The following is a 230,686-nucleotide window of genomic DNA, read 5'->3' as shown; positions in this document are numbered from 1 at the left end:
TTACTCTTGGCAGGAGGGGCACGTGTGACTTGGTTATCGTAATGCCGGTGCCGCTGCCCTTCGCCATCTCCAGCGCATGACCCATCAAGCCGAAGCCTGTCACGTCAGTGCAGGCATGTACGGTGAAATGAGCCATCACCTCGGCAGCTGTTTTGTTCAGCTGTGACATGACTGCGGTCAGGCGTTCCACCTCTTCCTTGCTCAGCAGATCCTTCTTGATGGAGCTGGATAAAATACCGACACCGATCGGCTTCGTGAGTACCAGCTTGTCTCCTGGCTTGGCTCCGGCATTGGTGCGGACCTTGCCGGGATGAATGGTTCCGGTAACGGCCAGACCGAATTTCGGCTCTTTATCATCAATGGAATGCCCACCGACGAGCGTGATTCCTGCCTCCTTCAGCTTGTCCCCGGCTCCTCTTAGGATGTCAGACAGGATGCTCTTGTCCAGTGTTGAAATCGGAAACGCCACAATATTCAGAGCCGTTAACGGTGTGCCTCCCATGGCATAAATGTCACTGATTGCGTTGGCGGCTGCAATCTGGCCGAAGGAATATGGATCATCGACAATCGGGGTGAAGAAATCAACGGTCTGCACGATGGCCAGCTCGTCACTCAGGCGGTATACGCCGGCATCGTCGCTCGTATCAAGTCCGACCAGCAGGTCCGGATTCGGCTCGGCGGGCGGCAATGTGCGAATGACCTCTGCCAGATCGGCAGGGCCAATCTTGCAGCCGCAGCCGCCTTTGGACGAAAGCGAGGTTAGCTTAATGTTGTTGGATGGATTCATATGGGATACTTCCTTTCATCAACGAAAATCAGACTTCTATTATTATATGTAAATCCTTATGTGAAGTCCATGTTACTCCCGGGATGATCCATGAAACAGCTGTACCATGCGCATTGGAACCACTAGGTGTGTGTGATGTGATATAATGAGTCGTTCTTATTTTTGAAACATCTTATACTTGGAGGATTGATAGGAAGTGTCAGGTCCAAAAGCCTTGATCCCAATCGGTCAACAGCACCGCCGTAAGACGGTCTGGCTGGCCGTTTTGTTTGTTTTGATTACCATTGCCGGGCTGACCTATGTCAAATGGTGGCCCTACTATGGAAAAGCCTTGTCTGCCGCAGCAGAACGCAGCATCGGTACATCGATTCTGGATGCCGGGCGGAGCGCCGGCACGCCTTCCTTGCAGGCGGCCTGGGAGTATGCCCTTCTGTATTTCAAGGCGGTCTGGAAAGCGGCGGTGCTCGGAATTCTGCTCGGGACACTGCTCCAGAGCATGCTGCCTTCCCAATGGCTGCTCAAGGTGCTCGGGAAGACCACCTTTGGAAGCACTGCGGCGGGCGGCCTCGCCGCTTTGCCCGGCATGATGTGCTCCTGCTGCGCGGCACCCGTTGCGATCGGAATGCGCAAACAGAAGGTGTCCACGGGCGCTGCGCTCGCCTTTTGGATCGGCAACCCCACGCTGAATCCGGCCGTGCTTGTTTTTATGACATTTGTGCTATCGTGGAAGTTTACGCTGCTGCGGCTGTTCTTCGGAATTCTGCTTACCTTCGGTGTGAGCTATCTGGCTAACCGTTTCGCGGACCCCAAGGCGGTCGCGGACCTTCACAGCGTTGAAGCTAGTGATAGAGATCAGGCAGCGGAGCCTTGGTGGAAGCGCTGGGTGTCCAACATGGCGAGCATGCTTCTCAAGGTGATCCCCGCTTACGTGCTGGCTGTATTGATCCTGGGTGCCCTGCAGGTCTGGATGTTCCCTCATCTTGGAGAGACGGCAGGCAATGACCTTATCATGATCTTCTTCTTTGCTGTTATGGGAATGCTGTTTGTAATTCCAACAGCCGCTGAGATCCCGATCATTCAATCCTTTATGGCGTTCGGATTAGGAACCGGGCCTGCTGCTGCCCTGCTTCTTACACTCCCGGCGATCAGCCTTCCCTCTCTTCTGATGCTGCGGAAATCTTTTCCGGCCAAGGTCTTAGGGTTTGTCATTCTCTCCGTAGTGGCCCTCGGAATTTTGTGCGGGATCGCCGGAATGCTGGTGCTGTAATTTTTTATGAATTCTTAAGGTAAGTTCTCTTTAAATCTGGTAAAGTGATACAAAAGATCAATAAAACCTATCATTTTAAGTCTCGAAGGGAGTCCATGGTACATGAAAGAGAACGAATCACAGTCCAGCCTAGGCGGACAGAACGAGGAAAGCCTGGAGCAGGAGCAGAAGCCTGTTTCCTCTGTAGAGGAGCAGGAGGTTCATGAGGTCCGCAGAGCAGAAGCAGACGGGAGCCAGGAAGCCATTTCGGGTCAGCCTATTCAGGAAGAAGCACGCGCCGGGGGGAACGGCGGAGGCGGGAAAGGCTGGATGGTAGCCTCCATTGTGCTTGCTGCAGCGCTCATCGTAGTATTAATTGTCCGCCCGTTTGAGAAGGATACCAGCAGCGAGCCGGTGGCATCTGTGAATAACGTCGCCATCACGAAGCAGGATCTGTACGATTCTCTCGTTGAAGCCGGCGGAGAGATGACCCTGGATAGCCTCATTACAGAAGAGATTATCAACCAAGAGGTAGCCAAGCAGTCCATTGAGGTTACCGATGCCGAGGTAACTGCAGAGATTGAATCCTTGAAGAGCATGTTCAAGTCCGAGGAAGAGTTTAATAATGTGCTGATGCAGAATGGCCTGACTCTGGACATTTTGAAAGAACAGAGCATGGAGCAGTTGAAGATGAAGAAGCTCCTCGGAGACAAAATCAACGTCACAGAAGATGAAGTCAAGCAAATGTTTGATCAGGTGAAAGACAACTTCTCCTCGCCGGAGCAGGTTCGTGCCTCCCACATTCTGGTGGAAACCGAGGAAGAAGCCAAGGCGGTGATCAAGCAGCTGGATGAGGGAGCCTATTTCGCGACCATCGCTGCCGAGAAGAATGAGGACGCGACGAAAGATAAAGGCGGGGATCTCGGCTTCTTCCAGGAAGTCGGACAGATGGATCCGGCCTTCTCTGAAGCAGCCTTCAAGCTGGAAAAAGGCACGTACAGCAAAGAGCCGGTGGAATCCTCTTTCGGATTCCATATCATACTCGTGACCGACCGCACCGAAGCTGTGAATCCGACGCTGGAGGACAAGCAGGAGGCTTTACGCACTCAGCTCGAAACCTCCCAGGCCATGCAGCAGTCTGAAACCTATATTCAGGAGCTGAAAGGCAAGGCGAAGATTACGAACACCCTGGAGAAGGCGGAGGAGCCAGCAGCTGAAGAAAGCCCAGCGGCAGAACAGCCATCCGACTCCACCAAGTAAATAAGGATTCAGAGCCATTGGCGAAGAAGGTCCCGTGTTCGTAACGGGACCTTCTTTAATGCTGAGAAAAGGAGAACTGACGATATCCATTTTGGAAAAAACTCTTTCCCCTTCCTGCAAAACATGTTACCATGTAAGCGTTACCAAATAAGGATACTGTCCTAAAGGGGGAATCAGAATGATAATGTACGCGCCGGGTTCCAGAAATATTTATGAGGACTTCGTGGTGGAGACGGACATTCTGTTCTTTAAGACCGGATCTCATAGCTTGGTCAGCTTCCACGGCAAGAACTACAATATAAAGAAAAGAATGTCTGCCGACCGAATGACCACCCTTCTCTCTGGCAAGCAATTTTACAATGTCGGAGGAAGCTGCTACGTGAATGTCGATAAGATCACTGAGGTAGAGCAGGGTATTATTTATTTCGGGGAGAAATCCCCGACCGCCAAGGTGCTTCGAATTCCACGCTGGAGACAAGAGCCGCTGAAACGGTTCCTGGCTTCGAGCAAGCAGCCTGTCAGCTAAGCTAAACCGCAAAGGGCCGCTGCTGCAGAATCTTCATACATTCTGCAGCAGCGGCCCTTTGACCTGTCTATTTTAGATAAAAGCGGGACGTTTCCTCCCAGATGTCACCCGGGTTCAGCGCATACAGCCCGATTTGTTCAGACGGCAGCTCCACGTTAGGCGCATTCACAAGATTGATCTGCGGCTCCGGACAGAAGAACTCCTTGCAGGCGCCGTTGTTCCAGATCATCCATTGCTTGTAGGACGTACCGGCATCGTAGACGAGCGTCTTGTCGATTCGCCGGTCTGTCAGCTCCATCGTGTTTCGGCCCTGCTGCGGCGCGGCGGTATAGTGATTGTCCAATCCGGCAAAATACGGATTTACCCCATCCCCCTTCAGCTGTTCTTCTTCGGGCGTCAAGCTCTGGAACTGCCCGGTAGGCAGCATCCGCTCACTCATTTCCCACCGTTCCCCGATACTTAGCCTGACCACACAATCCTCAGGGCTGCTGTCAACATGAAACGGTGCATTCACCGCCGTATGGAAGGCAAGCAGACACGGCATCGGCTGATCTCCTTCATTCCGGATAAACACGCGTTGAGAAAGTCCGTCCATGCTTAGGGTATACGTCAGCTTGAAGGTAAACTCATGTGGAAGCATGGAATACACCGGATGCTGCGAATTCACCGTCACACGGACGGTCACGTAGCTCTCCTGCCCAGTGACACCGTAATCTTCAACTTCCCAAGGAATAGTATGCAAAAAACCGTGCAAATGGTTGTTCGTCGCTTCCTCATTAATAGGGAACTGATACATCTGCCCATTCCAAGGGAATTTCCCATCCTCATACCGATTGGGCGGAAACAACACTGGAATCCCGTGTACACCGGGATTTTGCTTGAACTCCTCCATGTTCCCCTCTTGCGGTTCTCTCAAGAAGCGGTATCCCTGATCCACGTCCCGGAAGGCAATCAGATTGCCTCCCACTCCTGGAAGGATCGCCGCTTCATAGGATTCACACTTGAGCCATACCGCAGGCTCGCCCTGATATTGACCTTCATAAGCCTTCAGATTCATGATCGACTTTCCCTCCTCTTCTCATCATTTGACTAGTATAGATTACCATAAGGAAGGGCTTACTTACTATCGACGACATGGACCGCTCTTTCGATCTCGCGCTCCAGCTCTTGGGCGTAGCTTTCCTGCTGTCGCTCACTCCAGCCGAGGAATGAAGCCATGCACTGAATGACCGGCTGCTTCCACGCAAGTGTCCAGCGGATATTGAATAACAGCGAGCCGGTGCGTCGAATCAGGAAATCGACAGGCTTTACCGCCATTTCGTGGATCATCGCATAGAGCAGTGGAATATACACAGCGACAGGGAGCCCGTATTGCGCGCCTTCAGAGCCATGCTGGTGGGACAGCTGATACAGCACTCCCGCATTGGAGCCGTACATCTGCGCCCAGCTCCGAGCAAGTTCAGCCTCTACGCCAAGCTGTATCCCGGCTTGAGTCTGCTCCTGGATGAAAGCTTGAAATCCTGAAGACCCTCCAACGTGGCCTCCGGAAATGGGAAGGTGCTTCGTGCGACAAGGCTCAAAGGCAGGCCCGCCCTCTTCTGCAATTCTTCGGGTGACGAGCTGCAGCACCATATCCGCCATCTTCCGGTAGCCTGTAAGCTTTCCGCCAGCGATCGTAATCAGACCGGAATGGGATTCCCACACTTCATCCTTTCGGGAGATTTCAGAAGGGCTCTTCCCTTCCTCTCCAATTAAGGGCCGTACTCCTGCCCAGCTAGACTCTACATCTGCCGCCGTCAGTTGAATTTGCGGGAACATAAACTGAATGGCATTCAAAATATAACTCTGGTCCTCCTCCGTCATATGAGGCTGAACCGGATCCTCCTGATAGAGAGTATCGGTCGTACCCACATAGGTCTTGCCATCTCGCGGGATTGCAAACATCATTCTGCCATCCGGCGTATCAAAATACACCGCCTGCTGCAGCGGAAACCGGCTCTGATCAATCACGAGATGAACGCCTTTGGTCAGCTGCAGCATTTTTCCCTTTCTGGACTGATCCAGCTCACGAATCTGATCCACCCAAGGCCCCGTCGCATTGACAATTTTGCGGCCATGCACGTTCTGAAGCTCTCCATCCGTCATATCCTTCACGGTCACCCCGGTCAGATGTCCGTGCGCATCATACCTCAGTGATTCCGCTTTGACGTAATTGAGCACGACGGCACCCCGCTCTTCTGCTTCCTTCAGCACCTCGAGCGTAAGACGGGCGTCATCCGTCCGGTATTCCACGTAGTAGCCGGCACCCTTCAGCCCTTCCTGCTTCAGAAGCGGCTCCCGCTGCAGCGTCTGTGCTGCTGTCAGCATGGAACGACGCTCCTCTTTTTTTACGCCTGCAAGAAAATCATATACCTTTAAGCCGATCGAAGTGCTGAGCTTACCGAAGGTCCCTCCCTTGTGAATAGGCAGCAGCATCCACTCCGGTGTGGTAACATGAGGGCCGTTCTCATACACAATCGCTCGTTCCTTCCCGACCTCTGCCACCATGCGCACCTCCAGCTGTTTCAAATACCGGAGGCCTCCGTGCACCAGCTTGGTAGATCGGCTGCTCGTGCCGGCAGCAAAATCCTGCATCTCCAGCAGCAGCACCTTCATCCCGCGGGTTACCGCGTCCAGAGCAATGCCTGCGCCGGTAATCCCTCCGCCAATAATAATCAAATCATACGCAGAGTCAGCCATAGTAGAAAAAATGTGTTTCCTCTTCAAGCTTGAAAAATTCATGGGATCTCCTCCTGATCTGAAGCATGAGTCAACATAACGCAAAAAAAGAGACCACAAGTACTGCGGTACCTCTTGTAATCAAGTACGGTCCGCGTCATGTGGTCTCTCCAGGTCTCCTGACGAATATTAACTTGTGACTCATTATATCACGCCGACTCCCGTATTGACTACAGCATTGCTTAATGAAAAGCCATGGCAGCAGCTACAGCTTTCTTCCAGCCTGTATATAACTGCTCTCGTCGTGCCGGCTCCATGGCAGGCTGAAAGAGTCGGTCCCTGCTCCATTTGCGGCTGATCTCTTCCTGATCCTTCCAGAACCCGATCGCCAGGCCGGCAAGATAAGCGGCTCCCAGAGCTGTTGTTTCACTAATCACAGGCCGTTCAACCGGCACGTTCAGTATATCGCTTTGAAACTCCATCAGAAATGAATTCAAAGCCGCGCCTCCGTCTACCCGGAGCGTTTCTATAGGGCAGCCGCTATCCTGCTCCATGACAGACAGCACATCACAGGTCTGATATGCCAGGGCTTCCAGGGTTGCCCGGATAAAATGCTCCTTCGTAGTGCCCCGGGTCAATCCAAACACCGCGCCCCGCACCTCACTGTTCCAGTATGGACTTCCCAGCCCTACAAAGGCCGGCACAACATATACACCGTCGCTAGAGTCTACTCTTCTCGCGTAAGCCTCGCTGTCTTTAGCCTCGCGGAACATGCGCAGCCCGTCACGGAGCCATTGAATAGCAGAGCCGGAAACAAAGACACTGCCTTCCAGCGCATATTGGACGGAGCCATCTATTCCCCATGCAATCGTCGTAATCAGACCGTGCTTGGACTGCACGGGCTGCTCTCCAGTGTTCATGAGCATGAAGCTGCCGGTACCATATGTCGTCTTCGCCATCCCCTTGTGAAAGCAGGCCTGCCCGAACAAGGCTGCCTGCTGATCGCCAGCCGCCCCGGCAATCGGCACCTCCCGCCCAAAAAAGTGATGACTAACCGTATTGGCATACACCTCGGAAGATGGGGAAGCCTTTGGCAGCATTTCTTTCGGAATGTTTAAAAGCTTTAGCAGCTCATCGTCCCAGACAAGCTCATGGATATTAAACAGCATCGTACGTGAAGCATTAGAGTAGTCTGTCACATGAGCTTTACCGCCGGACAGCTTCCAGATCAGCCAGCTGTCGATCGTTCCGAACAGCAATTCTCCCCGTTCTGCCCGCTCCTGTGCTCCTTCTACGTGATCCAGCATCCACCGGATCTTGGTCGCCGAGAAATAAGGGTCAATCAGTAGACCCGTTTTACGATTGATGGTCTCCTGATGGCCTTCCCGGGCGAGCCGGTCACAAATATCCTGTGTCTGTCTGGACTGCCAGACGATCGCATTATAAATGGGAATTCCGGTTTCCTTATCCCACACCACGGTCGTTTCCCGTTGATTCGTAATGCCAATCCCTTCGATCTGCTCTGTCTGAATGCCATGCTCTGACAAGCAGGTCGCAATGACCGCCAGAATGGAGCCCCAGATTTCATTTGCATTCTGCTCCACCCAGCCCGGCTGAGGAAAATACTGCGGAAATTCCTTTTGAGCGGAATATACACTTGCGCCATCCTGATTGAACAAGATGGCACGGGAGCTGGTGGTGCCTTGATCCAAGGCAAGTATGTATTTCTCCATCCTCAATCTCCTTTCACCTAGCTTATTGCATTCACAACAATGTAAACGTTATCAAGACGGAAGATAATGCTGAAACAGCTCTCTGCTTGAGGTGGTGACGGCCAGTGCTCCAGCCCGGATTGCCTCCTCCACCTGCTGGGGCGAACGAATCAAGCCCCCGGCGATGACGGGAATGCCTGTACGCAAGCGTACCTCTTCTATCATGTGCGGCATGGCCCCTGGCAGCACCTCGATGTAATCCGGCTGTGTCTTTTCAAGCAATGCGTAGCTCTTCTCCAGCGCCAATGTATCGAGCATGAACACCCGCTGAATGGCGGTGATGCCCTTCTGCTTTGCCTTCATAATAACACTGGACCGAGTCGAAATTAAACCGTCCGGCCGAATTTCCTGACATAAATAATCAGCAGCGTACTCATCATTTTTCAGCCCCTGAATCAAATCGGCATGCAGAAGCATGGATTTTTGTGTCTGCCGGATGAGCCGGTACAGCTGGCCCAGCCGTGACATTTGCGTATCCAGCAGCACACCGCAGGCATAGGGACTCTCCAGTATACGCTCCAGCTCTTTGATCTGCTTCGCTGCCGGCAGTATTTTTTGCTCATGAAAGCTCAAATGCCCTTCCCCTCCCTCTTCACAAACAAAGCCGGGACCCTTACAGCCCCAGCGAAATATATTTCACTTCCACATATTCTTCTATCCCGTAATGACCGCCTTCACGGCCTAGACCGCTTTGCTTGAATCCGCCAAAGGGTGCCTGGGCTGTGGATGGCAGCGGATCATTAATTCCAACAATACCATACTCCAGCGCTTCGGAGATTCGTACCGCCTCTCCCAGATGTTCTGTGAACACATATGCCGCGAGTCCGTAGGGACTGTTATTGGCCCGATTAATAACCTCTTCCTCCGTGTGATACACCGTAATGGGCGCGAGCGGTCCGAACGTTTCCTCCTGCATGCACAGCATATCATCTGTGGCATCCATAATGATGGTGGGAGAAATATACGTACTAGTATTGCTGCCAGGCTGCTCACCCGTGAGAAGCCTGCCTCCCTTTCTTAAAGCGTCCTGAATGTGATCCCGCACCTTGCGCGCTGCCTCATCGTGAATTAACGGCCCGATGTCAATCCCATCCTCCATTCCGTTGCCAACCTTCAGCCTGGAAGCCAGAGCTGTCACTTTGCGGGAGAACTCCTCTGCAACTTCGGCTTGAACATAGATTCTGTTGGCACAAATACAGGTTTGACCACCATTGCGGAATTTGGACAATAGGACACCCTGCGCAGCCTTATCCAGATCCGCCTGATTCGTCACTATGAAGGGAGCGTGACCGCCAAGCTCCAAAGAAATTTTCTTCAAGGTTTCGGCTGCCCCCTGCATCAGCTGCTTGCCCACGGCTGTAGAGCCGGTAAAAGAGAGCTTTCGTACCCGGCTGTCCTTCTGCCAGGCTTCTCCAATCTCCGCTGCGCTTCCCGTCACGACATTGATCACGCCCGCCGGAATGCCGGCTTCATGGGCCAGCTCCGCCAGCTTTAGCGCCGTGTATGGGGTTTCTTCGGAAGGCTTGATCACGACCGTACAGCCCGCCGCCAAGGCGGGTGCGGCCTTCCGCGTAATCATCGAAGCCGGGAAATTCCAAGGCGTGATCGCTGCCGCAACGCCAACCGGCTGCTTCGTGACAAAGATTCTTTTGCCTGCAGCTGAGGCCGGGATGGTTTCACCATAGATACGCTTTCCTTCCTCCGCATACCAGTCAATGAAGCTGTTAGCATATGCAATCTCTCCCGCTGCTTCCTTCAATGGCTTTCCCTGCTCCAGGGTCATGATCTCAGCCAGCTCCTCCGTATGCTGCTTGATCAGATCATGCCAGCGGCGCATGAAACTTCCGCGCTCCCCTGCCGTCAGTGACGACCAGCTCTTGAACGCTGCCGCAGCAGCATCCACAGCCCGAACGGCTTCATCTTGACCTCCCCGAGGAACATGCCCCAGAACAGAGCCGTCAGCCGGGTTGATCACCTCCATGGTGTCAGAAGCAGTAATCCACTCTCCATGAATGAACATGGCCTGTTTAAACATGATGTCAGCCTCCTTCTCACTATGTATTATCCACAGGCAGGACAAGCGAAGCAATATCAGGAGGCCTCGATCCGGCCGTTTCGAAGTGCAAATACGCAGTCTGCATTGCAAAATGCACAATGATGCTCAGGATGAGCCAGCACAATGGTCTTCTGCCCCTCGGCTGCCAGCCTGCGCAGGATGGTCATCATGTCTTCGCATTGCTGGACATTCAGCTGTTGAAAGGGCTCATCCAGCAGCACGTAGTCTGAATTCTGGGCTATGATCATCGCGATATATGCCCGCTGGGTGTCATCCTCGTTCAGCTGATGCATGTAGGTATGCTGCAGCTTTCTAAGGTCCATACTATCTAAAGCTTCATCCATGTATTGATGGTCTTCCTCATTGAGCTGCCCCCGGCTGTGCGGAAAACGTCCGAACGCGACCAGCTCCCGAACTGTGAGCCGAAGGCCAATCGAGCGCGTCTGCTTCAATATGGATGTCTTCCGTGACAGGTCAGTGCTTTTCCAATGATTAATTTCTTTGCCATCCAGCCAGATTTCACCGCTGTCTTTAGAAATGACTCTGCTGATCATAGACAGCAGGCTGCTTTTGCCCGAGCCTTGAGGTCCCGTGATCGAAGTAATCTGTCCTTGCGGAATGGTTGCTGAAATCTGATCCAGTGCCTGCACACCGTTGTACGATTTGCTCACATTCAGAAGCTGTATCAAGAGGCATCCTCCTTCACCATATCGTTGTTGTTATCTATAAGAAATAAGGGATCTACATCACTTAAATGATATTGATTATCATTCGCATACACTCAAAGTATATCACCCCTTTTTGGATCCAACAAGCCAAGTGTGGAGGTAAAAGCCCATTTATTTGCTCTGAAATGTTTAAAAGGTTTGGAATACGATTAAATATGCTTGACAAGATAATCATCTTAATATTAAGATACTTACGTAATTAGTGTTTCTAACTAATTGTAATAACTTGATCTCACTATATTCTAGGAGGGTATTTCAATCATGTCTATGGATTTTCAAGCTGCACTGGAGCATCGCCGTTCGTACTATGGAATTAGCAAGGAATCTCCAATCTCCGATGATCGCATTCACGAAATCGTGAACGAAGCGGTGAAATATACACCAACCTCTTTCAATTCACAAAGTGCACGTGCTGTGGTACTGCTCGGCGAGCAGCATGACAAGCTGTGGAACCATACGGAAAGCATCCTGCGTGAGGTTGTTGGAGGCAGTGACGAGCAATTCAAATCCACCGCTGACAAAATGGCTTCCTTCCGCGCCGGCTACGGTACCGTTCTGTTCTTTGAAGACAGCACGGTGATTGCCAATCTGCAAGCCCAATTTGCACTGTATGCCGATAACTTCCCGGTCTGGGCTCAGCAATCCAACGGCATGCTGCAATTTGTAGTGTGGACGATGCTGGAAACTGAAGGCCTGGGCGCATCCCTGCAGCACTATAATCCGCTTATTGACGAGAATGTAAGAAACGAGTGGAATTTGCCGGAAAGCTGGAAGCTGATTGCCCAAATGCCATTTGGCAAGCCAACCTCCGAGCCGGGTGAGAAGGAATTCCAGCCGCTGGACGAGCGTGTGAAGGTGTTTAAATAATTGGAATGGCCATAAGGTACAAAATAAAGCCGGCTGCTTGCAGCCGGCTTTACAATGCTTCAGGTTACGTTAGATGAAGAAAGTCGAAGTGATGATAACCAGAAGAATGAACAGTACCAGAATTACACCTGTTGTTGTTCCCCAAACGCCTCCACCGTGGCATGCGCTCATGAAGATCCCTCCTGAGAAAAAGTTGTGTGTGATCTAGTCACAATGACAATATATTCTCCGGGACGTCAGGTGCAACGGCAAACGCCCAGAGGTGAGGAATATCCTAAGATCCTATCCTTCCTGTCCCGCAAGCATTCTTCCCCCGTATGGTGCCAGCATCTCGTCGGCAGCTGCAAGCAAAGGCCTGGTCTCCCCCGATTTATAAAGCGTCATCAACGCCTGCTCCAATCCCCCCGCGATGGCCGGGTTGAAGGATTCCAGGCGCCGAAACAGCGTTTTACCCTCGCCAACCCATTGCAGATGAACCCGCAAATAAAACTCACTGAGCAGTGTGCTTAGCTTTTGTGCTGTAAAATACAGCTCCCCTGGTCTAGCTGCACCCACTAAATCCATCATATACTCCGTTATGGTATACCGGCTCTCGGCAATATCATAGGAGGTGAGGGGCATGGGACCGTAATCCAGATCACGCTGGGCCGCCTTTCGCACTTCTTCCCCTTCAGGTGTTGTGACAATCACCTTTCCTTCCGTTAGCATGATTTGCAATGTCGGGTTGGCCGCCTCTACCCCGGCATCGAACATCTCCTCGAAGCCGGTGCTATGCAGCAAGAAGATCTCCACCACCCAGCCTCCAGACTGCACAGTCCTTCTGTCAAAATCGTCTGTCGCCCCGTCATCCACAATGACAATGTCCAGATCCGAGTGCTCATTAGCCTCTCCCCGGGCAGCACTACCTCCAAGCACAGCCAGCAGGCAATTACGATAGTGCTCCTGCACGACCTGCCTCGCTGCCTCCAGAGGCTCTTGTCGCTTCATTGGATATTCCTCCCCTGACTGAATTTTGCACTAAAAAAAGCTTAATTTATTACATTCAGCGAAAACCCCGGAGGTACCATCTTCATATGGTAAATAAAACAGGGGTTTGGGTAGCCCTAAACCCCAATGAAGGAGGAGTATCGTTGAACTATATTCATATGCTTTCCAGGCTGGGTATGGGCAGCGCCCATCCGGGCGGCTTCGAGGCCACGCTCCGGCTGTTCCGCAAAGAGCCGCTTCAGCCTGGCAGCCGTATTCTGGAGGTAGGCTGCGGAACCGGACGTACAGCCTGCTATCTTGCGGAGCAGGGTTATCAGGTGACGGCCATTGACCTCCATGAACAGATGCTGGCGAAGGCTCAAGCCCGTGCTGATGCCATGGGGGTCCAGGTACGCTTTCTGCAGGCCGATGTGTGCCGACTTCCCTTTGAAGATGAAGAGTTCGATATTGTCCTTGGTGAATCGGTAACTGTATTTACGGATGCTGCCGCTTCCCTGTCGGAGTACTGCCGGGTGCTAAAAAAAGGCGGAATCCTGTATGACCGCGAGCTGCTGCTCGATCAGGCCATGCCGGAGGAGGCACTGCAGGAGCTGCAGCAATTTTTTGGCATACCACGCCTCATGCTGCGGGAGGAGTGGCATCGCCAGCTTCTATCCAGCGGCTTCACTTCCGAAACGGCCCTGGAATATAACTATTTCACCGACCAAATGAAGCAGGAGCAGACCCAGCATGCAGACAGCATGGAAATCAGAGATGAGGGCATCCTGCTCGACCTCAGTCTGTGGGAAACGGTATTCCAGCACGACCGCATGATACTGGACAATACAGAGTATCTGGCCTCCGCTTTATTCAAAGCGGTCAAATAACCATTCGTTATCATCTTAAGCCGTCGATCCGGGCGGCTTTCTCTTTATTTCATTTGAAACTAGACGGTTAGACCTATTTTTACAAGATATCCTAATTTTTCGTATCCAATATTGTCGATTAATGCTACAATCATGGTAAAAACATCCTATGCTTTAAGGAGGACATGCTTTATGTCATGGTTAAACAAGCTTTCCATCTCCGGTAAGGTGAAGACGGCATGCTATGCAATTGCTGCATTATTCGGGATCCCGATGCTCATTTCGTTCCTATTGATGGACAAGACGGTGATCGGAATCATTTTGGTAGCGGTGCTGTTCGCGGCTGCATACCCTTTGTCATTGCTTTTTGAGAGAGCGCTTACAGACTCTTTTTCTGACATTACGAGCGTTTCCTCCAAGATTGCCAAAGGAGATTTTACGTACAAGGTAGAGGAAGTCGGCGGAATGATGGACCTTAGCCGTACCTTTAACAGCATGGTGGACCGCCTGCGGAAGATTCTACAAGAAACCTCGGAAATTACGAAAAAGGTGACCCGCTCCAGTCAGGCCATTTCGGCCAAGAATGAACAGCTTACCACGATGATGAGCCAGGTATCTCAATCCTCCAACGAGCTTGCCATCGGGGCGAATGAAATTTCGGAGGATGTATCGGATATGACGGAATCCATCCGGGAGATTGAGGAGAAGGTTAGCAATTATACGGACTCCACCCGCGAGATGAATCAGCGCTCCCAGCACACGCTCGGTTTGGTGGATCAGGGCCGCCTTTCTGTTGCGAGACAGTCCGAGGGCATGCAGCGCAACATTGAAGCGACCGAGAAGGTGGCTGAGTCCATCAAGGCCTTGTCATTAAATGCCAAAGGCATTACCAAAATTACAGAGACGATCTCGGAAATCGCAAACCAGACGAATCTGCTTTCACTGAACGCCTCGATCGAGGCGGCACGAGCGGGAGAGCATGGCAGCGGCTTTGCCGTCGTCGCTCAGGAGGTTCGCAAGCTGGCTGAAGAGTCCACCCTGTCGACACGGGAGGTATTCAATCTTGTTCGCAGCATTGAGCAGGATGTACACCTGGCAGGACAGAATATCAAAATCAACGAAGAGGTCGTTCGGCATCAAACCGAAATGATTCAGGAAGCCGAATTGATCTTCGCCCGCATGGTAGACAGCGTTCAATACATAACCGATCAAATTGCAGAATTTTCCAAGGAAAGCGAAAGTATGCTGGAAAGCGCTCAGAGCATCTCCTCTGCCATCCAGAATATTTCAGCCATCACCCAGCAGTCTGCCGCAGGCACTCAGCAGGTGTCGGCTTCCATGAATGAAGGTATTGCATCTATGCAGACGATGGCCGAGGAAGCTCAAGCGATGAGTGATGCTGTATTCCAGCTTCAGAAGACCATTAACATTTTCAAATTCTAGGGCCTGCATTGATAAAAGCTCTGCCTCCGCAGCTATGGAGACAGAGCTTTTATATGTTCAGGTATGATTCAATAGGCGTGGGCTTAGGCTTTACGGAAGTGCTTCTCCGCCTCCAGCACTGCCTTTAAGGTCGTTACAGCCTGTCCGATAATCTCTACCCGCCCAGGATGAATGCGCAGCCTCAGCACTCCCGTCCGCTTCGATATTTGCTCGGCAGCCAGCTCGTTTTTCCCCAATCGCTGGGACCAATACGGCGCCAGAGCGCAATGCGCGGAGCCCGTGACGGGGTCCTCATTCACACCCACTGCCGGGTAAAAGCAGCGGGACACGAAGTCCATCCCTTCCCGTTGACATGAACTCGTCACGATGATTCCCCTGGCATCCAGACTCTTCCACTTCCCGAAATCCGGTGCCAGCTGCTGCAGGATGTCCTCACTTGCCACCTCAACGAGATAGTCCATCCGATTCCGTCCGACGTAGACATACTCAGCCCCCAGCCCTTCCGCAAGCGCCTGGGGCGCCGGACATGAGCTCTCGACTTCTTGCGGGAAATCCATTGCAATCCAGCCATCCTTCTGCCTGGCTGCCGTAAGGATACCGCTTTTTGTATGAAAGCGGAGTACTTCAGCCTGACTATAGCCCTGCTCCCACAAAATATGAGCACTTGCGAGCGTCGCATGACCGCACAAATCCACCTCGCTTGCCGGAGTGAACCACCGCAGCTCGTAATCCTTCTCTACCGGCACAAGAAAAGCCGTTTCGGACAAATTCATTTCTGACGCGATCGACTGCATCCAGGTCTCTGGCATGGGCTGCTCCAGAACCATGACGCCAGCCGGGTTTCCGGTGTAAGGCTGACTCGTAAAGGCATCAGCCACATAAATGTTCATTATCAAACCCTCCATCCATACTTCGATTGCCGCAGATCATGGCTTCTAATTATAAGGTGTCAATCCATGCTATCTTGAGGGGTTAAATCTTCTAAAGCTCATACGAATCAGTAGATAAAGCAGGGCAAGAGCGATCCCTCTGCCCAGTAAACCTACCCAGGGATCCATGTGCATGATTCCAAAAGAACTCACATTCGGTAAACCCATTCCGATTTCGGAATCAGTACGGCTAGAAATCATGGATTCTGGCATGTCTTCCATACTTTGAGGAATACTCATTACGCCCATTACCTCTTGAGTCAGCAGATACCCTTCCGCGACATTCCATAGCAACAGCAGACCTGCAGCAGCTGTTCCGTAAATGACAGCCTCCAGGAGCATTTTTTTCACAACGATAGACCTCCTCTTCACATCCCATGAAAGTGAATCAACAGTATTCAAATTTTACAGCATTCTCCTATTCTATCACTTCTTGTACATGAAGATAAGCTGCTATTGTACCTGCCGCTCAAACAAGGCGTCACGCTGATTCATTTTTGAAATGATACTTAGCAGTCCAAGACTTACGCCCCATAATATGAATCCCAGTATGAGCAGCAGCGTCGGTCCCAGCACGAGCAGACCTGTGGATTGACCCACGATCAGCCCGACAATGGGCAGCACAATGACCCCTCCGATTTGCTGAGCCTCCTGAAAGGTCTTGGATCTGGCCGACACCCACACGCTGAACAGTATGGTGCAGAATGTAAACGCCGGGGCCACCCATAGCAGCATGATCAGCCAATTCGCGTTCGGAAAAATAATCTCCTGAAACAGCGGATAAGCAAGTACATTGATGAGCAGGCCGGAAAGTACAAAGCTGGCCAGTGCCGCGGTATACGAAGGAATAAACGAAGCCAGCAGCTTGCCCAGAAATAAATCCTTGATCTCCAGCGGGGAGAACAGCAGGCTTTCCAGCGTGTTCTGCTCCTTCTCGCCTACAAAGCTGTTGACGGCAATCATTAATGCATTAATGACAGGAATCAGCATAAACAGCGGTGCTAACAAAAAATTCACGCCCACATAGATCAACCGGTGACGTTCTGTGGGCAAAGACTGCAGCAGCTCGGGAGGCAAAACCTTCAGCAGCTGCGCCATTTCAGCATTTTGACTCATATCTACCGTTCTCACGAGGAGGATCAAGCCCGCCGGAAAGAGCACACCGAACAGCAGCGGAAGCAATATCAGGCCAATCCATACCTTGCTCGTCCTCCAGATTGAGGACATATCCTTTCGGGCTACTGCCCAAATCATGCTAGTGTTCATGCTGCCTCCTCCTGACTTCAAAATACAGGGATTCCAGATCCCGATTTACGATTTCCGCGCTGTAAAGCTCCCCACAGGACAGGACCTTGCGGAGGAGGTCTGGAGCCTCATCTCTCGCGGGCACGGTGAACATAAATTTCCCTTGCCCCAGCTCCTCACAAGCAAACCCGGTAGACAGGGCGTCCTTCAGGGTCAGCGTAGATTCCACAACCAGCTTCACAGCACCTGCATACCTTGCCTCCAGCTCTGGCAATGTCCCGGACTCGATTAACCTGCCTTGATCAAGAAACAGATACGTATTGCAGATGTCTTCCAGCTGATACAACACATGCGAGCAGATCATAATAGTTGTGCCTTCCTCCTGGTTGAGCTGTCGCAAGAATCCTATCATATCCCGGATTCCGTCTGGATCCAGGCCGTTGGTCGGCTCATCCAGAAACAGAAGCTCCGGCTCATGAAGCATCGCCTTGGCGATCGCGAGCCTTTTTTTCATACCGGTGCTGTAGGCACCCACCTTTTTCTCGCCATGCTGGGCCAGCTGAAAGCGCTCCAGCAGGCTCTCTATCCGTGCTGCACTCCGGCAGCTGTAGAGACGCGAGAAAAAGTCCAGATTTTCTCTGGCGCTCATATCCTGATACAGGCCTGCGCTTTCCGTAACAACCCCGCACCGGCTGCGGATTTCATTTCCCTGCTGCGCGGGATTGAGGCCGAACACAGACAGCGTTCCCCCATCCGGAGAAATTACGCCATTCATCAAACGGATTAACGTGGTCTTCCCCGCGCCGTTCGGTCCCAGGAGCCCGACGATGTCTCCCTGCTGCACGTAGTAGGATACATCCTCCAGGATGACCCGCTCCCCGAACTTTTTTTGAATTTGATTGAGCTGAATCAATGCAATCCCCTCTTTTTTTCTCTGACTTCGTTCTTGGAGTGTTTCCATTTCGGATACTTATATTACGAATAGCCCGGATCAACCGTTCAATTCCGGGTCGGTTTTGTCATCCGCCCCGGAAACAATTTTGACTTTTTCAGCGAATCATTTGTAATTCCGTGCCGGGCGTGTTTAATATAGGGTAGAAAAACTAACCAGTCTGCAGGAGGGATCTCATGAAGGAAACGTTAAAGATTGCCATCGTCGGCTGCGGCGGCATCGCGAGAGCGGCTCATATTCCAGCGTATTTGAAAAGTCCCGGTGCTGAAATCAAATATTTCTGTGATTTTAACCTGTCTCTCGCCGAAGAGCTCGTTCGCGAGCATGGCTGCGGCACCGCGGTTCAAAATTACAAGGACATTCTGGATGATCCGGATCTGGATGCCGTCTCTGTCTGTACTCCGAATCACGTCCATGCATCCGTGTCTATTGAATTCTTAAGAGCGGGCAAGCATGTATTGTGCGAGAAGCCAGCTGCTCGAACGTACGAGGAAGCATTTGAGATGCAGAAGGCGGCTCAGGAAACCGGCAAAATCCTGCTCATTGGCGTCGTCAACCGCTTCAACACCGCAGTCAATATCATCAAGGATATGATTGAGGACGGTGAGCTGGGAGATTTGTATCATATTTATGCCAGCTTCCGTGCACATCGCTCCATTCCCGGACTTGGCGGCGCCTTTACGACGCGCGCGGTTGCAGGCGGGGGTGTTATGATTGACTGGGGAATTCATTACCTCGATATCGTGATGTATTGCTCAGGCGATCCCAAGCCCAAGACCGTCAGTGCGCAAGCTTATTCGAAGCTCGGCCGTAATTTGAAGGATTATGCCTACCTAAACATGTGGGCCGGACCGCCAAAATATGACGGTACATATGACGTGGATGATTTTGTGACCGCGTTAATTCGGACAGAGGGCCCTACCATCTCCATGAACGGAGCCTGGGCTCAAAATATCGGCGAAGAAGAAATGTATATTGATTTCCTGGGAGATCAAGCCGGCATTCGCCTCACCTATGGCGGTGATTTCAAGCTGTATAGTGCCAAAAGCGGTGCATTGATTGAATCTACTCCGAAGTTCAACAAGAAGGATCAATTTCAGGCAGAGATTGATTCTTTCTTAGGCAGCATCCGGACCGGTACGAAGCTGCCCTCTCACATCGATACCGTTATTATTTCGGCCAAAATGATTCAGGCGATCTACGATTCCTCCGAGCTGGGCAAAGAAATCTCGTTTGATTCGTAAACGGCTTAACAGCATCCGTAAAAATTAAAGGGGCCATCCCACAAGATCTAGGGTCTTGCGGGATGGCCTCGTTTGTTGTTGCGAGCTGCTCACCGTACGAAACGTTCCTCCCCTCGCTGCTGCCCTCAAATTTCTTTGAATGATTCTACCAAGGGAGAAATTCGGGGGCAAAGGCGACCACTACCGCGGGTCCGGAATCGTTTCGTCCTCTCCGCTGCGGATTACGGCGCTGTCTGCTTCGAGGCCTGCCAAAAGTAACCCTTGAGGTCGGATGGCTTTCGCTCGCTCATCATTTGCTCAAGAAGGCGGCAATAGACCAAAAGTCAGAAATGGCGATGCAGGGATAACCTCCCCAGCATCGCCATTTCTTCATTTCTGGCTTAATTTTTCATAAAAAAACTACATTTGGGACAGCCCCTTCTTGCACCTGACTGAGAAGGTTTCACGAGCCTTCCTTCACAGCGTTACCTTGCGACTGCTTCCAATGCTTCAACAGGATTAAATAGACCTTTTCCAGATTCTCTGAGACGCTCTGCTTAATAATACTTACATCTGCAGATGCCATGTTTTTATTCATGCGGATCAGCAGCCGCTTCAGACCCTTTTGACTCGATACATAGCCTTCCGCATCTTTAAGCTGAATGCCAATCATATGCTGGTTCATATAGCTGTACAGAACAATATCCTCAATTTCTTCCCAGCGGATCCGTCCACCATTGACATAGGATGAATGATCGGTCAGGCCCTCGCGGTCAATGACCAGCGCAGGTCTAGGCTTTATCAGACGCATTAAGAAATACAGCATGCATAAGCCAAAGACGAGAATCGACACAATGCCTACGGCAACGAGTATGAAGGCGTCTGCTTCTTCAGATTGCCCGATCACCATCAACAGGACACCGAACAGCACGAACAGCAGGGATAGAACAAACAGCTTCCCCGGCTTTCCATAAATAACGATATCTTCTTTGGTAGATGAAGAAGAATGAAACGATGATTCCACGATGGTATGCCTCCAGGTTGTCATTGTTAGGATTCGCCATTCCTTAAATCATTAACGCTTCATGGCCTGATCTGTGTTAATAATGTGCTGCAATGCCTGCTCCAGCCCTTCATACTTGAACGTATACCCTTCCTTCAAGAGCCGGTCCGGAAGAACCCAGCGGCTCTTGAGTACAAGCTCAGTCTCTGTCTTGATAAAGATGGCTCCCATCTCCAGCATCCAGCGCGGCGAGGGCAGACCCAAGGAGGTCCCCATGACCTTGCGCAGCGACGACATGAGCTCTCGATTCGTAACCGGCTGAGGGGAAGAGCAATTAAAGACTCCGCTCAAATCACTGCGATCCCGCAGAAACAGCACGATGCCCAGAAGGTCCTCAAGATGGATCCAGCTGAACATCTGACTTCCCGGTCCCTGCCGGCCGCCCAGCCGATAACGGACAAGGTTCTGAAAGGGAGTCATTACCCCGCCGCCTGGTCCCAGCACGATGGCAATCCGCAGGGCAGCCTGCCGGGTGGAGGGCAATTGAAAGCCAAAAAAGGTCTCCTCCCATCGCTGGGCCACCTCGACACTAAAGCCGGACCCGATCTCCCCGTGCTCCTCTGTCATCGGCCGATCCTCAGCATGACGGTAAATGGTTGCCGTGCTGGAATTGATCCAGAGCTCTGGCGGCTGCTCACACGAGAGTACGGCCTCCCCCAGGATTCTCGTCGTTTCCGTACGGGAGTCAAATATTTCTTGCTTGTTTCGTTCATTGTACCGGCAATTTACGGATTTGCCTGCCAGATTGATGAGCAGCTCTGCTCCATCCAGAGCAGCTTGGATCCCGGAAGCATCCTCCCAGGAAATATGCTCCTTTTGCCTTGAAATCAGGTGCAATTCATAGCCAAGTGTCTTCAGCTGCTGTGCAAGATAGGTGCCGATAAAGCCTGTTCCTCCGGCTAACACTGCCTTTTTCATGTCACAAACCACCCTCAGCTTTAATTGATTGCGGTGCACGCTGAACTTGAAGCCTGTTGATGCTACTTCAGGTTCCCCTGCATGAGCGCTGCCAGTGACGCTGCCTGCTCATTCTGGGCACCTCTCAGCCCTTGAATGACGCGCTCCTGTCTGTCCCGGGAATGATTCTGGCTGAGCTTCCACTGACCCTCTATACGGCTGATCCTGATATTAAACCCGACAATGCCTTGAAGGAGACCCGTTACCAGCTCTTCATTACTCTCATCCAGCCGGTAAACACTGGAAGGCTCCTCATATGTATTCACCAGCTCCTGAAGCATGGGAAACATTGCACGGTCATCCAGCAGCTCTACCCGGCCATACACATGCACTGCGGTATAATTCCAGGTCGGAACTGCTGCATTGGTTCCGTACCAGGAAGGAGAGATGTAATGATGCGGGCCCTGGAAAATCACGAGCACCTCCTGCCCCTCCAGCTCCCGCCATTGATCATTGCCCCTGGCAAGATGACTGGTCAGGCAGTGCTTCTCTGGCTGAAGCAGAAACGGAAGATGACTGGCCTGCAGTGCTGAGGGAGATGCAGATGAAGATGGTGCAGAGATCAGAATGCCAAAGCTGTTTTGCTCAATAAAGGCGTACAGCGTCTCTTGTTCTTCCATTCGAAAGGGTTTGGGGATATACATCAACGGCGCTCCTTTATATTCAAGCAATACTCTTACAAACTCCAGAATCTAGCAACCATTATATTACATATTATAGAATCAGAACAGAGCAAAAAGAAGAGGCTTTCCCACAAGATCTAGGGTCTTGCGGGATGGCCTCGTTTGTTGTTGCGAGCTGCTCCGCGTACAAAACGTTCCTCCCCTCGCTGTCGCTGGTCCGCAATCGTTTCGTCCTTTCCGCTGCTTCGTGCATATCCATCCCCCAAAACACAGGTAATACAAAGAAACCGTCCTTTGGCAGAATGGATGTTTCTAGCAACCATCTAAAAAGGAGCGGTTTCATCTGTACATTCAATAATAAAGACGTGGCGGTGCTGGGATCACCTCCCTGACTCCACCACGTCTTTATGTTTTGCTTCAGATCTCACTCAAGTGAGCTGACTCGTTAAACAAGAATCTACTTGGGGGACAGCCCCCGAATCTATTAATTATGTTGGTTTCGCACCTCGTAAATCATCTTCGCCAGCTCGGCACGGGTAACCGGAGCATCAGGCGCGAACACGCCCTGTCCTTTTCCGTTCAAAATACCAAGCTCCTGCAGCTCCGTCACAGCACGGAGTGCCCATGGAGAAATCTGATCCGCATCCGCAAAGGCTGCAGCGCTGCTAGAGCCTGCTGCTGGAATGCCAAGCTGCCGGAGCATCCGCTGCAGCAGCACGGCTGCTTCCTCACGCGTTATGGAATCCTTCGGCCTGAAGCTGCCTTCATAGCCTTGAATCAATCCAAGAGCTGCTGCCTTGCTGACCTCGGACGCGTAATACGCGCCCTCCGCTACATCATTGAAGAGAACAGCAGGTGAATCAGTACCTTCTTCCCCCAGCGATCTCATGGCCAGCACAGCAAAATCAGCACGGGTCACGGATACTGAAGGAGCGTACCGCTCATGATCGATCCCCTTGATGATATGCTTTGCGGCCAGCTTCTGCACGTACTCCTCCGCCCAGCTGCCGCTCATATCGCTGAATTCCTTCCGAAGCTCAAGCAGCTCATATTGTCCTGGACGTTCACTCTGGAAGGAAACCATATCTCCTGCAAAGGTGCCCCCCACATAACGAAGCTGTCCATTTACGTTCTCATATATGCCTGCATAATCAGCATCCAGCCTGTTTAATTGATCTTTAGTGAGCTTCCACTCTACTTGGATCGGTGCTGCAAATCCCTCCACGGCTGTTGATGCACTGCCATCATTCTCAGTGACTGCGATGTCAAAACGCATTCCTAAGGATGTCATATCACGCTGTAGACTAGGGCCTGCTTGGACAGCCTGTGCCCCGAATTTCAAAATGATCGAGGTCGAACCGCCGGAGCTCAGCTGATCCAAAGCTGCCGCAGGCAGCGTGATCTTGCTGTCACTGGACTCCACCATCAGGGACAGCTTGCTTTGTGCCGCCCCTGACATTGCAGCGACATCCAGCTGAACCTGTGGAAGCACAGAGCTCGTAGGGTCAACGGCTGGCTGCAGCTTCAGCCTGAGCTGCTTCAACCCGGCTGCAGCAGCTGCAGCGGCTGCCTGCTTCACGGCATTTTCATTCACCTGATATTGACCTGATGCATTTCCTTGTATCTCCACAACCCCATCGGCAGGAACCGCCACGACTGGAGGCTGAGGAATTGCAGGTGGAGCTGCAGGTGTGCCCGGCTCTACACTGCCTCCGCCAGTAGGCGGGCTAACAACAGGATTGCCGAGAGCAAAGCCCCACACATCAGACCAGGCAGCTCCGCTGAAATCATCCTCCACGTTGACATACCATTGGTAATACTCATTAGCCTTCAGCCCATTCCACTGCATTGCTGTAGTGTCACCACTGGCAACGTTCATGGTTTGGCCAATCAGCTGATTGGTATACACCTTGACGCCAATATAGTCGGTAGCCACGCGCTTCAGCCTTGGCTGCAGATCAAGATCCAGCGAGAACTCATCCTTGCCTGGGATCCCGTCATACATATTGTAATCATCCAGGTAAGGCGAGTAGGTCTTCATGTGCAGCTTGTTGTTGGTCATATCAAACTGCATTAAGCGAATGTAACCTAACCCACCCTCTGGAGCCCCCTGATAGTCGGCCAGCATCTGATATACCTTACGGTCAGGGATGCTGTCTCCGTTATCGTCCAGCTCTTCCGTATTCAGCTCGGCGTCGTGATAATGTCCGGATAAGGTAGCGATAACATTCGGGTTCGGCTTCACGACCTTTTCAAAAATTTCATCAGCGATCGGTGCACGGTTACCGGAAACGAGCAAATACTCATGCAGGGCGAGGATCGCTTTACGCTCCGGATATTGCGCAACCACCTTATTCATCCACTCAATTTCCTTTTCCTTCAAGCCCCAGCCCATATATACAATAATAAAATCATTTCCGTTAGAGGAAACCAGATCATAATGCCCCATATTATCGTCATACGATCCGCCATAAACCGGGCTGTCCTTAAATCTCGATGCCCCAAAGTACTTTTTATACTGGGCATAATCTCCCGTCTGATGTCCTACATCATGATTGCCAGCGAGAACACCGTAAGGAATTTGTGCTGCCTCCAGCACCTTCATGTTACGGTCTGCTTCTTCCCACTGGTATTCTTGCTCGGCCTTGTCCACCAAATCACCGGTATGAATTACATATTTCAGCTTGAGGTCGTCCTTTTTCTCTGCCATCCACTGTACAATGCTTCGGTAAATGTAGGGATAAGATTCCGAGTAATACTGGGTATCAGACATCCAGATGAACGAGAAGTCATAAGGATCCTGCGTTACCGGGCTACTGGAATCTGGCGCGCTCCAGCTTTCGGCAATTTCATCCTGAATGAGCACCGTGATGCTGCCGCCAGCATTATAATCCCCGGCACGTACTGAGGAGTTCAATTCAAAATCCTCCAAACCGGCTATGACGGTATCCAGCATGTCCCACCTTGCTGCTGCTGTATTCCAGGCGTACAGGCTGACCTTCCGATCTGGAAGTGATTTGCCCTCCCAAACAATATCGACGACATCATCAGGCTGAACGGAAGCATCCAGCTTCACTTCATAACGCTGATATGGGAACTGCTCCTCAGAATCCGTTGTCAAATACTGTCCATCCTTGGCCTGGATCGCTGCGTAATCTGCTGCAGACAAGGATTGCTCTCCGGCTGGAGCCAGCTGCTTCGGCGGCTCGGTAACAGAAGCGCTCTGGTAGCCGTTAAAGCTCTGCATCCGCGTTCCGTCGTGCAGAAAGCCGCGGTAGAAGGATACCTTCATGGGATCGCCGCTCTCATCCTGAACATTCACCTTCAGCTCAGCGGTGGTTCCAGTCAGAGATTGTCCGTTGGATGGACTAATTAACTCCGGCTGGAGTGGATTTTCATTCGGAACCTGAAAGGTTACGCTGTACTCGGCTTTATTGTCAGCATGATCCTGAGCTGTAATGACCAGCTCATGCTCACCGCCGCCCAGCTTGGATGAGGAGGTGGCATATGGAAGCTGAATTTCCTCGCCGTCCAGCAGCGCAGTGACCTGCTTCACACCGGCATACTGATCGGTGACCTGTGCCTCAATGCTGAATGCTCCCCGGTAGAGCATTCCTTCCTGCAGGCCGGTTTGAATCACGGGAGCTGTATTATCTACGGTGACATACGCACTCTTGCTATATGTTCCGGTTTCGGCGGCAACTTGGTAGACGCCATCCGGCACCTTAGTCGTATCCCAAAGATATGCTCTGGAAATAAACTGATCTGCAGGAATATGAAAGGAAGCTCCCAGAACCTCATATTTCCCCGCAGCATCGCCCATCTTGATCTCTTGCTCGACATCGGCAAAGGCCGGGTCACGCAGCACAGTACCATTCGCAAGAATCAGACGAATATTGCGGATTTCGAAATCGTCCTTGTTCTCCTCGATCCGATCGTCGAAAGGACCGGACTTGGAGCCGGGACGGATGTAGATCACATTGTTATTTCCTTCGGTTAAACGCCCTGCCTCAATCGGAAACGTCAGCGTTTTATAGGAAGGAATCGGATCCATAAACGTATACAGGATGGTTTCATCCTTTAAATGCTCCGGCCCCATGGTAATGGCATTCTTAAAATAATAGTTCACATTCTTGGCATCAAAAGCAAAGTAGGCGTCACGTTCCAAAGCATTAAACAGGCCTGCTGTAATCTCGTTATTATTGACAGACAGCTTGACGGTATCCGGCGAACCCTGCTCGGCGGTTCCCTTCAGTATGAAGCTGCCGCTGATTACCTGTTCATTGTGAACGTTCAGTCTCAGTTCCGAGCGGTCTTCTCCCCCTGTGATTTGAACCTGATAGGGTGAAGAAGAGATCGGTTTGTTGTACCCGTCTGAAACAGTAAAATAATATTCTAAATAGCTCTTCCCAATCAGGTCCGCCGGAGAAACTTCATAATAATAATGCTTGTCTCCGTAGTCCTCCAGTAATCTGAACGAGGTGTATGCGGCTTGCTTGTCGGATCTGATATGCAGCGTCACCGAGGTAACCTGCTTGTCATCCTCTGCCCAGGCTCGGATAGAAAAGCCTTGACCTTGATCGATCTCCGTTACGTTCGTACGATCCTCAATGGTTGGCGGATTGAGATCGTCTTCAATATGAACCGGCTGCGCTGGAACCTGCGCGGGATCATGGGCTCCCGGAGTCGGGAATACAGTGCCCGTACTGATCTTGATCATCCGGGATGTACCATCCAGCGGATATTTGTAAAGAAGCGCGGTATCTTCCTTCGTTTCCGTGGAGCTCTCATCCTGCTCATACTTTAGGGTCGGATCATAATACGCGCTGGAAACCTCACGTCCCGTATTCATCTTCAGCACAATGGCCCGGCGTGATCCGTTGGCCATACCTGCACTGTTCACACGGAAGAGATTCACATTGTGCTGCAGACTGGTTCCGTAGTGAGCATTGAAATCAGCTGCGGTGGAGTCTTGATTCGCTGCATTGATGATCCAGAACACAACCGTTTCCTGCGGCGGGATGACCAAATCCTGCACATCCGGTGCCCAAACGACATCTCCCTCCGGACCTGTGTCGGTATAGCGATAGTACAGCTTGTAATTTTCGAAGCTTTGCTCGCGGTCCGTGTTGTTGTAAATTTCAATAAATTCATATCCGTCCGAGCTGCCAACATTCTTGGAATTGACGACAAGCTCCGTCACGAGCAGTGGCGGAATCTGCTGAAGATCCAAGGGCGAGATGCCTGTAACCACAATCGTATGAAGATCACTCTGCTCGGTATGATTGTCGCTTTTGGCTACAATCCGGTACTCCAGCTCAGATTCCGTCAAAATGTCCGCAGACAGCGTCGTTGTATACTTCCCGTCCTGCAAATTCATTGGAGCTACCGTGAATCGGCTCTGGGACGCCGTTCTGTACAGCAGACTGACATTGACTCGCTCCGGCACAGCTCCTCCCTGCTGATGAGAGGAGATAGAAGCCGAGAAGACAAGGTCCTCGTTTCTTGAGACCGAAGGAATAGCTTCATGATTCAGCACGAAGGTCTCAGCCGGCGGCTCAGGACCAACGGGCGGCTCCGGCTTCACGGTCTGGCTGCTGTCAACCTGTCCCGGGGTAGCACGGACGGTTCCGGTACCATCGATCATGATCATATCCTTGCTGTCCCAGCTCGGATGGGCATAGAAAATCCCCATGTCCGGCTTGGTCTGATCATCATTCTGATAGGAAGCCTCAATAACCTCCTCGCCGCTGATATGGACAATCTTCAAGGTTCTTGCAGCCGAGTTTGACATCCCGCCTCCGCCAGAAACGCGGAACAAATTGATATCCTCTGTCAGCTGGGTGCCGAAGTTCTGATTGAAATCATCTTGAGTTAGGGCACCATTTACAGCGTTCATCACCCACAGCACGATCGCTTCACCGGCTGGAATTAGAATGTCATTCCCATGAAGTGTGTCCCATTCATCGCTTTGATACAAAAGCTTGTAATTTCTCCAGTTGAGCTCCTGATCACTGTTATTGTAAATTTCAATAAACTCGTACGCATCCGAGCCGGACAGATTAGCCGTATCCGGAACAACTTCTGTTATTAACAGCTCCGGAAACGGGCTCTGTGGCCGGGTGTCGGTGTCGTCCTGCGGATCCGGTGAGTACGTCGCATCCTGTACCGTCACGGCTTCGCTTTGAGCCAATTCCACTGATGCGCCTTGGGTAAGATTTTCCTCTGCAGGACTGCCGTATCCTGGCGGCACAGCCAGTCCCATGAACAGGGTGCCTGCGAGCAGAGCGGAGCTCCACCTGGTCGTGACGTTGTTCCTCTTGCATTTCTTCAAGCTGTTCACACTCCCATGGTTTCTTAACATATTTAAGCTAAATATACAGGGTTAGTGTAAGGGCAGGATGAGAGCTTGGTTAAACTTGGATGCGAAGATTGTAAACTGATGTCGAAACTGATCATTTTTATGAAAACGATGAAAACGCCAAAAAAGCGGCAGGCCGCCAGGGTTACCCCTCTCGTCCACCGCTTTTCTTTTGCACACCACTCTAAGCCTGGCTTACATTGTGTTAACAAATATCATGATAAAGCTCACGAATTCATCAATCTGTTAACGAGGTCCTTCTCGCAAAATCAACAAACTGGAATTTATCCAGCCGGTGCCGTGACTCACTGTACTGAAAGAGCGTTGTATCCTCCAGATGGACATATCCTCGAACGGCCACCACATGACGATCATCTCCCAAATCCATATAGGCAGCATCCCGTTCATTCACGCTCTCTACCGTAATGACCTTCTCGGCATAGCTGATTTTCAGCTGCAGCTCTTGCTCCAGATAGGCATAAATCGAATCTGCGGCAATCTCTGGATTCAGATGATCGACGACCTTAGCGTTTAGATAGTCAATATCCAGAATGACGCGTTCTCCGTCGATTTCACGAGCCCGGATGACCTTCCATACCCGCTGATCCGGACGGCACTTCAGCTCTTTTCCGATCACTTCTCCAGCCGGGATCTGTTCAACAGCGTAGACAAGAGTCCGGCTTGGCTTGCCCAGCGCCTTGGAAAGCTCTTTGTAGCTAACAAGGCCTGAGATCGGGAATTTCAGCCGGCTTTTCTCCAGAACAAAAGAGCCTTTACCCTTCACCTTATGGATGTAGCCGTTCTGGGCCAACAGATTTAGTCCCTTCCGGACGGTTTCACGGGTTGTTTCATACACGGCGGACAGCTCGTGCTCTGAAGGCAGCTTGCTGCCCGGAGGCAGCAAACCGGATTCAATGTACTGCGCGTAGTCCTTATATAGACTTAGAAAAATATTATTGTTTCTCATGTTAATCACCATCGGTTATTGTAACATGTTTAACGATCAGCTTTCAGCCTGAATCCCCGTCAATGGCTTACGTACCTTGAGTGTAGGCAATACGGAGAATGGTGCTCTCGCCCTGTATGGCTTCGCCAGGAAGCTCCTCCACATTGTTAATCTGCTCCTGGCCGTCCGGTATAATAATTGGCGTGATGATTGGCAAGCCTGCCGATTGAATGACATCCATATCAAACTCCAGCAGCAGCTGACCCTTCGATATGCTAGCCCCGGTTTCCACATGGGCAGTAAAGGGTCTTCCTTTCAGGGAGACGGTATTTATCCCGACGTGAATCAGCACCTGAAGCCCTTCTTCATTTTGCAAAATTAACGCATGCTTGCTCTTGATCAGATGGACTACTGTACCATCAAATGGTGCATACACCTTACCCTCTGCAGGAATGATCGCAATGCCTTGTCCCATCTGCTTCTCTGCAAAGGCCGGGTCCGGCACCTGAGACAAATTGACTGCCCTTCCGCTCAGCGGGGATGTCATTTCCAGCATGAACGAATTGTCCCCTGCCGTCTCTGCATCATCTGGATGAGTGACCGGCGGAGCTGAAGTCCCTGAAGCAGAGGCCCTCTCCTCGTCCTGCTTCCCGTCTGTGTTCATCAATACCGCCTCCTGAGGCTCGCAGTCCTCGGCGGCGGCCTTTTTCCGCAATCTTGCCATCTGCACCCGGCCATAGAGCAGGGTGCCCGTGAACGGCACGATGAGCACAATAGCCATCCCCAGGAAGAAGACCCCCCATTGGTTCGGGAATATGGATAAGAATCCGGGAATACCGCCCACCCCGATGGAAGAGGCGAGTACATTATTGACGGCAAGGAGAATGCCCGCGATTCCGGAGCCAATCAGGCCAAAAATGAAAGGATAGCGTAGGCGCAGATTAACCCCGAAAATGGCGGGCTCGGTCACGCCGAGGAACGCCGATACCGATGAGGTCACGGCCAGGCCCTTCGATTTCTGTTCCTGATACACGAACAGCATGGCCAGTGCCGCCGCACCTTGCGCAATGTTAGACAGCGCCAGCATCGGCCACAGGAAGGTGCCCCCTTCACTGCCGATCAGCTGCACGTCCACAGCGAGGAACGTATGGTGCATGCCGGTGATGACCAATACGGCGTACAAGCCGCCATAGATGAGACCGCCAAGCGCGGCAAAGGAATTAAAAATACTTACAAGACCCGAGGTCAGCATGTTGCCGATCGCAAATGTAACTGGCCCCACCAGAATGAAGGCCAGAAACCCGGTGACAAGCAGCGCAACCGGAGCTACCACCAGCAGCTTGATCGAATCGTGAACCCGCTTGTTCAGGAATCGCTCTAATTTGGCTAGAATGTATGCCGACACGAGTACCGGCAGCACCTGTCCCTGATAGCCAATGCTCTGCACCTCCAATCCGAACAAATTCCAGACCGGGACGGTTCCTTCCAGCTTCGCTTTGGCATAATCGTAGGCACTCATCAGGCCGGGATTGACCAGGATAAGACCGAGCACGATACCGAGCAATGGACTGCCGCCAAACTGCCGGGCAGCCGACCAGCCGATCAGGACCGGCAGAAAGGTGAACGCCGTGCTGGCAATCAGATTGATCATGGAAGCGACGTCCGTCCATTGCGGATGTACTTCAATCAGAGATTGCCCTTCATAGAAAATATCTGCGCCCGTCAGGATATTGTTCACGCCGAGCAGCAAGCCTGCCATAACGATGGCCGGAAGAATCGGGATGAATATATCAGCAAGCGTCTTGATTGCACGCTGAATCGGATTTTGCTTTTTACCCGCTAAATCCTTGACATCATCCTTCGAGGCACGGGTGCCTCCGGTGATTTGAATCATCTCTTCATACACCTGATCCACAAGGCCCGGTCCAATGACGACCTGGAACTGGCCTTGCGATGAGAACTGCCCTTTCACTAAGTCGTTCTGATCCAAAGCCTTTGCGTCCACTTTGCTTTCATCTGCCAACGCAAACCGCAGACGGGTGACACAGTGCGAAGCGGCTTCAATATTGTCCCTGCCGCCGACCGCTTGAACGATCTGCTCTACTTTAGCACGGTCGATTTTGACCATTGTCCTCTCTCCTGTCCTGTCAGAATATATAGATGGCCTATGTCAGCAGCCACATAAAAGAGCCATACGGCGCAAGCCGCACAATGACATCCAAGCGCGGAGCTTCCTTCACATTGCCGATCAGCAGCTTGGCATTCTCGAACGCATAGCCTGAGGCCTTTAAAGACTCCGGCAGGCGGAAGGAAATCTCCTGATCACTGAAATTGGAAATCACGACGAGCATTTCTCCAGCATTTCGCCTTGCATAAGCATAAATTTGCGGATGCCCTTCATCGAGCCGGATATAAGCACCATCTGTTAACACTGGCAGGCTTTTGCGAAGCTCAATCAGCTTGCGATAATGATGGTAAATGGACTCCGGGTCCTCCACCGCGAGGCGTGCATTGATGTCACGATACCGCTCATCGACCTTGATCCATGGGGTGCCTTTTGTAAATCCAGCCTGCTCCTGATTCTCCCAGGGCATTGGCAGCCGGGAATTGTCCCGGGAACGAACCTGAATAATGTGCTCTGCTTCTTCCGGAGATTTCCCCTTTTGCAGCAAAATATCGTACATATTCCTGGACTCGATGTCTCGAAATTCGTCCATGGAGTTCCATTTCGGGTCTGGCAATCCGATTTCCTCACCCTGATAGACGTACGGAGTACCCTGCAGCCCGTGAAGCGTCGTCGCCAGCAGCTTCGCGCTTTCTTGCCGATATCTGGTGTCATCTGTGAACCGGCTCAGTGCCCTCGGCTGATCATGGTTATTCCAGAACAGTGCGTTCCAGCCCCCGCCTTCCTGCATACCAATCTGCCAATAGGACAATATTCTCTTCAGCTCTTCAAAATCATAAGGCTTCAGCTCCCATTTCTGTCCGTTCGGGTAATCTACTTTCAGATGATGAAAGCTGAACGTCATCGAGAATTCATTCTCCTCCGGCCTGGAATAGCGGATGCAATGCTCCAGCGTGGTCGAGGACATCTCGCCGACCGTCACGAGATTGTAGGGACGAAATACCTTTTGATTCATTTCCTTGATATATTCATGAACCTTTGGCCCATCTGTGTAAAACTTGCGCCCATCTCCCGGGGAGGTCGAGCCGTCATCATCAGGAAAGCGGGGATCCTTCGAAATCAGATTAATGACATCCATCCGGAAGCCGTCCACTCCCTTTTCCGCCCAGAAGGTAAGAATATCCATAACCTCCTGCCGAACCTTCTGATTCTCCCAATTCAGATCCGCCTGGGTTTTATCAAACAGCGTGAGAAAATACTGTCCTGTTCCTTCATCGTATTGCCACGCAGGACCACCGAATTTTGACTGCCAGTTATTAGGTGGTCCTCCATCCTCGGCAGGATCCTTCCAGATATAATAATCACGATACGGGTTATCTTTAGAGGATCTCGCTTCTTTAAACCAGCGATGCTCTGTGGAGGAATGGTTGACGACAATATCAATCATCAGGTGCATATCCCGGCGCTTTAGCTGAAAGACCAGCTCGTCAAAATCCTCCATCGTACCGTATACGGGATCAATGGAGGTATAATCGGCAACATCGTAACCGTTATCATTCTGAGGAGAAATATATACCGGCTGCAGCCACACAATGTCAATGCCCAGCCCTCTGATATAATCCAGCTTCTCCGTTAGTCCTTTAATATCTCCAGTACCGCTGCCTGTTGTATCATTAAAGCTCTTGGGGTAAACCTGATATACGGTGGAGGTTCTCCACCAGTCCTTCCCCCGCTTGTCATCTCCGTTCATATAGGCCTGCCTCCTTCAATCATGTATATACAAGTTTTCAGATTCACATCATATACCTGTATATACAGGTTGTCAACGTATAAACATTTATACCCTGTCTTTGCCATTTCAAATACGCTATTCAAAAAAAAGGACCTTTGCGGAAATTTTCCGCAAAGGTCTTCAATATGGAAGAAACCTTAGAGAACCCTGACTAACGAGAAATTAATAGACTTTAGGAACCTGAACCTGCTGTGTCTGACCGTCCAGCGTGAAGTACAAATGAATACCGTGGTCTTGATCATCCATAAAATGTGAAACGTATTTCGGCTCCGACTTCTTCATCGGCACCAGTACGGATACGATGCGGTGCGCTGACGCTGAACGCGTAGTCGCCTTCAAATTCCAGTGAATGTCGAGACCTTCCAGCTCTGCCGGATCTACATTGGCAAAGGCATTACTTTGAGATAGCTCCAATTCCCCGGATGAGCAGTACACAAATTGAACATCCATATCTGCTTTAGTGCCCTCAACTCGGAACGCCTGATTCTTCAGCTTCATTTCATGCAGCGTGTGGAACAGCCAATCTACCCGGCCGGACTGCTCCAGATCAACCTGATCCACAATCACGGCATAGGATCCGCCGATGAAATAAATTTCGCGCTCATAACGCTTCAGGTAAGGAACCTCACTGCGATAAGCTTCGGTAGCATCCAGTCTCGTGTAGAGGTATGCACCCCGGTCTTCTGCGGTAACCACTTTACCGTAAGCTTCCATGTTCTTCACTTTGTCATTGTCGGCATATTGTCCCTTACCATCAATGAGCAGCGCATTCTTGGAGAGGGTATGTCTGCGCCAGTTGCGGTGAAGCGTACTGCCGAAGGCTCCGTAGTATCCACTTTGAATCGCCAGCGGCTCGCCGTAAGCATGCAGGATAAACGCATTTTGATCTCCATGGCTATGAGACAGGGAGCCATAGGAAGAGCTCTTGGTCAAGAGGAATACATGCTCTTCAGGATCATCCATGCGGGAATGCATAGCTACCCAGCCTACATCACGGAACCACTTCAGCGGAGCAGCGTCCTTTGGAGCCTCCGCCTGAACCTGCGGATAATCTGAACGGTAGATCAGCTCGTCAAAACGGAAATCCCACCAGCCGTAATTATAGAATTTGCTGTCTGCATCGGTGTCTTTCTCTTTCAGCTGCTCATAATACCATTGGTAGTATGGGTTGCCAGTAATGCCTGCAAATTGACGGATGTTCACTCCCGTCTTCAAGCTTGGCGGCTCACCCAGATTCGACATATCTCCGAAGCTAGCCCGGGCCGTATGCGGCGGAAATACATAGAGCGGGAAATCCCCGGTCTTGTCGAAGAATGGACGGGAATAAATATTGATGCCCGTATAATTTTTGAGCAGGTTCAAAGCGTCAATCAGGTAGGCCATACCGGTCGTCCAGTACATTGGACCCTCAGCCCAGCCGCCGTCTTCCCCGCCCCAAGGACTGTACAGGGTGGAGTAGTACTCAACCGTGTAATCCAGCCATTCCTGCGCTTTCGGCTCCTCGCCCAGCAAAGCGATACAGCATGGGACCAAGACTGAAGACAGCGAGCGGACGGCATGGCTGTCGTAAGGCACATGATGAATCTTGGAGCGTTCAATCACGTGGAAGGCTACCTGCTCGGTGCGACGGAACAGACTTTTCCGGACAAGATCCTTCTGATCGTCTGACAAGTATTCGTATAGCCAGTCATAGCCCCAGGCCAGTGCACCGGCAATACGGAATGCCACCTCATCGTTGTAATCCCGGGAGGTTGTGCCCTCAGTATCCCAGGAAGCAGCATGCACCAGCCACTCTACAGCCCGTTGAATCAGGTCTTCTTGCTTCAGCACAACACCGGCCACACTCAGGTGCCGAATTGCATACAGCACTTCCTGCGAATCCATGTACATTTTTCTCCACAGGACTGCGACTCTCTTATTGTCCGGATAAGGTGCAGGCTCGGCAATAAGCGGTCTGTCAATCCATGGCTTCACGGATTTCTCGTAGAATTCATCCCAGCCCGCAGACTGTGGATCCTCCTGAACCTGCTGCTGATATGTGTTCAACCGCTCCCGGTTCAGCCACAAGCGAGGATGCTCTGTCTTCACATGAGCATAGCGATCTGCTCTCGCCGGCAATGGCGTTTCCGGCAGGCCAGGAAGAACCTGGAATTCCCGAGTTTCACTCCAGTCCGTAGCCAGTGTGCTGGAGGACGCATGGGAATCTCCCAGCAGGGCATATCTCCAGTAATAGGTGCCCGGGGCAAGCACTTCATCCGGTGTGAAGAAATTGTAAGGAATCGGACTGTAGGTCAGTGTATCCTGATCCTTAAATTCACGCGATGAAGAAATTTGCAGGATGTATTGATCATCCTCAAGGCGGGCCGCCATCCAGGTGAATCTCGGCGGATTCTCGACCAGCTTGGTCTCCTGATCCGGCTTATATTGAACGGTCAGCTTACCGGATTTGGGTTGGTACAATGCACTGTTACCTGAAATCATTACAGATTACCTCCTTAGAATTGCGTGCTCATTGATGGTTTCTTTTTAACGCATGAACATTCCGCCGTTAACCTCAAGCGTCTCGCCGGTAATGTATGAACCGAGATCAGAGACGAAATAGATGACCGCAGAAGCCACATCATCCGGATGTCCTTCACGTCCAAGCGGGATGCTGTTAATTGTCGCCTGTCTTGCACTATCCGGTGTAAACGTTGCATGGAAGGCGGTGTTTCCGATAAAGCCCGGAGAAATACAGTTAACAGTAATACCATCCGGACCCAGTTCCTTGGCCAAGCCCTTGGAGTAGGAGATCACGGCTGCTTTACTTGCCGCATAGATACTGGCTCCAGCACCGCCGCCGTTGTGGGCGGCTACAGAGGTCATATTAACAATTCTTCCGGATTTTTTCTCCTTCATGCCGGCAAGCACAGCACGGGTTACAAAGACCGTGCTCTTCATATTGACGTCCATGACCTGATTGTAATGCTCCTCTGTCATGACATCGTTGGCAACCCGCTTTACCAGATGACCGGCATTGTTAATCAAAATGTCTACAGTTCCACCCAGCTGCTCCTGAATGCCCTGAATCATTGCTTCAACCTGGTCAATTCGAGTCACATCTGCCTGAAATAGCGCAGCCTCACCGCCAGCCTCCCGAATCTGGGCTGCAACCTGCTCGGCATCCTCTGCACTGCTTCTGTAATTGATGGCTACCTTCGCACCCGCTTGGCTCAGCATTAACGCACAGGCTCTGCCGATCCCGCCGCTCGCCCCTGTTACCAATGCAATTTTTCCTGTCAAATCCAAGTTAATCATGTAGAAATCCTCCTCTTTTTTTGTTGTTCCGGCATTTTCATCACAAACCGGGTCCCCTTGCCTTCTTCACTTTCTACAAACAGTCCGTACTCATCCCCAAACACCAGCTGAATCCGCCGATGCACATTCATCAGCCCGATCCCGCCGTGATGATACACCGTATCCTTCGGCGCCTCAGCCAAACGGTTTTGGCGCAGGCGCTCCTGCAGCTTTTGTAGCTGCTCCGAAGTCATACCGACACCATTGTCTTCTACCATGACGTAGAAGCATTGATTCTCAATTTTGGCGTCGATCCGAATCCGATGGTAATCCTCCATCCCGTCAGGAAATGCGTGTTGGAAAATATTTTCCACCAATGGCTGTAAGGTAAGCCGGACGCATTTCTCCAGCAGCAGCTCGGGATCTATATCTACATCGATCTCGATCTCTCTCCCGCTGCGGTGCTTTAGAATAATTAAATAATTACGGACATGGTTCAGCTCATTTGCGATTGTTATCTCTTCCAGATTCGTCTGGATGGAATATCGCAGCATATAGGACATCGCTTCCACAATTTCAGAAATCTCACCGGAGTGCTGCACGATAGCATAACCGTTTACAGTAGCCAGCGTATTGTATAAAAAGTGTGGATTAATCTGCAGCTGAAGGGCTTGGAATTCCGCTTTTTGACGTTCCAGCGAGGATTCCTGCAGCTCAAGTTCAGCCTTCTGATTGGCCAGCTCCGTTTCATAAACCTTCTCGATCATTTCTGACAATCTGGAAACCATGATATTGTAGCTGTGCATCAAACCGCCGATCTCATCAGTCCGATGAACCCCTTGGATTTGCTGCCAATTTCCTTTCTCAGTCTGGCGCATACTGCTGTTTAACCGGCGAATCGGAGAAACGATAGAATGTCCGAACCGGAAAGCCAGCCATGCGGCCAGTGCCAATGTAATCAGTCCTACAGTGATGGTTGTGGAACGGATAGAGTTTACAGGCTCCCGCAGCTCCTTTACCGGAATGGAAACGGTCAGCTTCCATCCTGATTCCAAGGATGATCGGGTAACGAATAAACGATGATCATCACCATTACCTGAAATAAAGCTTTCCTCTTCCCCATCCAGCACCTTGGACTTTAATTCTTCGTCCGCCTTCTGTCCAATCAAGGAAGATTCCGGATGATATACATATCGTCCAAGCTCATCCAGGACAAAGAAATAACTGTCCTTCCCCAAATCCTTCTGCTGCCACATTTGTGTCAGCTCCTGCACATTCAGCTCCACCGCCAGGACCCCTGTGGGCTCATAACTAGAGAAGCCTCGAACTCTTCTCGCAAGTGTAACGATATTGGTCTTGTTTGAAGCAATTCGGTCATTCAGAACGACAATGCCTCCCTCAGCAGGCGTGCGCTCCCATAGCCATTCCAGCCGTTTTTCCACATGGATGGAGCTGTCATTAACGACAGCCCGCCCATTTTTTCCGATCAGATAAATCTGATGAATCTGTGGATATTGAACAAATAAAGGCTCCAGGGCGTGGCGCCGAATCTGGGAGGAATAATAAAAGTAGGAGTAGCTGTCGGTATAGTCCATATCCAGGAAATACTTGATATCCCAGCTGGACAGCATAGAGCTGCTAACATCCTTATAGCGATCCAAAAAGATATCCGTCTGATAAGCCATATTCGTAGTCATCTGGGAAATATACTTCTCCATTTGGCGGTCAAGCGCTCGTGAGGCTTTAAAATAAGAGAACAATCCCAGGCTTGTCAAGGAAAGTATGATCACAATAAGGAAGTAAAGAAACACCTGGCGGGCAAGTGAAGCTTTCATCCATTCATCCCCAGGCTCTGCCGGAATTCGGAAGGTGAAACACCGGTATATTTCTTAAACGTCTTAGTAAAATGTGAATGATCAGCGTAGCCAATGTCATAGGCAATATCCGTGATCCGGTAGTGCGGCTGCTGAAGCAGCTTTTTGGCTCTCTCCATCCGCCGCCGGATCCGGTACTGCACAAAGGTTTCTCCTGTCGACTGCTTAAACATCTGCGAGAAATAAGACGGGTTGAGTCCCAGAATGTCCGCCACTTCCTCCAGCGAGGATTCCCTGGCGAGATGAGCTTCAATATACCGCTTGGATTCTTCCACCGGGTCCTTGACATGACCGCGACGCTTGCTTTGCAGCTGATCTATAAACAGATTCAGCGCGTCTTGAAGTCTAGGGTACAGCTCTCGTCCTTCATGAAACATGAGCTCTGTATTGACTTGGAATGCATAAATATCTCTTGCGTTTAGCTTTTTCAGAACCAATCCGTACAAGGCCTGAAGCAGCTCCTGTTGTTGCTTCTCTCCTAATCCATATCCCATAAATTCTTGTTCACAATCCTTAAGCAGCTTGTTCAGCTGCTCCTTGCTGAGGGACCAGATTGCCTGCTCCATCGCGTGGGCAACCTCCTCCAGGCGAACCGGAGAAATATAGGTGGATTTCTTTTTTTTACGTGCCGCTGCAGCCATTTTCTCCAGAACATGATGGACCTTGTCTCGGGAAACGGGTTTAAGCAGGTATTCCTTCACGCCTAGAGACATGCACTGCTGAGCATATTCAAAATCACCATAACCGGATACAACAGCAATCTGAACACTTGAATCCTGTTGGAACAAATGTCGGCACAGCTCAATTCCATTCATCTTGGGCATCCGAATATCCGTAAATATAAAATCAGGAAGGCCCTCCTCCAATATTCCAAGCGCTGCGGCTCCGTTCTCGGCAGTCTTGACGTCCACAATGAGATCCTTCCTCTCAGAGATTAATACGGACAGACTTTGCCTGATCATCGGCTCATCATCAACTATCAGCACTCGGTACATGTTATTGGGCCTCCTTCAGTTCATTCAGTCAGGGTTTAGCGGCGCGGCTCAAGCACCCCTTGTTGATTGTTGTATTTCTCGGTTGCTTCCTTGATGACCTCGTCGCCGCCTTTGGATTTCCACTCTTCTACCGCCTTCGGCCAGTCACTTACCGGCTCTTTGCCGTATACAATCTTGACCATGTGGTTCAGAATGACCGGTGGAGCCTGGTCAGAGATCGGGGAAATATCCGGATTTTTCTGGAATGCGTCCAAACGCGGCTCGAAGGAGATTCCATCACGTCCTTCTTTCGCCAGGACATCGTCATATACCTTTATTAGCTTCTGTCCTTGTTCAGACAGCTCCAGCGTACCTTTGTTGTACGTGGTGTCCTGTACCATCCACAAGAAGGCTTGACGGTAGCGCTCTTCGTCTACTTCCTGCGGTGTTACTGGTGCCTTGTAATTGATCTTTCCATTCTCAACCGTGTAATTCTCTCCCTCGATCCCGAAGCTGAAAAACTTCTCTGCTTCCTCACTCACCATCCAGTCAAAGAACTGAATGATCTTTTCTGGATTCTCAACTTTCTGATTAATGAAGTAGGCTCTAGATACCGAACCATACAGATAATGTCCGCCGGAGCCGTCAGGTCCTACCGGAGATGGGATGATGGCTACCTTTGCATCAGGAACCGCTGCCTTCAGCTGCTGCTCCCATTGGAGAAGCTCATTAGCATTCATCGTCCAGATCCCTGCTTTGCCGGACAAAATCGTCTCTTTAAACTTCGTCGGGTTAATCGTTGCGAATTCCTTATTGATCAAGCCTTCGTCATACATTGTCTTATATGTGGTCAGTGCTTGCATCATGTTTTCATTGTCCATGAATTTCGGCACGATCTGATCGCCTTGCTTCTCGAACATGGATTGATACGGGAATACATCGTAGGCTCCGAAGAACGTATCGGAATAACGGAAGTTTTCTCTTCCCATATATGGATTCTCAACGCCCATTTCTTTAAACTTTCTCATGACGTTCATGTAATCGTCTACCGTTACAGGAACTGGAAGCCCTGACTTCTCCAGCAGATCCATACGGATCCAGGTTGCTCTCCGGGATGGATTGGACAGCCACTCCGGAATGCCATAAATCTTGCCTTCGTAGGAAACGTTAGCCCACACGTCCTTCGGAATAACCTTCAGCAGGTTCTGACCGTGCTCCTGTAGCAAATCATCTAGAGGCTGGAACACGCCGGCTTGTACAGATCCGCCCATTTCCTTGCCGTTTACGCCGCCGCTGCCCTGAACGACATCAGGAATGTCATTAGTCGCAAACATTTGGAGCATCTTCTGCTCATAATCCTTATGGGGAACCAGCACGATATCCAGGTCCGTATTCGTAATCTCCTCCAGCTTCTTCACCCATTTATCTTCATTGATATTAGGTGACTTCTCTACGTGGTTGAATGCCAGTGTACGCATCGAGATCGAGAATTCTGCTTTACCTTGATCGGTGCCCTCTGCTGCCTTGCCTTCACTGTTGGTGGCGGGCTTCTCTGGCGTTGCCGCTTCTTGTGCGCAGCCTGTCAGCGTACCGAGCGCTAACAATGCTGCGAGTGTGAATGATCCCCATTTTTTCATGTCCGTTACCCCTCTTTTCCTTAAATTGATTATACGTCATAAGCGACTATGAAGATAGCGCTTTCAACGAGTTGATTTCACTCTAGCTTTTTTCCAAATCATGGCGCCATGGAGAGTTTGAGATGGTCTCGTGTTTTCTTTAGGTGCCATTTTAGAAATCAGGATCAGGATTTAACGGAACCCAGCATCAGGCCTTTTACGAAATGACGCTGCAGGAAAGGATAGATCATGATGATTGGAATCGTTGCGACGATAATAACCGCCATCTTGATTCCTTCCGGAGATGAATGGGCCAGATCACTAAACTGCGATGCCGACGGATCGATCGAAATATCGTCCGTGGTAATCATCTGACGCAGCTTGACCTGCAGCGGCCACAGGCTTGGCTTGTTAATATAGTACAGGGCCGACTGGAAGGTATTCCAGTGTCCTACTGCATAAAAGATACCAAGAGACGCCATAACTGGCTTCGAGAGCGGCAGCACGATGTTCCACAGGATCCGGAGCTCTCCACAGCCGTCAATCCGGGAAGCATCAATGAGCTCGCTTGGAATCTGCATGAAGAAAGATCTCATGACGAAGAAGTTAAAAGCAGATATCGCTCCCGGAATCATCAAGGACCACAAGGAGTTCATCATTCCCAGTTCCTTGATCAGGATAAAGTTAGGAATGAGCGGTGCACTGAATACCATTGTGATCAACACCAGCATAACCACGTATTTTCTGCCGACGAATTCCTGTCGGGAAACGGGATAGGCCAGCGAAGCAGTAGCCGCCAGATTAATCAGTGTACCAAGCACGGTAATATAAATGGTGACCGCGAAGGAACGCCAGATGGAAGCATCACTGAATACGTACAGATAGTTCGTAAAGGTGAACTCTACCGGAAAAAAGGTAACCCTGCCCGTCGTAACCGCCAGCGAAGAGCTGAAGGATTGGGCCAATACGTTTACAAATGGCAGAAACATACAGAGCGCGATGGCAGTAAGCAGAATAATATTGAAAACGTTAAATATCTTCTGTCCTTGAGTTGCATGATTCATTGTCCTTCACCTCCTAGTACAAGCTCTCGCCGGTTGTTTTTTTACTGATAAGGTTCCCAATATAGACCAGCATCAAGCCGACTACGGATTTGAACAATCCCATGGCTGTCGTATAGCTGTACTGCTGCTGCAGTAAACCGGCTTTATAAATATAAGTATCAAGAATTTCACCGTTCTCCGTGTTCAGCGGATTCAGGAATACAATAACGCGTTCAAAGCCGAAGTCCATAAATTTACCGATATGCAGCAGGAACAAAATCATAATCGTCGGCAGCAAAGCCGGCAATGTAATCGATAAGGTCTGTTTCCAGCGTCCTGCTCCATCGACCTCCGCTGCTTCATACAGATCCGGATTGATACCGGCAAGCGCTGCGAGATAAATAATGGTGCCATAGCCGCTGTCCCGCCAAATTCCGGACGTAATCAGAATGGAGCGAATGTAGGATTCTTCACCCAGGAAGTAGATCGGGTCGATTCCGAACCAGCCCAGGAAGGTGTTGACCACCCCGGTGGAGGGAGACAGGATACCGACCGCAACCCCGCTGACAACGACCCAGGAAAGAAAATGGGGCATATACACAACGGTTTGCAGTACTCTTTTGTAAAAAATCAGCCGCAGCTCATTCAGCAGCAGTGCCAAAATAATAGGCGCCGGGAATGCAAGCAGCGTATCATACAAGCCGATTAACAAGGTGTTGCCCAGAATACGCATGAAGTCATAATGCTCAAACATGGTGCGAAAATGCTCCAGTCCTACCCACTCACTGTCCCACATGCCTTTGAAAATGTTGTAGTCCTGGAACGCGATTACCGATCCGAACAACGGTACATATTTGAACAGGATGAAATATAGGACGCCTGGCAGAGCCAGAATGTATAAGGTTTTATACTTCCACATGTAGGAGAAAATCGATCTCTCCTCCGGCCGAAGGGTTCTCGTATCTTGTGCTGTCAAGGACTTAGCCACGGCTGCCTCCTTCAAGCTCCTTCTGCTTCCTAAGATGCTCCGGTGCATTTTCGTCTACTGGAATTTCGTCGAAGGTGATCGAGATGAATTCCGGTTCTCTGTCGATAATGCGAGACAGCTCCCGGGTAAACGTTTCAACAATCTCTTCTTTCTGACTCTGGCTTCGACCCTCGTACATTTTTATGGTGATTTGTGGCATGCTGGTAAACTCCTTTCTTGGATAAATAATCTGTCCTGCAATTTATTGTAAGCACTTTCGTTTCCTCTATCTAGGGTCTCCCTTTTTGTGAATTGGTGTTTTTTTTAGGGTGTCGTAATGTGGAACTGGTTACGAATTCATTCTAAAATATTCCATATATCATCTATGGAAAACAACAGTATGTTCTTCCAGTATCTGATATTTTATAGGTAGGCGCAGGAGCAATGGCGCACTGTTGTAGAGAAAGGAGTGCGGCTCGCAGATTTTGCTACTCTTGTGAAATCATTCTTTACCATTAAAAAGGAGGAATTGTAATGATGAACTACCGTATCGCTCGGAAGACAGGAATCGCTGTATTGGGATCGGCCTTGCTGCTCGGCTCCGCGGGCTTAAGCACTGGAGCTTTAGCTGCCGAAGGAGAAATCCCATCTGCCCAGGCTGCTCCATCATCTCATTCTATGAATGCGCTTTCTCCAAGCCAGCCGCCTTCTCAGAATTTTAATCTTACGAAATGGAAGCTTACGCTGCCTGACGCTTCGGAGATTACTAACCTCAGTAATTACAGCAACGCCAAATGGTTCTATACGGATTCCGCGACAGGCGGTATGGTATTTGTGGCTCCGAACCTGGGCAGTACGACGACCAACAGCAGCTACACCCGTTCCGAGCTTCGGGAAATGCTGAACGCTTCGGCGGGCACCACCTCGTATGGTAACAACTGGGTGACCTCTACCTCCTCTTCTTCAATTAAGGCTCAGGCCGGCGGAGTAGACGGCACCATGAAAGCTACGCTGCGAGTAGACCGCGTCTCAACCAGTGGAGATACCTCCAAGCTCGGCCGTGTCGTTGTAGGCCAGATTCATGGACCGGATACAGAGCCGATTCGCTTGTATTTCCACAAGCGTCCCAGCGACAGCAAGGGTGCCATTTACTTTGGCACGGACGATCTGAACAATAACAACACATGGGTCAATGTTCTCGGAGGACCATCCAGCCTCAATCCTTCCAATGGCATTGCACTGGGCCAGAAATGGAGCTATGAAATCAAGGTTGTCGGCTTGAAAATGACGGTCAAGGTAACTCCGGAGGGTGGATCAACAACAACCGTCAACTATAATCTGCCGTCAGGCTATAACAACAAATATCTGTATTACAAGGCTGGCGTCTATAACCAAAACAATACGGATACTACAAGCGACAAGTCCGATCATGTAAAGGCCACCTTCTTCTCGCTCACACATGTTCATCCGTAAGCGATAAGGGATTCATCAGGAGCTTGTTCGGGTTACGGCGCTTTAATTGCATAGGTACATGCTCCGCAGACGCTCGCACTGCGCAGGGAAGCTTTGGTCCCTGCCTGTGCGAGCTTTTTACGGGTTTAGTCATTTCCCCAGCCTTCGATGTGATTGGTGCTTCCCTCTCCAGGCGCACCAAAAAAACCGCATAGCCTGGGTTTACCCGAGCTACGCGGTTTATCATGTTTATTATACGTAGAGGCTGTAGCCTCCCTTGCGAATGATGATGGTAAGAGCTTTTAATGAAACCATCGGTTTAATACGCGCTTGATCTCTGATACGTAGACAGGCTTGCTAATAAAATCATGCATCCCGCAATCCAGGCAAGCTTCCCGGTCGTTCTGCTGCGCAAAGGCGGTAACCGCAACGATAATCGGCGAGCGGCCGTCCTTGCTCTGCTGGAGAATCGCCTGCGCGGCCTCGAAGCCGTTCATTTCCGGCATCTGAATGTCCATAAAGATGATATCATACCGCTGTTCTTCATAAGCCTTAACGGCTTCCCTTCCATTCTCTGCCTGATCCGTGTGCAGCCCGAATTTCCCAAGCATTTTGGACAGCAAGGTCCGGTTAATCAGATTGTCATCCGCAATCAAGGCCCGCAAGGCGTAAGAGCTCCGTGCAGAGGAGTCGGATTCGGGCTCTGGAAGCCGAGGCTGACTGGAGGGCGTTGCCGCCAGCTCACTGTCTTTGTTACGACCCATAAACGGCAGGCTAAAATAAAAGCTTGACCCTGTCCCCTCCCTGCTCTGCATTCCGATCGTTCCACCCATCAGCTCAACCAGTTTTTTGCAAATAGCCAGCCCCAGCCCTGTGCCGCCATATTTCAAATTAATCGACGGATGCAGCTGGGAGAAGGATTGAAAGAGCTGGTCGCGCCGCTCTTCCGGGATACCGATTCCGGTGTCCGTCACGGAGACTGTAAACCATCCGCCTGAGTGTATGGAGGAGGCATATTCATATTTAACGTGAATTCGGATGCTTCCCTCCTCCGTAAATTTCACCGCATTGCCAACAAGGTTCACCAGCACCTGCCGGAAGCGGCCCTCGTCTCCTTCCACAAGGACCGGGACCTTGTCCTCAATGTCTGCCTCAAGAGAGATTCCTTTCTCATTTGCGCGCGGAAGGAACAAATCTACCACACTGCCAACTACAGAGTGCAGAGAGAACTGCTCGTGGCTCAGCTCCATCTTTCCGGCTTCCAGCTTGCTGAAATCCAGAATTTCATTCAGAATGCGCAGCAAAGCGTTGCAGCTCGTTTGTATCGTATTCAGATAGCTTCGCTGTTCCTCGGATAACAGTGTCTCATCCAGCAGATCGGCCATCCCCATGATGCCATTCATCGGGGTCCTTATCTCATGACTCATAATCGCCAGATATTCTGATTTGGCCCGGTCTGCCTTCTCTGCCATCTCCTTGGCCTTCAGAATTTCCTTCTCGGACGTAATATCCCGGAAGACGACAACGGCACCCTTCTGCACGCCTTTATCCCAGATCGGAGTCACCTGATAGTCTGCCAGGAAGCTTGAGCCATCCTTTCGAAGCAGTACAGCTTCACTGACGGCATATCTTCTGCCATCCTGAATGGCGCGGTAAACCCCCGCATTCTCAGACTGGAGAGCCACATTGGTCTGGAACTGCTTCATAAACTCATCATAGCTGTAGCCGCTAATTTCGCCTGGATCCATTTGAAGCATGTCGGCTCCAGCAGGATTAATGAAGATTGGCCGGGCCTCCTCATCGAAGCCGATAATGCCTTCATTGACACTGTTCAAGATCAGGTTATATTGATTACTCAGCTTCTCGATCTGCTCCAGATGCCGCTTGCGGTCTGTAATATCATAGGTGATGCCGTACACTCCAACGATCTCTCCATCGACCACAATCGGTATATTCGTCGAGTTAATTTCAACGAGATGACCGTCTTTATGAATGATTGTCAGATCATAGCTTTGCGGCTCTCCCTGCTTGGCCAGATTGAAATGATAGTTGGTTTTGTCCAGATCCTTCGGATGCACGAGCGGTCCCCAGTACATGCCGATTAAGTCCTCGAGGGTGTAGCCTGTGATTTTTTGGAGATTAGAATTGGCTGTTAAATAGTCGCCATTCAGGTTCATGGAATAAACGGCGAACGGATTATGATCGAATAAGGATCTATATCGCTGCTGATTCTCCTTCAGCATTTGCTCCGCCTTTCTCCGTTCTGTAATATCTCTCGATACGGAGATAACTGAGGTTATTTCACCCTTCTCGTTATATTGTCTGCGGCTGGAGGTTTCAATCCAGATATAATGTCCAGCTTTATGTAACGCTCTAAGAGTAATTCGGTCGTCCTCATGGATCCCTTCCCGGCCCAGAAACTCGGCAACCGGCTCCCGGTCATCCGGATGAATAATATCAAATGCAGGGATCCCGATGAGCTCCTCCGGCTCATAATTCAGCATGGATTTGCAGACCGGTGAGGAATACAGGACTGTAGCCGCTTCATCCGGTTTGTGAAGCGTAATCCAGTCGCCGGAGGTCTCCGCAATCAGACGGTACATGCGCTCGCTCTCCAGCATTTTCTCTTCCATTTCAGTGGATTCCGTGATGTCCTGAATAACGCCGAATACCCGATTTAATTGTCCATCCTCCGTCTTAAAGACGCCCCAAACACAGCGGAGCATGCGCCAGATCTCCCCGGGAAGCAGGATGCGAAACCGAATATCGCCGCCTTGCCCGGTCTTCGTACCAGTATTCAGCGTCTTGATTACAGTATCTACGTCTGAAGGGTGAATAAGGTCATAAAAGGGCTGCGGGGACTGCTCCAAAGCCTGTACCTTTCCAGTGACCATGTCGCGAATCTCCGGAGAGAAATATATTTTGCCGCTCTCAAAGTCCCAATCCCAATAACCAACCTGTACCATCGAGCGGGCATACGACCACATCAGCATCTTTCTTTTCTGCTCCGTCATGACCTTGGCGGTTGACATCGTTCCAGATTCGCCGTTCGGCAGCCTGTCGATCTCTCGCTCTTCCGCCTCGAACCAGAGGATCCGGCCGTCTTGATGAGACATGGTGCGCAAATGCAGCTCCTCAGACTCGATTTCTCCAAAATGATGAGCGTAGGAGCAATAAGGCACATCCCTTTTTAGCTCAAACTCACTTCGATGTCTGCCAATCATGTCCTCCTGAGCATACCCGAGGATTCTCAGACAAGATGGTGAAACATAAGCAATGGTCCCATCCTGCCGGTAAAAAATGACCAGCTCCTTCACATGGGACAGCCAAATCCCAGACCACTCATATTCCTGCTGTATGTTCATTGAACCCAGACTCCTTCCGACTACTGCCATTATGCTTATATAAAGAATGATCCTTCGCTAATTGGAGGGATACATGGGGTGCCGAGATCTGCCTGTTTATAGGGGGTTTTTCGATCGTCTGAGGACATCGTGCTGCCAATCATTCTTAATATGTACACCATAGAATAGACCTTCTACATTATATCTATAAGCTCCTATAGCGAAACTGAAACAGCTCAGACACACCTATATACGCAAGCATGAAAAAAAGAGGGTTCAAAAAGTACTAAAAAGGCGATTCCTGTCGCCATCAGAATAAGGACTGGATCAGCAGCCAGCCTCCCGAAATCAGAATGAATCCGAGAGCAAATCGTTTAAACCGCTGCTCGTTTAATCTTCGGACTGCCTTTAGCCCGATCAGTACGCCAATCAGCAGGCAAGGGATATACCATGCCGTTTGGAGCAGCACCGCTTCTGTAATTAATCCGCTATATACAAAAGTGCTGATGGTGACCAGATTTAATAGAATTCCGTATACATTGAGATTGGCTCGAAAAACCTGCTTGTCTACCCCTTGATTGGACAAAAACAATACGACCGGCGGTCCGCTCATGGAGATGCTGCCGTTCAAGAGTCCGGTCAGAATCCCTACCGGCACCATCCCTAGCCGCTCTCTCCGGATGGGATATGAACGTCCGGCCAGCAATAAACCGGCGGCCACGACGATGACTGCACCGCTTACCGCCTTCAGCAGGCCAGCCTCCACAACCAGCAGCAGCTTGGTTCCTAAAGGCGCAGCCAGTACGCTGCAAAGAATCAGAAGCCAGATGGATCTCAAATCGATAAAATCGCGTGTTTGTGTAAATATGACCAGGTTTGTACACAGGCTTAAAATAACCACAAGCGGTACAGCCTCCGTAAGCGGCACCAGCTGGGCCAAAAAAGGCAGTGTAATCAATGCAAAGCCGAAGCTCGTCAGGCCTTGAATAAAGCCAGCCAGCACAATGACGAGCATTCCTGTTATCCATAAAATGTCCAAGCTGAAATTCCTCTCCGATGTTTTAATGTTAGAAAATGCAAACTAGAATATTGTCTCACCTTCAGCCTCTTTTGTATAGGGTTCGAGCTTGCGGGCATCAGCTTCCCTATAACGCAAAAAAACCGACCCGTGTCATTACGCACGAGCCGGCAAGCTGACTGAGACAGTCAGCGGTCATTTCACCTTTACTTTATTGCTTCTCCACATCAAATACAGCAGATAGGGTGCTCCGAGCAGAGCGGTAACAATGCCGGAGGGCAGCTCCTTCGGAATGATGACCACACGACCGATCCAGTCTGCCCCGGCTAGCAATATGCCTCCAAGCAGAGCTGCAAGAATCATGGATCTCCGGTGGCTGGCGCCGGTCAGCATCCGGGCTGCATGCGGTGCCAGCAGGCCGATGAAGCCGACCGAGCCCACATTGGCCACCGCGATCGACGCCAGCAGTACCGCGATAACGGCGACACCCATGCGGGTATTCCGCACATGAAGTCCAAGCCCAATGGAGCTTTCTTCATTAAAATTCAACAGGTCTACCCTTCGTCCCAGCCAGACAGCAATCGGCACCAGTATTAGAATCGCCGGAACGATTCGCTGTACCTCGGTCCAGCTTCGATTGTACGTGCTGCCAGCCATCCAGGACAAGGCCGGGGCGACATCCACCTCTGCATAAATAATCATGAGGTTAATGATAGCCGAGCCCAAAGCGGCCACGGCAATCCCTACCAGGGTAAGAATTGTGGGATGGAGGCCCCTTCTCCATGAAACGGCGTAGACGAGTGCTGCGGCCAGCATCCCTCCCAGTACAGCTCCGGCAGGCACCCAGGCTGCAGACAGCTGAGGAAAAGCGACCATGAGCAGCAGCGCACCAGCGCCAGCACCACTCGTAACGCCGATCACCTGAGGATCACCCAGCGGGTTCCGAACCGCATGCTGCAGCAGGCTGCCGCTGATCGCAATAGCCATGCCGGACAAGCCCGCAGTAAGCAGCCGGGGAAGCCGGAAATCCAGCAAAATCTGGCGATACAGGGGGTCTCCTCCACCAGTAAGAACGGCTATGACCTCTGCCAGTGGGATCTTCAGGCTTCCGCCCATCAGGCTAAATACCCACACCAGAAGGAGCAGCATACTGCACAGTAATATCATGACCGGATATGGCACCCTTCGAAGACGGCCGCCGGTAACCATCGAGCCGCCGCCGCTGCCACTTCTGCCCATCATAGAGCGTGAGACGCGCAGCGACAGCCAGATCAGGCAGGGGGCTCCCAGCATGGCAGTAATTGCGCCTACCGGTAGCTCGCCATAGGCATCCACGAACATGCGGGCAATCGTGTCTGCGCCAACAAGAAGCGCCGCCCCCCATAACGCAGCAAGCGGGATGAGACCCGCATGGCGGATGACACCGGACAGACGGACCAGATGCGGTGCCATCAGACCGATAAAACCAATGGGTCCAACCACACTCACCGTGACACCAGCCAGTACGATCGCTGCGCCCATAGCCACAAAGCGGGCTGTGCCCACTCGTTGACCGAGTGAACGTGCGCTTTCCTCATTTAAGGTAAGCACGTCCCAGTGGCGGGCAGACAGACACAGCGCGATCAGACCGGCAATGATCCATGGCCACGAAAAGGCGACACCGTCCCAGTCGTTCTGAATCAGCGACCCGGAGCCCCATAGAAAGATACCCTGGGTCGTCTGCTGATTGAGCAGCACCAGCGCACTGGTTACGGAGGACAGGACCAGGGTCACAATCATACCTGACAGTGCAATGCGGAGCGGCGCCCCTTCCGATCGGCCAGCGAGGGCAAAGACGGCCAGCGCTGCGAGCGTTCCGCCCAGCACCGCCAAAGGCATGGCATATTGGTGCAGAAGACCTGGCCAGAAAATCATCCCGGCTACGACAGCCAGGTAAGCGCCGGCATTCACGCCAAGTGTCGTCTCCGAGGCTAGCGGATTGCGGGTGACCGTCTGCATGAGGACGCCAGATGCAGCCAGCGCTCCTCCAGCCAGCAGTCCCATCACGGTGCGCGGCAGCCGGACACTGCGAATCATATGATGGTCTGCAAGATCCTGAGGATTTAGCAGTGCCTGAACTACAGTCTGAACGGAGATGTCAGCCAGACCTTGAGTCAGGCTGAGGAAGGTTAGCACCAGCAGCGCGGTAATTCCGCCAGCCAGTATCCATAACGGCTTCCAGCTCCTGCCGCGGGAAGCGGTAGGAGCTGGAGGAGCACTGGCCGGGCTGGAATGGGAATGAGAGGACATCAGGCTCATTGAGTGAGCAGATTCGCTGTCTTCTCAGCCATAACCTGAGCAGACAGCGGCCCGCCGTATGGCCACATATCACCGCCCAGGGCATACACCCGGTTCTCTTTAACAAAGTTCAATCCGTTCCAGACAGGATTGTCCTTCAGCTGATTGTCGATGACGTTATCGCTTTCCTGAATGATGTGCAGGAAGTTCGAATCCTGCAAAGGAGGCAGCGCTTCAACGTCTGCTGTTGTAAAGCCGTACACTTCAAATTGCTTCGGCTCATAAGCATTTTGAAGACCGATGTGCTCCAGAATCTTAATGGCCAAGGAATTATTCGTCGAGATTCGGAACGTAACGGCATTCTGATTGCTGTAGCCCATAGCAAGCGTGAACGGACGCTCTGTCATTCCGGCAGCATCCAGCTTGGCTTTAGCATCAGCGTAGGTCTGATCCAGGCCGTCCAGCACCTTGGCTGCTTCTTCTTGCTTACCCAGAACGTCCGCAATCGTATTAAACGTACTGATCATCTCCTCATATTGATCACCATTGCCTTCTGCAGGATAAGGATCGAATACAAGCGTCGGGGCAATGCTCTCAAACGCCGCATAGTTTGCTTCAAGATTTCCCTTCAGACCGATAATCAGGTCCGGCTTCAAGGAAGCAATCAGCTCAAGGTTTGGTTCCTGACGGGAACCGACATCCATAACGTCTGCTCCAATCTCCACGGGAATGTTCACCCATTTATTCATATTCTCAATATCCGCGATGCCAACAGGCTGAATGCCCAGAGCCAGCACATCCTCGGCATACAGCCATTCCAATGCTACCACTCTCTCTGGTACACCTGTAATTGTTGTAGTTCCCAGCACGTGCTCAATGGTCCGGGTCTGTGCCTCACTTTGTGCACCACTTGTGCCCTGACTGGCGCTTTCGCCTGCAGGTGCGGATTCACTGCCCCCACTTTGGTTTGAAGCTGTGCCAGAGCCCCCGCAGCCTGCTAACAGTACACTGAACATGACGAACAATAAGAACAAGCCTTTCATATTACGCAATGTATTTCTCTCCTTTATCTCTCGTTATGTATGGTTGATGATACAGATTGATAACGATTATCATTATCGTCAACATAGATAAATGATAACCATTATCAAAGAGGTTGTCAATCCTGTTTTTTCAGAGAGATTTCAGGAGCTTAATCTTCAGAACAAGCACTGACAATTGCCCCGGGATAAAATTGTTGGCGATTAGGAAAACTAACGTCACCATCAGATCCGGAAAGGAGAGCAGGATGCTATATTTCGTAAGCTTCGGACTGTTACTGGCTGGATTAACATGTATCAACGTTATTTTTTCATATCAGAGCAAGTATATTGACCCTCACTTCGGGTCTACCCTGAAATTTCAGCTGCTGATGCTGCCTCTTTTTCTTGGTTCCAATCTTGCGATCGGATACGGGATCAAATTTGGACTGAAAGCAGTACATCAGCTGGGTTATGTGCTCATCATTGCTAAGTGTATAGAGGTGCTGATCTCGGTGGGGATGGGATATTGGTTTATGAAGGAGGTTCCCACATGGAAGACGTGGATCGGACTCGCTGTCATCGGCGTCGGGATTGCCATGGTCAAGCAGAAATAGCTCAGCTCAAGCTGAGTATGATTCGTCATCCGTGTAACTCCCCCAAGGCATGCCGAGCGCAAGAGCGATCTGAAACGATATCACGATGGCGACAATAAAAGAACAAATACCTGATAAGGATCTATGCCTTATCAGGTATTTGTCAATCAGGTCTACCACAGTATATGAGCACCAGCCCGCCTAAAGTCCTTCAACGGCGGCTAGTTTGCGCCAAACTCCTTGCGCTGACCGGCATATTCAGCTGTAGCTGTAAACAGCACATCCGATGAAGAGTTCAATGCGGTCTCACAGGAATCCTGCAGTACGCCGATGATAAAGCCCACACCTACCACCTGCATGGCAATGTCGCCGGGAATGCCGAACAGACTGGAAGCCAGCGGAATCAGCAGCAGTGAGCCCCCTGCTACCCCCGAGGCCCCGGTCGCGGATACAGCCGATAACAGGCTGAGAATCAGCGCCGTGCCGAAGTCCACCTCAATGCCCAAGGTGTGAACCGCTGCGAGCGTCAGAACAGAAATCGTGACCGCCGCTCCCGCCATATTGATGGTCGCACCCAAAGGGATGGAAACCGCGTACGTATCCTTGTCCAGCCCGAGCTTCTCGCACAGTCTCATATTAACCGGAATGTTGGCTGCCGAGCTGCGGGTGAAGAACGCTGTAAGTCCGCTTTCCTTCAGACACTGAACCACAAGCGGATATGGATTTCTGCGAAGATGAAGAAACACAATCAAGGGATTCATCACCAGAGCCACAAACAGCATGCAGCCTACGAGCACCAGAATCAGCTGACCATAATCCAGCAAGGACTCCAGTCCATTAGAAGTAATGGATTCAAAAATCAGTCCCAAAATGCCGAGGGGTGCAAACTGAATGATCCACCGGACGATGAGCGAAACGGCATCGGCGCCTTGAGCCAGCACATTTTTCATCGTTTCACCGGCATTCCGAAGAGCTGCCCCAAGCAGAATCGCCCAAGCCAAAATCCCGATAAAATTCGCATTCATCAGAGCATGGACCGGGTTATCCACAATATTAAACAACAGTGTCTGCAGCACTTCAGCAATTCCTTCAGGAGGAGCGAGGTCCTCCGTGCCTGTTACCAGCGATAGGGAAACGGGAAACAGGAAGCTCGCCCCTACCGCGATCAAGCCTGCCATAAACGTACTGATGCCGTAGAGCATCAAGATCCGCTTCATGTTCGTCCTGCCTCCTGGCTTATGATTGGCAATAGCCGACATAACCAGCAGCAGCACCAGCAGCGGAGCAACGGCCTTTAATGCAGATACAAATAGAGATCCCAGGATACTAATGACTGCCGTATCCGGAAGCACCAAGGCAAGAATTACGCCGGCCAGGATTCCCCAACCGATTCGTTTGACAAGACTGATTCGGCTCCATGCCCCAAATACTGATTTCATCGTATTCCTCCGGTTCATAGGTAAGTCACTTGGCTACGCCGATGGAATACCATAACGCTGTAGCGAGGTGTAGCGTTAGTTTATCACGGAATAGATGGCTTGTGCAGGGATGGTTCTTTTTCCCATCCAGATGGCTCAGGCTTGCTCCGCTGCATCTTGCCGCGTTAAGGACGCGAAAGCCTTCACAGCCGCTTCATAAAACACGTTAGCATCCTCTGCCGTGGTAAAGCTTGCCTGAGCCATGCTGTCGCTGCCCCCGCCTTTGGCTCCGCTATGAAGCTGCTGTTTCACATAGGCACCACAGCCGGGGTGTTGGTCACCCCGATGTGCGATAAGCACTTTAAGATCGGGGTCGGACTTCAGCACGGTGACCACATCCTCCTGTTGGATCATTCTAAGGGCCAGGCTTTGCAAATCCTTGAGCGACCGGTCTGCAAAGGATGAGTGAACTACGCCTCCGTCACGCTGCGCCAGCAGGCGCTCTCCGAGATAGGCGTCATTCTCGGCTTTTAATGCTTGAACCTGTACCAGCAGCTGCCTCTGCTCCTGTTCCCATTTGGCCACGCGGTTCATCATCTCTTCCTTCGGCGCATGGAACCGGACTGACAGCTTGGCGAGAATGTCTGCACTCTGATTGAATTCCTGCAGCGCTCGATACCCGCTTTTAAAATAAATCCGGGTATGTCCCTTCTGCTTCTCACACTTCAGCAGCTTGATCATCCCGATCTCTCCCGTAGCCGAGACATGAGTACCGCCGCATGGATTATATTCAATCCCTTCAATCTCTACGATGCGGATGTCTCCAGTTACAGCCGGAGGCTTGACGACTGGCAGCGCCTCCGCTTGCTCCAAGCTGACCCAGTAGCTCTTGATAGAGTGATTTTCATAAATCTCTTGCTGAACGGCCAGCTCCAAATCCCGCAGCTCTTGCTGAGAAAGCTGTGATCTTTCAATATCAATCGTGCAATAATCCTGACCGAGATGAAAGCTTAACGTGGATGCTGAAAGCTCCTGCAGACAAACTGCCGACAATAAATGCTGAGCGCTGTGATGCTGCATATGATCAAACCTTCGGTGCCAATCCAGACGGCAGTTCACGTCGCCGCCCGCCGGCAGCTGGTCCACCTGATGGAGCAATTGACCCTTCTCTGACTGTACACCCAGCACCTTAGCGTTGCCGATCCAGCCGTAATCACTCGGCTGCCCGCCTCCCTCCGGGTAGAAGGCACTTTCCTCCAGCGCAATATAAATGCCATCCTCCCGCTCAACAGTATTTGTTATTTCTGTATTCCACTCCCGGATATAAGCAGAGCTGTAATATAGCTTTTGTGTCATCGCTGTGTCCTCACTGTTCTTGTTGGATTGAGATTTCTTCTCTATACCGCTTTTAATGTATCATAAATCTTCAAAATTGCTGCATATCGTGCGCCGGGCGTAAAGAAAAAGGAAAGCCCCAGAGGCTCTCCTTTACTAATAACAATTCATTATAGATGGCTGCTGACTTCTATTGCTTTCCTAGTGAATGTTCAAGGATGCGAAGCAGTAGATCTGCTTCAGGATGGAGGAAGAAGTGGTCACCCTGCAGCATATGCAGCTCAAAGCCACGACTAGTGTGGATGCGCCAGGCGTCCAGATCATCTTCATGGATACTCACATCCTTCCTTCCACCGATAGCGGTAATACCACAGTCTAAATGCTCGCCCGGCCGAAATTGATACGTATCACACAGTTCAAGATCTGCACGGATCACAGGCATGTACAGCTCCATCAGCTCCGCATGATTCAGCAGCTCCTCATTCGTGCCGTTTAACTGGCGCAGCTCATGCTTTAGTTCCTCATCCGATAATAAATGACGGCCCTTCTTGGGGCGGGGAAGGTGAACGGCACTAAAGGCGGAGACGAATAAATGCGACAACTGTCCAGTGCGGGAAGCACTGAGTTTACGCGCCAGCTCAAATGCGATCATGGCACCCATGCTGTGACCGAACAGCGCCAATGGCTTGTCCGTATATGGCATGATTTCATGGAGTAAACGATCAATCATTTCATCAAGGTGAACCAGCGGCTGTTCCATAAAACGCTCGCCTCTCCCCGGCAGCTTCACAGCAAGCACTTCAATCTGTGTGGAAAGCTTCTGGGGCCAGTGCTGGTAGATCAAATGATTTCCTCCCGCATATGGCAAGCAAACAAGGCGTAATTGAGCATGGGGACGGGGTTCAGGAATGTGAATCCACGGATGGCCGGCCGCTAATGTATTGTTCATTGAGCTGTACTCCTTTCTCGCACCAACATCTATTCCAGAGCATAACTAGCAAATACAAGGCTTTCCAGATATACTGCAAGCTCTGCGATCGTCGGTTTCTCGAATAAGACTCGCAGCGGATGACTCTCTCCCGTCTCATGCTGCAGCCTAATCATGAATCGAACGGCAAGCAGTGAATCTCCGCCTAATTCAAAGAAATTGTCATGTACACCAACAATGTTTATCTTCAGAACATCCCGCCATAATGCTGCCAGTCTTTCCTCCAGATCTGTTCGAGGGAGAACGGTATCCATTGGCGGTGAGGATACATTTAGCTTAATGACTGGCAGTGCCTTCCGATCTACTTTTCCATTACTTGTGAGCGGCATCGACTCCAATCTCAAGAAAACCGCCGGAAGCATATAGTGAGGCAGCTTGCTGGAAAGGTAGCTCCGCAGTTCTTCCTGCGTAATCTCGGCAGAAGCTTCGCGTCCTGTCCAATACGCAGCGAGCCTTGGCTTCTGATCTTCCGCAACCACGACAGCAGCAGCCGCTTCCCGAACCTCTGGATGTTGAGTAAGTGCGACCTCGATTTCGCCCAATTCAATACGATACCCCTGGACCTTGACTTGAAAGTCTTCACGGCCTAAAAATTCAATGTTTCCATCAGGCAAATACCGTCCCAGATCGCCTGTCCGGTATAAACGTTCTCCCGTGCGGGGATGAATGATGAAGCTCGACGCCGTTTTTTCATCATCACGATAATATCCTTTGGCTAATCCAACTCCGCTAATATACAGATGTCCCGTCACCCACACAGGGCATGGCTCCAATGAAGCACTATTCAACACGTGGAAGCCTTGATTTCGCATCGCACGCCCATAAGGAATACTGGACCAGCCAGGGTTCACCTCTTTGATTACATATAAAATGGACCAGATGGAAGCTTCCGTCGCTCCTCCCAAGCTCACAATTTCTGCACCTTTTGACAAGGAACGAATATCCTCTGGAAGTTTGAGCGGAATCCAGTCCCCGCTAAGGAGAATGAGACGCAGCGATTCCGGCACAGCTACAAGCCTGCTTGCAGCGTATTCAACCAGCATCCCCATTAAAGCCGGAACCGAGTTCCACAAGGTTACACGCTCTTTTTGCATTAATGACATCCAGTGTGCAGGATCTTTTCTGCTCGCAGCCTCCGGCAAAACGATCGTCCCACCTGCAGCCAGGACACCGAAAATATCATAAACAGACAGGTCAAAGCTAAGCGAGGATAAAGCCAGCACCCGATCCTTTTCAGTAATATTAAAAGTATCATTCACATCTAAAATACTGTTGACTGCGCCCAAGTGGTCAATCATGACGCCTTTAGGCTTACCTGTCGATCCCGACGTAAAAATAACATACGCCAAATCCTTCAACTGCTGGGCTGATTCCAGCGGTTCATCCTCAACGCCTTCAGCAACTCCATCGTCGACAATGAGCCAGGTGATGGACTTGTCTTGCCGGTTCATCACCTCCTCAATCCATGGCTGGGTAAGCACAATACTTACCTCGCCCTGCTCTAACAAATAGTCAATGCGTTCCTGAGGCAGCTCCGGATCAATCGGCAGATACGCTGCGCCGGACTTCAAGATGCTGACAACGGCTGCGATCTGCTCCCAGCCTTTCTCCATCATCACAGCAACAAGCTGATTCGCCCCTGCACCGGATTGACGCAGCTTGCGGCCCAGCCGATTCGTCAGCCGCTCCAGCTCTTCATAAGTCATAGAACGCTGCAGCATGGAAACGGCAGTGTGCATAGGAAATTGTCTGGCTTTTTGGCTAAACAGCTCATGTAGCATTAAACCCGCAGATTCTTCCTGTTCTTTCCTTTCGCCGGCTGAATCAAGCAGAGAGCTGTGAGGATGACGAATGACGTTTTGTTCATGCCAGATGGCGTCTTCATTAGCAAGCCGGTACAGCAGGTCGAAAAAAGCGGTAAACATCTCCTCCAGCATGCCCTCCGGAAACAGCTCCCGAACGACGTCCCAATTACAGTAAAGTACTTTTTCGTCTTCCCACACCCCGCAATCCAGCCATACCTGCGAGGTTTGCGTAATACTATAAACCGGCTTCAAGTCGAATCCTGTTAGCTTGCGATCGGGGATAGGCAGCGTCAATGCACTCGTAAATACGACCGGCATAAGCGCACTTTGGTATTGACCGTGCATTCGGCTCAGCTCGCGCAACACCTGCACACCGCTGACGTGATGATGTTCAAGATCATTCCATAGATTTGTCTGTGTCATTGCTGCGCGTTCTACAAAACGATCGGAGCCCGATCCATCGATTTCCAGCAAAGTGAGTGACGTAAATTCCCCAACCATTTCATTGACCTGCGGATGCAGCTGCATCCGGTTCAGAAAGGTCAGATTCAGACAAAACCGCGGATGCTTGCTCCAGACAGCAAGCACTTCGGCAAAGGCAGCAAGCAGCACACCCGATGCCGTCAGACCCATGGACGTTGCTTTAGTTTTTAAACGGCTCCAATGATCTCCTTCTAAGCGGTTGTGCAGACGTGTGAAGTATGGGTTCTTCAAAGAATCCGGGGATTTGGCCATTGGAAGCTCCGGAGCCGGAGGCAACTCAGGCACACGCGATTTCCAATACTCCAAGGAGCGTTGGTATGCACTTGACGCTTTCATCCGTTCCTCGGCCTGGACATAGTCCCGAAACGTAATCTTCAGCTCCGGCAGCTCGGCATCCGGATTGTGGTGCAGTTCGGCCAGCTCCCGCAGAAGAACGACGTAGCTCCAGGCGTCAAACATCAGCGCATCCGAGCTCAGATGAATCCTGGCTCTGCCGTTATGAAGCAGGCTGACTCGAAGATCGAACACGGGCCACTTGTTCGTTGCAAGCATCTGATGCGACATCTCCTGCCTCAGTGATGCGAGCTTCAGCTCGACTTCTTCCGGTTCCAGCTCTTGAAGCTGTATAAATGGAATCTGATAGAAAGGAACCTCCTTCAGCACCTGCTGCATCCCATCATCCGTAACAATAGCCCGTAGCATGTCATGGCGAACAATGAGTCTGTTCCAGGCCGACTCGAAACGATCGGCATCGAAATCCTCCACATCCAGCTCATCGTAGCTATGGGTCGAAACATTGCCCATTTCAAATGCATCGTTTCTTCCGATCCAGTAGGCTTGCTGTACATCGGTTAGCGGAAACTTCTCGTAGCGATTTTCGGCGTCGGGTATACATTCCGGTATTTCATGAATGGCTTCTTTATAGTGTTCAAGCTCACCCTTCTCTTGCGCAATTACAGCAGCGAGCTCTGCAATGGTCGGAGCTTTAAACAGTACCTGTATGGACAGATCTACCTTAAAAATCTTGCGGATCTGGGCGAGAATCTGAATCGCTAACAAAGAGTGGCCTCCACTGACAAAGAAGTCAGTATGAATCCCCATTCTGGGCACTTTAAAAGCTTCAGTCCAGATTTCGCACAGCATCTCCTCGGTCAGCGTTCGTGGTGATACATAAGCATTGTTCAGGTCCATGAATATTTCCGGCGCTGGCAGCGCGTTCAGATCTATTTTTCCGTTAACCGTAAGAGGCAGTGTATCCACGATGATATAGGCAGCAGGCACCATGTAATCCGGCAAAATATTCTTGAGGGCTTGGCGCAGCCTTTCAATGTTCACCTCACTGCTGTCTTCAGGGATAATCCAAGCCGCCAGGATAGAATCCTCCCAAACCTTTACAGCACATGCCTGTACCCCTGGATAAGAAGTAATGGAGGTCTCAATCTCCCCGAGCTCAATCCGATATCCTCTCAGCTTGATCTGATTGTCCATCCGCCCTATCAGTTCGAGCCTGCCATCCCATAGAAAACGAGCCCTGTCACCTGTTCGGTAGAGCAGCGCGCCTTCCTCGTCACTGAATGGATGCTGTACAAATCGCTCTGCAGTTAGGTCCGGCCGGTTCCAATAGCCTGCAGCCAGCCCTCTCCCGCCAATATACAATTCACCCTCGATGCCGGCAGGAACCGGCTGTTGTGAAGCGTCTAACACATAGACATATTGATTGGGAAACGGACGACCAATCGGCATGAGCTGATGTGGTGATAGGTCTTCAACGCCTGAGTCACAGTACGTAGTGTCGATCGTGGCCTCGGTCAAACCATAAGAGTTAATCAATGTGGTTTGAGGACCGCACAACATTTTATACATCTCGTATTCATGCACATACCACCGATCAGATCCAATGCACAGCACACGCATAAAATCAAGAGTTCGACCTGTTTCCTTCAGAAACTGAACAAGATTTCGGAAAACAGCCGGCACAAATTCCGCGCAATCCACCTGCTCATGCACCATGGTCTCGTACAATTGCTCCGCACTGAGGACTACATCCTTATCCACCAGCACAAGCTTGGCTCCGGAACAGAGCGCTCTAATCCAATCGCCCGTGAACACATCAAACGAAAAGCTGGCCAGCTGCAAATGCGAGCGGGTCTCCGATGAAAGCCGGTATGCTTTCTCCCAGCCAACAAGGGCGTTCACCAAGCTGGCATGGCGTACCATTGTGCCTTTGGGCTTCCCTGTTGTACCCGAGGTATAAATGAGATAAGCCAAGCTGTTCTCCGTACCGGAAACGGGAAGATTGCCTTTCTCCCCTGCAAAATTTAACAATGTCTCACCATCAAGAGAGATCTGATTGATGGAGCAGTCTTTAAAACGATCTGTGGTCTGCATATGTGTCAGGAGAATAGAAATCTGCGCGTCCTCAAGCATAAATTCTATCCTGTCAGCCGGGTAGCTGGGATCAATGGGCACGTATGCACCCCCTGCTTTCAGAACGGCCAGCACGGCGGCGACCATATCCATGGAACGTTCCAGACAAATGCCTACACGGCTGCCGTGCTCAACACCTGCTTGCTGCAGTGAACGTGCGATCTGATTTGCTCTCGCATTCAGCTCATCGTAGGTCCATACTTGTTTGTTATGCACTAAAGCAGGCCGTTCAGGCGTTGCGTCAGCCTGCCGCTCGAACCATTGATGGATCTGCAGTTCACGTTCATATGCCAAGGATTCTCCGCTCCATTCGTAAAGAATGGTATGCCGCTCTGTCTCAGATAGCATCGGCAATGCAGAAATGGGGCAATCCTCCATACGTACAACGGATTCCGCAAGAGTGCAGAAATGATCAGCCATTGAGACAATACGCTGACGGTCAAACAGATCTGTATTGTATTCAAATATGCATGTAGGACCTTCAGGACCTTCGTAAATGTCCAGTGAAACATCAAATTTCGCCGTCCCGCCGTCCACGGCTTCATATACAATGGAGCGTTCGCCGAGCATCATTTCAGGCAGCGCATTCTGATAGGTAAACAGCACCTGAAACAATGGGTTATGACTCAAGCTCCGTTCAGGATTCACTGCATCTACCAGTCGATCAAATGGAATATCCTGATGCTCATAGGCCTCCAGTGCCGTCTGGCGAACCTTACCAAGCAGATCCGCAAAAGAGGGTTCGCCGGATAGGTCTGTTCGCATGGGCAGTGTGTTCACGAACACGCCGATGGCCTGCTCAGTGTTAGGCAGATGACGGCCGGAGATCGGAAAGCCTACCGTAATGTCAGTCTGTCCTGAATAACGGTAGAGGAGTACTTTGAAGAGAGTGAGCAGAGTCATAAACAACGTAGCTTCCTGTTTTCGACTAAATGTTCTCAAGTCGTCATACAGCGCCTGAGGCAGCAGCACAGTATACGCAGCCCCTTTAAACGTCTGAACCGGTGGACGCGGCCGATCTGTTGGCAGCTCAAGCACCGGCAGCTGACCCTGGAGATGCCCGGTCCAATAACGAAGCTGCTTGTCCAACACCATTTCATTCACTTTTTCTCGCTGCATGGCCACATAGTCTGAATATTGGAGTGCTGGAACCGGGAGTGAAGATACCTCAGCACCGGAAGCTAAAGTCTGGTAGATGGCTGCCAGCTCTTTAATGAAAACGCTCAGCGACCACCCATCGAATATGATATGATGCATCGTGACAATGAGACGATATTCGTCACTCTTCAGCCTGACGAGCGTAGTCCACCACACGGGTCCGTTTCGTAAATCACACGGTCTCTGGACATCTTCATTCTGAACCCGCATCATTTCTAGTGATTGCAGCTGGTCCGGCAGAGCTTGAAGATCTACAGATTGCCATGACAGGCGGGGAAGGTCTGCCACGATCTGAACAGCCGCACCTTCCTGGTCCGAAGCAAATGTCGTACGCAGCACATCATGCCGGCGTGCCAGCTCCTCCATGCTGCGCTTGAGCAGCTTCTCATCCCAATCGCCACGCAGTTGAAACCCCGATGGAATGTTGTAAAACGGGCTCTGTGGATCAAGCTCCTGCAAGAACCAGAGCCGCTGCTGGGTAAAGGAGAGAGGGTATCTCTCCTTGGATTTCCCGGCGGTGACAGGCTTTTCGTCAGCGGGGGACTCCTGCAGCTTTTTTTTGATTCCTTTTAAGAATTCCATTCGTTGGTCAGCAGTCAGTGCGGCCAGCTTGTCCTTTAATGTCTCATGCATGCTCGTTCCCCCTGCCGGCAGCCGCTTCCTGCAGCAGCGCTTCGACTTCTTCAAGACTCAGTGACTCCGCCTCTGACAGCAACGCCTGTACCTCATCGCTGTCATTCTTCTCACCTGGCACCGGCAGCTGCGGCAGCAAAAGTGCCACCAATTGCGCCACGCTGGAGCCTTTTAGCAGTTCAACGACAGCCACAGTCGTGCCTAATCTGGATTCAATCACATTCTTCATTTCAATCGCCATCATAGAATCCAACCCCCAAGCATGAATGGGATGATCCGGCAGCAGCTGCGAACTCTGAATCCGCAGGATGGAAGAAGCTACCTCTGTTATATATTGCTCCAGTAGATGCTTTCGTGCCTCCATGTCCGGAAGACGCTGTAATTGGCTAAGGATGTCGACGGAGTGATTGGAAGATCCCTGCTGAGCTTGAGTATCTCCCTGCTGAACCACCAGCTGCTCCAGCATGATTGGCGCAATCCCCATCGGGAAATTCTTCTCGGCGACGACCGGCCAATCTGCAGCAACGACTGTTGCTTGTACCGACTGCTGACCGAGCAGAATCTCCATCGCCTTTAGACCCTGTTCATTACTCATCGGATACAGGCCGCGATGACTAAAAAATGTAATCAGGTCAAGCTGTGTCGCCATTCCGACCTCGCCCCACGGTCCCCAGTTAATGCTGAGTGCGGGTAAGCCAAGCCTTTGGCGATGATGTGCTACGGCGTCCAAGAAAGCGTTGCCCGCCGAATAATTCGACTGTCCCGGCGATACGACGACGGAGGCGATGGATGAAAACAGGACAAAGAAGTCCAGGGGCTTGTCCGCAAACTGAGAATGTAAATTCCAGGCCCCCATCACCTTCGGCCTCAAAACATTACGAAACTGCTGCTGGTCCATCTGGATCAGAAGCTGAGGCTGGGCTACTCCGGCTGTATGAACGATGCCTCGAATAGCAGGCCAGTGCTCCCGTTCGTAGTCCGCGACGAATCGGGCAAGCTCTTTTTCATCTGCAATATCAAATCCTGCCACATGAACCGAAGCTCCCATCCGCTCAAGCTCCTGTACAGCTTTAATTCTGTGAGCCAGTGTGTGGTTGTCTATTGGATCAGACCACCTGGAACGTGGCGGCAGCGACTCGCGGCCCAGCAGAATAAGCCGGCGCGCACCACGTTCAACCATCCAGCGGGCGATAAGAAGACCGAGTCCTCCCAAACCACCGGTAATGAGATAGCTGCTGTCCGCACGCAATGCTGCCGGTACTTGGTAAGGGGATTCTGCCTGGTCCGTTAACCGAAGTATATAGCGCTCTCCGCCACGAAAAGCGATTTGATCTTCTCCGTCAGAGGATAACAACTCGTCAGCAAGCCGACCTGCGTCGTCTACATCCTCCAGATCAACAATGCCTCCCCACATATCCATGTGCTCCTGATGTCCAATAGTACGTGCTAATCCCCATATCATGGACTGGGCAATCTCTAAGGGCTGACCGTGATTTTGAACGTCCTGGCAGTTTCGCGTCACAAGCCACAGCTTGGGCTTCTTCCGCCAGATACGATTTGACATTGCCTGCACCAGATGCATCGTTGCTAGAACACCTTCGTCCTGTGCCTTTTGGAGACCTTCCAGATCAAGGGACTCCGCCGATGCTGCGTCCAGGCTCCACAAGTGGACAATACCGGCTAGATCGGCATCATCTGCATCCATAATATCTTGTAACAATGATGAGAAGTCATTGGGGTTAAGCGGGTTGACCCAATATCGTCCGAGCGCAAGGTCAGATCGATAACGCATATCAGGATCTGAATATACTCGTATACACGAGTGCCCTCTCTGCTCCAGCTCCGCTACCAGTTTATCCGCAGCACCCTGACGATCCTGCAGTACGATCCATCGTCCTGTGTTAGCTGATAAAGGCGTTATGTCGTTGTCCCTCTGCTGTAATTCCCATCGAAGCTCGTAATGACTTTGCTTTTTTGAAGCCGGCTCCTGCTCATCCCGAAGTGATACCGCGTGACAGCCACGAATCTCCAGAATCACATGCCCTGCTTCGTCCAACAGTTGAATATCACCTTCGAGACCCTGCTCATTCTGTTGTGTGATTTTAGCGTAAATCCACATCGTAGGGGTAAGATCACCGAAAACAAAGCCTTCACCGACACGAACCGGCATGTAAACTGAAGAGGATTGGGTGGATATGGGCAAAGCGGCCGCCATCACCTGGAAGCACACGTCCAGCACAGCCGGATGAATCCGATAAGAGGTCAGGTCACTACTTATGTCGAGAGGGACATTCACACTGGCCAGTGCCTCTCCTTCTCCCTGCCACAGCTGGCGTATACCCTGAAATGATCTCCCGTATTCCAAGCCCATCGTCTTGAAATGCTCGTAGCATATGTCACTGTCCACTTCTTTAGGGCAGCGTTGCTGCAAATCTGTAATATGAAGACGTTCTGCATCTCTCTTGCCCTGGAAAGGTCTTACCTTCCCTTCTGCATGCAAAGTCCATTCCGAGTTTTGCGGATTACTGTATATGCTGAAGGAGGACGCTTGTGGATCCACAATGATCCGGAGTTTAACGGTGCTTTTGTTGTCGATAAATAACGCTTTCACAAAGCTAATATGCTCGGTATACAGGGCATGTGCAGCTTTTCCGTACCATTCCCGCATGGCAGCCATACCCATTTCTACATAGCCTGCGCCAGGGAATACTATTGCGTTCTGGATCCGGTGATCGTTGAGGTAAGACAGTTTCCAAAGATCCAGCTCCACTTCCCAGGTAGGATCAGGCGATGGAATACGCCGTCCTAATAAGGGATGAACCTCCTTCTCAATCCGATCTTGAATTGAGGCAGCAGACTCCTGCCAGTGGCGTTCCCGCTGCCACGGATAGGACGGAAACGGAATGAATGGAACCTGATCCGGATAAAGCACATCCCAGCGGACATGACAGCCGTGTGCGTACAAGAGGCCCAGTGATTCCAGCATGGTTCTGCGTTCCGGCGCGCTGCGTCTAAGAGACGGCAATACGTATCCTTCCACTCCTTGCTTCTGTAAGCATTCTTTAATAGAGCTTCCCAGCACAGGGTGAGGACCGACCTCAAGAAACAATCGATATCCGTCTTCCAGAATATCCTGAACAGCAGAAGCAAAATAAACGGGCTCACGTACATTTCGCCACCAGTACTCGGCATCCAGATCGCTACCTGCTACTTTATGCCCCGTTGCGGTACTGTATAAAGGAACGCTTTCAGGCCGCAGCTCCAGATCATGCAGCACATCCATAAGCTCTGTCTGCAGCGGGTCCATATAGTGACTATGGTAAGGAACATTGACTTGCAGATATTTGCAAAAAACACCTTCAGCTTCAAGCTCCTCAGTCAACGGCTGCAGCATCGTAGGGTCGCCTACGAGCGTTACTGAACCCGGGCTATTGATCGCAGCAATGGATACCGATTGAGAAATGCCTTGAATTCGGGATCTGGCCTGCTCAAGCGGAAGGCCGACCGCCACAAGCCGACCTTGTCCTGTAGTCGTTTGCTGTAAAGAGCTGCGGTGATAGATAACCCGGACTGCTTCTTCAAGACTCATTGCACCTGCAGCATAAGCTGCCGCAACTTCACCGGCACTGTGTCCCACAATAGCTGCTGGCTCAATGCCCCATGAGCGCCACAGCGCGGTAAGGCCGATCTGCACGGCAAAGTTGGCAGGCTGGGCTACCTCGGTATCCTGCATCCGTGAATCCTGTTCCTCCGCCAGCATGGCATCCTGCAGTGACCAGCCGGAATAGGACCTAAAGATGTCATCAATATGGATGACTGCTTCCCGGAATATGGATTCCTGTTCAAAAAGCTGGCGTCCCATAGCCCACCACTGCGGTCCCATCCCCGTATATACAAACACAATACGCGGAGGGGATGCTGCGGATCCGTCTCGATTTAAGCTGGAGGATGAGGCCGCAAGCGGGAACTCTTCGGACTGCAAATCGTTCAGCTTTGCAATACATTCTTCCGTAGAGCTTGAAACGATAGCTGTTCTGCAGCTATGGTGTTCACGACGCAGCGCCAGTCCGTAGCCCAGCTGTTTCACAGAGGCCGGGGACTCTTGATCTCGGACGCTGTCAAGGAGATGACTGGCATACGCTTGAAGCGCTGTATCACTCCGTGCCGATAACGGGATCAGATAATCCTCAGTAACCTCTACCTGATTCTGTACAAGGCTTGAGCACAGTGAGGATGCCTCCGGCGCCTCCTGTAATATGACATGGGCGTTCGTTCCGCCAAATCCAAAGGAATTGACACCAGCGATTCGCGGTCCTTTTGACTCTGGCCACGGAGTAAGCTCTTGTGGAATACGAAGCCTGAGCCTGTCAAATTCAATATCCGGGTTTCCCTTCCGCAAATGAAGATGCTGCGGAATTTGTCGGTGCTTCAGGCACAGCACAGTTTTGATGAACCCCGCAATACCGGCAGCTGCCTCCGTGTGGCCAATGTTTGTTTTGACAGAGCCTATGTAGCAGACATTTCCTTCACCGCGGCCCTCGGATAAAACAGAACCCAGTGCATTTGCCTCAATCGGGTCGCCAACAGGGGTGCCTGTGCCATGAGCCTCCACATACTGTACATTACATGGAGCAATGTTCGCCTCCCTGTATACATCTTGCATGAGCTGTCGCTGAGACTCCCCGCGTGGAACGGTAATGCCAGAACTGTGACCGTCCTGGTTTACACCGGTTCCTTGAATAAGTGCATGAATGAGATCTCCGTCCTTCAAAGCCTGCGTCAAGGGCTTCAGCAGGATGACTCCGGCTCCTTCGCCTCGCACATAGCCATTAGCTCTGGAGTCGAACGCTTTGGAGCGACCGTCCGGTGAAAGCATCCCCGCCTTGGATTCGGCAATAAAATAATCTGGCTTTAGCATTACGTTCACGCCGCCTGCAAGAGCCTGCAAGCTCTCACCGCTCCAGATGCTTTGGCAGGCCAGGTGAACAGCAACTAGCGATGAGGAACAAGCCGTATCTAAAGAGATGCTCGGCCCCCGAAAGTCGAAGAAGTAAGAAATCCGGTTCGCAAGCAGTGTCATCATCGCTCCTGTGGCTGTGTGGGAGTCAACCAGATGCCGATTGCTCTCTGCAAATTGAAGCAGCTTATAGTCCAGCGTAAAGCCTCCCATAAAGACTCCGGTCTTCGTCCCCTTCAATCGTTCAGCCACTTGTCCGCCGTTTTCCAGCGCCTCCCAGCAAACCTCCAGCAGCAGCCGCTGCTGTGGATCCATCAACGATGCCTCACGAGGTGAAATCCCGAAAAAAGCCGCATCAAATTGATCAATCTGCTCTAGAAACCCACCCCATTGCGTGTTCGTCTTTCCTGCCTTTGACCGATCAGGATCATAATAGCTGGAAATATTCCAGCGATCTTCAGGGATCTCGCCAATGCCATCCACCCCTTGGCACAGCATGCTCCAAAAGTCCTCAAGATTACGCGCACCACCGGGAAAACGGCAGCCCATGCCAATCACTGCGATCGGCTCTCTGACTTCACTGCTGTCACCGCTGCTCATCCTCTGACCGACTTCTACCATCATTTTTCACCCCTAGATATATTATCTTGCTCCTGCAACAACGTTTGTGAGCTTAAACCAATTCATGGTCTCGAGGACAGCCTGATGGTGAGGGGTCGTTAATTTGCCGAAAGCACGTTCATACTTGCTGCTGTCCACGACGAAGGGGTGCTCATACAAATAAAGCATCTCCTTTAGCTCCCTCATGTTGGCATTAAACAGTGACATCATCGACACAAAGGCCTTAGGTGCCACTCGAAATTTTGGCTGCTGATCTGCTGACTTGTAGGCCATCGTTATTAACTCCCGGGTTGTGATCACTTCTGCGGAGGGCACATGCCAGATTTGGCCGAGTGCCTCCTCACGTTCGCCCAACGTCACGAGTCCTCTTGCGAAGTCACGGATATAAATATAGGTATGGGGGGTGTCGATGTCTCCGAGCACCTCTGCCGGCTTGCCTTCAAGTGCGGCCCTAAAAACACGCTCTCCCAATGCAGAATCCAGCACACCTGGACCGTAAAAGTCGGAGCCGCGGCCAATGACAGCTCGAACCACACCCTCGCGGTGCGCGGCCATTAATCGGTCTGACATCTGAGCTCTTGTTCTGCCTTTGCGCCCTGTTGCAGCATTCGGTAAATTTTCCGTCAATGGCTCGCGCTTCACTCCGTACATGTACAAATTATCGCCATATACCAATTTGGCTTGTTCTGCCGCCGCTGCTCCGATTATGCCTTCCATAATAGGCGGAAACTTTTCCGGCCATTCTGTATAAGGAGCTTTGGCACAATGGTAGATAACGGATGCCCCTCTACAGGCTTGAGAAATACTTACCGCGTTAGTGGCATCACCCTTGACGACCTGCACGCCATCAGGCACCGTCGCCTGCCCGCTCCGGTTAACCATGCGAACGACATGTCCCCGATGCAGTAATTCCTCCATCACAGCTAAACCTAGCGGTCCCGTACCGACAACGACATGAAGCTCATGACTCTTCGACATACACTTCCCCTTTCTGGCATTTTTTTGTATAAATAGTCACTTCCATTATATGCAACAAAGTGTACTTGAGTAAATATATTTATCTTTGTAAATTTTATTAAAAAAGCTTGGTTTTTATGTAAAATGGAGCAAATCAATCTCTGCATAATTAACTGCATAATCAATCACAATTGGTCATCTTGACACTTTAGTTAATTTGAGTTAAGTTATTAACATGAGTTAACTAAAAGAGGTGGTCATCCCAGATGCTTACAGATACGTCGTTAAGAGAAATCAAGAAGGCCCGTACGAAGATTGCATTGTATGAGGCTAGTCTGTCGTTGATGGAAGACAAAATGTTTCACGAGGTGATGGTGGAGGATATTTGCAGAAAGGCAGAAGTGTCACGAGTTACGTTTTTTAAATTTTACCCTAAAAAAGAAGACGTGCTTGTCTATTTCATGCGTGTTTGGCTGACCGGACGTATCATTGAGATCGAGCGGGATCATAGACGCGGCTTCGCTTCCATCCGCTATCTTCTGCAGAAGGTCGCCGAGCAGTCCCATCACATGCCGGGTATTTTGCCGAGCTTGATTTCTTTTCTGGCAGAAATGAAGATGCATCCTCACTTGCAGGAATTAAGTCAGGCTGAGATCAAGCTGTTGTTTCCCGGCAATGAAGAAATTGGAAGTGCAACACCGGATCTGTACCGGTTCTTTCTGCGCAGCATGAAAGAGGCTCAAGAAGAAGGTACTCTAAGGCAGGATGTATCGGCAGAAGATGCGGTCAAGATTCTTTTCACTATATTTTATGGGTCTTATTTGACTGCTCAGCAGTATGCTTCGGCAGATGTTATCGGCTTCTACGAAATTCATCTCCGGCTTCTGGAACATTCATCAGAGGAGTGAGAATATGGGAACCATTTATCCCGGACGGTTTACAGCACAGATTGAAGGCCCTTTTGTGGTTTTTATTATTGGAGTGCGGATTAACAAAGCATGGGCTATTCATAAGTGGCTGCCCGTTACACTTGCAATGAGCCCCATGCTACAGGAGCTGTACCGCAATAAAAGCCTCGGCTTCCTGCACGCGTCTTATTACATGTCTTGGCGGGAAGTGATGCTTGTTCAGTATTGGCGGTCGTTCGAACAGCTGGAGCATTATGCCCGGAACGGTGCATCTCATCTCAAGGCATGGAGAAATTTCAACCTTAAGGTAGGAGCCAGTGATACGGTCGGCATCTACCATGAAACGTATCTTGTGGACAATGGCTCCTACGAAACGATGTATAGTAACATGCCTGTATACGGGCTGGCAAGAGCGGGCAGCCATGAGCCGATGACTCCGAATAAGGATTCTGCCAGACAGCGCCTGAAGCGGACATAGCCTGCTCATCCCCCTGCTGCAGGAATGCCTCACACTCTCGGCAGCTCGTATTCCACGCCAACCTGTTCACAGCTCCATTCCCACAAACGCACCGCATCCTGCTTGTTTCTGGCTTTGGATATCAGCTGCTGAGGTTTCTTCTGGTAGAAATATTGGCCTGACACCTCTCTAAGCTCGGGAGCGAGCGAGAGATACATTGCCGTTTCTGCTCCCTGCTCTGCCGTGAGAAAAAATGGCTTCAACAGCTTCATCACAGTCTTTCCGAATCCCGTTTCACGATTGACCCCCATCTGTGTCGCTACGGCGCCGGGGTGAACGCAATTCGCGGTCACCCGGCTGCCCTGCAGTCGGTCGGCCAGCTCTTTGGTGAATAAAACATTCGCCAGCTTGGATTGGGCATACGCCTTGATTGGATGATATCTTCGGGTCATAAATGGATCGTCAAAACGGATGTTCCCCGCCTTATATGCACCCGAGGCTACTGTAACCACCCGCCCCTGCTCTGCTGCCAGCAGCGATTTCAGGAGCAAATGCGTCAACAGAAAATGCCCTAGGTGGTTCACCCCAAGATCCATCTCGAATCCTTGAGCCGTTTCCTTCCGGCGGGTCATTACTACGCCAGCATTATTGAGCAGCACATCCAGCACGTGATATTTCTCCTGGAACTGCGCAGCAAAAGCGCGGATGCTGTTCAGATCCGCCAGATCACACAGCATCAGCTCCAGATCATTCGATCCGCTTCGCTCCTTCGCTTCTTTCAGCGCGGATTGTCCCCTCTCCAGACTGCGGCATGCCATGATTACTTTAACGCCCTTCCTTGCCAGCTCTACCGACGACGCCAAGCCCATACCTGAATTGGCGCCTGTAATGATCGCGATTTTTTGCAAGCATCTCACTCCCTTATGTTAGATGTGTATCTAGCCAGTCCTATCATGATTCAATGTCTGCCTGCTTCAATACCCGGTCCTGCACCTCGAAGCGCGCATCGTCTCGAGAAATTCTGGAAGGTAAATGCGTCAAATCCACCTCTCTTCGGGTAAACGTCCGATCCAGCACTACGTTCCCCTTCTGTACAAGCACCAAGTTATTGAAGGATTCATCATCAAGCGGATGTTGTCCCAAGGAGCTCTTATCCACAACATAATAGCCCAGATAGGAAGAGGTTGTCCATGAAGTGCCCACAAGCTCCTCCATCTGCTGCTTGGACGTATATGGAGGAAAGACATACAGTGTATCCCACTCCAATGCAACAAGCTCGGACATGTTGAACGTATCTCCTTGATCTACAGCGGTCAATAGCGCTTGGTCGAATTGTTTGGCATTAGGCTGAAACACCTTCATAGTTACGTATTCATAAAAGCTTAAACTAACAATCACCAGGAACACTGCCAGAAGTGCCCAGACTAACTTTTTGGGTCGTGTGTTGAACATGCATGTTCACTCCCTCTGAAGTTATGATAGGAATCATCCTAAATTCTAACCCACTTTGTCATGATATACAAAAAAAGACCATTCCAGGGAAGATAAGCCAAGCAAGCTCAGGCTTCTTCCCATCGAATGATCTCTTGATGCTCTATTAGGCTTGTCCGTTCTCTTCTGCTTCCATCATCCGGCGCAGCTTCTGCTGTATACGCTTCTCTTTACGCCTCCGCTCCTTGTCCTCCATTTGCAGGGCTCGCAGGAGGGAGAAGCACATTCCGATCAAGACGAGCGCAAACGGAAGCGCGGCCACAATAGAGGCGGTCTGCAGACCGCTTAGCCCGCCGCTTAGCAGCAGCACGATCGCAATGAAGGACTGTAGGATGCCCCAGGTCATTTTTACCTTCAGCGTCGGATTCAAGGTTCCGTCCGAGGTCAGCATTCCAAGCACAAAGGTCGCGGAATCTGCCGAGGTAATGAAAAAGGTCATGATGAGCAGCGTTGCGATAAAGGCAATGACTGCACCGAGGGGCAGATGCTCCAGTGTAATGAACAAAGCAGTGGTCGTGTTTTCTTTCACGGCTTGGGCAACATTCCCAAGATCGAATAATTCCTGATGCAGTCCGGTTCCTCCAAACACCGAGAACCAGATGAAGCCGAAGGCACTTGGCACCAGCATCACATAAATAACAAACTCCTTAATCGTGCGGCCTTTGGATACTCTGGCAATAAAGGTGCCCACAAAGGGTGCCCAGGCGATCCACCATGCCCAGTAGAACAGCGTCCACATCCCGACCCAGGCTCCCTGCGAGAAGGGGGTCAGCCTCAGGCTCATGACAATGATATTCTGGACATAATTTCCGAGCGTCGTCGTGAAGGTGTCGAAGATAAACGCAGTCGGTCCCGCGATCCATACAAACAGCATGAGCAGCACAGCAATGACCAGATTGGTGTTACTCAAAATCTTGATCCCCTTGTTCAGGCCTGTACTCGCAGAGATCAGGAACAGCACCGTTACGATCAGAATGATGATCACCTGATTCCGCGTGGAATCGGCCACTCCGAACAGATGATTCAGGCCGCCGTTAATTTGCAGTGCGCCCAGACCCAGCGAGGTCGCAACTCCAAACACGGTAGCCAGAACGGCGAGAATATCGATCGCTTTGCCGACCCAGCCGTTGACGACACGCTCCCCCAGAAGAGGAATGAACGTGGAGCTGACCAGACCCTTATAATTCTTGCGGAACTGAAAGTAAGCCAGCGCGAGCGCAATGACTGCATAAATGGCCCACGGATGCAGACCCCAGTGGAAAAAGGAATATCTCATCGCTAAACGGGCGGCCTCTACCGTCCCTCCAACCGCGCCCTCCGGCGGAGCCAGATAGTGAGACAGGGGCTCAGCCACGCCCCAGAATACGAGCCCGATTCCCATCCCGGCGCTAAATAGCATGGATAGCCAGGACAACGTGGAATATTCCGGTTCGTCGTCATCATCGCCCAGCCTGATATTGCCGAAGCGGCTGAACGCCAGATACAATGCAAATACGAGAAAAAACAAGGTGGCAATCAAATAAAACCAGCCGAAGTTCTGAATCGAGAACCCGTATGCCCGATCGGCTACGCTAGCTAGCTGGTCGGGAGCAATGGCTCCCCACAATGCAAACAGCACTGCAATAATAATCGTGATGGTAAGTACCATAGCTGTCCTCCGTTCTTCCCGCTGTCCGTGTTCACAGTATGTACAGGGCTGATGCTCTTATTCACCCTTTTTGAAAAAATAAGACACAGTCGGGGTTGTTAACCAGCTATATATTATACCATCTTTTTAGCAAATAAAAACAGCACCGACTATGATCCCCTCCGGCACTGTCTGAAAAATCTCCATAGCTCATCAGCTAACAACGGACGTATTTGCGTTTAAAGCCCAGCCTGCCTTTTTCAACCTCCTTCTGGATACTGTGATATGCATCAAGACGGCTCGTCTTGGAATTGCCACGTTTGACCTCTACGACGCCCACCTGCCGGGCTGTTTCTACAGCCTCCGCATGCAGCGGCACATACGAAATTCCTGCTGTATAAATGAAATTGTTCATTGCCGCTTTGGTTCTCTCCGGCGAGCTGTGGATGAAATCCTGAGCCTGCTGAAGCAGACCTGCCAGCTTGAGCCGGTCAAAGGCATCATCAGGACGGTTGCCCATCAGCCAGCAGTAACAGCTCCAGCCTGCAGACATTTTCAATTCTTCTCCGCTCTGGATCCAGCGGTCAGCGACCGTTTGAGCCCGCTCAGATTCGGCGAGCGTGACGGCGACAACATAATCCGACAGCATATAAAAATACGCTCCTTCTATCCAGGTCTCGAAATCCGCTTCTGTCATGACAGCAGGATCAGCAATGATGCCAGCGAAATACATCGCATCGTAATTACCTGTAGCGTACAGCTCGTCAGCCAGGGACTGATTGATTTTGATTTGTTTGGCCAGCGGCTTCATGGCACCTGTTGCCACCCCGAACAGCGGCTCGCGAGCGCCTTGGGACAAATAGATATTTCGGGTACGTTCTTTGCCAAGAGACGACAGCTCCTGCATGACCGTGGATCGCTCCATCGCTTCCACCCTCCTTGCTTGTGTGATTCACCCACTCTAGAATACTAATCTGAACGTGCGGCTGAGCCTTCTCAAAGCTTAAGCACATATTTAACTTGTGTTTTGCTTTGACCTTCCAGCACTTCATGTTTCTCCTCCGCAGCATAGAAGCCGGATTTTTCATAAAAAGGGATAGCTATACGATTCTCTTTCGCCACCCAGGCAATCAGCACGCCTGACTTCAGATCATGAGTATACTGTCTCAGGAATGCCCGACCAATCCCACGCTGATGATACCGGGGCAGCACATACATTCTCAGGATTTCATGCTCTCCCTCCTGAAGCTGCCTTCGCTGTGCAAAGCCGGCAAGCTGGTGATCCAATTCCGCCACCAGAAATCCAGGAAGCTCCTGCTGCTTGTCCTTCTCCAGAGATCTCCTCAGACTGTCTTCAGCGTAAGCATGGCGCAGGAAATGATCGATAAAGCTTGGAGAGTAAAGCTCTTTATACGTATGCAGCCAAGCCTCTCGGGCAATTCGCTGAATCTGTGAAATGTCCTCGATCTCTGCACTTCTAATCGTTATCATGAAGCTTCTCCTTCGTGATCCTGTCCAGCTTCCGGTTGATCGAATCTAACGAACTCTGCAGCTTTCTCATCTGCTGGAGTCCCGAGTACTGATTGCTAATTACTCCGGCGAAGGCAATGATTATAACAATGACAACAAAATTCATTTCTCTCATCCTCTCTTGCGAGATGTATCTCAGACTATTTATAATGCTTGTACCAAATGCCTGCACATTCTGGAACGGTCGACCATTGATGCTCTTTAATCCGGGCTGCGAGCTCATCTCCGAAAAAGAAAGTCATCATCTCCACAGCCTGCTGCGGGTGATCATAGCTGTAATCCATACGGATCCAGCGGTGTGAGAATTCGTAGTGCTTCTCTAGTAAGGAAAAATAGGACTCCAGGAAATCGGGTGGAGCAGGTGTGGTGGTGCCTGTGCCCAGCGTTTCAATAATTATCACGGTGCCCTGCGGTTTTAACACTCGCTCAATCTCTTGCAGAATCCGCTCTAACTGTTTCGGACCGTCCTCAATGCCGGAGTGAGTCAAATAGCAGATGCTCCACCCGGAAACGACCAGGTCTACAGAGGCATCAGCTAACGGAAGCTCGCGATGATCGGCTACGCACGTGCTCCAGTTTTTGGGGATAGACAGATTGTTTAGTTTCTGGTCCAGCCGCTCCAGCATTGCTGAAGATACATCGGTACAGACCACCGATTGTGCCCGGGGCGCGATGGTCGCGGCCAGTCTGCCTGTACCTGCACCGAGATCCAGCACGTCCAGCCCTTCTACAGACCGAATGTCCCTGATGATTTCCAACATATCCGGCTGCCGAGCAATCATGTCTTCATACATGTCCGATTCATTATCGTATATACTTTTATGATTTGCCATGTATCATTTCTCCTATCCTTGGATGGTAACATCAAGCATCATATAGAGCGGTCTAATCAACTGCCAGGTTCATTGGCTATCCCTGTTCTGCTGGTTGTGCTGCTCGTACCACTGAACCAGGCTGGGCATCTTCTCTTCGAAACCGCCAGGCATATAAAAATTAAGCACCCCCGCGCGCGCCTTACTTTTATTCATAAAATCATGCATAACATTCGGTGGAATACGGATGAACGTTCCTTTCGGGGCGTCCAGACTCTCATCTCCTACCAAAAAAGACATTACACCTTCAATCACATAGAACAGCTCCTCGTGCTCTTCATGACAGTGCGGACCGGGGCCATCACTTTGAGCATCCAGCCACCATTCAGACACACAGTAGCGGTCATTTGTTTCAGGACCATCGGCAAGAAACACACTACGCATCGGCCCCATCACATAATTACGCCCGGATCCCGGCAAGTGTATTAATGTCTTTTGGGACTCTGCTTCTGATTGAAAATCTGATTGAGGATTGCTTTTACCCATTAGGCAACACTCCTTTCATTATGCATGAACCTGATTTCAATTGCCGCAGTTCTATGTTAGATGAAGTTCATATTTGACAGCTTATGAGTACCTGTTCATTATTTCTTTTTTAAATACTTGAATCGGCTCTTCGTAATCAATCGGTTTATAGATCATGCTGTTTAACATTGCACTGAGGTCATGGGTGTGATCAAATCTCATAGTTTGGCTATAAAAGCTCATTTCATTCAAGGTTCCAAGGACGCTTCGGTCATTCGTTTTCCCCATGCTGATCTCTCCAGCCTCCAGAAAATACTGCTCTACCAGCCCTCTTCTCACACCCTCCAGCTGTAAATACTCTTTGACTCCAGTGACGAATGTCTCCTTCAGCTTTGCCACTTGCCCGCTTCGAATTCCGTCAACGAGGAAGCCCAACCGGGTTGCGTCATTGACAAAAATGATATGTTTTTTTTGTAGCTGCAATAGATTCGCATGCCAGCTAAAGAATGGATAGGTATGCTCTAGCTCCACCGGGGCTGTTTTCATATCTTTAAGCAGCTTTTGAGTGCATTTCAATGCCAGCATCGGCTTTCGCTCCTTTGGGTTTGACTAGGTGTAGTATTCCTGTCTATCATACCCTATCTGAAAGCGTTTAGCTGTAAAAATAGGCGGCAACTACAGAATAAACCATCTAGGGCTTGCGCCCGAGGTGCGCCTAAGGGGCGCCCGAAGGGCGCCGCAAGCTAACGGTTGTCACAGGTGCTATTTAGTCCTTTTCGGGAGCGCCCCCATTCTAACGGTTGTGAGACACGCTAATCGAGTCTATTGGGGACCAACCGCACGTAATCAGGTATATAAGCACTGTCACAACCGTTAGAGTTACGTAATCAGCAAATTAGCCGCAATAAGCACTCTAGCAACCGTTAGCCTAACAGCGCTGCTTGGCGCACCTGACGTGCGCAAGTGCCGAACGACTACGACTCAATACGCTTGCAGTAAACGATGCTCACAACGACAACGACAACGACAACAAGCACAAAGCCTGCACGCCACAATAGTGACCTGCAGGCTTCGCTATAAAACTAGCTGCCTATTTCATTACGGACTGCTCCAGGCACAGCTTGACCAAGTCATCGACATCAGCGGTAGCCACACACTCCACAGTATCAGAAGCGCCATAGTAAATCTTCACTTCACCGTCATCCTCCAGAATCATGCCTCCTGGAAAAATGACATTGGTTCTAAAGCCTTCCAGCTCGTAATCCGCTTCGGGTGCAATTAAGGGATCTTTGTACAGCCCTAGTACTTTATGAGGGTTGTTCAAATCGAGCAGGCAGATCCCGGCTGTGTATCTTTTCTTCCAGGTATCCTCCCAGCCGTTTTTTCCTCTGGATTGATCGATGTCTACCGCGTGAATGGTCGTCAGCCACCCGTATTTTGTCTTGATTGGCGGAGCCCCTGGTCCAATCTTGTCATTGGCATATGGAACATCCTCCACCCCAAGCACCAATTGAGCGTTCCCCCAATATTTCAAATCCGGCGATTCCGACATCCACATATCAAACCGATCTCTGCCACGACTGTAGACAGGAAACGGCCTCTCCAATCTCACATAATTTCCATGAATCTTTTCAGGAAACAAAACCATATTGCGATTATCCGGCACCGTCAAGCTTAGAATCTCAAAATGCTCGAAATCATCAGTGACAGCGATCCCTCCCCTCAGTCCATGGCGAGTATCTACCGCAAAACACATATACACACGTCCATCAATCACAGTTAGACGAGGATCATAAGCGCGAATAAACTCCTCATCCTTCAAGTGAAAGATCGGCTCCGGTTTCACGTCCCAATGGATCCCGTCACTGCTGAAGGCAATTCCGATGTTTGTAGTATGAGAGGGAGCCAGTGTTTGCTTGACCGGATCTCCATAGTCATTGCGAAATACCATGACATATTGATTTTGATACTTTGTTACCCCCGCATTAAATACCAATGCAGGATGATAAGGAACATGCTCTCTGGTCAAAATCGGGTTCTGCGGGTGGCGCTTGATTACCGAACAGGTCTGCAGCTTTCCAATACGTGTCTCCATCCATTTCTCCTCCAATGTTCGTCTTTATTAAATGTATCAAGCAACCGCTAGAGGCTTCATTCAAGCTACAATAGCATATCTCCCAAGAGCCTGATGACTCCAAACCCGGAACTGTTCTGATACGATTGTCCGGTAGAATCATTCCAGCCGACTGCACTATCTCGCTTGCCGTTGCCATTCTCATCATTGTTTACCTGAATATCGAAACCGATTAACGTCTCTGCCTGCTCTGTAATCGCATCCAGATCGATGGCAGCCTCAATGTGATAGCCCCCGGCAACCGTAAGGACAGAGGATGTCATCTTCGCTGAAGAAGCTGACCCCCCATAGCTCTGCACATTGTTGAAATTCACACGATACTGTGCGTCATCCGCTTGGTAATAAGGTGTTTTTCCCAGGTTCTGATCGATGAATATTTCAAGCGAGTCTTCCTCCCACGGATTGCTGCTGGCATCGCTTAACAACGTATCGCTTACTTTGGCGAAAACATATAAAAACTGCCCATCCCACATCGTTTTGACATTTGCAGTAGCACCGCTTGACCCTTGAATCCACTGACCTGTCGTCATTTCCACGGCGTTTGACCAAATACCATCCTCCACCCCATCAATGGTTGGCGTGCCGAATACGGCATCTGAAATGTTCAGCGCTCGGGTAAACGTCAATACTCCAAATTTGGACGTGTCGTTGTCTTGAAGATTCGACGTATCATTCCAAGAAACCTTATTTGATGCAGCTGCATCTGTGAAGCGGATATCAAAGCCCACCTTTTTTCCAACAACCCCTGTGGCTTCAATGGGAATTGCCGCCTCAATACAGAAGCCTGTCGCTGTTTCCGCGACATGGAATGTTACATTTGTATTCGATGTCGTGCCGTCACGATAAAATGTAAACTTAGCGTCATCGTAACCGTAGGTTGTTGCCTTATCGTTATCCAGGTCCAAAAACAGCTCGATCCGATCGCCCGGGTTCACGGTTGGGTCTTGGGATTCACCAATCACATATAGATAATCTGCATCCCATGAGGATTGCCATTTCCCGTTTAAACCGTTGCTGTTCCCCACCTGAATTTCGCTATGGGAGCGCCATAGCAAATCCTTTTGTCCATCAATCTCAGGTGTACCCTGAGGAGAATTTTGCTTTTGAATAAGTGGCGGTAGCCTGGACGGATCAACAATACCCCAATAAGCATATTTTGCCTGCAAATCATAGTCGAACAGCAAAGGTGCATCCGTACGAGATTTGCTTAGCCAGGTATAGTCGTCTGCAAGTCCCCAAGTCGTCACGGAATCAATATAGAGGCTATAGTTTTTGTATTCATCAAAAACACTTTTTACGCGATGCCCATGCTCCACGAGAACTTGTTCCGGCACAGCATTCCTGTTGTCTCCTTGAATGTTTTCCGGCCAAGGCTCTGTTAGATTTCCATATACGCTTACATCGAGCTCGGTGATATGATTTTCTAGTCCTAGTCCCGCAAACATCGTAACGGTTTCTCCGATACCTGAGGGGTCCGGATTCGTTAAATCGATATGCATCTGATGGCCAACCCCGTCAATTGGAATCCCCTCATTTAGTAATTGCTCCACCAGATCGTAGAGAAACTGCCGTTTCGCAGGATCTTTTACTGTGCTGAATTCATTAATATAAAGCTTTGCGTCAGGTGCGACCTCCCGAGTTACATTAAATGCGACTCGAATAAAATCTAGCCCCGTGATTTCAAACCATTTCGTTCTGCGCATCCCATCCGGCTGACTGGCATCGATCACTTCATTAACGACGTCCCATGCGTATACAGAATCCTTATATCTGCCAACCACTGTACGGATATGATTCTCCAATCGTTGAAGCAGGAGCGCTTTGTTCTCTGGAGTAGCTGTCATGTCATTTCCATTTAAATCCTTGAAGAACCAATCTGGCGTTCCATAATGCCACACCAGTGTGTGACCCCGAACGTTCATCTGATTGGAAACCGCATATTGAATAAATTGGTCCGCAGCTTCAAAGGTAAAATGACCTTCTTGCGGCTGCAGCCGGATCGGCTTCATCTCATTTTCAGCGGTTATACTGTTAAAATGCCTTTTAAGCAGTTCACTGTGCCTGCCATTAAGATGAAGCATTTCAATGGCGGCCCCCATGTCGAAATAAGGAGCGACTGTCTGATATAACGATGGGATGTTTGTTTGAATACTTGGGGATTGATTCCATGTCAACTGAAAATCGTCCAGATAAAAGGAAGGGGTACCGGACTGGGATTCTGGATAAATGGTCAGAGAATCAGCATCATACAACAGTTTATATGTCGCTTTCAGATTCACCCATTCGGAATCCGTGACCAACGTATTAGGGATAACGGTTTCATAATAAGTTTTGCCGGCGGATATACGCTGAATCGTCATTCGCAGGTTTTCTGGCGCCTCTCCTGCGTACAGCTTTACCCATACGGACAGCTCATACTTTTCTTTTTTCACAATGTGGTCGGTAATGTGCAGCCGCGGCCCGCTCCAGGTTTGCGTACGATTTGAAACGAGCATGCTTCGACTGCTTTGCGAGCTGTCATATGTGTTTCCAGCCGTCACGGTCAGCTGGTCTGTTGTCCGAGCCGGTACCCATCCCTTTAATGTGCCATCCTCAAAGTCTGTGACTACGCCTGACGCTGCAGGATTTGACATCGTTGCGGGCGCAATAGTTACATCGTCCAAGTAATAGACATCGCCTGCGATTGAGCTTTCTACATATAACGTCAGTGAATCCATATCCGATGTAAACATGTACGTACCCTCAAGCCTGACCCAGTCGGTGGTCGATACATTGGCACTGGCAATGGTATTCCAGCTTGAGGAGCCGCCAACCGGCTTCTTTTCCATCGTCATTCGAATCGTGCTGACCGGATCTGCAGGCTGCTTATTCGCCAATTTGACATAGCCGGTAATTTGGTAGGACGTATTTTTCTGCAGCAAATCCTTGGCATTGATGCTCGGCGCATTCCAGGTTTGCGTGCGTCCGCTTGTTTTCAAGCTATAAACACCAGAGTACGCAGCCTCCGTTACGGCTGTGACCTGAACACTGCTGCCTCGGGGTGCCCAGCCTTGCGTGGTGCCGTCCTCAAAGCGGTAGTCCATGTGTACCTGGGATGCTGGCTGTTCAGCAAAAGCGGTTCCGGTATACATAGCAGAAGGAATACTTAATGTAAACATGAGAAGGAGAGTGACCATTTTACCCAATAGGCTTTTCATCATATTGAACCTCCTTGTTAATCAACGCTTACATTACATACCATAGATGAACTTAAAGACCAGTAACTCCAGCGTAATCAGGGAATGGACGCAAACCACTGCGTCCATTCCTTCTGTTACGCGTAAAACGCGGTATTTCTTACTGGAGTAAATATACCTGGACATGCAGCGGCGGGATGGAGACGTGTATTCTGTTCCCTTCGAGGCTCCTCTCTAAACCGTTGACTATGTCATAGGCTGTATGATACGGCCCGGCGTTGATCTGAACCATAGAATCCTGAAGACGCTCACTGTGGTTTATCAGAATCAAAATATCTTCTTTATCCTTGTTCATCAACAGACTCCCTTGGATATTCACACACCCGCTGTCTAAAGGCATGTGAATCCCCAATTCTTTGACGAGATCCAGAACGATCACTTTAGCACCACTCTCAGATTGGGCTGTGTCTTGGCGACGGAGTTCGTCACCAATGCTATCTTTAGGAGCATAAGTGAGACCCAGGTGCACACCGCTCATATATGCATATCCTGAGCCAGCTTTGTTTTTGATCAAAGCCGGCCCTGATCCATCTGCATACTCCGCAACGGCTTCGGCAGTGACGTTCCTGTACGTCTCTTTGAGTTTGCAATTCGTCAGCGTCAGCTTCTGGCCCCGGTATATAACCTCAACCTGCTGCTGATTACGGAGATCCTCCTCCTCGCATCCGAATATGGACTCAAAACCGCTTCCGGGAACGGTGTAATCAATCATCAAAGAATCGTCAAAGGCTGCAAAGTAGGGGTCCGACAAGATGGATCCTCCGGAATGAACATACTCCATCAACACTTCCTTCACATGGACATGCAATGCGGAGGGCTGTGGAAGAATAACGAGCTTATAGCGCTTTAACTGTTCTACATTCGTGAATTCTTCATGCACAATATCGACGGGAATATTTTGTTCCCACAGCATTCGATAGTATCCACTCATACAATCAATTGAAAAATTGGAATTGCGATGATCACACCAATCGACCAAATATGATTGCAAGCTAAACACAATGGCAATCTCAGCATCTGCAGGCGTAGAATCATGGAAATGATGCTCATAGGAATTTAAAATCCGTCCTATATTAGCCACAGCTTTTAAATTTTCCGTCTCGTTACCCGCATAATCGGTCAGTCCGAAGCCTCCGAATTCATGCCCGTGCGCTTCTTTTCGATATTGCCAGTACAGGACTCCTTTAGCTCCATGACGGATCGATTCCCATGTCCAGATCGCCAATTCTTCCTGCCGCGCCATGCCTTTACGCCCGAAGCCTCCACTGTGATCACCCACACCGAGCTCGGCTTGCCAGAAGGTTTTTCCGTTTGCTGCTGACCGTGCAGCATCTGTTGAAAAGCCTAACATGGAGCTGCTTTGAACGCTGGATGGAAATGCACTGAATCCCCACAGCTCGAAGTGCTGAGCATTACGCCAGTCATCAAATGCCATTCCCCCAAGCTGGGGACAGGTAATACTGCCGCCGCCCCAGGAGTGGGCAATGACTGGACGATCATCCTGTTTACGAATCACGTCTGACCTCCAGCGTATTTCATCCGCTACATTCTCGATCATGAACATCCGGAAATCAACCTGATCGTTGTACCCAAACCTCCATGTAGGTGGTCGCACGTCCTCCCAATCGCTATGATGCCGTCCCCACGCCTCATTCAGCTTGTGCAGTTCACCATATTTGTGCTGCAGCCATACCCGGAATTTCTTCCGAGTCGCATCGCAGAAGCAGTAATGATCGTGTGTGGCACTACCGATATCGACCCAGTTATGAGGCTCATTCATCGGCTCCCAGAACGAAATTTCAGAACGATTGGAAAGATGACTCACTACAGCTGTAATAAATTTTTCTTCATACTGCCTTACCTCGGTATGGTCATAGCAAAGTCCGGGCCAGCCTCCCGAAGGCGTATTGCTCCGGGCGGCCGGCTCGAACGCCTGCCCGCGGGCATCGACATAGTAATATTGAGGATACTTGCGTATAAGCCATTCCGGAGCCCCGTGCAAATGAAATAGGTAGCCTACTTTCAGACCGTGCTTGGCAACAAGGTCGGAGAAGGTGTCAAGGTAATCCCAGTTATACTGACCCTCCTCCAGTTCCAGTGCATTCCATACCAGCCATGCTCGAATCGTGTTAAAGCCATGCTCTTTCATGCTGGCCAAGTCGCGGTCCCAATCCTTCATTCTGGGCGTCCACGAACGCAGATATTGACTGCCAAATACGAACATGCGTAGCCGCCCCAATCTTTATAGTCGTTATTGAGCAGATTGTTTAATCTTGTACTGTTCCTCAAATTCCTGCATCATGGTCTGAACAGTCGAATTATTCAGCAATTGGTCTACGTAAGCATCCCAATCTTCGATTGTGCTCTGTCCGACAATGACCTTCGTAATATTGGTTTCCAGATCCTTGAAGACATCAGCACTTCGTTTTGCATACGTATCCGAAATCAAACCGACGCCAGGATCCAATTTGGACTGCTCGTAGTACATATCCGTCTTTTTCTTCAGATCATCCTTAAATTCACTAGGGATATCGGATTGCTGATCAATCTCAAAATATTTATTGTAAGCATTGACAATCACATAAACGCTGCCGCCTACATCCTTGGCCAAAGCATCGGCATCGGTTACTACTTTCTCGCCGTTTTCTACCTTGTGATGAATGCCTTCAATGCCGAATTGTCGCAGTTCATTAATTTCCTTGCTGGCAGACTGCTCAAGGTATTCCAGAATTTTTTCCACTTTATCCTTATCTACAGAGGCCGGAATCATAAATGCCCCGAAGAAAGAATCTCTCGCAAATTGAGCGTAGTCTGCGGTTCCCTTCAGCGGCGGTAATACCATGACCTCGCCCTGAGGATCTGTTTTCTTCAATTCCTTCTCAATTTTCCAAGCGTTATGAATTGGACGCTGCAGCACGCCAGCTTTACCCTGCTGGAACATCTCAACCTCTTGGCCTGCCTTCAGTACGGAATATTCGGCCGGAATTAATTTTTCTTGATACAAATTCCGGGCATACTCCAAGTAATCACGGAAGTATGGAGTCAGCTGCTTGATGAGCTGCAGACCTTGCCCTTCTACTTCAGGATTTAAAGTACCGTGAGCGTACATGCCAATCGCCATGGGATAAGTTCCGTAAGTAGCCATAGGAGCTGCGATATCCGGCTTATTCGCTTTAAACGCTTTCATAACCTCAGTCAGCTCATCCATCGTTTCCGGCGTTTTCAGGTTCAGCTCCTCAAGCCAATCTTTACGGATCAGCAAGGATTCACTGATGAGACCGGTAGCGTTAGGAATACCGTATATTTTCCCGTTAATCTTGGAATCTGCCCAAATATTTTCAGGGATCATCGCCAGGTTAGGATATTTGCTCATATCGGACAAATACGGTGTCAAATCCAGGAAAGCCCCTTGATTAATGGCATTTACGATATTGGCATCCGTAAAGTTTTTGACGACCGTAATGTCAGCCAGCTTTCTGGAAGCGAGTGCTAAATTGATTTTTTCGGTAAAAGACGGGCTGGTCACAAAATCAATGCTGAGCTCCACGTTCGTTCTTTCCTGCAGCTCTTTGTAAAATGGACTGCTCGCTACATCCGGCGGCGTTCCCCAGATTAAAGTCTGCATGCTGATTTCTGTCGGAGAGCTAGCTTCTGTGGAAGGTGAGTCAGAGCCTCCTGGATTTGCCGAGCCTTCGGAGTTAGAGCTGGCACAGCCGGTCAACACTTGAGCCATGATCAATGCAATACTGAGCGCAGCAAATGCACCTTTCTTCAACTTAAGCATGAATGAATCCCCCTTATTTTTTGAATGAGTAATGAACATGAACAGCTACCCTTTTACGGAACCAAGCAGGACACCTTTAGCAAAATGCTTTTGCAAGAAAGGATAAACTAAGAGAATCGGTAGAATAACCGTGACCAGCGCGGCCATCTTAATCGTCTCCGGCGGAAGAGCTACACCCGGTTCCATAGAAACCACGGACATCCCTCCAACGTTGGTTTCGTTCTGCAAAATCATTTGCTGCAGCAGCACTTGCAGCGTCCATTTGGACGAATCTTGAATATAGATCAAAGCGGAGAAATACGTGTTCCAGTACGTGACCGCAAAGAACAAAGAGAACGCAGCGATGACTGGCATAGACAATGGCAAAATAATTTTGTACCAGATCATAAAGTCGTTGCAGCCATCAATCTGGGCCGAATCCTCCAGGCTTGCAGGGAGTGTATCAAAGAAACCTTTGACTACGAAAATACTCCAGGCATTCGTAAGCACCGGCAAAATGAGTGCCCACAGGGAATTAATCAATCCTAGCTGATCCACTAACAGGTAATTCGGAATAAGCCCACCGTGAAACACCATGGTAAACAATACCATCATAATCAGCAGGCGTGATCCAGGCATCCCCCTCTTGGTAATGGCGTACGAGAAGGAAGTGGTAAAAATCAGACTTAAGACCGTACCGATCACCGTAATAAACGCGGTCGCCTGAAACGATTGCAAAAATGATTTGGCTGATAAAATATACCGATAGGAATCCAAGGACCATTTCTCGGGAAATATGATGAATTTCCCTGCTACATACGTTTTCGGATCCGTAAAGGATACCGCAAATACATAGAAATATGGGAATATCATAATGCCGCAAATCAAGATTAGCACGGCATAAATGAATATATCTACCCACTGCGCATTAACCGTTTGCTTCACACAGCTGACCTCCTTATTAATACAGCCCCTGCTGTCCAAAGCGTTTGGCCAATTGGTTGGCGCTTACAATAAGGATCAAGCTGGCGACTGATTTAAACACCCCCACAGCCACGCCGTAGCTGAATTGACCTGAGAGCAAGCCTCGCTTATACACGTACGTATCAAAGACCTCTGCAACGGGCTGAACTAACGGATTCTGCATGAGTAATACTTGCTCAAAGCCGACCTCCAGCATGCTTCCCATTCGCAATATAATAAGAATTACGATAGTCCCGCTGATCGCTGGCAGCGTAATATGCCAAATCTGGCGCATACGGTTCGCTCCATCTAGAAGAGCTGCTTCATATTGCTGTGGGTCGACACCCGCAATGGCAGCCAGGAATATGATTGTGCCCCAGCCAACCTCCTTCCATATGCTCTGCCCCGTTAGCATCAGCCAAAAGGCATTAGGGTTGGTTAATATGGATACCGGATCTTGACCGATAAACACGAGGAATTTGTTCACCAGGCCCACATCTGTGGATAAGAACAAGTACGTAAAGCTTGCTACAACGACCCATGACAAGAAATGGGGAAGATAGACAATAGACTGCGCCACTCGCTTGAACTTTTCCTGTCTGACCTCATTCAAGATCAGCGCCAGGACGATCGGCAACGGGAAAGATAGAAACAATCCCAAAAAACTGATCGCTAGCGTATTTCGCAGCAATATCCAGAAATCCTCATATCCGAAAAACACTCTGAAGTGCTCGAAGCCTACCCATTCGCTCTCAGCAAAGCCGCGGAAAGGATTATAGTCCTGGAATGCCAGAATATTGCCCCATAGCGGAACATACTTGAACAAAATAAAGAACAACGTTGTAGGTGCTGCTAGCAGATAACACCAACGGTATCGGACCATAAGGGCCCATAGCCGTTCTGATTTAGACGGGTTCATATGTTTATGCTGAACGTTATGACCACTCTCCATATACTCACCTCCCTTCATGTATCCACTGTAAACCGAACAGCTCTGATACATAAGAGACATGTTTTTACCCGACCTCAAGCGTTGATATGTCTGGCTTTCTGGCGTTAAACCGTACATATTTTTACCTAATCCTGCAGTCTGCCTAAAAAAATATACGCTTCTTGATTACTCCCGCTGCCGGGATCTAAAGGCATTGGGAGGACTTCCTTCATATTGCTTGAATAATCGCCTGAAGGTAGGCTCCGTGTAGCCCACTCTCGCCGCAATCTCGGATATTGTCCAGTCTGTATCAAGAAGCATGATTTTGGCTTTGGCCACCTTCACCCGGGCAACATAATCAACAAACGTCATCCCTGTCTTCTGGGCAAATAGCCGACTAAAGTAGGATGGATTCAGCCCGACATGCTCGGAGACCGCTGTCAGCGACAAGTTGCTGTCAATGTTGTTCTCGATATAGCTTTTGGCTTTGTCCACATTATGAAAGCTTTGCCGCTCCCGCTCCTGGTTCACATAGCTGGCGATCAAGGGCAGCAGCCGTGTGCGGAATAAACCCTCCATCTCGCTGCTGGTCGTACATTGAAGGAGGAGCTCCAGGATGTTCATTTCATTCAGTTGAAGGGCGCAATCATTGAAGTGACGGCATAATGATGCATAGAGCAGAATATAGGAGTGCTTGATCATGGTAGGAGAACAGCCACTGTGAGTCAGTCTTTGGCCAAACTGGGCGAAGCCGATCATAGACTCCTCCTGATTACCGTTTCTCAGACTCAGCACAATCGCCTGTTCTTCTTCCAGGGGGTACGGGGACTCTTGTTCCAGCGCAGGCAGTTCTTCAATACTAATGGTTCGATTACCGCCTTGCACAAGTCGGTATCTTAATGCTTCCTGTGCATCATTAAAGGACTTATGGACGGAGTATATATCGGGGCAAACGGATCCGATCCCAACGGACACATTAAATTTCATATAAGTCTCTACAGCCAGCCTCACTTCTTCACTGTAAGCTTGGGATCTAGCTTGAACATCTTGGTTTGATTGTTCTTCCTGTCGCAGTCTTAGCAGTACAATAACCCGGTGCAGGTCAGTAAACGACAACACTTCTGCCTGCATTCCTTGCTTGTCCAGCACTTCTTTGGCAATATTGGCAATCGAAAACAACACGAGCTGCCAATCTTCCTTGCGAAACCGATCTTGGGCATCATACTGCTCCGCGTCGATCACAATAACCTGACATGCACCTTGTGCTTCAATATGGTGCAGCTGACATAATCGCTTCGTCTCATCGCGAGTCTCATTCGCATAGTATCCGTTCATTAAGCGGCTGAGCATCATTTCTCGAAGCACAGGCGCTTGCACGGTATTAAACTGCTCGATCTCCCGCTTCAAATTGGACCATTTATGACGAATGATCCCCCATTCGTCCATCCCTGGTGACAGCATCCCGTATTGCTCCTCCTTGAGCAGCTCGGACAATGGGGCATAGAGCTTGCGGGAATTATAATAGGTCAAGCAAATGCCCAGAATAAAAGAACCCAGAACGACCAAGATCGAGGTCCACAGCAGCTTCGATTTGAAAGTAAACATATTGTCAACAGCTACAGTCTTCACGATGAGCCACTGGGTCTGTGATGATTTGCTGTACATCGTGATATTTGAATTGCTGTAATCGGTTACAGAGCCTGAGGATTTTCTGTCCGTGCTAAGGATCTCTTCGCTTGCTTCATGTTCCGGGATTGTCCCCAACATTTGCTTGTCAGCATGCGAGAGAATTCGATTGCTGCCATCCCATATTTCTATACGAGCATCATGCTTGATAAAGTCAAACAGTTCGGCTTCCGAATAATAAACGGCCAAATATCCATAATCGTTCGCTGAATATACAGGCAGCTGCCGGACAAATGCGAGATTAGGCTCCGCGGTGCTTCTCTGGGATTCTCTGTATACTCCTGTCCACGCTTTTCCACCAGACAATTTCAAAGAACGATAAAATACGTCTGTTCGAGCATCCACACGTGACAAAAAGCCGTTCTTTGAAGACAGCAGCAAGCCTTGTCTGGGTAAATACAAATCGATGCTGAAGGATTTCGGAATCGTCTGATGAATCAGATTCACTTTCTTGTAAAGCTCCAGCAAAGCCACTGCATCTTTGCCAATATCTAAGTCATAGACTGCATTGAGTACTTCATTGTCCAGTGTCAGACTGATGGTCGCTTGCTCTGTTTCAGTCATCACTGAATCCATCCGCTGTCGAATTTGCTCCAGTTCACTTAAAGAAGCCTGCTCTACCTGCTCTTCCATGTTGGATGACATCAGCCAATATGACAAAGCCATGCTTATGGCAAGGGGAATATAAACGGAAATCAAGCCAAGAAATAAGAGCTGGGAAAAATATCTTCTTCGCAGCGGGTGCTTTTTTTTATACCGTTTGTACATTTTGACCAGAACCATTTCATCCCCTCCATGTCCGGCGCTTTTGACGTCAAATGTATTCCATCAATGCTTGTTATCTTTATACTAAATGGCATTATGTATTGTCCGCAATGCCTGAGACTTCAGTTCATGATAAAAAACGGCAATTCCGGGACTTTAAAAGCTCGTCCTGGCTTGCCGCTGCTTGCTATAAGGATTGTACGGACCTGACCCGTTCTCTGTTAATACGTCCAGGTCCGCCATTTTGGTGTTTCGATCTCCAGCATCCGAAGGGCAAGAAGCCGGCGCATGTCAGACAGCACCTCATGATACTGAGGATGATCTGCAACATTCCTGTATTCCCGCGGATCCTTATCCAGATCAAACAGCATTTCCTTCCCATCAGTCTCCAGGACATACCTATGTGATTGGGTGCGGATATTTCTCCACCCCGTATGCTCCATGAGGGCGCACGCCTTAGCTTGATAAGGACGTGCTTCAAAAAGTGGAAACAGTGATTGTCCCTTTAAACGTTCAGGAACGGGGATACCGGCACTTTCTAGCAACGTAGGGACCACATCGACCCCTTCTACCAGATGAGAGATCCTCTGCCCCGGCTTAGAAATGCCCTGGGGCCAACGAATGATGAGCGGCACTCTGCTAATACAATCTGGCCCCGGATAAGCTTTTCCGTAACGAAGATACTCGCCTAAAAATTCCCCATGATCAGAAGTAAAAACAACAATCGTATCATCCTGCAGCCCCAATTCCTCAAGCGTATCTAATATGCGCCCCGCATGATAGTCGACCTCACTGATCATCGCATAGTATCCATGCTTAACGGAACGCAGCTCGCCATCCGAGCATGCCCCCGATCGCTGTCGTTCATTTTCGTATTCTTGTGGATATTCAGTCAGACTTAAGCCCTCCGGCTCATAAAGATCAAGAAATTCTTTGGGTGCGACCCACGGGGAATGGGGAGAATATATGCCTGCGATACAGCACCATGGCTCATGCTGATGCTGCTTGATATAAGAAATTGTCTGCTCCGCCACAAATGCGGTGTGTGTGATTTCGGAGCGGCCCGGAAAGGGCTGAGCGTCTTTGGATTCTCGTGTAGGATGCTTAATCTTCTCCTCCATCCCCATTAGAGATTTCCATATCTTTGTTGCCGGAGGAAGTCCGAGACTGATGTCCTCCTCTTCCCCTGGATAATTCCTTTTTACCCAGGACCGATATGCATCCTCATAACAACCTGGCTCATCGGAAATCTCCAAGTGATCAAATCCGTACGAAGGATGCACGTCACGATGATCTCGGTTGGCGTGTGGCAGAAAGTGCAGCTTACCGATATTTCCGGTATGATATCCGTAATTTTTCAGGAGCCTGGGCAGCGTCATGGTTTCCTCAGGGACCGGTACACCCATGTGAGTAATACCCAGACTCGATGGATATTGCCCCGTTAAAAAACTGACGCGACTGGGCATACAAACGGGATTCTGAACAAAGTAATGGTCAAAGTTCATCCCCTCCTTTGCCAGTCGATCCAATCGGGGGGTTATGATTTCCTTATTGCCATTGGCTCCTAAAGCATCCCAGCGTTGTTGATCCGTATAAATAATCAGCATATTCGGCCGTCTCATACCGCAGCATCCTCCTGTCTCATCAAGACTATCGACCTTATCGATCTAAACCGTAAATAGAATGTCCGTGTAGTAATAGTACGGCCCTGGAGTTTCCGTATTTTGCACGGCTACAGGCAGCACGTAGACCTCGAGCTGCGTTCCAGTTTGCCGCGCTGTTATCTCTAATTCATGCATACCCTCGGGCAGGATGAATTCGGAGAATTGACTCTTCGGTGCGCGATGATAAGCCGGCATCAACTCTTCCATGGTCGTGCATTCGATGATAACTTCACCATTTAAGCTCGCCGTCACGGCGTGATTAGAAGCAGTAATCAATCTGATCTTACGTTCGCTTGGATTATAAATCGTTGTCTTCGCCCGATATTCTCCATCCTGCTTCGTCCCCAGACACTGATCCCAATCCAGTCGATTTCCAGTAAAGCTGGCTTTTACACCTTCGGTCTGGCCGGGGCCCCAGACGATCCATTCATTGGCTGGAACGAGGACGATGGCTTCATTCAGTTCAGCCCAAACCGATTGATCATGCAGCCTGGTAATAACCGCTGTTAATTCATAAGCCGGAGCAAGCGCTCCCTCCATACGGACCTCAAAGTCAAAGCGTTTACCTTGTCCAGCTTCTAACTTGAAGCTTTGCTCCGGAGTTCCCTTCCATGTACTCGGGAGATTCAAACCAAGCGTTCCCTTCCATGGCTCTAGTGAATGATTGACCAAGGTCAATCTCAAGGTCTTGTTTTGCTGACGGCTGATCGCCGGTCCCATGTCTCCGTATTCAATAAGCAGCTCTAATCCCAGCGGCTCCGTGGAGCCCTGAGGCAGTAGTCTGCGGTCCATCGTAGCTTCGCGGTCCCAAAGAGTACGAACCCGATCATTGGCTTCCACTGAAGCATCGTCCATTTGCGTAGCCAGCTCCGGATGCACAATGATCTCCGTATCCCAGGCTGCCAGCACCTGCTTCCCCATCCGAATGGTTCGTCTTGTTAATTCGGCCAGATCGGCGGGCGCCGGGAACCCTTTGATGGGCGGACTTACAGCGATGCGATCCCCAATAGGTCTCACCCACTTTTCCGGTAATCCATCAGGTCCGGCAATCATTCCGAGGATTGCGGCAAGTGTAGCCGCGGTACAATCTGTGTCGTAACCACAGTTCACTGCTTTTAGAATCGCATCCTCAAAATCTTTTCCATAGAGCCACCCATGAATGGTAAAAGCAATATTTTGCGGGGCATCTGTAAAATTATCATGTCCATGGTGCTCCAAAATCAGCTCTCGGGCTTGAATCCAGTCCTTGCCTTCTTTATGCCACTTTAACAAATCATATAGTGCTTTCGCTGTACGACTCGTCTCAGGTATGTATGACAACCCTATTGTTATCAGCTTATCCCGATCCTTCTCCATAAAGATTGCACTCTCAATCGCAGCAAAAAACATTTCTCCATACACACCTTCACCGCCTGCATGATCGACCACGGCATCCTGGTAAGCATAGTGTGCAGCGATATGAGGTGCTCCGGGAGCAACCATTCCCCAAATTTCGGAACGAATCGGTGAGCCCATACAGTTGGTGAACGGATTGTTAAACTGACCTGCCAAGGGGGCCTGAATGCCTCTTCGCAGGTTGGTAAGTGCATAGCCGTATTCATCGAATGGAAAGAAAACATGCTCGATCCATTCCTGTCCAAGTTCCTTGCAGGTGAGCTTCGGACCATATTGCTCCAGCGCATGCAGCCATACCAGCTGCAGGTCTAAATCATCGTTCGCCAGTGGCAAATCTTCTAGCAGCGGATAAAAATCTAATGAAAGGAGTTCCTTTTTGCCCTCATCAGGTGCACCCAGGGTTCCTCCGATGTTTTTACCTAACCATCCACCATAAACGGTATTATAATAATCCTGCTCGTTCAAAATGCGAACACCCATGGTTTGATGCCTCCAATTTGTTATAATGAGGTCATTATAAAATGTGGATGTATCGGAAGCCATGAACAATTTTCATGTATCAATGAGCTTAGAACACGGAGGCAGCCATGTATTATTCATTGTCCAGACTATCTTCACTGGATGTTAAATGGGCTGGATTATTTGATGCCAGCTCCCCTTCATTCAAGTGGAATCACTATAACCCTCACTATCAGCTGATCGCAGCCGTTGAGGGTCCCGTCTATATTAGAGTAGGAGAGCAGCAGTACACACTCCGCTCCGGGGAATCCCTTCTACTGCTTCCGTGGGAACAGCATACCGGATGGAACCGGGATGAACGGCAGGGGCAATTTTTCTGGACACAGTTCTCGTGCTCTCCTGAAATCAATGTATTCCAAACCGGAGGTGCGGGCCTTAAAATTGTCCATGCCGAGAAAACCGAACTTCGAACAAATGAGGCCAGCCACGAGGATTTGCTCGTGATTCCCAAGCTGCATCTATCGAACCAGCGTTTCACGCTACTGGGCTTGTTTGAACAGTTGGTCACTGTGTCGGATACGCCTCAAGGATATTTTCGCTTTCAGCAAACGCTGCTGCTGGGTGAGATTTTGCGGTTAATCGCTGCGGGCTTTCTGGAGCAGATTGATCAGCATGCTTCTTTTCCTACTTCTTATATTACTTACCGGAAACTTGTAAATTACTTAAATCATGAATATGAAAAGGATATTAGCAAAGAAAATCTGGAACAGGCCATTCAGCGCAAATACGGTTATTTATGCCAGGTGTTTAAAAAGTATGCTGACACTACCATCATCAGCTACATTCATGAGCTTCGTGTTCAAAGGGCCAAGCATCTCCTGCTTAACACCGATAAAAGTGTCGGAGATATTGCGACCGAGATCGGTTATCAAGATTCCTTCTATTTCAGTCGTGTTTTCAAGCGCTTAGAAGGCTTGGCACCTCAGCATTTTCGAAATCAGCAAGCTGTAGATGACCATAACTAATACGAGCCTTTCGGAAGCTCATTTAAAGCTGGATTTTCTTATGAGAAGGCACTTGCATCCGAGCTTACTCTAGAAGCGCTTTAAGTGCTCCAGGTGCTCCAGGTGCGCCCGGGGGGCGCTTGGGGGGCGGCCCGGGGGCGCTCGAGGGGCGCCCGAAGTGCGCCCGAGGGGCGCTCGAAGTGCGCTTGAGGGGCGCCCGGAGGGGCGCCCGAAGTGCGCCGCAAGCTAACGGTTGTCACAGGTGCTATTTAGTCCTTTTCGGGAGCGCCCCCATTCTAACGGTTGTGAGAAACGCTAATTGAGTCTATTTGGGACCAAACCGCACGTAATCAGGTATATAAGCACTGTCACAACCGTTAGAATTACAAAATCAGCAAATTAGCCGCAATAAGCACTCTGGCAACCGTTAGCGTAACAGCGCTGCTTGGCGCACCTAACGTGCGCAAGTGCCGAACGACTACGACTCAATACGCTTGCAGCGATGCTCACAACGACAACGACAAAAAGCACAAAGCCTGCACGCCACAATAGTGACCTGCAGGCTTCGCTATAAAACTAGCTGCCTATTTCAATACGGACTGCTCCAGGCACAGCTTGACCAAGTCATCGACATCAGCGGTAGCCACACACTCCACAGTATCAGAAGCGCCATAGTAAATCTTCACTTCACCGTCATCCTCCAGAATCATGCCTCCTGGATCGAAGCCGATTAACGTCTCTGACTGCTCTGTAATCGCATCCAGATCGATGGCAGCCTCAATGTGATAACCCCCGGCAACCGTAAGGACAGAGGATGTCATCTTCGCTGAAGAAGCTGAGCCCCCATAGCTCTGCACATTGTCGAAATTCACACGATACTGTGCGTCATCCGCTTGGTAATAAGGTGTTTTCCCCAGATTCTGATCGATGAATATTTCAAGCGAGTCCTCCTCCCACGGATTGCTGCTGGCATCGCTTAACAACGTATCGCTTACTTTGGCGAAAACATATAAAAACCGCCCATCCCACATCGTTTTCACATTTGCAGTAGCACCGCTTGACCCTTGAATCCACTGACCTGTCGACGGCGTTTGACCCAATAATATTTTTAGCTCATTTCCGTACTAAAACGGATGTTTTGCATATAAAGAAGCGCCGATGCTTGAAAGCAGTGTCGGCGCTTTTAGGTGTGACTGGCCACGTATGTATCCGATGAAATAATTCTCCTTCAGCAGTTCAGCGCGGCCGCCTATCACTTACGCTAATTTACCTGAATGGACTTTCGAGCCGTCTCTATTTTGTAGACCTCACTCTTTCCTCCGTTTTGAATCGAAAATTCTGCAATTCCCGAAATTTCGTAGGTGCCCGGTTTTTTAATCCGGTATTGAGACTTTTCTGAAATGATATCCCCCTCCGACATCGGACGCACAACTCCAATATCCTCTCTTGCAATCGAAGAATTGATCACCTTGCCGTCACTGTCCCATACAACATAGTAATATGCCGTGCTTCCCGTTGTAATCTCCAGATCCCGTCCAGTTTTATTTTGCAACTCAGCAGAAATTACAAATTCCTCATTTGCTTTCACCTGCTTCGGGATAGAGATCTGAGCTGCAAAAGGTTCGCTGTTAACATTTTCTGTGGCAGATGGGGTGGGTCTCGACTTGGCAGCTAGGGGTTCATTCGGTCCTGAAGAATAGCACGAAATTACGGCCATCAAAAGGAGAACAATCAGCTTGTTCAACATAAACACCTCCAACCTAATTGACGTCACGACAGATGGTTATGTTTCACTAAAATTGGTATGAATTTAAAAAAGAGGTGTCAGGTTTCGCCTTAAATCATCGTTATATATTCAGTAGCCCTTTATAGGAGAGTGAACTGCAACTTGATCTGCATCCGGCTACCATCCGGGAGTTGTTGCAGAGCGCAAAATTAATAGGAAGGGAGAATGGAGTTATTATCTACCGTCCGCTTTGCCAAATTTCCCAACAATACGAAAGGATGTTGAAAGGAATGTTTGTAAGAAAGTATATACTCCCTGTTTTCCTGGCAGCTTTACTCCTTTGCAGTTCAATCACTTCTGTACATGCAGAAAGAAGCTCCAATCCTGAAGCAAATGCTTTTTACGGGACACTCTCCGAAATCCAGGCTGTAACTCAGCAAAATGAATTAAACGAGATCCCGTATCCGATTGATTTGACTACTCCTCCAGGTGGGGGGGCGCCCGAAGTGCGCCGCAAGCTAACGGTTGTCACAGGTGCTATTTAGTCCTTTTCGGGAGCGCCCCCATTCTAATGGTTGTGAGACACGCTAATTGAGTCTATTGGGGACCAAACCGCACGTAATCAGGTATATAAGCACTGTCACAACCGTTAGAATTACAAAATCAGCAAATTAGCCGCAATAAGCACTCTGGCAACCGTTAGCGTAACAGCGCTGTTTGGCGCACCTAACATGCGCAAGTGACGCAAATAAAGTATTCAAGCCACAGAGGGTAACACGAATAAGGCCGCCCCGGGCGGCCTTGATTCGCTCGTACAGATCGCTGAAAAGACAAGGCGCGGAACAAAAGAAAGGCTTAACGGACGGCTGCTGACTGCTTGCGGCTGTTCCCTTTTTTCCCGGCTGGCCTGCCGTGTAATCTCCTCAAACCGCTGAGATCTAATAAGCTGAATCCCACCTTGGAGAAGATGGGCAGCAGGCAGAACATCAGAGTATCTGTAACCTGGGAGGTCCATCCGAAGCCTGAAGGCCCAATGATCCACAGGGTAGGGTATCCAAACCACAGAACAGTCAGATAAGAAGCAGTCATGAGAAAATGCTTGTATAGACTCGGGTTTTGGCTTCGGGCAATGATGCGCAAATGCACCCATATGACATACATAATGATCAGAAACGCGGCGCAGCCCAGGCTGTACCACACGTATTGCTCCGGTCGCGGGGACAGGTCTGCAATTAACCCCGTAAGGATCATAAATACATCTGCAGCGACAAGGCCCCACAGGATGACCCGGTCCTTGGGAACGGTGCTCATAGCGGTGGTGGCAAGGGCAACCAGCAAAAGAGGAGTCGTGACGATCCAATCCAGATACCGTGCAAAGTAAATCAGATGGCCGTCTTTGACGATGTGACCTTGTCCCATAGCCATCGACAGATAAGCGGCCCCGGACCACACTGGAATGATAAAGGCTATCAGGTATTCGTAGCGTGGAACCTGCTTGCGGTTAAAAGACCATACCGCGAAAATAACGGCACCTGCTACCATCACCGCTGCGTAGCCCCATAATATTTTCTGTTCAATAGGATACTGCATTTGTTCACCTCTTTTTTGTTACCATTATGTCCTTCCTTGTCTGACTTAAATCCATGCTCTCCGTTTCTAAATAAAGAGACACACTAAAGCTTGACATTCTAATAACAGCTGTGATAATCTTGAATAGTTAGAATTTCAACCTGAACTCACATATTGTAGAGGGTTATGATTTTGATGATAACCTTGTACAATATGTGATTTTTTCTTGGAATTGTAAAAATCAAATATATGGAGGTAATGAATCATGCAGCAAGGAACAGTAAAGTGGTTTAATGCAGACAAAGGTTTTGGTTTCATCGAGGTAGAAGGCGGAGACGACGTATTTGTGCACTTCAGTGCCATTACTGGCGACGGCTTCAAATCGCTTGACGAAGGTCAGCGTGTAGAATTTAATGTAGTACAAGGCAACCGCGGCCCACAAGCCGAGAACGTTGTTAAACTGTAAATCACGGTTAGAAAGTCCCAAACCTAGTTTTGGGGCTTTTTTTTACTCACTTCATGACTCCAAAAGAGAAAGAGGGATGCTTCTTGTACTATTCGCGGAAAAGACCGATGGTGGATCTTCCGGAGGAAATGACAACGATATGGTCATGCACTAATGAAGAGTGCAACGGATGGATGAGAGATAACTTTGTGTTTCTAGTTCAACCGGTATGCGGCCAGTGCAATGCCTTGATGGAGAAAAGCGAGAAAATGCTGCCTATTATAGCGAATACAAGTCCTAATCAAACAAAAACCACACGTTAGTAATAGCGAATATGCAGGGTGAAAGCAATCCTATCATGACTCGCCTTTATACCTGGAACCCGCTCAGCGAGCGGGTTTTGCTTGTTTAATATCTTGGATAGTTCATTTCCATGATATCCATAAACGGAACTTTAACCAATCCTTCATTAGTTTGAATATGTACCCTGCCTGTTCTTGGGTCCATCGTTACGATCGTCCCTGTAACGGTTTCTTCCCAGCCCCAAACTGTAAGCACAATCTCTGACTTCTCGTTATACGCCTCTGTAAGCTGATTTCCGAGTTCTTCGAGTACAAACTCATCTCTGGTAGGTCTTTTGGGTACCTTTGATTTAGCCATGCTGCAGCCTCCTGTATGGGTATTCTAGATAGTCTTCGCTCTAAACATGATACGCTACTCCTATGCCGTACACAATAACTTATACAGAATCCGCTTTTTACGAGAATATATTTGCTTTGTTGATTGTCGTTTGGGTTCGGAATCATGAGTTTATTAATCCGCTGCCTGAAGTCACTCAATGAAAGAGTGCAGGAGGGATCTTTCATGATTACCGTGCTGATCGGGATGGCAAGGTATTGAAAAAAGGCCATTCTTTCAATTAGGTTCACATCAATTTTAGGACAAATCCGGTCTTTACATCTTTCTGAAAACCACATTCTTCGTAGAAATTATGTACTTCTTTTCTCTTCGATCCTGTCAAAAGCATAATTTTATAACAGCTATGTTCCCTCATCAGGATTTGTTACTTGCTCAAATCGGTTGCGGCGGAACAATTAGCGAATGTACCAAGCATTATAAAAATCTTTAACAGATGGATACCTCATATTCTTGTCAGCGTTAATCGCATTGCAGGCGACAAAATAAAGTTCCTTGCCAGCTTCCCATTTCTCATAGGTTCTATCAAGTTCTCCACCTAATAGCCCAAATGCAATAGCTCCCATATTGTATACATTGGTTCGGCTATCGATTTTAGCTCCTAATTCAAACTCTTCAGGAGACATGAACCTTGAAGATCCCCAAAGTCTGCCCATATTATTGAAAAATGGTTTTTTTTGATAAAAATCGATATCACAAATTTTAGTTTCATTATTTATAAAATCATAAAGAATACTTCCGTCATAAAAATCAATGGCTACATACCCTTTTTCTTCTACATACATATGAAAATTAAATATTGCTTCTAATGACTGTATTCTCTGTTCAACTGTTAGATGCTTATATCTATAAAACGGGGAACCGGGATCTGTATATTTGGCTGGGGGTGGATACGACCAGTGAGGATGAAGGCATTCGCCATCAAACCACTTGAAAATAGCAACATAACCACCATCAACACTAAAATGATCCAGGAGCTCGATCAAACTGGTATGCTTGAGTTCATCATAAATTGGAATTGCAGCTTTCAATCTCGAAACGGCTTCAGCAGGATCTCCTTGATATTCAACAGGCCTGGCGCCAGCGTATTTAACAAACTTCTTCTGCCCATCTTTCTCTACACCAAAGCAAATATTACCTGAATCCTGTTGATCAAATACTTTAAAAACATATCCCAAATCTTGTAACCAAATGATATCAATTTCTTCCTTTAGTTGAAATGTTACTTTATCAATGTTGTACACAAAAAGGCCTTCGATGATTTATTCCTCCTTTAATCGGTTTTATGAGTTTTTGCAAGAGTTTTTGCAAGAGTTCTCGCAACGTTCTTTCGCATTCACAAACCTTCATGCATTAAGTGAACAAAGATAACCGCTGATACGCAGGCTGATAAGTTTTATCCAACGTTCATGTATCTAAGAACCCGAGAGGCCCAAGGGAGCAACGTAACCAGATCAAACGGACTTAGCTTCGCAGGATCGTGAGCTGAATTCACCTCTCTTTGTACATCTTCTTACGCGTATGGGCAAAGCCCGCAGCGCAGATACTATGTTATATTTTGTAATCACTTCATTATCTTTTATGACATTGTAATTCCTTCTATTCCTATGACTCTTTCGAGTTCGCTTTGATTTTTTGACATGATAACCCCTATTTTTTCATGTGCTACAGTAGCTAACCATACTTCCCCATTCTTTAAGAAGCATATATCTTCAAGTAATTCAGGTGTTAACCATTGGTATAAACGTTCTGTTTTATTTGTTAAAATTTCTTTTAATTCTTGATGGCAATGAAAATAATAAACATCTGCGTAATGTCCAAGTAAGGTTGTTCCCGGCCACTCTTCTTGTCTCTTTATTTCTTTTACATATGGCTTTATCTCTTCAATAAATTTTTCACCGTTTTCATTTAGATCATGCTGATCCCTTTTAACTAATAGAAACTCGTCACATATGCTAAAAGCTACATTTAATAACTCTTTATATGTAGTCCCTTTTGGTTCTTCAATAAATTTTTTCATAAGTTCTCCTTTTGATAGTTTTTTCCTAATTGCATATAACGTTCTTACATTCACGAACCCTCATTGCCTTCAGTGGCCAAAAGAAACGGCCGTGATGCGATTAGACTGCGCAGCGTTGTCCACCTGATTCGCTTCCTTGAAATCTCGCGCTGACCAAGCGGCGGCAGCCCCGTAGCGTAAATTTGTTTTGTTGGATGTTCGTGACATCTTGAATTACTCACACATTCTCTTCGATTAATTTCTTTAAGTTGGCATTTCTATATTCTAAAAATCTCTTCATATATCTCCTTAATAATAATTGCTCTGCCATCCTGCCAACGATTCCAAATGGAGCTTCAAATCTTAGAATATCAATCATCAATGTCTTCCCACCTTGTTCGATAAATTCATGTCGATGGATTAAGCTCTTAAATATTCCTTTTTGCATTTCATCAGTAAATAGCTTAGGTTCTTCATATTCTATTATTCTTGAAGTTAGTCTTTGTCTTACTAAAAGATGATTTGCTTCAAATGTGACCGTTTCCCCAAGTCCAATTCGACCATGCCTGACACCGTCAACAGCCAATTCTCTTGTATGCGGCCAAACAGTTTTAGTATGTAATTCAATATCTCTGGCACAGTCAAAACAAATCTGAATCGGCGCATTGATAATGATTTCGGTTCTTAGAGTAATCAATGAACCACCGCCTTTTCTGTGTTTTAGGCTTTTCACGAATTTCTGATTACGCTTTCTGTTGGCGAACCGAGGGACGCATGTCCGAAGCGAAAATATATTGTTAACTGACGTCAATGACCTCTTCGATTTGCTTCTACACCAGTAGGGCTGCTCTACAATCAAATCCACTCTGATTCACACTTTCTATTAATATAGCTCCGTGTCAGTTCAGTTCGATAAAATTCTTCATACCATATAAAAAAAGCGCCCCTACTGTAACAAGTAACCCTGCAGCAATTATTACATACACAACGATTTTCTTTTCAGTAGATTTTTTAATTTTCATCTCCTCCTTAGAAAATTCGGCATTTGATACTCCTCCGCACTTTCGCACTTCAAAACTCTTTACCGATAAGGCTATCTAACTAAAGACTATCATAATACACTTTCAATACAATCCTATTGGTTTCAGTTAACGTCCAATGCGTGAATATGTTGTTATCAAAATCACCTGACATCCTCGATATTGCTACAAATGCTTCAGGGATTAAATAATCAAAAGTCTGAATACTATTCCTTGTTATCAGTTCTCGCCTTCTCTGAAATAACCTACACCAATTGTCTTTATCTGTTTAATAAGCTTTTCTACATTTTTGGGTGATTTCAATACTATAATCTTCTTATCTTGATATTCCATTAGCTTTTCCATAATTCCTGGAATTTTTGTCTTTTTAAAATTCCAGACCCATTTAATAAATTCAAAGTCCAGAATTTCAGGACAATCTTCATTAAGGTCTGGTCTTGTCTTTCCGTGATAAATGAGCCTTCTCTTAATTACTCTATAAGTAGTTATCCATCTTGAAAAATCTAAAAGTATTATTACATCCGCTTGTGTCATTCGTATATCAAGTGTTCTTCCATAATTCCCATCAATAATCCACGATTCTTCAAGCACAAGTCTTTCTTGAAAATCATCCCATTCATCATTAGATGTTGATATCCATCCTGGTTTCCAATAGTATGCATCTAAATGATATACGGGTATATTTAAAATATCTCCAAGTTGCCTTGAAAGAGTGGATTTACCTGCTCCACCAGACCCAATGATCATTATTCGCTTCATTTAAACTTCTCCTATGCATTTAGGATTTGCGAGAATTTCGCTTAACGTTTCTCATGTTCACGGCGATCCGCGACAGCCGGGTGTGTAAAGGCAACCACTTCTTCGAATTTACTTCTGGGACCGAGGACGAATGCCCGATGCGTGAATATGATGTTATAAAATGTCAGGGGGCCTCTTTGTATTCTCTTTCAAAAAGCACTTTAGTCCATGTATTCTTTATCATTATTATGATAATATTAATGGCATCATAATGAATGAGGTGGTCAGATTGCCTACGATTCGTCCAATATCAGATCTGAGAAACAACTTTAACTTAATTTCTGAAATAGCTCATCATGATGGTGAACCAGTTTTCATAACTAAAAATGGTCAAAGCGACCTCGTCGTCATGAGTCACGCTGCTTACGAACAACAGCAAGCACTAATTGAGTTGTATCAGAAACTTGCTATAGCCGAAAAGCAAAGTAATGATGGTATTGAAAGGAAAAGTCATGCTGAAGTGATGAAAAATCTAAGGAGTCTAATCAGTGGACAAAACGTATAATATTGAATACTTGCCCATAGCTGAGGAGGATTTATTGAATATCATCCATTATATCATGCTTGATAATCCAGAGGCAGCATTATTAATGGCTGACAAAATTGATCAATCTATATCTATTCTCGAAACTTTCCCGTATTGTGGTGCAATTCCAAAAGATACTAGGCTTCAAATATTAAACTATAGAATGTTACTCGTTGAATCTTATCTTGTCTTCTATGTAGTTTTAGGTGATATTGTAGAGATCCGCAGGATTCTACATGGCAAAAGAAAATATAACTTCTTGATGTAACTCATTATTTATGCCTTTCCCCTGATTTCTTATCACGTTCGTGCATTGACGAACCCTCACTGGCTTAAACGATCAACGAGAGTGGCCGCGACGCGGTTAGGCTGTGCAGGCTTGTCCCGCTAATTAACCTTCATTAGAGAGTTGTAAGTCAATCGGATAATGTTCATCTATACTCGCTTCCTGGCAAGAAATGCATGCACCATTATAGTAAATGTAAGATCCGATCGATTGAAGTTCTTCTGCAAATAAGACTTTTACAGCTCTTGGAGGGCGAGCGGTTGCAAATTTCTCATATTCACAACGCTCGGTGACAGCCGGGTGTGTCCCAGCAACCAGGGCGAATGCCAGATGCGTGATTATTTTGTTAGGTAATGTTATTGCTTTTTTGTGATGAAAATGTCACTTCATAATCACATCTTCGAATTTAGCCCCATATATACCTTTACCTATATGTGGTTCAATTGCCCAATTCCTATCGGCTAACAATACATTCGCATTCTCTGGACTAATATAGATTCTTTGGCTCTGATTATTATAATTTTCAATAGAATGTCCAATGTTTCCATTGGGGTCTAGTAATTTATATCCTTTTTGAACTATCAGATCATTACAATAGGTAAATATCTCGCCAATTGTTTTACACTTGCTTGCATGTCCAAACGTTCTAAGAAATATGGATTTAGCATCCTCGGTTAATTGAATCATCTCTTTTTTATGTCCAATTACTATGGTTTCAGAATAATCTCCCCAAAGACCATTTACTTTGGGGCTAAAATCAAGCAAAACCAAATCTTCATCATTCAATACTACTTCATTAGAAGGTAAATGATCTCCTCTTGTGCAATAGATTGTATTGTGACCGAAATTCACAAGCATTTGATACCATAAATCCTCAGCTCCAAGGGATTTCATTATTCTTTCACATATATCAGAAAATTCTCTCTCTGATATTCCAGGTAATAAGAATTCCTTAGATTTTCTACATGCTTGAAGAGCAAGTTGTTGAGCATTCAAAATACTGATCTCTCCATTCTCTTACAATAATTTCACTTAACGTTTCTGCATTTACGAACCCGAAAGGCTTAAGGCGCGAATGCGCCGGGTGGCCGGTATACAGTATTAAGAATCGTTTCATTTAGTTCCATACTTCCACCAGGAAGATCTACCGACCTATATATGAACCTCTGTTTTTATGTATTATAAGTAATTTATTATTGTAAATGCATATCCCATATATTCCGAGATGGCGATGATACTTCCTTCCTTTCATGAAATGCCTCCAATCCAATGACTCTACGTGGTTTCGTCTAATGTTTTTGCATTCACGAACCTCCGCAGGAGGTTTAGGTGGTGCAGATGTGTTCCGACATCAACTTCTCCAACTTATCTTCCGAGACCGAGGCGGCTTGTCCGCCGAAGCGTGAACATATTTCGAACTTCTTACACGCTTTCGATCACATAGCCGTAAACATGAAATCGATCCGCGATGCGGATTGCATGTGGAAAGCATTCGCTGATCCAGGCATGATAAGCCCGGGCCAACAAGTCCATAACCACCGCTTTGGGTTTTAGCAGCCGGAATCCAGGATGCTCCTTGGAATACGCCCGCAACTCCTCTAGCTTTCGACCTGGCAGGAAGTCCAGCATGGTCTCGCCTTTGAGGTTGTGAATGCCAGTGTTATACGTATGACCTTTCTTAATGGCAAAGTCATCGACACCCAAAACCAGGTCTGTCGTGGCTTGCGCTTCTTCCCAGGCACGCTCATAGATTCGCTCACATTCCACCGGAACCGTCTCGTTATACATGCGTTGTACCGTACTGGTCGGCGCTTGTTGCATTCGGGCGCTATGCGCAGCCGTGGAACCCAGGGCTTGTTCAACGGTTCGAGAGCGAAAGATTCTGCTATAGCGCTGCTTAAAGCCGACGAAATCATACGTCCATACAAACCAGCTTCGCAGCGTGTACAATACATTCGAATAGACGGTACGTGCAGATAGGTTTTTTTCTCAAATACGCTAAGATGACGAACAATGCGCATGCATTGCTTCCTTTACGAATGACATGTTGGTCGGATCCGCAGCATTGCTTGTCGCCTCGTGGATGAGCTTCGATGTGAAGCTCATTGGCATCGATGGATAGAATGTGGTGAATTTTAATTCTGGCAAGTTGAGCATTTCATTGATATACTGTGTCTGCATCTGTTTATTCCTTTTGTTGTTTGTTGGGACTTACAACAATACAGGATTGGCAGATGTTTTTCCATTTTCATCCTAGGTTTATTTCGTTAAGCACTAATTTCTGTTTTGAGCCCAGATTTTAGTTTCATTATTTATAAAATCATAATGAATACTTCCGTCATAAAAATCAATGGCTACATACCCTTTTTCTTCTACATACATATGAAAATTAAATATTGCTTCTAATGACTGTACTCTCTGTTCAACTGTTAGATGCTTATATCTATAAAACGGGGAACCGGGATCTGTATATTTGGCTGGGGGGATACAACCAGTGAGGATGAAGGCATTCGCCATCAAACCACTTGAAAATAGCAACATAACCACCATCAACACTAAAATGATCCAGGAGCTCGATCAAACTGGTATGCTTGAGTTCATCATAAATTCGAATTGCAGCTTTCAATCTCAAAACGGCTTCAGCAGGATCTCCTTGATGATATTCAACAGGCCTGGTGCCTGGTGTCAGCGTATTTAACAAACTTCTTCTGCCCATCTTTCTCTACACCAAAGCAAATATTACCTGAATCCTGTTGATCAAATATTTTAAAAACATATCCCATATCTTGTAACCAAATGATATCAATTTCTTCCTTAAGTTGAAATGCTACTTTATCAATGTTGTACGCAAAAAGGCCTTCGATCATTTATTCCTCCTGTAATCGGTTTTATGAGTATTGCAAGAGTCTTTGCAAGAGTTCTCGTAACGTTCTCACATTCACAAAACTTTCATGCATTAATTGAACAAATTCTCTTGAATGCGGCCAAACAGTTTTAGTATGTAATTCAATATCTCTGGCATAGTTAAAACAAATCTGAATCGGCGCATTGATAATGATTTCGGTTCTTAGAGTAATCAATGAACCACCGCCTTTTTTGTGTTTTAGGCTTTTCACGAATTTCTGATTCACGCTTCTGTTGGCGAACCGAGGGACGCATGTCCGAAGCGAAAATATATTGTTAACTGACGTCAATGACCTCTTCGATTTGCTTCTACACCAGTAGGGCTACTCTACAATCAAATCCACTCTGATTCACACTTTATTAATCATTCATTCTCCTCCTTAGAAAATTCGGCATTTGATACTCCTCCGCACTTTCGCACTTCAAAACTCTTTACCGATAAGGCTATCTAACCAAAGACTATCATAATACACTTTCAATACAATCCTATTGGTTTCAGTTAACGTTTTTATGTTCACAACGCCCGGCAACCATCGTTGTCGTTGGACTAACGCGAGGGTAAAAGGGTGGTATGATCGTATCACGGCGTACAGCGTCGGCACTATTTCACGCGTAAGCTGCACTGCTACAAAGCTGGTATTTTAATTGAATGTAATCGACTGCGGTTATCAAGTTGAATAATTCAACCGCTAATTTTTAGATTGAGCCACAATTCAATCGACATATGATTATGGAATAATTTTAGTTCTGTTATTTGGCTCAGTTCGTAACCTACCGTCATCTTTCCAACGGCTTGTGGTCCAAATATTAAAATGAATTACATGTTAGTCACTCCTGTTTTATTTGCGCTGATTTATAATATGGCCCCGACTTCGAATTACTTTAATTTTGATTCAGTCCTCTCTAAAACCCCTTGATTATAAATATAGTTATGAATCTTTTCTAAATCAGATTGAACATTTGAAATCATAATTGTTGGAGGATTATTATTGATATTAAGTGTAGCAAAATCTCCAGGATTCCTTTGAATGGAACTAAATACTGATTCACTAAATCCTAGCTTTCCATTGTAGGCTTTTATAATAGTAATATCTGGCAAAGACATATGTAGTCCTTGAAATTCAATGATAAACTCATCGCTTCCATCATCATCCAAATCAATAAAGTAAGGTTCTCCCCATGCATTAAACGATTTAAATTTATCGTTAATTAAATCGTAAACAATGTATAATCTATTGCCAGGGCCATTGGAGTAAAGTTCCACGCTTCCGAGTAATTCATATTGTTCTTGCTCAGCAAATATGCGTTGGAACAAGCAAAATTGCGAACAATCTAATTCCTTCTTTTCAATAAAAGAATCAGCCAAATCAGAAATAACAAGCTGAACCTCTTGAGTTTTTAATATCCCATTTAGTTCACTTCTCAAATTATCCTCTTTTGAGTTTGATTTGTATATTTCTAGTTCAACTTCATTTCCTTCTATTTCACCAAACGGAATTGACTTAATCAATTCCCACTTTGTTGTAATCTCAGTATTGCTTTTGATATCTTCCATCATTAATGGATTGAAAACTAAATTAATATGATTGGGTTTTTCAATTGAGTCACTATTCCCATTCATCTCTACATCACTTCCTTCTTCAACACTTATATTTGTTGAATACTTTGGATTTATACTTCCACATCCAGAAACTAAAATTATCAATAGTATGAAATAAATAGTTTTCAAAATATCACCATCCCAATCTATTAATAAGATAAAAGTTTAAAGACCATTTGGATTTTAATTTTATTATGCGGAGATTTCTGATAAGAATCAGGCATTTAAGAACCCGAGCGAATACGTTAGGTGGCTCTGCCACTTAGCCTTGCAGGGTTGTTCGCCTAAGTTCACCCACAACTTCACTTTCATCTGACCAACCAAGAGACGCATGTCTCGCTTCAAAAATGAAATGATAGCTGAAGTCAATGACCTCTTCGATTTGCTTCTACCCAGACACTATTGCTCTGAAAACAAATTCGCTCTTTAAACCTCTACGCTGTTCATGATCCTCTAAACCCTTTTCAATCTTCTTCGCTATTCGTCCATTCTAATCGCTTTCATTTTTTAGGTAATCATACTTATCGTGCAATATTATTCGCACTTTCGCACTTCAAAAATCTCCACTGACAAGACCATCTCAACATCGACTATCATAGTTCATTTCGATGCATTTTCATTGATTTCAGCTAACGTTCAGGCATTCTTAAACCCTCACTGGCTAAGGTAACCTATCGATCTAGCGCAGCGATCTAGACCGCCGGGTCGATGACTTAGCCTTTCAGGGTTGTCTGTCTGGATCCGCTTCCCCGAAATGCCTCTGGCAGACCCAGGGCCGTCAGGTCCGCAGCGTGAATAACGTTATTATCTGATGCCCAGACCTTCTTTGAATTTGAATATGCATTCATATGTTTCTATAGACTTAAATAGTAATGGTAGAACTCTTTAACCCTCTTATATCCATTTCGTTCATATATTCTTTGAGCTCTTTCATTGTCGAATGCAGTTGACAATCCTAATCCTTTACCTCCTTGCTCCTTCAAAATCAGACTCTTGTCTATAAAATACTCTATAATCATTAAAGAGGTAGGATAATTCCTCCAGATCTTCGATTGTTGCCTGTCTAACAATTAAGGTGTTTTTCATTTCTTTCATTCCTTCTTTATAAGTTGTTTGTGCTTATATTCTTCGGGGGTTCAGATAACGTTTCTCATATTCACGGCGCTCGGCGACAGCCGCGTGTGTACAGGCAACCACTTCTTTGAATTTACTTCTGGGACCGAGGGCGAAGGCCCGATGCGTTAATATATTGTTATCTGATGTCAATGCCATCTTCGAGTTTGCACCAATTCTTTTTGTCTAGAATCATCTCAATCCTATTCCAGTTCTCTCCGTGTTTTGGCTGATAAACACTCTCTACTATTGAATCAATTACAAAACCAACCTTTTTGTAACATCGTATAGCTTGGATATATTTTATTAATAGTTGAAAAGTTAATTAATAACTGAAAAGTACACTCCATTTGCACAACAATTCGCATTGCATTCATTAAATCTAAACCAAACAGTACAAGATCATCATCATTCTTAAAATTATCATTTTAGATAATTTCTTGAACTATTTCCCTTACCTTTTCTGCTTCCATACATTTACCCCCCAAATGTCATGTACCTACGTAATAGCACTTTCCAAATTAAAGATACCATTGTCGCTAACACAATAATCCACCCCACACCAACCAGCAATTTTAGTAGAATCTCATGATCAGCGTTCGACGATACACTGATTTTAGCTGGAAGATAAATAATAAAGTAGAATGGACTGAATGAAACGAAATTGAAAACCACTGCCGGCAACACACTCAAGGGTATAAATTCACCTGAAACAAATCTCTTTATGTGATTCACTGAAGCGTTAATTGCCCATACTTCATCAAAAATCAGGGCACTCATTCCGATTATGAAATCAATATAAAAGTTTATAATAAAACCAATTGTTACAGCGATTAATAGATATAGTATATTCATTGCTGTCAAATGAAGCTCAATGTTTTTTTGTAACAATAAACCTCCAATTAATAGAAATGGTAGTAAACATATTATCGGAATTATTCTAGATCCAAGATTTTGAGATAGTTTGTAAGTCAAAAAAGTGAAGGGCCGAATCATATACTTTTCTATACTACCATCTCTTATTTGCTTCCCCAAATCTGTCGCATCAGATTTAATGATTACTGAAATTACATATGCACATAAAAAGTAAGTTACCATTTGGTTCTTATTATAACCAAAAAGGCTTTCAGCATCTGTTAGATTTTCATAAATATATATCCATAATGAATAATGAACCAAGAAACGTATTACAGGGTAGATTAGATTAATTAAAGTATCTACTCTGTAAACGAGTCCTCGTTTCATTTCAAGCTTAACTACTTCTAACATTTTCATTTAGACTAACTTTCCCCTCAAATAAAATTTCTTGTATCAAATCTTCTATACGGGGTTCTTCAATTTTAATATCCATAATTCGATCACTAAATTGATTTAAAAGAACATGTGTTAAGTTGGTAATTTTTGCTCCCTCAATAGACACTATCAATTTGTCATTTTCAACAGTATAATCCAATTCAGAGTCTATTATTTTATTAAAGACATCGATGCTGTTTTGCATATCATTATCAAAAATAACTGTAAGCGTTTTTTTATTTCCGTATTCTTCTTGAAAATCACTCATAGTACCAGAGTAATGAATTCTACCTTTGCTAATTAACAAAAGTTTATTACATAAGGTTGCAATATCAGTAAGATTGTGGCTTGTAATGATAATTGTACATTTTGTTTCCTTTGCATGTGTAATTAAGAAGCTGCGTAATTCTTGCATTGACGTGACATCCAGCCCAACTGTTGGTTCATCTAAAAAAATAAGTTCTGGTAAATGCAATAGAGAGCCGATAATTTCCATCTTCATCCGTTCGCCTAAAGATAAGCGTCTGATTTGGGTCTTTAGCAGATGCTCGACATTCAGTTTCTGAGCTAATTCGTTGAGTATCCTATTATACTTAATTGAATCAATCTCATAAATTTCTCTCAACAACACAAAGTTGTCAAGTGCGGAAAGATCCCAAAACAGTTGACCTTTACTTGCACTTACCACTGCTATTCGTTTTAGAAAATTATGTTCCTTTTTAAAAGGGTTAGAACCGAGTACTTTGATCGAACCCTCACTTGGACAAAGTATACCACTCATTAATTTAATCAGGGTCGTTTTACCCGCCCCATTAGAACCTAATAAACCAACAATTTCATTATGTTCAACTTTAAAGGAGAGATTTTTGATTGCCTCAACATTATGAAATTCTCTTGAGAACAAACTAGTAATAGACCCTAAAATTCCCTCTTTTTTCTTATATGATTTAAATCGCATAGATAGATTTTCTACTACTATAACTGACTGGGTCATGGCTATACTCCAACTCCATTCTTTTTAACTTCCAGCACTAGTGTACTTCTCCAAACCTTTTTTGAATACAAGGACACTTAATACTAAAAAACCAACTGTGATCGGTAATGTTTGGGTATAAAGAAGATGTATGTCACCTGAAAATAGAATATTAACCGGCACATTCAGAACAACTAGCCCTGGAATTATTAGTGTCATGATAATCCGTAAACCCTTTGAATAAATTTGACCTGGTCTTGTAGCTGCCATATGGAAAGTAAACACAATAGACCAAAGGCCTCCGATTCTTATAAACCAGAATGAGGAACTAGTTATTATGCTTAGAATTGAATACATTAAAATCACGGAAAAGATTGCACTTATAAAGAAAACTAAAACTTGTATAAATGAGACTGCAACATCAAAGTACACTAAAGTACCGATCATCAATATTGTTGAAACTACTAAATTTAAAATTTGGGTCGTGTTCGGAGAACAAAAAGATAAAAGAAACTGCTTGTTCGTTGGACGAAGAAGTAAGAAATCGAGCTTCCCGTTTTCGATCATCGATGGCATAGCAGCTAACCCGTTGACAAACAGAAATGTACAGACTGCGTCGATGAAGTACGCAAATGAAGTCACAAATGCAGTTTCTTTCATTCCCCATCCAGCGATGCTATGGACCTGAGAGATAATTACATAAAAATATAATAAAGTAGTTAATGTTTCAATTAACTCATATATAGTTCCCAATACAAAATTAAAACGATATTCGAGTGACTGAATTAAATTGAATTTTAAAAATGACCACTCAAGCTTGGCAATTTTCCTCAAAATTCTCAGACCCCCATACTTATTGCGGTTCAATCAAACGATTTAAAGTTGGTGAGGCAGTGCACGAATTAATTGATTTTGTGCCTGATTAGTAATACTGTAACTAAATATTTTAATGAACCCAACGGATGCATTGTGATCGAATTGGTCACTTGTTTCGTATGTAGCCAATCCAGGATTGAACAACGAATAATCAGAATTACGACCAACTACATTGAATCCAACGGCATAAATCTTAGTAAGTCTTGATGATAAGCGGAAAACCATAATCCGTTATATACCATGTCTGAATATTCTCGTGAGATGAAAGATTTCAATCGAGATTGCTCTTTTTTGAAAGAGTTAGGGTTTCTATTGCTGCGTGTGAAGCATGCAGTAGCACTGCTGCTGGAGCTTCATAGATTTCTCTTGTTTTAATCCCTACTAAGCGGTTCTCTACATGGTCAACTCGGCCACTGAACCAATTCCATGCGCTCATCATTTATGCCAACAGGTCTGCCCTGTTCAAAGTTTATTTCAATATATGTTGATTTGTCAGAACATTCATTCGAGGATAAGGTCCACTCATTAGCTTCTCTCGGCGGTTCATTCCAACATCAACATCATTTAGGTTAAAAAACTCTTCTATATTATGTATTTGATCCCATGCTTGATTGCGGGTATATCCTGCAGCAATATACCAGTTTTTTAAACCTAATGTCTTTACCATCTTTAAATCCGGAATCGTCCTAGGATTCTTAAGCAACATTGTTTTTAGTTTTTCTTCAAGCATCCTTGAACACTCCAGACTATTTAATCTTCGATCTTTCGCCTAACATTTCTCATATTCACGACGCCCGGCGAATGCCGAGTGTGTCCCAGCAACCACTTCTTCGAATTTACTTCTGAGACCGAGGGCGAATGCATGATGCGTTAATATGTCGTTATACGAAGGATCTGACTTCATTGAAACTTCCCTCAAATTCCTCTTAGAGTTCAAATTGTTCTATTATCATTTGTGCTACAATATCTGCTGTTAAATTTGTGTTATTGATCTTCATATAATTCTTACCTTCAAATTCTCCTGGAAGTGAATTTAGTCTATGGTTTTCCAATGTTATTAATAAATCTCTTTCAGATTGTTCAAAATTTCTTTTAGACGGTTTATGTAACAAACGATTATCACTTTTATTTCGTACTAATCGCACATCTAGGTCTGCTTCCAGTTCAACCAAATAAACAGATCCGCCCTTAGATTCAAATATATTTGATACGTTTTTGATGTAATCCCAGTCTGCTGGAATATCCAGACCCCAAACATATGTGAATATCAATCCCTCTAAATCACTAGCAGCTACTTCCTCAAAGATTTTCTTTCTGAAAAGTCCGACTAATCGCTTTCCGGATTCGCTTCCATAACTAAAGAAATGAGAGACAAGTTCGATTGTCATATGATTATGAAACAACTTCAGTTCCGTTTTTCTTTCTAACTCTTGACCTACCGTCATCTTTCCGACGGCTTGAGGTCCAAATATGATTACAAGTTTCATAATTATCCTTTCTGAGAATGTATTTATCTTCTTTAATTCTTATTTATTTGTTTCCATATCTTTCGTATAACCTCTTATTCACGAACTTCACGAATACGTTAATAATACGTGGTTTAATGAACTTCGTAAATACCCGTTTGGGAGGATGTTATGCGATGTGACTAAGCATCGACCTTTATTCCTTCTACAGATTTTTCTATATCGCTAATGAAACAAAATTAGAAGTCCAATGGACTCTTGATCCGTCTCGCATTTTTTACCGTCACATGGGTGTAACGCTCGGTTGTACGGTTGCTGGCATGGCCGAGCAGCTCCTGAATATAACGAAAATCTGTGCCCGCTTCAAGCAAATGAGCTGCAAATGAATGCCTCAGTACATGAACGCTCACTTTTTTAGCCACATTTATTTCCAGCACGGCGGAAGGATCTTGTGGTGACTTACAGATTTCTAACAATGAAAAACCACCTCCTATACTACATGCCTGCTCAAAAGCACAAAAAAAAGCCTGCAGGCCATCATGATGACCTACAGGCTTCGTGCTTCGCTACCTACATACATAGGATAAAGCTTCTCCCGCTTAACAAACAAGCCGCTTTTAGTTCCGCCACGTGCCTCACGAGCAGCGGCTGTAGCCGCAGCTGCTGCACGTTTTGCAGCCCTCGATGTTGATCAATGTTGCACTGCCGCAGGTGGGGCACAAATCCCGCGAGCCGGCGATCTGCTCATCAGCCCCGTCCGTCTCAGCCCTAGCGGCAGCGCTCATCTCTGCATGAGTCTCGACTGCACCATCTCCAAGCTCTATGCTCATCTTAACACCGCCTTCACCGCCTCCAGCCAGCCCCGTCCCTGCTGCGCTAGTCTCTCCTTGACCGCTGGCACTGACTGCATGCAGCTCCAGCGCCTTGGCCACGGCATCGGCAATAGATTCTACGCGGTTAACACCAAAGCCAATAGCCCCGGAACCGCCGATGCCTTTAAGGTGCTTGATGAGCAGCTCCACCTTGTTGCCATGATCCCCATAGCGCAGAAACAGAGAGCATACGCGCCCTAGAGCTTCCGCCATGGCAAATACATCAGAGCCTGCTTTGCCGACATTCAGAAAGATTTCTCCCGGGATACCATTCAAATCATTGATGGTAATATACGCCATGCCGAAAGGCGTGTTCATCTTGTAAGTAGCACCGCGCAGTACGGCAGGACGTCTCTTATACTGCTGATCCAGACTGCTTTTTCCACCGGCTGTTCCTGCCCCTGCTGATCCACCATGGTCCTCCTCCGTCCCCCTTGAGGCCCCCGGCTCCGGAGAAACAACCTGCTCCCTCAATTCCGCATCCGGTCCGTCCCCTGCGGACTGTGCCGATGTTTCCTTCACAGACAGGTCCTGCTCCTTCTTCTCTGTTTGCAGCACCTGCACATCCCGGCTGCCGTCCCGATAAATGGTCACACCCTTGCAGCCCAGGTCAAAGGCAAGCTCATACAACCGCTTCGTATCCTCGATCGTAAAATCTGCCGGACAGTTCGCCGTTTTGGAGATTGAGCTGTCCACCCAGCGCTGAATGGCGGCCTGTGCCACAATATGATCCTCCGCCGACAGCTCCATCGCCGTCACGTAATAGCTCGGCAGCTCTTCCCCCGGATGGCTGTCCAGATATTCCTGAGCTATGGGCACGAGCTGCTCATCATAGCCTAGGCGGCTTTGGCGAAAATATTTGAATGCAAAGTAGGGCTCAATGCCTGTCGAGGTACCCACCATCGTGCCCGTGCTGCCCGTCGGCGCCTGTGTAATGACCGTTACGTTTCGGATGCCTTTGCTGCGAACGGCTTCGCCTACCTCCGGATAGACCTCAACGATATTTTTCATAAAGCCGCTCTGCAGATACAGCTCTGCATCAAAAGCCTTAAACGAGCCTTTCTCCATCGCAATATCTGCGGATGCCAGATAAGCCTCACGGGCGATAAAGCCATATAGCTTGTCCAGGAATTCCAGCGATTCCGGGCTGCCATAACGAATTTTCAGCTTGATCATCAGCTCCGCCAAGCCCATCGTGCCCAGGCCGATCCGGCGTTCCTTTTTTTGATTCTCTTCATTTTCCGGGAAATGATACGGCGTCGTATCGATTACATTATCAAGAAAACGTACCGACCAGCGGGTCGTCTCCGCCAGCTCCTCCCAGGCAACGTCCTGCTTGCAGTCATCGTAAAACCTGGATAAGTTTATGGCCGATAAATTGCATACACCCCAGCCTGGCAGTCCCTGCTCTCCGCACGGATTAGTACAGATAATAGGGTTAAAATACCAGCTGTTCGACATCTGGTTGTAATATTCCATAAACACGACACCCGGCTCTGCCGATTTCCATGCCGATTCCACAATCGTATGCCAGATTTCGCGAGCCTTGACGGTTTTGTAAGGAATGACCTTATGACCGGCTGATTTCCAGGCATCCAGATCTCCGTTCCAGCTCTCGTCGTACGCCGCGTCGCGGGTGTCCGGAAATACCAGCTCCCACGATGCATCCTCCTTGACCGCCTTCATAAAGGCATTGCTGACACAGACCGAAAGATTCGCATTGGTCACTTCGCCCATCTTCTGCTTAACCGTAATAAAATCCAGCACATCGGGATGCCAGTCATTCATCATCAGCATCAGGGCCCCCCGGCGGCTCCCGCCCTGCTCAATCAGGCCCGTGGTGTAGCTGAACAGCCCACCCCACGACACGGCACCACTGGAGGCGCCGTTTACGCCGCGAACAAGAGCGCGGCGAGGGCGAAGGGAAGACAGATTGATGCCAACCCCGCCGCCACGGGACATGATCTCCGTCATTTCGCCCAGCGTTTTCATAATGCCGCCTCGGCTGTCCTGCGGGGAAGGGATCACATAGCAGTTAAAGAGCGTCAGCTCATCGCTTGCACCCGCCCCGGCTGCAATACGCCCCCCTGGAACTAGCTTCCAGCCATCCAGAATATGCCGGAATCTACGCTTCCATTCCTGCTGCAGCGCCGCTGTAGGCTCTGCTGACGCCATCGCGCCCGCCAGCCGATCCCACATTTCTTCCGGTGTACTCTCCACCGTCAAGGTCAGCTTTTCTGCCTCTGTAGTGACAAGCTCTCCCGAGCGAGTCTTCACCGTAACGTGATCTCCTTCCCGCTCAACAATCTCACCGACCTCCTTGGCGGGAAATTTAGGATCGTCCTTCGTCAGCACGAGAACCACATCCCCCACCTTGGCCTGCTGGACATCGCTATTTTTCCAGGCGTATCGGTCCAGAAAAATCTTCTCGCTAAGCCCCTCCAGCCTGTGCACCCTTTTACCCTTCATTCTCAACGACCTCCTTCATCAATGAATGGATCAGCACCTTATAATGACAGTCTCTGGTTATGAAGCTTCTTTTTTTCGTCCATACTACTTTTACACCGCATGCCCGGACACTTAAATCAAAAGGAGGAGATTCACCTGAACTCATCGTCATCGGACTCCAGCCATATTATTACGGATCAGCGCATCCCTGTTCCCCTTCACCTAGACCGAACCTGGCTTCATGACCTGCACAGCCGCTTGGACAAAGGCGGTCCCTGGGGAGATTACGCACTGTCCCGCTTAGCGCTGCAGGGTGAAGAGGCCTCCCTGGTCACGAGCTTTGAGGAATTACAGTGCCTGAAGCAGATCGGGAGCCTATCTCCTCTTCCCCACCAGATCGATACAGCTCAAAAGGTATTGTTCCAAATGTCCGGACGGGCCATTCTTGCCGATGAGGTAGGACTGGGCAAGACGATCGAAGCCGGCCTGATTCTAAAAGAATATATGATCCGCGGCCTCGTCTCCAAGGTGCTCATTCTCGTCCCGGCCTCCCTCGTGCTGCAATGGGTGCGGGAGCTCAACTCCAAGTTCGGCATTCCGGCCATCGCCCAGAAAAAAGCCTACTCCTGGGGCAATGACATCGTCGTCGCCTCTATGGACACTGCCAAGCGGGAGCCCCATCAGAACCTGTTACTCAATGAGGAATATGACATGCTGATCATTGATGAGGCGCACAAGCTGAAGAACAAGAAGACGACCAACTATCAATTTATTCAGAAGCTGCGTAAAAAATATTGCCTGCTCCTCACCGCTACACCCGTGCAAAATGATCTCAGCGAGCTGTTTAACCTGATTACCCTGCTCAAGCCGGGCCAGCTCGGCCGCCAGGGCGAATTCTCGGCCAACTTTGTCGTGGATAAGCGCCGACCGAAGAATCAGGAGCAGCTGAAGGACGAGCTGGCCAAGGTCATGATCCGCAATCGCCGGGGAGAGGGGCCGGTACAATTCACCAAACGATCGGTGCGTAATGCACTGCTCCAGCTCTCTGATGACGAGCAGACACTCTATGACGGAGTTACGTCATTTGTGAAGGATCAGTATCAGGCAGCCGGGGGTAATATGAGCAGCATGCTGTCACTCGTCACCCTGCAGCGGGAGGTGTGCAGCAGCCGCGATGCCGTCTTTGTCACCCTCGTGAACCTGGCTAAGAAGCTGCCCGAGGATTCTCCTGTCCGCGACCGGATCTGGGATCTGGTTCATTTGATTAAAGCCGTTAAAGCCAACACCAAAGCAGAGAAAGCGATCGAGCTCATCCAGGGCATGAATGAAAAAGTAATCGTCTTTACCGAATACCGGGCAACACAGGAGTATTTACTGAACTATTTCCGCGATCACGGGCTGACCTCCGTTCCTTATCGGGGAGGCATGAACCGCGGTAAAAAAGACTGGATGATGGACCTGTTCCGGGGCAAGGCCCAGGTTATGATCGCCACAGAAGCCGGCGGTGAAGGCATCAACCTGCAATTTTGCCACCATATGATTAATTTTGATCTGCCGTGGAATCCCATGCGGGTGGAGCAGCGGATCGGACGCGTCCACCGCCTCGGTCAGCAGAACGATGTTCACATTCATAACCTGTCCACCAAGGGCACGATTGAAGAGCATATCCTGAGCCTGCTGCATGAGAAGATCAACATGTTCGAGCTGGTCATCGGCGGACTGGATGTGATTCTGGAGCGGCTGGAGAAGAAGGAATCTATCGAGAAAAGCCTGTACAAAATCATGCTGGAATCAAGCAGCGATGACGAAATCCGCCATAAGCTGGGCTCTTTGGGAGATTCACTGCATCAGCTCAAGGAAGAGCTGGAATTACAGACACCCACGAACATCCTACGAGAAGAGGAGGCCTGAATATGAGCCTGTCCCCGCAGCAGATTCAGCAGCATGTTTCCGTATATTTAGATGCTACACAGTGTAAGGTGCTGGAGCGGTCTCCCCAGCATGTAACCGTAAAGCTGTCCCCTCAGGCGGATAAAATGCTGACGAACCGCCCCTATTATTGGGGCTTTATCGAGCGAACCGGTGCGCCGGCCGAGACATTATCCTTCACCTTTGTGTTTGATCCCGAAGCTTACGAAGCACAGCTTGAAGCCAAAGCCCGCGCTGATCAGACTTCTGGCTCTGGAGCCTCTGCTGCTCTTACTCAAGACCCTTTACTGTCCCGCTATTACGGAAGTGCTCCTGTTCCTATGCTTCCCGTGCTGGGGCCGGGGCGAATCCAGCGGGAGGATGTGACCTTCGGCAGCCGCCGTCTGCAGCAAATCTGGCAGGCTGCGCGCGAGGAAGGGCAGTATCTGTATCTGTTTGAGGAGCCGGAGCCGGAGGCCAGGCCCAAGACCAGATCCGCGGCATTGGAGCAATGGCTGGGCGTCTGCTTCAAGGTAGAGTTCAGCTGTGACCTCAAGCGGGAAGAGCTGCACTATGTGGCCATTTCTTTGTCCCGAAAACAGATTGTCTCCCAGTTTGACACGCAGCTGCAGGAGCGAAGCTTATCTCCACGGCTGCCGGAGTATGTGCATATACGTCCAGCGGTGCTGTCCCTTGCTGAAGGAGCGGAGCTGCTGGAGCAGCATCTGCTGGAGCAGCTGAGCGAGAGGGATTACAGCTGGGCCTCCCAGGCGGAGGTCAGGCTTGCAGAGGAGCTGCGGATCGTGGACAGCTATTACGAGGAGCTCCTGAAGGAGCCGGATGAGGAGAAGCAAAGACTCATTCAGGAGCAGCATGAGGCTCGGCGCAGTGAGATGCAGTGGCAGTATGAGCCCAAAATCTCGCTGTCCGCCATCACCTGCGGTTTGTTTCATCTGCATTCGCCGGTTCATGCGCCCTCCTGAGCCTTCTCGCTACATTTAGCCAAAATCACACCTGCTTTTGCCGCATGTCCACCGACACGATGCAGCAGTCTTTTCAGGGCTTGTCCCCTACAATGAAGCGTATATTGAAAAAGGCGGTGTAGCCCGTGCCCATCCTTTCGTTTCTATTACAAAGCTCTGTCATCAGAGCCATATGCGCCCTGCTCTCCCTCAGCTTGTGCGCGGCACCTGCAGGACATGCCAAGGAAGCCCCGGCTGTCATTAAGCCCGGGCTTCAACCGTGTGCTAGAACTCAAGTCCTTTCACCTAAGAGACTCAGCACCTTCATCAATCAGGCCGCCCTTTCCCTCGGCGTGCCTTCTGCCGTGGAGAGCTTCGCTCGCGAAAGCATTGAGCAGCTCTCGCAGCATCCGCCGTTCACAGGCTGGACAGAAGCCAGCGCTGATTACGTTCCGCTGGGGCCTGGCACCCATAGCTGGCTGGTCATGCTTCAGGAAGCGCAGGTGCCGATTGGATATCTTATCATTACCGCAGACGAAGAAGGCGGCTACATGCTGAGTGAATACGGCATCGGAAGTGATCTGCCCTACAGCCTGAACCAACTGGAAGATGCATTGACTGCTCTGGGACTCAGCCTGCCCATGGATCCCAGGATGAATCAAGGAACATCCCTTACCGTGGAAACCTTTTATGATCCCTCCAGCCCTTTCTGGAGAATCTCTTCAGCTGGCAGCCCTTCCCTGTATATCCACGGCATTACAGGCGATCTGCTGCCTAATACGGCATTCACCAGTAAGGCTCTTACTGGAGTCACAAACGAAGACGGTCATATCTCCATCGCCGCAGGCTTAGTCTCTTCTGCCTCGTCATGGGCTCCGGCAGCAGCTGCACTGGGCAAGGGCTCACCTGATCCCTATAGTAATTTGCTATGGAAGCTAGGTACACCAAGGCGCATAGTGACCGCAGAGTCGCTCCAGCCGCTGCTAATTGCACAAAGCCGCAGCGCCGTTATCTTTGACGCCGGGAAGCTGAATCCTCTTCTCGCTGGGCCGCTGTCATTGACGGGCTCACAGCTATGGTCCCGTGACAATCAAGTGATGATGTACATAGCTGCTTCTCATCATGGCATCCGGCTTCAACGCTATTTGCCTTCTGAAATTCTGATCGGACATGGACAATTCTATGTTCAGGCTCAAGGGACCGTACCTTCACTAAGCTTGGGCAGTCCCTGACTAGCCATCTCAAAGCGCCAACTCCGGCAGCAGATCACTTTAGCCTGGACGTTAGCGACGCCGGCGCTTGCGGGTTTTTTCCACCACATCCTCTTTCCAAAGAGACATTGAAAATGGCAGCATCCCGAACCAGCGGGTGCTCCAGGGCTCCTTCGCCATCCTTCTGCGCCGTTCTTCTTTGGGCGTTCCCATATAGCTGACGACGCGCTGTGTAATATATTTTATTAAATCATCACTACTGGCCATTATGACACCTCCTCCTTGAGAATAAAGCGTGTTCTTTCTTCTACAGGATGCACGGAACGCCTCCATTCTAGACCTTTAAGGCATGATATACCGGATAATGCGCATCCTAGGAGCAGATGATTATGAAGGAAGGCAGGTGCTCCTTGAATGCGTAAATTCAATCTAAAAGCTCTTCTGAGCCTGTGGGCGGCTCTTGTTGTACTGCTGGGACTGCTGCCGTCAGACTGCTGGGCTTCATCGCCTCAAACTTCAAAAACTTTAAAGCAGCCTCATTCTTCCGAAGACAGCAGCAGCCAAATACAGCAGCATCCGTTCATGCACCGTGCGGTGCTTATTGATGTCGGACACGGAGGGATCGACGGCGGCACCTCATTCCAAGGTTTATTGGAAAAAGATATCAATCTCGCCATTTCCCGAAGATTGTATATGCTGCTTCGCAGTGAAGGAATCCCTGCGGTACTGAACCGGGATCAGGATTATGCGCTTAGCGACGATAATCGCTGGCATGCCAGCCGCTCCAGGCATCAGCGGGATCTGTCCCAGCGAAAGCAGCTGAGCCATGAAATTCCGACCGCGATGATTGTCAGCATCCATGTGAATTGGGCCAAGAACAGCTCCAGAAGCGGCGGGATCGTTCTCCATCAGCCTGAGGGCCGCAGCACGCTGCTAGCCGGCTGTATTCAGCGGCAATTTAATGAGCTCTACCAGCTTCAGCACACCTTTACAGTCGGCAAGCCCTTTTACCTGCTGAAGCTGTCCGAGGTTCCCGCTGTCATTGTCGAAACCGGATTTATCAGCCATCCATCAGACCGCCAAAAGCTGACCAGCCGGAAAGGGCAGGTTGAAATTTCGGAGGCGATAGTTAAAGGCATTATCAGCTATCTAACCATGTATGAATAATTGGTTATTCATACATGGTTTTGTTATACAAATCCATTATGTGTGCCTAAAAATGATTTTATGTGATTTATTATGACATTTTATAATGAAATTCGTGATTTTTCCCTGAATTCTCTCTTTTATTTCCCAAAATTTATGGTAGTATAACTAACATATAGGATCATAAAAAGTACCATCGGGATCAGGGGGAGATCACCATGTTTGAGGGACTGAGAGTAAAGGAAGGCTTTCCGTTATGGAGATCCTGGCGCTTAAACCGCCACATGCAGAAGGATGTCGAGCACATTTTTGAGGGCATTGCGGAGAACCGCAAGGATTTGCTGATGTCCTGGACGACAGAGTACTGGGGGCATCTGGAGCGTCTGCAGCACGTGATGCAAGAATCCTTTACGGCTTCCGATGCAACCGCGAATGCCAGGAGCGGCCATAGCAAGCCCGAGCACTGGAGCTCTTTGTTGGGACAGGTCTATACCCGGGCGGCCGATTTTACAGAGCTGTTTATACTGGACCCTCAGGGACAAGTGCAATACTCCACGCATGCGGATCATATTGGCACTTGTTATGCTGCAGGAAGCTTTATCGGGGACGCTGTTCAGTATGCGCAGAATACGGCTGAAGGCCGGATGCTGCTAGGTCCTTACGCAGATTCCAGGACGCAGGGGCTGGGAGCGAGAAGCTCTTCTTTTCACGACGCCATGACGCTGCTGTTCATTCAGGTCATGCTGCATGAAGGGACATGTACCGGAATGATATGCGGCAGAGTACCGAATGACGTCATCGGAGACCTGATCCAGCGTGAATCGGGTCATGTCTATCCTGACTCCGGAGATAATTACATATTTATGGCGAAGCCCAGCTATCATAAGCAGATTCTTCCTGGTACCGCATTATCACGCAGCCGTTTCGAGGATCGGACCTTTACACACGGAGAGAACCTGAAGGACGGCGTTCACACGGAATACGGGACGGTCACAGTTAAGCACCACACAGAGCTGGAGCTTATATTCAGTGATCCCGCCACAGGCAGTCTGCATCCCGGTGTGGCCGGAACGATACAGAACGGGAGTAATTTATTTGTGGCTTATCCCGGATATCCCGACTATCGGCATATTCCCGTGATCGGTAAGGGAGTCACCTTTCAGCTCCCGCATTGTCCGGATGTATGGGGCATGATGTGTGAAGGAGACTTCGAAGAGGTATACCGGATTCGCAGCCTTGGCTTTCGGATGTTCAAGTCCCAGCTTATGTCATCTCTTGTCCTTGCGACACTAGTGTTCGGCATATTGTTTGCGGCTGCCTCCTTTACTTCTCCTCTCATCACGGCCTTCAGCGGCGGAGCCCTTTGCCTGATCTTCGGATTGGTAAGCTTCTTATGGCTCCGATCCCGTGAAATTAGCCGCGTAAGTGACCAAATGTCTGATTTGACCCGCTTCATTCGTATGAACGCCGAAGGACGGGGTGATCTGACTCAGCGGCTGGACCCCGGGCATTTTCAAGATGAAACACGGGAGCTGGCCAAATGGATCAATAATATGATCGACTCGCTGGAAGGAATTATGATGCAGGTCAAATGGACAGCCAGCGACGTTTCCGCCAGCCAGCAGACGATGCAGGATACTACCTCACTGACCGTTACCTCCGCAGAAAGGGTAAGCGGGAATGTACATGAGATGATTCGCAGCATGCGGATGCAGCTGCAGGACATTGATATTGCCCGAGAGAGCACCGAGAATATGAAGGAAGTTTTGCTGGAGCTGGAACGTCAGGCTCACGAGCAGATCGAAGTGGCACGCAGCGAGGTTCGGGGCATCGGCGACAAGATGTCTCATATCTCCACCCGAGTGGAAGAGAGCAATCAGAGCATCCGCGCTTTCGTGGAAACGGTTCAGGAAATTCGAAATGTACTGCATGCCATTGAGCAAATCTCTTCACAGACGCAGCTCCTTGCGCTAAATGCATCCATTGAAGCTGCACGGGTAGGCGAGCATGGACAGGGCTTTGCTGTCGTCGCCTCGGAAATACGCAAGCTAGCCGAGCTCACGAGCAAATCCACGGACGAGGTGAATGAGATTATCCGGCATATTTACCAGGACACCGAGAAAGCCTTCCGCTCAATGGAAGACGGAAGCCGTGTCATCCGTGAAGGAACACGCCTGGTTGCCGCAGCCTCTGAGCTGCTCTCTTCAGCGGCGGCCGAGGATCAACGGAAGCACCAGGCGGTGGACGAGGTGGTCAGCCTGATGGAGAAAATCGCTCTAGTAAGCAAAGAGAACCGCAAGATCTCCAAGGATGTCGAGCACAAAATGCAGGCTTTAACCTCCGACATTCAGAGTGTCCGGCACACCTCGGGCAGCGTGGAGGCCATCGCCCATTCCATGCAGCAGCTCGTGAGCCAGTTCAAGCTGACAGAGTCACGCATTCGATAATCCATGCAGCAGCGCAGAACTTCATTCTGTGCTGCTGCTTTCTTTTGTTCTCTCTTCTACCTTACCGGCAATACATCTCTGCTCCAGCCGGTGCTCTCCAGCACGAGCTGTGAGATGCCGATAAATTCGACTCCTTGCCGCTGAAGCTCTGCAACGCTGTCACTCAGCCCCTCGGCCGTAATGAGCCCGTCAATCCCGACATGTCCGATGGTGACACAGTATTGATGCTTAGCACCATATTCAGAAGCCAGCTTGAGCTGCTTGACAACATGCGCTTTGGTATGGATATCATCCAGAAAAAGATGGTTGCTTATATCCGGCAGCCCCTTTTCAACAGCCAGCCGTCCGGCGACCGAGCGGTAATTCGTTTTACTGTCCACAAAAAACAACCCATGCTCCCGGCAAACCTCCAGCACCACCGACATGATCCGTTCATCTCCGGTAATCCTGGAGCCCATATGATTGTTCATGCCGACAGCATGCGGAACCCCCTGTATGGCTGCCTCCAGCGTCTGACGAATCTCCTGATGACTCATGCTGGTCGTGATGGCTCCCGGACCTAGCCAGCTTGCCTTGCCTTGCCTGGGCTCCATCGGCATATGAATGATGACATCATGACCCGCTGCATGGGCGCGTTCCGCATCTTCACGGCTTGTGCTCAGAAACGGCATCACCGCTGCCGTGATCTTGACCGGAAGCTGCAGCATCTCCTCGGTCCCCTTCTGGCCGCTGCCAAAATCGTCGATAATAATGGACACCTTTCCAGGCCGAAGCATTTCTTCCTCACCCTGCAAGAAGCCCTCCGCACTCACCCCCACAGTACCTGTCCAGCTTAACATTCCAAGAATCCATAACCACAATATAAGCTTGTTCATCACCTGCATCTCCTTCCACGTGCACCCATCCGGATTTGAATTAACATGTCCAGCGGAAAGACCCTTTATGTACCTGGCGGTGAAGAAACGCAGGCTACATTTTGAATAGCTTTACGGCAAAAAAAAAGAATGCGGAACATAAAACGCGCTCACCCGGCAGCGAGCAGAAAAGGCGGCATCAGACGGCGAATGATGAAGATCGACCAAAACCACGAAACGGCTGGCCTCATGAATCTGGTCGTCATGCCTTTTGATTTTTTGCTCCCCATTCACATAACTCTTCCAAAACGGGTAATAGTGTTTCCGCTTTATCTGTGAGACTGTACTCGACTTTAGGGGGAATTTGAGGATACTCTTTTCGTTTCACCATACCATCTGCTTCCAATTCTTTAAGTTGTGAACTCAATGTTTTATAAGTAATAGCTCCTATCTGTCTTTTCAGATCATTAAAACGAACCGATTGGTTTTCTGCTAGGAGGTAAATGATAACCATTTTCCATTTACCACCAATAACTGATAATGTATAACCAAAAGGTGTATCTTTAATATTTTTAACTTTACCTTTGTATTCCTCCATACTCATATGTACACTATCCTTTCTGATAGTACCTATCAATAAAGTGCGTACTATTTTTTTTATGTACTTTCATTCTATACTAACCTTAATTTAAGTAAAGGAGAGAAAAAAATGACTATTGTCAAAACCTACAATCACGATCTTTGGGATCACGGAATATCCCAGGGATACTCCGTAAACGGAACGATCTACATTTCAGGACAATTTTCCCACGACACAGCTGGCACGTTACTTGGCGAAGGCGATATCGTGGCACAGACCCAGCAAACTCTGGAAAATATGGATCGCTTGCTGGCGGGATTTGATGTCACGAGGTCGAACCTCGCTTATGTGGAGATCTATTTGACAAACGCTCAAGAACATTCCGAGCCGGTCATCCGTCTGTTCAAGGAATACGTAGGACAACACCGACCTGCCGGCAGTCTCATCGGCGTGACATATCTTGCGTTCCCTGAGCAATTGATTGAAATTAGCGCCGTAGCACACGGTCACTAACTCGACTACCGCGGTCGGCGCAGCAGGGACGGTCGGGCTTCGGATAGGCGCGACCGCTATTCGCGCAAAACAGAAGGATATCGCCAAGTAAAACCAAATGATACCGTATCTACACATTCCACCATCTTTTCCGTCATTCTGCGATAATCTCAGACGCTGATTTTCTGTTATGCAAGTTCCAGTAATATTCGATCGCCAACACAATTACATTCTCATTTGAAGTAAGATAGCGTAATAGACCGCCTTTTTTTACAAAGGCGGTTGTATTTCTTATTGCTAAAAAGGAGTTAACCAAGACCAAGTGATAGGAACGGGAATTTTCGTTCATTCGGCGGTAGTAATCGATTGTGCCGGGAAGTTCTTGTGTATTGCACGGGTATTCATCAAGGAGGACTATTCGGGGTTTAGTCTGGCCTATTTGCGATTGGATCAGTTCCAGCAATTTGTTTTTGTCGAATTTATCAGCAAAGAGCAGCGCCCCATACAATTGCAGGTTCACATATTCCGATTGGGTGCCGTACGTATTTGTAATGGCGTTTTTCCATTAAGGCCAGCAATTCATAGCCGTGAGCGTCGGGATTTTGGATGAGTAAGCCAAGGATGAGTAAGGGAATCAAGGCTGCATCACCTTCGCCATCAGCGCCTAGAATTCTGTGTACTAAAACCGGCGCCAGGTGAAGCCGTTCCTGGAGTAAAGTTGTTGTGCCAACAGTTTATACTAGTGGATGTGGTATATAAAGTTCTTCTAAACGGGTAATTTCTTCAGAAGTCAATTTAACCGACAACGCTGAAACCGCATCTTCCAGATGGCTGATTTTCGTCGAACCCACAATCGGCGCGGTAACCTCTTCTTTTTGTAGCAACCACGCGAGTGCAATTTGCGCACGCGAAATTCCCCGGTTAGCAGCAATTTCTCTAACTCTTTCAGCGACTTTGCGATCTGCCTCTTCCGTTTTACTAAACAATGCCTTTGCTACCTGGTCCTTCTCTGATCGCGCGGTCTGCTCATTCCAATCCCGTGTTAACCGGCCTGCTGCCAAAGGCAGGTAAGGAGTAACGCCAACTCCCTCGTCACTGCAAAGGGGGAGCATTTCTCGTTCTTCTTCCCGATAGAGCAGGTTTAATCGATTTTCCATGGAAACGAACCGTGTCCAACCGTTGCGCTCTGCGACATGCTGAGCTTTCGCAAACTGCCATGCCAGCATGGAGGATGCACCAATGTATCTGACCTTGCCCGCCTTAACTAAAGCGTGAAGAGCCTCCATGGTCTCCTCAATTGGCGTATTAGGATCCCATCGATGAATCTGGTATAAATCGACATAGTCTGTTCCGAGTCGTCTTAGGCTGTTATCAATTTCGATCATGATAGCTTTACGGGAAAGTCCCATTGCATTGGGACCTTTGCGCATCGGAACAAATACCTTTGTTGCTATGACGACTTCGTCCCGATGTGCAAATTCCTTTAAGGCACGACCGAGAATTTCTTCACTTGTTCCGTCGGAATACATGTTGGCCGTACTGAAAAAGTTGATGCCTGATTCGAGCGCCTTCTTAATAATCGGTCTGCTTTGCTCCTCATCCAGAGACCATGGGGTATTGCCGCGTTCAGGGACCCCAAAGCTCATGGTTCCAAGGCTTAACCGCGAAACATCCAAGCCGCTGCGTCCAAGTTTTACATATTCCATTTGTTAATACACTCCTTAAGTATATTTTATCCAAGCCTTCACATTGTCTACACCTATCTCGGTGTGCCAGTGGCTCGAGACTACATCACCACGGGAGTTGGCGTCTTTCGTTTGAGAATGTACCCGTCGGACCGTCCCCGTCGAGGAGCGCAAGGCGCATGGGATGTCGCGCGGCTTGCTCGACGGTGCCTGTGCCCTCAAAGTTGTTGAGATCCGTCGCGGTGAAGCCCGGGCATACCGCATTGACCTTAATGGGCGCCCTGACTTCCCGACCTCCTCGAGAGCCCTGCCCGGCTGACCCGTGTGCGATATACCCGCATTGTTCACAAGCACATCGAGCCGACTGAGTTCGCTGCGGATGTACTCTGCCGCGGCGGAGATCGAATCCTGATTTGTAACGTCGAGTTGGAGGATGCGGGAATCTGCTCCGACGCTCTTCGCGGCCGTCTCCCCTTTCTAGTGGATTTAATGCTCAATTTTGTATTGCAAATTAAGGTTGATACTTCAACTTTAAAGTCGCCAGTTTCCTCTCAAGTTGACGTGTCAACCTAAGTGTAGATTACTACCTTGTGGTTGACATGTCAACAATGATATTATACTTTCATGGATACTAACAAAATAATCGAAGATGAAATGAAAATATGGAATATGTGGAAAGGCTCCTTTAAGCGAATTTTCGGTCGCGTCGTTAAGGAGCTTTCTGAACATACAGGACTATCAGAAGGAGACTTTGGAATATTAGACCGGCTAGTCCAATTTGGAGATGGCAAGCTTCGCCAACAGGAACTAGCCGACTCGATGAACTGGGATAAGAGCAGATTATCCCATCATTTGTCGCGAATGGAAAAACGGGGCCTTGTTATAAGAAGTCCATTAGATACCGAACGAGGTGTCCAGGTCATCATTACTTCTGCCGGAAAAGCTGCTTTAGATGAAGCTCTGCCCATCGTCTCAATGGCAATACGCAAGTATTTTTTGGATCAATTAACCGAGCAAGACATTGAATCAATTACGAAGCTGGCAGAAAGAACGAAAAACGACCCTAGCCTCCGGTAAGCCTAGTTAATCACTTTTCTGGGAGCTGTCCATGCTGTGCTGTATAGTCGAATACTACAAGAAACTGAACCGGCCCTCCCCTTTATCTGTGCCCCCCAGAAACACGCAGCAGCCTATTTGATTCGGCTTTTTCGACAGTCGCGGGTAGCTCATCTTCTTCTTTACCACTACCGATGATACGGTTCTCCGTACTGTCTGAAACGGCAAACTTCAGGGTTATCCTTTGCAGGAGGGCCCTGAGGTTGGTTACCATTTTCAATTATCATACCCGTGAACACCCAAAAGGTTACTCGGCGAATACCATTTACAGAGATATAGACTCCTTTAGAAAATCCCTTTAACGCTTTCCGTTTGATTCTCTGGTTTCACATTGATCACGGCCATTTCATTCGCTTCCACGTTCGATTCATTCTGAACTTCATCTGCATTAAGATGATACAGCTTTTTAAGGCTGTTCTTATCCCCTTTTTCCATTAAAAAAACACAGGAGGTCAGATTGAAAACTTTTTGCAGTAAAACTAAGCTCACGATTTTTATGAACAATTAGACCATGCGAAAAACTCATCGTGGAACTAAAAGGAAGTAGCTTTAGTGTACCAGTCTTTAGTTCGTTGCTGATAGCTATTTCAGGGACTAAGGCAAAACCTTTTCCACAGCTTACATATTGTTTTATCATCTCAAGACTTGGTAGCTCTAACGCATCTTTAACGATAATCCCGGCATTATTCAAAACATCTACAGCAGTCGTATGATACAAACAAGAGGTACCGTTACTTATAAAAAGCTCGTCATTTAGAATGTGGACTCCCGCGTTTTCCACCCTCCGAGCTATATCCTCAGACGCAGCAAAAACAATGGTCTCATCCATAATTGGATAAAAAAGAATATCATGCCGATTCGGATTTTGAGGAACAATTCCAAAATCTAGCTCATAATCCAATATACCTTTTAGGATGTCTCGATGCGACCCTTGTTCAATACGCAAATTTACGTTCGGAGAGTTTCTCGTGTATTCCTGAACAAAGGGAAGCATTCGTGTAAGAAAAAAGGATTCCTGTGTTCTAATACGTATTGTTCCGCATGGCTGATCCAGTTCATTCATACTTTCTTTAAGGGATTGACTTAAGTGAACATACTGATAAGCATATTTGGCAAATATCTTTCCCGCTTCCGTAGGTTCTATCCCTCGGGGATATCGATGAAACAATTTTTGTCCGCTAATTTTTTCTAACTGTTGGATATGAGTGGTTACAGTGGACTGAACATAACCCGAGCGATCCGCAGCTCGACTGAAACTTTTTTCTTCAAGCAAAGCAATAAACGCCAGAAAAAAAACGACCTTCTAGTAAATCTATCACATCGATCACCTTTCTATATTTCAATTCGAAATAGCAGATATTCAATTTATTCGTTAGTAAAATATATGCTTTTATTATACGATTACTTTAATAAATGAAGATTAGTTATCATCAGCAAATCGTTGGAGATGTCGAAGTTTTTTATCGCGAAGCCGGCCCTAAAGACGGTCAAGTTATTTTATTATTACACGGGTTTCCATCTTCAAGTCATATGTTTCGCGACCTAATTCCCAAACTGGCAGAACAATACCGTGTCATTGCCCCTGATCTCCCTGGATTCGGTCATACAATAACTCCGCCCCGCAGTCAATTTAACTTCACATTTAACAGTCTGTTCCAAGTTATTGAAGGTTTTACTGAAGCTTTAGGTCTCAAACAGTATGTACTTTATGTGTTTGATTACGGTGCGCCTGTTGGTTATCGTTTGGCAGTGGCTCACCCGGAAAGAGTTCAAGCAATTATTAGTCAGAATGGTAACGCTTATACTGAGGGATTTAGTGACGCGTGGGGATCCTGGGAGACGTATTGGCACTCTCCGACACCTGAAAATCGTGAAGCATGTCGCAATTCCTTGACCCCTGAGACCATACGTAACTTTCAGTATCTACATGGAGCTGAGGCCAGCCTTGTTTCACCAGACGGGTATTCCTTGGATATTGCTTTCATGTCGCGCCCAGAAGCTGAAGAAATCCAACTGGACTTGATTCTTGATTATAGAACCAATGTGGATATTTATCCTTACTTTCAGGCTTATTTCCGTAAGTATCAACCTAAACTTTTAGCTGTATGGGGTAAAAATGATCCTGCCTTCCTCGCTGCTGGAGCTGAGGCTTATAAGCGTGATATTCCATCTGCGGAAGTCCATTTACTTGATACTGGGCATTTTGCTCTCGAAACACATGCTAAAGAGATCAGTGAGCTAATTCAACAATTCTTAAAAAAATGTTAATAACAAACTAAAAGGCTGACGACCGAGACATAGTGTCGGAGCATGTTCCAGCTATTTAGGGACCTGCTTCCGACATTTTTTGTTCCTACTTGGTGTGTAGCTCAAAGTGCATTTCACAATTTCTCGCTAGGTGATCGAATCAAACCTGGAAAATCACTCAGCACTTTCCTCTTGTGCTCAAGCCATTATCCACGACAGCAAACATCTATGCACTTCTAGATCACAGTTCAAATGTTTCATCTGTACAGGTCATGAGCAGCACCTTGCAAATCCCAATTATGCAAAAAGCTCCTGAATCGTCGCAAGGACAATTCCAAGAGCTCGTTAATTGTTAAGGTGATGCGGTCGAGAGGACTCGAACCTCCACGGGGGTTAGCCCACACGGACCTGAACCGTGCGCGTCTGCCAATTCCGCCACGACCGCAAATTGTGTTTGTGTCACCATCATGATCCATATCGCGGCGACAAGATATATCTTATCATGCTAGCTATATCGTGTCAACACCTTTTAAAAGCTTGATTAAATCTCAGACTTTCGGTTAAAATAAGAACATAAGTTCGTACTTTAATCCTACATTTGAGGTGATCGTCATGGCTGTATCGGGAATGAGTACTGAAGACCGTTCACTGATCAGGAGCTATATGCTGCTTCGATTCACGCACCGCGTGTTTGAACGGGACTGCCGGATTATTCAGGAGAGCGGCGTCTTTAAGACCCCCGAGCTTTATGTGGAGCTCGTCGGCAATGGCGCCAAGAAGACCGCTCTAATGCTAAAGGAAATCAAGCTCCAATTTGCTACCCGTACAATCAAGATCATCGAAATCACCCGAAGTGCTGACGGTGTTCAGGCCCGTTATGCTTGCCGGGGATATATCGGTACTCTTCAAATTCTGTGGCCCTGTTTCCAGCAGGAGGTCATGTCCCGCATGCGGGCTTACCTTGGCCTGCATCTTCCTGAAGCGCCGCAGGCGGAAGCCGAAATTTCTGCTGCGCCTGCCTGTCCCTTGCCTTGAAGTGCATTAGCATATAGATATACGTAAAGAACCGCCTGACAGGCAGCAGGGCTGCAATACAGACGGTTCCTTGGCGTGCTTGCACCTTGAGAAGATTGGTCACTCTGCGCTATTGCAGATTGGCCTGAACTCTCATCAAGCCCTGTGACATAGCATGTCCTGCACTGGCAGCCGAGGCCACGGCAGCAGCCTCCATAATCTGGGCATCACTAGCCCCTTTCGACCTTGCCTCTTCCATATGGTAATACGTACAAAGCTCGTTGTTCGCGAACATGGCGATCCCCAGCGCGATCAGCTGCTTTGTTTTTTCATCCAGCTCCCCATCCTGAAAGCAGACCCCGGTGAAGTGATGATAAGACTCTGCAATGGCCGGCATGGCTGTTTTCAGATTGTGGATTTCATGTTTGTAGGCATTGACCTTATCACTGTGAAATTCCATCGATTTATTCCACCTCACTGTAGCTTAACTTCTCCCGTCTAGGTTGTCCCGATGGCAGAAATCTATGCTAGGCATCCAGTGGACTAATGCGCGGTTCGCTATGAAGCTGATAGCTGTAGCCGCGGCTAAGCTTGACCACCCGGCGGTTCCTGCGGCGGATAATAACATGCTCTTCATCCCAGGCGACTACAATCCCGCTCACATCATTGCTTTCCAGACCATCTCGAACGACACGCACTCGTTCCCCGGACAAACGCAGCTCATTTAACTGCTCGTCGTTAATCATACAGGCCCTCCTTTCTCATGATTAAAAAGGCCCCCGCAGGATGAATGTCATCCCGCAGGCAGCCTTCAACAATAAAGCATCATATGGAAACATCAGCCTTGTGCGGAGCATTCACTCACGCACGCACATACGCCTTAGCGCTGAGCAGGCTCGATGCTGTCATTCTTCTCAAACCAGAAATCAAGGACTGTGGATGACATAACCCGCTTCTCTACATATTCCACCTGCTGCTCTGTAAACTGCTCTCTCCAGTTATAAGAAAGCTCTTCACACATGCCAGCAATCGTCAGAAGCTCAGACCAGGCTACATAACGCTTATACCAAAAGAACTGAGGATGTTCGATCATATAGGGATAAAGGTCATCGAATTCGGTGTGCTTGCAATCCAGCGCCCGTTCAAAGTGAACCTTCGCTCCGCTCAGCTTCTCGATCAAGTAAGTTTCAGTTACCGGCTCTTTCCCCATGTTGTTGCCTCCTCTCTCTTTCCTGCTCCTACATTATAAAATAAAAACCCCGCACAGGAAAGGCATAGTTGCTATTTTAGGCACAGGTTTCACAAAATTTCCATAAAGTTTATTCATCCACGAAGGTGATTCTGCCGCCTTCCAGCGACTTGATCTGAAGCAGCGGCTCCACTTGAATGCCCTGCTCTCTCAGGGTTCTCGCCCCTGCCTGAAAGCTCTTCTCGATGACAACGCCCAATCCGACCAGCTCTGCTCCTGCCCGCTCAATAATCTTGATCAGGCCGCGGGCGGCATCCCCATTCGCGATAATATCATCAATAAATAATACCCTGTCTTCTTTACTAATAAACTGGCGGGACATCATAATGTCTGTCACAATGCCTTTCGTGAAGGAAGGCACTCGTTCGCACAGCGCATCGGGGTCCGCCAGCAGCGTCTTCTTCCGCCGGGCAAACACCATGGGCACTTCCAACGCAAGCGCTGCTGCAAAGGCAACGGAGATTCCGGAGGACTCCAAGGTCACAACCCGGGTCACACCCTGATCCCGAAACCGGGCAGCAAAAGCCTTACCCATCTCCATAATCAGGGAAGGATCCACCTGATGCGTCAATAATGCGTCCAGCTTAATCACCTGATCTGATAATACGACAGCTTCCTGTAGAACCCGCTGCTTCAACCACTCCATATCCTGACCTCCCACGCCAATAACCTTTGTCGTAAAATTACCACATTTCAAGAGCATCCGGCAAGTCTGTAAATCCCGATAGCCTGCTGAGCCCTCCATAGTCATGTCCTGCCGGGGACGGGCATACCCTGTACTAAAGCTGTATTGACAGGAAACGGAGGGCTGGCAACGTGAACAAACAGGTGCGTGTGCTTCAAATCGCTTTTACATATATCGGAACCATCGTCGGAGCAGGCTTTGCCACAGGACGGGAGATTCTTCAGTTCTTTACGCAGTACGGCTATCTCGCCGTCTTTACGATCCTTCTGTCGACCGTATTGTTTATCTTTCTCGGCTCCAAAATGATGACCCTCTCCAGAGCCATCGGAGCCGCCTCTTATGAGGACCTTAACCGGCATTTGTTCGGAGAGCGCTTCGGAAGCATGATCAGTCTGATCATGCTCATCATCCTCATTGGCGTGAACAGCATCATGCTTGCGGGTGCAGGCTCTGTGTTTATGGAGAACCTTCACTTCCATTACCAGACCGGACTGCTCATCACCATTGCCGGGTCCTTCCTTATTCTGCGCCGGGGCATGTCATCCATCCTGTACATGAACAGCCTGGTCGTACCGATGATGCTTATGATGTCGCTTCTGATCGTTACGAAGACAGCCACACTGCCGGGTGCGGACCGTTTTATAACGATGACAGGTGACCACAGCCTGCCCAGCGTCTGGCTGGCGCCACTGCTGTATACCGCGTTCAACCTGGTTATGGCTATGCCCGTGCTCGTTCCTTTGGGCAGCCAGACCGGCAGCACGAAGGTAGTACGCTTTGGAGGCATACTCGGCGGAACTGGCATCGGCCTGATGCTGATCTCGGCACATTTTGCGTTATCTGCCCGAATGCCGGGCATCAGCCAATTCGAAATTCCGATGGGAAGCATTGCCCAGCAGCTGGGCTGGTACGTACAAATCGTGTATGTGATCCTGATCTTCCTTGAAATATTCAGCACATTTGTCGCTAATATATATGGCATTACGCTGCAGCTTCAGCAGCGCACGACGCTGCACCCAAGGCTGATCACACTCACCATTATGATTATTTGTTATCTGATGAGTCAGTTTGGCTTTAGCTCGCTGCTCTCTATCCTGTACCCGCTCTTTGGCATCCTCTGTCTGTTCTGGGCAGCGCGTCTATCCCTCTTTGGCCTGTCGGCCAGCCGGAAGCTGTAGCTTACAGCGTAGCTCCGTGCTTCAAATAGAGCTTCTTCAGCTCATTGACGGATTTGGACAGAGAATAATGATTCTTGGCCTTATCCCAGGCTGAACGGGCGAGCTCATATCGAAAGAGCGGGTCAGAAATTACCTTTTCCAGCGCAATGCTGAGTGCGGCAGCATCCCCCGGAGGCACGAGCAGACCGTTTACACCGTCTTCAATCTGCTCTGCAATCCCCCCCACATCGCTTCCGATCAGAGCCAGGCAGCTGAGCGCTGCTTCAGCAAATACAGATCCAAAGGCCTCTGCCCGCGATGGAAGCACGAAAATATCGAAGAAGGGCATAAACTCCTCCGGATGCAGCGTATATCCGTAAAAAATCGTCTCCTGATAGATGTCCAGCTCCTTAGCCAGGTGCTCAAGCTCCTCCCGGCAGGGGCCATCCCCTATAATATGAAGCACATAATCATAGCCCTTGCGCTTGAGCTCTGCACAGGCGTACAGCAAAGTATCCAGTCCCTTCGCCGGAACGAGCCGGCATACCGTGATCAGCTGTGGAACAATATTTTCATGCGGGACAGGCTTGAAGCGCTTCTCATCAAATCCGTTATAGATGACGCCAATGCGCTCCGGCTCCTGCACATATGGCGCCATGTAGTGAGCAAAGGAACGGGAAACCGTCAGCACCTGTTCGCTGACAACCTCCAGCTCCCGATACAGTGACGTTAGAAACCGGTGCTCCAGTCCATTTTCCTGAATCCGTCCGTTTAGAATAAGCTCCCGTTCATAGCTGGAATGCACCGTCTGCACCAGGGGTACGTCGGGAAAAACGGTCTTCATGGCCATTCCGGCAATGGGATGATGTGCATGAATCAGGTCGTACGGCTTGAGAATCCGCAGGCGGGCCCACCATATGTAATCCATGTAGGTCTGAATATATTTTTGGACAATGAGGCTCTCACCAAACTCACGCCAGTCAAAGGTACGAAACACGGGCTCCTCCTGCCCTTTATTGCGGATTCTCTTGGGAAGCCAGAACAATTCCATCTCCCATCTGGCGGAATGAAAGCGCTCCTGAAGATATGGGATCATGGAGGAGACGCCTCCTGGCTGTTCAGGAGGGAAGAATAACGCTTGTAGCAATTTCATGGAGCATGCTCCCCTTTCTGCAAATCTCTCTCTTTTAGGCAGCCGCAGGTTGTGATACGATGAATACGAATGATTTCAGGAAAAATATCCCTTCAGGAGTGTTTCGTATTGATGGATCCTTCGGCTTTCTGGAGTAACCTTCCGTTCTCCGGCCTCACCACATTCTGCATTGCCTACGCTTCGCTCATGGTGCTGATCATGTGTACACTGATGTACCTAAGACAGCGAAAGCAGGCTTATTTGCTGATGGCGGCGGCTTTCTTTTTTATTATGACATATGAAGGACTGAACATCCATCTGTTATTATCCGGCGAGCCGCTGTTACATACACAGGATGTCTATCGCCCGCTGCAGCTGTTTTCCCTGGTTCTGCTGAACCTCGCCGTGCTGCTTCTTTACCATCGGATGCGCCGGCTGTACTACGGATTTATCTTTATATGCGGTACACTGCTGCTAATTCCGGTGCTGCTGCAGGCCCCGCCTGATTCATTCGCTTCAGTCCTGTTCTATGATGTATTGGAATGGGCTGTCATTGCTGGCTCCTTCCTATTTGTCGCCCCTTACATTCGCCAGCGGCGCAGATACATGCTCGGGCTCAGCGGGTACGCCGTCTGGGCTGGAGTGCACGGATTTCACTCTTACATCGACGCTAACCCGGACATGCTGCCTCTGCTGGATCTGCTGTCCGGTCTTCCGTTGCTATTTTATAGCGTCATCTTCTTGATGCTGTTTCAGCGAATGATTGAACAGATGCAGTCAATCTACCGCTCCTCTATTACAGATGGCTTGACGGGTTTGTACAATCGGCGATACTTCATGAAGCACCTCGAGCGCTATGTATCTCAGGGAGTGAAGGTGGCGGCGATCTTCTGCGATATTGACAACTTCAAGAAGCTGAATGATACGCAGGGCCATGCCCGCGCGGATGAAGTATTGAAGCAGGCGGCCTGTATTTTGGAGGAAGAGCTTGAAGGACGCGGCTTGGCCGGCAGGTATGGAGGCGAGGAGCTCGTAGCTCTGGTGGTGAGCCGGGGCAGTAAAGGTTCTCTCGTTGCGGAAAAGATCCGCCGGCGCATCGAAGAAGAGACGATCGTCACCGTCAGCGTCGGATATAGCTCTCTTCGCAAGGGAGTAACCGGTGAAGCGCTGATGAAGCAGGCGGACCAGGCCATGTATCACTCTAAAGCCTCCGGCAAGAATCAGGTCACGGATTTCCGCACGCTCCACAGCCGTTCGCGGACGGCGGGCGGTGCTCCCCTGGAGTTAGAAGGGTAAGCCTGGCTCCCGGAGTAGAGACAGCGAGATGGCTTAATCATACGTTCACATGAAACACAAAGAGACCGTTCTTTGGGGCGATGAGGGGTCTGGCATTCTCCCTTATGCTGCCGACAGGCGGTCTCTTTACGTTTCTATTTATACTTTGTCCATACTATACGAGACAATGCTTAAGAAGCGCGGCATGAACCCCATCCTCATTGTTGGACAGAGTGATCTCATCTGCCGCAGCCTTGACATCCACCGGCGAATTATCCATGGCAATGCCCAAGCCGGCATAGCTCAGCATCGTCACATCGTTATAATAATTTCCGATCGCGAGAATTTCCTCCCGTTTGTAGCCTCTTTGCTCCGCGAGCAGCTTGAGCGCGTTTCCTTTAGAGGCTTCCTCCTGCATCAAATCAATGAAATACTCACCGCTGCGCAGCATATTGTACACCGGTGTCCACTGGCTCCACGCCTGGAACAGGGCATCCATATCCTTGCTTTCTCCGAACGCAGTGAACTTTACAACAGGTCCATCCAGCTCTTCCCAGGCGGGCAGATTGGAAGGCATCATCAGATATTTCTCATACATATAGCGGACAGGACCTGCCAAAGCCTCCACCTGGTCCACGTACATGCCAAATGGCGTATTAATATCAAAGTGTATTCCCTGCTGACGGCAGTGCTCCATGTATGGCTTCAGGGCGTGATGATCCAGGGCGAACTGATGGACAACCTTCCGACTCTCTACCTCCACCGTTGCCGCACCGTTGTGACTGATTACATATCCCTTCAAGCCCATCTCTTCCAAAAAAGGGATCGTGTTCTGCGGTCCGCGGCCGGTGCAGAGTACAATTTCTATCCCCTGCCGGGACGCCTCCATGACCGTCTGCATGGTCTGCTCGGTCATCACATGGTTATCGTTTAACAGCGTACCGTCCACGTCCAGTGCCACTAGCTTATATGCCATACTCTCATCCCATCCTTTTTCACGTCATAATATCTCTTTTTACGTTCCATGTTATAGGGAAGCCGCCGGTTTGCCAAGAGCTTTGCAGACTGTACTGCAAAACGCAGGCTTAGTCCTGAGCTCGTCCCAGCAGCTCCAGCTCTGCAGAGGTCAGCTCCCGGTAGGTGCCAAGGGCAAGCGCTTCGTCCAGACGGAGGCTGCCCATAGAAATTCGCTTCAAGTACACGACCTTCTTACCGACGGCCTCAAACATGCGCTTGACCTGGTGGAACTTCCCTTCATGAATAGTCAGGGAAATATGGCTTTTCACCCCATCAGCCTCATCTTCCCGGGACAGAATCTTCAGCTCTGCCGGCAGCGTGGTATACCCGTCATCCAGCGTAACACCTTCTCTGAACCGGATCACATCCTCTTCATCCACATTCCCCTGTACATAGGCCTCGTAGGTCTTGGGCACATGCTTCTTGGGTGAGAGCAGCTCATGGGCGAGCTGCCCATCATTCGTAATCAGCAGGAGTCCCACTGTATCCTTATCCAGCCTTCCTACCGGGAACGGCTGCAGCCAGCGGTCATCCTGGCTCAAGAGGTCGATGACAGTCTTGTCACGCTTGTCCTCCGTGGCAGAGATTACACCCTGCGGCTTGTTCATCATCAGATACATGTACTCGCGGTAATGAACCCGTTCGCCCTGTACTTCAAGGATATCCCTATGCGGATCGACCTGCATGCCAGGGTCCTTGACCGCAGCGTTGTTGACGACAATCATGCCTTGCTTGACCATTTTTTTGATGTCGGCTCGGGAGCCCCAGCCCATATTGGACAACACCTTGTCCAGGCGCTGCGTTGATTTGCCCTTGCCCGTGCCTTTGCCTTTGCTGTTCTGCTTGGAGCTCATGCAGATGTCCACCTCCATGCTGCCGGATATTCGTTCTTCAGGATGCCGGACTGCCATTTTCCCCAGCCAGCCGAGCAGCCGTCAATCGTGACCAGGACATATCCCTTTGGCTCATCTGACGAGAAGTCAGGGCTGTGCACCCGACCGGCTGCTATTTCCAGCGTTTCCCCCTTCAAATACCTAACCGCTTCTCCGCTGTCTGAGGTCAGGTTAATAACTCGGCGTGCTTCCTCCGGCTGCAAAGCCGCAGCCAACGGGTGGGATGGCTGAAACCGTCCATGCTTGACACTGCCCACATACCAGCCAGCGCGCACCACCTTCAGTCCCTGCAGCCGCTCCTCAGGAAGCGGGGAGAGATACAGATGCTGTCCGTGAAGCCTTAAATAACCGTGATATTCCTCCCAGCTGAGGTTGTCAGAAATAAAGCGCTGGAGCAGACCCTCGGCCTCTTCCCGCCCGATCTCCGTTCCCGTGTCCTGCTTCAGCACTCGCTCTGACCCGCGTCCACCCTTGAAGCCTCGTCTTCCTCCTGGGTCCATGCCTGCGCTTGCTCCGCGCCGATGCTTAGCCTCCGGCCTGGTACTAGCGTGGATAGACTCCAGCCGTTTCTGGCGGCGCTCTCCTCCAGCCTGAAGCGTCATGGATAGCTGCCCCTTGGAGATCCCCGTCACTGGCAAGGAAAGACGGTATCCTTCCTCACGGTGCGAAGCTCCCGCCATCTCCGGTAACTCCTTGCTTAGCACAGCCATAAAATGTCCCTCCCCTTTGACACGGTGCGGCCACAGCCGCAAGGTCTTCGAGATTTCTGCCATCCATGCAGCATCGCCCGCCGCATCGGGACCGGCTTCTTCCAGGCCATGCTCTGAAAGCCACTGACTTTCTCCCTCGGAGAACCAGGGGGCTTCTGTCCCTGCTTTGGAGAGAAGGGAAAATTCAGGGTGGTGCTTCAGAAAGACGGCAATCATTCCTTCATTCTCTTCGGGAGAAAAGGTGCAGGTAGAGTATACCATCGTTCCGCCCGGAGCCAGCATACGGGCTGCCGATTCCAGAATCTCCTTCTGCATGGCGGCATACTTCCGTGGAGAATCCTCCGTCCAATGCCTCAGCATATCCTCATCCTTGCGGAACATGCCTTCGCCGGAGCAGGGAGCGTCGATCAGTATTTTGTTAAAATATTCAGGAAATGAAGCCGCAATGGCCTCTGGCGCTTCATTCAGTACAACCGCATTGCGCACGCCATAGAGCTCTATATTTTTGGCCAGCGCTTTCGTTCGTTCGGGGTGCAGATCATTGGTGACCAGATGTCCCCTCCCTGCCAGCTTGGCTGCAATCTGCGTAGATTTTCCGCCAGGCGCGGCGCATAAATCCAGCACGCGGTCACCAGGCTCTACATTCAACAGCTCTACCGGCGCCATGGCGCTCGGCTCCTGAATGTAATACATCCCGGCATGGTAATAGGGATGCAGGCCGGGACGCACGCCTTCCCCTGTATAAAAGCCGGTCTCACACCACGGAATCGGGGTCAGAGCGAATGGAGACTGCTTCTGAAATGCCTCCCGGCTAATCTTCAATGTATTGACACGGAGACCCCCAAGAGGCGTATCGTTATACGAGCTCTGAAATTGTTCGAAGTCATCTCCCAGCAGACTTTTCATTTTTGCATCGAAAGCGCTCGGTCGTTGTGGAGCCATAGCATTACCTGCCTGTTCGTTAGTTTTGTATTCATCGGCTGCAGCTTTACCTCGTTCATGAAATTGTCGAAGCCAAACAGCTTTAAATTGTACCGCAGTCCTCTTGATTATTGTATAATAAATTACGTTTCTAGGGGACATGCCCTGATTGCATGTCGATCATATAGGGGGTGAGTGTTTGAAGCGCAAGAAGAACTATATCGGCCTGTACGTATTTGCAGGCATATTGATTGTATTAATCGGTTTATTGGCTTTCCTGAACACTCAAGGCGAAGCAAGCGCGCTGTATGGCGGCAAGAAGGTAGCGGAGCTCAATCCGGCAACGAAAGCCCAGCTGGAGGATCCCAACTACCAGCAGATCATTCTTCCAGATCAGCTTAGCAAGAAGGAAGCCGCAGCAGAGAGCTATTATGTATACTTCTTCTCCTCGACCTGCCCTGCCTGCAAAGCCACAACACCGGAGCTGATGCCGCTCGCGCAGGATCTTGGCGTAACGCTGCATCAATATAATCTCCAGGAATTTCAGGAGGGCTTCAGACAGTATAATATCGAATATACGCCAACCCTTGTCTTTTTCGAGAATGGCAAAGAGAAGGATCGCCTGGTCGGGGGCATCACCACAGAGAATCTGGCCGAAGGCAACAGCGCGGAGAACTTCAAAGATTTCCTGGAGAAGCACAAAGGGAGCGTAAAGGAATAATGGCCGCTCGATCCTGGCTCGCCGCCAGTGTTCTAGCTGCGTTGCTGCTGTCCGGATGCGCTGGGGTCGGGAAGGATAATCACGATTCCCATAGCCATGGTGCCCATTCGGAGAACTATGAAATCACGGCTTCCTATGACATCATGCCGCAGCTCATTTCAGTATATACGGATAACACTCAGGCTGCCTACGGAGACGTTGGTGCTTTGAAAGAGATCCTGAAGGAAATGAAGTGCTATTGCGGCTGTATGGAGGATAATGACCATGATTCGCTGCTCCGCTGCTTCGTCGCGGACGAGCGTGAAGAAGGCATTCAATGGAGTGATCATGGTGCACTATGCGGAATCTGCCTCAGTGAGCTTCAAGATGTCAAGCGCCTGCACGGAGAAGGGAAGACCGTGGAGGAGATCCGTTCCTTCATCGATAAGAAATACCACGGCAGTACCTAAGCATTCACTATAGAATCTGAATCAGACTGTCCCGGATCGAATAAGACCGGGGCAGTTTTTGTGTTGTCAACAAAAACAGCAGCGTTCGCTCCTTCCCCGGCCGCTGCTGCCCTCGCGCTCATCTATTCAGCTCCATGCTGCTTGTGCTTCAGCTCATGCTTCGCAGAACGTTGAGGTCCTCTTCGCTGCGGTACATTGGGCTGGATCTCCGGCGCAGTCCTCTCAACCTGCTCCTGCAGGAGCGGATCGGCGATCAGAATGGTCAAATCTCGATAGGGAAACGGCTGCTCTCTGTATCGCTCCAGCTGAGCGGCATAGTGCTCAATCTCCTTATAGAGCATATCCATCCGGATGCCGAGCTCCCGATCAGCCAGCCCCGTGAGGCGGCTGACCGCGTAGCGCATCATCTTGGACGCCCCCGGGATGTTCCCATTTCGGAAATGATACAGGCTGACGGCAACCTGCAGCAGCCCCTTGTATCTGGGATCCTTATCTTTGGCCAGCCAAAGCTCCTCAAGAACCTCGTGGCATTCAAAATAATCCCGGTCCCGGTTGAAATAAATTAGATACGCAGCATACAGCGAATCATACATCCTGCTCCTCCACACCCCGCTTCGCCAGGGAGAGCAGTGCTTTCACTTCTCCAAGCAGCTCCTTGATCGCTTCTACATCCTGATCCGGATTTTGCCAGATCTCATTGAACCGCTCCTGATAGTCAATCGCCTCATTGACCAGATGATAGAAATACAGCTGATGAATTGCCTTGAGAAGCTGAGAAGTAATATTGGAATTGTCCTCAAACTGCTTCTGCGCCTCCAGAATCTCTTCCCGGATGCTGGACATTTCATTATCCAGGGTATTCGCTGCTTCTGCCGCCTTCTTCAGGCGCAGCCGAATCTCCTCAGGCAGACTCTCCCGGTATTTATAGCTCAAGGAGTGCTCAATGGTTGCCCAGAAATTCATTGCGAGCGTCCGGATCTGGATTTCAGCCAGCACATTTTTCTGTCCCAGCGCCGTCTGCACAGGATATTCCACGATCATATGGAAGCTGCGATACCCGCTTTCCTTATAGTTCGTAATGTAATCCTTCTCAAACAGCACCTTGAGATCCTTTCTTGCACGTATATAAACAGCAACCCGGCGGATATCCTCTACGAACTGACACATAATCCGGATTCCGGCGATATCCTCAATGCCGGTCTCCAGCTGATCCATAGGTACCTGCAGGCGCTTGGCCTTTTCCAGAATGCTTGAAATTTTCTTGATACGCCCTGTTACAAACTCAATCGGCGCATATTCTTCTCGTTTTTTCAGCTCTGAGCGCATGGTCTTGAATTTGACCTTCAATTCTTCAACTGCCTGCTCATAAGGCTGTAAAAATGTTCCCCAGTCTCTGCCGTCCATCGCCTAGCCTCCTGTCTTTGCCCTTAGCTTAGCGGTGCTTCGCTCCGACTGCCTCGGAAATATGCGTGTATCCATCACGCTTTAAGAGCTGCTGCAGTCCGGCATGAAGCCTCCGGTTCACCTCGGGCCCTTCGTAGATGAGCGCAGTGTAAATTTCCACCAGGCTCGCGCCCGCTTTGATCTTGTCATACGCATCCTCCGCCGTAAATATACCGCCGGAGCCAATAATAGGCAGTTTGCCTTCTGTCTGCTGATAAATCAAAGAAATGATTTCCGTAGACCGCTCCTTCAGCGGCTTGCCGCTCAAGCCTCCGGTCTCCTTCGCATTGGGATGTGACAGACCTTCCCTTGACAGCGTCGTATTACTCGCAATAATTCCGGATACCCCGCTGCGGGAGATTGTGTCTACCATAAATTCCAGTTCATCCTGACTGACGTCCGGAGCGATCTTCACGAGCACGGGCTTGCTTGTGCCATAAACCTCAGCCTGACGCCCCATCTCCTGCTTGACTGCCTCCAGAAGCGAGGAAAGCTCACTGCCATGCTGCAGACTGCGAAGGTCCGGCGTATTCGGCGAGCTGATATTAACCACAAAAAAATCTCCGTAAGGATACAGCTCACGGATACAAGTCTCATAATCCCGGTTGGCCTCTTCATTCGGCGTTGTCTTGTTCTTTCCGATATTGACGGCAATCGGAATTCGTCGCTCCTGAAGCTGCTTCAGCCTGCCGGCCATAGCCGCCGCTCCCTCATTGTTGAACCCCATCCGGTTAATGAGTGCTTCATCCTCCGGAAGCCGGAACAATCGAGGCAGCTCATTGCCGCTTTGTCCCTTCGGGGTCACCGTGCCGACCTCCATAAAGCCGAAACCGATGGAAGAGAAGCCTCTCACGGCCTTAGCGTTCTTATCCAGGCCAGCAGCGAGCCCCACCGGTGTCGGAAAGTGAATTCCCCATAAATCAACCGCCAGATCAGATGTTTCACGCACTCCGTACATGGTCCTCATCGCAGCTTCCGCTCCCGGCAGCGCCATACTCTTGGCGAGCCCGTCCACGACGAGATGATGAGCCTTTTCAGGGTCCATCTTGAAAAAAATCGGTTTGCCTACGTTGCGGTACAGCACATCCATTCTTCCTCTCCAGGCTTTCTGTTCTCTACCCTCCAGTTTATCGCTTTCTGCATAAAAAAGAAAGTTCTTTACGCCCTGCTCTGCTCCTTCCAGCGCCTGACCAGCATGGCATTTCCAATGCGAATCCTTTACAATGTAAAGACAATCCTTCATGAATCATGATTAGAAAGAGAGGAATAGACATGTCCGTTAAACGCAGCAAGCCCACCCTGAAGCAGAAGAAAGAAGAAGTGAACAAAAAAGCCGTTCTATGGATCGGAGTCAGCCTTACTCTGCTCATTGTGCTTATCGTATTTCTGATTATCCTGCTGTGATGCTTGCACTTATCATCTCATGAATCAATCCAGCCACACATAAGTCTTGCTGGGATTGCCCTGCCCGGAGGAGCGCTTCAGCGCGAAGCGCTCCTCTGAGGTGAGATCAAGATCCGGGAGCAGTCCCTCTCCAATCTTCACCTCTGTCCCCATCGGTACGAGATCAAACAGCTCTTCAACATCCTCTGTGAGCATCCGGATACAGCCCTCGGACACGTTGGCCCCGATGCTGTCGACGTCCGCCGTTCCGTGAATGGCATAATTCGTATCCGACAGCTGCATCCCCCGGGTTCCATACACTCCATTGCCCGTGCCGTTCGGGTTAATCACCTTATCCGCAATGCGGAACGTCCCTAAAGGTGTCTTATTGCTCTCGCCAAGCCCCACCTTATAGCTGCGGAGAATGACATCTCCGCTGACTACAGCAAGCCGGTGCTGCTTCCGGTCAATGACAACCCTAAGCATCTCCCTAAAAAAAGGAGCACCATCCGGCGATGAGCCCAGCAGTCCTGGCATCTTCTCCAGCATGGCCAGCTCAGTGGATGCTCCCTGTCTTTCCGCTCTTGCTTTAGTCACGGAACCGTTGACATCTGTATACACTTTATATAGTTCTTCCAGCTTATCGGACGAGCCTGCGAGCCAATTCTCGGGAAAAGGACCACTCAGCTCCTTCAATTCCTTCGGCAGTCTGCCTTTTGCTGTATAGAAGCTGTCCAGCGCACTGGCCAGCACCGCCTGATTCAGCTGGTTCTCACTCCATTTTACGGCCAGCTCCTTCAATGTACCGCCCTCCAGAGGGCCGCAGTCACAGTTTGCACCATCTCCCTGCAGAGGTGTCACTGTAATTCCGCCTCCCTCCATCACCTTCACACCGTACAACAGAGGCATCTGATCCGACCACAGCTTCCACGTCCCGGCCTGCTTCATACCCAGAACGACGCTGCTTTCCGGCAGCTCGGAGGGCTTCTGAAACAGAGAGGACAGTCCTCCTTGTCCCTCAGCATCACTTCCGGCAGCCGTAAACAGAGGGCCTTCAGCTTCAGGTTTCTCTTCGCCCGCGCGAGACTCTGCTTCCGCTAACGCAGAAAGCTTCTCCCCCGAATCCAGCTCCTCCTTCGCCCAGCTGTCCATGCTCCATTCCGGGGCCGCCGCTGACGGGACCAGAAACAGCAGAAATAAGGCTAGTGCGAGCGCCGCACGTCTGATGCTGCCCACCCGCTTTTCTCTCTGCTGCTCCTCTTGCAGCAGCTTTTGCTGATAATTTTTCCAAATGTCAGCCGGCACTTTACTGTGCTCGAAGGCCTCGTAAACCTCTTCAGCCCGGTTAAAGCAGAAGTTGGCTTTTCCATGCTCACCATGACGCTCATAGTCCTTGCCCAGCAGGTACCATGCCATCTTATTATCGGGATGACTTTCGACATATCGCTTGAGATGTACCGATTCACTCATGAAATTCCTCCGTCAATCGAAGTTGCGTTTATCGCTATTGCGACTTATATACTCTCTATATCGGCAGCTTGAAACCATCTCTTCAGAAAAATAAAGAAACGTCCTCTGCCCCTGGGGCAAAAGACGTCTCCACAATGATCGTTATGATTGCTCTTCTAGCAGCCGGTTCAGGTCAAGAGCTTATTCCGCGTTGAATGGCTCGTCCGCGATTCGGATGGAATCTGTCGGGCAGCCGTCGCACGCATCTTCGATATCCTCATACATGTCTTCAGGAATTTCTGTCAGACCGCGGTTGTTGTCACCCTCGTAAATCACTTCAGCCAGGCCCTCATCATCATAATCGTAAATGTCGGGTGCTGTGGCTCCACAAGCGCCGCATGCAATGCAGGTATCTTTATCTACCCATGTAAACTTCGCCATAGTTCTCTGCCTCCTGTATATCTAAAACGTACTCCGGTGCTTGCAAGCATCAGATCTTGAGCACCAACTATATAGTATAGTAATACAAATGATTCGATAACACAAATGGTTTTCCGGCTTTTCCGGAGTTTTCCGACAAAAATAGTTGCATTAATCTGGATCGTGCCATTCCTTCATTTCAGTCTCGTTCCGGGCTGACTTTTCACGATCCCGCTTCCTGTCCGCAAAATCCATTTGCAGGGAGGTTCCCCGAAGCTTGTGATTTCGGATCAAAGAGGATGGATCATCTCCCAGCATCCCGGCGGTAAGCACCGCGCTCTCCCCGAATTTGTCTCGCAGCTCATCCATGACCCGGGTTAACGATTCTTTGCGCGGCTGCTGTTCATAATCAAACAGATCCAGCTGAATGGCAGAGTGTATGCGCGGTGCAAGCTGCTGCAGCGTAATGCCGAGCAGCCTCAGCGGACGGCCATCCTGCCAATGCCTATCGTACAATGTACAGGCTTCCCGGTAGATGTCTTCTGTATTCTCCGTAGGACCTGGAAACAGCTTGGAACGGGTGAGTGTCTTCATATCCGGTGTGCGCAGTGTAATCTGGATGCCGGAGGCCATCAGCTCCTGCCGGCGAAGCCGCCTTGCGACCTGATCTGCCAGATTGAGAAACACCTTACGGGCCTGTTCAGGGGTCGTTATATCCGCCGGCAGCGTTGTCGTATGACCGATGGATTTGCTCTGCTCCCGTTCTCCCTGGACCGGGGAATGATCCAGCCCATTCGCAGCCTGCTTCATCCAGCGTCCGTTCACACCAAACGCTCCTGTCAAGAGCTCTTCCTTCGCTGCCGCCAGCTGACCGATCGTCCGGATATTCAGCTTTGCCAGCTTCTCGGCCGTCTTCACGCCAATGCCAAACAGATCAGCGCAGGGCCGTCCCCACAGCATTTTCGGAACATCCCGGATTCTCATCACGGTTATGCCGTTCGGCTTCTTGATGTCCGACCCCATCTTGGCCAGCAGCTTATTCGGAGCCACTCCAATAGAGCAGGGCAGCGACAGCTCCTCCTGAATTCTCTGCTGAATTTCCCGGGCAATGTCGAGCGGCGTACCGAATTGCTTCGAGCCTGTGATATCGAGGTAGCACTCATCAATGGAGGTGGCCTCCAGCAGCGGTGTGTACTCATAGGCAATGCTCATAAATGCTTTGGAATATTTACGATATAAATCAAAATCCGGCTTAATCAAAATGAGGTCAGGATCCAGCTTCAGCGCTTGGCGCACTGTCATGCCAGTGGCAATGCCCTTCGCCCGGCTGGCATAGGAGCAGGTAACCACAATACCCTTGCGCAGCTCCATGCTGCCTGCAACAGCCGTCGCCTTGCCCCGGAATTTTCCCGGCTCCTCTGCCTCGTGCACCGAGCAGTAAAAAGCATTCATATCCACATGCAAAATAACCCTGCCGCTCACCGGATAAAAATCGGTAATATTGGACACCATTAAACCCTTCTTTTTCATACCATATTATGAACCGAGTCCTCATCTTATACCTGCAGGAAGCTCGCTGCCCTTAGCTTAACCTTCCCCCATTATCCGGTCAAGAAACAGGCTGAGCCTAAATTTACATTTCTTTGTCCCTTTAAGGCCAAGAAGTGCTATAATGACAACATTATATATTAGGCGGTCCATCGGCGGACTTATAAGGAGGACATCATGTCTAAGTCTATCTCCATTTTTGACACGACGCTTCGCGACGGCACACAAGGCGAAGGAATCAGCTTCTCAGCGGACGACAAAATCAAAATCGCACGGAAGCTTGACGCTCTTGGTGTTCACTATATAGAAGGCGGCATTCCGGGAAGCAACAGTAAAGACATCGAGTTTTTCAGAAGAGCAAAGGATCTGGGCCTCTCCTCCAAAATCACGGCTTTCGGCAGCACCCGGCGCAAGGGGATGGCAGCCGAGCATGACGCTAATCTGAAGTGTATTTTGGAATCTGGCGCGCAGGCCGCTACACTCGTCGGTAAATCGTGGGATTTCCATGTGCATACTGCGCTCCAGACGACACTGGAAGAGAATCTTGCCATGATTTATGATTCCATAGCCTACCTGAAGACCAGCGGGCTGGAGGTCATCTTCGATGCAGAGCATTTTTTTGATGGATACAAGAACAACCCGGAGTATGCGGTTTCAGTCCTGAAGAAAGCCCGTGAAGCCGGGGCAGACTGGCTGGTGATGTGTGACACGAACGGCGGCACACTGCCGCACGAGGTGCATGGCATTGTAACATCTTTGAATACAGAGCTGCCGGGAGCACCGCTCGGCATCCATACCCATAATGACTGCGAGCTGGCGGTTGCGAATACGCTCAGTGCCGTTCAAGCCGGTGTCACACAGGTGCAAGGCACAATGAACGGATATGGCGAGCGCTGCGGCAATGCCAATCTCTGCTCCATCATTCCGAACCTGCAGCTAAAGATGGGCTATCAGGTCATCGGCGATGACAGCATCACCAACCTGACAAGCACGGCCAGATATATTAACGAGATTGCCAATGTAAACATGCCGGTCAATCAGCCTTATGTCGGCAACGCCGCTTTCGCGCACAAGGGCGGCATCCATGTCTCTGCCATCATGCGGGACTCCAGAACGTATGAGCACATCGCTCCGGAGCTCGTTGGCAACAAGCAGCGAATCCTCGTTTCCGAGCTTGCAGGACAGAGCAACATCGTCTCGAAAGCTCAGGATATGGGCCTTAGCTTCGATCCCAGCAGCGAGCAGGCGAAGAATGTCATCTCCAAGATCAAGGATCTGGAGCATCAGGGCTATCAATTCGAAGGAGCAGACGCCTCCCTTGAGCTTCTGCTGCGGGAAGCGAATGGCGAGGTCCATGAGCTGTTCACGTTCGAATCGTTTAAAATGCTGGTCGAGAAAACGGCAGGACGCCCGGTCGTATCCGAAGCATTCGTCAAAATCAACGTAGCAGGACAGAGCATCTACACGGCCGGAGAAGGCAACGGTCCGGTCAACGCGCTGGACAATGCGCTGCGTAAAGCGCTGGTGCAATATTTCCCGACCCTTACAGATATGCATCTGTCAGATTATAAGGTGCGCGTCCTCGATGATAAAGAAACCACAGCCGCCCGCGTACGCGTGCTGATTGAATCCAAGAACGCTGATCAATCGTGGAACACCGTAGGCGTATCCGGCAACGTTATTGAAGCGAGCTGGGAGGCACTTGTAGACAGTATGCGTTACGCGCTGATCGGACAAATGTCCCCGGAGCTGCAGGAAGGCGAAGCCCTTCCCCGCCAGGGCATCGTGAATCACTAAATAGTGCTGTCATACAAACATGGCATTGCCGCAATCCAGGGCAATGCCATGTTTATTCTTGCTTCCATTAAAGAGAGGTGAGCCGCTTTACCTTTTTTCTCAGCTCAGCCGGCTCGGGCAAGCCAACAAGCACCTCTTGGATAACCCCGTTGCGGTCGATGAGAACGCTCGTCGGGAAAGCTTGACCCTTGAAGAGCGCTTCAAACACCTCGGCTTCTTCATCCATCAGAAGCGGGTAGGGAATATTAAATTCGTCGGCAAAGGCGCGGGCTCTTTTTTCCACATCGTATTTGGTCACGTTAATTCCGTAAATGTCCAGCTCCTCAGAGTACTGCCGCGCCAGCTCGATCAGCTCCGGCGTTTCCTGCCGGCAAGGCTCGCACCAGGAGGCCCAAAAATTTATCAAGAGCGCCTTCTCGCGGACGCCTCCGCCAGAGTAGCTCCCTCCGTTCATGCCCTCCAGTGTGAAGGTAGGTGACAGCATGCCGGCTTTAGCTCCCACCTCGACAGGCAGCGGCTGCTCAGTCTTAAACACCGACTGGATCTCGTCACCGGCCTGCTTGTAGATCACAGTTGCTGCCGCTGCAAGGATGACTAACAAAATGATGATATTACGCTTCATGGATCTTTTCCTTTACTGATAGACTTGGTATAGTCCCTATTGTACCCTGAAGGACCCAAGATTCAAACCAGCCCGGCCAAAATCCCGACCCGGAGGTGACGAAATGGCGAACCCATTGAATGGCGGCTGCCGAGATCAGATGATAAGCCTGTCAGTACAAGCCTTTACAGACCTGAAGTCTCACACCCTGCGATGTCAGCCCTTTGAAGCCTGCGGAATCCTGACGGGACCTGATTGTAACCACCTGCAGCAGTTTATTCCCGTCACAAATACTGCAGCCCAGCCGCGCCACCACTTCACACTGGACCCTGCAGCCTGGACCTCCCTTCTCATGAAAAAAGCGCCTGTGCAGGCGCTTTATCACAGCCATCCTTCAAGTCCGCCGCTGCCCTCCATTGAGGATTTGCAGCAGCTGCAGAATTTCGGAGGCTTATTCTCTTCTTATCTTATTGGCTCTCCAGCAGCTAGCAACCATTCGGGGCTTCCGGAGCTGGAGCCCGATCTGGAGCTGGAGCTGAGCGTCTATCGGATCACTCATTCACGCCATGATCAAGCCGCGGTCGGCCGTTCTCTGTGGTCCCTGACTGCAGCCGGGCTTCTCATCACATAGCCGCCTACAGTCGACTCAGATACATATACAAATCTCCCAGCGTACCCACGCCCTCTTCCTCTTGAACCTCTTCAATGTAGGAGGTCCAGAGCCGCGCCGTCATTAAAGCATCCTTTAAGGCATCATGGCGCCCTTCTATCGGAATGCCCGCCTGATGCAGGAGAAGGTCAAGGGAATGCTCCGGAAGGTCTGGATACAGCTGTCTGGCAATCATCATCGTATCCAGCAGCCGGTGCGTGAGGCGAACCTTGGACGTTTTCCACAAGGCGGCATTGAGGAAGGCTTTATCATGCCCTGCCGCATGAGCGATCAGCACCCTGCCCTCTACGAACGCCATGAAATCATGAAGCCCTTCCGTAAGCGGCACCGCATCATCCACCATGGACTGCGTAATGCCGGTCAGCCTTGTAATATCAGATGGCACGGCAGCTCCGCTGTTGACAACCAAATGAAAGCATTGATCCTGCAAAATGGTTGTGCCGAGCGTCTTAACCGCTCCGAAAGACAATATGACGTCTCCGTGCTGATATGAAAAGCCTGTCGTCTCCAGATCAAAAACGACCGTCTCCAGCTCTTTCAGCGGTGTCCCCAGTACCTCAGGCCTGCGCTGATCCCGCATCTGGGATCGGATAAAGGCGATTTGCTGAGCCGAAGGATTTCCACGCATGGAGGCTACCGCCGAATTAAGATCGCCCATGCGCAGTGATTTCCAGAAGCCGGCTCCGGTCTGTCTGGGATCTCTCAACGCCCTTTACGCTCCGCAGCCCGAAGCTCTCTTTGCAGAGAGCGGTGAATTCGGCGCACCACTCCCAAGGTATTTCGAAGATCATACTGTATTTGCTTGTCCTTTAACTGTTCTCTGCTCATATAGCCACTGCTGCTGATAAAGCCCTCTTCCCACTCTGTCTGCGTCTCTGTTCGAAGCTTCAATGCCACCCGGAAAGCATCCTGCACATTTTCCAGCAGCAGGCCGCCTCCTTCCAGCAATATAATTTTTTCAATTCTTCGCCGGGTTGAGGTTTCCACAATGCCCCGCTGCAGTGCCAGCGTGCGGACGCTGTTTACAAGCGGGATGTATACACCGTATTTGACATCAAATCCACCCGCATGCTCTCCAAAGCGCTCCGTCACAATACGCCCCATTACATTCAGGGTCGCCTTATGACGTACGGTATTCCGGAGAAGAGCCGGGATGAGCTCAATGTTCTGATCAATGCAATCTTGAAAATGAGAACACCAGGCCTCCGAAAGCTCCTGTGAGCCGGCGATGTGCCGCAGATCCGAAGCGATAATAAAATACCTCGTAGGCTCCCAGGCATGCTGTGAGCTCCATTGATCCAGCTGCTGCTTCCACTCCGACAGCGTTTTGCGCCACATCGGCTCGGAGCACATCACTTTGCCGCTGCATTTCGGATAACCGGCGGTGACGAGGATGTTCGACAGTACTTCGCCAAATGTCTGAAAATAGCGATTCCCCTCTTCATCCACCTCATCCCCGATAATCATTCCGTTATCCTGATCACTCCACAGCGTAGCTTCTTGCCTTCCGCTGCTCCCGAAGCTAACGAAGGCATAACGGGCAGGAGGCTGGCCGAAGCCAGCCCCTTTCATATGCTCTTCCCCGATATGCACTGCCCGCCGGCCAATCTCATCATGCATGCGGTTGACCTGCTCAATCCATGTATACAAATCCATGAAGGGCTTCTGCTCTAGCAGTCGTTCTTGACAGGCAATCCGCGCCTCTTTCAGTTCCTCCGCCGAGCGGCAGCCTGGAATCTCTTTAAAAGAAAGCTCTGAATGTAATGATGGCAGAGGTTCCATTGACAACCCTCCTCATGAGATGGACTTAATGGCCGAAGGATTCTACAAGGCTGAGCCTTTTGCTCCGGATTCTGAAGCCATTTTCATTTGCTCCGGATATCCGTAGGTTCCGTGCTCGCTCAAATCCAGACCCATCAATTCCTCTTCTTCCGTAACACGCAGACCGGTTGTCATCTTGATCAGATAAAGAATGATAGCAGAGATAATGAGTACGAAGATGAAAGTACCTACCAATCCAAGCAGCTGTACGCCCAGCTGAGTAAAGCCACCGCCGTATACCAGTCCAGCCTGGCCTACGCCTGTAATTTCAACGAGGCGAGGTGCTGCAAAAATACCTGTCGATACCGCGCCCCACATCCCGGCTACACCGTGGACAGAGAATGCGTAAATCGGATCATCCACACCTTTACGCTCAAACCATTGTGCAGAGAAGAAGGCAATTGTACCCGCAACAGCACCGATCACTACCGCAGCCCAAGGCTCAACGAAGGCACAAGCGCCTGTGATTGCTACGAATGCTGCAAGGACACCGTTCAGCATGCTAGGAATGTCTGCTTTACCGAGAACTGCCCAGGAGATAAGCAGGGCGGCAAGTGCACCCGCTGCAGCGGCAATGTTCGTGTTCAGCGCGACAAATCCGAAGAAACCATCCATCAGTGCGGAAATCGTGCTGCCTGGGTTAAAGCCGAACCAGCCGATCCAGATAATCAGTACACCCAGTACGGAGTACACTTGGTTGTGACCAGGAATGCTGTTAGGCTTTCCGTCTTTATTGTATTTGCCAAGACGAGGCTTCAGCATTACTGTAGCCACGAGAGCTGCTGTAGCACCAGTCAAGTGAACGACTGTGGAGCCTGCGAAATCCTGCATGCCCAGCGCGCCTAACCAGCCGCCGCCCCATACCCAGTGAGCCACAATCGGGTAAATCACGATGGAGAACAAGATGCCGAAGATGATGTAGACACTCAGCTTCGCCCGTTCTGCCAAGCCGCCGCAAGCAATAGCGAGCGATACAGCAGCGAAGGATAAATGGAACAGGAACATGATGGTCGTCGGTACATCGAAGGCTGCAAAAGCATCGAAGGATGCGGTTACGTTGTCTCCACTCAGGAAGAACCCTTCAAGACCGAAGAAGCTGTTGCCGTTTCCGAATGCTAAGCCAAAGCCTAGTGCCCAGAAGGAGATAATCGCAATTCCGAAGGTAAGCATTTGCTTACCGGCCACATGGCCTGCATTTTTCATTCTTACCGAGCCAGCTTCCAGAAGTGCGAAGCCTGCCTGCATGAAGAACACGAGTAATGCGGCGAGGAATACGAATACGGAGTTCAGACCCGCCTGCAGCTGCGTGTTACTTGCCGCCTCGTCTGCAAATGCACTTGCCGGAAATGCCAGCATAGCACCTGCTGCTAACAATGAACCAACCCATTTTTTTCTCATTTCAACCACTCCCTTTAGTGTAAGCTTTCCTTACATGATTTGCTGTTAATGTATTATAAACATACACTTTTCAGAATGGCAATGGTTTATTTCAAAAAAAGACGATAAATCCATAGTTTATGTAAGATAATATAACATTAAGTGAAGTGAACAAACCTTACTCCTCCGTTTATATCTATGTAGGGCTTTGAGAAGTATGATTGTAAAGTGTGACTCCGTTCTAAAAAGCATGACGTTTGACTGTACGGTTGGCAATCATGTATCATTCAATTATATAGTAAGTATCATTAAACAAGCCTGCGAGGTGATCATACGTGGGAGAGATTAACGCCTCCAATCAGCTGTTCAGAATCGGGGAACTGGCAAAGGCGGCAGGAATCAGCGAGAGAACGATCGATTACTACACGAAGCTCGGACTGATAACTCCCGAGAAACGGACTGTGAAAAATTACCGGCTGTACAACCCTGAAACTTTAGCCACGCTGCAACGTATCAATCAGTTGAAACAAGAGAAATATACCCTCGAAGAAATCAAGGAAACGCTGGAGCGCTGTTCAATTGTGGAGGATCATGAGGTTTCCGATAAGCTGTCCCAGCTGGAGCTGCAGATTCAGAAGCTTGAACGGGAAGTAAATGAGATCGGTCCCATGCTCCAGGGCATGAAGCCGAACCAGGCCAAGGCGGCTTTATCCAGGATTTTGCCGAAGGGAGCGGCTTGTATGGAGTCGCTGCAAATTTTTCTGAACCATTTTACATCAATGTAAATCAAATTTACTGGAGGAATGACAAATGTATACAGATGGTATGTTTATTCTTATCATCATTGCTTTTATTTTCTCGTTGTGGGCCCAGTTTCGAGTTAAGGGTACCTTCAACAAATGGGCCAAGGTCGAGAATCTCAGAGGGATGACCGGTTATGATGCAGCGCGTCACATGCTGGATGCCAACGGCCTGTACGATGTACCGATTGAGCCGGTTCCCGGAGCACTAAGTGACCACTATGACCCGATCAAGCGTGTCGTTCGCCTCTCCGAGCCGGTCTACTATGAGCGTACGATCTCTGCGGTTTCCGTTGCTTGCCACGAAGTCGGTCACGCTATTCAGCATAAAGTGAGCTATCCGATGCTGGTTGCCCGCCACAAGATGTTTCCGGTCGTAAACTTCGCATCCGGCATTGCACCGTTTCTGTTGATTGCAGGCTTTCTGTTCGGTGCCTTCAACCTAATTGGTCTGGGTATCATTTTCTTCTCGGCCGCCGTTGCTTTCCAGCTTGTAACCCTGCCCGTCGAATTTAACGCAAGTAACCGCGCCCGGGAAATCATGGTCTCCGAAGGCTATATTACGAATGACGAGGAACGCGGTGTAGCTAAGGTTCTGAACGCCGCTGCTCTGACTTATGTCGCTGCAGCCCTGCTGTCCCTCCTGGAGCTCATTCGCTACATTATGATCTTCACGAACCGCGAATAGATCTAACCGAAGCTGCTCTCCTAGACCTACGGGTTTGGAGAGCAGCTTTTTTACGCGTGCAGGGCAGAATATGAAAAGGCGGCGCCAGGAGCAAGCTCTCCGGCACCGCCTCTTATTGTCAGTCATGGTGGTCATGCAGCCCACTCTCCTGCCCGTCCGCACCTTCCTAGGTATCTACTTCATGCCAAGTCACAGGATCACTCCTATGCCTGCCCGGGGAGTTTACCCTCACCCTGTCCTTGGCATAGTCCAAAATAATTCAGCAGGAAGCTGCGGAACACTTGCGCTACGGGCGGCAGCTTCTCATCTGCCCGATGAATCAAACCGATCGAGCGGGTAACCTTCGGCTCTGAGATGCGAACTCTCGCCGGCTGAAGAGGGTTGGTCTGAAATAACGCCATTTCCGGAAGCAGACTGACGCCCATCCCTGCTGCTACAAGTCCACGAATCGTATCTGTCTCTTCTCCCTCAAAAGCAATCTTCGGCGTAAAGCCAGCCTCCAGACAGGCATGCCATACAATCGGCCGCAGCGAGTAGCCCTTGCTGAACAGGATAAAGCGTTCTTCCTTCAGCTGCTCCAGCTTGATCTCTTCTTCTCCGGCCAGCGGATGATTCGGCGGAAGAATCGCAAACAGCTCCTCGGTCAGCATCACATCTCCCTGGATATGATCTTCCCGATCCGGAAATGGAGATACGAAAGCCAGGTCAACCTCGGCTGACAGCACATCCCGAATTAGCGTTGGATACATCCCTTGCTTAAACCTGAATCTGACATTCGGATATCTCTGCTTGAATTCCGCAACGATGGAAGGGATCAGGTGAATGCCCAGGCTGTGAGGAAATCCAATTCGAATCTCCCCCTGCTCCGGGTCCAGAAATTCATGGATTTCTGCCACCGCCCGATCTAGATCCTTCATAATTCCCTCTACCCGCTTGCAGAACAGCTGACCTACTGGCGTCAGCTGAAGATTACGCCCCTTCTGCATGAACAGATTGATTCCGAGCTCCTCCTCCAGCTGATGGATTTGGCGGCTCACGGCGGACTGGGCCACATGCAGCTCCTCTGCGGCCTGGGTAACATGCTCTTTCTGCGCAACCTTGACAAAGTATTGCAACTGTCTTAATTCCACGCTATTTCTCGCTCCATTCTGCATTCCATAAAGCCCATGCTTTTTCCTGTAATTAATCTGTTACATTCGTGACCCTTTAAACAGCCGGAGCATCAATCCATAGATGAAGAAGCCGGTAATGGCACCGCCAAAATGAGCCATCCAGCCGATGCCCGGCATGAACGAGAACACCGCGCCCATGATAAGCAGCGTGTATAGCGTCTTCTTGGAGCTCTCATCCATCTTGTTCTGCTGGAACAAGGCAATATACAGAAGACCCCCGTACACGCCGTAAATGGCACCGGAGGCACCGACCAGCCAGATCACGTCTGATGAGCTCTGTACATAGTAAGCCACGCTAAGCACGTTCCCCATTACACCGCTGAGCAGATAAAGCACGGCATAACGGATACTCCCGAGGATCCGCTCCAGCGGCGGCGCAATGACAAGCAGCGCAAAGCTGTTAAAAAACAGGTGCTCCAAGCCTCCATGAAGAAACATGGAAGCGAAATAGCGCCACCACTCACTCTTGAAAGGTTCTACCACAGCCAGTGCACCGTACTTCAGCTGCGCGTAGACATTATTCGAGCCGCCATCAAAGGTTACGATCAGAAACATGACCAGATTGGCTAGCAGCAGCAGTGAGGTAAACGGGTAATACCGGAGATAGCTCTTATAGCTTTCGTATCGAATAAAGATCATGGAATCCTCCTTCCTGGATGTGCATCAGGACCCCGGGTGGACATCCTTATTTTAAAAAGATTATAATGTACCATGAAACCAATCACCAAACTTTGAATTTCCAAGGAGGAGTTGTACATGGCTCAAGAACGTAAAGATGCTGCGACATTTAAAGGCAATCCTATTACTTTAATAGGCCCCGAGCTGAAGGTAGGCGATCAGGCACCTGATTTCACAGTAAGCAAAAATCTGCTGGAGGAGGTCAGCCTCAAGGATTACGCCGGCAAAATCAAACTGATCAGCGTAGTGCCATCACTGGATACCGGTGTCTGTGACGCTCAAACGCGCCGTTTCAATGAGGAAGCCGCTTCGCTCGGTGAAGACGTTGTCATCCTGACGATCAGTGCTGACCTTCCATTCGCCCAAGCCCGCTGGTGTGGTGCAGCCGGTGTAGAGCAAGTGATCACCCTGTCTGACTATAAGACACGTTCCTTCGGACAAGCGTATGGTGTGCTCATTCAGGAATTCCAGCTGGACATGCGTTCCATCTTCGTGGTGGACCAGAATGACAAGCTTGCCTATGTCGAGTATTTGGCTGAAATGACAGAGCACCCGAACTATGACGCTGCCATGGAAGCCGTCAAGTCGCTGCGCTAGAAGCAGTCATTACCAGGTTACATAACACCTGTAAAAAAGCGGGAGAGCAGCTCTCCCGCTTTTTGCTGTGCTATGCATCAATTCTGTGCTTGGACAATCTTTTGTCCAGTACAGAGAACAATTGTAGAATCACTCGATAATTAGCCCCCAAATCACCCAGGGAGCCCCGGGAAGCCGAATACATATCCACGGCGGAGCGGACGGGATTGATCCCAAGTACGGACACGGTAATATCCAGAGTACGACCGGTCTTGGTTCTTTTCTCGAGAATAATCTCCCCTACCGAAGGGACTTCATGCAGAACCTTGTAGCCGGGAATTTTCTTTAGGTTCGAGGCTACTTCCTCAAAGCATTTTTCTTTAGAAAGATTATAATATCGTGTCTTTAGTTTCGGGTCTTTAGCACGGTCGCTTGTGCCGTCATAACTGCGCACGATACCCACTAGAACTCGTTTGAATGACAAAGACCGTTCCTCCTTTATAAATGACCGTTCCCTTTTCACTCTCTAGTTTACCATTGTTTAGCCTCTCAGCAAACCTTTATTGCTAGGCCGCTGCGTCTTTTCTTCTGTATATATACATTCATGAAAAAGCGCCCCTGCCCTTTATGTCAATAAAAGGAAGAGGCGCCAAAAATTTAATCATAGGAACACCCGCCTATGCCGTCCGGTAACATTGTCTTCGAACCTGCTATAGCAGGTGGGTGATCTCAAAATCGGTTATGAATTCCCCTAGTCATATAGACAGGGCATTTCAGCCGCGATTCAATGTCGATCTCCCTAGACATCGTCATTGGTTCAAAACAACGTAAGTACCGAAACGTACATCGCAGGATGTAAAATCATTATAGGGGTTTTTTGCGAAAAAGTAAACCTTATGTTAACGGGAATCTTTCGATTTCTCGTCCGATTTTACATGCTCCATACTTTCCAGGAGGGCTCGCTCGGCAGATTCCTCTTCTTCCTGCTGCTTCATCCGCTCAGCCTGCTCCTGCATCTTCATATAGGTTCCATAGAAGTTAAAGAACGCAAACACTGCCATGATGCAGAACAAGAAGAATACGAACAGCACAGGAACCCGTATGCCGATAAAGATCAAGAGAGCGCTTCCCACCAGTGTCGAGAAGACGCGGAATGGACGAATCAGGGTTAGCAGCACCGCATTCTTCAGCAGCTGGGTCGACTTCATTTCATAATGGACCGCCATGGAGAAGAAATTGAACAAGGATACGAACAGCACCAGTAGCAGCACGAGCATGACAATGCCTACAAGCTGAAAGCCGTCTCCCATCTGAGTCATGTATACGGTGTAGTCAATGTACATGATCACAAATAACAGAGTGTACACGAAACCGCCAATCATTGCCTGCTTATAATTCTCCTTATAGCCTCTGAAGAAGGTCTTAAACACGGGGACGTCGGGATCGCCCATAACCCACTTTCTGACTACGGTAAACATGGCAGCAGTTGCCGGGAACAAGACGAACGGCGCTAGAATGCCCATAATCCAGTTGGCCAGGATCTGCTCGTTTACAGCGTCCGGCACCTGCACCATCATCATAAATTTAGTCACCAGAAAAAACAAAAACGGTAAAGAGCATAACACCCACAGGATGTTCGTAAACGCGATACGGGTGATCCATTCGGTTATTCTGTATAAGCCCCCCATGGGTCCCTTCATTTCCAAAACCATTTCCTCCTCACTGTCTCATGCATGTACCTACTAATATACCTTATTTTATGTCTCTGTGACCAGAGCCTAAATTGGAAAGACCGGGCTTTCGTCCATACCCGGTAACGCTTTGCTCCATATGATATGGATGTAAACTAACACCACCTTCAAAGGAGTTGAATCTTCATGTCTTGTGTATCCGGAGGTTACGCTGGTGCCGGCGCTTGCGGCTATGGCTACGGCTCAACGGTTGGTATTGTTCTGGTTCTGTTTATCCTGCTCGTTATCATCACTCGCGCATTCTACATCTAAGACGGCAAGAATATAAAGACGGAGCTGACGCCGTAATGGCGCAGCTCCGTCTTTATGTTATTCATTCGACTTAGCTATTGTAGTCGTTGCTGCTCGAGCTCGGTCTGCGGTCATTGTTATACGAGCGTGGCTTGCGATCCCGGTCGCTGCTGCGGTCCCGGTTGTATCCACCCTCACGGGAAGAGGAAGAGCCGCCATCACGGCTATATCCGCCGCTGCTGCTGCCACCGCGGTTGTAGCCTCCACGGCCGCCGCTTCCGCCCTGACCCTGACGATCACGGTTGTATCCGCCTCCGCTGCCTTGGCGATCGCGGTTGTAACCGCCGCTAGGCTTGCGGCCACTGCGAATGTCCGGCTTCCGGCGCTTCACGCGGATCGGATCTTCCGGAGTCAGCTGAACATCAGCTTCCTTCTTGTCATCGCCTGTCAACAGCTTCATAGCCGATGCCAGGAGCTGAACAGAATCATACTGCTCCAGGAGCTGAATCGCCAGACCCTTGTATTCGTTCAATTCACCATTTTCCACCATTTCAAGCACACGCTCTGCCGTTACACGCTGTTTGCCTTCAATCGCCTCAGCCATCGTTGGCAGCGGCTTGCGAGGGATGCGGTGACGGGTTACACGCTCGATGAAACGGAGATGATCAATTTCACGCGGCGTTACAAAAGACCACGCTGTTCCCTCTTTGCCGGCACGGCCCGTACGTCCAATACGGTGTACATAGCTTTCCGGATCCTGCGGAAGGTCAAAGTTGACAACGTGCGATACGCCGGAAACATCCAGTCCACGCGCTGCAACGTCGGTAGCTACCAGGACGTCAATGCTTCCGTCGCGGAATTTGCGCATAACCGTGTCACGCTGATGCTGTGACAGATCACCGTGCAGTCCATCAGCAGAGTAACCGCGCTTCTGCAGCGCTTCAGCCAGCTCATCAACCCGGCGCTTCGTGCGTCCGAATACGATCGCGAGATCCGGGGACTCCATATCGATCAGGCGGCTTAGTGCTTCGAACTTCTGGCGCTCAGGAACTTCAATGTAAGCTTGATCAATCAGAGGTGCGCTAACATGCTTCGGAATAACCGATACATGCTCAGGGTCCTTCAGGAATTGCTGAGCCAGCTTGTGGATATTCGGAGGCATGGTCGCCGAGAACAGCAGCGTCTGACGCTCCTCCGGCACCAGCTTCAGGATGGACTGGATGTCATCCATGAAGCCCATGTCCAGCATTTCATCCGCTTCGTCCAGGACAACGGTCTGAACATCATCCAGGCGAATGGTCTTACGATTAATATGATCCAGCAAACGACCCGGCGTTCCGATAATAATCTGCGGCTTCTTCTTCAGTGCACGGATCTGACGGCCGATATCCTGGCCTCCGTAGATTGGCAGGCTGCGAATTCCCTTGAAGCGGGACAGCTTTCCAATTTCTTCAGCAACCTGGATCGCCAGCTCACGGGTTGGTGTCATAACGAGAGCGACAATACGCTCCTCTTCACGCTGAATCTTGGAAATGAGGGGCAATCCGAATGCTGCGGTCTTTCCGGTACCGGTCTGTGCTTGACCAATCATATCCCGTCCGGCCAAAGCAATCGGAATCGACTGGGATTGAATCGGAGTGGCTTCTTCAAAGCCAAGCTCGGTAATTGCCTGAAGCACGCGGGGCTCCAGACCAAAATCTGCAAATGTTTTCAATAGGTTCATACTCCTTCTATCTAGTGGACATCCCACTTTCTTCTCTGTATTCTTAAGTAGCGGTGACTTGTTTAGGCTTTCCCGGCCCGCAGGATTTTCTGCATGAGGGTTGACCATAATTTATTACTGCCGAAATACAAGGTCGGCTAATGTATAATCATCCTGATAAGCGTGCAAAGTTTTCTTAGTAATCATCTACTCAAGAATATCCAATACAGTATATCACACATTGATGAAGGAATACCAGCCGCATCCATAATGTCATACTAACTACCGAGGTGAGTACTTATGATCAAAGCCCTTTGGACATACATATCCATCATTACCGGGGCTGTCGTTATTGCCTGCGGCTTTAACCTGTTTCTGATCCCCCACCACCTGCTCAGCGGAGGCGTATCCGGGGTAGCCATGCTGATCGGCTACTTCTCTCCGCTGAATATCAGCGTGATGTATTTTGTGATCAACATTCCTATCCTGATTGCAGGCTGGATCAAGCTCGGCAAACGTTTTGTCGGACTCAGCATGCTGTCTGTTGCCATTGTTACGGTACTGCTGGAATTCATACCCGTGCAGTCCGTTGCCTCTGATATGCTGCTGTCCTCCGTGTTCGGCGGTCTGCTCGTCGGCTTCGGTGCAGGTGTGTCTTTCCGGGCAGGCGGCTCTACGGGCGGCTTTGATGTCATCGGCTCCATCGTGACCCGATACCGGGACTTCCCAGTGGGCAGCGTGCTCGTCGGCATGAACACGCTGGTAATTCTGGCTGTCGCTTACTTGGAGAATGACTGGAATCTTGCGCTCGCCTCCATGCTGTCGATGTACGTCACTGGACGCGTGATTGACTTCATTTACATCAATAACATCAAAGTCACCGTCTTCATCGTCACAGACCGGACGGAGGAGCTGCTCTCGAAGCTGCTGCAAAGGCCGCGCGGGGTGACGCGGATCAAGACTCAGGGTGCCTTCAGCCATAAGGAAAAAGACATGCTCATGACTGTCACCACCCGCTACGAGCTGGCGGAGCTCAAAATTATTATTAAAGAAACTGATCCGGAGGCCTTTGTGAACATTGTAGAAACCGTTGGGGTGATGGGACAATTTCGCCGGGGTTAATCATGAAGTTGTTAAAAGAATTAGACTTTGTGGTATAATACGAGTGCGCAGCTCCTACAATATGGATAGGCTGCTCTTCCAAGATTACAGCCGCATTTGCTTTTCCGTTTACTAAGAAGATCCTGCCTGGCCTCACAAAAAGGAAGGAAAGGGTGATTTTTGTGGAAATGGAAACGGTCAAATTGTCAGAAATCGTCTTGAAATGGTTTCCGGAGATGATGCCCTTTTTTAACCAGAGTGAGCTCAATTTCCGGATTGTCCTCCGCGACGGCTTAAGGATTCTTGAAGAAGAAGACGCTCTTGAAATTATTCAGTACAGCATTTGTGAGCAACAGAATCAAGCTCTGCTTCATTAACGATATCGGCCCGCAGCATACATGCTTCGGGAGAGAACCAGAAATGCCGCCCTCCTGCTTCTTAATGGATGGCGGCATTTTTTTGTATTCCTTTTTTTAGATGCATATCCATCTATTGGTAGGTTAGCGTTTGAAGCCCTTCAATTTCGTTTAAAAAAGTGAGGTATCTGTGTTTGAGGGTGTCAAATGACATATCGGTTGTTTTGTTGTAACAATTCCGTTCTTTTTGTCAGACACAGGTTGTATATAATATTTATTATTGTGCAAGGACACAAGGGAGAGAGGTAATTATGAACATCATCTTGGCTTTACTCATCTGGACTGCAGGCGGCATGGGGATGTACGGCCAGCCGGACGGCGAGGTGACCAGCCTGCTGCAGACCTCCATGAGCACGGTCGCAAAGCAGCCGGCAGCAGGCAGTGGTAACGCTGTGAAATCCGATCCGCAGCAGGACGAAGCGCCGGTTGTGAAGGGAATTTACGTCACAGCATACAGCGCAGGCGGCTCCCGCATGGAAGAGCTGGTCAAGCTGGTGGATGACACCGAGCTGAATGCGATGGTCATTGACATTAAGGATGACGAGGGATACATAACGTACAAGACGGAGAACGCCAAGCTTCAGGAAATGGGAAAGCCTCAGCCTTTTATCAAGGACATGGGCCAGCTGATGGAACGCCTGGACAAGCATGAAATTTATCCAATCGCCCGGGTCGTTGTATTTAAAGACACCATTCTGGCGAAGAAGAATCCGGAGCTTTCCTTCGTGAAGAGTGACGGCAGTGTGTGGCAGAATGGCAGCGGCGATATGTTCGTCAATCCTTACCGCAAGGAGGTTTGGGATTACAATGTAGAAATCGCCAAAGAAGCAGCCAAGCTGGGCTTCAAAGAAATTCAGTTTGACTACGTCCGCTTCCCGGAGGGCTTTGAGAAGCGTGCCGATTCCCTCAAGTACACCAAGAGCGAGCAGTCGCGCGTGGATATCGTTGCAGAATTCGTGAAGTATGCCCGCAAGGAGCTGGAGCCGCTGGGCATTCGCGTTTCGGTTGATATTTTTGGATATGCTGCTTCTGTACCGGCTGCGGAGGGCATTGGACAGGACTTTGTCAAAATATCCAAGCATGTGGACGTCATCAGCCCTATGGTGTATCCAAGTCATTACACGACCGGCTGGTTTGGCTCCAAGACCCCGGACAAGGCCCCTTATCAGACGATTAAGGGCTCGATGGAGGATACGCACGAGAAGCTGGATCCACTTGGCTCCTACAAGCCGATTATCCGGCCATGGATTCAGGATTTCACAGCAAGCTGGCTGGGAAGCGGAAACTATGCCAAGTACGGCAAGAAGGAAGTCGAGGAACAGATTCGCGCCCTGAAAGAGATGAAGGTCGACGAATACTTGCTTTGGAACGCCTCCAACAGGTACACTAAGGGAGTTGAATACAAGTAAGCCGCCATCATGCATCCTACTGAACCATGAGCACCCGGCCCTGTGGCCGGGTTTTTATATTGTCCATGGATAGAACAATAGAAAAGAAGGCCAAATACCATGAAGCAAACCCATTCTTTAGGGCAGAAATTCAAGCAGTTTCTCGTCATTCTGCTGCCCATTCTTGTTACACAGCTGTCCTTATCGGCAATGGCTTTTTTTGACTCTAATATGTCCGGTAAATTTGGCTCCAGCGATCTGGCCGGCGTTGCGATTGCAACGAGCCTCTGGATCCCGGTCCAGACCGGCCTTAGCGGAATTCTGATCGGCATTACCCCGATCGTATCCCAGCTGATGGGAGCCCGCCAGGAAAGCAAGGTGGCGTATCAAGTGCTTCAGGCGCTATGGTTCTCGGTCCTCCTCGCACTTCTCGTGCTGGGCATTGGTTATGCTTGCGTTCCGGTTATTCTGGAGCACATGCCTCTGGAGCCTGCGGTAAAAGAGGTTGCTGGGGGTTATTTGACCGCCATTTCGGCCGGCATCATCCCGTTATTTGCTTATACCGTGCTGCGCAGCTTTCTGGATGCGCTGGGCCAGACTCGGATCTCAATGGCCATTACACTGATTTCATTGCCGGTGAACGTCGGCCTGAATGCCTTGTTTATCTTCGGACTTGCAGGTTTTCCACGTTTAGGAGGAGTTGGAGCGGGGGTTTCTTCTGCCATTACCTATTGGGTGGTATTTATCATTGCCGTGGCGATCATTCACTGGATGCATCCGTTCTCCGATTTTATGATCTTCCGGAGGCTGCGCGGCGTGTCATTGAAGGCATGGAAGGAGCTGACCAAGATCGGCGTTCCGATCGGTTTCTCCATCTTCTTTGAAACTGCCGTATTTGCGGCGGTCACGCTGCTGATGAGCAGCTATGACACGACAACCATTGCTGCCCATCAGGCAGCGCTCAATTTTGCGACGACGCTGTACATGCTTCCCCTCAGCATCTGCTTGAGTCTTACGATTCTGGTCGGCTTTGAAGCAGGCTCTGGGCGCATGAAGGACGCAAGGCTGTATGCCAAGCTCGGCATCGGCTTCGCCCTGCTCCTCTCTCTTCTCGCTGCTGTGATTTTGTTCACGGCGGGCAAGCAGGTAGCAGGCCTGTACTCCAACGAACCCGCCGTCGTTCAGTTGATCTCGCAATTTTTGCTGTTCGCTGTGTTTTTCCAAATTTCAGATGCGATTGCTACCCCAACTCAGGGCGCGCTGCGGGGCTATAAGGATGTCAATGTGGCGTTTATGCTTGCCTTTCTTTCTTATTGGGTGATTGGGCTGCCTGTCGGTTATGTGATGGCTTCCTATACTTCCTTGGGCGCGTTCGGTTACTGGATCGGGCTTATCACCGGTCTCGCGGTAGGCGCAGTATTGCTGCTGCTGCGGCTCATTAAGGTGCAGCGCCGATATGACCCTGCAGCCAGAAGCTAGAGCATTGTAAACAAACAAATAGCTGTCCTTGAAGATCATTAGATCTAGAGGGACAGCTTCTTTATTTATATGGAGGGCCTCCCTCAAATGGATGATCCATTCGAGTCCCCTTGCTGCACCAGGATCTAAGCCTAGCCTTTCGCTTCAATCACATACGCCGCCCCCGGCGTAATGCGCTTTTTCTCCACCATCGTAACCTCCTGAATGTCAGGCACCGTCAGGAAATGCCGCTCCAGATGCTCGTCCACCGCAAGAAATGCATTCTCCTCATTCTCTGCTGCCGTGATTACAACAAAGCTTCCTTGGTCACAAAGGACTTCCATACGATACAAATACATGCTTTATGCTCCTCTCTCTGCTTCCCTGCTTGCATGCGCAGCTTCATATACTTGGTCAAAAAGCTCTGCGGAATGATTCCGCAGAGCTTCATCAGGTTCATACCTACTGGGACAAGCGCAGTGCCAGCTCGTACATATCCATATCAAAATCCTTCTTCGTGTTCACGACCTTATCAATATCGGTCAGCACCAGCTCCCCGTTAATGATGCCACAGCCCTTGTCGGATTCTCCCTGGATCAAGCTGCGCACGGCGAAATCACCGAGACGGCTTGCAAGATTGCGGTCAAACGGCGTCGGGGCACCGCCGCGCTGGATGTGTCCAAGGACCGTTACCCGCGCGTCGATCGAGGCATGGCGCTCCTTCAAGGCGTGAGCTACATCTTCGCCGCGTCCGACGCCCTCAGCGACGATCACAATACTGTGACGTTTGCCCTTCTCAAAGTTCTCCTTCATCCGATCCGCAATTTCGCCCATATCATACGGTACTTCCGGCACGAGAATGGTTTCCGCTCCGGAAGCCAGGCCCGCATGCAGCGCAATATCTCCGCAATGGCGCCCCATCACTTCAACGATGGATGAGCGCGCGTGCGATGACATGGTGTCCCGAAGCTTGTTCACCGCATCCACCACGACGCCTACCGCAGTGTCGAAGCCGATCGTATAATCGGTAAAGGAAATATCATTATCAATTGTGCCCGGCAGTCCCATCGTCTTGATCCCAAGCTTGCTCAGCTTGTTCGCTCCCTGATACGAGCCGTCACCGCCAATAACGACCAGGCCGTCAATGCCGTGCTGGTTCAAAATTTCTGCACCGCGCTGCTGCCCTTCCAGCTTCATAAACTCCGGGCAGCGGGCGGATTGAAGCACAGTTCCTCCGCGCTGAATGATGTCTCCTACACTGCGAAGATCCATTTTGTTAATCTCATTGTTTAGCAGTCCCTGATATCCCCGCTGGATGCCGTACACCTCCAGGCCATGGTACAGGCCGCTCCGGACGACGGCGCGCAGTGCGGCGTTCATCCCCTGAGAGTCACCGCCACTGGTCAAGACTGCGATTTTTTTAACTTCTGACATGTTTATTCCTCCTTGTGGGTCAATCATTTTTATGCCTGCGAATCCATCGGCTGTTTACCAGAAAGAAAATCCGGGTCATCGGACTCCGCTTCATCAGCCGTTTGGACACACTGCGAACCAATTGCTGCTCACTGACTTTAGGATCGGATAAATATAATGCCAGAAGCCCCTCAATGATCATCCGGTGAAATCCAGCCGAAGGAATGGCTGCCACATCCTTGCGCGCCCATTCTACAATGGAGGTTAGCCTGCTCAGCATGGCCTCGGCGTCATCATAGTAATTGCAGAAATTCAGATCGCCGCCGATCCGGTCCTCATCCTGATCAATCAGATAATCCAGCATGATGTGGAGACTGCATACATTAGGAAAGTATGCCGCATGAATGCTAGATGCATCCTGATCATCCAAAAACGGATCTGACGCCGCCAGGAACAGCATAAATACTCCCAGCGTTGATCCTGTCGCCGCGGCAAATTCGTTCCAGCGCAGGTGCGGTGTCCGGTGGGCATGAATGGACCACCACTCCAGCAAAGCCGCCTCACGCTGCTCTGGATGAATGTGCTTGTGAACCTGAAGATCCGTGTACAACGAAGCTAAATCCCTTATGTATGGTCGGGCTGCTTCGTATCCCTGCAGCTGGCTGATCGCCTCCCGGCAGGTCATGACCAGACGGGTCAGGTAGCCGCCGTCCTCTTTCTCAGAGCGATAAGCATAGTAGTCCTCCAGGGCCTTGTCCGGGGTTACGGCATCCAGCATCGACTGGTGAAGCTGCCGGAAATCCTTGGGATCCAGGGAGGTGCTTCGATCGCATAAATTATCCAAATAATCACTGATCGTTTGATAAGCGACAATCAGCGGAATCAGAATATGCTTCTCCGGCAAATTCGCCGCAGCATAGACTGCGCCGCCCTGACAGTGAAACCGCTTCGTATCAATACTTGCCAGCGCCTGGCTTCTTAGCTCGTCATCAGGTATTTGCTCGGCGTCCCGCCGCCACTTCCCCAGTTCGGCAGAAACCTCGGGCAGAATAAATCGGTACACCCGGCTCATCAGGCCGATGGGACTGCGCGGAGCTTTACGGCTTAGCTCTTGATCATTCAATGAACCCGGCCTCCACATGCTTGTGTTTTTTTTATATTCATCCAAATCAAACCTATTATAATATGATCATTCCTATTGTACAAATGAGTTCTTGACGAGGTTGTATGAAGAGGACAAAGATGGGGGGACGTCAAAAAAAGAACAAGAAAAAAACACAGCCCCGAGGAGCTGTGCCTTCATCTTCATTACTGTAATGGTTCTTGCTTTATAAGATCCCCGTTACACGGAGTTAGCTTACAGCTTGATTACGTTAGCTGCTTGAGGACCGCGGTTACCTTCAGTGATGTCGAATTCAACTTCTTGACCTTCGTCAAGAGTCTTGAAGCCGTCGCCTTGAATAGCGGAGAAATGTACGAATACGTCCTCGCCGCCTTCGTATTGAATAAAACCGTAACCCTTTTCTGCGTTAAACCATTTAACTGTACCTTTCAAATGAACAACCTCCTAAAAATACCGCCATCTATGGCGAATATCCATATTATATCCCATGTTCGAAAACAATGCAATCCGTTCATGGCTCTGACGCAAAAATATGATGCTCATGATTTGCTTTTAGCACAGCGGGTGCGTTATCATTTACCCAAAAGCCCAAAAAACGGAGAATGCATATGATTAAAAAACACGAAATATACAAAAGAGACAAGTGGAACATGATGACGGTCGAGGTGCAGGGCCGCTATCTCGTGCTCCGTGAAATCTCGGATCAGTGGGGCGAAGAAACGCATACGTTCATGAGCCGTCCGGCGCTGATGCAGTGGGCGCATAACCGATTCCCTCAAGAGGATTTCAAGGGGCGCGAGGATGAGTGGAATGAGCTGATCCAGAGCTTCAAGCAGGTCTAGGCCGATGGATTACTCCAATGCCGTCATTTTCATTATTCTGGCCTTCAGTCTTGGCCTGATTATGATCATGAACAGAGACCGGATTCCTGCGCAGCTGCGCAAAGGCATGGCGATTACCGCCATCTTCATGATTCTGTTTGCCTTTTATATTATTGTATACAGCTTTTTCACACTGGGTGCTTCTTGATCTGAGACCCGGATGAAAGCAGGCGCGGCAAGGCATACTATCGCTCGATGCTGTTTCTATCGAGGAGGTTACTGCCAATGAAGTACACCAGAGCACTGTGCCTGACGCTGGTGTTGTCCTTATTGCCGCTGTCAAGCCCCCATCCCGGCGCTTCTGTTCAGGCAGCCCGGATGCCATTCAACGATAACCCGATTAGGAGGATTTCAATGGAAACTTTGCCAAAGCGCACGGAAGTACCTGCCGAGCATAAATGGAAGCTGGAGGATATGTTTGCAGACCAGAAGGCCTGGGATCAGACCTATGAGGAGGTCCGCAGACTGACGGAGAGCAGCAAGCAGTATCAAGGAAAGCTGAACGAGGCTGAAGCCATCAAGCAGTGCTTTGAGCTGGAGGATGAGATCGGACAGCACACCGAGCGGCTTTTTGTATACGCCCATATGCATCATGATGAGGATACCGCAGACCCTACATACCAGGCGTTGACCCAGAAAGCCAAAAAGCTGAGTGTTGAGGTGGGCGAGGCCCTCTCCTTCATAACTCCGGAGATTTTGGCGATGACAGACAGCCAGCTCGATGAGCTGATCAAGAACCCGCTGCTGTCGGAGTATACCTTCACCCTGACAGAGATGAAGAGAGAGAAAGCCCATATTCTGTCCAAAACCGAAGAAGCCCTGCTCGCCCAGGTCGGCAACCTCTCTTCTGCTCCGCAGACCATTTTCGGTATGCTGAATAATGCAGATATGAAATTCCCGAAAATCAAGGATGAGAACGGCAAGGAAGTCGAGCTGACTCACGGCAGCTACATCCAGTTCCTTGAGAATCCGAACCGTCAGGTCCGCGAAGCTGCCTTCAAGGCGGTCTATGAAACGTACAGCAAACAGAAGAATACCATTGCCGCCACGCTGAATGCGAACGTAAACAAGAATATTTTTTACTCGCGGGTACGCAAGTATCCATCCGTATTGGAGATGTCGCTGTACGGAGACAATATTCCGAAGGAAGTGTACACGAACCTGATCGATACCATTCACGAGAGCCTGCCGTTGCTGCACCGCTACATGCAGCTTCGCAAGAAGCTTCTCGGGGTAGATGAGCTGCATATGTACGATCTGTTCGCCCCGCTCGTGGATGAATACAAGCTGGACATCACCTATGAGGAAGCGAAGCAGCAGGTCAAGGACGGCCTTCAGCCTCTTGGAGCTGAATACCTCGGGTTTCTGCAGGAGGGCTATGATAACGGCTGGATCGACGTGTACGAGAATGAGAATAAGCGTACGGGAGCCTACAGCTGGGGAGCCTACGGCACACATCCTTATGTGCTGCTGAATCACAAGAACAACCTGAACAGCATGTTCACGCTGGCTCATGAGATGGGTCATGCGCTGCACTCCTTCTACTCGGACAATGCATTGAAATACCGGGATGCACAGTACACCATTTTCCTGGCTGAGGTGGCCTCCACGACGAACGAGGCTCTGCTGATGGATTATTTGCTCAAGAAATCTACAGATCCGAAGGAAAAAATGTACCTGCTCACGTACTATGCCGATCAATTCCGGACGACGGTATTCCGTCAGACGATGTTTGCCGAGTTCGAGAAAATCGTACATGAGCGCGCCGAGCAGGGAGATTCTCTGACTCCTCAGGACTTGAGCGACATTTACTACGAGCTGAATGTGAAATACCATGGCAAGGATATGGTGGTGGATAAGGACATTAGCATGGAGTGGGCCCGGATCCCACACTTTTACAACAGCTTCTACGTGTATAAGTATGCAACGGGCTTCTCCGCGGCTACGAGCTTCTCGAAGCAGATTCTGGAAGAGGGTCAGCCTGCTGTAGACCGGTATCTGTCCTTCCTGAAGAGCGGCGGCAGTGACTTCTCCATTCAGATTTTGAAAAAAGCAGGCGTGGATATGTCTTCGCCAGAGCCGATCCGCGAAGCCATGAGCGTCTTTGAGGACGTCATTACGCAAATGGAGCAGCTTACGAAATAACATCACACCCTGTTTATAGCGTTTAAGTAAATCCCTTGTCTTTGCGGCAAGGGATTTATACTCATATGAAGGAGGAAGCATCATGAAAATGCAGTGGTCCCTGATTCTTGGCCTGCTATTTGCACTTCTTACTGCTGTTTTTGCTGTCATTAATGTCGATCCGGTCTCGGTCAATCTGCTGTTCAGCACCGTATCTATGCCGCTGATTCTATTAATTATCGGCTGCACCCTGCTGGGAGGGATTATCGTTGGCTCCTATGGCATCTATCGCCAATACCGGCTGCAACGAGAAGTCAAAGCCTTATCTGCCAAGCTGGTACAGTATCAGGAGCTATATGGTGATTTAAATACCACAAATCTTACCGGTGAATCTTCTGTCGCTCAGGAGTCAGCGACTCAGAAGGACTATGAATCAAACACTGATGACCTGTCCGCACCATCGGATGAGCTTGGCAAGGATAAGCTGTAATCTGCCCTCATCATGAAGGCAGGCTGCTGCTAGGGTCAAGGAGCACGCTCAGGCCGTATTTTAGCCTGCATATTATTCGAGCTAGAAGGAGTTAAGATCACGTGAAGATACAACCGAATGAGAAATATATTTTGGAGCTGCTGATGAAGCTGTTGAATACCCCGAGCCCGACCGGATTTACAGGCGGCATTATGAAGGAGATTGAGCAGGAAGCAGCGTCCCTTGGCGTAGCCTGCACCCGGAATGAGAAAGGCGGAGTTATCCTCTCTATACCTGGCAAGGATGGCAGCCGTACCGTTGGATTGAGCGGGCATGTGGATACACTGGGCGCTATGGTCAGGGCCATCAAGCCGGAAGGAACTCTGCGGCTGACGCGGATCGGCGGATTTATGATGAACAGCATTGAGAACGAATACTGCATCATCCATACCCGCAGCGGACAGACATATACCGGAACCATTATGAGTACGAAGCCATCAGTACATGTGTACAGCGATGCCCGGACCTTTGACCGTGAAGAGCAGAATATGGAAGTACGGATTGACGAATGTGTTCAAAGCGCAGAGGATGTGAAAAAGCTGGGCATTGCCGTCGGTGACTATATCTCCTTTGATGCAAGGCCTGAAGCCACTCCAAGCGGCTACATCAAGTCTCGTCATCTGGACGACAAGGCGAGCGTCGCCGCCCTGTTCGGACTGCTGGAGTCCATGAAGCGTGAGCAATGGACGCCGCAGTATCATCTCCAGATTCTGATCTCTAATTATGAAGAGGTCGGGCATGGCGCGGCCAGCATTCCTGATGAGATTAACGAGCTCATCGCTGTGGATATGGGCTGTATCGGCGATGATCTGAGCTGCAAGGAAACCGATGTATCCATCTGCGCGAAGGATTCCAGCGGCCCTTATGACTACGATATGACGAGCCGCCTGATAGAGCTTGCGGAGCGCGAGGGCATTCCCTATGCCGTCGATGTCTATCCATATTACGGCTCAGATGCCTCAGCAGCGCTGTCTGCTGGGAGCAATATTCGCGCCGCCCTCATCGGCCCCGGCGTCCACGCCTCCCATGCTATGGAGCGTACGCACAAGCAGGCTGTATTGAATACCGTCAAGCTGCTGGCAGCTTATATTATGTAACGCCCAAGGCAGCAGCAAATCATACCTCCTTAACATAACCGCTGTTTAACTCTACGCATTACCGAGCAAAGTCAATATGACGGTTCCAAACGCCATCGTATTGACTTTGCTTCCCTTCGTGTTCAAGGTGTTTGTAACTCGGAAGGACGAACCAGAGCCCCCTTTTTTATGACCTTTTCTAGAGATGATCACAAATAAACACAAGTTGTTGGTAACCTTTCAAGTCAATGAAGTGTTTATATTACAGGAAGGAGTCCAAATGAATTGGATGGGTAGAGGGAAACGGTTTGACTGAGAGGAATGATGAGGTTCATGAGGTTGAAAAAGAAAATAATATTGGTATTTGCCATGTTGTTGTTAATTGTTGCTTTGACGGTTATCTATTTTTCGGTTCGGTTATCTTCTAAAAGCGTCATTCCCCATTCTACTCAAATCGAAAAAATCTATTTTAATTACTTTCATAACACTAACATTACCTCTTATGAGATCAAATTCGAGGACAACAAAACTGAAAAAATCAATCCATGGATGAGCATTCTAGACTCCGTGTCGTATACGAGATCGCCCAGATCGTTTGTCAGCAGAAACATAAGAAATGATGGTGGTGCTACGTTTGCATTCATCATTTTTTATCGTGATCGTAATGGAGAATTGAATAATTATTCTTTGGATATGAATCAAAAAGGTTATCTGTTAAGAGATGAGAGGAAAATGTACAAAATAGTTGAGCAAGAAACAGAGGTCTTCAATTCACTCTCCACATGGCTCTTTGAAAATTCAACTCAAATGCCCAATTCATAACAAGACATATCCCGGTGCAGCTTCATGTAAGCTTGTAGATCCCCTGCCTGCTAGGCTGTCCACATGCCACACCGGGCATTCTCCGTCTTATACTATCTTGTCAGGAAATCGAGGTTATCTCCTCCAGGCAGCTGCAAGCTTACGCCTTGCTCTGCTCAATCCGCTCCGCCAGCTCATTAAGATACGTCCAACGCTCCATCAGCCGCTCCAGCTCCTGCTCATTGCCTTGCAGCTCCTTCATCAGCTCCTGCAGGCGAGCGGAATCGCTGGCTGAGGCCTCCATGTCCTGCTGGATCGAAACAGCCCGATTCTCCGCTGCTTCAATCTGTTCGTCAATCTGCTCGTACTCCTTCTGCTCACTATAGGTAAACTTTGGCTTCTCTTTTCTCGCTTCTTTCCGGTTATCGCTTACCGGAGCAGCGGGTGTACTCCCCGCCTTGTCCGAGGAACGACCTGATCCTGCTTCATCACCAGCACCGTGCTTGGCCAGCCATTCCGCGTATTCACTGTAGGAGCCGACATGAACACGAACCTGCCCCTCCCCTTCAAAGGCCATAATCTTGTCCACAGTTCGGTCAAGGAAGAAGCGGTCATGGGATACTACGATAACAACACCCGGAAATTCGTCCAGGTACTGCTCCAGCACCGACAGGGTCTGGATATCAAGGTCATTGGTCGGCTCGTCCAGCAGCAGCACGTTAGGTGCACCCATCAGCACTCTCAGCAAATACAGCCGTCTCTTCTCGCCGCCAGAGAGCTTGGCAATCGGCGTCCACTGCGCAGCCGGCGGAAACAAAAAGCGTTCCAGCATTTGGGCTGCACTAATGCTGGAGCCATCAGCCGTGCGCACAACCTCTGCCTCGTCTTTAATATACTCGATCACCCGTTGATTAGGGTCCATATCCTGATGCTCCTGCGTGAAGTAACCCAGCTTCACCGTCTGGCCGATGATGACCTCCCCGGAATCAGGCTGCAGCTTGCCGGCAATCAGGTTCAGCAGGGTTGATTTCCCGCTTCCGTTCGGACCGACAATACCAATTCGGTCCTCCGGCACCGCAATATAGCTCATATCCGTGATCAGCGGCTTGCTGCCGGCTTTTTGGTGGAGATGATGAAGCTCGAGAATTTTGCGTCCCAGCCGGGTCGATGCCACAGAAACATCCATTTCATTGGTGCTGGACACCGGTTCCTGCTCCTTCAAGGCTTCAAAGCGCTCAATCCTCGCCTTCTGCTTCGTCGTTCTTGCTTTAGCACCGCGGCGAATCCAGGCCAGCTCATTGCGGAACAGATTCTTCCGCTTCTGCTCTGCCGCGGCCTCTCTCTCCTCGCGATCAGCCTTCAGCTCCAGAAAACGGGAATAATTGGCCTCATAGCGGAACAATCGGCCGTGATCCAGCTCCAGCATGACATTTGCGACTCTATCGAGAAAGTAGCGGTCATGGGTAATCATCAGCAGCGCGCCGCGCCGCTTCTGCAAATACTGCTCCAGCCAGGCAACCGATTCATTATCAATATGGTTTGTAGGCTCATCCAGAATCAGCAGGTCTGAGGGCTGAATCAAGACGGCTGCGAGCGCGACCCTTTTACGCTGACCGCCGGACAAGGATTCCATGGGTGCATCATAGCTCGTAATCCCCAGTCTGGAGAGAACCGCCTTGGCATCACTTTCAAGCTGCCAGGCCTGAAGCTCATCCATTCGCTGATTCAGCTTCAGCAGCTGCTCCTGCAGCTCTGTATTGCCTGGCTGTAGCTCCAGCAGCTCCAGCAGCGAGGTGTAATCCCGGACCACCTTCATTTCTGGCAATTCACCGGAAAAAATATGCTGCAGCACGGTGTGGTGAGGATCAAAGGCCGGATTCTGGGCGAGATACTGGATGTGGACACGATTGCCGATCGAGATCTTGCCGGAATCCGGCGGCTCTAATCCTGCAATAACACGCAGAAATGTTGATTTACCGGTTCCGTTGACGCCAATGATGCCGATTTTGTCCTGGGCATCCATCCCGAAAGACGCATCCTGAAACAATATTTTATCTCCGTAGCTCTTGGTGAGCTGCTCGACTGTCATAATATTCATGATTTCATTCCCTACTTGTTCCCGTATTTTAGATCCCATTCATTGTAACACCCCAGCATTCCCTCATGAAGCTGAAGGGGTCCCTTCATTCTAGCAGGGGGAGCGCCGCCTATAGCTAAGCTACAGCATCGCTGCTATCAACCATCCCGTGATTCCGCCAATGCAGGAGCTGATCAGGTTCACGGCATCATTAGTCATCCACCGAAGTCCTTGTCCCTGCTTTGTCGGTCTGCCGCAATGCTGACGCGCTTCTACACTTCTCCCGCAGACGGTACATTGCTGCATTCCCTGCAAAGAAGCTCCCAGCAAGGAATCACTGAACGCTCCCGCCAGTCCCCCGGCAAGCCCCGCCGCAGCACAGCTCCAGAAGTTAAGCTCAAGTCCGGCAGGCACCCCCAGCAGCCAGGCACCCAGACCCAGGGTAAGCCCTCCCGCGGCCGCGGCCAAAGAGCCCAGCCAGGATACCCCTCCGGAGGCGCCCGGAACCAGCACACGGCCATTCAGAATGCTGCGCGGCGGTCTCCGGCTCAGGCTACCCAGCTCTGTGGCCCAGGTATCTGCATTTACAGCAGCCATAACCCCGATAAATACAAAAATAAAAGCGTCATGAGCAGTCCAGGCATACAGCAGGCATAGCACCATGCCGGCGCCGCCGTTTGCGAGCACCTGTCCGGCATCTCTGCGCCCGTTCTTGGCATACGCTTCTTCCATGTCCTTCTTTCGCGGCTGCTTGTATTTGGATAAGGCCGTAGAGGTCACGAAAAAAAGAAGCAGAGTACCAAACCAAAACAGGTTCCCTGCTCCATAGTATACCGTCCCCATCACCATCGCTGCTGCCGCGCCTGATAAAGAAAGCGAGCGTTTATAATAAGCCGCGCCGGCTCCTGCAAAGGCCCCTATAGCACCGATCAGCCAATCCAATGACGATACCTCCGTTTCATCCTTTAACCGATCTCACAGGAGCCCAGAGACTGCTCTCCCCAGATCAGCTCGAATGTATCTCCTTGCTCTGCAGGCCCGACACCTTCTGGAGTGCCCGTAAATACAATATCGCCTTCAGACAAGCCGCAGTGCTGCCCAATATAATCAACAATCTGCTGCAATGAAAATATCATGTCTGAAGCCTGACCCCGCTGTACCTGAGTGCCGTTCTTCATCACTGTAAAGGGAGTTTGCTCCACCTCTTTATTTCCCGGGAAAGGAAGCCAGGCAGACAGCGGCGCAGAGTTCTTAAAGCCTTTTGCTGCCGTCCACGGGTGTCCCTTTGCCTTGATCACACTCTGAACGTCGCGCAGTGTAAAATCAATGCCAAGCGCCATATGATCAACAAGCTCATTCACAGACATGCCAGGTGTATAATCACGGGCAGCCCGGATGACAATCTCACCCTCAAAATGGATCGTACCCTGACCCTGCGGCAAAGCCAAAGACTCTCCATTCAAGGCTGCAACCGCGTGGTTCGGCTTCAGAAAAATCATCGGCTCCTCCGGTACGGCATTCCCTAGCTCCTCCGCATGCAATTTATAATTTCTTCCTACACAATACACGTTATTGATGAAAGCTGTCATCGAAACCATCCTTTCCATTTATCCCAAAACGGAATGCGTGGCGCAAAGCCGTTAGAGAACAGCTGACCCCACATGTCCGGCCGGTTCGTGCATATCATAATCTCTGGATTCATTCTGGCCAAAGCAGCCATGCTGCGCCGGTCATCTACCGTCCAGGCCATCGGCGTAATTCCATTCTTCAGCAGCTCTGAAGCAAAAGAAGCATCCAGGTGGGAGTAACCAATGGATAGAAACGAGCAGCCCAGCTTCTTGAGACGGGATAATAGGTCCCTTGGATGCGCATCAATGATCAGGCCTACCTTCACCTCCGGCTCCAGCTCTTTAGCCCGCAGCAGCGCCTTGGGCTCGAAGGAGGTAATGACGACCTCGGACAGCATTTGATGGGCCCGCACTCTTTCCAGCACCTTCTCCTCCAGTCCAGGGTACATATCACCACTGGTCTTCAGCTCGATATTCACCTTGAGACGGCCCTTGACCATCTGCAGCACCTCGTCCAGGGACGGGACCTGCTCACCTTCAAACTGACTCCCCTTCCAGATCCCAGCATCCATCGTCCGGATTTCCCGCCAGGTCAAATCCTTGACCTTGCCTTTGCCCGTCGTCGTGCGATCGACGCTGAAGTCATGAATGACCACAGGAACCCCGTCCCGGGTCAGCTGTACGTCAATCTCCAGCCATTTTACGTAAGGCACAGACATGGCAAGCTTGAAGGCTGCCCGGGTGTTCTCCGGGGCCTTGCCTGAGAACCCTCTATGAGCCACGCAGAAATTATTCATGGCAGGACCTCCTGATGATTGGCATAGTAAACCAGCAGACCTGCAGCTACAGCAATAAGTCCAATGTTAACAACCGTCCAAAAACGGACATAGCGGGTTTGCTTCTCCTGATCCTTCGCTTTCTTTCTCTCTGTTCTTGACGGGTACATCTTGTCACCCCTTTTTCTCGATACTCTTCTTTGGCACGAGCTCAAACTTTTCATATTATATCAACAAATGGTGTAAAAGTAGAACCCCCCGGCTGGCCGGAGGGCTCATTCATGCGTGCCGCTATCTATTTATTAACCTTGCTTCCACTTTGTAAGCACACAATCAGCCAAGGTTTCCATATACTTCGGATCACTGTTCAGTGAAGGTGTGCGCATCAAACGCATGTCCATTTCTTTGGCAATGGCTTTGGCCTCAATGTCCAGGTCATACAGCACTTCCAGATGATCGGACACGAAGCCGATCGGCGCAACCAGCACATCCTCAACCTGCTCATGCTTCAGCTCCTGCAGTGTATCCAAAATATCCGGACCCAGCCAAGGCTCGTGTGTACGTCCGGCGCTCTGCCACGTAAACTGCCACTGACTGACGCCTGCTTTCTCAGCCACAGCCTTGGAGGTTTCCAGCAGCTGCTCCTGATAAGGATCTCCCATCGACAAAATACGCTCTGGCAGGCTGTGCGCACTGAAGAGAACCCTCACATGATCGCGAAGCGCTCCCGCTTCCTGAAATTGATCCAGCACCGCTCCGACCCGCTCAGCCAGCGCCTCAAGAAGCAGCGGGTGAAGATGGTAGCTCTCCACAAACTGCATGTCAATGCCGGCTTCCTCTGCTTTTGCACGGGCTCTTTTAATATAAGTGCCTACACTCATTGTAGAAAAATGAGGGGCCAGCACAATGCCGATGGCTTTCTGTATGCCGTCTTGGACCATCTGATCGACGCCGTCCTCAATAAAAGGCGCTGCATGCTTCAAGCCCTGATAGCACACAAACTCCACGCCTGCCTCCTGGGCATGGCGGTTCAGCGTCTCCTGCAGACTGGAAACCTGACGGTCTGTATTCTCGCGCAGCGGGAAGACGCCGCCAACGATGGCTTCATAGCGGTCGGTCAGCTCCTTCAGCTGCTCCTCCGACGGCTTGTTTCCCCGGCGGATATGAGTATAGTACGCCTCCACATCCTCCAGGCTCTGCGGGGTCCCATAAGACATCACCAATACACCGATTTTCATATTATTCACCTCTGCTTATTTGTTAACCTGCTTAAATACTCTTCAATGCTTCGCGGGAATACTCGTGGATATAATCCGTCAGCTCCCGCAGCTTATCGAGAGAAGCCTCCGGGAAAAGACCATGGCCGAGATTGAACACAAAGCCCGGCTCCTGTATGCCCTGATCGATAATCTCTTTGGCGTACTGCTGGATTACATCCATCGGAGCAGTCAACACGGTCGGGTCCAGGTTGCCCTGTACCGCAAACCCATGGTTCAGGCGACGGCGGCCTTCTTGAATCGAAACTCTCCAATCCAGACCGATCACGTCAGCCTGCAGGCCGTGCAGCGAAGGGAGCAGCTCCCCGGAGCTGACACCCGGGAAATAAATTTTGGGCACATCCAGATCCTGCAGCTCCGCAAAAATGCGGGTAATGGTCGGCAGCACATACACTTCAAAATCCTTCGGAGAGAGGGCCCCCACCCAGCTGTCAAACAGCTGGAATGCCTTGCCGCCATTCTCGGTATGGGCACGCAAATAAGCAATAACCATATCGCCCAGCTTGTCCATCAGCGAGAACCAGACCTTCGGCTCGCTATACATCATTTCCTTCGTCTTTATGTAGTTGCGGGAAGGGCGTCCCTCAATCAGATAGCTCGCAATGGTAAAGGGCGCACCAGCAAACGTAATGAGCGGCACCTGCAGCTCACGGTCCAGGATACGAATCGTCTCCAGAACATGTCCAAGATCCCCTTCTACGTCGATCGGGGTCAGGCGGGCCACGTCCGCTGCCGTGGAGATCGGATTCTCAATGACCGGACCGATGTTCTTCACAATATCAAAATCAATCCCAATGGAGGCAACCGGATTCATGATGTCCGAATAGAGTATAGCGGCATCCACACCCAGCTTCCGTACCGGCATCAATGTGACCTCAGCCGCCAGCTCGGGCTGTCTGCAAATTTCAAGCAGCGAGTATTTCTCCTTGATCTTGCGGTATTCCGGATCATAACGTCCTGCCTGCCGCATGTACCACACCGGAACCTGGTTCATTTCCTGCTTTCGGCAAGCTCGGATAAACTGATCATTGTAAGTCATGATTAGGCCTCCAAATTCTCAATAAGAAAAGTTTCCTGTATAAGCTATTATGCCCTTTTTAGAAGGTCGTAACAACTATCTGCCGCAGCCTTCACATGAAGATCAGATGACAATCCTGTGACACGTGCTGACGGCAGTGGAATCCGGAATGTGTTATACTGGAAGAACGGCATTTTTTTCGTATATATTTCACTACATCGCTAATCCTGAACGGACAGCCTAGAAAGGAAGTGAAGAGCACATTGAAATCGTGGAAGGTTAACCTCATTGTGCTTTGGTTCGGACAGTTTCTGGTTAATGCGGGAATGACGATGATTACCCCGTTCCTTACCCTGTACCTCGCTCAGGATCTTGGCATGACCAATGAGCGGGAGATCGGGATTTGGGCCGGTTTTATTTTTGCTGCGAACTTTTTGACGTCGTTTATTTTCCAGCCGATCTGGGGGAAAGCCGCAGACAAATACGGGAGAAAGCTGATGCTGCTCCGCTCGGGCTTCGGCATGGCGCTCGTGATTGCCTGCATGGGCTTTGCGACCCATCCTTGGCATTTGCTCGTGCTCCGTCTGCTGAACGGTACCATTTCCGGCTTCAATCCGGCAGCCATCTCGCTCGTCTCCGGCACCACGCCGAAGAGCCGGATGGGCTTTGCCATGGGGATCATGCAGTCAGGGCAGGTAGCGGGAACCATCCTCGGTCCCCTGATCGGCGGTCTGATGGCGGATTGGGTGGGCTTCCGGCCGATTTTCTTTATTACCGGGGCCCTGATCTTCTGCGCATCCCTGCTCGCCCTCTTCCTGGTGAGAGAGAAGTTTGACCGTGCGGAAGCCATGGCTGCCCCTCAGGCCTCGGTCCTTGCCGGCCTGAAGGAGCTGAGCCACACGCGGGAGCTGCCGTCACTATTCACCGTGACCTTTCTGCTGCAGTTCGCTATGCTCAGCCCCATGTCGCTGCTTCCGCTGTATGTCCAGCAGCTGCACGGCCAAACCGAAGATATTGCCATCTGGGCCGGCATGGTTATCGCGGTGACGGGGCTCTCTAATATGATCGCCTCTCCGCTGCTCGGACGCCTCAGCGACCGCATCGGAGCCCATCGCGTGCTCACCTTCGCCCTCATCGGCGCCGGCTTAACATTAATTCCGCAGGCGTTCGTGACGGATGTATGGCAGCTGGTCGCCGTCCGCTTCATGATGGGCATCTTCCTGGGCGGGCTGCTGCCTAGCGTGAATGCACTCATCCGCTCCTATACCCCCGACGGCATGGAAAGCCGGGCGTTCGGATTTAACACCAGCGCGCTGGCGCTAGGCAATATGCTGGGTGCGATTGCGGGCGGCTTTATGGCCGGATTGATCGGCATTGAGGGCTTGTTCATCGTATCGGGCAGCCTGCTGCTGATCAATATGATTTGGGTACGCCTCCGGCTGTATTCCGGCAGCGGTAAGGTGAAGCCTCAATAAAAGAGAAGGGCCCTGCACGAGAACGTGCGGGGCCCTTCTCTTTACTCATGACTGGCAGCCTGAATTTCTAAGGCTGGCCGCTTGTCCTGGATAACCTATTTCTCGTTCACCCTGGCCAGCACGAGTCCATCATATGAAGGCAGCATCGTGCTGGTCAGCCGCGGATCGCTGGCCATCCTTTCGTTAAATTGGCGCACGGCCTGCACCGATGGACCATTCTTCTCCGGGTCCAGGGTGCGTCCCCTCAAAAAGCAGTTATCTCCTGCAATCAGGGCACCCGGATTCGCGAGCTCCAGTGCATATTCCAGATACAAGGGGTAGTTGCCTTTATCTGCGTCAATAAAGAAGAAATCGAACCTGCGCCCTTCTTCCTTCAGCTGAGACAGGCTGTCTGCCGCAAGACCTGTACGGAACTGAAACATGCCGCCGAAGCCCGCTTGAGTCAGCCGTGAAGACGCCTGTGCCGCGAATTCCTCATTCAGCTCCAATGAGGTCAGGCGGCCGCCTGACCCTAGTCCCCGGCAAAGACAGATCCCGCTGTATCCGCCAAAGGCACCGATTTCCAGCACTTTTCGCGCGCCAGAAGCCTGAACCAGCAGGGTTAGCAGCCTTCCGTATGCAGGAGCTACAGAAATATCCTTCATGCCGGCCTCTGCAATGCTGTCCCGAACAGACCGAAGCTCCTCATCCTCGGTAAACAGCTGATTGACGTACTCTTCCTGAGATCTCACAATAAGTCCCTCCACCTCTGCAGCAGCTGGCCAATGCCGATGCTGCAGTTCATGCACATAATGATATGATAATTGTCTTGCCTTGTACAATCGCCTATACTATTGCCATACTAAAAAAATAAATCCGGCTGCACCAAGCACCTCAGCCGGCGGCGCGTGACGCCGAACTATACCGCATATGGAGTTGAATGTGTTCATGCCTCAATTGCAATTAATCGCTACCGCGCCCATGGGCCTGGAGGCCATTGTAGCCCGGGAGCTGAAAGACCTTGGATATACCGATATGGAGGTAGAGAACGGCAGAGTCGTTTTCGCCGGTGATCTGATTGATATATGCCGTTGCAATTACTGGCTCCGGACCTCGGACCGGATTCTTGTAAAGATGGGAGAGTTTCAGGCCACGACCTTTGATGAGCTGTTTGAAGGCACCAAGGCGCTGCCTTGGGAAGAATGGATTCCGGCAGACGGAGAGTTCCCTGTAGAAGGGCGTTCGCATAAATCCCAGCTTAGCAGCGTCCCGGCTTGCCAGGGCATCGTCAAGAAAGCGATCGTAGAGAAGCTGAAGCTGTCCCACCACACGGAATGGTTCCCGGAGGACGGCCCGCTTTACCGTATCGAGGTATCGCTCTTGAAGGACCGCGCACTTCTGACCCTGGATACAACCGGACCCGCCCTTCATAAACGCGGCTACCGCAAGCTCGTGACTGAAGCACCGCTGAAGGAGACGATGGCTTCCGCACTGATCCAGCTTAGCCGCTGGGGTCCGCATCGCCCTCTCTATGATCCTTGCTGCGGCTCAGGAACGATCCTGATCGAAGCAGCCATGATGGCCTGGAACATCGCACCCGGCCTGCGCCGCAGCTTCCCATCCGAGCAGTGGGACAAGATTGGCAGCCGGAACTGGGAAGAAGCGCGTGAGGAAGCCTTTGATGCCGTGACAGATGACATTCCGCTGCAATTAGGCGGCAGTGACATTGATCCGAAAGCCATTGAGGTCGCTAAGGCCGCTGCCAAAAGCGCAGGCCTCGCGAAGGAAATCAAGCTGGATGTGCTGCCGGCCTCCAAGGCTCTGCCTCAGGGTGATTTCGGCTGCATCATTACGAACCCTCCTTATGGCGAGCGCCTGAGCGAGAAGGAGGAGGTCGAACGCCTGCTTAGACAGTTTGGCAACCTGCTGCAGCAGCTGCCGACATGGTCATTTTTTGCACTGAGCCCGGCCAAGCAGTTCGAGCATTATTTGGGCCGCAAGGCCGACAAACGGCGCAAGCTGTTCAATGGACGCATCGAGTGTCAGTATTATCAATTCCTGGGTCCGCTGCCGCCGCGTCCGGGTCAGGAGTCTTAACAGAAGTCAAAGCAGCAGGAAAAGCAAGATAAGGGGCCACCTCTTTATGAGGCCGGCCCCTTATTGGCATTGGCTAAGCTTACTTCCTTGAGGACAGCTTGGACAGCCGGGCTTTCTCTTCGCCCAGCAGCTCCTCTGCCAGCTCCACCATCCCCGGATTGGCATGGCTATGAGCCTGGCGTACCGCCTGCTCTGTATGAGCAAGTGAATTCTCAGCCTGCTGCACCAGTGCTTCTGTCGGATGCGACAGGGCGGAGGAAACGGAGCGGTGAAGCTTCTCTACCGAGTCCAGCGCACTGTTTGCCGGGTTGTTGGCGTGAAGGCTGGAGTCATGGCTGTTAGTCATAATACCGTCTCCCTTCAGAATCTGGAATAGCCTGCTGCCTATTTAGCATGGATATCAAGACGCAGAACTATGCAGGAGCGATAAAATGAACATGCTGTTTCCGATCGACACCGGACTCAGGAAGACTGCTTGATAAACGGCTTCGCTTTCGCCAGCACCTCATCCTCCGTGGGAGCGCTGATATACCGGCCGTTCACATACACAAAAGCGCGCTTCTTGCACGGTCCGCAGTAGGATTTACAGCCGACCTTGATGTCCGCATCAGGGGCAAGCTTTTTCAATTTTGGAATAATCGTCTTGAGTGAGGTGCCTTTGCATTTCTCGCACACTCTAATATCGTTAGGCATGTTGTTCATATCCTTTACAATCAGTTCAGCATTCAGCAATTTCAATATTTAATTGTATGCCCCGCCGCGCATTTTGACAAGCTGTGCTTTCTTAACGAACCCGGCGCTGCTGTGGATCTGAACTGTGGTTCAGCTGTGGATACTTGCGATCCACTCTTCCGACAAACCAGTTTGCGAGCAGCATCGTAACGCCAATATCATCAATCGGTATAAACGGCAGCAGATCGGGAAGCACCCAATACAGGGCAGCCGGTATCACAAAGAGCAGCTTGTCCTTTAAGGCGACCTGCGGAGAAACCAGATATTCCATAATCCGCTTCAAAACATGCGACCAGCGGCGCAGCGACAGAAGCTTTCTCCATTTCATCTCGTTCTCCTCCTTTAATTCTATGTTACCCGATATTGCGTCTTATGAAGAACAAGACCGCGCTGCCAGATCTGAGGGCCCGGTTGAGAACACATCTCCCTGATCGTTACGTATGGCAGCAGCGGTCCGTTTCACATTCAGCTCAGGCTAATGACATAAATGCAGCCATAATGGCCGTCGTTTCAAAGGCAAGGTCCTCGAAATCCTCCAGCGGAAGCGGATTGATTCCTCTTCCCAGCTCGACGGTGAAGCCGGGCTTGCGGTAATGCTGAATAAACCAATCCTTGTAGCCGGCATCGCTGCCCGACAGCTTCACAGCCCGATAGCCGGCTGCCTGAGCCAGCCTGTGGGCCCATTGCTCACTGTATTCCGGCTCACAGCTTCGATAATTCCAGTAAATCTCCTGACCCTGGCTGTGCCAGGAAATGACTCTTTCCGGCTGAATGCTCAAGGTATGCTCATAAAGACCCCGCGCCTCCGGCTCACTCAGCGGTGCAGGCCCCGGATAATCCTGCGGTGCAGGGCCTGATTTCCCTCGCCGCTCGACCTCCTGCTCCCAATGGGCCGGGAACTGATCACCCAGATCAACGCCGCGGATATTCGCTTTCCATTTGCGGAAATTTTCGCGCCCGCCGTTCCACTCCAGCAGCTGACCGGCTGCAGACCCCAGGCCGCTGACACCCTGCTGCACGAGCTCTACGCCATCGGGATTGACCATCGGCACGAGCCAGAGCGTATATTGCCTGAACCACTCTGTTACATCATGGCCCAGCAAGCTGCTGCCGCGGGTCCAAGCGGAGGCATACTGCTCTGCAAACCGGAGCAGACAGGGCGCTGTGATCCATTCATTTCCGTGCAGTGCCCCATGTACATGCAGCGCACGATTGCCGCTTCCCAGCCGGAGTGCTTGAATAGGCGTTCCCAGCACACTCGCACCAATCTGCTCAACCGTCATACATGAATAACGAGAAGTCAGCCTGAGCAGATCCTCGGCGCACTCGCGAGGACCATACTCTCCCTGCAGCTGTACAAGCGGTCCGCCCGAAACCGGAGGCAGGGCGATTGTCTTCCCGGGCGTAAAGCGATATAACGAAAGACCGGGATTAATGGCCTCCAAATCACAAACCTCACATTGAAAAGAAGCCGCTACACTCTCGGGCGTATCGCCATCCATCACCATATATCTCTTTCGAAATGAAGATGGCAAAAACATAATTTGTCCCGGCTTGATGTACGGCTGACGGGAAATCCATGGATTCGCGGTCATCAGCTGCTCTTTGGCGAGCTCGTACCGGGCAGCGATTCTGAGCACGGTATCTCCGGGTTTTACAACATACTGGCGCATTGAAATGCTCCTTCCAAGCGGCCCTCACAGCCGCAGTGTAGTCATGCATCCTCTGCTCCAAGTGTATGCCGGTACGGTTGTACCACATGTGTCCACCTAACAGCCCTAGTCCCCGGAACAGCAAAAAAAGCCGGCTTCAGGAGCCGGCCCTTTCAGAATCAATAACAGCGTATTATAGCTTCGTAATCTGCCAAACGACCGGCGTCCGCCGGATATGCTCTCCGAGCCATTCGGCAGCAATGCTCTGAAACATCTCTGCATCCCCTGTACAAAAGAACTGATGCACCGGCGTTTCCTCACTGCTCGCCAGCTGACCCTTATCATAAAGGATCGTGCTGATTTCCCTCGCCGTTTCATCCGCTGAGCTGATCAGCTTGACGCCATCGCCCATCACCTGCTGAATGGTGTCTATGAGAAATGGATAATGGGTACAGCCCAGAATGAGGCAGTCCATTTCATCAGGATGAAGAGTGCTTAACGCTTCACGCACCACCTGCAGCGATCCCTCCGCTCGAAACAGCCCCTGCTCCACAAGCGGGACCAGGGTTGGACAAGCCTGACTCTGAACCTGCACGTAGGGCGAAAGCTGCTTCAGTGCAGCCGTGTACGCTCCGCTGCCGATCGTTCCGGCTGTACCAATGACACCGACATGTCCTGTCTTGGTCGCACTGATGGCGGCCCGGGCGCCAGGATGAATGACCCCGATCACGGGAATCTGCACTTTTGCGGAAATGTAATCCAGGGCTGCTGCTGTCGCTGTATTACAGGCGATAACGATCATTTTAGGATCATATTGAAGCAGGTAATCTACGATCTGCTCCGTGAATTGACGGACTTCTTCCGGGGTACGGGGTCCGTAGGGTGCGCGGGCGGTATCGCCGAAGTAGATGACCTTCTCCCGCGGGAGCTGTCTCATCACTTCCTTGGCAACGGTCAGACCGCCGACACCCGAATCTAGTATTGCAATGGCTTGCTGCACGAACACACCGCTTCCTTCTTTAGCAATTGATAATTTCATATACTTACAGTGCTACCATATGTCGTTTCTGTCCGAAACGTACCTAAATCTTACCCCATTTCCTGCCTGCCTTCAACTTTCCGCTAGCTGTGGCTGCAGTCATTCCGGAGAGCACTAACGTTAACATAATCGCTAATTTTGTCTTATCTTCTGCCTCGCTTTTGGCATATACTTAAACTACAGCCCTGAACACTGAAACAAGAGAGACAGGTGATGCATAGATGTCAGTCACAACGAGCTTGCTGCACGAGGCCGAGCGCTTTATCAGGACAAGCTTTGCCGAGCTCGGCAAAGCTCCTGCAGAGGCAGAAACCCGAATCCGCGCGATCGAGCTGGAAATCCGGCAGAGCGGTACATATACACATACCGAGGAAGAATTAACACATGGTGCCAAGCTGGCCTGGCGTAACAGTAACCGCTGCATTGGCAGGCTGTTCTGGGACAGCCTTCGGGTCAGGGACGCCCGGGCTGCCTCTACGCCGGCCCAGGCGGCAGAGCACTTGGTGGATCATATTTACACCGCCACCAATGGCGGCAAAATTATCCCGACGATTACGATCCTTGCTCCCGAAACGGACGGAGATGAAAGCCTCCGCATCTGGAACCATCAACTGATCCGGTATGCCGGCTACGAGCAAGACGGCAGGATGGCCGGTGACCCGGCCTCCCTGGACTTCACGTCCCAGTGCCGCGCACTGGGGTGGAGAGGACAGGGAAGTGACTACGATGTCCTTCCTCTGGTTATTCAGAAGGGGAATGCCGTCCCGGAATGGTTTCCTCTCCCTCCTGATGCTGTGCTGGAGGTGGAGCTTGACCATCCCGAGGTGCCGGACTTTCAGCGCCTGGGACTGAAATGGTATGCTGTGCCTATCATCTCCGATATGAGCTTAGAGATTGGCGGCATTCGCTATCCGTCAGCACCTTTTAACGGCTGGTACATGGGCACCGAGATCGGGTCAAGAAACCTGGCCGACACATTCCGGTACAATAAGCTGCCCGCCGTCGCCGCCCATCTGGGTCTGGATACGTCCAGAGACAGCTCCCTGTGGATCGACCGGGCGCTGCTGGAGCTCAATACAGCCGTGTTGTACTCGTTCAAGCGTAGCGGTGTCAGCATTGTAGATCATCACACTGCCGCTTCACAGTTCCGGCGCTTCGAGGAACGGGAGCAGGATGCGGGAAGATCCGTGACCGGAGATTGGACCTGGCTGATCCCTCCCATGTCTCCTGCATCCACTCACATCTTCCACGCTGCTTATAAGAATGAGCTGAAATCTCCGATGTTCCGTTATCAGGAAAGGCCTTATTAGAACAAGACAACAAACGCCCTGCTCGGTTTTGGCTTCAAGCCAAGCCCAAGCAGGGCGTTTATGCTATAAGACGCTACGACCATGGTTTAACGGTGCTGCTGTTCTCCTTGAAGCTCTTCATCCTCTTCCTGTTCCCGAAAAGAGGAAATCCGGGCTTCTGCACCGTCAGCCAGCCAGGATTGCTGCTTCTGGCTCCAGTCCTGCAGCTCGGAGATCATCCCCTGAGCCCGGTCTGTCATCACGCCAATCCAGGAAATGCCCTGTTCGCCCAGCTTTTCAGCGGTTTCCTGCACTTTATCTCCAGCAAGGCGCGCGCCGTCGGCAAGGCTCTCTCTAAGCTCCCGGCCAGATTTCGGTGTCAGCAGCAGGGCCGTTACAGACCCGGCAATGCTTCCGATAAGTGCTCCCCACAGCAAACCTTTGCTTTTTTCGTTCATTGTGCATCTCTCCTTTGATCTTTACTCAGCCTGCCCGCCGCCGGTCCGGGGAGACCGTCGATGCCATGCATGCCAGAACGAAACCCCGATGTCCAGCCAGCGAAACAGCTCTCCGAGCTGCTTCTCATTGTCCAGTCGAGCCTGCTCCAAGTGCTGAGCGGCAGACTGGGCAGCCTTCTGGCTGACTCTGGACACACCAATTACCGCTTCTGAAGCGGAATGGACCGCACCTTTCACCTGGACAACCATGGATTCTGCTGCAGCCAGCTGCCGCTCTACGTGCCCCAGCGAACGAGATGCCTGTTCCATAACCTGTGACGTCTGCTCTGATAGCGCTGCGTACTGCTCTTCCATGGTTCTTAGCACAGCTTCCGCTCGAAGCAGCATGTTCCGGATCAGAAACCCTATGGTAATCGCCGCTGCGGCAATGATCCAGATCCCTGCTGCCGCGGCCACAATGCCCCACTCCTGCATACCTGCCTCTCCCCTTCCTTCCGGCTGACCGGGCGAATGCCTAGTCGCATGCTGCATTATAAGCAGCCAGGGCCTGGCCTGACACTGTTTGCACGAAAAAAAAGCCCTCCACACGATTCATCGTGTAAAAGGCTCTATGACGCTTCCTGTGGACGCTACAGCTCCCGCTCTAAATATCCCCTGACTTCAGATGCAAAGGTCTCCAGCAGGCCAGGCAGACTCTCTGTCAATGGGTGCAGCGCAAAGCGGTCCCAGTCATAATACTCCTGAACCAGCGGCCGGCGCAGCCGGACAAGCTCGATGAAGGCATCATAGACGGGCTTGGACATGACCTTCTCTTCGTGGATGATATCCATAATGTCCTCATAGCTGCTGGCATCGCGCATAATAAAGCCGTCAATCAGATAGCTGCCGACATCGGTAACGACCTCGATCGCCAAATGGAGCGCACGCTCCTGAATAAACCCGCAGGCCACTGTCGGCTTCCAGGCAGCAGCAGCCTCCCTCATACCTTCTGCAATATGAGGTATCGCATTCAGACGACGTTCAATTTGATCCTGGTTTACGTAATACAAGCCATCACCGCCTAAACTTCGAAATCGACAGCGAGGGTATGATCCTTCACTTCGTTAATATATTGAATCACTTCCTGATGAGCGGGGTGCACCTGATACGCCTGAAGCTCCTCCAGGGAATCCACTTCCACGATCAAGGCCAGGTCGTAAGAGCGCTCCGAGCGCACAACGTCTGCCCCTGCCTCCAGCGAGCGGAGCTGGGGAATTTGTCCGTCCATATTTTTGAGCACCTGGACTGTGCGCTCAATGTTCTCTGCAGTCGGTTCTTTCAGCTTGAAAAATACGATGTGTTTAATCAAAAGTCATTCCTCCGTCACAGGATGATAGGTACTCTTTCTGTTCTATCATACCCTGCCCGGCTCAAAAAAGAAATGAACGGCTTGTGCCGTTTAGACACGTTTTACAGGTGTAAACCGTACACTGCACCGCCTTTTTAAAGAGCATACAGTATAACTTCACAGCAAGCTGGAAACAAATGATAGAAACAGCCTATTGAAAGTTGGTTGTCGAATAATGTAGTATTGTGGTAAAAAAAGTCGGAGGAATTATGCCTACACAACCACAGCAAGAAAAACACTCCATCGAGGCGTGGTCCCTGATCAACCGTAAATACCTGGGTAAAGGCGTGCGCGTAAAGCGATTCCGCAGACCTACCCGGTGTCAGATCCGTAACCGTGTCCTGCTTGCCATCCTGATGGCCAATGATATCAAGCTCTCCCAGCTGGCAGAGGAGCTCGGCGTTTCTTCACGCAGCGTCAGTGCCTGGGTCTATGAGGGGCGTGTGCCCGGCAAAACCAATCTGGAGAAGGCTTGCAGCTATCTCGGTTATCCCCGTCATATTTTGTTTCGCGAAGAATTACTGGAAAAGTCACCCTTGATCTGTCAGCCGGAGCCTTCGCGCTTCATGAAACGGACGTTGACCCGTTCACCCGTCAGCAATCGGATTTTGACTGGCCTGTGCATGGTGCATGACCTCTCGGTCAGTGATGTCAGCCGCTGGATCGGCGTACATCCCGGCACATTCCGTAAATGGCTGCATCAGGGAACCCTGCCTTCTCCAGCGTTTCAAGAGAAAGCAGAAGCCTTTTTTCGCATCCCGCGCTCGGTACTGTTTGCCGACTGCGCACTTCAAGGAGATCTTCGAACCAAAGCTCAGCCGTAACGGCAAAAATAGGGACCATTCTTTAAGATCCTGGATCTTTAGAATGGTCCCTGTTCTTGCAGGGAATACCATCTCCATAGCCTTGGATAAACGGAGGGATAAGATGGATAAGGATATCGGCACGGCGCTGGGACTACTGGGAGGCACGACGCTTGGAAGCGGGATCGGCTTTCTAATGGGCTGGCATTCCTATGATCTGATATGGAGTGTAATTTTGGGAGGCTTGCTTGGCATGCTGAGCGGCCTGGTGACGGCAATACGCTGGCGTGCTGGCAGCAAGACCTCTCCGTGAACTGCAGAACGCCGCAGGTGAATTTCTCCCTGCGGCTTCTTTTTTGTTACAATGTGTACATAATGCACAAAACAGGAGGTGGAGCAGGATTGAATACGAATCAAAGCCCGGCCGAAGATACATTTGCCAGTGAAAGTATTCTGGTCTGTGTCAGCTACGGGCCGAGCTCAGAGCGTCTGATCCGCCGCGGAGCCAAGCTCGCGCAGGCCTTTCAGGCGCCACTGACAATCTTGACGGTAGGCGTCCAGGATGAAGATACGTATCACGAAGAAAGAGATCGGAACATGGCCTTGTGGACATCGCTCGCACAGCAGCTGCAAGCGGAGTTTCTGATTTCAAAGCGTCCCTCGCGGGATGCCGCAGAGGTGATCATTGAGACGGCGAGAGAAAGAAAGATTACCCAGATTGTCCTGGGTCAGTCTGTCCGTACGAAATGGGAGGAGTTAACCGAGGACTCGATCATGAACGAGATTCTCCGCAGCATTGAGCTGGTGGATATTCATGTTGTCTCGGTCAAGCGACAGGTGGAGCAGCAGCATGAGGATGATTATGAGCCGGGCACAAAGGCATATCTCGTTCGGGATGGCGATAGCTATGTGCTGCAATTTGAGACGAGTGCAGCGGATGCGATTGAAGGAACCTTTTATCAGAGCGTGTACACGGACTTCAATAACGGCATTTTCAAGACGATTCGGGGTCAAGAGGTCATTAAATATCACATTTTCGACGGTGCAGTAACAACATAAACTGTGGATTATGCAATCAGGCCGCTAGCCGCGGCCTGATTGCACGCACCGCACCCACTCTAACCCTGAATATTAAGAAAAGAGCTGATCCCCAAGGGATCAGCTCTTATTCATAGGATGCGGTCGAGAGGACTCGAACCTCCACGGGGGTTAGCCCACACGGACCTGAACCGTGCGCGTCTGCCAATTCCGCCACGACCGCAAGCATATATCTTCGAAGCCTCGAAGATGTCTAGTGAATTCTCGGTTGTCTTGTTCTTTCCGAACCAGTTCCGTTTCAATCACCGTAATTAAGAGTATACTCTCGCTTCAGCAAGATTGCAAGCACTTTTTCAAAAAACTTTAAAGACCCTTCACGGCCCTACCCGGTTACGATAGCTGCGCGGCGAAACGCCGGTCATTTTCTTGAAGACCCGGGAGAAATAAAAGGTATCTTTATATCCTAACGCTTCCCCAGTCTCCTTCACCGTCAGCTCGGTATTCAGTAAAATGCTGCGTGCTTCCGAAATCCGGAGGCGGTGCAGAAATTCGTTCAGCGGATAGCCCGTATACTCCTGTACTATTCTTCGAAGCGTGGATACTGAAATATGATGCCTTGACGCCATCTCTGCCGCTTCCTGCCTTACATGGAGAGATTGCGAGATGTCTTGAATAACCTTGAGCGCAAAGCTTTCCCGGGTACTGTCCTCTCCACCGTCGGAATAACAGGCTAAATCGTACAAAAAGCTTTCCAGCATAAGCACTGCGCGGTCCATATTGCTTGGCGCTCCGCTGTCCATCAGCTTGAAGATCAGCTCCATCCGGTGCATTAAAGAATCATCAAATACAGTGGCCTTGACCTTCCCGGGGTCCTGCAGCCACTGCTCCAGCCATTCTGTAATGCGGGAGCCTTCTACCGTAAAGTAATATTCATCCCAATCTCCGCCCTCCCAAGGCCCGTAATTGAATACTGCGCCCGGGTACAGGCAGAACCAGCTTCCCGCTTCAATCGCCTGCTGCTCCCCCTCATCGACCTGATAAAAGCCGGAGCCGCCGGTAATCATGACAAATGCCCAATACGAGAATTGCGCGTTCAGGCGCTGGGGCCTTCTCTTTGGAAGATGTCCGGCGTTCACCAGGGTCAGAGACTTGATCTTCTGCTTGCTCGCATCCAGCTTGGGGTTAAACAGACGAATAGGATATGAACTGATCATATAATCCATGGTTATTGTCATCCTGCACATTCTCCCCCTCATACAAACGTGCTAACTTATAGGTGCTTGAATAAATATAACATATTTGATTGCGCCCCTCTATACGGGTGCCCCAAGAGCAAGCATGAAATATGGAAAGGATGTTAGGTTATTATGAGTACCTTGAACATCGGTTTGATCGGAAGCGGATCCATCTCTGAATCGCATTTAAAGGCTTACAGTGCCAACCCGAAGGTCAGGCTTGCCGCCGTATGCGACCTGAATGAACCCAGAGCGCGTGAAAAGGCAGAGAAATATGACATCCCGAACGTGTATAGTCATTATAAGGAACTGCTCGCAAATTCCGAGGTAGATGCCGTCAGTATTTGTACCTGGAACAATTCACATGCAGAGATTAGTATTGCCGCCCTTCAAGCGGGCAAGCATGTGCTGTGTGAGAAGCCGCTGTGCAAGACGGTCGAGGAAGCGCTGCAGGTGCAGGAGGCGGTACGAGAATCCGGCAAAACGCTGCAGGTCGGCTATGTTCGCCGCCATGCCTCCAGCATTCATGTCCTGAAGAAGTTTATTGATGAAGACGAGCTTGGAGAAATTTATTTTGCCAAAGCGAGCCTGATTCGCCGCCTCGGCAACCCCGGCGGCTGGTTCGCCGATCAGGAGCGCTCCGGCGGAGGGCCTTTGATTGATATCGGCGTTCACTGTATCGACCTGTGCTGGTATTTGATGGGCAAGCCAAAGGTGAAATCGGTCAGCGGCAACACGTATAACCGCCTTGGCAACCGAGCTCATATTCAGAACCTGGATTTTTACAAAGCCGCTGATTATGACGCCGCCTTAAACAACGTAGAGGATATGGCGAATGCCCTTATCCGTTTTGAGAACGGGGCCTCTTTGCTGGTCGATGTCAGCTTTACCCTGCACGCGCGGGATAACTCTGCGCAGATCAATATTTATGGAGACAAGGGCGGCGCCGAGATTGAGCCGAAGCTCTCTATTGTAACGGAGCGTCACAATACGATTATTAATGTAGAGCCGCAGCTTACACATCCGGGCTTCGAATTTCAAGGAGCATTTGACCAGGAAATTTCCCATTTTGTCGATAGCTGTCTCGGCCTGATTCAAACCAATAGTCCGGTAGAGGACGGCGTGGAAATGATCAAGATCCTGAATGCCGTGTATCAATCGGCTGCCGAGGGCCGTGAAATTCATTTTTAATATGATGTTTAACCACTTTATAAGATAAGGAGTGTGACTTGGATGCTGCTAAATAATAAAATCGGAGTCATTGTAGACAGCTTTGGAGTCGGGGTGCGCGAGGGACTTGTTAAGGCCAAGCAGGCTGGCGCTGACGGTGTACAGATCTATGCCGTTTCGGGCGAGATGGATCCTGCCAACCTGAGTCCTGCGAAACGCCGCGAGCTGCGCGAATACATTGACGGGCTTGGCCTTGAAATTTCTGCACTCTGCGGCGATCTCGCCGGGCATGGCTTTCAGGATGCTGCAGCCAATCCGGAGAAGATCGAGAAATCGAAGCAGATTCTGGATCTGGCTGTGGAGCTGGGCACAAACGTCGTCACCACACATATTGGCATCGTGCCGGAGGATCAGAACGACCGGATCTATGATGCTATGCAGCGGTCCTGTGATGAGCTTGGCATCTACGCCAAGAGCATGAATGCCTACTTTGCGATTGAGACTGGACCGGAGCCCGCAGCGCATCTGAAAAGCTTCCTCGATCATCTCACTACGAACGGCGTCTCGGTTAATTTCGATCCGGCCAATATGGTCATGGTTACCGGTGACGATCCTGTGGAAGGTGTGAAGCTGCTGAAGGACTATGTCGTGCATACGCATGTCAAGGACGGTGTGCGGCTGCGTCACATGGACCCCCGCGATGTCTACGGCTTCCTGGGCTACAATGCTATGGACCACGGAAAAATCGCGGATATGGCTGTCTCCGGGGCCTCTTTTAAGGAGCTCCCGTTAGGGGAAGGCAAGGTGGACTTCAAGGCTTACTTCGCTGCGCTTGATGAGATTGGCTATAAAGGCTATCTGACCATTGAACGGGAAGTCGGCGACAATCCGGAGATGGATATCCAAAAGGCCGTAGCCTTTATTAAATCCTTCAAGAATTAACCCTTAAATGGCAGAGAGGAGAATACCGCATGAAACTGGGAGTTAGCTCGTACAGCCTGTTTCAGGCCATGAATGCCGGACATATGAATATTCTGGAGGCGATAGACTGGGTAGCCGAGAATGGCGGAGAGCATATTGAGATCGTACCGGGACTCGGCTTCAGCTTTGAGGAGCAGCCGGAGCTCGAGGAGCAGCTGATCAGCAAGGCGAAGTCTGCAGGTATTGAAATTTCGAACTATGCGATCGGCGCTAATTTCTTGAACGATACGGAAGATCAATATGAAGCAGAAATTGCCCGGGTCATCTCCGAGGTGGATCGCGTTCACCGCCTGGGAGCAAAGCTGATGCGCCATGACGTGGCTTCCCGTCAGGACACATCAATAAGGAATTTTAATCAGGACCTGGAGCGGATCGCTGCAGCCTGTCAACGGATTGCAGACCATGCCAGAGAATACGGTATTACGACCAGCCTGGAGAATCACGGCTATTACGTCCAGGCCAGCGACCGCGTGCAAAGTGTGATCCATGCCGTAAATCGGGACAATTTCAAGACCACGCTGGATGTCGGCAATTTTGTCTGTGTGGATGAAGATCCACTGACTGCCGTGAAAAACAATCTGCCCTATGCTTCTATGGTGCACATAAAGGATTTCTACGTCCGTCCTGCTCACCGCAATCCCGGAGAAGGCTGGTTCAAGAGCGCAGGCGGCCGCTATCTCCGCGGTGCCATCGCCGGTCAGGGGGATCTGGATATGGTTGAAATCATTCGCAGCATTAAATCTTCCGGCTACGATGGCTTCTTGTCCATTGAATACGAAGGCATGGAGGAGTGCACCAAAGGCACCCGAATTGCCCTTCACAACGTCAAGCGGATTTGGAGCGAGGTCTAGTGTACTGGAAACAGCCGTTCAGGGGATATCCCTTGAACGGCTGTTGTTGTTAGATCTCAAGCCTTTACTTCCAAGCAGCCGGGTGGTCTTCCTTCACCATGCCTATCTCCACGGCTCTCGCGTTCGACTTCACCTGCTCAATGCTCTTACATCCCGGTATTACGCAGCTGACTGCGGAGTGCTGCAAACACCATGCCAGAGCCCATTCTGCCATCCCCACGCCATCCGGCACTTCAGAGCGCTGGATCTGCTCCACGAGACGCAGCTTCTTATCCATCTCTTCCCGTTCATGATTCTTGCGCACATTGTCTGTAAAGACCGCTCCCGGCTTGTATTTGCCGCTTAAATATCCGCTCGCCAGCGGAACCCTTGCCAGTACACCCAGGTCTTGCCGCTGACAGGATGGGAACACTTCCTGCTCCGGCGCTTGATCAATGCGATTATAAATCACTTGAATCGCTTTTGCGTTCACATCGGTAGCCTTATCCGTCTGGTACACATTTTGGTTGCTGCCGATCGAAATGCCCAAATTGCGAATGCTCCCGGCTTGAACCTGCTTATCCAGCATCGTCCACAGGTCATCATGATTAAATACCTCATCCGAACCGGAATGGAATTGGTACAAATCAATGTAGTCCGTGTTCAACGCTCGCAAGGATTCCTCAAGCTGGGTACGGATCTCATCCACACTCCATGCATTTTCCCAGTGGTCATGCCACCGATGACCGAATTTGGAAGCAATAACCCAATCCTCCCGGCGGTCTCGCTTCAAAAAATCACCAATGAACTTTTCTGACATATGATGCGGACCGTAGCACTCCGCCGTGTCAATCAGATTGATTCCCAGGTCCTTTGCACAGCCCAGAATGCCATCCACATCCTTTTGGCTGAAATCTTTTCCCCAATCGCCGCCAAACTGCCAGGTGCCTACGCCCACAACGGATACTTTAAGCTCTGTACGCCCTAATCTTCTGTATTTCATCCTGAGCCTCTCACTCCTTATGAGGATAGTTTGCCATACTGTTAACGCTTTCTATCCTATCAAATCTATGAGCAGCGCTGCAAACGTTCCCAGAGTGAGAAGCCGTCCCTGTCCTTAATCGAAATCTCTGATCGGCTTCAACCCGGCGAAGCTTAATATACCAAGAACCGACAGCAGCAGTCCGATGATCAGCAGTGTTGGAGCCGGGCCGTAAAGATCGGCTGCAAAGGCAGACAGGACCAGCCCCGCTGGCGGCAGGACACTGGTCAGGGAGCCCAGAATGCCAAAGGCACGACCGAGCATATCCGGCTGAACCCGCAGGCGAAGCAGGATTTGCACCAGCAGCGTTGCAAAGGCAAACATGAACCCCGCCGCAAAGATGAGGAGCACGGAAATGACCAGACTGCGGCTAAAGGTCATCAGCACGAACACGGGACCCAGTGAGAAAATGCCCGCAAAGATCAGCCAGCCGCGCCGGCGAAGCCGTTGATCCAGCGTCAGAATGAGAAAAGATCCCGTCAGGTAGCCTACCGGAAAGGCGGCTTCAATCAGGCCAAAGCCCGCTGGATTCACCTTCCACACTTTAACGGCTACAACCTGAATGAGCATGAGACAGGAGGTAAAGAACAGCATCAGGGACGGAGACAAAATCATGACAGACCGCGCGGCAGCATCGTTTTTCATGAATTGAAGACCGCTCCACATCTCGCTGAGCAGCTTTTTGCGCGGTGGATGGCTCTTACAGTTCAAGGACTCCTGTACCGGGTCTGGCGGAGCAGCAAGCTCCTCTCCCTCTCCCGCCCTTATGCCCTGACGCTCCCTTGCTGCGATATAGGCTCCTGCCTGTGAGATCAGGATGGCTGACAAAAGGAAGGTAAAGCTGTCCACCCAGATCGCAGCCACGCCTCCGAACCACGTAATGACAACACCACCCAGTGCCAGGCCGCTGACACGCGCAATGTTCTCCATAATGTTGACCAGGCTCGTAGAGCGCTGGATCTGGTCCTGCCCGGCAAACCGAACGAGAGAGGTCTGCATCGAGGGAGAATGAAAAAGCCCGGATATCGCTGTCATTCCAACAAGAATCAATACCGCAAAGGTAAGCTGCGGCGCCAGCCCGATCACCAGGGCAATGCCTGCCGTGCACAAGGCTCGCAGCAGATCTGCTGCTGTCATCAGCCGAATCCGGTTACTCCGGTCCGACACGGTTCCTGCTACCGCCCCGAATAAAAGCGAGCTTAGCATGTAGATGCCCATCACCAATGACATCATCCTGGCACTGCCTGTCGTTTCCAGAATCCACAGACTCAGCGCAATCGACTGAAATCCATTGCCAAACACACTCAGAGAATAGCCGGACAGAAGCAGCAAAAAGGGCCGGTTATGCCATAGTGATGCACTGCTTGCAGACGACCGCACGGCGTTTTCTGCTCCCGGCTGTTTCCACTCAGCTTGCATATGAGTTCCCCCTTTCCGACTTAATCGTTTAAGCTCAAGCGCTAAAGCAAGCCGAAGCGCGTCGGCTTCGGCTCCTTACTTTAAGTCAAAGAAATCGTTATATATTGCTTGAAGGGCTGCTTTTCCGCGTGTCCGTCCGTGACCGTCTCCTCCGCCATACTCCCGCTCTGGATGTAATGCTTGATCAGTTCCAGAGCAGCCGCAAGATGAGGCTGACCCGTCTCCATCTGCAGGGTCTTCACTTCAGGCGGAAGCAGCTGCGGATAGCCGCTTGTGCACAGGACCGTTAGCTCCAATTGCAGCTCCCGGCTCAAGCCCAGCAGAGGCAGTGCCGCAAATTCGTTGATTACGACGCCTTGATGACCTTGAAACCGCTCCAGAAAGCGTGGCAGCTCCTTCTCATTCTCGGTATCCAGCACAAAAATATGATCTCGCTGAAAGCCAGAAGCAGAAATCATCTCCTGGTTCAGCTCTTCATTCACCCGTGTACCCATAATCAGGAAGCCACCTCCTGCTGCCTCTCCGACCTGCTCTCTCCACCGTTGAAAGGCAGCAGGGTAATCCAGAACCACCTTGTGGAACAAAGGGTCCTCGATGATGCTGTCAAGCAGAACGACGGGGACACCGCGATGAAAGTGAACCGAGATGTCTGGAAAGACCTCTTTTTTCACATCGACCAGCAGCACGCCGTCAATCTCACGCTGCTGGATAATATCAAGCTTCGGCTGATCGGCGTCTACACCCATCACGAGCAAATGATATCCTTCTGCCTTGCACAGGGCTTCCATCCGCTCGCACAGCGCTCCATAATATAACTGCTTCCACTGGCTGTCATTGTCGCTGCGGCTGTAGAGCAGAGCGAGCATGCCTGATTTACCCTTCACCAGCGACCTGGCTGTAAGGCTGGGAACATAATGAAGCCGCGAAGCAATTTCCTGCACCCGCTGCCTCGTTTCTTCTGATATACTTTGCCCCGGGGCTTTATTGAGGATATAACTAACTGTAGCAACCGACACCCCGGCTTCCCGGGCAATATCCTTCATTGTAAATTTTCTCATTGGTAAGCATGCACCTCTACGGACGCCATCCTTTCACGCTGCATTCCAGCCTCATATCATGGTCCCATGTAATACGGCGGAAGGGCAGCTCTTCTCCTGCAGGTCCTGCTTCATGATACCCCAGATCGGTGTGAATCCGGAAGCGGACTCCCATACCCTTGGGCAGCTTGAATGTGCCGCCGAATACGCCGGCCGAGATTCGAGGAACCGCCAGCTTCCCGATCCATATCATATCCTTCGCCGGCGTTCCTGGCGGAACCTTAATCGACAGTTCAACCTGCACCCGCTCCCGGGCGTCATGGCTGTATCGTTTATCCCGCTTTGGCAGGCCCGTACGAGCCCATGGAGGCTCACCCTCACTCTCACAAGCCGGCGTACCAAATAGATAAAGCAACGGCAAATGCACCCGCTCAGCCCAATCCTGCTCTGTATGGGCGGCATACGGCCACTCCCGGTACACCAGATCGTGATCCTGCTGAAAACCGAGCTCCACCAGCTCATCAGCGACGGAACGTACATGCCGAACCAGAATGTTATCCTCAATGCCTCCGATATCCATCCATATGTTCACGTTTGGCCGGTGCTCATAGCGATTGTAGAAGCGCGTCTCCTCCAGCGTATTCAGCTCCAGGCGGTAAAAATACGGTGATAGAATGCCCAGCTTGGAAAATACATCCGGATTGCGAAAGCCCAGATGGTAGGTGACCAACCCTCCCATAGAAGAGCCCATGAGCGCGGTATTGTCTCTGTCCGAAAGCGTGCGATACCTGGCGTCTATAAAAGGCTTCAGCTCCTGAATCAGGAACTGCTCGTAGCGCTCGCCCTCACAGTGAATATCCGGGGCCCCCGGAATCCTCCCATCCTGCAGCGGAAAGCTGTATTCGTGACTCCGGGCCTCTCCCCGGTTATCGATCCCGACGATCAGAATTTCCTGCAGCCGCCCCTCGGCAATAAGGCGGTCTGTCGTTTCATGCATGTGCCAGGAAGTGCCGGACATCGGATTGGGATCGAACAAGCCCTGTCCGTCATGCATATATAGCACCGGATACCGAAGTTCCTCCTCTTCGCAATAGCTTGGGGGAAGATACACGCGGATGCTCCGCGAATGTCCCAGGACAGACGATTCAAAGTCAGGAATAATCTCCAGCCGATGATCCAAAAATGCTGCTTTGCTCATGCTCCCACTCCTCTACTTGAAAATGAAGGCGTCTGGGCTCACACGTATTGAATTCCCGGTAGCTGTCCGCCTTTTCATGAACGCCAAAGCCTTTCGAAATTTTCACCTGAAAATAAAGGTCCCGCGGCAGCAAATAGCGGCCATAATAAAGCCCCTCTTCAGCTCGCGGAATTTCAAAACCGCAGTGAATGGAATCATCCCTTATGGTAGAAGTCGGCACGGTCACGGTCACTTCCACTTCGACGAGCTCAGTGTGCCCAGCAGCAATCTCAACCGAAAAGGACTCCGTAATGCCGCCATAGTGGATCCGTACCTGCGCTGCTCCCTGCTGAAGCGGGATGACCGCCCCGTCGCTCTTTACCTCCAGCATCTCCGGCGGCTCGGCCTGGTATCGCGCATGCAGCAGCGTCATCTGAAATCCACTGGTATACTGTGCCTTCGGATGAAGATGAAAGCCTTTCTCCTCAAGGACAATCTCCTTCCGTCCCGGAAGCTCCAGCGTAATCGGCTGTCCCAGGTCACCAAAGAAATAGAGCAGCGGGCAAGCTGCACGCTGCCGCCATGCACTCTGGGTGTGTGCCGCCGCCTCATCCACCAGAAACATCAGATCCTTCCCGGGCTGAAAGCCAAGCTCAATCAGCTCATCAGCGAACTGACGAACCTGACTCACCATGAACGTTCCCTCCACTCCCCCGATATCTAGCCAGACCGACACCGGCGGCTTCTCCTCATATCGGCGATACATATTCATTTGGCTGACAGGGGGCTTCCCGCCAGCCTCTCCCTGTTCATTTACGAGGGTGTGCACGAGAAACGGAGACATCAGTCCGATCTTTCCGAATGAATCCGGCCGGTGAAAGCCAATGTGATAAGAGACGAGCGCTCCTGCGGAAGACCCCAGCAGGGCGGTATGCTCCGGTCCCGTGCGTGTGCGGAAATCCCGGTCGATCCGCGGCATGACTTCAGAGATCAGAAACTCCTCATAGGCCTCTCCCTTGCACTCAGCATGGAAGATGTCCTTGACGCCCGGGTTATCATGAAAATACTCCGACACACGCTGATGGGTCACTGAGGATACCGCAACGATGATGATCTCCTCCATGACTCCTTGAGAGATCAACTCCTCCGCCGTGAGGTGTAGATCCCAGGAATCTCCACGCTCATCCCCGGCAAACATATGCTGTCCGTCATGGACATACAAGACAGGGTAATGGCGGTCGTCCTCCTTCTCATAAGAAGGAGGCAGATATACAAAAATATCCCGGCTGTTATGAAGGCTTGATGAGTACATGTCTTTCAACGTGATGATGGGCATAAGACACACTCCACTCTCATTATACTGGGGTCCAAGTCGACTTAAACGTTTAAGTCATCATTTATTTGCAGTTTAGCCGCCCGTATAGCTTCTGTCAAGGATAGGTTTGGCTTCCATATAAAAAGACAGCCCTCTCTTTGAAAGGACTGTCTTGCCATGTATTTATCGAAAACAGCTGTGATCTTATCCACGAAACGACTGGAACCAGTCAACCCCGTACATGGATGCCAGCGTAAATACAAGACTCCACAGCGCCAGGCTTATCGTCATCCATATTAATGCCAGGTGCTTCTTGGCCCCGAACACAATCGCGATGAATATCGCAATATGCGAGCCGATCAGCAGCGGACCCAGCAAGGACAAGCCCGGCAGGCCGTACTTGTTCCAGAGTGCAATCGCTCGATCACTTTTCTTGTTTGGCTTACCCAGAGCCTCTTTCTTTGCCGCTCTCCACTGCCGGATTTTGTCGAAGAACACCACCAACCCATACACCGTGGCCAAATTCCCAAGAAAAGCCATCGTCCCGGTCAACACCGGATTCAAGCCGGCTAAAATGCCGAGCGGGATTACTGCAGCAATCTCGATCCAGGGTACCGCCCCCATAAGAAACACAAGTATGTATTGCCAAGCCTCACCAAAAAAATCCAAGCTTCGTTCCCCCCTTCATGCTGTCTCTATTGTAACCGGAGCCCGCCGTTAATTCCAAGACAGAATCTAAATAACCGCCGCCCCTTAAAGGGGACAGGCGGTTATTTATACTCCAGCGTGTTTTTCAGATTAGAAGCTTGCAGCTGCCTTCTTCGCACGCGCTACGCCATCAGCAACCAGGGCTTCTGCCTGATCCCGCATTTGGTTGTGGCCTTCGACGATGATAAACTCAAAGTTATGAACTCCGAAAAAGGACAGCATGTTCCGCATATAATTCAAAGACATTTCACTGGCCGCAGCCGGACCCTCGGAGTACATACCACCACGGGCATTGATCAGTGCCACCTTCTTGTCCGGGATCAGGCCGACCGGACCAGTCTCGGTATATTTGAAGGTCTTGCCCGCTTGTGTAATGTAGTCCATATAGGTGTGCAGTACCGCAGGAATACTCAGGTTCCACAGCGGAAAACCGAAGACCACCTTGTCTGCAGCCAAAAATTGATTAATATATTTATCGGATACAGCGACGGCTGCCTGCTCACCCGGTGTCAGCTCCATGCCCTGGGCTGCTTTATAGTTTCCGTTGATCATGTCGGAATTCAAATATGGCAGCTCTTCCTGAAACAGGTCCAGCTCGATGATCTCATCCTCGCTATGGGTCGCTTTGTAGCTCTCCAGAAATGCTTCGTACAGCTTCACACTCACCGCTGCATCTCCGCGGTCATTGGCTTTAACAAATAATACAGTACTCATGGAATTCCCTCCGCCTTCTCTATTCGTATTAACTTTTAGTAAGCAACTTTAAACTTTATTCTAATCAGGAATGGCTGTCCATGCATCGGCTAAAAGGCTGATTTATGGCTTGCATCTATCCCCAAAGGTCTTAGGACTATACCTAGGTCTATGTAGCGAGAAACGGGGCCTGCTTCATCCTGACTCAAGCTGCGCTCTTCCTCCCTGACGTGTCCCTTCACGTAGCTGGCGCGGAGCGACAACCGCAAATCATCCTCTATAAACAGCGATAACTGCTGCAACCCGAAGGCTTCTCCAATGCACTGAACAGCCTTAGCCGGCATTCTCTGCATATCCTGCAGTCCGTTCAGCTGCTGAACGACATCGTTCAGCTTCGCATACAGCCTCCAGCAGCTTGTAGAGCACCTGATCCAGCATCGGCTTCATCTCGTTCATGCTGTCCACCAGGAAGCAATGTCAGACAGCGAAAAAAAAACGGCAGGGACCTTCAGGCCCTGCCGGCAGATTAAAATCGAACTGCATTATTTACTCAGAACAAACTGAGCAATGTTCTTGCTGTGGTCGCCAATCCGCTCCAGGTTGGTCAGGAGATCCAGATAAATCGTGCCGGTTCCACCGGAGCACAGGTTCTGATTCAGGCGCTTGATATGATTCTGGCGGTATTCAGCCTCCAGCTCATCCAGCCGGCCTTCCAGGACCAGTACCTCATTCGCCGCATCTACATCATGATGCTCCAGCGCCGTCAGTGCCTGGGATACTGCCTGATCCGCTACCTCCATCATGGTTCGAAGCTCGTTCTCTGCATCCGCAGATAGATCCAGCTTGTTGCTGAACCGGAACTCCGCAAGCTCCACTACATTCTCGGCATGATCGCCAATCCGCTCCAGATCACTTACGGTCTGGAACCATCCCGTAGCGCTCTCGGATTCACCTGGCGACAAGCCAATCTGATGGATTTTCATAATATAGTCTGTAATCTTGCGGTTCAGCTCATTGACCAGCTCCTCCTTCTGGAAGGAAGCCTCCGCCAATTTATTGTCCTTGCTAAAGAAGAACCCGGTCGCATCCTTGAAAGACTCATGTGCATAGCGTCCCATGCGCACAATTTCGTGCTGAGCTTGTCCGAGTGCCATTGCCGGGGTTGCCAGCAACCGGTCGTCCAGATAGATCGCCTTGAATTGAATTTCCTCCATCTTGCCCGGAATGCTCTTCGTCACGAGCCACGCCAGCACAGGAATCAACGGCAGGAAGATCAGTGTATTCGTAAAGTTAAACAAGCCATGCGCGTACGCAATCTGCATCCGGATGTTCACATCCTCGCCCAACCACAGGACGAGCTTCTCCACCGGAACCAGCAGCAGCGTAAAGATAATCGTACCGATCACGTTAAAAATGACGTGCACAAGCGCTGTCCGTTTGGCAGCCACCGAAGCGCCGATCGAAGCCAGCACCGCTGTAATCGTCGTTCCGATGTTATCCCCGAACAGAATTGGCAGCGCGCCGCGCAGGCTGACCATGCCCTCGTCTGCAATGGTCTGCAAAATCCCGATGGTCGCACTGGAGCTCTGGACAATCATCGTGAACACGGTGCCTACCAGAACGCCCAGGATCGGCTGATCGGCCAGATCGACCATAAAGCCCGTAAAAGCCTCCAGCTCACGCAGGGGCTTCAATCCGCCGCCCATCGTCGAAAGACCCAGAAACAGTGTACCGAAGCCGAAAATAACCTGTCCGATATACTGATAGCTTTTTTTGCTGATGAAGAACAGGAAGAAAGCACCCACCGCGATAATCGGGAGAGCGTACTCTTCAATCTTGACCCCGACGATGAAGGCAGTCAGCGTGGTACCGATATTGGCACCCATGACGACCCCGATGGCTTGTCTCATCGTCATCAAGCCCGCATTCACGAGGCCGATCGCCATAACGGTCGTACCGGTTGACGTCTGGATCAGGATCGTGACGAAAATACCGACCAGCACGCCGAGAATCGGATTAGAGGTGTACCGCTCCAGAATGCCGCGCATTTTGTCGCCTGCCGACTTTTGGAGTCCATCCGACATATATTTAATGCCGAAGAGGAAAATACCCAGCCCTCCAACAAATTTAAACAAAATCTCCTGCCAATCCAAAATAGATCCCCCTCTAGTTGTGTGGTTACATACCATACTTAATTTAGCACATTGTAAAGGGAATATAAATTATTAATTATATTTTTGTAAAGTCAGGATGTACTTTTCGTTCTAAAGGCTTGTAAAAAGACATCCTGCCTTACTATGGATCAAGATTTGGAATCATATACACGCCAATCAGGAATGTAGGGCAGGGCTTGATTCTTTGAGAAACGACAGCGCTTCTTCATAGCTGTTCCAATGCGACTCCGTGCTGTGCTGAGACTGCCTGGCAGAGCGGTTCAGCTGCATCTTGGTGATGACCCCGTCCACGATGACTGCAGCCCGCTGCATGCCGAATTTCAGCAGCTCCTTCTGGTGCTCCACCAGCTTTGCCTGAGACTCCGGCATGAATGCCTTCACCTTTCGCATATCGACTAGTACGTCAAAGGTCCCACCCAGCTGCAGCGCAAATCGTTCAATCTGAGATGTAATATGATCAAAATCCTCGGGCTGTGCTTGTTGTTCCCACACAATCTCGATAATTCTGTGGTTCTGGTCCAAAATTTTTGTAGATGACATCTGCATCGCTCCCGTTCTGATTTGTATGATGTATGTATAATGTTTGTCAATTGTTATTATACGCTATCCAGATTGCATTCGACAAGTTTCGGTATTAAAAAAGAGGACAAGGCGATTTCTCTGTTATCAAGAAACATGATGCTCTTGTGTAATCTCAAAACACTCGAAAGTTCCGATCTTTAATCATTGCTGTTTCGGGCATAGAAAAAACCGCCAAGCACTCGGAATCCCTTGTGTTTAGCGGCTTTATTTCATATGGAGCCTAGGGGGATTGAACCCCTGACCTCATCGCTGCCAGTGTGGTATGCTCTGTTTCCTGTTATGAACCGAATTGTTCGAAAGCCTGCTGTAGTAAGGGTTTTCGGACCTCGGTTTGATTTGCTGTATCCTTGGATTTCCGACGATAAACCAAGGTTCGTGATCATAGATGTGATCACAACTGTCTATCGCGGCTCTATAATATCGCATCTACAGTCTTAGCGACAATTATGATATCCCTTATAAAGCACGCCATAATTGGCTTTTGTTCGCCCCTCATCGATGTCTAAATATTCACCATAAGTCATCACAGGGCTAAATAGTACAATAGATATTAGTTGGTCTTGAACTTCTCCATCTCTTCCAGAGCTTTCTTCTTCTTTTGTACCAGAATTCACGAATTAATGTCTCTATGTGCTGTGGAAATCTTCCTGCTAGATTACTACAATCTTTTAACCTATAACTTGCAGCTCTACCACCTGATTCAACATGAAAATGTGGTGTATGCATATGTGATCCACTTTCATCAGTTCTAATGATAAATCTTAAGTCTTTATAAGTTGCAACCAGCATGGACATGCCAGTTGCATTATGTTGTGAAATTCGTATGTCTGTTTGCATAATGTCATGTAGAAGTGTCTTAAGTTCATCCTCTAATCCATCGTTCACTTTCTTATTAAATAGCCTTTTTATCCAAGATAACATTGCCGCTCTCTCCTATAAATACGCTGCTTTAAGCAGTTCTATAGCACTTGCCTCAGCAGGATCATTTGAACCTAACTCACCACGAAAAGCACGAGCGAGTATGGCTTTCTTCATTGTTTCAACAGTCTCAATAATATTACATAATGCTTTTGCCTTTTCTTCTTGTTCAAGAAGTCTGTTAATCGTAGAAATGATCTCGATTTGCTCTTCTTTAGAAGGAATTAAAACATCATACTTGTACAGCGCAGTCGTTTCAATGCTTTCTACTGTGGTACCACTTTTTGAGCAGTTCTCTCTGATATCACTTTCATGAGAAATACAAAACCAATATAAATATTCCAGTTCAATTCCTTCGGGAATCAATGCTTTCAAATCTTGGTTTACAGTGATTTTATCTTTTGCGATTGATATTGGTAAGATTCTTCTTAATATACCGCTTCTCATTACGAAGAGAAGAGACGGTTGCTTGATCAATTGCGTAGAAGATTCGACTACAGCAACGTCGGTAATATGGTCAATCGTATCTATAATGTATTTTTCTTTCATATCCTTTGGTGTTACCCACATTATTGTGCCGTTCTCCCAGTATGAACTTACAGATTTGCTCGGTGTCCCACCACCATACCATTTTCCACAATCTCTCAACTTCTTCGTTTGCCAACTGTCCATTCTCAAACCTTGCTCTTCACGCCACTTCGCAGTGAGCTCCCCTGTAAAAGCTTTGTATAGGATAGCGGCTTTACGTGTTTCAAAGCTATCTAAAGCATTTTGTGCCAATTCCTTTGCCTGATCAAGCTTAACAAACAGGCGTTCAATACGGTCAACGATGCGTTGTTGTTCAGGCATAGGCGGAAGTGGAAATGCATATGTCTTAAGTTTTCCAATACTCGTTCTCGCCCTAGTAATTCCTTGCGTCTCTGCAGTAATTTGATTTCTGAAGGTGTTGCTATTTATACCATATAGCAGGTATTTTGTATTTATTGATTTCTTAGGTACTAACTTTACTGCATCAGATGAAAGAACATACGCCTTTTCATCATTTGGGACAATAATGGCCCTCCCAGCTGGCATCATTTTAGCAATGACAATATCACCTGGCTTTACTAAGCTTCGTGAAATGGTTTCCGCATGTTCGAAGGTTGTATACCTTGTATTGTCTTCTCTCCATCCACTTTCACCGATGTTGCTTAACTGAACTATTCGAACCTCTTTACGATCAGTATAATGTTCTGTCTTTAGATTGCTTCGGTATAGGTAAGCTCCGTTACATACTGATGATACGTAATGCCGTCATCTCGGAGAACATTACATAGGTTCCATAGTTTAGATACGATCTCTTGGTTTTTCACGCTGATTGTCCCCCGTCTTCAAATAAGTACTGATTCAATTCTGTAATAATGGTATCGAGTTGCTCACGGAAAATCTTATTCATGCGATTATAGCCGCCTTGATTCTTGAATGCGCCCGTATTAAATAGACCACGATCCAATAACGGTTCGTGCAACAATACCGTTTCAATTCGCCCAAGCCAATCCAGCTCCATCTTACTAAAGGAGTGCTTCTGTTTCAGCTTGGTAATGGCATGTTTTGTGCGTTCTGATCGGCTAACGAGTGCAGATCCAAGCGCTTCCTTGCGAATAAAGCTAATGATATCCGCTGTAATGTCCTCATTAGACAGCTGCTTCCAGGCAGAATTCAGCTGCTGTTCTGAAAACCCTTCGCGATCCAGTTCCATTCGCAGGCTTTGTAAGCTTTCCCGCGTAAGAGCACTAGGTTTTGTACAAACCACTTGAAGCGCGGCGATTTTGTTCATGTTATTCGTTATGAATGCTTTGAACTCATCCAAGTAATCTTTCGGCTTTAAGCCTTTGCCATAGCCGCGTTCATGTGATTCGAGTTTATCCTCTTTATCCGAAATCACCACAGCTCTGGACTTACCTATGCCGCCTTCATTCATAATACCAAAGACTTTTCGATGCTCAAGTACGTAGGATTTAGCCTCTTCCACTGGCATTTGTTTGACTTTCTCGATGAACTGATCAGGCGAAGCACCTTGCGCGATGTCTCTAAAATGAGCCAAAGCATCTTGCGTCATGTTCCGCTTCTTGCGCTGCAGCTTGGCCACGATGAGATCAATTTGATTTTGCAACTGCTTTTCGGTCGGCAGAGCATCAAGTCCATCCAGCAAATCATCAAAAGATGTAGAAGGCTGGATCACGACCTGTTTCATCGTATTCACGTCCTCAAGCGACTCATATACGCCAACTGGATCGTAGATTTCAAAATGCGTCTTACCGATCTCAGGACAGAGACGGGTGGCACGTCCCATCATCTGTTCAAAGAGAATACGTGACTTGACCCTACGCATGAAGACTAGAGTAGTAATCTTTGGCACATCAATGCCAGTCGTTAAAAGATCAACTGTAACGACGATATTGGGATATCGTTCATTCTTGAAGCGTTTAATAGCTTCTATTACTTTCTTTGGATTCCCACCGCCGATGCTGCCTGTTATCTTCGTGATAGCATCGTTGTCTACACCGAATGGTTCGTAAACCTCTTTGAGCAGTTTCACGATGACATCGGCATGGCTTTCGTCAACGGCAAAGATTAGTGTCTTCGCGTCGCCCTCTGGATTGATATCCTCAGCAATTTCAGTCAAAACAGTACGGTTGAAGTTCTCTGTGATGACCTGGCGGTTAAACTTCTCTACATCGAATTTCAACTCATCTTCCAACTCGCCACTATTTGTAATTTCTCCCGTTACAGGATCGTAAATCGGGACAACTTCACCTTTCTGGTAGGTGATTCCTTCTTTGCTAAGCTTGGTAACAATCGTGTGCGGTGCATCATGATCGACAAGGAAGCCTTCGACAACAGCACGACGATATGTATAATTGAACACAGGCTGACCAAAAATCTGTGTCGTTTGAATGGCAGGAGTAGCCGTTAAACCAATTTTGACCGCATTAAAGTAGTCGATAACAGCGCTGTATTTGCTCATGTAATCTTCCTGATTGCGATATAGCAGCTCGTCGTCGCTCATGTCTTTGTCTAAGATATAGCCGCGGTGCGCTTCATCTACAATAATAAGGTCATAGTCAGAAACAGCAGGAATGGTTTCTCCTTCATTGTAGAGTACGCGCTTGACCAAACTCTGTACCGTGGCGACATGCACCTTGGTCTCTCTATCAATGTCTTTGTCGCTGAGCTCCTTGATGTTGTAGATGTTATCTAGTGTCATGAGCTCTTCGATTTTGACTTCCTTGAACACATCTTGCGCCTGTTCACCAAGCGAAGTACGGTCAACAAGGAACAAGATACGTTGGAAACGGCTGGTTTTCAAGAAACGATACAACATGCCCAAAATCGTTCGCGTCTTACCTGTTCCCGTAGCCATCGATAGAAGTACTTTGTCCTGTCCATTGATAATGGCTTGTTCAGCGGCTTCAATCGCTTCAATCTGGTATTCGCGAAGGTTGAGGCCATCTGGGTCACGCAGCAAATCATAAGGTGTAGCAGCCAGGGCTTGATCGGCTGTATCCGTATCTTTATTCAATAACTCCATAATGCCATCTGGACTCATCCAGCCTTGAAGGGCTTTGGAGATATTGGATTGTTTACGCACATCGAGGAACCAGATCCCTGATTTTGTCTCAAGTTGCTTCAAGTACTTCCGACCATTCGTTGCAAATACAAAAGGTACTTTATACTGACTCCAAGTTCCCACTTGATAAGGGGCATGCTCTTCACTTATAGCTTGTGCATATTCCTTACACTGGTTATCAATTACGGATGGAATATCGGTGTACTGTCGCTTCGCTTCAATAATGCCGACCATCTGAAGCCCAACGAATAAAGCGTAATCAGAATAACCAGTTTTTCCGCTGGAATTGCGTGTCGGCCATTCAGCAATCGCAAGATTATGGCCTTTTTGTGGACGCGTTCCTTTCGAATACCGCAGATGAACTGTATCTGCTTCCCATCCCACTTTGCGTAGCTGCTCGTCGATAATATACCTCGTCTGCGCCTCGGATAGTTGAAGTTGCTGGGCTGCGCGACTTCCTCTAGAGGTACGTTCCTCGATGGAGATCGATGGGGTTGCTTTTGATTGTTCAGCAAGCTTGGTCAGTTCTTCGATCTTTGCTTCTTTCTCACGAAGAATCGCTTCGTAATCAACCTTAGCTTGAAACTTTTCAAGAGGCAACACAAACCGTACGGGATTATACTGCCAGTCTCCATACGTTTGCATGAACCAAATGCTCAACTCATGTGCCATGCCCATGAGAACTTTACATTGTTCAAGTGAATCGTAGTTGGCATGAACAGCTTTATTTCGAGCCATTCGCAAGCTGTATAAGATATCATCAATTTCACGTGGCAGCAACCCTTGCCCCTTCAATAGCTTAATACGATTTGCATGAGTATTATCATAGCTTGGGGGTTGAATACCATCGAATTGCATCATGAAATTGACGACTGTTTCGCCCAGTAAACCTAGCTTGATCAAGCAAGAATTGGGATCTGAATAAAGATATTCTTCAGCGGTTGCACCTATTTGAGCAAGTACAGGGAAGTTACTGTCTAAGAATGTAAAATTAGTTTCCATTTTTATTCTCCTCTAATAATCATACCTGTCTGACATAGGTGTCGGTAGAAACTGAAGCTGAAAGCTGACTAGATATCGCTCTCATGAAATACAACTTTTGTCCTACTAATTCGACAAACCAAGAAGAAATACCTGCTATGAAGCCAAAAAGCGCCTCGGTGGGCGCTTATTGTCTATTCAAGCTCATCTGCAATGTTTTAGATTCATATATCATCTCGTTCATGTCTTCATTCAAACTAAGGAAGACTTGCCCCGAACCATCAATATCAATCGTGATGTCATTCGTATCCAGTAGGTGATACGGAATGAATCCTGTTATGGCTCTTGTTCTTGATAGTAATCAAACGCTCCCTCGCCTAATTCGGTTAGCTTAGGCTTAAAGCAGTAAGATTGACTAGAGTCAAACCATTTACCTTTAAATCCGCTTATAAGATCCATTGCAGAATCCCCTGACTTCTGAGTCTCATCCTGCCTTTCCAAGTAATCATATCCTTGTCATCAGCATAACCGAGCGAGTTACATCCTCTAACCTTATGCTTATTGGCATTTGCTCAGTGCCGACAAGCATCATTACCCTGTTATAGTCTGTCTTCTTGTACTCGAACGGAACAGAATTCATTTCCACTTGTTCATTAAACGTAATGATACCATTGCTGCTGTCAGTAAGAGCAATATAAAAAGTCGTGCTATTCAGACGTCCAATGCCCTTCAAAATCCTTCAGTTCGTATTCTTCATCTTCCGCTAGAGATTCTTCTGCCTCAGCTAAAGGCGTACTTGTTGCTATTACCTCAGTAGGGAGCATGCTTTAGGAGATACCGCTTGTATGTCGACCTTACTTTTTTGTTTGCAGCTTATCATCTCGCATAGATGCCGCAATCCCTTGCACTGCAAGAGATTAAAAGGGACCCAAACGGGCAGAGGTCCATAAGTTTTCGGTTTGTTTCCTTGCGTATCCGAGTAGTTACGGATATGTCCTGATGTCCTGATATACAAGAGATTTCGGCAGGTAGGCTGATGGGGATTAACCTGTGGTATCCCAAGGTATTGGTCAGTTCCCTGTGGTTGCCAACCAAAAACCGACCAAACAAGATATGCATCTAATGCTGCAGTGAGAATTCGTTGTATCCTTGTTTTATATCCGAAAGTCTTTCTTCATGCTAAGTGTTCTAAGTCTTCTCCATTTAACTGAATATTTTGTTCTATTGATGTAAGAACCTTCACCATTTCGTCTGGTATCTCCTCTTTTCTTAAAGCTCTAGCAATACGAATAGGACTAAAAGAAAAATTGAATTCTTGTTGAGTCCATGTAGACAATAGTGATAGTATTGCCTTCCCAGAAAGTAAAGATATTCTCTTTTCATATGAATCCCAATGTCTGCTAACAATATCTCTTGCGGTCGTGTTAGCCTTTTTAACTTTACCCTCTTCAAGATATTCCGTTGCTATCGCATCAATCGTGTCATCTTTCAGAGTTTCGGTGATTTCCATAATTTTGTCTATAACTATTTCTTTTGTAACTCGTGCACCTTGCTTTCTACGCGATATGTTTATTATCCTAGCAATGGCTTCTGGCACTAAAAGATAGTTCTCGATCTCCTTTTTTATCCAAATATGCAGCTCTACTTTTCTCCTTTTACTTTCCTCAAGCCTAGCTTTTACTTCTGATTCAGTATGATAATCCCTGTCTAACAAGCAAAACACTCTAATTGATTCGTTAGATGAATTATGTAATAACATTGAAGATCCAATCGCATAATTCCAACCGCCCCATCCACCTATTGAGAGGTTTGGAATCATATCTATCGCCTCATGACTTTCGGGAAATATCGTATGATGCATATGCTTTAGAAGAGAAATATCCTTGCCCTCTACCAAAAGACACTTACGAGATGACCATAATCTTGCCAGCTGAATGTTGTGAATCCCCCCAATATTATCTATAAGCCTTTGAACTGCTGGAAGCTTATTAGCGAATTTCGATTTTGGTTGGGACCTGTCAACTACCAAGATATTTTCAGGATCCACTTCAGCCATAATTTCTACAGAATGAGTTGCAACAATAACTTGTTTGTACGTTCCAGCTATCAACTTTATTAGCTTTCGCTGGAGATCCGCGTGCATGTAAATATCAGGTTCGTCTAGAATGATCGTGGACTGCTCAGGAGTCCTAGCAAGAAACCACATAGTTTGGAGCCACATCTGCAAACCATGGCCCATCCAACCAACTTCAGCTACAAAGTCATCATCTTGGACAAGGAGAGTAACAGGTTCACCATGAGCAAATGAATTGCCCTCCAAAGAACGAATACGGAACCCATTCCAGGTCGATTCTGATAAGGCGACAAATCGATCATGATACTCGCTTTGAAATAGCAATTGATTTCTAAAATGTAATGGAGCGAGTGGGGAAGTAGCAGCACCTAGAACATAATCTCTTCTCAGCACCTTCTCTTCTCGTAGTAAAGGTGCAACCTGAGGTAAGATGTTTACTAGCGGCATTTGAGTACGACCAGCATGAGCCTTATTTCTAAGTGGTTTACCATTAGAATCGTTCAGAATCGCGAATACCTCAGCATTAGGACCCAACAACACTTCTACTGTTTCACCTTTATCGAAGGTTGCTTTTAAAATTGCAGGTGGAGTACCGTATCTATAAAAAAGACTATCCGAATTGAAATCCATGCCCTTTAATGATGGGCTGACACCTCGAGTGGCCTTAGGCAGTCCTGTCCAAACTGGTGGTTCAACATAAGCAAGATTCGGATATCTATGGAGTACTAATGAAATTAGTCTTAATGCCTCAACTATAGTTGACTTGCCAGCGTTATTCTTGCCGACAATTACTGATATACTTTTGAATGGTACTGTGTGCTTACGATAGCATCGAAAATTAGTTATGCTGAGATTCTTTAACATTTAGCGCCCCTCACTCTATAATATGTAGTTCAAGCCAATTGCAATCAAATGTCACGCACCTAGAATCTCACTGGGGAGACTGATAGGATCTGATTAGTTTCCACATTAAGGTCATCAAGTAGTCGGATAATAGGATTATACCATTGGTCCCACTCATTTTGCCTTATCTGACTTAAATAGTAGAATGCATGACGAACCAAACATAACTGCGTTTGCCGCTTGTTTAGTTTGTTTGAGCCATCGAATATGATCCTGCTTACTGGAACCTGGAAAGTGATGACGCATGGCTTAACTTTGGCTCTCCAATCATTAATAGCATTCTGCTTACCTAATACTCTTAGAATATTCTCTGCAAACTCAGGCATCACTGCGATATGACGTACATCGCTATATCACCGCCAAAAAGAAAACCGTTGATACACTTATCGGCCTCAGGAAAATAGCGGTTTGGCTGCAATCTTCGCATAATCATCCTGATACATGGTTCCTCATTACTTCTTGGAATCATGCCCTCCCAATTGATTAATTCCCCATCCAAGTAAGTATTGATACTGTTCTTTGTCTTGCTGAACGTAATACCTGACTCCCGTAGCTTCATTGATAGCTCTGAATCGCGTGGAAGCAAATCATGAAGGTTATAAAGAGGCTCAGGATTCACCAACGAAGATTCACTGCACGTAGTTAGATGGGTTACCGTCACATTCTCGAAATCGCCTATTTTGGTTTCTTTACCCGTCTTATTCTCTAAGGTCTTTATTAGACTCTTTAAGTCGACTTCTTCTGCCGAACTTGCCCCCTGAAACGAGAGACAGTATTTCTAATTACTGCGTATTCAATCATATGTCTGAGGGCTGAGAATTTCCAGACCTTTCATCAGTAGCACTGTATTCCAATTAGAACAAAAAAGAGCGGAGGTCAGTAATCGCAGAACACCATGGCTTGTTAGATACCAATTGCAGCCGTCTTGGGATTATAACGGCCGAACAATTGGTTTGTGCGGTCGAGCAAAAGCTTGACCACACAAGGGTTTCGGGCTATTGAACATGCCGAAAAACTGCTTTATAGTCATCTCCAGAGCAAGCAACACGCAATGGAGTGAGGTCGAATGGAGCCAACATTCCGAAAACCAATACGAATATGGAGGCATCATCCTATGACAACAAAACTTAATACCTTGGCAGTGAAGATCAGCGAATTCCTAAAAGAAGAATGGAAAGACATCGTACCTTTTGATTCGCCAAATCTTGAGCCGTTTCCTGCATCCATCCTGCCAGAACGGTTTCGACATCTGATTGAAATGGTCGCTGATTCAACGCAAACACCGATCGATGCATCTGGAATTACACTATTGTCAGTTCTGTCAGCTGCGGCTGCAAAGAAGTTCGTAATTAAGCCGTTCCGTAATAGCGCACACACCGAAAAGACTAATCTCTACACACTGGTATCAATGCGATCAGGCGAACGGAAAAGTGCCGTATACAACTTGCTTGCCGAACCGCTAATCAAGTATCAGCAGGAAGCTCAGAAGGAGTATCGTCGGAAACATGAAGGAATTGCTGATGATCAGTTGAAGCCGCCGACATACCTCACCGACGATGTTACACCAGAGAAGCTAATTGGTCTAATGAAGGACAATAACGAGCAAATGGCAATGTTATCGTCGGAAGGTGGATTATTCGACAACTTGAATGGCCGATACAGTAACCTCCCCGCATTAGATATTTACTTGAAGAGCTTCACTGGTGACTACATGACAGTACATCGCGTTGGCCGACCATCTGAGACGCTCTATGAACCAATACTAACCATCGGTCTCTTCGTACAACCAGGCTTATTACAGGGCTTGCCAGCTCGTCTATTGGAACGCGGATTCCTTGGACGATTTCTATATGCTGCCCCGCAACCTTTAGGCATTCGGAAGGTTGTTCCAATCCCCATTGATCGGGGACAGTTGGAGTTCTACAGCCGTAAGATACAAATTCTAATGAACCACAGGGTAGAAGCCCCCTCCAGTTTATACCTTGAGGAAGCTGCCGAAAAGGCTTGGATTGCTTTTGCTGAGAAGCATGAATACCGATTGAACGGATCGGATGAATTCACACATCATTCCATGCGTTCGTGGGCAGAACGATTCCCTGGTCAAATGCTGTGAGTCCTGTCACTGCTTCATATAGCGGAACATCTACAGACTACCGATTCACTTGAGCAACTACCAGCAGAGATATCAGAAGAACCTGAAACAGACTTATTCAGCACAGCGAATACTTTGTCAATCAGGCGAGGACGGCATTCGGAGTGATGAAGTCTGACGCACGTTTGGATGATGCCAAGTATCTGTTAAGTATTATTTTTGCAGACAAAGAGGATTTAATCAAGAAGCAGGAGTTGTGGAAAAAAACCAAAGGCAAGTTTGCTACAGCTTACAACCTCGACAGCACATTGAGCGTGTTAGCCGATCATGGATACATTCGTATGATTGAAGCCCCTAGCTCATCAGGACTCGGTAGGAAAGGCGTTGTCATCGAGAAGCATCCTGATATAGCGAAAGCCAATATAGCAGGTAATGACAAATTTAATGAAGTGAAAGATACGAAGCCAAAGCGTAAGCGTGTTACTAAAACCAAAGAAGGAGTGTGATTCAAATGAATCAATCTTATCCAGATGTTTTGCAAGTCGCAGATATTCAACAAATCCTTGGGATTGGCCGCCGCCAAGCATATGAGCTCGTCAATTCAGGACAATTCCATGTCATTCGTATAGGAAAGTCGATTCGAGTAACTCGTGATATTTTCTTTAATTGGATGAATGGTCAGTAACAGCAGAATCTTGAAAGGAGGTGATTCGAAATGCGGCCTGTGAGCATACGTGGCGATCCATCAAAGAAATTCTTGTGAAAATAATCACAATATAAACGAGAGGATGATCTAGATGAACGTAAAAAAGGATGAAAAACGCGGTACTTGGTATTTTGTTGTTGAGGCTGGCAAGGATGAGAAAGGCAAACGCAAGCAGATATTCAAGCGAGGATTCAAGACGGAAGCTGAAGCCAAGCGTGAAATGCGCAAGGTGGCTACTCAGATCGATGAGAACACATACGTAAAACCAACGAAACGGACTCTCGCGGACTTCTTCCCTGAATGGCTTCAAAGTAAATCGCTTAAGCTACGGAAGCATACGCTGGAGGTCTACACGGGGCATGTGAACAAGCATATCGTGCCAAGACTGGGGCGGTTTGAACTCGTTAAGATCACGACAGCCCAAATTGAGAAGTTCTACATTGATCTGGCGAAGGAATCGGAGTTATCGCCGCGCACCGTTCTGGATATTCATAAAATCCTAAAAAGTGCGTTCGAGGCTGCTGTAAAGCGCAAATACGTTTCCTCCAATCCAGTGAAGGATGCTGAAACACCGAAGGTTGATAAGAAGGAAATGTCAGTGTGGGACGTTCAGGAAGCAAATCAGCTCTTGAAAGTTGCGAAAGAGCATCGACTATATCCCGCTTTTCTCCTGGCTCTTACGACTGGAATGCGTCAAAGCGAAATTCTCGGTCTCAGATGGAAAGATATCGACTTTGAGAACGAAACGCTTAACGTAAGACAAACATTGAGTCATGACGGTAAAGAATTAACAGTTCAGACGAAGACCAGAACCAGTACAAGAACAATCTCTCTAGATGGTCGAGTATTGGAGACACTACAGAAGCATAAGCGCATCGTTATGAAGGAAATGCTCGCCATTCGACCGATTTATCAGAACAATGACTTGGTAATCTGTACAGGCTTCGGAACACCAATCCTGCCACGCAATCTCCTGCGCACTTTCTACAATCTGATCAAGAAAGCAGAAGTTCCCAAGATCAGATTCCATGATCTCAGACACACTGTAGCCACTCTTATGCTACAGGGGGAAATCAATCCGAAGGTGGTGAAAGAAATACTCGGACATTCTGATGTTCGAATCACTTTGGACATCTACAGCCACGTTCTGCCGAGCGTACACAAAGAAACAGCGCAGAAGTATGGTAACATGTTATTCAATCAGGCTAATAGCTCTCAATAATGGGTTTTGCTCGTATGACGAACATCGTTCATGCGGACAAACCCCTTTTTCTTTGCATGAAATGTGAGCATCGGTGATCACTATTGAAGGAGAAACTTTTGGTGATCACGGACGTGATCATGGAGCAAGAATAGGATAATCTCAGATCATTCTAGTAGCACTAAAATAAGAAAAACCCCTGATTTCTCAAGGGTTTTCCGTGTATGGAGCCTAGGGGGATCGAACCCCTGACCTCATCGCTGCCAGCGATGCGCTCTCCCAGCTGAGCTAAGGCCCCAAAATATGTAAGTTTTCATTTTTCATGTCCTTAATGAAGATCTCCTTCAAAAAGAACACTCCAATAATATATCATGCCCCTTTCTTTTATGCAAGTCTTATTTTTCTGAGTGTTTACATCCTCCTCCCCCATTTCGCATTTCCCTTAAAAAAAGGTAAAATAGACAAGACGGCCATGACCACATGGCCGTCATTATTGACCTGAGGAGGACTACGACATGAACGCAGACTATAAAGCGTATTTCGAACAGCATCGGGAAGAGCACTTGAATGAATTGAAGGAATGGCTGGCTATTCCAAGCATATCGGCTTTGTCAGAGCATAAAGGGGATGTCGCGAAGGCGGCTGACTGGCTCGCTCATAAATTGAAGGCCGCTGGCCTGGAGCATGTGGAGATTCATTCCACCGCCGGGCATCCGATCATTACGGCAGATTATTTGCATGCAGAAGGCAAGCCGACTGTGCTCATTTACGGTCACTATGATGTACAGCCGGTGGATCCGCTTCATTTGTGGGAGACGCCGCCATTTGAGCCGGATGTACGAAACGGCAAGCTGTATGCGCGCGGGGCTACGGACGACAAAGGACAGCTGTTTCTTCACGTCAAGGCCGTGGAGGCGATTCTGAAGCAGGAGCAGAGCCTGCCCGTTAATGTCAAATTCTGCATCGAAGGCGAAGAGGAAGTATCGAGCCCTAACCTGCCTTTGTACCTCGAGCAGCACAAGGACAAGCTCGCAGCCGACGCCATCCTGATCTCGGATACCTCCCTCTTAGCCCCCGGCAAGCCGGCGATTTCCACCGGCCTGCGCGGATTGTGCTCGCTGGAGCTTACTTTAGAGACCGCCAACACGGATCTACACTCCGGTACATACGGAGGCGGCGTACCGAACGCACTCCATGCCATGGTAGAGCTGCTCTCTTCTCTCCATGACAAGCAGGGCCGCGTCAGCGTAGAGGGCTTCTATGATGGAGTTCAGGAGCTGTCAGCAGAAATGCGGGAGGAATTTGCCAAGCAGGAATTCGATGAAGAGCAGCTAAAGGAATCTCTGGCACTGGACTCCCTATACGGTGAAGAAGGCTTCTCCTTCGTGGAACGTGTAGGTGCCCGGCCGACTCTGGAATTGAACGGGGTGTATGGCGGATTTCAGGGAGAAGGCAGTAAGACCGTTATCCCTAAAGAAGCGCATGCGAAGATCACCTGCCGCCTGGTTGCAGACCAGGATCCGCAGGCTGTGCTGGATGCCATCGAGAAGCACTTGAAGGCACACACGCCTGCCGGCGCAAAGCTGACCTACAAGCCGAAGGAGAAAGCGTTCGCCTTCAATGTCGATCCCTCCCACCCGATGCTGCAAAAAGCAGCCGATGCTTTTGGAGCGGTCTATGGCACCCGCGCGCTGTTCACCAAAGACGGCGGCTCCATTCCGATTGTGGAGAAGCTTTCCAGCACACTGAACGCGCCTGCCGTTATGATGGGCTTTGGTCTTCCGGATGAAAATCTGCATGCGCCGAATGAGCACTTTAATTTAGAGAACTTCGACCTCGGTCTATTGACCATTGTGGAGTATCTTCAATCCATTTAGCACCAGCCCCTGGTGATCGTAAAAAGCCCTCCGCAGGAGGGCTTTTTACATATATCTCAAGAACGATCTGCGATATGATCCTTAGACAGCAGAGTTTTCAGTTCCTTCATAAACATGTTGATATCCTTGAACTGCCGGTAAACAGAAGCGAAGCGTACGTAGGCCACCTCGTCCACAGGATACAGCTGCTCCATAAGCAGCTCCCCGATCTCCCGGCTTTCGACTTCGGCCGCGGCGGTATTGCGCAGCGATTTCTCCACCTCGGACACCAGCTGATCCAGCTGATCCGCAGACACCGGCCGCTTCTCACAGGCACGAATCAAGCCTCGCAGCACCTTCTCACGGCTGAACTCCTCGCGGCTGCCATCCTTTTTGATAACCATGAGCGGCGTTTCCTCCACCATTTCAAAGGTGGTAAACCGGCGGCTGCATTGCTCACACTCCCGGCGGCGGCGAATCGACTTATTCTCGTTCGCGGGACGGGAATCCAGCACCTTGGTACCGGCGAAGCTGCAATATGGGCATTTCATTGATTATCACTTCCTTTGTTTAAGTGCTTCTTGAAGCTATATTAAAGATTTCCATAAAATGCACGTAAAAATTTGTGATGAAGATGCTCATTCGGAGACATAATACTTTTACCAACTCAAGGAGGTGAACATCACATGGGACAAGGCAGCAGAAACAGCAACAACCTGGTCGTCGCTCGTGCTAACGGTGCGCTTGAGCAAATGAAGTACGAGGTAGCTCAGGAGCTGGGCATCAGCATTCCACAAGACGGATACCAAGGTAACATGACTTCCTACGAGAACGGTTCGATCGGGGGATACATTACCAAGCGTCTGGTAACCCTGGCCGAGCAGCAATTGGCTGGACAATACTCCGGTCAATAATCAATTCTTCATCCCGAAAGAGTGTCAGACAGGCTGAATAGCTTGTCCGGCACTCTTTTTTGACATGGATGCAAGCTTAAAAAGAATCGTACACGTCACGATACTGATCGTAATAGTACACCACCCGCTGCACATAATGCCGCGTCTCTCCAATCGGTATATCCTTCACATTGTCATAGCTGCCGTCCCACAAACCTTTTCGAAGCCAGCTTCTCACATTGCCGGGACCTGCGTTGTACGCTGCAATGGCCGCCACCGGATTACCGTCCATCTCTTGGTGCAGCTTCTGGATGTACCAGGTGCCGAGCTGGATATTGGCATCCGCCTCGTGCTTCACCCGATCCAGCGTGATCGCAGGCAGCTTGGCCATTTCCATGGCCCAGTTAGCGGTATCCGGCATCAGCTGCATAAGGCCCAGCGCCCCTCTTTTGGATTCCTTCCCCGGCTTGTAGTTCGTCTCCACTCGAATAATGGAGGCCACCAGGAAGGGGTCCACCTCATAATATTCAGCATGCTTGCGAATTTCATTCTTGTAATAAATCGGATAAATCCAGGTCATCCAGTGACTGCTTAGAAACAGTACAGCGATAAATGTAATCAGAACGGGCAGCAGCACCCTTTTCTTTCGCAGCCAGATCATAGCCGGGCGATCCTGTTCCACAGCTTTTCCACCTGATAAAGGGTCTTGTCCAGCGTGCCGCTGTTGTCGATCACATAATCAGCCAGGCTCTTCTTCTCTTCAATGTCCATCTGGCTTTGAATCCGCGCTGCTGCCTGCTCTCGTGTCAGTCCATTACGCTGCATCAAGCGTTCTAGCTGAAGCTTCGCCGGCACGTACACGAGCAGCGTTTGATCATACTGGGCTTGCAGGCCCGATTCAAACAGCAGCGGAATGTCCACAATGACGAGCGAATCAGGATGCTGCTGCTCGTAGACTTGAATCCGGTCCCGGATCTCTCGGCGGATCGCCGGATGTGTAATGTCGTTCAGCGCCTGCCGCTCCTGCGGCTGATTGAATACAATTTCCCCTAACCGCTCGCGGTTTAATTGACCATCCGATCCTAATATGTCCGGGCCGAAATGTGCCGCCACCTCAGCCAGCACCGGATGTCCCGGGAGCATGACCTCCCGGGCAATGGCGTCGGCATCCACCAGCAGGGCTCCCTTCCGGACGAACATAGAGGACACGGTGCTTTTGCCGGTTGCAATTCCTCCGGTTAACCCGATATTCATTTTTTCACCTCATAACAGCTTCATAATCCCCATGACAATCAATAACATAGCCGGCACCAACGACAGCAGCTGCATTCTTTGGCCAGAAGCTGCTTTGAAGCCGACCTTCATTCCCAGCATCAGAAACGCCCCGCAGAACAACGCGGATATGACAGACGTCAGCCAAGGCGAGATCCCCATCATGGCAGCGCCCAGCCCCGCGCCGAAAGCATCCAGGGACAAGGCAATACCCAGCCACATCGCTTCCATGGAAGAAATACTGCCGGATTGATCCAAGTCCGCGCGGGAGGGACTTTTGCGGATCTGAATGACCAGGCCCAGCTTCCTGATTTCCAGGGTAAACACCTTCTCGGCCGACAGGCTCTGAGAGGATGGCTCTGAACGTCCCGAGGTCCCGGTCTTTGTCACCGGCAGTGCTGCTTCCGATAACGATACGGACTCACTTCGAGAGGCGTCATCCAGATCAGATTCATGCCTGCCGCGCCATTGCTGCAGCAGTGACCAGCACCCCAGCAGAATCAAGATTCCCGCTCCCGAAACGGCAGCTGCCTGCCTCGATATGATGCTCTGCAGCAGTGTACCTGCCTGCATGGAGATACATAGCACCAGACCCGAGCATAAGGAAATAATGATCACCGACAGCAGCGGGAGCCGCATTCTCCGAATCCCGTATGTAATGCCGGCCCCAAAGCCATCCAGGCTCAGTGCCAGGGCCAGCAGCACCGGTGTCAACAATAGCTGTAGCACCCATATGACCTCCTCAAGCCCCGAGCGTGCGCCGCCATCACATTGGCGGCACCTGCTTCATGCTTGCAGCAGCGGGGACTGAATATCTCACAATATATGAGATCGGGAGGAGATGGGTGCCTGCCTCATTTATACATCTATATGCTGCTTCAAGGACTGGCAGTCCGGGCAAAAATGCGTACCCCGGCCGCCTACTACCGTCTTCACAATCGCTTGACCGCACTGGTCGCAGGGCTCATTCTTGCGTCCATACACCCGCAGGCTATGCTGAAAGCGCCCCGCCTCTCCCTGTCCGTTTACGTAGGATTTAATGGAGGAGCCGCCAGCTTCAACCGCCTCGGACAGCGTCGAAATGATGGAGCGGTGCAGAGCTTCCGTTTCCTGATCGCTCAGCTGATTCGCGGCCCGCTCCGGGTGGATTCCCGCCCGGTGCAGAGCTTCGTCCACATAAATGTTGCCCAGACCTACAACATAAGCCTGGTTGAGCAGCACGACCTTGATCTTGGTTTTTTTGGTCACGAGCATATCCTTGAAGGCGCCCAGCGTAAATGTATCGTCCAGCGGCTCATACCCCAGCTTAAGCAGTGGAGGATGATTAAATTCCTCGCCAGCCGCGAAAATATGCATCGTTCCAAATTGACGTACATCCTTGTAGCGCAGCTCTGTGCCATCATCAAAGTGAAAAACGACATGTGTATGCAGCTCAATCGGCTCTTCCTTCCGATACAGCCCGTACCTGCCCTCCATCCGGAGATGTGAGACCAGCACCAGACCATCCAGCATAATTCTCAAAAACTTGCCGCGGCGCTCTACCTTTTGAATGGTGTGGCCCTTGAGCATGAAGGCAAACGCCTCCGCATCATCAGGCCGCTGAATAATTCTCGGCAGCCTGACGGTAACATCTATAATATGCTTGCCCTGAACCAGCTGATTCAGAGTTCGCTTTACGGTTTCAACTTCCGGCAATTCCGGCATCTCTCTTCACCTCACCCTTTTATTATAACGGATGTGAGCGTGAAACGGGACTGCCGTTTCTCCCCAGTCTTATTTAGCCTCGTACCAATTGTCTCCAAAGCTGACCTCCGCCTTCAGCGGCACAGAGAGTTCCAGCGCCCGGCTCATTACTTCCGGCACCAGGGTCTTCATCGTCTCCAGCTCCTCCTGCGGCACCTCAAACACCAATTCATCATGCACCTGCAGCAGCATGCGGCTCTTGAGCTTCCGCTCTGCCAAGGCTGCATCCATATGCACCATCGCCAGCTTGATAATATCGGCTGCGGTTCCCTGAATCGGCGTGTTCATCGCCGTCCGCTCCGCAAACGAGCGCAGATTAAAGTTTCGTGCGTTAATCTCCGGCAGATAGCGCCGGCGCTCCAGCAAGGTTTTGACATACCCATCCTTGCGGGCCTGCTGCACAATCTCATCCATGTATCGGCGTACACCCTGGAACACCTCAAAATACTGATCGATAAAGGAAGCCGCCTCCTTCCGGGTAATGTTCAGATTCTGCGACAATCCATAGTCGCTAATCCCGTACACAATCCCGAAATTAACGGCCTTGGCGGAGCGCCTCATATTTCCGTCCACCTCATCCTGAGACACCCGAAACACATCCATGGCGGTCTTGGTGTGAATATCCAGATCCTGAACGAAGGCTTCCTTCAGACGCTCATCGTCCGAAATATGGGCCAGCACCCGCAGCTCGATCTGGGAATAGTCTGCCGCCAGAATCGACCAGCCCGGCTCGGACGGGACAAATACCTTCCGCAGCTTCCGGCCTTCCTCCAGACGGATCGGAATGTTCTGCAGATTCGGGAACTGGCTGCTAAGGCGGCCTGTTGCTGCAATCGTCTGGCGGTAGTATGTATGCACCTTGCCGGACTCGTCTGAGACTTCCTTGAGCAGTCCTTCTACATAAGTAGACTGCAGCTTGGCGATTGTACGGTATTGAAGGATCAGCTGAACAATATCATGGTAAGGCGCCAGCTTTTCCAGCACTTCTGCATCTGTAGAATATCCCGTTTTTGTCTTCTTGATGACTGGCAGCTCCAGCTTGACGAACAAGATCTCGCCCAGCTGCTTCGGCGAATTCAGATTGAATTCCTCGCCGGCAATACGATAAATCTCGGCCGCAAGCTTCTCAATCTGCTGCTGAAATTCCTGCCCGAGAGACTTCAGCTCCTCCCGGTTGACTGCAATGCCCTGCTTCTCCATATCTGCAAGAATACGGGACAGCGGCATTTCCAGGTCGTGAAAGAGAGGAAGCATGCCATTGTCATTAAGCTCCTTCTCCTGCATCGGCACAATCTGGGCGACGGCTGCGCACTTTCTGGCCAAATGGCCGCTCAGCTTCTCTTCATCCGGTAATTTCCACTTGGCTCCCTTGCCAAACACATCATCATCGGAAACCAGATGCGACATGCCATACTTTGCTGCCAGTCCGCTCAACGTCTGATTGCCTTCCGTCGGATCCAGCAAGTACGCTGCAAGATGCACATCAAAGGCAGCTCCCGCAAAGAGTATGCCATGTGCATGCAGCGCCAGATCTACCCGGTGCAGATCGTAGCCGTTCTTCGGAATGCTGCTGTCTGCCAGCCACTCCCGGACCGGCTCTGCTCCTTCGCTCTGCAGAACCGCTGGCGAGATATAATACTGTGTATCTCCAGTCGCAAGACTCAGCCCGACCAGCTCAGCATGATGCGGGTTGTCTCCATGGGTTTCCACATGAAGCACCTTCACGTCACTTAGCACCGCAGACAGCTCATGCATGTCATCCATGGTTACAGTCCTTACCTGCACCTCGGCTTCCGGACGTGCAGGGTCCGCGGCAGTCCCGGCATCCTGGCCGCTCAGGTTCAAGCGTTCCAGTAGCGATTTGAATTCCAGCTTGGCCAGAGCCGGGCCCGCCGTATCCGGATGCAATCCGTCAAATTTCATATCGTCCCACACTTGCTCCAGCGGAACCTCCCGGTGAATCGTCGCCAGCTTTTTGCTGAGGACGGCGGAGTCGGCATGGGTCTGAACCTTCTCCTTCATCTTGCCCTTCAGCTCATCAGATCTCTCCAGCACCTGCTCCACCGATCCGTACTCATGCAGCAGCTTCAGAGCGGTCTTCTCTCCAACACCCGGGATTCCGGGGATGTTATCCGAGGCATCGCCCATCAGTCCTTTGAGATCAATGATCTGCTGCGGGGTCAAGCCATACTTATCCTGAATCTCGGACGGTCCGTATGACTCAATATCCGTAACACCCTTGCGCACCATTGCAATCGTGACATTATCCGACGCCAGCTGCAGCATATCCTTATCCCCGGAGACGACGATGACGTTTCGCTTCTCTTCATCAGCCATTCGGGTGAGCGTGCCGATAATATCGTCGGCCTCGTAGCCGGCGATCTCAAACTGCGGGACTCCGAGTCCCTGAAGAAGCTCCTTGAGCAGCGGAAACTGGCCGGAGAGCTCCGGCGGTGTTTTCTCCCGCTTTCCCTTATATTCCTGGTAGTCCGCATGCCGGAACGTCTCCTTACCTGCGTCAAAAGCAACCATCATATGTGAAGGCTTGTAGTCCTCAATCAAGCGCAGCAGCATCGTCGTAAAGCCATACACCGCATTCGTCTGCTGGCCGCTGGCGTTCGTGAGCGGCGGCATGGCAAAGAAAGCCCGGTAAATAATATTGTTTCCATCAATGACAATCAGCTTGTCCACAATCTGGCACCTGCCCCTCTAAGAATTCCTTCCCACATGATACCATAGGTTCCCCTCAAAATTGAAAAATAAAGCAGCCGGATCAGATGATGCTCTGATCGACTGCTTATTGGTTTAAAGCGGTATTATTATTGATTCAGGTCCGGGCGGTTGCCTGTAACGAGGTAGACGGTGCTTTCACCAATGTTGGTTGCATGGTCTCCGATGCGTTCAATGTAACGACCGACCATGACGAGCAGCATAGCTTGATTCGCGCCTTCCGGCGAGGTACGGATATATTGGAACAGATCCTGCAAAATGCTGCTGTACAGATGGTCCACTTGATCGTCATCGGAAGCCATTTTGTAAGCAAGATCGGTATTCTCCTCCAAATAGGATTCGATGGATTCGGAAACCATGACGCCGACAATCTCCGCCATTCTTGGAATATCGACAAGCGGCTTAATCAGCGGCTCATTCTCCAAACGAATCGTTACCTTCGCAACGTCACGGGCCAGATCTCCCATGCGCTCCAAATCGCTAGCAATTCGAAATGCCACCAGAATACGTCGCAGATCCTTCGCCACTGGCTGCTGTGTAACGATCAAGCGGGAACCGATATCCAGAATTTGTTCTTCCATAGCATTGAGGCGAGCATCCTCTTCAACGACCTTCTTCGCTTTCTCTACATCCATCGTCTTGAGCGAGATTACAGCCTCCTGCAGCGCTTGTTCCATGTGAGTGCTCATTTTCTTGAGCAGATTCTTCAGCTCCTCGAGCTG

208 protein-coding genes, 3 tRNA genes, 1 other RNA gene and 10 pseudogenes (2 of these 222 cut by a window edge) are annotated in these 230,686 nt (G+C 49.6%); 62 read left to right on the top strand and 160 right to left on the bottom strand.

Annotated features, from left to right (window positions below; translation table 11 throughout):
* On the bottom strand, positions 1–787 hold the 5' portion of the coding sequence (gene selD / locus JJQ72_RS01775; protein ID WP_208202528.1) for a selenide, water dikinase SelD. 263 nt of this gene lie to the left of the window's left edge; 787 of the gene's 1,050 nt are visible here — the first part of the coding sequence; it begins with the start codon at positions 785–787; the stop codon falls past the left edge of the window.
* A gap of 196 nt (positions 788–983) precedes the next feature.
* Between selD and JJQ72_RS01770 the strand changes: the two genes are divergently transcribed.
* From JJQ72_RS01770 to JJQ72_RS01760, 3 genes are all read left to right on the top strand, one after another.
* On the top strand, positions 984–2,054 hold the full coding sequence (locus tag JJQ72_RS01770; protein WP_208202527.1) for a permease: 1,071 nt from the start codon (positions 984–986) through the stop codon (positions 2,052–2,054).
* A gap of 102 nt (positions 2,055–2,156) precedes the next feature.
* Positions 2,157–3,293: a peptidylprolyl isomerase gene (locus tag JJQ72_RS01765; RefSeq protein ID WP_208202526.1), complete on the top strand. Its 1,137-nt coding sequence runs from the start codon at positions 2,157–2,159 to the stop codon at positions 3,291–3,293.
* A 178-nt stretch (positions 3,294–3,471) separates the two neighbouring features.
* Complete coding sequence (locus JJQ72_RS01760; protein ID WP_208202525.1) at positions 3,472–3,819, top strand: LytTR family transcriptional regulator DNA-binding domain-containing protein; 348 nt, start codon at positions 3,472–3,474, stop codon at positions 3,817–3,819.
* A 67-nt stretch (positions 3,820–3,886) separates the two neighbouring features.
* Here the strand turns inward: JJQ72_RS01760 and JJQ72_RS01755 are convergent, their stop codons facing one another.
* From JJQ72_RS01755 to JJQ72_RS01730, 6 genes are all read right to left on the bottom strand, one after another.
* Positions 3,887–4,876, bottom strand: coding sequence for an aldose 1-epimerase (locus tag JJQ72_RS01755; RefSeq protein WP_208202524.1), 990 nt, complete (start codon positions 4,874–4,876; stop codon positions 3,887–3,889).
* A gap of 59 nt (positions 4,877–4,935) precedes the next feature.
* Positions 4,936–6,600, bottom strand: a complete 1,665-nt coding sequence (locus JJQ72_RS01750; RefSeq protein WP_208202523.1) for a glycerol-3-phosphate dehydrogenase/oxidase — start codon at positions 6,598–6,600, stop codon at positions 4,936–4,938.
* A 179-nt stretch (positions 6,601–6,779) separates the two neighbouring features.
* On the bottom strand, positions 6,780–8,270 hold the full coding sequence (glpK, locus tag JJQ72_RS01745) for a glycerol kinase GlpK (protein ID WP_208202522.1): 1,491 nt from the start codon (positions 8,268–8,270) through the stop codon (positions 6,780–6,782).
* A gap of 51 nt (positions 8,271–8,321) precedes the next feature.
* Positions 8,322–8,882, bottom strand: coding sequence for a glycerol-3-phosphate responsive antiterminator (locus tag JJQ72_RS01740; protein ID WP_208202521.1), 561 nt, complete (start codon positions 8,880–8,882; stop codon positions 8,322–8,324).
* Between the two features lie 40 nt (positions 8,883–8,922).
* On the bottom strand, positions 8,923–10,344 hold the full coding sequence (locus tag JJQ72_RS01735) for an NAD-dependent succinate-semialdehyde dehydrogenase (protein WP_208202520.1): 1,422 nt from the start codon (positions 10,342–10,344) through the stop codon (positions 8,923–8,925).
* Positions 10,345–10,400: 56 nt separating this feature from the next.
* Entirely contained in the window at positions 10,401–11,054 is a 654-nt protein-coding gene (locus JJQ72_RS01730; RefSeq protein WP_138226245.1) for an ATP-binding cassette domain-containing protein, read from the bottom strand.
* 300 nt (positions 11,055–11,354) lie between these two features.
* On the opposite strand from JJQ72_RS01730, the gene JJQ72_RS01725 reads away from it, so the two are divergent.
* Positions 11,355–11,960, top strand: coding sequence for a nitroreductase family protein (locus JJQ72_RS01725; protein WP_208202519.1), 606 nt, complete (start codon positions 11,355–11,357; stop codon positions 11,958–11,960).
* Between the two features lie 69 nt (positions 11,961–12,029).
* On the opposite strand, the gene JJQ72_RS01720 is transcribed toward JJQ72_RS01725, so the two are convergent.
* Together JJQ72_RS01720 and JJQ72_RS01715 are read right to left on the bottom strand one after the other, a co-directional pair.
* Positions 12,030–12,131, bottom strand: coding sequence for a sporulation protein YjcZ (locus tag JJQ72_RS01720; protein ID WP_138226247.1), 102 nt, complete (start codon positions 12,129–12,131; stop codon positions 12,030–12,032).
* A gap of 111 nt (positions 12,132–12,242) precedes the next feature.
* The gene (locus tag JJQ72_RS01715; protein ID WP_208202518.1) at positions 12,243–12,947 is read right to left on the bottom strand and encodes a nucleotidyltransferase domain-containing protein; all 705 of its coding nucleotides are present in this window, start codon (positions 12,945–12,947) and stop codon (positions 12,243–12,245) included.
* 143 nt (positions 12,948–13,090) lie between these two features.
* On the opposite strand from JJQ72_RS01715, the gene JJQ72_RS01710 reads away from it, so the two are divergent.
* Together JJQ72_RS01710 and JJQ72_RS01705 are read left to right on the top strand one after the other, a co-directional pair.
* Complete coding sequence (locus JJQ72_RS01710) at positions 13,091–13,813, top strand: class I SAM-dependent methyltransferase (protein WP_138226249.1); 723 nt, start codon at positions 13,091–13,093, stop codon at positions 13,811–13,813.
* Positions 13,814–13,984: 171 nt separating this feature from the next.
* On the top strand, positions 13,985–15,235 hold the full coding sequence (locus JJQ72_RS01705) for a methyl-accepting chemotaxis protein (RefSeq protein ID WP_138226250.1): 1,251 nt from the start codon (positions 13,985–13,987) through the stop codon (positions 15,233–15,235).
* A gap of 83 nt (positions 15,236–15,318) precedes the next feature.
* Here the strand turns inward: JJQ72_RS01705 and JJQ72_RS01700 are convergent, their stop codons facing one another.
* From JJQ72_RS01700 to JJQ72_RS01685, 4 genes are all read right to left on the bottom strand, one after another.
* Positions 15,319–16,125: a PhzF family phenazine biosynthesis protein gene (locus JJQ72_RS01700; RefSeq protein WP_208202517.1), complete on the bottom strand. Its 807-nt coding sequence runs from the start codon at positions 16,123–16,125 to the stop codon at positions 15,319–15,321.
* A gap of 69 nt (positions 16,126–16,194) precedes the next feature.
* Entirely contained in the window at positions 16,195–16,515 is a 321-nt protein-coding gene (locus JJQ72_RS01695; protein ID WP_208202516.1) for a hypothetical protein, read from the bottom strand.
* 102 nt (positions 16,516–16,617) lie between these two features.
* Positions 16,618–17,430 carry an ABC transporter permease subunit gene (locus JJQ72_RS01690; RefSeq protein WP_138226252.1) on the bottom strand — a complete coding sequence of 271 codons (813 nt, stop codon included), beginning with the start codon at positions 17,428–17,430 and terminating at the stop codon, positions 16,618–16,620.
* Positions 17,420–18,322: an ABC transporter ATP-binding protein gene (locus tag JJQ72_RS01685; RefSeq protein ID WP_243895794.1), complete on the bottom strand. Its 903-nt coding sequence runs from the start codon at positions 18,320–18,322 to the stop codon at positions 17,420–17,422. The genes JJQ72_RS01690 and JJQ72_RS01685 overlap by 11 nt, the downstream gene beginning before the upstream one ends.
* Before the next feature lie 215 nt (positions 18,323–18,537).
* Between JJQ72_RS01685 and JJQ72_RS01680 the strand changes: the two genes are divergently transcribed.
* Positions 18,538–19,605: a Gfo/Idh/MocA family protein gene (locus JJQ72_RS01680; RefSeq protein WP_208202514.1), complete on the top strand. Its 1,068-nt coding sequence runs from the start codon at positions 18,538–18,540 to the stop codon at positions 19,603–19,605.
* A gap of 442 nt (positions 19,606–20,047) precedes the next feature.
* Here JJQ72_RS01680 and JJQ72_RS01675 read toward each other — a convergent pair whose 3' ends face one another.
* The 15 genes from JJQ72_RS01675 to JJQ72_RS01605 all read right to left on the bottom strand — a co-directional run bounded on the left by JJQ72_RS01675 (position 20,048) and on the right by JJQ72_RS01605 (position 43,421).
* Entirely contained in the window at positions 20,048–20,608 is a 561-nt protein-coding gene (locus JJQ72_RS01675) for an STM3941 family protein (protein ID WP_208202513.1), read from the bottom strand.
* 51 nt (positions 20,609–20,659) lie between these two features.
* Entirely contained in the window at positions 20,660–21,565 is a 906-nt protein-coding gene (locus JJQ72_RS01670) for a TIGR01777 family oxidoreductase (protein ID WP_208202512.1), read from the bottom strand.
* A 62-nt stretch (positions 21,566–21,627) separates the two neighbouring features.
* A complete protein-coding gene (locus JJQ72_RS01665; RefSeq protein WP_138226257.1) occupies positions 21,628–22,248 on the bottom strand; it encodes an FMN-binding negative transcriptional regulator in 621 nt (206 codons plus the stop codon).
* 463 nt (positions 22,249–22,711) lie between these two features.
* A complete protein-coding gene (locus JJQ72_RS01660; RefSeq protein WP_208202511.1) occupies positions 22,712–28,561 on the bottom strand; it encodes an S-layer homology domain-containing protein in 5,850 nt (1,949 codons plus the stop codon).
* Positions 28,562–28,826: 265 nt separating this feature from the next.
* On the bottom strand, positions 28,827–29,555 hold the full coding sequence (gene treR, locus JJQ72_RS01655; RefSeq protein WP_138226259.1) for a trehalose operon repressor: 729 nt from the start codon (positions 29,553–29,555) through the stop codon (positions 28,827–28,829).
* A 67-nt stretch (positions 29,556–29,622) separates the two neighbouring features.
* Positions 29,623–31,662, bottom strand: a complete 2,040-nt coding sequence (treP, locus tag JJQ72_RS01650; protein ID WP_208202510.1) for a PTS system trehalose-specific EIIBC component — start codon at positions 31,660–31,662, stop codon at positions 29,623–29,625.
* 37 nt (positions 31,663–31,699) lie between these two features.
* Positions 31,700–33,409 (bottom strand): alpha,alpha-phosphotrehalase, encoded by a 1,710-nt coding sequence (gene treC / locus JJQ72_RS01645; RefSeq protein WP_208202509.1) that lies wholly within the window; start codon positions 33,407–33,409, stop codon positions 31,700–31,702.
* Positions 33,410–33,613: 204 nt separating this feature from the next.
* Positions 33,614–35,932 (bottom strand): DUF4962 domain-containing protein, encoded by a 2,319-nt coding sequence (locus JJQ72_RS01640; RefSeq protein WP_208202508.1) that lies wholly within the window; start codon positions 35,930–35,932, stop codon positions 33,614–33,616.
* A 45-nt stretch (positions 35,933–35,977) separates the two neighbouring features.
* Positions 35,978–36,745 (bottom strand): SDR family NAD(P)-dependent oxidoreductase, encoded by a 768-nt coding sequence (locus JJQ72_RS01635; RefSeq protein ID WP_208202640.1) that lies wholly within the window; start codon positions 36,743–36,745, stop codon positions 35,978–35,980.
* Entirely contained in the window at positions 36,745–38,562 is a 1,818-nt protein-coding gene (locus tag JJQ72_RS01630) for a cache domain-containing sensor histidine kinase (RefSeq protein ID WP_208202507.1), read from the bottom strand. The genes JJQ72_RS01635 and JJQ72_RS01630 overlap by 1 nt, the downstream gene beginning before the upstream one ends.
* Positions 38,559–39,596 carry a response regulator transcription factor gene (locus JJQ72_RS01625; RefSeq protein WP_138226264.1) on the bottom strand — a complete coding sequence of 346 codons (1,038 nt, stop codon included), beginning with the start codon at positions 39,594–39,596 and terminating at the stop codon, positions 38,559–38,561. Before JJQ72_RS01625 ends, JJQ72_RS01630 begins: the two co-directional genes overlap by 4 nt.
* 35 nt (positions 39,597–39,631) lie before the next feature.
* Complete coding sequence (locus JJQ72_RS01620; RefSeq protein ID WP_208202506.1) at positions 39,632–41,212, bottom strand: extracellular solute-binding protein; 1,581 nt, start codon at positions 41,210–41,212, stop codon at positions 39,632–39,634.
* A gap of 164 nt (positions 41,213–41,376) precedes the next feature.
* The gene (locus JJQ72_RS01615; RefSeq protein WP_138226266.1) at positions 41,377–42,255 is read right to left on the bottom strand and encodes a carbohydrate ABC transporter permease; all 879 of its coding nucleotides are present in this window, start codon (positions 42,253–42,255) and stop codon (positions 41,377–41,379) included.
* 13 nt (positions 42,256–42,268) lie between these two features.
* Positions 42,269–43,222, bottom strand: a complete 954-nt coding sequence (locus JJQ72_RS01610; protein ID WP_233281003.1) for an ABC transporter permease — start codon at positions 43,220–43,222, stop codon at positions 42,269–42,271.
* On the bottom strand, positions 43,215–43,421 hold the full coding sequence (locus tag JJQ72_RS01605) for a tautomerase family protein (RefSeq protein ID WP_138226267.1): 207 nt from the start codon (positions 43,419–43,421) through the stop codon (positions 43,215–43,217). The genes JJQ72_RS01610 and JJQ72_RS01605 overlap by 8 nt, the downstream gene beginning before the upstream one ends.
* A 314-nt stretch (positions 43,422–43,735) precedes the next feature.
* Here JJQ72_RS01605 and JJQ72_RS01600 point away from each other — a divergent pair, with 314 nt between their 5' ends.
* Positions 43,736–44,674, top strand: coding sequence for a polysaccharide lyase family 7 protein (locus JJQ72_RS01600; RefSeq protein ID WP_138226268.1), 939 nt, complete (start codon positions 43,736–43,738; stop codon positions 44,672–44,674).
* A gap of 281 nt (positions 44,675–44,955) precedes the next feature.
* Here JJQ72_RS01600 and JJQ72_RS01595 read toward each other — a convergent pair whose 3' ends face one another.
* The 4 genes from JJQ72_RS01595 to JJQ72_RS01580 form a co-directional block, all read right to left on the bottom strand.
* Positions 44,956–48,018, bottom strand: a complete 3,063-nt coding sequence (locus tag JJQ72_RS01595) for a PAS domain S-box protein (RefSeq protein ID WP_208202505.1) — start codon at positions 48,016–48,018, stop codon at positions 44,956–44,958.
* A 289-nt stretch (positions 48,019–48,307) separates the two neighbouring features.
* A complete protein-coding gene (locus tag JJQ72_RS01590; protein ID WP_243895792.1) occupies positions 48,308–49,036 on the bottom strand; it encodes a sulfite exporter TauE/SafE family protein in 729 nt (242 codons plus the stop codon).
* Between the two features lie 174 nt (positions 49,037–49,210).
* Positions 49,211–51,313, bottom strand: coding sequence for a Fe(3+)-hydroxamate ABC transporter permease FhuB (fhuB, locus tag JJQ72_RS01585; RefSeq protein ID WP_347880708.1), 2,103 nt, complete (start codon positions 51,311–51,313; stop codon positions 49,211–49,213).
* Positions 51,310–52,344: an ABC transporter substrate-binding protein gene (locus JJQ72_RS01580; RefSeq protein WP_175415295.1), complete on the bottom strand. Its 1,035-nt coding sequence runs from the start codon at positions 52,342–52,344 to the stop codon at positions 51,310–51,312. Before JJQ72_RS01580 ends, fhuB begins: the two co-directional genes overlap by 4 nt.
* Positions 52,345–52,580: 236 nt before the next feature.
* Here JJQ72_RS01580 and JJQ72_RS01575 point away from each other — a divergent pair, with 236 nt between their 5' ends.
* Positions 52,581–52,928, top strand: coding sequence for a hypothetical protein (locus JJQ72_RS01575; RefSeq protein ID WP_208202504.1), 348 nt, complete (start codon positions 52,581–52,583; stop codon positions 52,926–52,928).
* A gap of 200 nt (positions 52,929–53,128) precedes the next feature.
* Here the strand turns inward: JJQ72_RS01575 and sstT are convergent, their stop codons facing one another.
* The 6 genes from sstT to JJQ72_RS01545 form a co-directional block, all read right to left on the bottom strand.
* The gene (gene sstT / locus JJQ72_RS01570; protein WP_208202503.1) at positions 53,129–54,346 is read right to left on the bottom strand and encodes a serine/threonine transporter SstT; all 1,218 of its coding nucleotides are present in this window, start codon (positions 54,344–54,346) and stop codon (positions 53,129–53,131) included.
* A 135-nt stretch (positions 54,347–54,481) separates the two neighbouring features.
* On the bottom strand, positions 54,482–55,681 hold the full coding sequence (locus JJQ72_RS01565) for an alanyl-tRNA editing protein (RefSeq protein WP_208202502.1): 1,200 nt from the start codon (positions 55,679–55,681) through the stop codon (positions 54,482–54,484).
* Positions 55,682–55,850: 169 nt separating this feature from the next.
* Positions 55,851–56,609 carry a thioesterase II family protein gene (locus tag JJQ72_RS01560; protein ID WP_208202501.1) on the bottom strand — a complete coding sequence of 253 codons (759 nt, stop codon included), beginning with the start codon at positions 56,607–56,609 and terminating at the stop codon, positions 55,851–55,853.
* A gap of 29 nt (positions 56,610–56,638) precedes the next feature.
* The gene (locus JJQ72_RS01555; RefSeq protein ID WP_208202500.1) at positions 56,639–63,154 is read right to left on the bottom strand and encodes a non-ribosomal peptide synthetase; all 6,516 of its coding nucleotides are present in this window, start codon (positions 63,152–63,154) and stop codon (positions 56,639–56,641) included.
* Positions 63,147–68,735: a type I polyketide synthase gene (locus JJQ72_RS01550; protein WP_243895791.1), complete on the bottom strand. Its 5,589-nt coding sequence runs from the start codon at positions 68,733–68,735 to the stop codon at positions 63,147–63,149. Before JJQ72_RS01550 ends, JJQ72_RS01555 begins: the two co-directional genes overlap by 8 nt.
* Positions 68,736–68,753: 18 nt before the next feature.
* Entirely contained in the window at positions 68,754–69,710 is a 957-nt protein-coding gene (locus JJQ72_RS01545; RefSeq protein WP_208202499.1) for an SDR family oxidoreductase, read from the bottom strand.
* A gap of 245 nt (positions 69,711–69,955) precedes the next feature.
* On the opposite strand from JJQ72_RS01545, the gene JJQ72_RS01540 reads away from it, so the two are divergent.
* Complete coding sequence (locus JJQ72_RS01540; protein WP_208202498.1) at positions 69,956–70,597, top strand: TetR/AcrR family transcriptional regulator; 642 nt, start codon at positions 69,956–69,958, stop codon at positions 70,595–70,597.
* A gap of 4 nt (positions 70,598–70,601) precedes the next feature.
* Complete coding sequence (locus JJQ72_RS01535; protein ID WP_138226278.1) at positions 70,602–71,075, top strand: DUF4188 domain-containing protein; 474 nt, start codon at positions 70,602–70,604, stop codon at positions 71,073–71,075.
* Between the two features lie 29 nt (positions 71,076–71,104).
* On the opposite strand, the gene JJQ72_RS01530 is transcribed toward JJQ72_RS01535, so the two are convergent.
* The 18 genes from JJQ72_RS01530 to JJQ72_RS01445 form a co-directional block, all read right to left on the bottom strand.
* Complete coding sequence (locus JJQ72_RS01530; RefSeq protein ID WP_279591674.1) at positions 71,105–71,962, bottom strand: SDR family oxidoreductase; 858 nt, start codon at positions 71,960–71,962, stop codon at positions 71,105–71,107.
* Between the two features lie 43 nt (positions 71,963–72,005).
* Positions 72,006–72,506 carry a hypothetical protein gene (locus tag JJQ72_RS01525; protein ID WP_208202497.1) on the bottom strand — a complete coding sequence of 167 codons (501 nt, stop codon included), beginning with the start codon at positions 72,504–72,506 and terminating at the stop codon, positions 72,006–72,008.
* 145 nt (positions 72,507–72,651) lie between these two features.
* Complete coding sequence (locus tag JJQ72_RS01520; RefSeq protein ID WP_138226280.1) at positions 72,652–74,193, bottom strand: glycine betaine uptake BCCT transporter; 1,542 nt, start codon at positions 74,191–74,193, stop codon at positions 72,652–72,654.
* Positions 74,194–74,389: 196 nt separating this feature from the next.
* Positions 74,390–75,097, bottom strand: coding sequence for a DNA alkylation repair protein (locus tag JJQ72_RS01515; protein WP_138226281.1), 708 nt, complete (start codon positions 75,095–75,097; stop codon positions 74,390–74,392).
* Between the two features lie 71 nt (positions 75,098–75,168).
* Complete coding sequence (locus JJQ72_RS01510; RefSeq protein ID WP_138226282.1) at positions 75,169–75,663, bottom strand: GNAT family N-acetyltransferase; 495 nt, start codon at positions 75,661–75,663, stop codon at positions 75,169–75,171.
* Positions 75,650–75,808, bottom strand: coding sequence for a hypothetical protein (locus JJQ72_RS01505; protein WP_208202496.1), 159 nt, complete (start codon positions 75,806–75,808; stop codon positions 75,650–75,652). Before JJQ72_RS01505 ends, JJQ72_RS01510 begins: the two co-directional genes overlap by 14 nt.
* Positions 75,809–75,842: 34 nt before the next feature.
* Complete coding sequence (locus JJQ72_RS01500; RefSeq protein WP_208202495.1) at positions 75,843–76,535, bottom strand: class I SAM-dependent methyltransferase; 693 nt, start codon at positions 76,533–76,535, stop codon at positions 75,843–75,845.
* 69 nt (positions 76,536–76,604) lie between these two features.
* Positions 76,605–77,060, bottom strand: a complete 456-nt coding sequence (locus JJQ72_RS01495) for a cupin domain-containing protein (protein WP_208202494.1) — start codon at positions 77,058–77,060, stop codon at positions 76,605–76,607.
* Between the two features lie 81 nt (positions 77,061–77,141).
* Positions 77,142–77,624, bottom strand: a complete 483-nt coding sequence (locus JJQ72_RS01490; protein ID WP_138226285.1) for a DUF6933 domain-containing protein — start codon at positions 77,622–77,624, stop codon at positions 77,142–77,144.
* 505 nt (positions 77,625–78,129) lie between these two features.
* Positions 78,130–79,134: a glycoside hydrolase family 130 protein gene (locus JJQ72_RS01485; protein WP_208202493.1), complete on the bottom strand. Its 1,005-nt coding sequence runs from the start codon at positions 79,132–79,134 to the stop codon at positions 78,130–78,132.
* 65 nt (positions 79,135–79,199) lie between these two features.
* Complete coding sequence (locus tag JJQ72_RS01480) at positions 79,200–82,373, bottom strand: endo-1,4-beta-xylanase (protein ID WP_208202492.1); 3,174 nt, start codon at positions 82,371–82,373, stop codon at positions 79,200–79,202.
* Positions 82,374–82,509: 136 nt separating this feature from the next.
* Entirely contained in the window at positions 82,510–84,633 is a 2,124-nt protein-coding gene (locus JJQ72_RS01475) for a beta-galactosidase (RefSeq protein WP_208202491.1), read from the bottom strand.
* A gap of 27 nt (positions 84,634–84,660) precedes the next feature.
* A complete protein-coding gene (locus JJQ72_RS01470) occupies positions 84,661–86,193 on the bottom strand; it encodes an extracellular solute-binding protein (RefSeq protein WP_208202490.1) in 1,533 nt (510 codons plus the stop codon).
* Positions 86,194–86,238: 45 nt separating this feature from the next.
* Positions 86,239–87,117 (bottom strand): carbohydrate ABC transporter permease, encoded by an 879-nt coding sequence (locus JJQ72_RS01465; RefSeq protein WP_347880707.1) that lies wholly within the window; start codon positions 87,115–87,117, stop codon positions 86,239–86,241.
* Positions 87,118–87,133: 16 nt separating this feature from the next.
* Positions 87,134–88,087, bottom strand: coding sequence for an ABC transporter permease (locus tag JJQ72_RS01460; RefSeq protein WP_208202489.1), 954 nt, complete (start codon positions 88,085–88,087; stop codon positions 87,134–87,136).
* Between the two features lie 165 nt (positions 88,088–88,252).
* Positions 88,253–90,535 (bottom strand): helix-turn-helix domain-containing protein, encoded by a 2,283-nt coding sequence (locus tag JJQ72_RS01455; RefSeq protein WP_208202488.1) that lies wholly within the window; start codon positions 90,533–90,535, stop codon positions 88,253–88,255.
* A gap of 203 nt (positions 90,536–90,738) precedes the next feature.
* Positions 90,739–92,124, bottom strand: coding sequence for a sulfatase family protein (locus JJQ72_RS01450; RefSeq protein WP_208202487.1), 1,386 nt, complete (start codon positions 92,122–92,124; stop codon positions 90,739–90,741).
* Between the two features lie 60 nt (positions 92,125–92,184).
* The gene (locus JJQ72_RS01445) at positions 92,185–94,056 is read right to left on the bottom strand and encodes an ADP-ribosylglycohydrolase family protein (protein ID WP_208202486.1); all 1,872 of its coding nucleotides are present in this window, start codon (positions 94,054–94,056) and stop codon (positions 92,185–92,187) included.
* Between the two features lie 107 nt (positions 94,057–94,163).
* On the opposite strand from JJQ72_RS01445, the gene JJQ72_RS01440 reads away from it, so the two are divergent.
* Positions 94,164–95,060 (top strand): AraC family transcriptional regulator, encoded by an 897-nt coding sequence (locus JJQ72_RS01440; protein WP_208202485.1) that lies wholly within the window; start codon positions 94,164–94,166, stop codon positions 95,058–95,060.
* 563 nt (positions 95,061–95,623) lie between these two features.
* Here JJQ72_RS01440 and JJQ72_RS20810 read toward each other — a convergent pair.
* The 3 genes and pseudogenes from JJQ72_RS20810 to JJQ72_RS01430 all read right to left on the bottom strand — a co-directional run.
* A pseudogene (locus JJQ72_RS20810) lies at positions 95,624–95,758 on the bottom strand (glycoside hydrolase family 130 protein); the annotation flags it as partial.
* A 9-nt stretch (positions 95,759–95,767) separates the two neighbouring features.
* Positions 95,768–96,139 (bottom strand): annotated as a pseudogene (locus JJQ72_RS20630) (sugar-binding protein); the annotation flags it as partial.
* Between the two features lie 161 nt (positions 96,140–96,300).
* Positions 96,301–96,786: a hypothetical protein gene (locus JJQ72_RS01430; RefSeq protein WP_208202483.1), complete on the bottom strand. Its 486-nt coding sequence runs from the start codon at positions 96,784–96,786 to the stop codon at positions 96,301–96,303.
* A 269-nt stretch (positions 96,787–97,055) separates the two neighbouring features.
* On the opposite strand from JJQ72_RS01430, the gene JJQ72_RS01425 reads away from it, so the two are divergent.
* Positions 97,056–97,310: a hypothetical protein gene (locus tag JJQ72_RS01425; protein WP_208202482.1), complete on the top strand. Its 255-nt coding sequence runs from the start codon at positions 97,056–97,058 to the stop codon at positions 97,308–97,310.
* Positions 97,311–97,620: 310 nt separating this feature from the next.
* Here JJQ72_RS01425 and JJQ72_RS01420 read toward each other — a convergent pair whose 3' ends face one another.
* Complete coding sequence (locus JJQ72_RS01420; protein ID WP_208202481.1) at positions 97,621–98,355, bottom strand: bacteriorhodopsin; 735 nt, start codon at positions 98,353–98,355, stop codon at positions 97,621–97,623.
* Positions 98,356–98,599: 244 nt separating this feature from the next.
* Between JJQ72_RS01420 and JJQ72_RS01415 the strand changes: the two genes are divergently transcribed.
* Positions 98,600–98,800, top strand: coding sequence for a cold-shock protein (locus JJQ72_RS01415; RefSeq protein ID WP_138226292.1), 201 nt, complete (start codon positions 98,600–98,602; stop codon positions 98,798–98,800).
* A 53-nt stretch (positions 98,801–98,853) separates the two neighbouring features.
* Positions 98,854–99,102 carry a cold-shock protein gene (locus JJQ72_RS01410; RefSeq protein WP_481856812.1) on the top strand — a complete coding sequence of 83 codons (249 nt, stop codon included), beginning with the start codon at positions 98,854–98,856 and terminating at the stop codon, positions 99,100–99,102.
* A gap of 85 nt (positions 99,103–99,187) precedes the next feature.
* Here JJQ72_RS01410 and JJQ72_RS01405 read toward each other — a convergent pair whose 3' ends face one another.
* From JJQ72_RS01405 to JJQ72_RS01385, 6 genes are all read right to left on the bottom strand, one after another.
* Positions 99,188–99,439 (bottom strand): YolD-like family protein, encoded by a 252-nt coding sequence (locus JJQ72_RS01405; protein ID WP_138226294.1) that lies wholly within the window; start codon positions 99,437–99,439, stop codon positions 99,188–99,190.
* 434 nt (positions 99,440–99,873) lie between these two features.
* Complete coding sequence (locus tag JJQ72_RS01400) at positions 99,874–100,719, bottom strand: serine/threonine protein kinase (RefSeq protein ID WP_347880706.1); 846 nt, start codon at positions 100,717–100,719, stop codon at positions 99,874–99,876.
* A gap of 335 nt (positions 100,720–101,054) precedes the next feature.
* Positions 101,055–101,495 carry a hypothetical protein gene (locus tag JJQ72_RS01395; protein ID WP_208202480.1) on the bottom strand — a complete coding sequence of 147 codons (441 nt, stop codon included), beginning with the start codon at positions 101,493–101,495 and terminating at the stop codon, positions 101,055–101,057.
* A gap of 217 nt (positions 101,496–101,712) precedes the next feature.
* Complete coding sequence (locus tag JJQ72_RS01390) at positions 101,713–102,171, bottom strand: SRPBCC family protein (RefSeq protein ID WP_208202479.1); 459 nt, start codon at positions 102,169–102,171, stop codon at positions 101,713–101,715.
* Between the two features lie 202 nt (positions 102,172–102,373).
* Positions 102,374–102,496 carry a hypothetical protein gene (locus JJQ72_RS20625; protein WP_279591673.1) on the bottom strand — a complete coding sequence of 41 codons (123 nt, stop codon included), beginning with the start codon at positions 102,494–102,496 and terminating at the stop codon, positions 102,374–102,376.
* A 237-nt stretch (positions 102,497–102,733) separates the two neighbouring features.
* Positions 102,734–103,273 carry a DNA topology modulation protein gene (locus JJQ72_RS01385; protein ID WP_208202478.1) on the bottom strand — a complete coding sequence of 180 codons (540 nt, stop codon included), beginning with the start codon at positions 103,271–103,273 and terminating at the stop codon, positions 102,734–102,736.
* A 268-nt stretch (positions 103,274–103,541) separates the two neighbouring features.
* Here JJQ72_RS01385 and JJQ72_RS01380 point away from each other — a divergent pair, with 268 nt between their 5' ends.
* Entirely contained in the window at positions 103,542–103,817 is a 276-nt protein-coding gene (locus tag JJQ72_RS01380; RefSeq protein WP_138226298.1) for a type II toxin-antitoxin system prevent-host-death family antitoxin, read from the top strand.
* Complete coding sequence (locus JJQ72_RS01375; protein ID WP_138226299.1) at positions 103,801–104,106, top strand: type II toxin-antitoxin system RelE/ParE family toxin; 306 nt, start codon at positions 103,801–103,803, stop codon at positions 104,104–104,106. Before JJQ72_RS01380 ends, JJQ72_RS01375 begins: the two co-directional genes overlap by 17 nt.
* Before the next feature lie 399 nt (positions 104,107–104,505).
* On the opposite strand, the gene JJQ72_RS01370 is transcribed toward JJQ72_RS01375, so the two are convergent.
* The 3 genes and pseudogenes from JJQ72_RS01370 to JJQ72_RS20375 all read right to left on the bottom strand — a co-directional run.
* A complete protein-coding gene (locus JJQ72_RS01370; RefSeq protein WP_208202477.1) occupies positions 104,506–105,120 on the bottom strand; it encodes a M24 family metallopeptidase in 615 nt (204 codons plus the stop codon).
* Between the two features lie 429 nt (positions 105,121–105,549).
* Positions 105,550–106,305, bottom strand: a pseudogene (locus tag JJQ72_RS20805) (transposase); the annotation flags it as partial.
* 114 nt (positions 106,306–106,419) lie between these two features.
* Positions 106,420–106,991: pseudogene (locus JJQ72_RS20375) on the bottom strand (serine/threonine protein kinase); the annotation flags it as partial.
* 568 nt (positions 106,992–107,559) lie between these two features.
* On the opposite strand from JJQ72_RS20375, the pseudogene JJQ72_RS20800 reads away from it, so the two are divergent.
* Positions 107,560–107,705 (top strand): annotated as a pseudogene (locus tag JJQ72_RS20800) (ISL3 family transposase); the annotation flags it as partial.
* Positions 107,706–107,737: 32 nt separating this feature from the next.
* Here the strand turns inward: JJQ72_RS20800 and JJQ72_RS20370 are convergent.
* The 13 genes and pseudogenes from JJQ72_RS20370 to JJQ72_RS01305 form a co-directional block, all read right to left on the bottom strand.
* A pseudogene (locus JJQ72_RS20370) lies at positions 107,738–107,809 on the bottom strand (shikimate kinase); the annotation flags it as partial.
* Positions 107,810–107,905: 96 nt separating this feature from the next.
* A complete protein-coding gene (locus tag JJQ72_RS01350) occupies positions 107,906–108,757 on the bottom strand; it encodes a hypothetical protein (RefSeq protein ID WP_208202474.1) in 852 nt (283 codons plus the stop codon).
* A 1,238-nt stretch (positions 108,758–109,995) separates the two neighbouring features.
* Positions 109,996–110,148, bottom strand: a pseudogene (locus JJQ72_RS20795) (hypothetical protein); the annotation flags it as partial.
* A 70-nt stretch (positions 110,149–110,218) separates the two neighbouring features.
* The gene (locus JJQ72_RS01345) at positions 110,219–111,016 is read right to left on the bottom strand and encodes an ABC transporter permease (RefSeq protein ID WP_208202473.1); all 798 of its coding nucleotides are present in this window, start codon (positions 111,014–111,016) and stop codon (positions 110,219–110,221) included.
* Positions 110,994–112,028, bottom strand: a complete 1,035-nt coding sequence (locus JJQ72_RS01340) for an ABC transporter ATP-binding protein (RefSeq protein WP_208202472.1) — start codon at positions 112,026–112,028, stop codon at positions 110,994–110,996. The genes JJQ72_RS01345 and JJQ72_RS01340 overlap by 23 nt, the downstream gene beginning before the upstream one ends.
* A gap of 24 nt (positions 112,029–112,052) precedes the next feature.
* Positions 112,053–112,841: an ABC transporter permease gene (locus JJQ72_RS01335; RefSeq protein ID WP_208202471.1), complete on the bottom strand. Its 789-nt coding sequence runs from the start codon at positions 112,839–112,841 to the stop codon at positions 112,053–112,055.
* Positions 112,842–112,883: 42 nt separating this feature from the next.
* Positions 112,884–113,108 (bottom strand): argininosuccinate synthase domain-containing protein, encoded by a 225-nt coding sequence (locus JJQ72_RS20620; protein ID WP_208202470.1) that lies wholly within the window; start codon positions 113,106–113,108, stop codon positions 112,884–112,886.
* 46 nt (positions 113,109–113,154) lie between these two features.
* Complete coding sequence (locus JJQ72_RS20790) at positions 113,155–113,319, bottom strand: hypothetical protein (protein ID WP_481856811.1); 165 nt, start codon at positions 113,317–113,319, stop codon at positions 113,155–113,157.
* Positions 113,285–113,374, bottom strand: a pseudogene (locus tag JJQ72_RS20785) (hypothetical protein); the annotation flags it as partial. The pseudogene JJQ72_RS20785 and the gene JJQ72_RS20790, both read right to left, overlap by 35 nt.
* The gene (locus JJQ72_RS01320; RefSeq protein WP_243895821.1) at positions 113,353–113,550 is read right to left on the bottom strand and encodes a nucleotidyltransferase family protein; all 198 of its coding nucleotides are present in this window, start codon (positions 113,548–113,550) and stop codon (positions 113,353–113,355) included. The gene JJQ72_RS01320 and the pseudogene JJQ72_RS20785, both read right to left, overlap by 22 nt.
* 259 nt (positions 113,551–113,809) lie before the next feature.
* Positions 113,810–114,370, bottom strand: coding sequence for a DEAD/DEAH box helicase family protein (locus tag JJQ72_RS01315; RefSeq protein ID WP_208202467.1), 561 nt, complete (start codon positions 114,368–114,370; stop codon positions 113,810–113,812).
* Positions 114,371–114,588: 218 nt separating this feature from the next.
* Positions 114,589–114,780: pseudogene (locus JJQ72_RS20355) on the bottom strand (tyrosine-type recombinase/integrase); the annotation flags it as partial.
* A 204-nt stretch (positions 114,781–114,984) separates the two neighbouring features.
* Entirely contained in the window at positions 114,985–117,690 is a 2,706-nt protein-coding gene (locus JJQ72_RS01305) for an adenosylcobalamin-dependent ribonucleoside-diphosphate reductase (RefSeq protein WP_208202466.1), read from the bottom strand.
* A 99-nt stretch (positions 117,691–117,789) separates the two neighbouring features.
* Here JJQ72_RS01305 and JJQ72_RS01300 point away from each other — a divergent pair, with 99 nt between their 5' ends.
* The 3 genes from JJQ72_RS01300 (at position 117,790) to JJQ72_RS01290 (ending at position 121,771) form a co-directional block, all read left to right on the top strand.
* Positions 117,790–119,580: a DEAD/DEAH box helicase gene (locus JJQ72_RS01300; RefSeq protein WP_208202465.1), complete on the top strand. Its 1,791-nt coding sequence runs from the start codon at positions 117,790–117,792 to the stop codon at positions 119,578–119,580.
* 2 nt (positions 119,581–119,582) lie between these two features.
* Entirely contained in the window at positions 119,583–120,560 is a 978-nt protein-coding gene (locus JJQ72_RS01295; RefSeq protein WP_208202464.1) for a YqhG family protein, read from the top strand.
* A gap of 125 nt (positions 120,561–120,685) precedes the next feature.
* On the top strand, positions 120,686–121,771 hold the full coding sequence (locus JJQ72_RS01290) for a hypothetical protein (protein WP_208202463.1): 1,086 nt from the start codon (positions 120,686–120,688) through the stop codon (positions 121,769–121,771).
* A gap of 51 nt (positions 121,772–121,822) precedes the next feature.
* On the opposite strand, the gene JJQ72_RS01285 is transcribed toward JJQ72_RS01290, so the two are convergent.
* The gene (locus JJQ72_RS01285; protein WP_138226305.1) at positions 121,823–122,017 is read right to left on the bottom strand and encodes a YqzE family protein; all 195 of its coding nucleotides are present in this window, start codon (positions 122,015–122,017) and stop codon (positions 121,823–121,825) included.
* A gap of 147 nt (positions 122,018–122,164) precedes the next feature.
* Here JJQ72_RS01285 and JJQ72_RS01280 point away from each other — a divergent pair, with 147 nt between their 5' ends.
* Both JJQ72_RS01280 and JJQ72_RS01275 read left to right on the top strand, forming a co-directional pair.
* The gene (locus tag JJQ72_RS01280) at positions 122,165–122,917 is read left to right on the top strand and encodes an N-acetylmuramoyl-L-alanine amidase (protein ID WP_208202462.1); all 753 of its coding nucleotides are present in this window, start codon (positions 122,165–122,167) and stop codon (positions 122,915–122,917) included.
* Between the two features lie 197 nt (positions 122,918–123,114).
* Positions 123,115–125,343, top strand: a complete 2,229-nt coding sequence (locus JJQ72_RS01275; protein ID WP_208202461.1) for a methyl-accepting chemotaxis protein — start codon at positions 123,115–123,117, stop codon at positions 125,341–125,343.
* 56 nt (positions 125,344–125,399) lie between these two features.
* Here JJQ72_RS01275 and JJQ72_RS01270 read toward each other — a convergent pair whose 3' ends face one another.
* Complete coding sequence (locus JJQ72_RS01270; protein WP_243895789.1) at positions 125,400–126,218, bottom strand: divergent polysaccharide deacetylase family protein; 819 nt, start codon at positions 126,216–126,218, stop codon at positions 125,400–125,402.
* A 241-nt stretch (positions 126,219–126,459) separates the two neighbouring features.
* Positions 126,460–126,801, bottom strand: a complete 342-nt coding sequence (locus tag JJQ72_RS01265; RefSeq protein ID WP_138226309.1) for a winged helix-turn-helix transcriptional regulator — start codon at positions 126,799–126,801, stop codon at positions 126,460–126,462.
* A 105-nt stretch (positions 126,802–126,906) separates the two neighbouring features.
* Between JJQ72_RS01265 and JJQ72_RS01260 the strand changes: the two genes are divergently transcribed.
* Complete coding sequence (locus JJQ72_RS01260) at positions 126,907–127,290, top strand: RidA family protein (RefSeq protein ID WP_208202459.1); 384 nt, start codon at positions 126,907–126,909, stop codon at positions 127,288–127,290.
* Between the two features lie 280 nt (positions 127,291–127,570).
* Here JJQ72_RS01260 and JJQ72_RS01255 read toward each other — a convergent pair.
* From JJQ72_RS01255 to JJQ72_RS01245, 3 genes and pseudogenes are all read right to left on the bottom strand, one after another.
* Positions 127,571–127,907: pseudogene (locus JJQ72_RS01255) on the bottom strand (PadR family transcriptional regulator); the annotation flags it as partial.
* Between the two features lie 96 nt (positions 127,908–128,003).
* Positions 128,004–128,975, bottom strand: coding sequence for an aldo/keto reductase (locus JJQ72_RS01250; protein ID WP_138226311.1), 972 nt, complete (start codon positions 128,973–128,975; stop codon positions 128,004–128,006).
* Positions 128,976–128,990: 15 nt separating this feature from the next.
* The gene (locus tag JJQ72_RS01245) at positions 128,991–129,389 is read right to left on the bottom strand and encodes an SDR family NAD(P)-dependent oxidoreductase (RefSeq protein WP_347880714.1); all 399 of its coding nucleotides are present in this window, start codon (positions 129,387–129,389) and stop codon (positions 128,991–128,993) included.
* 189 nt (positions 129,390–129,578) lie between these two features.
* Here JJQ72_RS01245 and JJQ72_RS01240 point away from each other — a divergent pair, with 189 nt between their 5' ends.
* Positions 129,579–130,031: a MarR family winged helix-turn-helix transcriptional regulator gene (locus tag JJQ72_RS01240; RefSeq protein WP_138226312.1), complete on the top strand. Its 453-nt coding sequence runs from the start codon at positions 129,579–129,581 to the stop codon at positions 130,029–130,031.
* A gap of 324 nt (positions 130,032–130,355) precedes the next feature.
* Here the strand turns inward: JJQ72_RS01240 and JJQ72_RS20780 are convergent, their stop codons facing one another.
* The gene (locus JJQ72_RS20780) at positions 130,356–130,505 is read right to left on the bottom strand and encodes a DUF4358 domain-containing protein (protein ID WP_481856808.1); all 150 of its coding nucleotides are present in this window, start codon (positions 130,503–130,505) and stop codon (positions 130,356–130,358) included.
* Positions 130,489–131,343, bottom strand: a complete 855-nt coding sequence (locus tag JJQ72_RS01235) for a LysR family transcriptional regulator (protein WP_347880704.1) — start codon at positions 131,341–131,343, stop codon at positions 130,489–130,491. Before JJQ72_RS01235 ends, JJQ72_RS20780 begins: the two co-directional genes overlap by 17 nt.
* A gap of 140 nt (positions 131,344–131,483) precedes the next feature.
* Between JJQ72_RS01235 and JJQ72_RS01230 the strand changes: the two genes are divergently transcribed.
* Positions 131,484–132,338 carry an alpha/beta fold hydrolase gene (locus JJQ72_RS01230; RefSeq protein ID WP_208202458.1) on the top strand — a complete coding sequence of 285 codons (855 nt, stop codon included), beginning with the start codon at positions 131,484–131,486 and terminating at the stop codon, positions 132,336–132,338.
* 340 nt (positions 132,339–132,678) lie between these two features.
* Here JJQ72_RS01230 and JJQ72_RS01225 read toward each other — a convergent pair.
* Positions 132,679–132,762 (bottom strand) — tRNA-Leu (locus JJQ72_RS01225).
* 167 nt (positions 132,763–132,929) lie between these two features.
* Here JJQ72_RS01225 and JJQ72_RS01220 point away from each other — a divergent pair.
* Complete coding sequence (locus tag JJQ72_RS01220) at positions 132,930–133,352, top strand: YhjD family protein (RefSeq protein ID WP_208202457.1); 423 nt, start codon at positions 132,930–132,932, stop codon at positions 133,350–133,352.
* Positions 133,353–133,461: 109 nt separating this feature from the next.
* On the opposite strand, the gene JJQ72_RS01215 is transcribed toward JJQ72_RS01220, so the two are convergent.
* The 4 genes from JJQ72_RS01215 to JJQ72_RS01200 all read right to left on the bottom strand — a co-directional run bounded on the left by JJQ72_RS01215 (position 133,462) and on the right by JJQ72_RS01200 (position 135,226).
* Entirely contained in the window at positions 133,462–133,791 is a 330-nt protein-coding gene (locus JJQ72_RS01215; protein WP_208202456.1) for a carboxymuconolactone decarboxylase family protein, read from the bottom strand.
* 67 nt (positions 133,792–133,858) lie between these two features.
* Positions 133,859–134,077: a hypothetical protein gene (locus tag JJQ72_RS01210; protein ID WP_138226318.1), complete on the bottom strand. Its 219-nt coding sequence runs from the start codon at positions 134,075–134,077 to the stop codon at positions 133,859–133,861.
* A gap of 134 nt (positions 134,078–134,211) precedes the next feature.
* Positions 134,212–134,541 carry a hypothetical protein gene (locus JJQ72_RS01205; protein ID WP_138226319.1) on the bottom strand — a complete coding sequence of 110 codons (330 nt, stop codon included), beginning with the start codon at positions 134,539–134,541 and terminating at the stop codon, positions 134,212–134,214.
* A gap of 109 nt (positions 134,542–134,650) precedes the next feature.
* Complete coding sequence (locus JJQ72_RS01200) at positions 134,651–135,226, bottom strand: xanthine phosphoribosyltransferase (RefSeq protein WP_138226320.1); 576 nt, start codon at positions 135,224–135,226, stop codon at positions 134,651–134,653.
* A gap of 170 nt (positions 135,227–135,396) precedes the next feature.
* On the opposite strand from JJQ72_RS01200, the gene JJQ72_RS01195 reads away from it, so the two are divergent.
* On the top strand, positions 135,397–136,443 hold the full coding sequence (locus JJQ72_RS01195; RefSeq protein ID WP_208202455.1) for a YkvI family membrane protein: 1,047 nt from the start codon (positions 135,397–135,399) through the stop codon (positions 136,441–136,443).
* A gap of 1 nt (position 136,444) precedes the next feature.
* Here the strand turns inward: JJQ72_RS01195 and JJQ72_RS01190 are convergent, their stop codons facing one another.
* A complete protein-coding gene (locus JJQ72_RS01190) occupies positions 136,445–137,575 on the bottom strand; it encodes a glycosyltransferase family 4 protein (RefSeq protein WP_208202454.1) in 1,131 nt (376 codons plus the stop codon).
* Positions 137,576–137,686: 111 nt separating this feature from the next.
* Here JJQ72_RS01190 and JJQ72_RS01185 point away from each other — a divergent pair, with 111 nt between their 5' ends.
* Complete coding sequence (locus JJQ72_RS01185; RefSeq protein WP_243895820.1) at positions 137,687–138,850, top strand: GGDEF domain-containing protein; 1,164 nt, start codon at positions 137,687–137,689, stop codon at positions 138,848–138,850.
* 154 nt (positions 138,851–139,004) lie between these two features.
* On the opposite strand, the gene JJQ72_RS01180 is transcribed toward JJQ72_RS01185, so the two are convergent.
* The 3 genes from JJQ72_RS01180 to JJQ72_RS01170 all read right to left on the bottom strand — a co-directional run bounded on the left by JJQ72_RS01180 (position 139,005) and on the right by JJQ72_RS01170 (position 142,391).
* A complete protein-coding gene (locus JJQ72_RS01180; protein WP_138226323.1) occupies positions 139,005–139,805 on the bottom strand; it encodes a Cof-type HAD-IIB family hydrolase in 801 nt (266 codons plus the stop codon).
* A gap of 109 nt (positions 139,806–139,914) precedes the next feature.
* Positions 139,915–140,700: a pseudouridine synthase gene (locus tag JJQ72_RS01175; protein WP_208202453.1), complete on the bottom strand. Its 786-nt coding sequence runs from the start codon at positions 140,698–140,700 to the stop codon at positions 139,915–139,917.
* Positions 140,697–142,391, bottom strand: coding sequence for an RsmB/NOP family class I SAM-dependent RNA methyltransferase (locus JJQ72_RS01170; protein WP_208202452.1), 1,695 nt, complete (start codon positions 142,389–142,391; stop codon positions 140,697–140,699). Before JJQ72_RS01170 ends, JJQ72_RS01175 begins: the two co-directional genes overlap by 4 nt.
* A 178-nt stretch (positions 142,392–142,569) precedes the next feature.
* On the opposite strand from JJQ72_RS01170, the gene JJQ72_RS01165 reads away from it, so the two are divergent.
* Positions 142,570–143,091 (top strand): thioredoxin family protein, encoded by a 522-nt coding sequence (locus JJQ72_RS01165; protein ID WP_138226326.1) that lies wholly within the window; start codon positions 142,570–142,572, stop codon positions 143,089–143,091.
* Positions 143,091–143,540 carry a PCYCGC motif-containing (lipo)protein gene (locus JJQ72_RS01160; protein ID WP_208202451.1) on the top strand — a complete coding sequence of 150 codons (450 nt, stop codon included), beginning with the start codon at positions 143,091–143,093 and terminating at the stop codon, positions 143,538–143,540. Before JJQ72_RS01165 ends, JJQ72_RS01160 begins: the two co-directional genes overlap by 1 nt.
* 122 nt (positions 143,541–143,662) lie before the next feature.
* Here the strand turns inward: JJQ72_RS01160 and JJQ72_RS01155 are convergent, their stop codons facing one another.
* Genes JJQ72_RS01155 through JJQ72_RS01145 form a run of 3 tightly spaced genes read right to left on the bottom strand, consistent with a single transcriptional unit; the run spans position 143,663 to position 146,067 of the window.
* Positions 143,663–144,133 carry a DUF309 domain-containing protein gene (locus JJQ72_RS01155; protein WP_138226328.1) on the bottom strand — a complete coding sequence of 157 codons (471 nt, stop codon included), beginning with the start codon at positions 144,131–144,133 and terminating at the stop codon, positions 143,663–143,665.
* A complete protein-coding gene (yjbM, locus tag JJQ72_RS01150; RefSeq protein ID WP_138226329.1) occupies positions 144,126–144,944 on the bottom strand; it encodes a GTP diphosphokinase in 819 nt (272 codons plus the stop codon). The genes JJQ72_RS01155 and yjbM overlap by 8 nt, the downstream gene beginning before the upstream one ends.
* A 28-nt stretch (positions 144,945–144,972) precedes the next feature.
* The gene (locus JJQ72_RS01145) at positions 144,973–146,067 is read right to left on the bottom strand and encodes a quinone-dependent dihydroorotate dehydrogenase (RefSeq protein ID WP_175415425.1); all 1,095 of its coding nucleotides are present in this window, start codon (positions 146,065–146,067) and stop codon (positions 144,973–144,975) included.
* A 188-nt stretch (positions 146,068–146,255) separates the two neighbouring features.
* Between JJQ72_RS01145 and JJQ72_RS20615 the strand changes: the two genes are divergently transcribed.
* Positions 146,256–146,387, top strand: coding sequence for a hypothetical protein (locus JJQ72_RS20615; protein ID WP_267900153.1), 132 nt, complete (start codon positions 146,256–146,258; stop codon positions 146,385–146,387).
* A gap of 24 nt (positions 146,388–146,411) precedes the next feature.
* Here JJQ72_RS20615 and JJQ72_RS01140 read toward each other — a convergent pair whose 3' ends face one another.
* The 3 genes from JJQ72_RS01140 to JJQ72_RS01130 form a co-directional block, all read right to left on the bottom strand.
* Positions 146,412–147,836: a L,D-transpeptidase gene (locus tag JJQ72_RS01140; RefSeq protein WP_208202450.1), complete on the bottom strand. Its 1,425-nt coding sequence runs from the start codon at positions 147,834–147,836 to the stop codon at positions 146,412–146,414.
* Positions 147,837–148,016: 180 nt separating this feature from the next.
* Positions 148,017–148,256 carry a ferredoxin gene (locus JJQ72_RS01135; RefSeq protein ID WP_208202449.1) on the bottom strand — a complete coding sequence of 80 codons (240 nt, stop codon included), beginning with the start codon at positions 148,254–148,256 and terminating at the stop codon, positions 148,017–148,019.
* A gap of 150 nt (positions 148,257–148,406) precedes the next feature.
* On the bottom strand, positions 148,407–149,744 hold the full coding sequence (locus JJQ72_RS01130; RefSeq protein ID WP_138227808.1) for a DNA polymerase IV: 1,338 nt from the start codon (positions 149,742–149,744) through the stop codon (positions 148,407–148,409).
* Between the two features lie 216 nt (positions 149,745–149,960).
* On the opposite strand from JJQ72_RS01130, the gene cimA reads away from it, so the two are divergent.
* Positions 149,961–151,580: a citramalate synthase gene (gene cimA / locus JJQ72_RS01125; protein WP_208202448.1), complete on the top strand. Its 1,620-nt coding sequence runs from the start codon at positions 149,961–149,963 to the stop codon at positions 151,578–151,580.
* A gap of 67 nt (positions 151,581–151,647) precedes the next feature.
* On the opposite strand, the gene JJQ72_RS01120 is transcribed toward cimA, so the two are convergent.
* Positions 151,648–152,202, bottom strand: a complete 555-nt coding sequence (locus tag JJQ72_RS01120; protein ID WP_208202447.1) for a TlpA disulfide reductase family protein — start codon at positions 152,200–152,202, stop codon at positions 151,648–151,650.
* A 103-nt stretch (positions 152,203–152,305) separates the two neighbouring features.
* On the opposite strand from JJQ72_RS01120, the gene JJQ72_RS01115 reads away from it, so the two are divergent.
* Positions 152,306–152,812: a Mov34/MPN/PAD-1 family protein gene (locus JJQ72_RS01115; RefSeq protein ID WP_208202446.1), complete on the top strand. Its 507-nt coding sequence runs from the start codon at positions 152,306–152,308 to the stop codon at positions 152,810–152,812.
* A gap of 4 nt (positions 152,813–152,816) precedes the next feature.
* Here the strand turns inward: JJQ72_RS01115 and JJQ72_RS01110 are convergent, their stop codons facing one another.
* Genes JJQ72_RS01110 through JJQ72_RS01100 form a run of 3 tightly spaced genes read right to left on the bottom strand, consistent with a single transcriptional unit; the run spans position 152,817 to position 156,070 of the window.
* Positions 152,817–153,557, bottom strand: coding sequence for an exonuclease domain-containing protein (locus tag JJQ72_RS01110; RefSeq protein WP_138226335.1), 741 nt, complete (start codon positions 153,555–153,557; stop codon positions 152,817–152,819).
* A complete protein-coding gene (locus tag JJQ72_RS01105) occupies positions 153,554–154,633 on the bottom strand; it encodes a DUF294 nucleotidyltransferase-like domain-containing protein (protein WP_208202445.1) in 1,080 nt (359 codons plus the stop codon). Before JJQ72_RS01105 ends, JJQ72_RS01110 begins: the two co-directional genes overlap by 4 nt.
* A 42-nt stretch (positions 154,634–154,675) precedes the next feature.
* Positions 154,676–156,070, bottom strand: coding sequence for an ammonium transporter (locus tag JJQ72_RS01100; protein ID WP_138226337.1), 1,395 nt, complete (start codon positions 156,068–156,070; stop codon positions 154,676–154,678).
* Positions 156,071–156,384: 314 nt separating this feature from the next.
* Between JJQ72_RS01100 and JJQ72_RS01095 the strand changes: the two genes are divergently transcribed.
* Complete coding sequence (locus tag JJQ72_RS01095) at positions 156,385–156,834, top strand: MerR family transcriptional regulator (protein WP_233281010.1); 450 nt, start codon at positions 156,385–156,387, stop codon at positions 156,832–156,834.
* Between the two features lie 25 nt (positions 156,835–156,859).
* On the top strand, positions 156,860–157,537 hold the full coding sequence (locus JJQ72_RS01090; RefSeq protein WP_138226338.1) for a zinc metallopeptidase: 678 nt from the start codon (positions 156,860–156,862) through the stop codon (positions 157,535–157,537).
* Between the two features lie 203 nt (positions 157,538–157,740).
* On the opposite strand, the gene gltC is transcribed toward JJQ72_RS01090, so the two are convergent.
* Together gltC and JJQ72_RS01080 are read right to left on the bottom strand one after the other, a co-directional pair.
* Positions 157,741–158,667 carry a glutamate biosynthesis transcriptional regulator GltC gene (gene gltC, locus JJQ72_RS01085; protein WP_138226339.1) on the bottom strand — a complete coding sequence of 309 codons (927 nt, stop codon included), beginning with the start codon at positions 158,665–158,667 and terminating at the stop codon, positions 157,741–157,743.
* Positions 158,668–158,727: 60 nt separating this feature from the next.
* On the bottom strand, positions 158,728–159,348 hold the full coding sequence (locus JJQ72_RS01080; protein WP_208202444.1) for a rhomboid family intramembrane serine protease: 621 nt from the start codon (positions 159,346–159,348) through the stop codon (positions 158,728–158,730).
* Positions 159,349–159,465: 117 nt separating this feature from the next.
* Here JJQ72_RS01080 and tpx point away from each other — a divergent pair, with 117 nt between their 5' ends.
* Positions 159,466–159,984 (top strand): thiol peroxidase, encoded by a 519-nt coding sequence (tpx, locus tag JJQ72_RS01075; RefSeq protein ID WP_138226341.1) that lies wholly within the window; start codon positions 159,466–159,468, stop codon positions 159,982–159,984.
* A gap of 70 nt (positions 159,985–160,054) precedes the next feature.
* Here tpx and JJQ72_RS01070 read toward each other — a convergent pair whose 3' ends face one another.
* The 3 genes from JJQ72_RS01070 to JJQ72_RS01060 form a co-directional block, all read right to left on the bottom strand.
* Positions 160,055–160,447 (bottom strand): DUF1499 domain-containing protein, encoded by a 393-nt coding sequence (locus tag JJQ72_RS01070; RefSeq protein WP_138226342.1) that lies wholly within the window; start codon positions 160,445–160,447, stop codon positions 160,055–160,057.
* Positions 160,448–160,629: 182 nt separating this feature from the next.
* Positions 160,630–160,821, bottom strand: a non-coding RNA gene (gene ssrS / locus JJQ72_RS01065) — 6S RNA.
* Between the two features lie 41 nt (positions 160,822–160,862).
* Entirely contained in the window at positions 160,863–161,669 is an 807-nt protein-coding gene (locus JJQ72_RS01060; protein ID WP_138226343.1) for a YesL family protein, read from the bottom strand.
* 171 nt (positions 161,670–161,840) lie between these two features.
* Between JJQ72_RS01060 and JJQ72_RS01055 the strand changes: the two genes are divergently transcribed.
* Positions 161,841–161,966: a YjcZ family sporulation protein gene (locus tag JJQ72_RS01055; RefSeq protein ID WP_138226344.1), complete on the top strand. Its 126-nt coding sequence runs from the start codon at positions 161,841–161,843 to the stop codon at positions 161,964–161,966.
* Positions 161,967–162,036: 70 nt separating this feature from the next.
* On the opposite strand, the gene cshA is transcribed toward JJQ72_RS01055, so the two are convergent.
* The gene (gene cshA, locus JJQ72_RS01050; RefSeq protein WP_208202443.1) at positions 162,037–163,659 is read right to left on the bottom strand and encodes a degradosome RNA helicase CshA; all 1,623 of its coding nucleotides are present in this window, start codon (positions 163,657–163,659) and stop codon (positions 162,037–162,039) included.
* Between the two features lie 288 nt (positions 163,660–163,947).
* On the opposite strand from cshA, the gene JJQ72_RS01045 reads away from it, so the two are divergent.
* The 4 genes from JJQ72_RS01045 (at position 163,948) to JJQ72_RS01030 (ending at position 168,031) form a co-directional block, all read left to right on the top strand.
* Entirely contained in the window at positions 163,948–164,769 is an 822-nt protein-coding gene (locus tag JJQ72_RS01045; RefSeq protein ID WP_138226346.1) for a YitT family protein, read from the top strand.
* Between the two features lie 152 nt (positions 164,770–164,921).
* Entirely contained in the window at positions 164,922–165,125 is a 204-nt protein-coding gene (locus JJQ72_RS01040) for a hypothetical protein (protein ID WP_175415301.1), read from the top strand.
* Positions 165,126–165,415: 290 nt separating this feature from the next.
* Positions 165,416–166,573, top strand: a complete 1,158-nt coding sequence (locus tag JJQ72_RS01035; RefSeq protein ID WP_138226347.1) for a putative glycoside hydrolase — start codon at positions 165,416–165,418, stop codon at positions 166,571–166,573.
* A gap of 99 nt (positions 166,574–166,672) precedes the next feature.
* Positions 166,673–168,031: an MATE family efflux transporter gene (locus JJQ72_RS01030; RefSeq protein ID WP_208202442.1), complete on the top strand. Its 1,359-nt coding sequence runs from the start codon at positions 166,673–166,675 to the stop codon at positions 168,029–168,031.
* 131 nt (positions 168,032–168,162) lie between these two features.
* Here the strand turns inward: JJQ72_RS01030 and JJQ72_RS01025 are convergent, their stop codons facing one another.
* The 4 genes from JJQ72_RS01025 to JJQ72_RS01010 all read right to left on the bottom strand — a co-directional run bounded on the left by JJQ72_RS01025 (position 168,163) and on the right by JJQ72_RS01010 (position 170,978).
* Positions 168,163–168,369, bottom strand: a complete 207-nt coding sequence (locus JJQ72_RS01025; protein ID WP_138226349.1) for a DUF3906 family protein — start codon at positions 168,367–168,369, stop codon at positions 168,163–168,165.
* A 103-nt stretch (positions 168,370–168,472) separates the two neighbouring features.
* Positions 168,473–169,444: a 6-phosphofructokinase gene (gene pfkA, locus JJQ72_RS01020; protein WP_138226350.1), complete on the bottom strand. Its 972-nt coding sequence runs from the start codon at positions 169,442–169,444 to the stop codon at positions 168,473–168,475.
* 19 nt (positions 169,445–169,463) lie between these two features.
* Positions 169,464–170,546: a tetraprenyl-beta-curcumene synthase family protein gene (locus JJQ72_RS01015; protein ID WP_243895787.1), complete on the bottom strand. Its 1,083-nt coding sequence runs from the start codon at positions 170,544–170,546 to the stop codon at positions 169,464–169,466.
* A gap of 234 nt (positions 170,547–170,780) precedes the next feature.
* Complete coding sequence (locus JJQ72_RS01010; protein ID WP_138226352.1) at positions 170,781–170,978, bottom strand: cold shock domain-containing protein; 198 nt, start codon at positions 170,976–170,978, stop codon at positions 170,781–170,783.
* 176 nt (positions 170,979–171,154) lie between these two features.
* Between JJQ72_RS01010 and JJQ72_RS01005 the strand changes: the two genes are divergently transcribed.
* The 5 genes from JJQ72_RS01005 to JJQ72_RS00985 all read left to right on the top strand — a co-directional run bounded on the left by JJQ72_RS01005 (position 171,155) and on the right by JJQ72_RS00985 (position 175,177).
* Positions 171,155–171,388 carry a hypothetical protein gene (locus JJQ72_RS01005; protein ID WP_208202440.1) on the top strand — a complete coding sequence of 78 codons (234 nt, stop codon included), beginning with the start codon at positions 171,155–171,157 and terminating at the stop codon, positions 171,386–171,388.
* Positions 171,389–171,392: 4 nt separating this feature from the next.
* Positions 171,393–171,575: a hypothetical protein gene (locus JJQ72_RS01000; RefSeq protein WP_138226354.1), complete on the top strand. Its 183-nt coding sequence runs from the start codon at positions 171,393–171,395 to the stop codon at positions 171,573–171,575.
* Positions 171,576–171,781: 206 nt separating this feature from the next.
* Positions 171,782–173,572: an oligoendopeptidase F gene (gene pepF, locus JJQ72_RS00995; protein ID WP_208202632.1), complete on the top strand. Its 1,791-nt coding sequence runs from the start codon at positions 171,782–171,784 to the stop codon at positions 173,570–173,572.
* 82 nt (positions 173,573–173,654) lie between these two features.
* Positions 173,655–174,041, top strand: a complete 387-nt coding sequence (locus tag JJQ72_RS00990) for a LapA family protein (protein WP_208202439.1) — start codon at positions 173,655–173,657, stop codon at positions 174,039–174,041.
* 101 nt (positions 174,042–174,142) lie between these two features.
* Positions 174,143–175,177, top strand: a complete 1,035-nt coding sequence (locus JJQ72_RS00985) for a M42 family metallopeptidase (RefSeq protein ID WP_138226356.1) — start codon at positions 174,143–174,145, stop codon at positions 175,175–175,177.
* A 940-nt stretch (positions 175,178–176,117) separates the two neighbouring features.
* On the opposite strand, the gene JJQ72_RS00980 is transcribed toward JJQ72_RS00985, so the two are convergent.
* The 7 genes from JJQ72_RS00980 to hemE all read right to left on the bottom strand — a co-directional run bounded on the left by JJQ72_RS00980 (position 176,118) and on the right by hemE (position 182,694).
* The gene (locus tag JJQ72_RS00980; RefSeq protein WP_208202438.1) at positions 176,118–178,055 is read right to left on the bottom strand and encodes an ABC-F family ATP-binding cassette domain-containing protein; all 1,938 of its coding nucleotides are present in this window, start codon (positions 178,053–178,055) and stop codon (positions 176,118–176,120) included.
* 120 nt (positions 178,056–178,175) lie between these two features.
* A complete protein-coding gene (locus tag JJQ72_RS00975) occupies positions 178,176–178,976 on the bottom strand; it encodes a DUF92 domain-containing protein (protein ID WP_208202437.1) in 801 nt (266 codons plus the stop codon).
* Positions 178,977–178,999: 23 nt separating this feature from the next.
* Positions 179,000–179,623, bottom strand: coding sequence for a fumarylacetoacetate hydrolase family protein (locus JJQ72_RS00970; RefSeq protein WP_208202436.1), 624 nt, complete (start codon positions 179,621–179,623; stop codon positions 179,000–179,002).
* Positions 179,620–180,399 carry a glycerophosphodiester phosphodiesterase gene (locus JJQ72_RS00965; RefSeq protein ID WP_138226364.1) on the bottom strand — a complete coding sequence of 260 codons (780 nt, stop codon included), beginning with the start codon at positions 180,397–180,399 and terminating at the stop codon, positions 179,620–179,622. Before JJQ72_RS00965 ends, JJQ72_RS00970 begins: the two co-directional genes overlap by 4 nt.
* On the bottom strand, positions 180,396–180,548 hold the full coding sequence (locus JJQ72_RS00960; protein ID WP_175415303.1) for a hypothetical protein: 153 nt from the start codon (positions 180,546–180,548) through the stop codon (positions 180,396–180,398). The genes JJQ72_RS00965 and JJQ72_RS00960 overlap by 4 nt, the downstream gene beginning before the upstream one ends.
* 132 nt (positions 180,549–180,680) lie before the next feature.
* Complete coding sequence (gene hemH, locus JJQ72_RS00955) at positions 180,681–181,616, bottom strand: ferrochelatase (RefSeq protein ID WP_138226365.1); 936 nt, start codon at positions 181,614–181,616, stop codon at positions 180,681–180,683.
* Between the two features lie 31 nt (positions 181,617–181,647).
* Entirely contained in the window at positions 181,648–182,694 is a 1,047-nt protein-coding gene (hemE, locus tag JJQ72_RS00950; RefSeq protein WP_138226366.1) for a uroporphyrinogen decarboxylase, read from the bottom strand.
* Positions 182,695–182,936: 242 nt separating this feature from the next.
* Here hemE and JJQ72_RS00945 point away from each other — a divergent pair, with 242 nt between their 5' ends.
* Positions 182,937–184,148, top strand: coding sequence for an MFS transporter (locus JJQ72_RS00945; protein WP_138226367.1), 1,212 nt, complete (start codon positions 182,937–182,939; stop codon positions 184,146–184,148).
* Between the two features lie 95 nt (positions 184,149–184,243).
* Here JJQ72_RS00945 and JJQ72_RS00940 read toward each other — a convergent pair whose 3' ends face one another.
* Positions 184,244–184,882 carry an O-methyltransferase gene (locus tag JJQ72_RS00940; protein WP_208202631.1) on the bottom strand — a complete coding sequence of 213 codons (639 nt, stop codon included), beginning with the start codon at positions 184,880–184,882 and terminating at the stop codon, positions 184,244–184,246.
* 193 nt (positions 184,883–185,075) lie between these two features.
* Here JJQ72_RS00940 and JJQ72_RS00935 point away from each other — a divergent pair, with 193 nt between their 5' ends.
* Complete coding sequence (locus tag JJQ72_RS00935) at positions 185,076–186,224, top strand: THUMP domain-containing class I SAM-dependent RNA methyltransferase (RefSeq protein ID WP_208202435.1); 1,149 nt, start codon at positions 185,076–185,078, stop codon at positions 186,222–186,224.
* Between the two features lie 79 nt (positions 186,225–186,303).
* On the opposite strand, the gene JJQ72_RS00930 is transcribed toward JJQ72_RS00935, so the two are convergent.
* The 5 genes from JJQ72_RS00930 to racE all read right to left on the bottom strand — a co-directional run bounded on the left by JJQ72_RS00930 (position 186,304) and on the right by racE (position 189,608).
* Positions 186,304–186,570: a hypothetical protein gene (locus JJQ72_RS00930; RefSeq protein ID WP_138226369.1), complete on the bottom strand. Its 267-nt coding sequence runs from the start codon at positions 186,568–186,570 to the stop codon at positions 186,304–186,306.
* Between the two features lie 116 nt (positions 186,571–186,686).
* Positions 186,687–186,917 carry a YuzB family protein gene (locus JJQ72_RS00925; RefSeq protein ID WP_138226370.1) on the bottom strand — a complete coding sequence of 77 codons (231 nt, stop codon included), beginning with the start codon at positions 186,915–186,917 and terminating at the stop codon, positions 186,687–186,689.
* 91 nt (positions 186,918–187,008) lie between these two features.
* A complete protein-coding gene (locus tag JJQ72_RS00920; protein ID WP_138226371.1) occupies positions 187,009–187,284 on the bottom strand; it encodes a hypothetical protein in 276 nt (91 codons plus the stop codon).
* Positions 187,285–187,426: 142 nt separating this feature from the next.
* Positions 187,427–188,629, bottom strand: a complete 1,203-nt coding sequence (locus tag JJQ72_RS00915; RefSeq protein ID WP_208202434.1) for a M14 family metallopeptidase — start codon at positions 188,627–188,629, stop codon at positions 187,427–187,429.
* A gap of 172 nt (positions 188,630–188,801) precedes the next feature.
* On the bottom strand, positions 188,802–189,608 hold the full coding sequence (gene racE / locus JJQ72_RS00910) for a glutamate racemase (RefSeq protein ID WP_138227814.1): 807 nt from the start codon (positions 189,606–189,608) through the stop codon (positions 188,802–188,804).
* Between the two features lie 260 nt (positions 189,609–189,868).
* Here racE and JJQ72_RS00905 point away from each other — a divergent pair, with 260 nt between their 5' ends.
* The gene (locus tag JJQ72_RS00905) at positions 189,869–190,957 is read left to right on the top strand and encodes a nitric oxide synthase oxygenase (protein WP_208202433.1); all 1,089 of its coding nucleotides are present in this window, start codon (positions 189,869–189,871) and stop codon (positions 190,955–190,957) included.
* 86 nt (positions 190,958–191,043) lie between these two features.
* On the opposite strand, the gene JJQ72_RS00900 is transcribed toward JJQ72_RS00905, so the two are convergent.
* The 4 genes from JJQ72_RS00900 to JJQ72_RS00885 all read right to left on the bottom strand — a co-directional run bounded on the left by JJQ72_RS00900 (position 191,044) and on the right by JJQ72_RS00885 (position 192,742).
* Positions 191,044–191,394 carry a YtxH domain-containing protein gene (locus JJQ72_RS00900; protein WP_138226374.1) on the bottom strand — a complete coding sequence of 117 codons (351 nt, stop codon included), beginning with the start codon at positions 191,392–191,394 and terminating at the stop codon, positions 191,044–191,046.
* 21 nt (positions 191,395–191,415) lie between these two features.
* Positions 191,416–191,868 (bottom strand): DUF948 domain-containing protein, encoded by a 453-nt coding sequence (locus JJQ72_RS00895; protein WP_138226375.1) that lies wholly within the window; start codon positions 191,866–191,868, stop codon positions 191,416–191,418.
* Positions 191,869–192,023: 155 nt separating this feature from the next.
* Positions 192,024–192,443: a DUF86 domain-containing protein gene (locus tag JJQ72_RS00890; protein ID WP_138226376.1), complete on the bottom strand. Its 420-nt coding sequence runs from the start codon at positions 192,441–192,443 to the stop codon at positions 192,024–192,026.
* A gap of 11 nt (positions 192,444–192,454) precedes the next feature.
* A complete protein-coding gene (locus tag JJQ72_RS00885; protein WP_138226377.1) occupies positions 192,455–192,742 on the bottom strand; it encodes a Dabb family protein in 288 nt (95 codons plus the stop codon).
* A 248-nt stretch (positions 192,743–192,990) separates the two neighbouring features.
* Between JJQ72_RS00885 and JJQ72_RS00880 the strand changes: the two genes are divergently transcribed.
* The 3 genes from JJQ72_RS00880 to JJQ72_RS00870 all read left to right on the top strand — a co-directional run bounded on the left by JJQ72_RS00880 (position 192,991) and on the right by JJQ72_RS00870 (position 194,643).
* Positions 192,991–193,605 carry a helix-turn-helix domain-containing protein gene (locus JJQ72_RS00880; RefSeq protein WP_138226378.1) on the top strand — a complete coding sequence of 205 codons (615 nt, stop codon included), beginning with the start codon at positions 192,991–192,993 and terminating at the stop codon, positions 193,603–193,605.
* A gap of 103 nt (positions 193,606–193,708) precedes the next feature.
* Positions 193,709–193,897 carry a hypothetical protein gene (locus tag JJQ72_RS00875; protein WP_138226379.1) on the top strand — a complete coding sequence of 63 codons (189 nt, stop codon included), beginning with the start codon at positions 193,709–193,711 and terminating at the stop codon, positions 193,895–193,897.
* 89 nt (positions 193,898–193,986) lie between these two features.
* On the top strand, positions 193,987–194,643 hold the full coding sequence (locus JJQ72_RS00870) for a universal stress protein (protein ID WP_208202432.1): 657 nt from the start codon (positions 193,987–193,989) through the stop codon (positions 194,641–194,643).
* 118 nt (positions 194,644–194,761) lie between these two features.
* On the opposite strand, the gene JJQ72_RS00865 is transcribed toward JJQ72_RS00870, so the two are convergent.
* Together JJQ72_RS00865 and JJQ72_RS00860 are read right to left on the bottom strand one after the other, a co-directional pair.
* Positions 194,762–194,845, bottom strand: a tRNA-Leu gene (locus JJQ72_RS00865).
* A 151-nt stretch (positions 194,846–194,996) separates the two neighbouring features.
* Positions 194,997–195,857: an AraC family transcriptional regulator gene (locus JJQ72_RS00860; RefSeq protein WP_208202431.1), complete on the bottom strand. Its 861-nt coding sequence runs from the start codon at positions 195,855–195,857 to the stop codon at positions 194,997–194,999.
* A gap of 132 nt (positions 195,858–195,989) precedes the next feature.
* Here JJQ72_RS00860 and JJQ72_RS00855 point away from each other — a divergent pair, with 132 nt between their 5' ends.
* From JJQ72_RS00855 to JJQ72_RS00845, 3 genes are read left to right on the top strand one after another with little or no spacing between them, the layout of a single operon-like run.
* Positions 195,990–197,048: a Gfo/Idh/MocA family protein gene (locus tag JJQ72_RS00855; protein ID WP_138226382.1), complete on the top strand. Its 1,059-nt coding sequence runs from the start codon at positions 195,990–195,992 to the stop codon at positions 197,046–197,048.
* Positions 197,049–197,090: 42 nt separating this feature from the next.
* A complete protein-coding gene (locus JJQ72_RS00850; RefSeq protein WP_208202430.1) occupies positions 197,091–197,969 on the top strand; it encodes a sugar phosphate isomerase/epimerase family protein in 879 nt (292 codons plus the stop codon).
* Between the two features lie 29 nt (positions 197,970–197,998).
* The gene (locus JJQ72_RS00845) at positions 197,999–198,859 is read left to right on the top strand and encodes a sugar phosphate isomerase/epimerase family protein (protein WP_208202429.1); all 861 of its coding nucleotides are present in this window, start codon (positions 197,999–198,001) and stop codon (positions 198,857–198,859) included.
* A gap of 64 nt (positions 198,860–198,923) precedes the next feature.
* Here the strand turns inward: JJQ72_RS00845 and JJQ72_RS00840 are convergent, their stop codons facing one another.
* From JJQ72_RS00840 to JJQ72_RS00775, 14 genes are all read right to left on the bottom strand, one after another.
* Positions 198,924–199,841 carry an aldo/keto reductase gene (locus tag JJQ72_RS00840; protein WP_208202428.1) on the bottom strand — a complete coding sequence of 306 codons (918 nt, stop codon included), beginning with the start codon at positions 199,839–199,841 and terminating at the stop codon, positions 198,924–198,926.
* Positions 199,842–199,955: 114 nt separating this feature from the next.
* A complete protein-coding gene (locus tag JJQ72_RS00835; RefSeq protein WP_208202427.1) occupies positions 199,956–201,299 on the bottom strand; it encodes an MFS transporter in 1,344 nt (447 codons plus the stop codon).
* Between the two features lie 80 nt (positions 201,300–201,379).
* Positions 201,380–202,357 carry a LacI family DNA-binding transcriptional regulator gene (locus tag JJQ72_RS00830; RefSeq protein WP_208202426.1) on the bottom strand — a complete coding sequence of 326 codons (978 nt, stop codon included), beginning with the start codon at positions 202,355–202,357 and terminating at the stop codon, positions 201,380–201,382.
* A 16-nt stretch (positions 202,358–202,373) separates the two neighbouring features.
* Positions 202,374–203,534, bottom strand: a complete 1,161-nt coding sequence (locus tag JJQ72_RS00825) for an alpha/beta hydrolase (RefSeq protein WP_208202425.1) — start codon at positions 203,532–203,534, stop codon at positions 202,374–202,376.
* A complete protein-coding gene (locus tag JJQ72_RS00820; RefSeq protein ID WP_208202424.1) occupies positions 203,488–204,849 on the bottom strand; it encodes an alpha/beta hydrolase in 1,362 nt (453 codons plus the stop codon). The genes JJQ72_RS00825 and JJQ72_RS00820 overlap by 47 nt, the downstream gene beginning before the upstream one ends.
* Positions 204,850–205,032: 183 nt before the next feature.
* A complete protein-coding gene (locus tag JJQ72_RS00815; RefSeq protein ID WP_233281011.1) occupies positions 205,033–205,497 on the bottom strand; it encodes a small multi-drug export protein in 465 nt (154 codons plus the stop codon).
* Positions 205,498–205,626: 129 nt separating this feature from the next.
* Positions 205,627–206,250 (bottom strand): FMN-dependent NADH-azoreductase, encoded by a 624-nt coding sequence (locus tag JJQ72_RS00810; RefSeq protein ID WP_208202423.1) that lies wholly within the window; start codon positions 206,248–206,250, stop codon positions 205,627–205,629.
* Positions 206,251–206,562: 312 nt separating this feature from the next.
* A complete protein-coding gene (locus JJQ72_RS20610) occupies positions 206,563–206,685 on the bottom strand; it encodes a hypothetical protein (RefSeq protein WP_279591672.1) in 123 nt (40 codons plus the stop codon).
* Positions 206,686–206,771: 86 nt separating this feature from the next.
* The gene (locus tag JJQ72_RS00805) at positions 206,772–208,382 is read right to left on the bottom strand and encodes a Na/Pi cotransporter family protein (protein ID WP_208202422.1); all 1,611 of its coding nucleotides are present in this window, start codon (positions 208,380–208,382) and stop codon (positions 206,772–206,774) included.
* 177 nt (positions 208,383–208,559) lie between these two features.
* A complete protein-coding gene (locus tag JJQ72_RS00800) occupies positions 208,560–208,943 on the bottom strand; it encodes a hypothetical protein (RefSeq protein ID WP_208202421.1) in 384 nt (127 codons plus the stop codon).
* A 573-nt stretch (positions 208,944–209,516) separates the two neighbouring features.
* Complete coding sequence (locus JJQ72_RS00795; RefSeq protein WP_208202420.1) at positions 209,517–209,906, bottom strand: DUF4160 domain-containing protein; 390 nt, start codon at positions 209,904–209,906, stop codon at positions 209,517–209,519.
* A 12-nt stretch (positions 209,907–209,918) separates the two neighbouring features.
* Positions 209,919–211,025, bottom strand: coding sequence for a restriction endonuclease subunit S (locus JJQ72_RS20695; protein ID WP_347880713.1), 1,107 nt, complete (start codon positions 211,023–211,025; stop codon positions 209,919–209,921).
* 226 nt (positions 211,026–211,251) lie between these two features.
* Positions 211,252–214,515, bottom strand: a complete 3,264-nt coding sequence (hsdR, locus tag JJQ72_RS00780; protein WP_208202418.1) for a type I restriction-modification system endonuclease — start codon at positions 214,513–214,515, stop codon at positions 211,252–211,254.
* Between the two features lie 1,153 nt (positions 214,516–215,668).
* A complete protein-coding gene (locus tag JJQ72_RS00775) occupies positions 215,669–217,432 on the bottom strand; it encodes an ATP-dependent nuclease (protein WP_208202417.1) in 1,764 nt (587 codons plus the stop codon).
* A 1,153-nt stretch (positions 217,433–218,585) separates the two neighbouring features.
* Between JJQ72_RS00775 and JJQ72_RS00770 the strand changes: the two genes are divergently transcribed.
* The 4 genes from JJQ72_RS00770 (at position 218,586) to JJQ72_RS00755 (ending at position 221,491) form a co-directional block, all read left to right on the top strand.
* A complete protein-coding gene (locus JJQ72_RS00770; protein WP_208202416.1) occupies positions 218,586–219,584 on the top strand; it encodes a YfjI family protein in 999 nt (332 codons plus the stop codon).
* 143 nt (positions 219,585–219,727) lie between these two features.
* On the top strand, positions 219,728–220,069 hold the full coding sequence (locus JJQ72_RS00765) for a hypothetical protein (RefSeq protein ID WP_208202415.1): 342 nt from the start codon (positions 219,728–219,730) through the stop codon (positions 220,067–220,069).
* Positions 220,070–220,074: 5 nt separating this feature from the next.
* Positions 220,075–220,248, top strand: a complete 174-nt coding sequence (locus JJQ72_RS00760; RefSeq protein WP_087569696.1) for a helix-turn-helix domain-containing protein — start codon at positions 220,075–220,077, stop codon at positions 220,246–220,248.
* Positions 220,249–220,360: 112 nt separating this feature from the next.
* Positions 220,361–221,491: a site-specific integrase gene (locus tag JJQ72_RS00755; protein ID WP_208202414.1), complete on the top strand. Its 1,131-nt coding sequence runs from the start codon at positions 220,361–220,363 to the stop codon at positions 221,489–221,491.
* A 204-nt stretch (positions 221,492–221,695) separates the two neighbouring features.
* Here JJQ72_RS00755 and JJQ72_RS00750 read toward each other — a convergent pair.
* Positions 221,696–221,768 (bottom strand) — tRNA-Ala (locus JJQ72_RS00750).
* Between the two features lie 217 nt (positions 221,769–221,985).
* Between JJQ72_RS00750 and JJQ72_RS00745 the strand changes: the two genes are divergently transcribed.
* Positions 221,986–223,347: a dipeptidase gene (locus JJQ72_RS00745; protein WP_138226399.1), complete on the top strand. Its 1,362-nt coding sequence runs from the start codon at positions 221,986–221,988 to the stop codon at positions 223,345–223,347.
* 56 nt (positions 223,348–223,403) lie between these two features.
* Here JJQ72_RS00745 and nrdR read toward each other — a convergent pair whose 3' ends face one another.
* Positions 223,404–223,877 (bottom strand): transcriptional regulator NrdR, encoded by a 474-nt coding sequence (gene nrdR, locus JJQ72_RS00740; protein ID WP_138226400.1) that lies wholly within the window; start codon positions 223,875–223,877, stop codon positions 223,404–223,406.
* A 135-nt stretch (positions 223,878–224,012) separates the two neighbouring features.
* On the opposite strand from nrdR, the gene JJQ72_RS00735 reads away from it, so the two are divergent.
* Positions 224,013–224,240: an alpha/beta-type small acid-soluble spore protein gene (locus JJQ72_RS00735; RefSeq protein ID WP_138226401.1), complete on the top strand. Its 228-nt coding sequence runs from the start codon at positions 224,013–224,015 to the stop codon at positions 224,238–224,240.
* Positions 224,241–224,316: 76 nt separating this feature from the next.
* On the opposite strand, the gene JJQ72_RS00730 is transcribed toward JJQ72_RS00735, so the two are convergent.
* From JJQ72_RS00730 to phoU, 6 genes are all read right to left on the bottom strand, one after another.
* Positions 224,317–224,880 carry a lytic transglycosylase domain-containing protein gene (locus JJQ72_RS00730; RefSeq protein WP_138227816.1) on the bottom strand — a complete coding sequence of 188 codons (564 nt, stop codon included), beginning with the start codon at positions 224,878–224,880 and terminating at the stop codon, positions 224,317–224,319.
* Positions 224,877–225,473 carry a dephospho-CoA kinase gene (gene coaE / locus JJQ72_RS00725; protein WP_208202413.1) on the bottom strand — a complete coding sequence of 199 codons (597 nt, stop codon included), beginning with the start codon at positions 225,471–225,473 and terminating at the stop codon, positions 224,877–224,879. Before coaE ends, JJQ72_RS00730 begins: the two co-directional genes overlap by 4 nt.
* A gap of 9 nt (positions 225,474–225,482) precedes the next feature.
* A complete protein-coding gene (locus JJQ72_RS00720; RefSeq protein ID WP_208202412.1) occupies positions 225,483–226,220 on the bottom strand; it encodes an MntP/YtaF family protein in 738 nt (245 codons plus the stop codon).
* 129 nt (positions 226,221–226,349) lie between these two features.
* Positions 226,350–227,195 carry a DNA-formamidopyrimidine glycosylase gene (gene mutM, locus JJQ72_RS00715; protein ID WP_138226404.1) on the bottom strand — a complete coding sequence of 282 codons (846 nt, stop codon included), beginning with the start codon at positions 227,193–227,195 and terminating at the stop codon, positions 226,350–226,352.
* A gap of 69 nt (positions 227,196–227,264) precedes the next feature.
* Positions 227,265–229,925, bottom strand: coding sequence for a DNA polymerase I (gene polA, locus JJQ72_RS00710; protein WP_138226405.1), 2,661 nt, complete (start codon positions 229,923–229,925; stop codon positions 227,265–227,267).
* Between the two features lie 128 nt (positions 229,926–230,053).
* Positions 230,054–230,686, bottom strand: partial view of a phosphate signaling complex protein PhoU gene (gene phoU, locus JJQ72_RS00705; RefSeq protein WP_138226406.1) — the 3' portion only. The gene runs 27 nt beyond the window's last position; 633 of the gene's 660 nt are visible here — the last part of the coding sequence; its start codon lies off the right edge, out of view — the gene reads right to left on this strand; the stop codon is at positions 230,054–230,056.

The sequence above is a fragment of the Paenibacillus sp. F411 genome (assembly GCF_017582705.1).
Classification (GTDB): domain Bacteria; phylum Bacillota; class Bacilli; order Paenibacillales; family Paenibacillaceae; genus Paenibacillus_AQ; species Paenibacillus_AQ algicola.
Note: the sequence above shows the minus strand (reverse complement) of the source record. Positions and strands in the feature narration are given on the sequence as shown.

Bases quoted from the DNA above. Each gene is read 5' to 3' on its own strand.
- JJQ72_RS01220 (WP_208202457.1), top strand. From the start codon at position 132,930: ATGGCTGTATCGGGAATGAGTACTGAAGACCGTTCACTGATCAGGAGC.
- pfkA (WP_138226350.1), bottom strand. From the start codon at position 169,444: ATGTCAGAAGTTAAAAAAATCGCAGTCTTGACCAGTGGCGGTGACTCT.
- cimA (WP_208202448.1), top strand. From the start codon at position 149,961: ATGTCTAAGTCTATCTCCATTTTTGACACGACGCTTCGCGACGGCACA.
- JJQ72_RS01340 (WP_208202472.1), bottom strand. From the start codon at position 112,028: ATGACCCAGTCAGTTATAGTAGTAGAAAATCTATCTATGCGATTTAAA.
- JJQ72_RS01765 (WP_208202526.1), top strand. From the start codon at position 2,157: ATGAAAGAGAACGAATCACAGTCCAGCCTAGGCGGACAGAACGAGGAA.
- JJQ72_RS01345 (WP_208202473.1), bottom strand. From the start codon at position 111,016: ATGAAAATGTTAGAAGTAGTTAAGCTTGAAATGAAACGAGGACTCGTT.
- JJQ72_RS01425 (WP_208202482.1), top strand. From the start codon at position 97,056: ATGTTTGTAAGAAAGTATATACTCCCTGTTTTCCTGGCAGCTTTACTC.
- JJQ72_RS01720 (WP_138226247.1), bottom strand. From the start codon at position 12,131: ATGAGCGCATGCCACGGTGGAGGCGTTTGGGGAACAACAACAGGTGTA.
- JJQ72_RS01005 (WP_208202440.1), top strand. From the start codon at position 171,155: ATGATTAAAAAACACGAAATATACAAAAGAGACAAGTGGAACATGATG.
- JJQ72_RS00965 (WP_138226364.1), bottom strand. From the start codon at position 180,399: ATGAATAATTTCTGCGTGGCTCATAGAGGGTTCTCAGGCAAGGCCCCG.
- JJQ72_RS00920 (WP_138226371.1), bottom strand. From the start codon at position 187,284: ATGAAATGGAGAAAGCTTCTGTCGCTGCGCCGCTGGTCGCATGTTTTG.
- coaE (WP_208202413.1), bottom strand. From the start codon at position 225,473: ATGAATATCGGGTTAACCGGAGGAATTGCAACCGGCAAAAGCACCGTG.
- JJQ72_RS01270 (WP_243895789.1), bottom strand. From the start codon at position 126,218: ATGAACAAGCTTATATTGTGGTTATGGATTCTTGGAATGTTAAGCTGG.
- JJQ72_RS00820 (WP_208202424.1), bottom strand. From the start codon at position 204,849: ATGCCCATCATCACGTTGAAAGACATGTACTCATCAAGCCTTCATAAC.
- JJQ72_RS01715 (WP_208202518.1), bottom strand. From the start codon at position 12,947: ATGAAGCGACAAGAGCCTCTGGAGGCAGCGAGGCAGGTCGTGCAGGAG.
- JJQ72_RS01090 (WP_138226338.1), top strand. From the start codon at position 156,860: ATGTATACAGATGGTATGTTTATTCTTATCATCATTGCTTTTATTTTC.
- JJQ72_RS01105 (WP_208202445.1), bottom strand. From the start codon at position 154,633: ATGGAACCTCTGCCATCATTACATTCAGAGCTTTCTTTTAAAGAGATT.
- JJQ72_RS01690 (WP_138226252.1), bottom strand. From the start codon at position 17,430: ATGAACACTAGCATGATTTGGGCAGTAGCCCGAAAGGATATGTCCTCA.
- JJQ72_RS01640 (WP_208202508.1), bottom strand. From the start codon at position 35,932: ATGATTTCAGGTAACAGTGCATTGTACCAACCCAAATCCGGTAAGCTG.
- JJQ72_RS01490 (WP_138226285.1), bottom strand. From the start codon at position 77,624: ATGCTGGCATTGAAATGCACTCAAAAGCTGCTTAAAGATATGAAAACA.
- JJQ72_RS01560 (WP_208202501.1), bottom strand. From the start codon at position 56,609: ATGAACAATACATTAGCGGCCGGCCATCCGTGGATTCACATTCCTGAA.
- JJQ72_RS01420 (WP_208202481.1), bottom strand. From the start codon at position 98,355: ATGCAGTATCCTATTGAACAGAAAATATTATGGGGCTACGCAGCGGTG.
- JJQ72_RS00925 (WP_138226370.1), bottom strand. From the start codon at position 186,917: ATGCCTAACGATATTAGAGTGTGCGAGAAATGCAAAGGCACCTCACTC.
- JJQ72_RS01385 (WP_208202478.1), bottom strand. From the start codon at position 103,273: ATGAAGCGAATAATGATCATTGGGTCTGGTGGAGCAGGTAAATCCACT.
- JJQ72_RS20610 (WP_279591672.1), bottom strand. From the start codon at position 206,685: ATGAACGAGATGAAGCCGATGCTGGATCAGGTGCTCTACAAGCTGCTG.
- JJQ72_RS01445 (WP_208202486.1), bottom strand. From the start codon at position 94,056: ATGGGTGTTCGCATTTTGAACGAGCAGGATTATTATAATACCGTTTAT.
- JJQ72_RS01210 (WP_138226318.1), bottom strand. From the start codon at position 134,077: ATGATTAACGACGAGCAGTTAAATGAGCTGCGTTTGTCCGGGGAACGA.
- JJQ72_RS01180 (WP_138226323.1), bottom strand. From the start codon at position 139,805: ATGGCATATAAGCTAGTGGCACTGGACGTGGACGGTACGCTGTTAAAC.
- JJQ72_RS01460 (WP_208202489.1), bottom strand. From the start codon at position 88,087: ATGGAGAGTGGTCATAACGTTCAGCATAAACATATGAACCCGTCTAAA.
- hemH (WP_138226365.1), bottom strand. From the start codon at position 181,616: ATGAAAATCGGTGTATTGGTGATGTCTTATGGGACCCCGCAGAGCCTG.
- JJQ72_RS00835 (WP_208202427.1), bottom strand. From the start codon at position 201,299: ATGCAAGCTGAGTGGAAACAGCCGGGAGCAGAAAACGCCGTGCGGTCG.
- JJQ72_RS01430 (WP_208202483.1), bottom strand. From the start codon at position 96,786: ATGTTGAACAAGCTGATTGTTCTCCTTTTGATGGCCGTAATTTCGTGC.
- mutM (WP_138226404.1), bottom strand. From the start codon at position 227,195: ATGCCGGAATTGCCGGAAGTTGAAACCGTAAAGCGAACTCTGAATCAG.
- JJQ72_RS01250 (WP_138226311.1), bottom strand. From the start codon at position 128,975: ATGGAATATGTAAAACTTGGACGCAGCGGCTTGGATGTTTCGCGGTTA.
- JJQ72_RS01120 (WP_208202447.1), bottom strand. From the start codon at position 152,202: ATGAAGCGTAATATCATCATTTTGTTAGTCATCCTTGCAGCGGCAGCA.
- JJQ72_RS01495 (WP_208202494.1), bottom strand. From the start codon at position 77,060: ATGGGTAAAAGCAATCCTCAATCAGATTTTCAATCAGAAGCAGAGTCC.
- JJQ72_RS00760 (WP_087569696.1), top strand. From the start codon at position 220,075: ATGAATCAATCTTATCCAGATGTTTTGCAAGTCGCAGATATTCAACAA.
- JJQ72_RS01155 (WP_138226328.1), bottom strand. From the start codon at position 144,133: ATGTATGATTCGCTGTATGCTGCGTATCTAATTTATTTCAACCGGGAC.
- JJQ72_RS01215 (WP_208202456.1), bottom strand. From the start codon at position 133,791: ATGGAATTTCACAGTGATAAGGTCAATGCCTACAAACATGAAATCCAC.
- JJQ72_RS01700 (WP_208202517.1), bottom strand. From the start codon at position 16,125: ATGAACATTTATGTGGCTGATGCCTTTACGAGTCAGCCTTACACCGGA.
- JJQ72_RS01480 (WP_208202492.1), bottom strand. From the start codon at position 82,373: ATGATGAAAAGCCTATTGGGTAAAATGGTCACTCTCCTTCTCATGTTT.
- hemE (WP_138226366.1), bottom strand. From the start codon at position 182,694: ATGACTTACAATGATCAGTTTATCCGAGCTTGCCGAAAGCAGGAAATG.
- JJQ72_RS00770 (WP_208202416.1), top strand. From the start codon at position 218,586: ATGACAACAAAACTTAATACCTTGGCAGTGAAGATCAGCGAATTCCTA.
- JJQ72_RS00860 (WP_208202431.1), bottom strand. From the start codon at position 195,857: ATGACAATAACCATGGATTATATGATCAGTTCATATCCTATTCGTCTG.
- JJQ72_RS00840 (WP_208202428.1), bottom strand. From the start codon at position 199,841: ATGAAATACAGAAGATTAGGGCGTACAGAGCTTAAAGTATCCGTTGTG.
- JJQ72_RS01295 (WP_208202464.1), top strand. From the start codon at position 119,583: ATGAGCCTGTCCCCGCAGCAGATTCAGCAGCATGTTTCCGTATATTTA.
- JJQ72_RS00960 (WP_175415303.1), bottom strand. From the start codon at position 180,548: ATGTACCCGTCAAGAACAGAGAGAAAGAAAGCGAAGGATCAGGAGAAG.
- JJQ72_RS01575 (WP_208202504.1), top strand. From the start codon at position 52,581: ATGCTATATTTCGTAAGCTTCGGACTGTTACTGGCTGGATTAACATGT.
- JJQ72_RS01605 (WP_138226267.1), bottom strand. From the start codon at position 43,421: ATGCCACAAATCACCATAAAAATGTACGAGGGTCGAAGCCAGAGTCAG.
- JJQ72_RS01545 (WP_208202499.1), bottom strand. From the start codon at position 69,710: ATGTCGAAGAGTCATGAGCTTCATGTCGTTGTCGGTACGGGACCGCTA.
- JJQ72_RS01725 (WP_208202519.1), top strand. From the start codon at position 11,355: ATGTCTATGGATTTTCAAGCTGCACTGGAGCATCGCCGTTCGTACTAT.
- JJQ72_RS01315 (WP_208202467.1), bottom strand. From the start codon at position 114,370: ATGAAACTTGTAATCATATTTGGACCTCAAGCCGTCGGAAAGATGACG.
- JJQ72_RS01200 (WP_138226320.1), bottom strand. From the start codon at position 135,226: ATGGAGTGGTTGAAGCAGCGGGTTCTACAGGAAGCTGTCGTATTATCA.
- JJQ72_RS01190 (WP_208202454.1), bottom strand. From the start codon at position 137,575: ATGAAATTGCTACAAGCGTTATTCTTCCCTCCTGAACAGCCAGGAGGC.
- JJQ72_RS01045 (WP_138226346.1), top strand. From the start codon at position 163,948: ATGATCAAAGCCCTTTGGACATACATATCCATCATTACCGGGGCTGTC.
- JJQ72_RS00830 (WP_208202426.1), bottom strand. From the start codon at position 202,357: ATGAGAAAATTTACAATGAAGGATATTGCCCGGGAAGCCGGGGTGTCG.
- JJQ72_RS00795 (WP_208202420.1), bottom strand. From the start codon at position 209,906: ATGTTATCTTGGATAAAAAGGCTATTTAATAAGAAAGTGAACGATGGA.
- JJQ72_RS00970 (WP_208202436.1), bottom strand. From the start codon at position 179,623: ATGACAGCTTTCATCAATAACGTGTATTGTGTAGGAAGAAATTATAAA.
- JJQ72_RS01625 (WP_138226264.1), bottom strand. From the start codon at position 39,596: ATGTACCGAGTGCTGATAGTTGATGATGAGCCGATGATCAGGCAAAGT.
- JJQ72_RS01510 (WP_138226282.1), bottom strand. From the start codon at position 75,663: ATGATAACGATTAGAAGTGCAGAGATCGAGGACATTTCACAGATTCAG.
- JJQ72_RS00745 (WP_138226399.1), top strand. From the start codon at position 221,986: ATGAACGCAGACTATAAAGCGTATTTCGAACAGCATCGGGAAGAGCAC.
- JJQ72_RS00755 (WP_208202414.1), top strand. From the start codon at position 220,361: ATGAACGTAAAAAAGGATGAAAAACGCGGTACTTGGTATTTTGTTGTT.
- JJQ72_RS01520 (WP_138226280.1), bottom strand. From the start codon at position 74,193: ATGGTACTTACCATCACGATTATTATTGCAGTGCTGTTTGCATTGTGG.
- JJQ72_RS01135 (WP_208202449.1), bottom strand. From the start codon at position 148,256: ATGGCGAAGTTTACATGGGTAGATAAAGATACCTGCATTGCATGCGGC.
- JJQ72_RS00895 (WP_138226375.1), bottom strand. From the start codon at position 191,868: ATGCAGGAGTGGGGCATTGTGGCCGCGGCAGCAGGGATCTGGATCATT.
- JJQ72_RS00845 (WP_208202429.1), top strand. From the start codon at position 197,999: ATGAAACTGGGAGTTAGCTCGTACAGCCTGTTTCAGGCCATGAATGCC.
- JJQ72_RS01755 (WP_208202524.1), bottom strand. From the start codon at position 4,876: ATGAATCTGAAGGCTTATGAAGGTCAATATCAGGGCGAGCCTGCGGTA.
- JJQ72_RS00930 (WP_138226369.1), bottom strand. From the start codon at position 186,570: ATGACTAACAGCCATGACTCCAGCCTTCACGCCAACAACCCGGCAAAC.
- JJQ72_RS01205 (WP_138226319.1), bottom strand. From the start codon at position 134,541: ATGGGGAAAGAGCCGGTAACTGAAACTTACTTGATCGAGAAGCTGAGC.
- JJQ72_RS00800 (WP_208202421.1), bottom strand. From the start codon at position 208,943: ATGTCATCTACAAAAATTTTGGACCAGAACCACAGAATTATCGAGATT.
- JJQ72_RS00825 (WP_208202425.1), bottom strand. From the start codon at position 203,534: ATGAGCAAAGCAGCATTTTTGGATCATCGGCTGGAGATTATTCCTGAC.
- JJQ72_RS01525 (WP_208202497.1), bottom strand. From the start codon at position 72,506: ATGTTCAACACACGACCCAAAAAGTTAGTCTGGGCACTTCTGGCAGTG.
- JJQ72_RS01140 (WP_208202450.1), bottom strand. From the start codon at position 147,836: ATGAGTGAATCGGTACATCTCAAGCGATATGTCGAAAGTCATCCCGAT.
- JJQ72_RS00775 (WP_208202417.1), bottom strand. From the start codon at position 217,432: ATGTTAAAGAATCTCAGCATAACTAATTTTCGATGCTATCGTAAGCAC.
- glpK (WP_208202522.1), bottom strand. From the start codon at position 8,270: ATGGAGAAATACATACTTGCCTTGGATCAAGGCACCACCAGCTCCCGT.
- JJQ72_RS01305 (WP_208202466.1), bottom strand. From the start codon at position 117,690: ATGAAGGGTAAAAGGGTGCACAGGCTGGAGGGGCTTAGCGAGAAGATT.
- sstT (WP_208202503.1), bottom strand. From the start codon at position 54,346: ATGAAATCAGTATTTGGGGCATGGAGCCGAATCAGTCTTGTCAAACGA.
- JJQ72_RS01705 (WP_138226250.1), top strand. From the start codon at position 13,985: ATGTCATGGTTAAACAAGCTTTCCATCTCCGGTAAGGTGAAGACGGCA.
- JJQ72_RS20780 (WP_481856808.1), bottom strand. From the start codon at position 130,505: ATGGAAAAAGGGGATAAGAACAGCCTTAAAAAGCTGTATCATCTTAAT.
- treP (WP_208202510.1), bottom strand. From the start codon at position 31,662: ATGGTCAAAATCGACCGTGCTAAAGTAGAGCAGATCGTTCAAGCGGTC.
- JJQ72_RS01055 (WP_138226344.1), top strand. From the start codon at position 161,841: ATGTCTTGTGTATCCGGAGGTTACGCTGGTGCCGGCGCTTGCGGCTAT.
- JJQ72_RS00810 (WP_208202423.1), bottom strand. From the start codon at position 206,250: ATGAGTACTGTATTATTTGTTAAAGCCAATGACCGCGGAGATGCAGCG.
- JJQ72_RS01170 (WP_208202452.1), bottom strand. From the start codon at position 142,391: ATGGCTCCACAACGACCGAGCGCTTTCGATGCAAAAATGAAAAGTCTG.
- JJQ72_RS01275 (WP_208202461.1), top strand. From the start codon at position 123,115: ATGTTTGAGGGACTGAGAGTAAAGGAAGGCTTTCCGTTATGGAGATCC.
- hsdR (WP_208202418.1), bottom strand. From the start codon at position 214,515: ATGGAAACTAATTTTACATTCTTAGACAGTAACTTCCCTGTACTTGCT.
- JJQ72_RS01100 (WP_138226337.1), bottom strand. From the start codon at position 156,070: ATGAGAAAAAAATGGGTTGGTTCATTGTTAGCAGCAGGTGCTATGCTG.
- JJQ72_RS01415 (WP_138226292.1), top strand. From the start codon at position 98,600: ATGCAGCAAGGAACAGTAAAGTGGTTTAATGCAGACAAAGGTTTTGGT.
- JJQ72_RS01025 (WP_138226349.1), bottom strand. From the start codon at position 168,369: ATGTATTTGTATCGTATGGAAGTCCTTTGTGACCAAGGAAGCTTTGTT.
- JJQ72_RS01595 (WP_208202505.1), bottom strand. From the start codon at position 48,018: ATGAACATACAGCAGGAATATGAGTGGTCTGGGATTTGGCTGTCCCAT.
- JJQ72_RS00855 (WP_138226382.1), top strand. From the start codon at position 195,990: ATGAGTACCTTGAACATCGGTTTGATCGGAAGCGGATCCATCTCTGAA.
- JJQ72_RS00875 (WP_138226379.1), top strand. From the start codon at position 193,709: ATGGATAAGGATATCGGCACGGCGCTGGGACTACTGGGAGGCACGACG.
- JJQ72_RS01515 (WP_138226281.1), bottom strand. From the start codon at position 75,097: ATGGAGCGATCCACGGTCATGCAGGAGCTGTCGTCTCTTGGCAAAGAA.
- JJQ72_RS01500 (WP_208202495.1), bottom strand. From the start codon at position 76,535: ATGGCAAATCATAAAAGTATATACGATAATGAATCGGACATGTATGAA.
- JJQ72_RS00850 (WP_208202430.1), top strand. From the start codon at position 197,091: ATGCTGCTAAATAATAAAATCGGAGTCATTGTAGACAGCTTTGGAGTC.
- JJQ72_RS01475 (WP_208202491.1), bottom strand. From the start codon at position 84,633: ATGTTCGTATTTGGCAGTCAATATCTGCGTTCGTGGACGCCCAGAATG.
- treC (WP_208202509.1), bottom strand. From the start codon at position 33,409: ATGAACGGAGATGACAAGCGGGGGAAGGACTGGTGGAGAACCTCCACC.
- JJQ72_RS00900 (WP_138226374.1), bottom strand. From the start codon at position 191,394: ATGAACGAAAAAAGCAAAGGTTTGCTGTGGGGAGCACTTATCGGAAGC.
- JJQ72_RS01665 (WP_138226257.1), bottom strand. From the start codon at position 22,248: ATGTATATCCCCAAACCCTTTCGAATGGAAGAACAAGAGACGCTGTAC.
- JJQ72_RS01260 (WP_208202459.1), top strand. From the start codon at position 126,907: ATGACTATTGTCAAAACCTACAATCACGATCTTTGGGATCACGGAATA.
- JJQ72_RS20625 (WP_279591673.1), bottom strand. From the start codon at position 102,496: ATGAAAATTAAAAAATCTACTGAAAAGAAAATCGTTGTGTATGTAATA.
- JJQ72_RS01600 (WP_138226268.1), top strand. From the start codon at position 43,736: ATGATGAACTACCGTATCGCTCGGAAGACAGGAATCGCTGTATTGGGA.
- JJQ72_RS01080 (WP_208202444.1), bottom strand. From the start codon at position 159,348: ATGATCTTTATTCGATACGAAAGCTATAAGAGCTATCTCCGGTATTAC.
- JJQ72_RS01230 (WP_208202458.1), top strand. From the start codon at position 131,484: ATGAAGATTAGTTATCATCAGCAAATCGTTGGAGATGTCGAAGTTTTT.
- JJQ72_RS01485 (WP_208202493.1), bottom strand. From the start codon at position 79,134: ATGGAGACACGTATTGGAAAGCTGCAGACCTGTTCGGTAATCAAGCGC.
- JJQ72_RS01620 (WP_208202506.1), bottom strand. From the start codon at position 41,212: ATGAAAAAATGGGGATCATTCACACTCGCAGCATTGTTAGCGCTCGGT.
- JJQ72_RS01540 (WP_208202498.1), top strand. From the start codon at position 69,956: ATGCTTACAGATACGTCGTTAAGAGAAATCAAGAAGGCCCGTACGAAG.
- JJQ72_RS20790 (WP_481856811.1), bottom strand. From the start codon at position 113,319: ATGAGCGCATGGAATTGGTTCAGTGGCCGAGTTGACCATGTAGAGAAC.
- tpx (WP_138226341.1), top strand. From the start codon at position 159,466: ATGGCTCAAGAACGTAAAGATGCTGCGACATTTAAAGGCAATCCTATT.
- JJQ72_RS01565 (WP_208202502.1), bottom strand. From the start codon at position 55,681: ATGACACAAAAGCTATATTACAGCTCTGCTTATATCCGGGAGTGGAAT.
- JJQ72_RS01440 (WP_208202485.1), top strand. From the start codon at position 94,164: ATGTATTATTCATTGTCCAGACTATCTTCACTGGATGTTAAATGGGCT.
- JJQ72_RS01680 (WP_208202514.1), top strand. From the start codon at position 18,538: ATGAAGGAAACGTTAAAGATTGCCATCGTCGGCTGCGGCGGCATCGCG.
- JJQ72_RS00935 (WP_208202435.1), top strand. From the start codon at position 185,076: ATGCCTCAATTGCAATTAATCGCTACCGCGCCCATGGGCCTGGAGGCC.
- yjbM (WP_138226329.1), bottom strand. From the start codon at position 144,944: ATGGACGGCAGAGACTGGGGAACATTTTTACAGCCTTATGAGCAGGCA.
- JJQ72_RS01505 (WP_208202496.1), bottom strand. From the start codon at position 75,808: ATGAATTTTGTTGTCATTGTTATAATCATTGCCTTCGCCGGAGTAATT.
- JJQ72_RS00990 (WP_208202439.1), top strand. From the start codon at position 173,655: ATGAAAATGCAGTGGTCCCTGATTCTTGGCCTGCTATTTGCACTTCTT.
- JJQ72_RS01535 (WP_138226278.1), top strand. From the start codon at position 70,602: ATGGGAACCATTTATCCCGGACGGTTTACAGCACAGATTGAAGGCCCT.
- JJQ72_RS01285 (WP_138226305.1), bottom strand. From the start codon at position 122,017: ATGGCCAGTAGTGATGATTTAATAAAATATATTACACAGCGCGTCGTC.
- pepF (WP_208202632.1), top strand. From the start codon at position 171,782: ATGGAAACTTTGCCAAAGCGCACGGAAGTACCTGCCGAGCATAAATGG.
- fhuB (WP_347880708.1), bottom strand. From the start codon at position 51,313: ATGAGCCTGATGTCCTCTCATTCCCATTCCAGCCCGGCCAGTGCTCCT.
- JJQ72_RS01175 (WP_208202453.1), bottom strand. From the start codon at position 140,700: ATGAGCTCCAAGCAGAACAGCAAAGGCAAAGGCACGGGCAAGGGCAAA.
- JJQ72_RS00880 (WP_138226378.1), top strand. From the start codon at position 192,991: ATGCCTACACAACCACAGCAAGAAAAACACTCCATCGAGGCGTGGTCC.
- JJQ72_RS01320 (WP_243895821.1), bottom strand. From the start codon at position 113,550: ATGGTAAAGACATTAGGTTTAAAAAACTGGTATATTGCTGCAGGATAT.
- JJQ72_RS01280 (WP_208202462.1), top strand. From the start codon at position 122,165: ATGCGTAAATTCAATCTAAAAGCTCTTCTGAGCCTGTGGGCGGCTCTT.
- JJQ72_RS00915 (WP_208202434.1), bottom strand. From the start codon at position 188,629: ATGCGCCAGTATGTTGTAAAACCCGGAGATACCGTGCTCAGAATCGCT.
- JJQ72_RS01450 (WP_208202487.1), bottom strand. From the start codon at position 92,124: ATGCTGATTATTTATACGGATCAACAACGCTGGGATGCTTTAGGAGCC.
- JJQ72_RS01395 (WP_208202480.1), bottom strand. From the start codon at position 101,495: ATGAAAAAATTTATTGAAGAACCAAAAGGGACTACATATAAAGAGTTA.
- JJQ72_RS01670 (WP_208202512.1), bottom strand. From the start codon at position 21,565: ATGAAAAAGGCAGTGTTAGCCGGAGGAACAGGCTTTATCGGCACCTAT.
- JJQ72_RS01735 (WP_208202520.1), bottom strand. From the start codon at position 10,344: ATGTTTAAACAGGCCATGTTCATTCATGGAGAGTGGATTACTGCTTCT.
- JJQ72_RS01185 (WP_243895820.1), top strand. From the start codon at position 137,687: ATGGATCCTTCGGCTTTCTGGAGTAACCTTCCGTTCTCCGGCCTCACC.
- JJQ72_RS00735 (WP_138226401.1), top strand. From the start codon at position 224,013: ATGGGACAAGGCAGCAGAAACAGCAACAACCTGGTCGTCGCTCGTGCT.
- JJQ72_RS01615 (WP_138226266.1), bottom strand. From the start codon at position 42,255: ATGAATCATGCAACTCAAGGACAGAAGATATTTAACGTTTTCAATATT.
- JJQ72_RS01115 (WP_208202446.1), top strand. From the start codon at position 152,306: ATGGCGAACCCATTGAATGGCGGCTGCCGAGATCAGATGATAAGCCTG.
- JJQ72_RS00730 (WP_138227816.1), bottom strand. From the start codon at position 224,880: ATGATCTGGCTGCGAAAGAAAAGGGTGCTGCTGCCCGTTCTGATTACA.
- JJQ72_RS01300 (WP_208202465.1), top strand. From the start codon at position 117,790: ATGCCCGGACACTTAAATCAAAAGGAGGAGATTCACCTGAACTCATCG.
- JJQ72_RS01555 (WP_208202500.1), bottom strand. From the start codon at position 63,154: ATGCATGAGACATTAAAGGACAAGCTGGCCGCACTGACTGCTGACCAA.
- JJQ72_RS01265 (WP_138226309.1), bottom strand. From the start codon at position 126,801: ATGAGTATGGAGGAATACAAAGGTAAAGTTAAAAATATTAAAGATACA.
- JJQ72_RS01750 (WP_208202523.1), bottom strand. From the start codon at position 6,600: ATGAATTTTTCAAGCTTGAAGAGGAAACACATTTTTTCTACTATGGCT.
- JJQ72_RS01455 (WP_208202488.1), bottom strand. From the start codon at position 90,535: ATGGTTCTGGTCAAAATGTACAAACGGTATAAAAAAAAGCACCCGCTG.
- JJQ72_RS01760 (WP_208202525.1), top strand. From the start codon at position 3,472: ATGATAATGTACGCGCCGGGTTCCAGAAATATTTATGAGGACTTCGTG.
- JJQ72_RS20615 (WP_267900153.1), top strand. From the start codon at position 146,256: ATGTCCGTTAAACGCAGCAAGCCCACCCTGAAGCAGAAGAAAGAAGAA.
- JJQ72_RS00905 (WP_208202433.1), top strand. From the start codon at position 189,869: ATGTCAGTCACAACGAGCTTGCTGCACGAGGCCGAGCGCTTTATCAGG.
- JJQ72_RS01630 (WP_208202507.1), bottom strand. From the start codon at position 38,562: ATGAAAGCTTCACTTGCCCGCCAGGTGTTTCTTTACTTCCTTATTGTG.
- nrdR (WP_138226400.1), bottom strand. From the start codon at position 223,877: ATGAAATGCCCATATTGCAGCTTCGCCGGTACCAAGGTGCTGGATTCC.
- treR (WP_138226259.1), bottom strand. From the start codon at position 29,555: ATGAGAAACAATAATATTTTTCTAAGTCTATATAAGGACTACGCGCAG.
- JJQ72_RS01035 (WP_138226347.1), top strand. From the start codon at position 165,416: ATGAACATCATCTTGGCTTTACTCATCTGGACTGCAGGCGGCATGGGG.
- JJQ72_RS01030 (WP_208202442.1), top strand. From the start codon at position 166,673: ATGAAGCAAACCCATTCTTTAGGGCAGAAATTCAAGCAGTTTCTCGTC.
- JJQ72_RS01470 (WP_208202490.1), bottom strand. From the start codon at position 86,193: ATGCTTAAGTTGAAGAAAGGTGCATTTGCTGCGCTCAGTATTGCATTG.
- JJQ72_RS00980 (WP_208202438.1), bottom strand. From the start codon at position 178,055: ATGAATATTATGACAGTCGAGCAGCTCACCAAGAGCTACGGAGATAAA.
- JJQ72_RS01550 (WP_243895791.1), bottom strand. From the start codon at position 68,735: ATGATGGTAGAAGTCGGTCAGAGGATGAGCAGCGGTGACAGCAGTGAA.
- JJQ72_RS01410 (WP_481856812.1), top strand. From the start codon at position 98,854: ATGACTCCAAAAGAGAAAGAGGGATGCTTCTTGTACTATTCGCGGAAA.
- JJQ72_RS01405 (WP_138226294.1), bottom strand. From the start codon at position 99,439: ATGGCTAAATCAAAGGTACCCAAAAGACCTACCAGAGATGAGTTTGTA.
- JJQ72_RS01160 (WP_208202451.1), top strand. From the start codon at position 143,091: ATGGCCGCTCGATCCTGGCTCGCCGCCAGTGTTCTAGCTGCGTTGCTG.
- JJQ72_RS01240 (WP_138226312.1), top strand. From the start codon at position 129,579: ATGGATACTAACAAAATAATCGAAGATGAAATGAAAATATGGAATATG.
- JJQ72_RS20620 (WP_208202470.1), bottom strand. From the start codon at position 113,108: ATGGTTTTCCGCTTATCATCAAGACTTACTAAGATTTATGCCGTTGGA.
- JJQ72_RS01000 (WP_138226354.1), top strand. From the start codon at position 171,393: ATGGATTACTCCAATGCCGTCATTTTCATTATTCTGGCCTTCAGTCTT.